The organism is Glaciibacter superstes DSM 21135 (genome assembly GCF_000421145.1).
Lineage (GTDB): Bacteria > Actinomycetota > Actinomycetes > Actinomycetales > Microbacteriaceae > Cryobacterium > Cryobacterium superstes.
The window spans coordinates 57,672-254,677 of record NZ_ATWH01000007.1 but is presented as its reverse complement, the minus strand read 5'-3'; the positions used below and the strand labels follow the sequence as shown (position 1 = coordinate 254,677).

Annotated in this window: 182 protein-coding genes, 3 tRNA genes and 7 pseudogenes (1 of these 192 only partly in view); 99 read left to right on the top strand and 93 right to left on the bottom strand. The window is 64.7% G+C overall.

Annotation, left to right across the window (positions count from 1 at the left end):
* The first annotated feature begins 342 nt into the window (after positions 1 to 342).
* A complete protein-coding gene (locus tag K323_RS28495; RefSeq protein WP_157509415.1) occupies positions 343 to 1,161 on the top strand; it encodes a Mu transposase domain-containing protein in 819 nt (272 codons plus the stop codon).
* On the top strand, positions 1,161 to 1,928 hold the full coding sequence (locus K323_RS0111910) for an ATP-binding protein (protein WP_022885507.1): 768 nt from the start codon (positions 1,161 to 1,163) through the stop codon (positions 1,926 to 1,928). Before K323_RS28495 ends, K323_RS0111910 begins: the two co-directional genes overlap by 1 nt.
* Positions 1,929 to 2,316: 388 nt before the next feature.
* Here the strand turns inward: K323_RS0111910 and K323_RS0111905 are convergent, their stop codons facing one another.
* Positions 2,317 to 2,922 (bottom strand): TetR/AcrR family transcriptional regulator, encoded by a 606-nt coding sequence (locus K323_RS0111905; RefSeq protein ID WP_022885506.1) that lies wholly within the window; start codon positions 2,920 to 2,922, stop codon positions 2,317 to 2,319.
* A gap of 137 nt (positions 2,923 to 3,059) precedes the next feature.
* Here K323_RS0111905 and K323_RS0111900 point away from each other — a divergent pair, with 137 nt between their 5' ends.
* From K323_RS0111900 to K323_RS25715, 4 genes are all read left to right on the top strand, one after another.
* Complete coding sequence (locus K323_RS0111900; RefSeq protein ID WP_022885505.1) at positions 3,060 to 3,953, top strand: TIGR03620 family F420-dependent LLM class oxidoreductase; 894 nt, start codon at positions 3,060 to 3,062, stop codon at positions 3,951 to 3,953.
* A gap of 59 nt (positions 3,954 to 4,012) precedes the next feature.
* Positions 4,013 to 4,762 (top strand): SDR family NAD(P)-dependent oxidoreductase, encoded by a 750-nt coding sequence (locus tag K323_RS0111895; protein ID WP_022885504.1) that lies wholly within the window; start codon positions 4,013 to 4,015, stop codon positions 4,760 to 4,762.
* A gap of 911 nt (positions 4,763 to 5,673) precedes the next feature.
* Positions 5,674 to 6,708 carry an amidohydrolase family protein gene (locus tag K323_RS0111890; protein ID WP_022885503.1) on the top strand — a complete coding sequence of 345 codons (1,035 nt, stop codon included), beginning with the start codon at positions 5,674 to 5,676 and terminating at the stop codon, positions 6,706 to 6,708.
* Positions 6,705 to 6,986, top strand: coding sequence for a NifU family protein (locus tag K323_RS25715; RefSeq protein WP_022885502.1), 282 nt, complete (start codon positions 6,705 to 6,707; stop codon positions 6,984 to 6,986). The genes K323_RS0111890 and K323_RS25715 overlap by 4 nt, the downstream gene beginning before the upstream one ends.
* Before the next feature lie 55 nt (positions 6,987 to 7,041).
* Here K323_RS25715 and K323_RS0111880 read toward each other — a convergent pair whose 3' ends face one another.
* The gene (locus tag K323_RS0111880) at positions 7,042 to 7,947 is read right to left on the bottom strand and encodes a LysR family transcriptional regulator (RefSeq protein ID WP_022885501.1); all 906 of its coding nucleotides are present in this window, start codon (positions 7,945 to 7,947) and stop codon (positions 7,042 to 7,044) included.
* A 126-nt stretch (positions 7,948 to 8,073) separates the two neighbouring features.
* A complete protein-coding gene (locus K323_RS0111875; protein ID WP_022885500.1) occupies positions 8,074 to 8,472 on the bottom strand; it encodes a RidA family protein in 399 nt (132 codons plus the stop codon).
* A gap of 156 nt (positions 8,473 to 8,628) precedes the next feature.
* On the opposite strand from K323_RS0111875, the gene K323_RS0111870 reads away from it, so the two are divergent.
* Genes K323_RS0111870 through K323_RS25700 form a run of 6 tightly spaced genes read left to right on the top strand, consistent with a single transcriptional unit; the run spans position 8,629 to position 15,813 of the window.
* Positions 8,629 to 9,462 (top strand): fumarylacetoacetate hydrolase family protein, encoded by an 834-nt coding sequence (locus tag K323_RS0111870; RefSeq protein WP_342663005.1) that lies wholly within the window; start codon positions 8,629 to 8,631, stop codon positions 9,460 to 9,462.
* Entirely contained in the window at positions 9,459 to 9,917 is a 459-nt protein-coding gene (locus tag K323_RS0111865) for a cupin domain-containing protein (RefSeq protein ID WP_022885498.1), read from the top strand. The genes K323_RS0111870 and K323_RS0111865 overlap by 4 nt, the downstream gene beginning before the upstream one ends.
* On the top strand, positions 9,914 to 10,783 hold the full coding sequence (locus K323_RS0111860; protein WP_022885497.1) for an acyl-CoA thioesterase: 870 nt from the start codon (positions 9,914 to 9,916) through the stop codon (positions 10,781 to 10,783). Before K323_RS0111865 ends, K323_RS0111860 begins: the two co-directional genes overlap by 4 nt.
* Positions 10,784 to 10,831: 48 nt before the next feature.
* A complete protein-coding gene (locus K323_RS25710; RefSeq protein ID WP_022885496.1) occupies positions 10,832 to 12,487 on the top strand; it encodes an AMP-binding protein in 1,656 nt (551 codons plus the stop codon).
* 4 nt (positions 12,488 to 12,491) lie between these two features.
* Positions 12,492 to 14,918, top strand: coding sequence for a bifunctional salicylyl-CoA 5-hydroxylase/oxidoreductase (locus tag K323_RS25705; protein ID WP_022885495.1), 2,427 nt, complete (start codon positions 12,492 to 12,494; stop codon positions 14,916 to 14,918).
* A 13-nt stretch (positions 14,919 to 14,931) separates the two neighbouring features.
* Entirely contained in the window at positions 14,932 to 15,813 is an 882-nt protein-coding gene (locus K323_RS25700; protein WP_022885494.1) for a PaaX family transcriptional regulator, read from the top strand.
* Here K323_RS25700 and K323_RS28895 read toward each other — a convergent pair.
* From K323_RS28895 to K323_RS28885, 4 genes are all read right to left on the bottom strand, one after another.
* Positions 15,773 to 16,510 (bottom strand): alpha/beta hydrolase family protein, encoded by a 738-nt coding sequence (locus tag K323_RS28895; protein ID WP_022885493.1) that lies wholly within the window; start codon positions 16,508 to 16,510, stop codon positions 15,773 to 15,775. The genes K323_RS25700 and K323_RS28895 overlap by 41 nt on opposite strands.
* Positions 16,511 to 16,517: 7 nt before the next feature.
* Entirely contained in the window at positions 16,518 to 18,233 is a 1,716-nt protein-coding gene (locus K323_RS0111835; RefSeq protein WP_022885492.1) for an amidohydrolase, read from the bottom strand.
* Positions 18,230 to 19,174 (bottom strand): CobW family GTP-binding protein, encoded by a 945-nt coding sequence (locus K323_RS28890; RefSeq protein WP_022885491.1) that lies wholly within the window; start codon positions 19,172 to 19,174, stop codon positions 18,230 to 18,232. The genes K323_RS0111835 and K323_RS28890 overlap by 4 nt, the downstream gene beginning before the upstream one ends.
* 117 nt (positions 19,175 to 19,291) lie before the next feature.
* Entirely contained in the window at positions 19,292 to 19,963 is a 672-nt protein-coding gene (locus K323_RS28885; protein WP_169515646.1) for a GntR family transcriptional regulator, read from the bottom strand.
* A 79-nt stretch (positions 19,964 to 20,042) separates the two neighbouring features.
* Between K323_RS28885 and K323_RS25680 the strand changes: the two genes are divergently transcribed.
* The 4 genes from K323_RS25680 to K323_RS0111800 all read left to right on the top strand — a co-directional run bounded on the left by K323_RS25680 (position 20,043) and on the right by K323_RS0111800 (position 24,621).
* Entirely contained in the window at positions 20,043 to 21,431 is a 1,389-nt protein-coding gene (locus tag K323_RS25680; RefSeq protein WP_169515645.1) for an MFS transporter, read from the top strand.
* Between the two features lie 53 nt (positions 21,432 to 21,484).
* A complete protein-coding gene (locus tag K323_RS25675; RefSeq protein WP_022885488.1) occupies positions 21,485 to 22,270 on the top strand; it encodes an HpcH/HpaI aldolase family protein in 786 nt (261 codons plus the stop codon).
* Positions 22,270 to 23,262 carry a C-terminal binding protein gene (locus tag K323_RS25670; protein WP_022885487.1) on the top strand — a complete coding sequence of 331 codons (993 nt, stop codon included), beginning with the start codon at positions 22,270 to 22,272 and terminating at the stop codon, positions 23,260 to 23,262. Before K323_RS25675 ends, K323_RS25670 begins: the two co-directional genes overlap by 1 nt.
* A gap of 834 nt (positions 23,263 to 24,096) precedes the next feature.
* The gene (locus tag K323_RS0111800) at positions 24,097 to 24,621 is read left to right on the top strand and encodes a CGNR zinc finger domain-containing protein (RefSeq protein WP_022885485.1); all 525 of its coding nucleotides are present in this window, start codon (positions 24,097 to 24,099) and stop codon (positions 24,619 to 24,621) included.
* A gap of 194 nt (positions 24,622 to 24,815) precedes the next feature.
* Here the strand turns inward: K323_RS0111800 and K323_RS25665 are convergent.
* A pseudogene (locus K323_RS25665) lies at positions 24,816 to 25,364 on the bottom strand (integrase core domain-containing protein); the annotation flags it as partial.
* Between K323_RS25665 and K323_RS25660 the strand changes: the two are divergent.
* Positions 25,349 to 25,576: pseudogene (locus K323_RS25660) on the top strand (P-loop NTPase family protein); the annotation flags it as partial. The pseudogenes K323_RS25665 and K323_RS25660 sit on opposite strands and share 16 nt — an antisense overlap.
* 68 nt (positions 25,577 to 25,644) lie before the next feature.
* Here the strand turns inward: K323_RS25660 and K323_RS0111780 are convergent.
* The 4 genes from K323_RS0111780 to K323_RS0111765 are packed head-to-tail and all read right to left on the bottom strand — an operon-like array spanning position 25,645 to position 29,168.
* Positions 25,645 to 26,316 (bottom strand): energy-coupling factor ABC transporter ATP-binding protein, encoded by a 672-nt coding sequence (locus tag K323_RS0111780; protein WP_033372966.1) that lies wholly within the window; start codon positions 26,314 to 26,316, stop codon positions 25,645 to 25,647.
* A gap of 8 nt (positions 26,317 to 26,324) precedes the next feature.
* A complete protein-coding gene (locus K323_RS0111775; protein ID WP_022885480.1) occupies positions 26,325 to 27,449 on the bottom strand; it encodes a thiolase family protein in 1,125 nt (374 codons plus the stop codon).
* Positions 27,439 to 28,530, bottom strand: a complete 1,092-nt coding sequence (locus tag K323_RS25655; RefSeq protein WP_022885479.1) for an AMP-binding protein — start codon at positions 28,528 to 28,530, stop codon at positions 27,439 to 27,441. The genes K323_RS0111775 and K323_RS25655 overlap by 11 nt, the downstream gene beginning before the upstream one ends.
* Positions 28,527 to 29,168, bottom strand: a complete 642-nt coding sequence (locus tag K323_RS0111765) for a biotin transporter BioY (RefSeq protein ID WP_022885478.1) — start codon at positions 29,166 to 29,168, stop codon at positions 28,527 to 28,529. The genes K323_RS25655 and K323_RS0111765 overlap by 4 nt, the downstream gene beginning before the upstream one ends.
* 83 nt (positions 29,169 to 29,251) lie before the next feature.
* Here K323_RS0111765 and K323_RS25650 point away from each other — a divergent pair, with 83 nt between their 5' ends.
* Positions 29,252 to 29,893 (top strand): TetR/AcrR family transcriptional regulator C-terminal domain-containing protein, encoded by a 642-nt coding sequence (locus tag K323_RS25650; RefSeq protein ID WP_022885477.1) that lies wholly within the window; start codon positions 29,252 to 29,254, stop codon positions 29,891 to 29,893.
* Between the two features lie 441 nt (positions 29,894 to 30,334).
* Here K323_RS25650 and K323_RS0111755 read toward each other — a convergent pair whose 3' ends face one another.
* The 4 genes from K323_RS0111755 to K323_RS28880 form a co-directional block, all read right to left on the bottom strand.
* Positions 30,335 to 30,823 carry a MarR family winged helix-turn-helix transcriptional regulator gene (locus K323_RS0111755; protein WP_022885476.1) on the bottom strand — a complete coding sequence of 163 codons (489 nt, stop codon included), beginning with the start codon at positions 30,821 to 30,823 and terminating at the stop codon, positions 30,335 to 30,337.
* 130 nt (positions 30,824 to 30,953) lie between these two features.
* Positions 30,954 to 32,234 (bottom strand): MFS transporter, encoded by a 1,281-nt coding sequence (locus tag K323_RS25645; RefSeq protein WP_169515644.1) that lies wholly within the window; start codon positions 32,232 to 32,234, stop codon positions 30,954 to 30,956.
* Positions 32,235 to 32,352: 118 nt separating this feature from the next.
* Positions 32,353 to 39,828: a DUF7927 domain-containing protein gene (locus tag K323_RS0111745; RefSeq protein ID WP_084697218.1), complete on the bottom strand. Its 7,476-nt coding sequence runs from the start codon at positions 39,826 to 39,828 to the stop codon at positions 32,353 to 32,355.
* A 281-nt stretch (positions 39,829 to 40,109) separates the two neighbouring features.
* Entirely contained in the window at positions 40,110 to 42,707 is a 2,598-nt protein-coding gene (locus K323_RS28880; protein WP_022885473.1) for a LuxR C-terminal-related transcriptional regulator, read from the bottom strand.
* A gap of 354 nt (positions 42,708 to 43,061) precedes the next feature.
* On the opposite strand from K323_RS28880, the gene K323_RS28490 reads away from it, so the two are divergent.
* Complete coding sequence (locus K323_RS28490) at positions 43,062 to 44,036, top strand: transposase family protein (protein WP_245570972.1); 975 nt, start codon at positions 43,062 to 43,064, stop codon at positions 44,034 to 44,036.
* Between the two features lie 292 nt (positions 44,037 to 44,328).
* Here the strand turns inward: K323_RS28490 and K323_RS28870 are convergent, their stop codons facing one another.
* From K323_RS28870 to K323_RS0111665, 13 genes are all read right to left on the bottom strand, one after another.
* On the bottom strand, positions 44,329 to 44,682 hold the full coding sequence (locus K323_RS28870) for an MFS transporter (RefSeq protein WP_157509413.1): 354 nt from the start codon (positions 44,680 to 44,682) through the stop codon (positions 44,329 to 44,331).
* A 161-nt stretch (positions 44,683 to 44,843) separates the two neighbouring features.
* Positions 44,844 to 46,880 (bottom strand): glycoside hydrolase family 127 protein, encoded by a 2,037-nt coding sequence (locus tag K323_RS25630; RefSeq protein ID WP_211219847.1) that lies wholly within the window; start codon positions 46,878 to 46,880, stop codon positions 44,844 to 44,846.
* 73 nt (positions 46,881 to 46,953) lie between these two features.
* On the bottom strand, positions 46,954 to 47,796 hold the full coding sequence (locus K323_RS0111715) for a carbohydrate ABC transporter permease (protein WP_022885469.1): 843 nt from the start codon (positions 47,794 to 47,796) through the stop codon (positions 46,954 to 46,956).
* 12 nt (positions 47,797 to 47,808) lie between these two features.
* Positions 47,809 to 48,684 (bottom strand): carbohydrate ABC transporter permease, encoded by an 876-nt coding sequence (locus K323_RS28480; protein WP_022885468.1) that lies wholly within the window; start codon positions 48,682 to 48,684, stop codon positions 47,809 to 47,811.
* Positions 48,685 to 48,777: 93 nt separating this feature from the next.
* The gene (locus K323_RS25620) at positions 48,778 to 50,061 is read right to left on the bottom strand and encodes an ABC transporter substrate-binding protein (RefSeq protein WP_022885467.1); all 1,284 of its coding nucleotides are present in this window, start codon (positions 50,059 to 50,061) and stop codon (positions 48,778 to 48,780) included.
* Positions 50,062 to 50,210: 149 nt separating this feature from the next.
* Positions 50,211 to 51,245, bottom strand: a complete 1,035-nt coding sequence (locus K323_RS0111700; protein ID WP_022885466.1) for an aldo/keto reductase — start codon at positions 51,243 to 51,245, stop codon at positions 50,211 to 50,213.
* 33 nt (positions 51,246 to 51,278) lie between these two features.
* A complete protein-coding gene (locus tag K323_RS0111695; protein ID WP_022885465.1) occupies positions 51,279 to 52,205 on the bottom strand; it encodes an NAD(P)-dependent oxidoreductase in 927 nt (308 codons plus the stop codon).
* Positions 52,205 to 53,752: a four-carbon acid sugar kinase family protein gene (locus K323_RS25615; protein ID WP_022885464.1), complete on the bottom strand. Its 1,548-nt coding sequence runs from the start codon at positions 53,750 to 53,752 to the stop codon at positions 52,205 to 52,207. Before K323_RS25615 ends, K323_RS0111695 begins: the two co-directional genes overlap by 1 nt.
* Positions 53,745 to 54,452, bottom strand: a complete 708-nt coding sequence (locus K323_RS0111685; protein ID WP_022885463.1) for a FadR/GntR family transcriptional regulator — start codon at positions 54,450 to 54,452, stop codon at positions 53,745 to 53,747. The genes K323_RS25615 and K323_RS0111685 overlap by 8 nt, the downstream gene beginning before the upstream one ends.
* A 119-nt stretch (positions 54,453 to 54,571) precedes the next feature.
* On the bottom strand, positions 54,572 to 55,258 hold the full coding sequence (locus K323_RS25610; RefSeq protein ID WP_084697216.1) for a FadR/GntR family transcriptional regulator: 687 nt from the start codon (positions 55,256 to 55,258) through the stop codon (positions 54,572 to 54,574).
* Positions 55,259 to 56,001: 743 nt separating this feature from the next.
* On the bottom strand, positions 56,002 to 56,997 hold the full coding sequence (locus K323_RS0111675; RefSeq protein WP_026851564.1) for an amidohydrolase family protein: 996 nt from the start codon (positions 56,995 to 56,997) through the stop codon (positions 56,002 to 56,004).
* Positions 56,994 to 57,617 carry a cysteine hydrolase family protein gene (locus K323_RS0111670; protein ID WP_022885461.1) on the bottom strand — a complete coding sequence of 208 codons (624 nt, stop codon included), beginning with the start codon at positions 57,615 to 57,617 and terminating at the stop codon, positions 56,994 to 56,996. The genes K323_RS0111675 and K323_RS0111670 overlap by 4 nt, the downstream gene beginning before the upstream one ends.
* 110 nt (positions 57,618 to 57,727) lie before the next feature.
* Positions 57,728 to 59,011 carry an MFS transporter gene (locus K323_RS0111665; RefSeq protein ID WP_022885460.1) on the bottom strand — a complete coding sequence of 428 codons (1,284 nt, stop codon included), beginning with the start codon at positions 59,009 to 59,011 and terminating at the stop codon, positions 57,728 to 57,730.
* Positions 59,012 to 59,235: 224 nt separating this feature from the next.
* Between K323_RS0111665 and K323_RS25605 the strand changes: the two genes are divergently transcribed.
* The 4 genes from K323_RS25605 to K323_RS25600 all read left to right on the top strand — a co-directional run bounded on the left by K323_RS25605 (position 59,236) and on the right by K323_RS25600 (position 63,142).
* On the top strand, positions 59,236 to 60,456 hold the full coding sequence (locus tag K323_RS25605; RefSeq protein WP_022885459.1) for an LVIVD repeat-containing protein: 1,221 nt from the start codon (positions 59,236 to 59,238) through the stop codon (positions 60,454 to 60,456).
* A 52-nt stretch (positions 60,457 to 60,508) separates the two neighbouring features.
* Positions 60,509 to 61,348 carry an alpha/beta hydrolase gene (locus K323_RS0111655; protein WP_022885458.1) on the top strand — a complete coding sequence of 280 codons (840 nt, stop codon included), beginning with the start codon at positions 60,509 to 60,511 and terminating at the stop codon, positions 61,346 to 61,348.
* Positions 61,349 to 61,401: 53 nt separating this feature from the next.
* Complete coding sequence (locus K323_RS0111650) at positions 61,402 to 62,406, top strand: asparaginase (RefSeq protein WP_022885457.1); 1,005 nt, start codon at positions 61,402 to 61,404, stop codon at positions 62,404 to 62,406.
* 61 nt (positions 62,407 to 62,467) lie between these two features.
* Positions 62,468 to 63,142 (top strand): GntR family transcriptional regulator, encoded by a 675-nt coding sequence (locus K323_RS25600; RefSeq protein ID WP_022885456.1) that lies wholly within the window; start codon positions 62,468 to 62,470, stop codon positions 63,140 to 63,142.
* 77 nt (positions 63,143 to 63,219) lie between these two features.
* Here the strand turns inward: K323_RS25600 and K323_RS0111640 are convergent, their stop codons facing one another.
* Positions 63,220 to 64,962, bottom strand: a complete 1,743-nt coding sequence (locus K323_RS0111640) for a CocE/NonD family hydrolase (protein ID WP_022885455.1) — start codon at positions 64,960 to 64,962, stop codon at positions 63,220 to 63,222.
* A gap of 366 nt (positions 64,963 to 65,328) precedes the next feature.
* On the opposite strand from K323_RS0111640, the gene K323_RS0111635 reads away from it, so the two are divergent.
* The 5 genes from K323_RS0111635 to K323_RS25595 all read left to right on the top strand — a co-directional run bounded on the left by K323_RS0111635 (position 65,329) and on the right by K323_RS25595 (position 72,123).
* Positions 65,329 to 66,600, top strand: a complete 1,272-nt coding sequence (locus K323_RS0111635) for an alpha/beta hydrolase family protein (protein ID WP_022885454.1) — start codon at positions 65,329 to 65,331, stop codon at positions 66,598 to 66,600.
* A 74-nt stretch (positions 66,601 to 66,674) separates the two neighbouring features.
* Positions 66,675 to 68,168, top strand: coding sequence for an aldehyde dehydrogenase family protein (locus tag K323_RS0111630; RefSeq protein ID WP_026851562.1), 1,494 nt, complete (start codon positions 66,675 to 66,677; stop codon positions 68,166 to 68,168).
* Between the two features lie 72 nt (positions 68,169 to 68,240).
* Positions 68,241 to 69,590, top strand: a complete 1,350-nt coding sequence (locus tag K323_RS0111625) for a dihydroorotase (protein WP_022885452.1) — start codon at positions 68,241 to 68,243, stop codon at positions 69,588 to 69,590.
* 121 nt (positions 69,591 to 69,711) lie between these two features.
* Complete coding sequence (locus K323_RS0111620; protein ID WP_022885451.1) at positions 69,712 to 70,557, top strand: HpcH/HpaI aldolase/citrate lyase family protein; 846 nt, start codon at positions 69,712 to 69,714, stop codon at positions 70,555 to 70,557.
* Between the two features lie 468 nt (positions 70,558 to 71,025).
* Positions 71,026 to 72,123, top strand: coding sequence for an IS110 family RNA-guided transposase (locus tag K323_RS25595; RefSeq protein ID WP_084697238.1), 1,098 nt, complete (start codon positions 71,026 to 71,028; stop codon positions 72,121 to 72,123).
* Positions 72,124 to 72,549: 426 nt separating this feature from the next.
* On the opposite strand, the gene K323_RS0111610 is transcribed toward K323_RS25595, so the two are convergent.
* The 3 genes from K323_RS0111610 to K323_RS0111600 form a co-directional block, all read right to left on the bottom strand.
* Positions 72,550 to 72,879, bottom strand: coding sequence for a hypothetical protein (locus tag K323_RS0111610; RefSeq protein WP_022885449.1), 330 nt, complete (start codon positions 72,877 to 72,879; stop codon positions 72,550 to 72,552).
* 72 nt (positions 72,880 to 72,951) lie between these two features.
* Positions 72,952 to 73,308: a hypothetical protein gene (locus K323_RS30755; RefSeq protein WP_022885448.1), complete on the bottom strand. Its 357-nt coding sequence runs from the start codon at positions 73,306 to 73,308 to the stop codon at positions 72,952 to 72,954.
* Positions 73,309 to 73,416: 108 nt separating this feature from the next.
* On the bottom strand, positions 73,417 to 74,055 hold the full coding sequence (locus K323_RS0111600; protein WP_022885447.1) for an HD domain-containing protein: 639 nt from the start codon (positions 74,053 to 74,055) through the stop codon (positions 73,417 to 73,419).
* A 116-nt stretch (positions 74,056 to 74,171) separates the two neighbouring features.
* On the opposite strand from K323_RS0111600, the gene K323_RS0111595 reads away from it, so the two are divergent.
* Positions 74,172 to 75,125 (top strand): GlxA family transcriptional regulator, encoded by a 954-nt coding sequence (locus K323_RS0111595; protein ID WP_022885446.1) that lies wholly within the window; start codon positions 74,172 to 74,174, stop codon positions 75,123 to 75,125.
* A gap of 33 nt (positions 75,126 to 75,158) precedes the next feature.
* Here the strand turns inward: K323_RS0111595 and K323_RS0111590 are convergent, their stop codons facing one another.
* The 4 genes from K323_RS0111590 to pdxR form a co-directional block, all read right to left on the bottom strand.
* Positions 75,159 to 76,031: an HAD family hydrolase gene (locus K323_RS0111590; protein WP_022885445.1), complete on the bottom strand. Its 873-nt coding sequence runs from the start codon at positions 76,029 to 76,031 to the stop codon at positions 75,159 to 75,161.
* Positions 76,032 to 76,068: 37 nt separating this feature from the next.
* Positions 76,069 to 76,653: an SDR family oxidoreductase gene (locus K323_RS0111585; protein ID WP_022885444.1), complete on the bottom strand. Its 585-nt coding sequence runs from the start codon at positions 76,651 to 76,653 to the stop codon at positions 76,069 to 76,071.
* A gap of 49 nt (positions 76,654 to 76,702) precedes the next feature.
* Positions 76,703 to 77,920, bottom strand: coding sequence for an MFS transporter (locus K323_RS0111580; protein ID WP_022885443.1), 1,218 nt, complete (start codon positions 77,918 to 77,920; stop codon positions 76,703 to 76,705).
* Positions 77,921 to 78,050: 130 nt separating this feature from the next.
* The gene (gene pdxR / locus K323_RS0111575; protein WP_022885442.1) at positions 78,051 to 79,469 is read right to left on the bottom strand and encodes a MocR-like pyridoxine biosynthesis transcription factor PdxR; all 1,419 of its coding nucleotides are present in this window, start codon (positions 79,467 to 79,469) and stop codon (positions 78,051 to 78,053) included.
* Between the two features lie 46 nt (positions 79,470 to 79,515).
* Between pdxR and K323_RS0111570 the strand changes: the two genes are divergently transcribed.
* Positions 79,516 to 80,019: a carboxymuconolactone decarboxylase family protein gene (locus K323_RS0111570; protein WP_022885441.1), complete on the top strand. Its 504-nt coding sequence runs from the start codon at positions 79,516 to 79,518 to the stop codon at positions 80,017 to 80,019.
* Between the two features lie 65 nt (positions 80,020 to 80,084).
* On the opposite strand, the pseudogene K323_RS30685 reads toward K323_RS0111570, so the two are convergent.
* From K323_RS30685 to K323_RS0111550, 5 genes and pseudogenes are all read right to left on the bottom strand, one after another.
* Positions 80,085 to 80,300: pseudogene (locus K323_RS30685) on the bottom strand (enolase C-terminal domain-like protein); the annotation flags it as partial.
* Between the two features lie 29 nt (positions 80,301 to 80,329).
* Positions 80,330 to 80,632, bottom strand: a pseudogene (locus tag K323_RS30875) (enolase C-terminal domain-like protein); the annotation flags it as partial.
* A gap of 50 nt (positions 80,633 to 80,682) precedes the next feature.
* Positions 80,683 to 80,835, bottom strand: a pseudogene (locus K323_RS29430) (SDR family oxidoreductase); the annotation flags it as partial.
* A gap of 51 nt (positions 80,836 to 80,886) precedes the next feature.
* Complete coding sequence (locus K323_RS25585) at positions 80,887 to 81,369, bottom strand: MarR family winged helix-turn-helix transcriptional regulator (RefSeq protein WP_022885438.1); 483 nt, start codon at positions 81,367 to 81,369, stop codon at positions 80,887 to 80,889.
* Between the two features lies 1 nt (position 81,370).
* Positions 81,371 to 82,558 (bottom strand): CE1758 family FMN-dependent luciferase-like monooxygenase, encoded by a 1,188-nt coding sequence (locus K323_RS0111550; protein WP_022885437.1) that lies wholly within the window; start codon positions 82,556 to 82,558, stop codon positions 81,371 to 81,373.
* 147 nt (positions 82,559 to 82,705) lie between these two features.
* Between K323_RS0111550 and K323_RS25580 the strand changes: the two genes are divergently transcribed.
* Positions 82,706 to 83,197, top strand: coding sequence for a MarR family winged helix-turn-helix transcriptional regulator (locus K323_RS25580; RefSeq protein WP_022885436.1), 492 nt, complete (start codon positions 82,706 to 82,708; stop codon positions 83,195 to 83,197).
* A gap of 96 nt (positions 83,198 to 83,293) precedes the next feature.
* On the opposite strand, the gene K323_RS25575 is transcribed toward K323_RS25580, so the two are convergent.
* The 3 genes from K323_RS25575 to K323_RS25570 all read right to left on the bottom strand — a co-directional run bounded on the left by K323_RS25575 (position 83,294) and on the right by K323_RS25570 (position 86,727).
* On the bottom strand, positions 83,294 to 84,694 hold the full coding sequence (locus tag K323_RS25575) for an aldehyde dehydrogenase family protein (protein WP_022885435.1): 1,401 nt from the start codon (positions 84,692 to 84,694) through the stop codon (positions 83,294 to 83,296).
* A 93-nt stretch (positions 84,695 to 84,787) separates the two neighbouring features.
* On the bottom strand, positions 84,788 to 85,369 hold the full coding sequence (locus K323_RS0111535) for an NADPH-dependent FMN reductase (RefSeq protein WP_022885434.1): 582 nt from the start codon (positions 85,367 to 85,369) through the stop codon (positions 84,788 to 84,790).
* A 122-nt stretch (positions 85,370 to 85,491) separates the two neighbouring features.
* Positions 85,492 to 86,727 (bottom strand): MFS transporter, encoded by a 1,236-nt coding sequence (locus tag K323_RS25570; RefSeq protein ID WP_022885433.1) that lies wholly within the window; start codon positions 86,725 to 86,727, stop codon positions 85,492 to 85,494.
* Between the two features lie 171 nt (positions 86,728 to 86,898).
* Here K323_RS25570 and K323_RS0111525 point away from each other — a divergent pair, with 171 nt between their 5' ends.
* The 4 genes from K323_RS0111525 to K323_RS0111505 all read left to right on the top strand — a co-directional run bounded on the left by K323_RS0111525 (position 86,899) and on the right by K323_RS0111505 (position 90,776).
* Complete coding sequence (locus K323_RS0111525; RefSeq protein WP_033372896.1) at positions 86,899 to 88,362, top strand: amidase; 1,464 nt, start codon at positions 86,899 to 86,901, stop codon at positions 88,360 to 88,362.
* A 60-nt stretch (positions 88,363 to 88,422) separates the two neighbouring features.
* Complete coding sequence (locus tag K323_RS0111515; RefSeq protein ID WP_211219848.1) at positions 88,423 to 88,761, top strand: aldehyde dehydrogenase family protein; 339 nt, start codon at positions 88,423 to 88,425, stop codon at positions 88,759 to 88,761.
* Between the two features lie 81 nt (positions 88,762 to 88,842).
* On the top strand, positions 88,843 to 89,343 hold the full coding sequence (locus K323_RS0111510) for a winged helix-turn-helix transcriptional regulator (RefSeq protein ID WP_022885430.1): 501 nt from the start codon (positions 88,843 to 88,845) through the stop codon (positions 89,341 to 89,343).
* An 845-nt stretch (positions 89,344 to 90,188) separates the two neighbouring features.
* Positions 90,189 to 90,776: a TetR/AcrR family transcriptional regulator gene (locus K323_RS0111505; protein WP_022885428.1), complete on the top strand. Its 588-nt coding sequence runs from the start codon at positions 90,189 to 90,191 to the stop codon at positions 90,774 to 90,776.
* Between the two features lie 32 nt (positions 90,777 to 90,808).
* On the opposite strand, the gene K323_RS0111500 is transcribed toward K323_RS0111505, so the two are convergent.
* From K323_RS0111500 to dnaA, 12 genes are all read right to left on the bottom strand, one after another.
* On the bottom strand, positions 90,809 to 91,765 hold the full coding sequence (locus K323_RS0111500) for an SDR family NAD(P)-dependent oxidoreductase (protein WP_022885427.1): 957 nt from the start codon (positions 91,763 to 91,765) through the stop codon (positions 90,809 to 90,811).
* Between the two features lie 222 nt (positions 91,766 to 91,987).
* A complete protein-coding gene (gene merB, locus K323_RS0111495; RefSeq protein ID WP_022885426.1) occupies positions 91,988 to 92,680 on the bottom strand; it encodes an organomercurial lyase in 693 nt (230 codons plus the stop codon).
* A 724-nt stretch (positions 92,681 to 93,404) separates the two neighbouring features.
* A tRNA-Ala gene (locus K323_RS0111490) sits at positions 93,405 to 93,477 on the bottom strand.
* Between the two features lie 26 nt (positions 93,478 to 93,503).
* A tRNA-Ile gene (locus tag K323_RS0111485) sits at positions 93,504 to 93,577 on the bottom strand.
* 81 nt (positions 93,578 to 93,658) lie between these two features.
* Positions 93,659 to 94,063, bottom strand: coding sequence for a DUF3566 domain-containing protein (locus tag K323_RS0111480; protein WP_022885425.1), 405 nt, complete (start codon positions 94,061 to 94,063; stop codon positions 93,659 to 93,661).
* Positions 94,056 to 96,614, bottom strand: a complete 2,559-nt coding sequence (gene gyrA / locus K323_RS0111475) for a DNA gyrase subunit A (protein WP_026851557.1) — start codon at positions 96,612 to 96,614, stop codon at positions 94,056 to 94,058. The genes K323_RS0111480 and gyrA overlap by 8 nt, the downstream gene beginning before the upstream one ends.
* A gap of 82 nt (positions 96,615 to 96,696) precedes the next feature.
* On the bottom strand, positions 96,697 to 98,676 hold the full coding sequence (gene gyrB / locus K323_RS0111470; protein ID WP_022885423.1) for a DNA topoisomerase (ATP-hydrolyzing) subunit B: 1,980 nt from the start codon (positions 98,674 to 98,676) through the stop codon (positions 96,697 to 96,699).
* Positions 98,677 to 98,798: 122 nt separating this feature from the next.
* The gene (locus tag K323_RS0111465) at positions 98,799 to 99,287 is read right to left on the bottom strand and encodes a DciA family protein (protein ID WP_022885422.1); all 489 of its coding nucleotides are present in this window, start codon (positions 99,285 to 99,287) and stop codon (positions 98,799 to 98,801) included.
* Positions 99,280 to 100,497, bottom strand: a complete 1,218-nt coding sequence (gene recF / locus K323_RS25565; protein WP_022885421.1) for a DNA replication/repair protein RecF — start codon at positions 100,495 to 100,497, stop codon at positions 99,280 to 99,282. Before recF ends, K323_RS0111465 begins: the two co-directional genes overlap by 8 nt.
* Before the next feature lie 6 nt (positions 100,498 to 100,503).
* Positions 100,504 to 101,391, bottom strand: coding sequence for a phosphogluconate dehydrogenase (NAD(+)-dependent, decarboxylating) (gene gnd, locus K323_RS0111455; RefSeq protein WP_022885420.1), 888 nt, complete (start codon positions 101,389 to 101,391; stop codon positions 100,504 to 100,506).
* A 41-nt stretch (positions 101,392 to 101,432) separates the two neighbouring features.
* Positions 101,433 to 102,581, bottom strand: a complete 1,149-nt coding sequence (gene dnaN / locus K323_RS0111450) for a DNA polymerase III subunit beta (protein ID WP_022885419.1) — start codon at positions 102,579 to 102,581, stop codon at positions 101,433 to 101,435.
* A 388-nt stretch (positions 102,582 to 102,969) separates the two neighbouring features.
* Positions 102,970 to 104,388 carry a chromosomal replication initiator protein DnaA gene (dnaA, locus tag K323_RS0111445; protein ID WP_022885418.1) on the bottom strand — a complete coding sequence of 473 codons (1,419 nt, stop codon included), beginning with the start codon at positions 104,386 to 104,388 and terminating at the stop codon, positions 102,970 to 102,972.
* Between the two features lie 401 nt (positions 104,389 to 104,789).
* Here dnaA and rpmH point away from each other — a divergent pair, with 401 nt between their 5' ends.
* The 8 genes from rpmH (at position 104,790) to K323_RS0111405 (ending at position 109,773) form a co-directional block, all read left to right on the top strand.
* Positions 104,790 to 104,927 (top strand): 50S ribosomal protein L34, encoded by a 138-nt coding sequence (rpmH, locus tag K323_RS29425; protein ID WP_010204566.1) that lies wholly within the window; start codon positions 104,790 to 104,792, stop codon positions 104,925 to 104,927.
* 8 nt (positions 104,928 to 104,935) lie between these two features.
* Positions 104,936 to 105,277: a ribonuclease P protein component gene (gene rnpA, locus K323_RS0111435; RefSeq protein WP_022885417.1), complete on the top strand. Its 342-nt coding sequence runs from the start codon at positions 104,936 to 104,938 to the stop codon at positions 105,275 to 105,277.
* Positions 105,274 to 105,585 carry a membrane protein insertion efficiency factor YidD gene (gene yidD, locus K323_RS0111430; RefSeq protein ID WP_022885416.1) on the top strand — a complete coding sequence of 104 codons (312 nt, stop codon included), beginning with the start codon at positions 105,274 to 105,276 and terminating at the stop codon, positions 105,583 to 105,585. The genes rnpA and yidD overlap by 4 nt, the downstream gene beginning before the upstream one ends.
* A gap of 10 nt (positions 105,586 to 105,595) precedes the next feature.
* The gene (gene yidC, locus K323_RS0111425) at positions 105,596 to 106,573 is read left to right on the top strand and encodes a membrane protein insertase YidC (protein ID WP_022885415.1); all 978 of its coding nucleotides are present in this window, start codon (positions 105,596 to 105,598) and stop codon (positions 106,571 to 106,573) included.
* A 10-nt stretch (positions 106,574 to 106,583) separates the two neighbouring features.
* Positions 106,584 to 107,150 (top strand): Jag family protein, encoded by a 567-nt coding sequence (locus K323_RS0111420; RefSeq protein WP_022885414.1) that lies wholly within the window; start codon positions 106,584 to 106,586, stop codon positions 107,148 to 107,150.
* 14 nt (positions 107,151 to 107,164) lie between these two features.
* The gene (gene rsmG, locus K323_RS0111415) at positions 107,165 to 107,812 is read left to right on the top strand and encodes a 16S rRNA (guanine(527)-N(7))-methyltransferase RsmG (RefSeq protein WP_022885413.1); all 648 of its coding nucleotides are present in this window, start codon (positions 107,165 to 107,167) and stop codon (positions 107,810 to 107,812) included.
* Between the two features lie 72 nt (positions 107,813 to 107,884).
* Positions 107,885 to 108,814, top strand: a complete 930-nt coding sequence (locus tag K323_RS0111410; RefSeq protein WP_026851555.1) for a ParA family protein — start codon at positions 107,885 to 107,887, stop codon at positions 108,812 to 108,814.
* On the top strand, positions 108,814 to 109,773 hold the full coding sequence (locus tag K323_RS0111405; RefSeq protein ID WP_022885411.1) for a ParB/RepB/Spo0J family partition protein: 960 nt from the start codon (positions 108,814 to 108,816) through the stop codon (positions 109,771 to 109,773). The genes K323_RS0111410 and K323_RS0111405 overlap by 1 nt, the downstream gene beginning before the upstream one ends.
* A 506-nt stretch (positions 109,774 to 110,279) precedes the next feature.
* Here K323_RS0111405 and K323_RS0111400 read toward each other — a convergent pair.
* The 6 genes from K323_RS0111400 to K323_RS25560 all read right to left on the bottom strand — a co-directional run bounded on the left by K323_RS0111400 (position 110,280) and on the right by K323_RS25560 (position 118,089).
* Positions 110,280 to 111,236, bottom strand: a complete 957-nt coding sequence (locus K323_RS0111400) for a D-alanine--D-alanine ligase family protein (RefSeq protein WP_022885410.1) — start codon at positions 111,234 to 111,236, stop codon at positions 110,280 to 110,282.
* A 52-nt stretch (positions 111,237 to 111,288) separates the two neighbouring features.
* Positions 111,289 to 112,608, bottom strand: a complete 1,320-nt coding sequence (locus tag K323_RS0111395; RefSeq protein ID WP_022885409.1) for an aminotransferase-like domain-containing protein — start codon at positions 112,606 to 112,608, stop codon at positions 111,289 to 111,291.
* A 134-nt stretch (positions 112,609 to 112,742) separates the two neighbouring features.
* Positions 112,743 to 113,066, bottom strand: coding sequence for a thioredoxin (gene trxA / locus K323_RS0111390; protein WP_022885408.1), 324 nt, complete (start codon positions 113,064 to 113,066; stop codon positions 112,743 to 112,745).
* A 40-nt stretch (positions 113,067 to 113,106) separates the two neighbouring features.
* A complete protein-coding gene (gene trxB / locus K323_RS0111385; RefSeq protein ID WP_022885407.1) occupies positions 113,107 to 114,078 on the bottom strand; it encodes a thioredoxin-disulfide reductase in 972 nt (323 codons plus the stop codon).
* A 122-nt stretch (positions 114,079 to 114,200) separates the two neighbouring features.
* Complete coding sequence (gene murJ, locus K323_RS0111380) at positions 114,201 to 115,820, bottom strand: murein biosynthesis integral membrane protein MurJ (protein WP_026851554.1); 1,620 nt, start codon at positions 115,818 to 115,820, stop codon at positions 114,201 to 114,203.
* Positions 115,813 to 118,089 carry a DUF6049 family protein gene (locus K323_RS25560; protein WP_022885405.1) on the bottom strand — a complete coding sequence of 759 codons (2,277 nt, stop codon included), beginning with the start codon at positions 118,087 to 118,089 and terminating at the stop codon, positions 115,813 to 115,815. The genes murJ and K323_RS25560 overlap by 8 nt, the downstream gene beginning before the upstream one ends.
* 81 nt (positions 118,090 to 118,170) lie before the next feature.
* Between K323_RS25560 and K323_RS0111370 the strand changes: the two genes are divergently transcribed.
* The 8 genes and pseudogenes from K323_RS0111370 to K323_RS0111335 all read left to right on the top strand — a co-directional run bounded on the left by K323_RS0111370 (position 118,171) and on the right by K323_RS0111335 (position 124,962).
* Positions 118,171 to 119,601: a CCA tRNA nucleotidyltransferase gene (locus K323_RS0111370; protein ID WP_022885404.1), complete on the top strand. Its 1,431-nt coding sequence runs from the start codon at positions 118,171 to 118,173 to the stop codon at positions 119,599 to 119,601.
* Between the two features lie 198 nt (positions 119,602 to 119,799).
* The gene (locus tag K323_RS0111365) at positions 119,800 to 120,249 is read left to right on the top strand and encodes a hypothetical protein (RefSeq protein WP_022885403.1); all 450 of its coding nucleotides are present in this window, start codon (positions 119,800 to 119,802) and stop codon (positions 120,247 to 120,249) included.
* A gap of 240 nt (positions 120,250 to 120,489) precedes the next feature.
* Positions 120,490 to 120,837: pseudogene (gene rpsF, locus K323_RS30455) on the top strand (30S ribosomal protein S6); the annotation flags it as partial.
* A gap of 275 nt (positions 120,838 to 121,112) precedes the next feature.
* Entirely contained in the window at positions 121,113 to 121,613 is a 501-nt protein-coding gene (locus K323_RS0111355) for a single-stranded DNA-binding protein (protein ID WP_022885401.1), read from the top strand.
* 53 nt (positions 121,614 to 121,666) lie between these two features.
* Positions 121,667 to 121,930 carry a 30S ribosomal protein S18 gene (rpsR, locus tag K323_RS0111350; RefSeq protein ID WP_012039648.1) on the top strand — a complete coding sequence of 88 codons (264 nt, stop codon included), beginning with the start codon at positions 121,667 to 121,669 and terminating at the stop codon, positions 121,928 to 121,930.
* Between the two features lie 11 nt (positions 121,931 to 121,941).
* Positions 121,942 to 122,391 carry a 50S ribosomal protein L9 gene (gene rplI, locus K323_RS0111345; RefSeq protein WP_022885400.1) on the top strand — a complete coding sequence of 150 codons (450 nt, stop codon included), beginning with the start codon at positions 121,942 to 121,944 and terminating at the stop codon, positions 122,389 to 122,391.
* A 428-nt stretch (positions 122,392 to 122,819) separates the two neighbouring features.
* The gene (gene dnaB, locus K323_RS0111340) at positions 122,820 to 124,208 is read left to right on the top strand and encodes a replicative DNA helicase (protein WP_022885399.1); all 1,389 of its coding nucleotides are present in this window, start codon (positions 122,820 to 122,822) and stop codon (positions 124,206 to 124,208) included.
* 184 nt (positions 124,209 to 124,392) lie between these two features.
* Positions 124,393 to 124,962, top strand: a complete 570-nt coding sequence (locus K323_RS0111335; RefSeq protein ID WP_026851553.1) for a dihydrofolate reductase family protein — start codon at positions 124,393 to 124,395, stop codon at positions 124,960 to 124,962.
* A 183-nt stretch (positions 124,963 to 125,145) separates the two neighbouring features.
* Here the strand turns inward: K323_RS0111335 and K323_RS0111330 are convergent, their stop codons facing one another.
* From K323_RS0111330 to K323_RS25545, 4 genes are all read right to left on the bottom strand, one after another.
* The gene (locus tag K323_RS0111330; RefSeq protein WP_022885397.1) at positions 125,146 to 126,237 is read right to left on the bottom strand and encodes an ABC transporter ATP-binding protein; all 1,092 of its coding nucleotides are present in this window, start codon (positions 126,235 to 126,237) and stop codon (positions 125,146 to 125,148) included.
* A gap of 69 nt (positions 126,238 to 126,306) precedes the next feature.
* Positions 126,307 to 126,984 (bottom strand): NADPH-dependent F420 reductase, encoded by a 678-nt coding sequence (locus K323_RS25550; RefSeq protein WP_051147335.1) that lies wholly within the window; start codon positions 126,982 to 126,984, stop codon positions 126,307 to 126,309.
* Between the two features lie 14 nt (positions 126,985 to 126,998).
* A complete protein-coding gene (locus tag K323_RS0111320) occupies positions 126,999 to 128,084 on the bottom strand; it encodes an LLM class flavin-dependent oxidoreductase (RefSeq protein WP_026851552.1) in 1,086 nt (361 codons plus the stop codon).
* A 22-nt stretch (positions 128,085 to 128,106) separates the two neighbouring features.
* The gene (locus tag K323_RS25545; protein WP_245570970.1) at positions 128,107 to 129,240 is read right to left on the bottom strand and encodes an LLM class flavin-dependent oxidoreductase; all 1,134 of its coding nucleotides are present in this window, start codon (positions 129,238 to 129,240) and stop codon (positions 128,107 to 128,109) included.
* Positions 129,241 to 129,329: 89 nt separating this feature from the next.
* On the opposite strand from K323_RS25545, the gene K323_RS0111310 reads away from it, so the two are divergent.
* The gene (locus K323_RS0111310) at positions 129,330 to 129,800 is read left to right on the top strand and encodes a MarR family winged helix-turn-helix transcriptional regulator (protein WP_245570969.1); all 471 of its coding nucleotides are present in this window, start codon (positions 129,330 to 129,332) and stop codon (positions 129,798 to 129,800) included.
* A gap of 346 nt (positions 129,801 to 130,146) precedes the next feature.
* On the opposite strand, the gene K323_RS0111300 is transcribed toward K323_RS0111310, so the two are convergent.
* Both K323_RS0111300 and K323_RS25540 read right to left on the bottom strand, forming a co-directional pair.
* The gene (locus tag K323_RS0111300) at positions 130,147 to 131,472 is read right to left on the bottom strand and encodes an FtsX-like permease family protein (RefSeq protein ID WP_022885391.1); all 1,326 of its coding nucleotides are present in this window, start codon (positions 131,470 to 131,472) and stop codon (positions 130,147 to 130,149) included.
* Positions 131,469 to 132,245 (bottom strand): ABC transporter ATP-binding protein, encoded by a 777-nt coding sequence (locus tag K323_RS25540; RefSeq protein WP_022885390.1) that lies wholly within the window; start codon positions 132,243 to 132,245, stop codon positions 131,469 to 131,471. The genes K323_RS0111300 and K323_RS25540 overlap by 4 nt, the downstream gene beginning before the upstream one ends.
* A 67-nt stretch (positions 132,246 to 132,312) precedes the next feature.
* On the opposite strand from K323_RS25540, the gene K323_RS25535 reads away from it, so the two are divergent.
* The 7 genes from K323_RS25535 (at position 132,313) to K323_RS25520 (ending at position 137,678) form a co-directional block, all read left to right on the top strand.
* Positions 132,313 to 132,912, top strand: a complete 600-nt coding sequence (locus K323_RS25535; protein WP_022885389.1) for a TetR/AcrR family transcriptional regulator — start codon at positions 132,313 to 132,315, stop codon at positions 132,910 to 132,912.
* Positions 132,913 to 132,938: 26 nt separating this feature from the next.
* Positions 132,939 to 133,601 (top strand): pentapeptide repeat-containing protein, encoded by a 663-nt coding sequence (locus tag K323_RS0111285; protein ID WP_026851551.1) that lies wholly within the window; start codon positions 132,939 to 132,941, stop codon positions 133,599 to 133,601.
* A gap of 111 nt (positions 133,602 to 133,712) precedes the next feature.
* Positions 133,713 to 134,891 carry a Re/Si-specific NAD(P)(+) transhydrogenase subunit alpha gene (locus tag K323_RS0111280; RefSeq protein WP_022885387.1) on the top strand — a complete coding sequence of 393 codons (1,179 nt, stop codon included), beginning with the start codon at positions 133,713 to 133,715 and terminating at the stop codon, positions 134,889 to 134,891.
* Positions 134,891 to 135,241 carry an NAD(P) transhydrogenase subunit alpha part 2 gene (locus K323_RS25530; protein WP_022885386.1) on the top strand — a complete coding sequence of 117 codons (351 nt, stop codon included), beginning with the start codon at positions 134,891 to 134,893 and terminating at the stop codon, positions 135,239 to 135,241. Before K323_RS0111280 ends, K323_RS25530 begins: the two co-directional genes overlap by 1 nt.
* Positions 135,238 to 136,611 carry an NAD(P)(+) transhydrogenase (Re/Si-specific) subunit beta gene (locus K323_RS0111270; RefSeq protein WP_022885385.1) on the top strand — a complete coding sequence of 458 codons (1,374 nt, stop codon included), beginning with the start codon at positions 135,238 to 135,240 and terminating at the stop codon, positions 136,609 to 136,611. The genes K323_RS25530 and K323_RS0111270 overlap by 4 nt, the downstream gene beginning before the upstream one ends.
* A gap of 126 nt (positions 136,612 to 136,737) precedes the next feature.
* On the top strand, positions 136,738 to 137,409 hold the full coding sequence (locus K323_RS25525; RefSeq protein ID WP_022885384.1) for a DUF308 domain-containing protein: 672 nt from the start codon (positions 136,738 to 136,740) through the stop codon (positions 137,407 to 137,409).
* Entirely contained in the window at positions 137,406 to 137,678 is a 273-nt protein-coding gene (locus tag K323_RS25520; protein WP_033372892.1) for a hypothetical protein, read from the top strand. The genes K323_RS25525 and K323_RS25520 overlap by 4 nt, the downstream gene beginning before the upstream one ends.
* A 43-nt stretch (positions 137,679 to 137,721) precedes the next feature.
* Here the strand turns inward: K323_RS25520 and K323_RS0111255 are convergent, their stop codons facing one another.
* The 4 genes from K323_RS0111255 to K323_RS25515 form a co-directional block, all read right to left on the bottom strand.
* Positions 137,722 to 138,918: an MFS transporter gene (locus K323_RS0111255; protein ID WP_022885383.1), complete on the bottom strand. Its 1,197-nt coding sequence runs from the start codon at positions 138,916 to 138,918 to the stop codon at positions 137,722 to 137,724.
* A 37-nt stretch (positions 138,919 to 138,955) separates the two neighbouring features.
* A complete protein-coding gene (locus K323_RS0111250) occupies positions 138,956 to 140,488 on the bottom strand; it encodes an aldehyde dehydrogenase family protein (RefSeq protein WP_022885382.1) in 1,533 nt (510 codons plus the stop codon).
* 64 nt (positions 140,489 to 140,552) lie between these two features.
* On the bottom strand, positions 140,553 to 141,188 hold the full coding sequence (locus tag K323_RS0111245; protein ID WP_022885381.1) for a class II aldolase/adducin family protein: 636 nt from the start codon (positions 141,186 to 141,188) through the stop codon (positions 140,553 to 140,555).
* 45 nt (positions 141,189 to 141,233) lie between these two features.
* Entirely contained in the window at positions 141,234 to 141,965 is a 732-nt protein-coding gene (locus K323_RS25515; protein WP_022885380.1) for a GntR family transcriptional regulator, read from the bottom strand.
* Between the two features lie 103 nt (positions 141,966 to 142,068).
* Here K323_RS25515 and K323_RS0111235 point away from each other — a divergent pair, with 103 nt between their 5' ends.
* Genes K323_RS0111235 through K323_RS0111205 form a run of 7 tightly spaced genes read left to right on the top strand, consistent with a single transcriptional unit; the run spans position 142,069 to position 149,842 of the window.
* A complete protein-coding gene (locus K323_RS0111235; protein WP_022885379.1) occupies positions 142,069 to 143,121 on the top strand; it encodes a BMP family ABC transporter substrate-binding protein in 1,053 nt (350 codons plus the stop codon).
* Positions 143,105 to 144,706: an ABC transporter ATP-binding protein gene (locus tag K323_RS25510; RefSeq protein WP_084697208.1), complete on the top strand. Its 1,602-nt coding sequence runs from the start codon at positions 143,105 to 143,107 to the stop codon at positions 144,704 to 144,706. The genes K323_RS0111235 and K323_RS25510 overlap by 17 nt, the downstream gene beginning before the upstream one ends.
* Complete coding sequence (locus K323_RS0111225) at positions 144,703 to 145,725, top strand: ABC transporter permease (RefSeq protein WP_022885377.1); 1,023 nt, start codon at positions 144,703 to 144,705, stop codon at positions 145,723 to 145,725. The genes K323_RS25510 and K323_RS0111225 overlap by 4 nt, the downstream gene beginning before the upstream one ends.
* A 2-nt stretch (positions 145,726 to 145,727) precedes the next feature.
* The gene (locus tag K323_RS25505) at positions 145,728 to 146,696 is read left to right on the top strand and encodes an ABC transporter permease (RefSeq protein WP_022885376.1); all 969 of its coding nucleotides are present in this window, start codon (positions 145,728 to 145,730) and stop codon (positions 146,694 to 146,696) included.
* Positions 146,686 to 147,762: a translation initiation factor eIF-2B alpha/beta/delta subunit family protein gene (locus tag K323_RS0111215; protein ID WP_022885375.1), complete on the top strand. Its 1,077-nt coding sequence runs from the start codon at positions 146,686 to 146,688 to the stop codon at positions 147,760 to 147,762. Before K323_RS25505 ends, K323_RS0111215 begins: the two co-directional genes overlap by 11 nt.
* Positions 147,759 to 148,517: a nucleoside phosphorylase gene (locus K323_RS0111210; RefSeq protein WP_022885374.1), complete on the top strand. Its 759-nt coding sequence runs from the start codon at positions 147,759 to 147,761 to the stop codon at positions 148,515 to 148,517. The genes K323_RS0111215 and K323_RS0111210 overlap by 4 nt, the downstream gene beginning before the upstream one ends.
* Positions 148,514 to 149,842, top strand: coding sequence for an amidohydrolase (locus tag K323_RS0111205; RefSeq protein ID WP_022885373.1), 1,329 nt, complete (start codon positions 148,514 to 148,516; stop codon positions 149,840 to 149,842). Before K323_RS0111210 ends, K323_RS0111205 begins: the two co-directional genes overlap by 4 nt.
* A gap of 155 nt (positions 149,843 to 149,997) precedes the next feature.
* On the opposite strand, the gene purB is transcribed toward K323_RS0111205, so the two are convergent.
* Positions 149,998 to 151,380 carry an adenylosuccinate lyase gene (gene purB, locus K323_RS0111200; protein WP_022885372.1) on the bottom strand — a complete coding sequence of 461 codons (1,383 nt, stop codon included), beginning with the start codon at positions 151,378 to 151,380 and terminating at the stop codon, positions 149,998 to 150,000.
* Positions 151,377 to 151,904 (bottom strand): low molecular weight protein-tyrosine-phosphatase, encoded by a 528-nt coding sequence (locus K323_RS0111195; RefSeq protein WP_022885371.1) that lies wholly within the window; start codon positions 151,902 to 151,904, stop codon positions 151,377 to 151,379. The genes purB and K323_RS0111195 overlap by 4 nt, the downstream gene beginning before the upstream one ends.
* A gap of 129 nt (positions 151,905 to 152,033) precedes the next feature.
* Between K323_RS0111195 and K323_RS0111190 the strand changes: the two genes are divergently transcribed.
* The 3 genes from K323_RS0111190 to K323_RS0111180 all read left to right on the top strand — a co-directional run bounded on the left by K323_RS0111190 (position 152,034) and on the right by K323_RS0111180 (position 154,793).
* The gene (locus K323_RS0111190) at positions 152,034 to 152,351 is read left to right on the top strand and encodes a hypothetical protein (protein ID WP_022885370.1); all 318 of its coding nucleotides are present in this window, start codon (positions 152,034 to 152,036) and stop codon (positions 152,349 to 152,351) included.
* A complete protein-coding gene (locus K323_RS28860; protein ID WP_022885369.1) occupies positions 152,348 to 153,919 on the top strand; it encodes an alpha/beta hydrolase family protein in 1,572 nt (523 codons plus the stop codon). The genes K323_RS0111190 and K323_RS28860 overlap by 4 nt, the downstream gene beginning before the upstream one ends.
* A gap of 112 nt (positions 153,920 to 154,031) precedes the next feature.
* Positions 154,032 to 154,793, top strand: coding sequence for a sulfite exporter TauE/SafE family protein (locus K323_RS0111180; protein WP_245570968.1), 762 nt, complete (start codon positions 154,032 to 154,034; stop codon positions 154,791 to 154,793).
* Between the two features lie 35 nt (positions 154,794 to 154,828).
* Here K323_RS0111180 and K323_RS30750 read toward each other — a convergent pair whose 3' ends face one another.
* On the bottom strand, positions 154,829 to 155,083 hold the full coding sequence (locus K323_RS30750) for an SDR family oxidoreductase (RefSeq protein WP_084697236.1): 255 nt from the start codon (positions 155,081 to 155,083) through the stop codon (positions 154,829 to 154,831).
* Between the two features lie 96 nt (positions 155,084 to 155,179).
* Entirely contained in the window at positions 155,180 to 155,581 is a 402-nt protein-coding gene (locus K323_RS0111175) for a phage holin family protein (RefSeq protein WP_022885367.1), read from the bottom strand.
* 120 nt (positions 155,582 to 155,701) lie between these two features.
* Between K323_RS0111175 and K323_RS0111165 the strand changes: the two genes are divergently transcribed.
* The 16 genes from K323_RS0111165 to K323_RS0111090 all read left to right on the top strand — a co-directional run bounded on the left by K323_RS0111165 (position 155,702) and on the right by K323_RS0111090 (position 172,126).
* A complete protein-coding gene (locus K323_RS0111165; protein WP_022885366.1) occupies positions 155,702 to 156,808 on the top strand; it encodes a histidinol-phosphate transaminase in 1,107 nt (368 codons plus the stop codon).
* Between the two features lie 10 nt (positions 156,809 to 156,818).
* A complete protein-coding gene (locus tag K323_RS0111160; protein ID WP_084697206.1) occupies positions 156,819 to 157,967 on the top strand; it encodes a thiamine pyrophosphate-dependent dehydrogenase E1 component subunit alpha in 1,149 nt (382 codons plus the stop codon).
* Positions 157,968 to 158,080: 113 nt separating this feature from the next.
* A complete protein-coding gene (locus K323_RS0111155) occupies positions 158,081 to 159,040 on the top strand; it encodes an alpha-ketoacid dehydrogenase subunit beta (RefSeq protein WP_033372926.1) in 960 nt (319 codons plus the stop codon).
* 181 nt (positions 159,041 to 159,221) lie between these two features.
* Positions 159,222 to 160,712, top strand: a complete 1,491-nt coding sequence (locus K323_RS0111150) for a dihydrolipoamide acetyltransferase family protein (RefSeq protein WP_022885363.1) — start codon at positions 159,222 to 159,224, stop codon at positions 160,710 to 160,712.
* A 237-nt stretch (positions 160,713 to 160,949) separates the two neighbouring features.
* Positions 160,950 to 163,556: a rhamnogalacturonan lyase gene (locus K323_RS0111145; RefSeq protein ID WP_157509411.1), complete on the top strand. Its 2,607-nt coding sequence runs from the start codon at positions 160,950 to 160,952 to the stop codon at positions 163,554 to 163,556.
* Positions 163,557 to 163,733: 177 nt separating this feature from the next.
* The gene (locus tag K323_RS0111140; RefSeq protein ID WP_022885361.1) at positions 163,734 to 164,780 is read left to right on the top strand and encodes a metal ABC transporter substrate-binding protein; all 1,047 of its coding nucleotides are present in this window, start codon (positions 163,734 to 163,736) and stop codon (positions 164,778 to 164,780) included.
* Between the two features lie 8 nt (positions 164,781 to 164,788).
* Positions 164,789 to 165,622: a metal ABC transporter ATP-binding protein gene (locus K323_RS25495; RefSeq protein WP_022885360.1), complete on the top strand. Its 834-nt coding sequence runs from the start codon at positions 164,789 to 164,791 to the stop codon at positions 165,620 to 165,622.
* A 1-nt stretch (position 165,623) separates the two neighbouring features.
* Complete coding sequence (locus K323_RS25490) at positions 165,624 to 166,637, top strand: metal ABC transporter permease (RefSeq protein ID WP_022885359.1); 1,014 nt, start codon at positions 165,624 to 165,626, stop codon at positions 166,635 to 166,637.
* Complete coding sequence (locus K323_RS0111125; protein WP_022885358.1) at positions 166,637 to 167,437, top strand: metal ABC transporter permease; 801 nt, start codon at positions 166,637 to 166,639, stop codon at positions 167,435 to 167,437. Before K323_RS25490 ends, K323_RS0111125 begins: the two co-directional genes overlap by 1 nt.
* On the top strand, positions 167,434 to 167,850 hold the full coding sequence (locus K323_RS0111120; protein WP_022885357.1) for a Fur family transcriptional regulator: 417 nt from the start codon (positions 167,434 to 167,436) through the stop codon (positions 167,848 to 167,850). The genes K323_RS0111125 and K323_RS0111120 overlap by 4 nt, the downstream gene beginning before the upstream one ends.
* A gap of 85 nt (positions 167,851 to 167,935) precedes the next feature.
* Positions 167,936 to 168,556 carry a DUF4232 domain-containing protein gene (locus K323_RS0111115; RefSeq protein ID WP_022885356.1) on the top strand — a complete coding sequence of 207 codons (621 nt, stop codon included), beginning with the start codon at positions 167,936 to 167,938 and terminating at the stop codon, positions 168,554 to 168,556.
* A gap of 178 nt (positions 168,557 to 168,734) precedes the next feature.
* Positions 168,735 to 168,971 (top strand): 50S ribosomal protein L28, encoded by a 237-nt coding sequence (gene rpmB, locus K323_RS0111110; RefSeq protein WP_022885355.1) that lies wholly within the window; start codon positions 168,735 to 168,737, stop codon positions 168,969 to 168,971.
* Complete coding sequence (gene rpmG, locus K323_RS0111105) at positions 168,971 to 169,138, top strand: 50S ribosomal protein L33 (RefSeq protein WP_022885354.1); 168 nt, start codon at positions 168,971 to 168,973, stop codon at positions 169,136 to 169,138. The genes rpmB and rpmG overlap by 1 nt, the downstream gene beginning before the upstream one ends.
* A gap of 2 nt (positions 169,139 to 169,140) precedes the next feature.
* On the top strand, positions 169,141 to 169,446 hold the full coding sequence (gene rpsN / locus K323_RS0111100) for a 30S ribosomal protein S14 (protein WP_022885353.1): 306 nt from the start codon (positions 169,141 to 169,143) through the stop codon (positions 169,444 to 169,446).
* A gap of 244 nt (positions 169,447 to 169,690) precedes the next feature.
* Positions 169,691 to 169,978 carry an HU family DNA-binding protein gene (locus K323_RS0111095; RefSeq protein WP_022885352.1) on the top strand — a complete coding sequence of 96 codons (288 nt, stop codon included), beginning with the start codon at positions 169,691 to 169,693 and terminating at the stop codon, positions 169,976 to 169,978.
* 171 nt (positions 169,979 to 170,149) lie between these two features.
* Entirely contained in the window at positions 170,150 to 172,126 is a 1,977-nt protein-coding gene (locus K323_RS0111090) for a bifunctional copper resistance protein CopD/cytochrome c oxidase assembly protein (RefSeq protein ID WP_022885351.1), read from the top strand.
* 60 nt (positions 172,127 to 172,186) lie between these two features.
* Here K323_RS0111090 and K323_RS0111085 read toward each other — a convergent pair whose 3' ends face one another.
* A complete protein-coding gene (locus K323_RS0111085) occupies positions 172,187 to 173,230 on the bottom strand; it encodes a hypothetical protein (RefSeq protein WP_022885350.1) in 1,044 nt (347 codons plus the stop codon).
* A gap of 165 nt (positions 173,231 to 173,395) precedes the next feature.
* Here K323_RS0111085 and K323_RS0111080 point away from each other — a divergent pair, with 165 nt between their 5' ends.
* Positions 173,396 to 174,694: an ATP-dependent DNA helicase gene (locus K323_RS0111080; protein ID WP_022885349.1), complete on the top strand. Its 1,299-nt coding sequence runs from the start codon at positions 173,396 to 173,398 to the stop codon at positions 174,692 to 174,694.
* Here the strand turns inward: K323_RS0111080 and K323_RS0111075 are convergent.
* On the bottom strand, positions 174,657 to 175,034 hold the full coding sequence (locus tag K323_RS0111075) for a hypothetical protein (RefSeq protein WP_022885348.1): 378 nt from the start codon (positions 175,032 to 175,034) through the stop codon (positions 174,657 to 174,659). The two genes, K323_RS0111080 and K323_RS0111075, sit on opposite strands and share 38 nt — an antisense overlap.
* Between K323_RS0111075 and K323_RS0111070 the strand changes: the two genes are divergently transcribed.
* Positions 175,024 to 175,212, top strand: coding sequence for a hypothetical protein (locus K323_RS0111070; RefSeq protein WP_022885347.1), 189 nt, complete (start codon positions 175,024 to 175,026; stop codon positions 175,210 to 175,212). The two genes, K323_RS0111075 and K323_RS0111070, sit on opposite strands and share 11 nt — an antisense overlap.
* A gap of 78 nt (positions 175,213 to 175,290) precedes the next feature.
* Here the strand turns inward: K323_RS0111070 and K323_RS0111065 are convergent, their stop codons facing one another.
* Both K323_RS0111065 and K323_RS29810 read right to left on the bottom strand, forming a co-directional pair.
* On the bottom strand, positions 175,291 to 176,508 hold the full coding sequence (locus tag K323_RS0111065; protein WP_022885346.1) for a trans-sulfuration enzyme family protein: 1,218 nt from the start codon (positions 176,506 to 176,508) through the stop codon (positions 175,291 to 175,293).
* A 245-nt stretch (positions 176,509 to 176,753) separates the two neighbouring features.
* Positions 176,754 to 176,873: pseudogene (locus K323_RS29810) on the bottom strand (DUF4383 domain-containing protein); the annotation flags it as partial.
* Positions 176,874 to 177,183: 310 nt separating this feature from the next.
* Here K323_RS29810 and K323_RS0111055 point away from each other — a divergent pair.
* Entirely contained in the window at positions 177,184 to 178,506 is a 1,323-nt protein-coding gene (locus K323_RS0111055) for a serine hydrolase domain-containing protein (protein ID WP_022885344.1), read from the top strand.
* Between the two features lie 7 nt (positions 178,507 to 178,513).
* Positions 178,514 to 179,041 carry a DinB family protein gene (locus K323_RS0111050; RefSeq protein WP_022885343.1) on the top strand — a complete coding sequence of 176 codons (528 nt, stop codon included), beginning with the start codon at positions 178,514 to 178,516 and terminating at the stop codon, positions 179,039 to 179,041.
* 25 nt (positions 179,042 to 179,066) lie between these two features.
* Here K323_RS0111050 and K323_RS0111045 read toward each other — a convergent pair whose 3' ends face one another.
* Positions 179,067 to 179,711, bottom strand: coding sequence for a dienelactone hydrolase family protein (locus K323_RS0111045; RefSeq protein WP_022885342.1), 645 nt, complete (start codon positions 179,709 to 179,711; stop codon positions 179,067 to 179,069).
* Positions 179,712 to 180,321: 610 nt separating this feature from the next.
* On the opposite strand from K323_RS0111045, the gene K323_RS28855 reads away from it, so the two are divergent.
* A complete protein-coding gene (locus K323_RS28855) occupies positions 180,322 to 182,304 on the top strand; it encodes a sigma-70 family RNA polymerase sigma factor (protein WP_022885341.1) in 1,983 nt (660 codons plus the stop codon).
* Between the two features lie 17 nt (positions 182,305 to 182,321).
* Here K323_RS28855 and K323_RS0111030 read toward each other — a convergent pair whose 3' ends face one another.
* From K323_RS0111030 to K323_RS0111015, 4 genes are all read right to left on the bottom strand, one after another.
* Positions 182,322 to 183,008 carry an alpha-ketoglutarate-dependent dioxygenase AlkB family protein gene (locus K323_RS0111030; RefSeq protein WP_051147332.1) on the bottom strand — a complete coding sequence of 229 codons (687 nt, stop codon included), beginning with the start codon at positions 183,006 to 183,008 and terminating at the stop codon, positions 182,322 to 182,324.
* 5 nt (positions 183,009 to 183,013) lie between these two features.
* Complete coding sequence (locus tag K323_RS0111025) at positions 183,014 to 183,664, bottom strand: methylated-DNA--[protein]-cysteine S-methyltransferase (RefSeq protein ID WP_022885339.1); 651 nt, start codon at positions 183,662 to 183,664, stop codon at positions 183,014 to 183,016.
* Complete coding sequence (locus K323_RS0111020; protein WP_084697232.1) at positions 183,661 to 184,152, bottom strand: RNA polymerase sigma factor; 492 nt, start codon at positions 184,150 to 184,152, stop codon at positions 183,661 to 183,663. The genes K323_RS0111025 and K323_RS0111020 overlap by 4 nt, the downstream gene beginning before the upstream one ends.
* A gap of 83 nt (positions 184,153 to 184,235) precedes the next feature.
* The gene (locus tag K323_RS0111015; protein ID WP_022885337.1) at positions 184,236 to 185,162 is read right to left on the bottom strand and encodes a DNA-3-methyladenine glycosylase family protein; all 927 of its coding nucleotides are present in this window, start codon (positions 185,160 to 185,162) and stop codon (positions 184,236 to 184,238) included.
* A gap of 35 nt (positions 185,163 to 185,197) precedes the next feature.
* Between K323_RS0111015 and catA the strand changes: the two genes are divergently transcribed.
* Positions 185,198 to 185,854 (top strand): type A chloramphenicol O-acetyltransferase, encoded by a 657-nt coding sequence (gene catA / locus K323_RS0111010; protein ID WP_022885336.1) that lies wholly within the window; start codon positions 185,198 to 185,200, stop codon positions 185,852 to 185,854.
* 13 nt (positions 185,855 to 185,867) lie between these two features.
* On the opposite strand, the gene K323_RS0111005 is transcribed toward catA, so the two are convergent.
* The gene (locus K323_RS0111005) at positions 185,868 to 186,215 is read right to left on the bottom strand and encodes an ArsR/SmtB family transcription factor (protein ID WP_026851543.1); all 348 of its coding nucleotides are present in this window, start codon (positions 186,213 to 186,215) and stop codon (positions 185,868 to 185,870) included.
* Between the two features lie 94 nt (positions 186,216 to 186,309).
* Between K323_RS0111005 and K323_RS0111000 the strand changes: the two genes are divergently transcribed.
* The 5 genes from K323_RS0111000 (at position 186,310) to K323_RS29410 (ending at position 190,327) form a co-directional block, all read left to right on the top strand.
* Positions 186,310 to 187,623: an FAD-dependent oxidoreductase gene (locus K323_RS0111000; RefSeq protein WP_022885335.1), complete on the top strand. Its 1,314-nt coding sequence runs from the start codon at positions 186,310 to 186,312 to the stop codon at positions 187,621 to 187,623.
* 110 nt (positions 187,624 to 187,733) lie between these two features.
* A complete protein-coding gene (locus K323_RS0110995; RefSeq protein WP_022885334.1) occupies positions 187,734 to 188,150 on the top strand; it encodes an arsenate reductase ArsC in 417 nt (138 codons plus the stop codon).
* Positions 188,151 to 188,258: 108 nt separating this feature from the next.
* A complete protein-coding gene (locus K323_RS0110990; RefSeq protein WP_022885333.1) occupies positions 188,259 to 188,591 on the top strand; it encodes a YciI family protein in 333 nt (110 codons plus the stop codon).
* A gap of 276 nt (positions 188,592 to 188,867) precedes the next feature.
* Positions 188,868 to 189,716, top strand: coding sequence for an alpha/beta fold hydrolase (locus K323_RS0110985; protein WP_022885332.1), 849 nt, complete (start codon positions 188,868 to 188,870; stop codon positions 189,714 to 189,716).
* A gap of 29 nt (positions 189,717 to 189,745) precedes the next feature.
* A complete protein-coding gene (locus K323_RS29410) occupies positions 189,746 to 190,327 on the top strand; it encodes a GyrI-like domain-containing protein (RefSeq protein WP_084697202.1) in 582 nt (193 codons plus the stop codon).
* On the opposite strand, the gene K323_RS0110975 is transcribed toward K323_RS29410, so the two are convergent.
* A tRNA-Gly gene (locus K323_RS0110975) sits at positions 190,316 to 190,389 on the bottom strand. The two genes, K323_RS29410 and K323_RS0110975, sit on opposite strands and share 12 nt — an antisense overlap.
* A 75-nt stretch (positions 190,390 to 190,464) precedes the next feature.
* Between K323_RS0110975 and dcd the strand changes: the two genes are divergently transcribed.
* Positions 190,465 to 191,070, top strand: coding sequence for a dCTP deaminase (gene dcd / locus K323_RS0110970; protein WP_022885331.1), 606 nt, complete (start codon positions 190,465 to 190,467; stop codon positions 191,068 to 191,070).
* Positions 191,071 to 191,094: 24 nt separating this feature from the next.
* Here dcd and K323_RS0110965 read toward each other — a convergent pair whose 3' ends face one another.
* The 3 genes from K323_RS0110965 to K323_RS25470 form a co-directional block, all read right to left on the bottom strand.
* Positions 191,095 to 192,048 carry an LLM class flavin-dependent oxidoreductase gene (locus K323_RS0110965; RefSeq protein ID WP_022885330.1) on the bottom strand — a complete coding sequence of 318 codons (954 nt, stop codon included), beginning with the start codon at positions 192,046 to 192,048 and terminating at the stop codon, positions 191,095 to 191,097.
* 44 nt (positions 192,049 to 192,092) lie between these two features.
* Entirely contained in the window at positions 192,093 to 192,893 is an 801-nt protein-coding gene (locus tag K323_RS25475; protein ID WP_022885329.1) for an isocitrate lyase/PEP mutase family protein, read from the bottom strand.
* A 77-nt stretch (positions 192,894 to 192,970) separates the two neighbouring features.
* Positions 192,971 to 193,888 carry an alpha/beta hydrolase gene (locus K323_RS25470; RefSeq protein WP_022885328.1) on the bottom strand — a complete coding sequence of 306 codons (918 nt, stop codon included), beginning with the start codon at positions 193,886 to 193,888 and terminating at the stop codon, positions 192,971 to 192,973.
* A gap of 90 nt (positions 193,889 to 193,978) precedes the next feature.
* Between K323_RS25470 and K323_RS0110950 the strand changes: the two genes are divergently transcribed.
* On the top strand, positions 193,979 to 194,638 hold the full coding sequence (locus K323_RS0110950) for a TetR/AcrR family transcriptional regulator (protein WP_022885327.1): 660 nt from the start codon (positions 193,979 to 193,981) through the stop codon (positions 194,636 to 194,638).
* A 134-nt stretch (positions 194,639 to 194,772) separates the two neighbouring features.
* Here K323_RS0110950 and K323_RS0110945 read toward each other — a convergent pair whose 3' ends face one another.
* The gene (locus tag K323_RS0110945; protein ID WP_022885326.1) at positions 194,773 to 195,540 is read right to left on the bottom strand and encodes an SDR family NAD(P)-dependent oxidoreductase; all 768 of its coding nucleotides are present in this window, start codon (positions 195,538 to 195,540) and stop codon (positions 194,773 to 194,775) included.
* Complete coding sequence (locus K323_RS0110940; RefSeq protein ID WP_022885325.1) at positions 195,537 to 196,412, bottom strand: fumarylacetoacetate hydrolase family protein; 876 nt, start codon at positions 196,410 to 196,412, stop codon at positions 195,537 to 195,539. The genes K323_RS0110945 and K323_RS0110940 overlap by 4 nt, the downstream gene beginning before the upstream one ends.
* A gap of 251 nt (positions 196,413 to 196,663) precedes the next feature.
* Between K323_RS0110940 and K323_RS30450 the strand changes: the two genes are divergently transcribed.
* Positions 196,664 to 197,006, top strand: the 5' portion of a protein-coding gene (locus K323_RS30450) for a LacI family DNA-binding transcriptional regulator (RefSeq protein ID WP_245570967.1). 194 nt of this gene lie beyond the right edge of the window; 343 of the gene's 537 nt are visible here — the first part of the coding sequence; the start codon lies at positions 196,664 to 196,666; the stop codon falls past the right edge of the window.

Here is a 197,006-nt window from a genome sequence, read left to right as displayed (position 1 = left end):
AACTCGTCGATCGAATCACGGGAACAGAACCTCGCAAACTGGGACCACGCCCACCGGTACTGCATCCTCGTCGACGGCGCATGGCCGAGCGGACTCATTGCCGCGTCTGCCTGCGCGATTAACTCGCCTATTGAAACACTCATCTCCGGCTCACCTCCAGTGAAAATCGAAAGAGATGAGCCAGCGTAGGCGGGCCGCGATTATCCCGAGGAAATCAGCTCTCAGGCCGCCATTGCACACGCCCGCAGAGCAGGACTCGGGATAACAGACTCCTCGGGATAGTCGCGCTTATCCCGAATTCGGGATAAGCGCGACAAAGCGGCAGCCGAGAATGCGGTGAACGTGGTCAATAAGCGCGTCATCGGTTACCTCGAGGACGACATGTTCACGACCCTGAGCGAGTTGAACGCCGCAATTGAAGAGCGGGTTCGGGAGATCAACCACGACATCCGCCACGCCGACGACACGACCCGGTGGGAGAGGTTCGAGACCGAAGAGCGCGAGCTGCTCGGCCCGTTGCCGGATGCCGGGTTCGAGGACGTCGAGTGGAAGGAACTCAAGGCTGCCCGCAACTACCATGTCACCGCTGACACGCAACGGTATTCCGTGCCGTTCGCGTTGGCGGGCAGGTTGCTGCGGGTGCGGTTGACGGCATCGCGAGTGACGGTCTTCGATGGGCACGAGAGTATCTGCGAACACCCGCGGTTGACGGGCCGGAAAGGGCAGTACTCGACGCTGCCGGAGCATGTTCCGCCGCAGCACCGCAACATCGACGGGCTCTGGTCGAGGCGCTGGTTCACTGACCGGGCCCGCAGCGTCGGCCCGGCCACTGTCACGGTGATCGAGCAGATCCTCGACGCGCAGACGATCGAGGCGCAGGGCTATTTGGCCTGCCAGAACATCCTCGACGGCCTCGGGAACAACAACCGGGAACGACTCGAGGCGGCCTGCCAGGACCTTCTCAACCGCCGCGCCCACCCGACTTATTCGACGTTGAAGCGTCTGATGGCCGCGATCGACACCGACGCGAAGAAGCCCCGCCGGGTGGTCCCGGCGGCGTCGACCCGCAAACGCGTCAGCACCGTCGTGTTCCGCGACACCATCCCGGACGTCTATGTTCGCGACGCATCCCACTATGCCCGCGATGAGGAGGGTAACTGATGTTCACGAGCATCGATTACGACAAGTTCCGGGCCCTGCGCGTGACGCATGTCGCGACCCGGCTGGAGGAACTCATCCAGGACGAAACCAACGACACCCTCACCCCGGAACAGTTGTTCCTCACCGCGGTCGATGACGCGTTGGAGTCGCGGCGCATTAACAAGGTCGACAAACTCATCCGCCAGGCCGCGTTCCCGATTCCGGGCGCGACCGTCGCTGAAGTCGACTACCGCGACGGACGCGGCATCACCCCGGTCAGGATGCGACGCTACGCCGCCCACGACTGGCGGACTGATCCGACGAACCTGCTCATCATCTCGCCCACCGGCGGCGGGAAAACCTACCTCGCCTGCGCGCTGGCCATCGGCGCCTGCCAGAGCGAACACTCCGTTCTCTACTTCCGGATGGACGACCTCGCCCGGCGGCTCGTCATCGCCCGCGGTGATGGCATCGCGCACCAGAAGCTGTTGAACGAGCTCTCCAACATCGACCTGCTCATCATCGATGACTTCCTCACCGTCGGTATCGACAGCGACGCCGCCAGCGACCTATTCGCGATCCTCGCCAACAGGGAACACCGGCTGCCGACGATGATCGCCTCGCAGACGGGACCCGCGCACTGGGTCGCCGAGCTGCCCGACCGTGTCGCGGCGGACTCGATCGTGAACCGCCTGGCCAACAACGCCCGAATCATCAACCTCGGCCAGATCGACATGCGCCGGCACCGCAACGACCAAGCCCGCGCCCACGACGGCTACTGGGAATAACCCCGAGGCGGTCCCGGCATCGGGCCCGGGCCGCTACCACCTCCGCAGAACCGCGCTACCAACTACGTGGACTCGCGCTACCGAGAAGCGCTACTCGCCAGTCAGAACAGGCATAAAAGGGGAAGATCCCGCCTACCTCGCCTTTACCCGTGGAGGCGCTGCCCCGTCGCGAGCGTTGACGGCCGGCCGCACGATCCGCTCGAGAAGTTCGACACGGCGGAGCCCGGACATACCCGCCGCGACATTGTGGCCCACGACGTGCCGATGACACTCAGCGGGTCGCGGTGACTTTCGCTGACGTGGACCAGCGAAAGCACGCCAGTCGGATGCTCCATCTCCTCTTGGATGGACGGTGCTACGGGAACTGATCGCCAGACATGCGGCGCGATCAGCTGGCCATCTGGAGGGCTTGACGGAAAGCATTGACCGCGATGGCGGCAGTCTTTTGCAGCTCTTCTAGGCTGGCACCTGCGGCAGCGTGGACAGCTTGGCCCTCGGCGACGACCATGACAAAACGAGCCAAGGCCGCCGGGTCGGCGTCGGCGGGCAGGTCACCGTCGGCGCGGGCCTGAGCGAGCCTGTCTGCAAGTGCGTGTTCGCCGGTGAGGCGGCTCCTGGCAAGAAACTGGGGTATGGCGCTGTTGGCGGGATTGGATGACAGTCCGCCCTGGATGGAGAGACACCCTCGTGGCCGCTCGGGCCGGGTCAGGGCAACGGCGTTGCGTTCCAGATAGTAGCGGGCCACCTCGAGTGCGGTGGGCTGCGCGAGAGCATCGCGGAAATATGCCAGCTCACGTTCGGCGTAGCGCTGCACAACCTGCTCGAACAACTCTGCCTTGGTGCCGAACACCGCATACAGGCTCGGCTTGTTGACCCCCATCGCCGCGGTCAGCTCCGAGACGGCCGTACCCTCGTAGCCCTGTTGCCAGAACACCTCCACCGCACGGTCCAACGCTGCGTCTGGGTCAAACGTCCGCGGTCGTCCGCCAGCCATGACGCCTCCTTCTCCTGCCTCTGATATCCCCATGATATCCGGTTTCGAACCGATCGGTTCGAAATTTTGCCTCGGCGTCCTTGGCATGCTAGCGTTCAGTTGTTAACCGTACGGTACAAAACCTGAAAGTGGGCAAGATGACAAGTCGTGAACTGGCGCAGAGGCTCGGGCCGTTGGGCGTATGGAGCATGGAACTTCGCGGCGCGAGCAAGGCAGTGGTTCGGGAGGCGGCCGCGGAGCTGGACGAGCTCGGACTGCGGACGATGTGGATACCCGGCCTGGACGGCAAGGGCGTCTTTGACGACGCAGACCAGCTTTTGTCCGCGGCTCCGCACAGCTTGATCGTCCTCGGCGTGCTCGGCATCTGGGGCCAGCCGGTCGACGATGTCGCGAGTCGCGTTGCACACCTCGACGAGGTCCACGGTCCACGTACTGTCATCGGGCTCGGGGTCAGCGACCCCAGCTCCGCGAAGCGACACGGCCAAAGCTTCGGCAACCCCATCGACTCGATGGGTGCCTACCTCGACGGGCTGGACGCTGCCGCGACACCGCTGCCCGCGGCTCGGCGCCTGCTCGGTGCGATGGCCCCCCGGATGGTCACGCTCGCGGCCGACCGCACCGCGGGAGTCCACCCGTTCCTGGTCACGCCCCAATACTCCGCCAACCAACGAGCCAGGATCGGCCCCGAGCCGCTGATCGCACCCCATCAAGCCATCGTGTTGGACTCCGATCCCGAACGGGCACGTGCAACAGCCCGCGCCGGAGTGGGCATGTTCATCGGCTTACCCGCTTACCGGAACAATCTACGGCGCCTTGGCTACGGAGAAAGCGATCTGATCCACGGGGGCAGTGACCGCCTCATCGACGCGCTCGTCGCCTGGGGCAGCATCGGGGACATCGAGCAACGACTGCGTGAGCACCTCGCCTCTGGAGCCGATCACGTCGCAGTACACGTCCTGGGCGGCAGCGGAATCCCGCTTGCGCAATGGCGGGAGTTGGCGCCTATCATCCCGTCGCTGACCGCGTCCTGACGTCTGGCTACTTAGGCCAGCTGAAATCCAACAATTCACATCAAAAGAAAGTAATCAACATGGGACAGCTAGACAATAAGACCGCGCTCATTTCTGGCGGAACCTCGGGCATCGGCCTCGCCACCGCCCACCGTTTTGTCGAGGAGGGCGCACATGTATTCATCACCGGCCGCCGCCAGGTCGAACTGGATGTCGCCGTCGCAGCGCTCGGTGAAAACGTCACCGGTATTTGCGGCGATGTCTCGAACCTCGACGACCTCGACCTGGTGTTCGCGGCGATCGCCGAACGCGGACAGGGACTCGACGTTCTGTTCGTCAACGCTGGCGGTGGCGCGTTCGCGACCCTTGAAGAGCTGACACCTGAGGGCTTCGATGCCACCTTCGGAACCAACGTCCGCGGCACAGTGTTCACCGTGCAGAAGGCACTTCCCGCGCTCAGGGACGGCGCATCCGTCATTATCACCGGCTCGACCGCCGCCAGCAAAGGCAACCCGGCCTTCGGCGTCTACGCCGCGACCAAGGCGGCGCTGCGTTCGTTCACCCGTACCTGGGCCGCGGAGCTCGCCGGTCGCAATATCCGGGTCAACGCGATCGCCCCTGGACCCACCAACACTCCGGGCCTGAGCGGCCTGGCACCTGACCCGAGCCAAGCCAAGGGCCTGCTCGACATGCTCACCGGCAACGTCCCCTTGGGACGACTCGCGCACCCCGACGAAATCGCCAACGTCGTGCTGTTCCTTGCCTCCGAGCAGGCCAGCTTCATCACTGGTACCGAACTCTTCGTAGACGGCGGCGAGGTCCAGCTCTAGGAACAACAAGCAGGGGCAGCGGCCGGACGCTGAGGGGGCGACTGGCTCCGCGCTCCCAACGCGCACCAGGAAGTGTTGAGGAACCCATGAACCTCGAAGAATCATTCACGCTAGCCGTCGCAGTCACACCACCCTTAGCGTTCGGCGACGCTCCCCTCCCTCACCTTCATCGGAGCCGTATCGGGCCGGGCCGCAGGCGAACTACTCAACGGCGACGTGCTTCCCGGCCGCGGCGGCGACTCGCTGACAGCAGAAGTTCGACGGCTTCGGCCGCCCCGACCTCAGGTTCGGCCCTGCCGTATCCCAACGATCGCGGCCGGCCCTCAGATCCCTCTCCCTGTTAGGAGGTGCGGAGCATCGCCCACAGCTGCAAAATCCCATGCAAGGACAAGGGCCCCTATCACTCGGAGGCCTTTTCTTGTCCACTGAGAGTTAGCAAACTACATCACTCATATTGCGATCAACCCACTGTGAGTTGTTCAGAGTTCTCAACAGGCCGGAGGCAGCCACGGCGTCCCGACCGACGCTGACCTCGCCGATCGCACTCGGACGGACTCTGAATCGCCGCGCCGAGGACCTGCTGGGGTTCCCGGCCGGCACGGCACATCGAACGGGACGAGAGCAGGTAGCAACGGACCCCTCGACTACTTCAGCGGCTCCGCGCTCAGCTTTCGCAACCTGACGGACGACATCGCCAGATCGCTCCCCGCAGCCAACGGCTTCAGAACCCGACTACACCTCGCGATTGCGATGAGTCGAAAAAGCCTTGTCATAACCAAAGAGGTATAGGGGTGTCGGAATACGTATTGGAGATCCTTAGCGCTGCTGAGCGATCCTAGTTGCGGGGCTTTTGCGCGTGTAGAGGCCGTCGGACCGCAGGGTGCGGTGCCGGATCACAAAGGAGTGTTTCGATGATCGATGACATGTTCGTATTCGACTGCGTCTGCCATGTCTACGACTTCTCGCCCGGAAATCAACGCAAGGAAATGCGTGCAATGGAGCCGATGCTGCAGGGTTGGGCTATTGCGATGGACATGATGAAGTATGAACCGCAGCAGGGCCAGTTCACCGGCGACTTCGATTGGGAGACCAAGTTCACTTCGGAGCAGATGTTCGACATCGAGTTCGTGCAGTCACCGGTGGACATGGCCATGGCGTGTGCCGTGCCGGTCTGGGACTGGTTCCAGGACTCATTCTCCTCGATCCAGGCGCAGGCCGACTTCAAGGCGCGCTACCCGGAGCGTGTGCTGCTCTCGGGCGGCGTCGACCCCATCCACCACGGTCTGCACGGGGCGAAGACAGAGATGACCCGGCAGGTCAAGGAACTTGGCGCACGCTCGATCAAGTTCTATAACACCCACATCGACCTCTCGTGGAGCTGTGACGACCGCGACCTCGCGTACCCGATGTACGAGCACGCCGGGGAGTTGGGGATCAAGAACCTCCAATTCCACAAGGGTCTGCCTTTTGGGATGTGGGACGTCGAGAAGCTGCGCCCCGTCGACCTCCAGCGACCCGCGCGAGACTTCCCCGACCTCAACTTCGTCATCCACCACCTCGCCCTGCCATACTTCGACGAGGCGGTTTCGATCGCCTCGCGGTTCCCGAACGTCTACCTCGCGCTCTCCGGCGTTCTGGCCTTCTACAAGATCGCTCCCCGCCAGGTGCAGGAGCAGCTCGGGCGGCTCCTCATGGAGGTCGGCGCACACAAGCTGCTGTGGGGTTCCGAGGCCGCGATGACCGGCGCCCCTGCTCCCTTCCTCAAGGACTTCATCGAACTCGAGATCCCGCTGGACCTGCGCAAGGGCTATGGCTACCCGCAGATCACCCGGCAGGACAAGGAACTCATCCTGGGTCTCAACATGGCGCGGCTGTACGACGTCGACGTCGAGGCGAAAAAGACTGAGCTCGCGGCGAAGCCGGTGTTTCAAGGCGCCGGGTCATGAGTGAGATCTCCCCCGAAGACCTCGACCGCCGTGTGGTCTCACTCAATCGGGTGATGAGCGTTCACAAGGGCGGCGTCGAGGTGATCGCGGCCGAGGACGGGAACGTGGTGGTCGGATTCCGGGGCATGTGCACCGGATGCACGTATCGCCCGGTTTGCGCGGAGACGCTCGTGCGCCCAGCCCTCGGCACGGTAGGTAACGTGACCGACATCCAGATCCTCGGCACGCGCATCAACGAGGAGAATCGGCTGGCCCTCGTAGAGAGCCTCCGAGCCTAGGGCCGGTGATGTCGTGGACGGCGCATCTGCTCCACGGCCTCGCCGCGGACCGTCTTCACGACGTGACAATTTCCTCAGCCAAGGAGACCTGCTCGGCCACGGCCCGCAGGCGCCGTACGAGCGGTCGGTCCCCGTCGGCCTCACGCCAGGCGAGGGCGATCGTCGGAGGCTCGATGCCGACGACTGGCACGAAACAGACCGGATGGCCGCGGTAGGTATCCGCCACCCAGGCGGGAGCGATCCCGATCGCCTCGTTCGATGCCACCAGCTGCACGAACTTGTCAAGGCTGCGCACAGTGTGATGCGCGACCGCCGGCTTGCTCCGGTAGGCAGAGGCCGACCAGTATTCGCGGCACGCCGTATCAAGCGTGTCCGTGGCGACCCACGGTTCGTCGAGCAGTTCCCCGATCCTCACGGTCCCACGCGAGCTCAGCGCGTGACCAACGGGCAGCACAGCGATGATCCCCGGCCGCCCGAGGGGCAGGAGACCCAGGCCGTCGGAGAGGATCGGCAGGATGACGAACGATACGTCTGTCTTGTGCAGCATCAACCCCGCCGAAGGCTGGTCGAAGGCGTACTCCATGAGTTCGACGTGGCTATCGGGGAAGTCGTTCCGGAAGGTGCGGAGCACGCGCGCGATGAGTTCGGTCTGCGTGCCCATGATGATGCCGACGCGCACCGGCGACTGGTCCTCGCGATCCAGGGTGCGAGCAGCAGCAACCGCTGCGTCCAGCTCAGTCAGCGATGCGCGTGCGTGCGGCAGGAAGCCCTCGCCCGCGGTACTGAGCGCCATCCCTTTCGCGTGCCGTTCGAACAGAGCCACGCCCACGATGGCCTCGAGTGCACGGATCTGCGCCGACAGCGCTGGCTGGGAGATGTAGAGGTGCTGGGAGGCACGAGTGACGGTGCCGTGGTCGACGACGGCGATGAAGCAGTGGAGCTGGTGCACGCTGAGCGCCACGGAACACCTCCTCAGATCGTGGTCAGCGGTCGCTTCGGCGCAGACCATCAGCGCAGTTGGGTGTATCGCTCTTGTGGCGACCGTCAGAGTAGCGTGACTCTACCATCCGCACCTGCGCGCAAGCGGTTAGAGCGCGGAGATATGGGCGACCCCCTGGATCTCGATCAATGCCTCTGGCTGCCAGAGCTTGGTGATGCCGATGCCGGCCATGGCCGGATATTCGGTGCCCGCGAGGTCGCGCCATTTGGCGCCGATCGCCTTGCCGTTGCGCTGGTAATCGTCGACATCCGTGAGATAGATAGTGACGTCAACCAGGTCTTCCGGCTGTCCGCCGGCCGCGCGCAATGTGATCAGCACGTTGGTGAACGCCCGCTCGAACTGCTCGACAATTCCACCGGGCACGATCCGACCCGAGGCGTCCATCGCCGTCTGACCGCCGAGGTAGACCGTCGAGCCGGCGACGACGCCGTGTGCGAAGCCGACGGGCTCGACGAGTTCAGGTGGGTTGATGATTCGGCGTGACATAAGTGTCCCTTCTCCGTACGGCGATGCCGCAGATCCGTTGTCCGCCACCGTATTGATATCGCGTGCTTGTGACGTTCGTCAAAAGTATGCCATACTCAGGTCCACTACACACCTGACAACGGAGTACGGAGGTCGAGCCCGATGCAGCTAGCAGCGATGAGGACCAACGTCGGCGGTACCGCCGCCGCCGTCTTCGATGGCACAGGTTGGGCGACGATCGCCACCGCGGCGGACGTCACCGCCTTGCTCGCGCGCCCCGACTGGCGGCGACTGGCCGATGCCGCCCTCACCTCCGGGGACAGGATCACAGCCGAGGATGCGCAGCTCACCAATCCTCTTCACGCCCCCGCCAAGATTGTGTGCTGCGGCCTGAACTATGCCGATCACATCGAAGAAACCGGCAGGGAGACCCCCGAATTCCCGACGCTGTTCGCGAAGTTCGCCGACACACTCACCGGACCGGACGACGACATTCTGGTCACCGGATCGTCGGCCATCGACTGGGAGGCGGAGCTGGCCGTGGTAATCGGCGCTCCGATCCGCAGCGGCGACCGGACGGAGGCGCAAGGCGCGATTTTCGGCTACACCATCGCGAACGACGTGTCGATGCGCGATTGGCAGAGCCGCACCTTGCAGTGGTTCCAGGGCAAGGCCTTTGACCGCACCACTCCGGTGGGTCCGGTCGTCGTCACGGCCGACGAGTTCGATCCGGCCGCCGGTGCTGAGATTAGCTGTCTCGTCGGCGACGAGCTAATGCAGCACAGTGACACTGGCCGAATGGTCTTCGACGCAGCGACCCTCGTGTCATACATCTCGGGCTTCACCGCCCTCGGCCCCGGCGACCTCGTGCTGACCGGCACGCCCGGAGGCGTGGGCGTCGGCCGGGAACCGCGGCGGTACCTCGCCGACGGCGACGTACTCATCACGCGGATCGCCGGAATCGGCGAACTCCGTAACCGGATTCTCACGAAAGAGAGGCACAACTCATGACCGCAGACCACTCGATCTCCACCGAAGAACTCCGATGGGACAAGGTGCCACAGGTCACCCGCTCGGGCGAGGAAGACACGCGCACTCTCTCCTCGGGCGACTGCATCCGCGTCACGGGCGTCGGTCCGCAGCACACGGAGGCGAATAGAATCTGGTTCGGTCAAGTCTCCAATAAGCCGGGCTATCGCTCGCTCCCCCACCACCACGGTGAGGCCGAGACCGGCGGCTACGTCCTGCGCGGCCGTGCCCGGATCTACTTCGGCGAGGACTACGCACAATGGATTGATATGGCCGAGGGTGACTGGGTCTTCGTGCCGCCGTTCATGCCGCACGTCGAGGCCAACAGGTCGGTCACGGACGACCTGATCTGGCTGACCACGCGCACCCCGGACAACATCGTGGTCGACCTGCCGGAGGTCGAAGACAACGTGCTCGAGGGGTTCCGCCGCGCATGACCGAGTCCGCGGAGGTGTTCCGCCGGGCGATCGCGCTCACCGAGGTGCCGGCGCAGGTCTTCGACCGCGCCTTCACCGCCGAGGCGCAATATGTTCCGTGGCCGAAGGCGTACGGCGGCGACATGGTCGCCCAGGCTGTCGTCGCGGCGACAGCGACCATCGAGCAGGACCGGACGCTGCATTCACTGCACAACACCTTCCTCCGCCCGGTCGACGTGGGCCTCGAGGTGCGCTACGAAGTCGAACTGTTGAGAGACGGCCGCGGCTACTCCACCCGGCAGGTCCGCGCATTCCAGAACGACAAAGCGGTCTTCCTCAGCACCGCCTCGTTCCAGGTACCCGAGAACGGCCCAACCCATGCCCCGCCCAGCCCGGAAACACCGGCGCCGGAATCGCTCCCCAGCTCGGCCGAGTACCTCCGCGACGCGCACGACGACGCGGCCGCCTACTGGGCGTACGGCCGGAGCTTCGACCACCGGCACGTTCCGGGCCCGCTCTACCTGCGGCTCGAAGGCGAGGCCACGCCCTACCAGGCGGTGTGGGTGCGCGCCTTCGAACGGTTGCCCGACGACCCCGCGCTGCACCGCGCAGCGATCGCTTACGTCTGCGACTACACCATCCTGGAGCCCTCGCTTCGGGTGCTCGGGTTGCACTGGTCGTCACCGGGCCTCCGCACCGCGAGCCTCGACCACGCGATGTGGTTCCACCGCGACGCCCGCGCCGACGACTGGCTGCTCTACGTGCAGGAAGTCGGCGGCGTGCAGAGCGGTCGCGGGCTGAACTTCGGCCGCTTCTTCGACCGCGATGGGGTCCTGGTCGCCTCCGTCGCCCAGGAGGGCATGATCCGGGCGCCCGGATCGGCCTGACCCCACATCCGTTTGCCCGCACCTTCCGATGACGAAAGGACGACGTCGATGACGCTGACGCCCTCTGCTCACGTGGACACCTTCGCGCGAGACAACCTGCCTCCAGCCGAGGCGTGGCCCGTGCTCGAGCACACCCTGCCCGAGCTGCAGTACCCCGAGCGACTCAACGCCGCTGAAGCCCTGCTCGACCAGACGGTCTCCCGGTTCGGGCCGCATCGGATCGCGCTCCGCGCGGAGAACGGAGACGTCTGGACGTACGGACGCTTGCAGGAGCAAGCGAACCGCATAGCCCAGGTACTCACCGAGAACTACGGCATCGTGCCGGGCAACCGCGTCCTCCTGCGCATCCCCAACAACCCCTGGGCGGTCGCCGCATGGTTCGCCGTCGTGAAGGCGGGCGCGATCGTGATCACGACGATGGTGGCGTGGCGCTCGTCCGAGCTCACGAAGGTTGCCGCCAAGACCCGACCCAACCTCGTGATCGTAGATCACCGGTTCACGGAGGATCTCGCGGCTGCCCTCGGGGAGACCGTGCCGACCCTGGTGCTCGGCGGCAACGACGACGTGCTCATCCGCGCCGCGGATCAGAAGTCCGGCGATTTCGCCGCCGTACAGACGGCCGCCGACGACGTGGCGCTGCTCGGACCGACATCCGGTACCACCGGGGTGCCGAAGGTCACCATGCACTTCCATCGCGACATCCTCGCGATCGCCGACACCTTCGCCCATCACATCCTGCACATCCAGCCCGACGATGTCTGCGCCGGATCTCCGCCCCTCGCCTTCACCTTCGGCCTCGGCGGGCTGGTCATCTTCCCGTTCCGCTTCGGCGCGTCCTCCGTGCTGCTCGAGCGCTCCGGCCCGACCGCGCTGGCCGACGCCATCGACTCCTACGGTGTGACGGTGCTCTACACCGCGCCGACCGGGTACCGGGCGATGCTTAAAGAGGGCCGGGCGGACGCCCTGCGGAAGCTCCGGATCGGGGTCTCGGCCGGCGAGCACCTCCCCCGGGAGACCTTCGAGGCAGTCGAGCAACAGAGCGGACTCCGGCTGATCGACGGCATCGGCGCCACCGAGATGCTGCACGTGTTCATCTCCGCCGCCGGCGACGACATCCGTCCGGGTGCGACCGGCAGGCCGGTGCCGGGCTACCGCGCGACCGTCCTCGACGACGACGGCCACGAGGTTCCGGCAGGCACGCTCGGCCGCCTCGCCATCATCGGCCCGACCGGATGCCGCTACCTCGACGACGACCGTCAAGCCGACTATGTGAAGAACGGCTGGAACCTCACCGGCGACACCTACCGGCAGGACGAAGACGGGTACTTCGTCTACGGCGCCCGTTCCGACAGCATGATCGTGGCGGCCGGATACAACATCGGAGCGCCCGAGGTTGAAGCGGTCATCGACACGCATCCGGATGTCGCCGAGTCGGCCGTCGTCGGGCGCCCCGACCCGGAAAAGGGCGCCATCGTCAATGCCTTCATCGTGCTGCGTCCCGGTGTCGCCGCCGACGACGCCGCGCGCGAATCGATCCAGGCCCACGTGCATTCGCGCGTCGCCACCTACAAGGTGCCACGACGCATCGACTTCCTGGAAACACTCCCACGCAACCCCAGTGGAAAACTCCAGCATTTCATCCTCAGGGAGTGGATCGCGGCGGAGCTCGCCGCCACCGCCCCGAACGCCCCGAAGGAGGCATGACGACATGAAGATCGCCATCATCGGAGCAGGCCCGGGCGGCCTGTACTTCGCCGCGCTCATGAAACAACTCGACCCCGCTCACGAGGTGACCGTGTGGGAGCGCAACGCTCCCGACGACACTTTCGGATTCGGCGTCGTGTTCAGTGACGAGACGCTCGGCGGCATCGAGAACGCCGACACGGTGGTCGCTGCCGCCATGCGCGAGAGCTTCGCGCGCTGGACCGATATCGACATCACCCTTGATGGCAGCACCCACACGGTCGGCGGGCAGGGCTTCGCGGCGATGAGCCGCAAGGGGCTCCTCCTCGTGCTCCAGCAACGAGCGCGAGATCTCGGAGTCATCGTGAACTACCGAACCGAGGCGCCCGACACTGAGCTGCTCGCCGCCGATTACGATCTGGTGATCGCTTCCGACGGCATCAACTCTCGCGTCCGGGGTCGCTACGCCGACAGCTTCGGCCCGAGCATCGACGTGCGTCAGTCGAAATACATGTGGCTGGGCCTGGACCGCGCCTTCGAGGCTTTCACCTTCATCGTCAAGCACACGCCGTACGGCGTCATGCAGATCCACGGCTACCCCTACTCCGCCACTGAGAGCACCTTCATCATCGAGATGCATGACGACGTCTGGCGCCGCGCCGGCTTCGACGGGAGCGAGACCGAGACCTTCGCCCCTGGGGTCAGCGACAATCGGTCGATCGCCCGCATCGCCGAGCTTTTCGCCAACGAGCTCGGTAGATCTCAGGTGCTCACCAACAACTCCAAGTGGCTGAACTTCGCGACCGTACGGAACGAGCACTGGCGTCACCAGAACATCGTGTTGCTCGGCGACGCCGCCCACACCGCGCACTTCTCGATCGGATCAGGCACGAAACTCGCCATGGAGGACGCGCTGGCCCTCGCCGCGTGCCTGCACGAGCATCCGGATCTCGACTCTGCCCTCACCGCGTACGAGGCCGAGCGCAAGCCCGTGGTGCTCTCCACCCAGCGGGCCGCGCAGGCCTCACTGGAATGGTTCGAGAACATCGATCAATACGGCGACCAGGAGTCGCTGCAATTCGCCTTCAACCTGCTCACTCGCAGCCGCCGGATCACCTTTGACAACCTCGCGCTGCGCGACCCCGAATTCGCCGGCACGGTACTGGAGGACTTCGCAGGCCCCGCCGCGGAAGCCGCGACCGCTCCCGCGATGTTCCAGCCCCACCGCATCGGTGGACTCACCCTCAAGAACCGCGTGGTCGTCTCGGCGATGGACATGTACTCCTCCGTCGACGGCGTGGCAGGCGACTTCCACCTCGTGCACCTCGGCAGCAAGGCGGCGGGTGGCGCTGGGCTCGTCATGACCGAGATGATCGGCATCTCCGCGGAAGGCCGGATCACACTCGGCTGCACCGGCCTCTACACCGACGTGCACACCGACTCCTGGAAGCGGATTGTGGACTTTGTGCACGGCTCGACCACCGCGAAGATCGGCGCCCAGATCGGGCACTCGGGCCGCAAGGGCTCCACGAAACTGATGTGGGAGGGCATCGACGACCCGCTGCCCGAGGGCGGCTGGGAGACCGTCGGCCCCTCGGCCATCCCCTACGGCCCGGCGAGTCCCGAACCGCGTGCCCTGACCCGAGTCGACATGGACGAGCTGCGCGAGCAGTTCGTAGCCTCGGCCCGGCGCGCCGCCCAAGCCGGTTTCGACCTGCTCGAGGTGCACGCCGCCCACGGCTACCTGCTCTCCTCCTTCCTCTCCCCAATCGCCAACCAGCGCGATGACGAGTACGGCGGAAGGGTGGAGAATCGCCTTCGCTACCCGCTCGAAGTCTTCGACGCCGTGCGCGAGGTCTGGCCGGCCGAGCGCCCGCTGCTGGTGCGGATCTCGGCGCACGACTGGGTGCCGGGCGGCAACACCGACGACGACGCCGTCGAAATCGCGTCCGCGTTCATCGCCCACGGCGCCGCGGGCATCGACGTGTCGTCGGGCCAGGTGGCCAAAGCCGAGCGCCCGGCGTTCGGCCGGAGCTACCAGACCCCGTTCGCCGACAAGATCCGCAACCGGATCGGCCGCGCCGCCGAGGTCACGGTGATCGCGGTCGGCGCGGTCTCCTCCTACGACGACGTCAACTCCATCCTCCTGGCCGGCCGCGCCGACCTCGTGGCGCTCGGCCGCACCCACCTCTGGGACCCGCAGTGGACCCTGCACGCCGCCGCCGATCAGGGCTATCGCGGCCCCGGCGCCGAGTGGATCGCTCCCTTCCGGGCCGGCTCCCGCAAGCCGCCGTCGGCGCGCACCGATGCGATCCGACCGCGGCTGGAACTGCTCGCCACAGCGGTGGATCCGGTCGACGACGGAGTGCACCGTCGCTGGATCGACGGAGCCGCAGTTGCCGCCGATCCGGGGAACACGCGCACGGCGCCCGTGCCGGCGGGCGCGCACTGAGTATGCTCTCTGCATGACGACCGTTGCGACTCCATCGGCGGCCCAGCGGCAGCAGCACTACATCCTGACGATCTTCGGCCTCTATTCGCGGCTCGACGGCAAGGCGCTGCAGATCTCGCATCTGATCGCGCTGCTGCACGCTCTCGGGGTCGAGGACGCCAGCATCCGCTCGTCCGTCTCGCGACTGAAGCGTCGCGGAGTTCTGGTCAGCACCCGGGCGGGCGGATCTGCGGCGTATCGGCTCTCCCCCGAACTCGAGGCCGTGTTCCGGGAGGGCGACGCACGCATCTTCGCCCCCCGACGCGCGACCGTCGCCGATCCGTGGCTGCTCGTCTCGTTCTCCATCCCGGAGAACGAGCGGCATCTCCGGCATCAGCTGCGCACGATCCTCACCAGGCTAGGCTGCGGCCAGGTGTCGCCTGGTCTCTGGATCGCGACCGAGCAGATCTTCGCGGAGCTCGACAGCGCCCTCGAGCGCGACGGGTTGCGCGAGTATGTCGATCTTTTCCTCGCCGGCCACGTCGCGCGCGGCTCGACCGCCGCCGCCATTCGCCGGTGGTGGGATCTCGACGCCCTCGACCGGCTGTATCGCGACTTCGTGGAGCGCTGGTCGGCCGTGGCGCGCGGAATGCGCGATTCCCCCCCCGACGACGAGCAATTCGCGGCCCAGATTGGTCTCTTGACTGAGTGGCGGCGCCTGCCCTACCTCGACCCCGGCATCCCGCTCGAGCATCTCTCGGCCGATTGGAGCGGGGTCACCGCCGAGCAGCTCTTCCTCGAACTGTTCGCGACACTGCAGCCGGCGGCCGAGCTATTCGTCGAATCGGTCACCGGCCACCGGGCCGTGTCGCCGGCTATCGGGCCGTCGGAACAGCCGATGCCAGCCACTCCGTGACCAGCGCTGCGATCTCGTTGCGGCAATCATCAAGGTAGTAACGCTCAAAGAAGTGCCCCGAACCCTCCATGATTTCCAGGCGTGTGGCGGTGTTGCCGGCCGCGATCAGTGCGGCGTTCATCAGCTGCGAATGGTGCAGCGGCGAATGCAGATCCGTGGTGCCAGCGATCAAAAGCACGGGAGCGGTGATCCGGTCGGCGTAGTTCAACGCGGCGTACCGCTCGTACGGCGCGGGATCCGCGAACGGATCGGCGTCGCCGAACCGGGAGACGAGTGCCGCGTAGCGCACGGGCGCGTAGTCACGGGATGCCCGCACATAGCCGAGAAAGTCGGTGACGGGGTGGATGGCCGCGACAGCCGCCACCCGCGCATCCGTCGCCGCCATGCGGAGACTCACCATCGAACCGCGGGAATGGCCCACCAACGCGATCCGCGAAGCGTCGACGCGCTCGTGAGAGGCCAGCTGATCGATGGCGGCCTGCACGTCCTCGTCGTCGTCGAGGAGGTCCATGCCGCGGTAGCGGATCGCGAGGACTGCACGGCCGTCCGCCACCAGGGCATCGCGCAAGAACGCCAAGCCCGCGATGTCGCGCGTGAGGCCGGGGCACAGCACGACCGCGGCGAGCGCGTCGCCCCCGTCGGGCAGGGTCAATTCGGCGTCCATCGGGGTGCCGCCCACCGGGATCGTCAGGTTCATCTGCAGTTCACTCTCTCTCGTACACGGTTCGGCCGCCGACGATTGTCTCTTCGACTCTGAGCGAGAGGAAGTCCTCGTCGGGGGTGGTCAGCGGGTCGCCGGTGAGCACGGCCAGATCGGCGAGCTTACCCGCTTCGATGCTGCCCTTCAGGTGCTCCTCGCCGGTGGCGATCGCGTTGTTGATCGTCCAGATCCGCAAGGCGGTCTGGCGGTCGACGGTCTCCTCCGGCATCAGCACTCCGGCGAGGGTCTCCTGCGAGAACGTGGCCCAGAGCCCGAGGAAAGGGTGCTCGCGGTCGTAGGCGACGGCGGGCGAGTCGCTACCGCCCGTGACGAGCAGCCCGGCAGCCAACCAGGATCGGATCGGCTGACCCCACTTTCGGATCGTCACGTCGATTGCGTGTCCCGGGTCGTCGGGCTCGCCCATGCGGATGCTCTGCAGCGCGCCCTGCATCGCGATCGACCGACCCGCCCCGACGTACGACAGGTGCGGATTCGCCGCGATGGTGATCCCCATCCGACGCAGGCGCTCTTGATACTCGGGCTGGATCAGCCCGAAGGCGTGCTCGTACGACCAGCGCCTCCCCGACAGCGGGATCTCGCGATCGGCCTCCTCGAGTGCATCCAGGATCACCTCGATGTCGTTGCCGAGATCACCCGGGGTGCCGTGGATGGCGAACGACCAGCCCAGCCGATTGCCTTCGACGACCAGGGCGCGGATCTTCTCGGGCTGCATGCTCCAGTAGCCATAGTTCTGGGCGACGATCTTCAACCCGCCGACGCGCAGCCACTCGTCGCCGAAGCCCTGCTTGGGACCCATGTAGGAATGCAAGGACTCGAGGATCTGCTCGGTGTTCAGGTACTGCACGGGTAGCCCGAGGATGAGATCGGTGCGCACCGTCGCTTCACCGCGAGCCACCAGATCCTGGTAGACGTCGATCTCACGCGGGGCCACGCCCATGTCGCGGGTGCCGGTGATGCCTGCCGCGTTCAGCACCCGCATCTGCGCTCGAAGCGCCCGCAGAGTTGTCTCGTGGTCGAAGTCGAGGAAGTCCCACATCTTGATCGGCTGGCCGAGGCGTTTCCACCAGGCGCGGCGCGCGAGATCGCCGGCGCCCACAATTAGATGGCCCGTGGGCACCCCCGACTCATCGCGCACGATGTGCCCCTGCGCCACCTCGGGGTCCGACCCCGGATCGGGCGTCTCGGCGTTGATGCCGGCCAGCTCCAGGGCGCGAGTGTTCACGATGATGTTGCGCCCACCGTCGGCGATGTACACCGGGTTGTCGGGGGCGACCTGGTCGAGGTCGTGCCGGTTCGGGAAGCGGCCGTCTCGGAGGGCGCCGCGGAACAGGCACGAGGTGGTGATCCACTCACCGGCCGGGAGCCGCCGAGCCGCATCAGCGATCCGGGCCTTGATCTCGTCGATCGTCGTGCACAGCTGCACATTGACCTTCGCGCCCGCCTCGGCCGTGTCGAGACCGGCCATCAGCTGGTGGGTGTGGTTGTCGATCAGCCCCGGAATGACGCTGCGCCCGCGCAGGTCGACCTCGCGGGTCGAACCGCCGGCCAACCGTCGGATGTCGGCGTCGCGGCCGACGGCGAGGATGCGGTCTCCGCTCATCGCGACGGCCTCGGCGATGCTGTCGGCAGCATCGATGGTGTTGATCCGCCCGTTGTACAGGATGGTGTCCGCCACCACACGTCCGTCTTCGACCTTCATCGCATCTCCTTCAGTCTGCTCTGGAAGGCGTCCAGTTCCGCATCGACCTGAGTGCGTCGCGACTGCGGCCCGATCAGCACGACACGCGCCTGCCCCTTCGTGAGGTCCCGCTGGGCGCTTGGAGGTGCGGGAAGCGCGGTGACCCGGGAGCCGACGCGGTGCACTGCGAGGCAGCGATCCGAGAGCCAGGCTAGGCCCTTGAACCGCGTGACGGCGGTCGACAGGGATTCCACCCAGTCGACGAACTCGCGTTCGACGAGGGGCATCGCCCCGCTCCACGACACGCTGGCGAAGCCGCTCTCGGCGTGCGGTGCCCGCGACTCCGAGAAGACTGTGGGATGCGGATGCGATACCACGAGCGCGTCGTTCACGCCGCGACCCTCGTCGGTGGTCACAGCCGCGGCCTCCGGGTTGATGCGCGACAGACGCTCCCGGAGGGCGCGAACCGTGTCGGGCGAGACGAGGTCGGCTTTGCCGATCACGAAGAGGTCTGCGCTGGTCAACTGCGCGAAGGCCGCCTCGGCGTGATCGAGGTTGAGGTCGAAGTTCTCGGCGTCGACCACCGTCACCACGGCGGCGAGCACCAGATCGATCGGGAACACATGGTTGGTGAGCAGGTCGGCGACGCCGAGCGGGTCGGCCACCCCGCTGGTCTCCACGATGATCGTGTCGAGAGAGGATGCGCCGGCGGCCAGGCCGACCAGCGCAAGGGCCAGATCTCCGCGGCTCTCACAGCACAAGCATCCGTTGGCCAATTCGATCACCGGGCCGACCGCCTCGCCGAGCAGCGAACCGTCGATGCCGAGAGAGCCGAACTCGTTCACCACCACAGCGATCCGGTGTGAGTCCGCGTCGTCTAAATAGCGCTGGATGAGCGTCGTCTTACCGCTCCCCAGAAACCCTGTCACGATAGTGACAGGGATGACACCGGCGTTGGGCATGTTCTCGAGCGTATCGCTTCGTCGCGACTATCGTCAAGAAGACGCAATAATTGTGCACCAATCGGCATCTGTTCGATTCCCCGAAGATTGGACGCCCCGCGCGGGCAGGATAGGCGTTCAGACGAGGGGCGAGAGCAACCCCGCAGATGACATCCCGGCGAGGACATGGCCCTCCCACGCGCTGATCACGTCACGAGCATTCCCGTGGACAAGCGCCTCGGCGAGCAGGCGGTAAAGCTCTTCGTGCGAACTCAGGAAGTGTTCGGCGCCTAGGCCAACTGGTGGCAGCGTCACGCTTAGCGCCAGGCGGATCTGATCGCGAAGCGCGCCGTACCGACTGGTCAGCCGGGGCAGTCCGGCGAGGGCGACGGTGTCGGCATGGAAATCGGTGTCCGCCATCGCGAACTCTACGGCATCGCCAGCCGACCGCATTTCGTCGATGTGACTGTGGAGCGAATCGATCGGAGTCCTGTTCTGAACAATCATCCGCACCGCCAGCACCTCGTCTGCGATCCGGAGCGCCGCAAGCTCCGGAAGGTCGGAGTGATCAATCGAGAGGACGCGATAGGAACGGTGCGTGGCCTTCTCGACAAGACCCCCCTGCTCAAGCAATCGCAGGGCTTCGCGAACCGGGGATCGGCTGACGCCCATCTGCTCCGCCATCACCGAATCCGGGAGCGAGTCGCCGGGTTGGAAGGTTCCGCTCAGGATCTGCTCCCGGATCTGACGCTGGGCCTCGTCGGTGAGAGAGACGGTACTAATTTTCTGGAAGCTGTCGCGTGATGCCATGCACTTAGGATACCGCCGACTTGCGATTGTCGACAGTACGCAATAACCTGACGACATTGTCCCGAGCAAAGGAGCTCCTGTGTTGAACGAAGAGATCGCCCCACCCTCCACACCGGAGGCCCCAACGTTGTCGAAGGCCCGATCCTTCCGAGCGATCGGCGCCGCGACCGCGGGCACCTTCATCGAATGGTACGAATACGGCCTTTACACCTTCGTCGCCGGCCTCGTGATCGCCCCGTTGTTCTTCCCATCCGGCGCGGGCCCCGTGGCCATACTCGCCACCTTCGGTACCTTCGCGGTCGGGTTCGCTGCGCGCCCGATCGGCGGAATCGTGCTCGGTGCAGCGGGAGACCGGTGGGGGCGGCGGCCGGTGCTGATCTTCTCGATCATCCTGATGGGAGTCGCGACGACCGGCATGGGGCTGCTGCCGCCGTTCGCCGTGATCGGGATCTGGGCACCGATACTGCTCGTCCTCCTGCGACTGATGCAGGGATTCGGGGCCGGTGCTGAACTAGCGTCGGCGATGATCTACGTCAACGAGTCCACCCGGCGAAAGGCGAAGGGGTACCACTCCTCCTTCCTCCTAGTCGGATCGATGCTGGGCGCGATCCTCTCCCTTCTAATGTTCACCGGACTGAGCGCCGCCCTCACTCCCGACGACTTCACCGCGTGGGGTTGGCGTGTCCCGTTCCTGTTCGGAGCAGTGCTTACCGTCATCGGCCTCCTCCTCCGCCGGAAAGTCGGCGAGTCGCCGGAGTTCGAGAAAGTGCAACGCGAGCGGCAGGCCGGGCTGGTGCCCGAAGCCCGAAAGAACCCTCTGGTCGCGATGGGGCACGCCTTCCGCGCCAGCCCGCGCAACTTCATCGCCGGCTTCCTGATGCCGTCGGGACTGAACGTGACGGGCTTCGTCGCCCAGGCCTTCGGCATCAGCTACCTCTCGGGCCAGATCGGGCTGAGCGCAGACCAAACGCTGCTGACGATCCTCGTAATGATGGGGATCGGCGTCCTTGTGCTCCCGCTCTGGGGCCGTCTCTCGGATCGGTTCGGCGCGAAGATCGTGCTGTACGTCGGCGCGATCGGCGGAATCATCCTCGCCTTCCCCTACTTCATGGCCCTGCAGACCGGCAATCTGCCGCTCATCATCATCGCGAGCGTGCTGATCTGGGCCGTCGGCTGGGCCGCGGGGAACGCCGCGCAGCTGATCATCCTCCCGGCCATGTTCCGCACCGAGTACCGCTCGTCGGGCCTGACCTCCTCGCGTGAGCTGCAGGGCGCCCTCGTCGCCGGACCGACCCCCCTGATCGCCACCGCTCTCGTGCTGGCGCTCGGCGGCCAACCCTGGCTGGTGGCCGGGATGATCGTGCTCGCCCAGGTCATGACGATCGTCGCGATGCTGATCGCGCGCCCCACCCTCACCGCCGACGAGGTCGACTCCGTTCCCGCGCACCGCGGGCTCGGCATCCGTTGATCGCTGCTGTCCCTGCCCACCCCACCCCACCCCACCCAACCGAAAGCTCACCAATGCCCAGCTACAGTCTCCGCTCCCGCATCCACGACGCCCCGCTGATCGGCACCACGATCGTTTCCAGCTCGCCGACCGTGGTCGAAGCCCTCGCCTCGACCCCCTTCGAGGCGCTCTGCATCGACCTCGAGCACTCTGCGACCACGATCGCCCAGCTCGAGCAGCTCGTGCGCGCTGCCGACGTGCACCGGACCCCCGCGATCGTGCGCGTTCCCGAGGTCGGACATTACATCTCACGGGTTCTCGACGCGGGCGCCGCCGGCATCATCGTCCCGCGCATCGAGACCGCCGCTCAAGCAGCCGAGGTCGTGGAGCGAGCCCGCTATGCCCCTGAGGGCAAGCGCGGAAGCGGACCCGGCCGTGGGGCCGCCTACGGAGCGAGCCTCGCCTCGCCGGACTACTCGGCCGCCACCAATGCGAGCGTCCTCGTCACCATCCAGATCGAGTCGACGGCCGGTGTCGAAGCCGCGGACGAGATTCTCACTACCCCCGGCCTCGACGCAGTGATCATCGGGCCGGGCGACCTCGCACTGTCGCTCGGTGTGCCGATGGGCTCCGAGGAGCACTGGGCGGCGGTCGACCGCGTACTGACCAGCGCAGCGGCCCATGGCGTGAGCAGTGGAGCGTTCTGCTTCACCCTGCCAGACGTCGAGCGATACCTCGCCTCCGGGTCGAGACTGATCCTCGCCGGTGGCGACTTGAACTGGACCATCGGTGGCGCAATGACCGAATGGCACGACATCCAGGCCCTCCGCTCGGCCGACGAGCCGGTAGGCACCCGCTGATGGCGCGCCAGAAGGTCGTTCTGAGCAATAGCGCAGTGCCGCTGCAGGAAGAGGCTGCGCAGGTCTTCACCGGACTCGACGTCGACTTCGTGACCGTTGACGCCCCCACGGAGGACGATCTCCTCCGTGTGGCCGGCGACGCGGATGCCATCATTGCCCTCGCCGAACCGCTCAGCCGACGCGTGATCGAGGGTCTTCCCCGCTGCCGCTCGATCACGAGGTTCGGGATCGGACTCGATGGCGTCGATATCGACGCCGCGACCGAGCAGGGAATCTGGGTCACAAACGTGCCGGACTCCAACTACCGCGAGGTCGCCGTCCACGCGATCACCCTCGCACTGTCCGCCTCGCGGCGCATTCTCCTGCTCAACCAAGCCATGCACCAGACCGGGTCCGCCTCGCTCGCGCTGGCCGTCGGAACCAGGCGGCCGGACGATCAGACCTTCGGCCTGCTCGGAATTGGCCGGATCGGGCGGCGCGTCGCAACCATGGCCGCTGCGATCGGGTACTGCGTTCAAGCCTTCGATCCGGCGGTCTCGGCAGCCGACGCGCGCGCTCTGGGCGTGGCACCGGTGAGCTTCGATGAGCTCGTGGGCACCTCGGACATCCTTTCGCTACACGTGCCCCTGATCGACAGCACACGCCACATCATCAGCCGCGAAGTCATCGCCCGGATGCCCGCCGGCGCCGTGCTCGTAAACGTCTCGCGCGGCGGCCTCGTCGACGAGGAGGCTCTCGCGGCGGCGATCGCCTCGGACCACCTCGCCGGAGCTGGCATCGACGCTCGGCTCGGCGAGCCCGCTCCGATGCCAGACTGCCACCCGCTGCGAGGGCTGGACCGAGTCATCCTCACGCCGCACTCCGCGCACTACAGCGTCGAGTCGCTCGCCGAGACCAAGGCGAAGGCGCTTGAGGATGTCGCACGGGTGCTGCGCGGCGAACGGCCCGTCTACGCCGTGAACGAGCCCGCGGGGCTCGGAGAGGCTGCATGAGCCAACGCGCCACCGGCGGCGAACGCCACCGAGCGCCGTCTCCGGTCAGCCCACACAATCGACGACCTTCGCGCGATCGCCCGCGGCGCGCGCGTCAGCCAGGCGACGTCCTGAGCAGGGCGCTGCGAGGGACGCAGCCAGCAGTCGCCGGCCCCGCCCCGCTCCCTTGACCGTCAGTCGGTGATGACGACCACTCCGGACACAGCGTCGAGGACTTCGACTGTGCGCGCCATCGCGATCGATCTGCGCCCGCGGCTCGGGGGATCTGAGTCTCATTGAACATACCGCGGCCGTAGAACTGCTCCTGACCGGGGATCCCGAGGTTCTCGATGAGTGCGGGCTGCACTGAATCGGCGACGACGCGCCTGGTTTCGCGCGAATAGTGATCCCGCACGACATTGATCTTTGCAAGCGGCATTTCTGCCGCTACTTTCGCGGCTTCGATTCGTCATCAAGTCTCCGGCGACGCAGCGCATCTGCTCGCCGCGCCGGTCGATGCGCCCTGGGTATTCATACGCAGAGTCAGACTCGAACTCGTTCGTATTCGTTCTCTAGGGACGGCCACTGTGCATAAAGATCGCAACGTGTTCACTGACTTCCGACGGGGCTCCGACAACTCTTGTTAGGGCTGCGGGTGGGGCATCTCGGTGCTCCTGGAGATCGACTCTGCGGGCACCGCACCCTGTACACCTCACATAGACCAGGTGGCCGGCAGAGGTTCGGTGCCGGGACTCAGTCGCCCACGAGTGTTCGTGCTGGGCATCGGACGCGTGGAGGTTCGGAGTGATGGACGCGGGAGTTGTGGTCATGTATCTACGATGATGTAATGGTCTTATGCAACTCAACCCTTACGGAGAGTATGCGGTCCTCCTCGCCGCGTCGCTCGCCAATGATTGGCCCCATGACCGCGCGGGAATCGTGGCGCGCACGCGGGACTTCGGCATGACAAAAGAGATCCCGGCCACGTCGGTGGATTACGAGCGTGCGCGCCGTGTCATCGATGACTGGCTGCGTGTCGTCGACGCGCCATATCCGGACGCGCGCGCCGAGCTGTTGAACGCTCAGATGGCTGAGGCGACCGCCTATCCGCGACTCACGGACCACGATGGGGAGGGGTGGCACCTGCACTATCGAGACGAGGACCAAGCGCTGCCGGCGGCACTGCGGGCAGTGATCTGCGTCGGTACGTCACTACATCTCGTTACACGCGGCATGCACAGACTCCGTCGCTGTGCTGCGGAGCCCTGTGAGGTCGTCGTCGTCGACACGACCCGCAACGGTCGCCAGCGCTACTGCTCCGTGCGCTGCGCGAACCGGGCCGCTGTGCGACGGCACCGCGCCCGCCCTGTTCTGTACTAATTCGTTCCGCACTCATCGGTTGTCCTGTTGCGAAGGGTTTCGATTGACACGCTTTCCGACGAAGCGCACCGTCTCGATGTCATTGGCGCTGAGTTCGCGCAGCGGCACCAATTCTTCTTTAGCAACCAAGGGAGAACTCTCGTTTGCTAGGCCGTCGCGCGCGGCTGGTTCGACTTGCACCCTTCGACCGATCGCTAGGTGTACTGCCCAGGCAGGTTGGCTAACCGGCTGATGGGTGGCTTGGCTCCGATGGCGGTGTGGGGCCTGTGGTGATTGTATTCGTGCAGCCATGCCGGGAGGGCGTTGCGACGAGCTGACTCGGTTGCATAGAACCTGCTGAAGGCCCAACCGTTGGCAAGGGTGCGGTGGAAGCGCTCGATCTTCCCGTTTGTCTGGGGACGATAGGGGCGCGTCTTCTTCACCTTGATATTGAGGCCGGCGCAGGTCTGGTGCCACAGCTTGGATTTATAGGCGGGGCCGTTGTCTGAGAGGACCCGCTGGACGGTGACGCCTCGGTCTGCGAACCAGGAAACTGCCCGCAGGAGCACGCCGACGGCCGTCGCGGCAGTCTCGTTGTCGTGGATCTCGGCATAGGCGACGCGGGAGTGGTCGTCGATGACCGTGTGGATATAGGCGGTCCCAAGGAGTCGGTGGCCGGTTGAGCTGCGTTTGTCCGTCGTGGTCGCGACCCGGTTGCGTTGCCCGGCGAAACGGCCGACGAACCGGTGCCCGCCTCGACCTGGCGCTGGTGCTCGCGACGAAACCGCATGTGCTCCTGCTCGACGAGCCCACCAACCACCTGTCGATCGCGCTCGTCGATGAACTCACCGACGCACTCGCCGCGACGCAAGCGGCCGTGCTGCTCTCCACCCACGATCGGCAGCTCCTCCGCGACGTCGACGATTGGCCCTCGCTGAGGCTCGGCGCTATGACGGAAAGTGAGGCGCTGGTATGAGTAGTCGGGAGTGCCTACGCGACGTGCAGGTAGCTGCGTAGTGCGTCGGGTGCCGGGGCGGTAGATGCTCAGCATCGCAGAAGCGCTTCGTATTCTGAGACGACCCGGACGGGCTCGCCGAGCGCTACCGCCCGTCCCTCGCTGAACAGCATTGCCACGTCGCAGCGTTGGGCGAGGGCGAGATTGTGGGTTACCATGACCAGGCGGTGCACTGTGTCCTCGAACAAGTGATCGGCGACGCGCCTGGCGTTCCGTGCATCCAGGGACGCGGTCGGCTCGTCCGCGATGACCAGTTCAGGCCTGCGCACGAACGCCCCACACAAGGCGAGGAGTTGTTTTTGTCCCCCCGAAAGGTCGTGCGAAGCTCGCCCGGCCAGGTCGGAGAGCCCGAAGCGGGTGAAAGCCGCTTTGACCCGCTCGTCGCGTGCGCTGGGTCTGAGCCGTCCGGCTCGAAGCGAGAAGGCGACGTCTTCGGCGACGGTGGGCATGATAATTTGTGCGTCGGGGTTGCTGAATACCACTGCAGCGCGGCGGCGCAGTTCCGCTGCCTGTTTCTCCGGATCGACGCCGAGAACGCTCACGGCCCCAGAGGCGCGTTTCACTAGCCCGCCAAGTAGGCGCGCGAAAGTGGACTTCCCCGACCCGTTCTCACCGATGACGGCCACTGTGCGGACATCGAGCTCCAATGAGACGTCCTGCAGCACGTTCACATCGCCCAAGCGTACGCTCACCAAATCCATCCGGATGGTCACTTGACCACCTCCACGACGGCGGCGATGCCCATGCCGCCGCCGACTGATGCGGCAGCGACACCGAGCGTGCCCGCGGGCGCGCCGGCTCGCACGAGCCGACTGAACAGGCGCACGAGCGCTACTGCGCCGCTCGCCCCCCATGGGTGCCCGAGGGCCAAAGCGCCGCCGTCGGCAGAGACCCGTGGATCGTCATCGTCAATCCCGAGTCGATCGAGCACTGCAAGGCTTTGCGCCGCGAACGCTTCGACGATCTCGAACGCCGTCACGTCCGCGGTCGTAGCGCCGGCCGCGCATAGAGCCGCATGGATTGCGGGAGCGGCGCCAATGCCTGGTAGGGCAGGGTCGCACCCAATGATGGTGGCGGCGCGGACCGCCAGCCCGGGTCCGATCCCGGCGGGTGCGACGATCAGAGCGGCGGCTCCGTCTCCGATACGGGTTGAGGTGCCCGCGGTGAGGGTGCCCCCGGGAAACAGGGGCGGGAAGCGGTGAAGCAGTGATTCTGCGCCGCCGATCGCGTCATCGGCGTGGAGTCCTGCCAGAGGCACAAGTTCGGCGTCGAATCGTCCAGCGGCGAGAGCATTGCGGGCCCGGGCGTGGCTCCGTGCGGCGTGCTCGTCTTGCCTGTCTCGGGTGATGCCGTCGTAGGCGGCAAGATCCTCTGCGGCCTGGGTCATATCGGGGTCGGGATATCCTTCAGGAGCGAATGGGGCACGATGATAGGGGACGCCGAGGACGCTTCGAACCGGTGCAGTGGAGGCGCTTTCAACTCCGCCGGCCACGCGCGCCCGTTCGTCGCCGCCGCATATCGCTGCGACCGCCTCGAGCATGGCGGCAAGGCCGCTGCCGCACTGTCGGTCGATGGTGCCACCGGGCACGTGCGAACCGAGTCCTGCTGCCAAAGCCGCTACTCTGGCCGGGTTGCCCCCCGGGCCCATGCAATTACCCAACACGACATCGGCCACCTCTATTGGCATGCCGGTCACGGCTGCGGCGTCCGTCAGCGCCGCCTGGATGACCGCCGCGCTCAGCTCTGCAACGTGCAGCCCCGCCAGGGCACGTCCGCGGGTGCCGATAGGTGTGCGTCGAGCGGCGACGATCACAGGATCTCGATCAGATGACAAGGCGGCGGACCTCCCCTGCGAGCACTTGGCGCACCACTTCGGCCCGTGCGGGCTTCCCGGATGCGGTGCGCGGAATCGCCCCGGTAAACCACTGTCGAGGGCGATGGGCGGGCGCGAGCTGCGAGTCGACGCTCATACGCAAGCCTGCCGGGGTGTCGGAGTGAAGCTCGAGGAGCGCTGCCACGAGCGCGCCGATCCGTGCTCGAGGCAACCCGAACACGATCGCATCGCGGACGCCGGGTATTGCCCGAAGAGCTACCTCGACTTCCTCAGGGACGATCGTCGCGGACGCGCTCAGGATCGCGTCGTCCGCGCGACCCAACAAACGCAGCCTTCCGCCGACGATTTCCGCCTGATCACCGACCGTTGCCCACCCGCCTTCTTTACGCAGCGGGCCGAGGGCACCGAGATACCCGGACGCGACGAATGGGGACCGCACCCAGAGCGTATGGTCGCGGACATCCAACTCCACCCCAGGGAATGCTCTCAGCCCGTCGCCCTGATCCACTGCGACGAACGACAGCTCGGCCGCGCCGTAATAAGCGGTGACGCGGATGCCTGCCGCCTCCGCCCGTTCGCGGAGCACCGGATCAAGGTGGGACCCGCCGATGAGGGCGGTTCGCAGGGAGGGTGGCACACTCGAGTCCAGCACGGCGCGTAACGCCTGGGGGGTGCCGTGCATGCTCACCGCCGCCGAACCTTTGGGGGGCCCGATCATCGGGGACGGTCCCCCGGCTAGCGCGTGGGCGAGTGAGAAAAGTGTCAACGACGCTGAGGGCGGTGCAGGTAACGCCACCAGATTGCTGGGACCCGTATCGAGAATCTGAGCGACCGTGTCAAAAGAGTCTTCCCAAGATGCCGCACTGCGCAGCACAATGCGCGGTCGACCACTGCTACCGGAGGTCAAAGACGCCCAGGCGGCGTCGCCGAGCTCGTCCAACTTCTCGACCGTGGCGGCTACGGTCGCCCAATGGGCGGAGGGCCAGCGGGAGTCGCCCACAAGTGGAACGTCACCGGCGTCTCGGATCTCGCGAAGCCGGTCCAGCAGTTCCGCGGAGTTGTCGCGGACGAGAACGATCACGGCAGCAGCGCGGGGTCGTTCTCGGCCATAGCGACGTGTCTTCGCATCCACATCCGTCGGAAGGCACGTAGGTAGGCCTTCAGGGGAGTTTTAACGACGATGGTAGCGATCACTGCCTTCAACACGTCGCCCGGCACGAATACCAGACTGGTCAGAGCGGTCTCGACCAACGGCAGCCGGGTCACTAAACTCTGCACGGGGATGCGGACGGCATCGACAGCGAAGATTCCGCCGGCAGTCATGCCGAGGAAAGTGCGCCAGATCACGGGAATGTGTCCGTCGGCCTGCACGATCAAACCGATCACGATCGCACCCACGATCCAGCCGAGGGCAAACCCGGCGGAGGGAGCTAGGAATACGCCGATTCCTCCGCGACCGCCCGCCAGGAAAGGCAACCCGATGGCCGTGAGCAACAGAACGACTGTGACAGACAGCGCTCCGAGCCAGGGGCCGAGAACGGCTCCGGCGAGCATTACGCCAAGGGTTTGCGCGGTAATCGGGACGGAGCCGAGCACCGTGAAGCCTCCCGGCAGGTCAAGGACGACGATGAGGGCCGCGAACACGGCGACCCGGGCTAGGTCCGTCGCATCGGGCGTCCGGGTGAGCCGTGTCGTTGCGGCATATAGGAGTTTGACCATGGTGCCTCCGACTGGATGATTTCCGAATACTGACGGTTCGCCTGAACGGTGTTCACCTGAACGGTGTTCACTATAGTGGTTTCATGCCGACAGAAGCACGCAGCCGTGGCCACTCGCGAGAGGACGTCGTCCGCGCTGCATTGCACATCTTGGACGAGTACGGGCTCCCCGACCTCACGATGCGACGCCTCTCTCCCGCGTTATGCATTCAGCCCAGCGCGCTTTACTGGCACTTCTCGAATAAACAGAGCATGCTGGCCGAGCTGTCTGATCGGATCGTGTCGCGAGGCTTGCCAGCACAGGCAGAGTCTGAGTGGACCACGCAGGTGAGGACGGCAGCCGCTGCTCTACGCGATGCGTTGTTGACGTACCGCGATGGCGCGGAGGTAGTCCTCAGCACCCTCGCGCTCAGACTCGGCTCGACCGTGGCGCACGACCGTCTCGCTTCAGCGATCGCAGCAGGCGGTTTCGACGACATCATCATCGACCAGGCTGCGACCACCCTTTTGCATTTCGTGCTCGGCCATGTCTCCCACGAACAGCAGCGGATGCAGTACGACAGCCTGGGCGCACTCACCGAGACGCCGGCCGGCGCCCCGCGCGGTGCACCGACACCCGCCACCGAGTTCGCATTTGGCGTGGACTTACTCGTGGGCGGCCTGCAATTCAGCTACCGCCCGTCGGGCACCGAAACCGCACCCACCCAGCCACACCTTCATCGCTAATCTCGTCACTGTCCGACGACCGCATAGCACCGCACTCTGGTCGTTGCAATGTCGCGAAGCACCACGCGGTCGTGCGCGCATCAGACCCTCGATTCACCCGCCGGCTCCAGGAGCTCGAACGGGGTCAGTGGCGAGGCGACACCGTTGACCTGTATGCCCACGGCTTGTGTTCCGGGGTAATAGTGGCGCGATGGCGATAGTTTTGCGGTCCTCCTCACGACCGAGTCGAGCTCCGCGTAGTTGCCCGGGACGTCCGAGAGAAGCGCGTCGCGGAGGAGATCGGATCTCTGTCGGAGAGCTAGTCCATCGAGCTCCGCAGCAGCGGCGCGAAGGTGAGTGAGCTTTGCCTCAGGGAGAGCGGCCGCGATACCTCGGGCGAGTGCCTCGGCGACGTGGGGCCCATAAGTTCGTCTGCGAAGTGCATATTGTTCGATTATTCCGTTAGGTCTTCCGTCGACGCGGTGTTGAAGAACGTGGCGGGGTCGAGCGAAGGTGGTCGGCCGCTTGCTCGAGGATGCGTGCGAGTTCGTTGACGTCGGTGACGGAGAGATTTGCGAACAGCAGATCTTGAAGCGCCTGAATGTGGCCGGGCAATACTGTCGCGAGCACGTCGCGGCCCGCCTCGGTCACCGCGACGACGATGCTGCGTTCATCACCTGGTGCCGGCGAGCGGGTGACGAACCCGCGTTCTTCGAGAAGTTGGGCCTGATATGTCAGTCCGCTACGGCTATAGACAACGCCGTCGGCGAGGTCGGTCATCCGACGCTGCCCATCTTGGGCGTCATTCAGACGTGTGAGTAGCTGAAACTGGACGTAACTGAGGCAACCGGCGTCGCGGAGTTGTTTCTCGACTGCATGCCGCAGTAGAGCGCTCACCTCTGTGAGGGTGAAATACGCTCCAAGTTGCGTGGCAGTAAGGGATGAGGGCATCTACAACATGTATCCGATAGGACTGCGGACAAGCCACGATCTATCGCAAGCACGTGGTTGCCGCCGAGGGCGATCCGGCCCATCCCGAAAGCGCGGAGCGTCTAGCAAACCTGCCGACAGCAGCCTTCTGTCAAGTCGTTGATCGGCTGACGACCGAATCGAAACGTTCGAGCTGTGCTTTCCGCCTGGCTTCCTTCACCGGGAGAATCGTCGCCGCGGCCAACAACATCACCGCCGTGCTGACGACAAAGAGGGCCGGGTAGCCACTGACCGCGATCACCCACGCTCCGACGAGTGGTGCAATCGCCTGTCCGACGTTCGTCGCGAAGTTGAAAGTACCGAGCCCGCGACCGGCATGTTCTCGGGGGCTCGGTAGCACCTGGCTTGCCAGCGCGGTACCGCAGGCGATCGCCAGACCCAATGCCACGCCCAGGCAGGCCGCCAAGGCGAGGATGCCCTCGGCCGTCGGCCACAGCACCGGAAAAAAATTCGCCACTGCGACCAAAGCGCATGCCACCAGAATGAACAGCTTGCGACGGGCCAACCGATCGCTCAGCCATCCGCCCGCCACAACGGCGACGACGACACCAACTCCGCCGACGACGGTCGCTTGCCCCACCAACCCGGCGGCCCGAGCGGGCTCAACACCGACATAGTCAGTCAAAAGATAAAGGAGATAGCCGTTCACGCTGCCATAGGCGATTGAGAAGCACAGACGCCACACGAAGACCCACACGAAGTCAGGATGACGCCTCGGGTCAATGACGAACCCTCTGACAAAAGCCCCTACCCGGAACGGCACCCGCTCGCGGGATTCACTCGGTTCTCGGAAGGTTACCGAGAACAGCACGGCAGCTGCGATAACGACCCCTGCCAGGAGCCAGTATCCAGCGGCCGGCTCATCGGCGAAGCTGCCGATCGCAACGACGCCGGTCGCACCGCCGACAACCGCCGACATTCCGAAGACGCCGGCGACGATCCCTCGACGGCGCGTCGGGAACGAGTCAACCAGGTACGCGGTCGAGGCGATGTCCAGTCCGTTCAGAAAGAACTGACCGACTGCCCACAACACGGCCAACGCGGCCACGCTTTCTGCGCCTCCCATGGCACCCATGGCACCCACTGCAGCGCCGCCGACCACGGCGCCCACCAGCATCCACGGTACGCGACGCCCCCATCGTGTCCTTGTCCGGTCGCTGAGCGCGCCGAACAAGGGCTGCGCCAGGGCCGTGACCGCGAACGAGATCGAGGTCACCACGGCAAGAGCGGCAACTTTTCCATCCGGATTGATTTCCGCGAGCTGCGCGGGAAGCAACACGGACAGTACGCCAGCGTAGGTCGCGAAAAGGGCGACACTTACAACCGCAAGGCCCACGAGGAGGCCCCACCCTCGCACCTCAATCACTCGCACAGAGCACATTCTTCCATCTGCACGGCTCCTCCCATCCGACATGGCCACCCTGTGCCCCGCCGAAGGTGGCGGGGCACAGGGGCCGAACATGGAAGCCCGGGGTGGCGTCCAGTCGGTCTCAGTTGCCGGTCACGGTCTCACGGCGCTTCCGGCTCACCAGAAGCGCGCCGCCGCCGATCAGGAGCAACACCATCGCGCCATACGCGACACTCCAGGCGATGGTCCCACCAGTGGAGGCCAGGCCCGGCGGCGGAGACGAGAGCTCATGCGAGGTGCACAGCTTCGATCCCTCGACGCAGATCGGGTCTTCACCGGTCGTGGCGATCACGTTGCCCAGATGGTGGTTCGCCTGCTGGTCGTAGGCCTTGACCGTGACCGTGTAGCTCACCGTGACGGTGTCGCCGGATGCCACGGCACCGGTTACCCGGATCGTGTCACCGTCCACCACGGCCGACACAGCCGCATCAGAGGTCACCGGCCCGCTGGTGAGCGTCGCATCGTCGAGCACATCGACCAGGTAGTCGGTGTAGTCGATCGGTGCAGCGGCCGCATCAGGGTTCGTCGACACGTTCTCGAACGTGAGTGTGTAGGTGACCTTCTGATCCTGTGACACCTTGCTCCCGGACGCGGGGTCCGAGGACTTCGACGGGATCACATTCGAGACGTGGTTGACCGTGCAGTCCGGACGATCCGGATCCACGGGCACGCACTCCTCCAGCGGTTCCTCGCCGGTATCGACGAGGAAGTTACCGAGACGGTCGTCTCCACGAGCACCATCAGGGTTCACCGTGACCGTGTAAGTCACCGTGACAACCTGTCCGGGCGTGAGCGTCCCGGTGATCGTGAATCGGTCACCGTTCAGGCCAGACACTGTGAGCGCAGGATCTGAGCTCACCGGCATCGTCGTGACCGTCGCGTCGTCCAGAACCTTCGTTAGTACGTCGTCCTGGTCGACCAGCACGTCCGCTTTTCCGATGTTCTCGAAGTGCAGCGTGTAGGTGACTTCCTGGCCGGGCTGGACGGTGCCGCCCGAGGCCGGGTCGACCGTCTTCCAGTCGTCGAGTTCCCCGATCGGATGCGTTGTGGTCGGCGGGAGGAACGGATCACAGTCAGTGTCCCCGTCCTCACACAGGTACGGCGGAACATCCGGCGTCAACACGTTGTCTGCGATGTTGTTGCCGCGTTCCCCATCCGGCTTGATCGTCACCACGTACGTCACGGTGACGGTTTCGTTCACCTGGATCGGCCCTGTAGTGCGAATCTGGTCACCGGTGCGCACGACAGTGATCGCCGGGTTCATTGAACTCGGCTCCACCGTCACGTCGCCGTCGTCGAGCACGTCCGACAGGTCATCGGTGTCGCTGATCACACCTGCAGCCTGACCATCGTTCAGCCAGGTCAGCGTGTAGGTGACCTGATCGCCCGCGTTGACATCCTCACCCGAAGTAGGGTTCGAGCTCTTCGCGGGTATGACGTGCGGAAGCAGCGTGGTCACCGTCACCGGCGGCTCACAGATCTCCGGATCAGCACAGACCGGACCAGCGACATTCTCCATCACGTGATCGCCGAGGTTCGTGACGGTCACCGTGTAGGTAAAGGTCTCCGAATCGCCAGCCGCGAGCGCACCCGTCCAGGTCAGGATCGGCGACGCGTATGTCACCTGTCCGGTCGCCGAGGCGGCGTCACCGTTGTAGGTGGCGTCGTCCAGCACTCCGGTCAGGTCGTCCTGCGCAACCGCCGGCTCCTGGTCGGTGTAGTCCCCCTTACCGTCGTTCTTCACCGTGACGGTGTACTCGACCTTGTCGCCGACGTTGACGTCTGCAGCGGCATCCGAGGTCTTCGTGACTGTGATGTGCCGGATCGGGTTCTCGGTGCGGCAGGTGTCGTCATCCTCAGCGCACTCGCCGAGGACGTTACCGAGCGCATTGTCACCCTGCTGGGCAAACGCGTTCACCGTGACCGTGTACGTCACTGTGAACGTGCCGTTCAGCGGAATCGTGCCGATGATGTCGATCTGCGTGCCGTTGAGCGTCGCGGTGAGCGCGGAGTCGGACGTCGTCGGACCGGCGGTCAGTGTCGCGTCATCCAACACGTTCGACACATCGTCGAAGGTGTCGACATCAGCCGGCGCCTCACCGATGTTCTTGAACGTCAGCGTATAGGTCACGTCCTGACCGGCGACAACCGAGGTGCCCGACACCGGGTTCGACGTCTTCGACTTCTCGATCTCGCCGATCGGGTGCTCCGTCGTCGGCGGCGGGAACTCCTCGCAGTCCGCGTCCCCGTCCTCGCAGAGGTAGGGCGGAACATCCGGGGTAAGGACGTTCTTCGCGATGTTGTTGCCGCGCTTCCCGTCTGGCTTGATCGTCACCTCGTAGGTCACCGAGACGGTCTCGTTGATCTGGATCGGACCGGTCACCCGGATCTCGTCCCCGGTGCGCACCACCGTGATCGCCGGGTTCGTCGAACTCGGCTCCACGGTCACATCCCCGTCATCCAGCACGTCGGACAGATCATCCGTGTCGCTGATCACGCCTGCAGCCTGACCGTCGTTCGTCCAGGTCAGGGTGTATGTCACCACGTCACCCGCGTTGACACCCTCACCCGAGGTGGGGACCGACGACTTCGCAGGAACCACATGAGGCAGAGGCGTTGTCACCGTCACGGGAGGATCACAGATCTCCGGGTCGGTACAGACCGGACCAGCGACATTCTCCATCACATGATCACCGAGGTTCGTGACGGTCACCGTGTAGATAAAGGTCTCACTGTCACCCGAAGCGAGCGCACCCGTCCAGGTCAGGATCGGTGACGAATACGAGATCGACCCAGTGGGTGCCGCGGCATCACCGTTGTAGGTGGCGTCGTCCAGCACTCCGGTCAGGTCGTCCTGCGCGACGGCCGGCTCCTGATCGGTGTAATCACCCTTACCGTCGCTGGTGACCGTGACCGTGTACTCGACCGTGTCGCCAACGTTCACGTCTACGGCAGCATCCGAAGTCTTGGTCACCGTGATGTGACGGATCGGGTTCTCGGTGCGGCACGTCGGGTCATCGGCCGGGCATCCCTCATCCCCGCCAAGCACATTGCCCAGGAGGTGATCGCCCTGCTGGGCGAACGTGTTCACCGTCACCGTGTACGTCACCGTGTACGTCTGACCCGGTGGAACCGTGCCCGCGATGTCGATCTGCGAACCGTTCAGGGTCGCCGTGAGCGCCGCATTCGATGTCGTCGGACTGCCTGTGAGCGTCGCGTCATCGAGCACGTCGGACACGTCATCGAACGTGCCCACCGTGGCATCTGCCTGACCGGTGTTCTCGAAGTACAGCGTGTAGGTCACAGCCTGACCGGCGACGACGGTGGAACCCGAGGCCGGGTTCACGCTCTTCCGATCCTGCAACTCCGACCCCGGAATCTGCACCGACCGGCACGGATCCGCCGGATCCTGCGCCAACTCGACCGGAACACACGCCACGTTCAACAGGCTGTTGTCACCGGTCGAAGAGTCATACGTCACCGTGTATGTGATCGTCGCGACCTCGTTGACGCCGAGCGCGCCAGACCATTCGATCGACTCTCCCGCCGCATCGAACGTTGCCGTGCCGACATCCACCGACGGACCAGCCGTCACCGTGCCGTCATCCAGCACACCGGACAGATCATCCGTTAGCGTGCCCGGCTTCGCGGCCGTGAACACACCCGGCCCGGTGTTTGTCACCGTGATCGTGTACTCCACCTCGCCACCATCGACCGGCAGCTCAGTCGTGTTGGCGACCTTCGTGTGCAACAGCCTCGGCAGCAACAGCTCCGACTCCGCGCACGGGATTCCCGTGGCCGGATCGGTGCCCTCAGCCGTCGGCGGATCACACTCAGGCGTCACCGTGATGCAATCCGGATTGGCCGGGTCGCACCCTGGAGCGAATGCCACGTTCCGCACCACGCCGTCACCACCGGCAACAAGGAGCACCTCGTACTCGATGGTCACTGACTCTCCAGCCGGCAACTCACCCACCCAGCTGATGATCGGGCTCGCGTACAACGGCGTCATTCCGCGGTCCGCCGTTGCGGTCCCGCTGAATGTGGCGTCGTCGAGGACACCTGAAATGTCATCCAGTACAACAGCAGGATTCGCGGCCGTATAGTCACCGGCACCATTGTTCGTCGCGGTCACCGTGTATTTCACCGTGTCACCCGGACGAGAGTCCTCGGTCGCATCGGAGGTCTTCTCGATCTCGAGTTCCGGCTCCAACACCGTGACCAGATAATCCTCGACCTCACCTGCGGTCGCAGGCCCGGTCGGCGAGAACGATGTCACATCGCCCGGGAACAACCGGAACCGCGCGTAGGTGTCCGCCGTCACGGAACCGACGGGGAACATGAGGTCGTAATTCGCCGTGCCGGATCCCGCCGGCGCCACCACAGTGACCAGCTCGCCCGCATCGAACGCGCCGCTGCCGTCGAGGTCGATCCATCCGGCGAGCGTCGCATCCGCTGTCGTCGAATTCGTTGCCGAGACCGACACCGTCGTCTGGTTGCCCACTGTCAGCACAATCGCGTCGGCGATGCCGTCCTCGTCAGCGAGACGGTTCGAGTTGTCACCATCGGCATCTGGAGTCGGCTGGCCGTCCGGGTCGAAGTCGATCTCGCTACCGATCAGAAGACCGGGAACGATGGTGTGGTTCGCACCGTTCGCTCCGATAGTCGTGCCATAGCTGTCCGGTGCGTCACCGAAGTCCTGGCACGCGGGCGGTTGGATGCCAGTGTCACCGTCGCCGTCGAACCCGAAGCCGGATCCGGCGAATCCGGCCCATTGTGCCTCGAACGTGCTGGTCCCCTCGAAGACCACCTGGAACCGCTGCGTAGGCTCTAGGTTGCCGTCGCTGGTGCCATCGAAGACGATGTTCGCGCCGGACTCGAGAACCGTGACCGTGCTTCCCTGCGTCACCGCGTAGCCGGCCAGATCCGCTGCGCTGAACGTCGCACTCTCAGGGCTGTCCAGGTCACCGACCGTGAACACAGCATTCACATCAATGGGCGTGGTTGTGCCCGCCTCGAAGAACGAGTACCGCAACGTCGCGGCCGGGTCGATCTGCCACGCAGCATCGTCGGGGGCGAAATTCCAGAACCCGTTCGGCGGTGCCCCGCCGTTCCCGGCTTCCCGCATATCCCCAGCAACGACTTCGACGAACATGTCCACCGCAACACCGTTGACGACGGTCACATCGCGGTATCGCGCTGTCGAACCGACATTGCCGGTTCCGGTCAGATCGGCCGCAGCCGGCTGCGAGAACGTGAACGCGTAGTAGTCCACATTGCTGACCGTGCAGGTGTCGGGCTGGATCAACCGTTCAACGAGCACCCGGTAGTCCTCAACCTCACCACTAGGCGCGGCACCCGTTGGCGTCGCGATCGATGCCGCGTCCGTGGAGTAACGCACCCGGACATACGTGTGGATTCCCGCTGGGTTCGTGCCCTGGCTGAAGATCACATCGTTGCTTCCGGCGGTTACCGCCTGAGCATTTGCAACCTGCTCACCGGCACCCAGGAAGTCACCATTCTGGTCCCAGTCCACCCACACCGACACAAAACCGTCAGCGGATGCGTCAACCTCAAACGTGTTGGAAATCGGCTGCTGCGACGTTGGATCAACACCCGTGCGAAGCGTCGGGGTCGCGTATCCCAGTGCGGGGTTGAAGGTCACACCGTCTTCGTCGGCACCGTCGCCATCGGCCGCCGCGTTCGGCTGGCCATCGCTCTCGTCATCGATATCCGCGCCCAGCCGCACGCCGTCGACAACAACATGGTACGGACCGTTGTCGGCCAGGATTGTGCCGTACGTATTGGGCGCGTCACCGAAGTCCAGGACGACGGCCGCGATGTTGACCTCCGCGAACTCGTCGATGGCGTGGTACGTCCAGTCGTCAATGTCGCGCACGTCACCCCAGGAGCCGTGGATGCCGTCATTGGAGTTGGCGATGGGGTCCACGCAGGCCCAGCCATGCACCCCGCCGCTGCTGGGTACGCCGGCGCGGCCGTCGGTCTGCGGCGTCAGGCAAGTCGGAATCCGGTCCAGCACTCTCAGGTCGGTGTCGTTCCAGTACAGGTCAGCCACTCCGACCTGGGGTCCGTTGAGGGCCGTCACCTGCAGGCCGGTCCGGGTCTCAACGTCGGAGTTGACGAAGTGGATCTCGCCGACCTGGGTGATCGCGACCTTGGCGCCGATGGGCTGGCTTGCCGGAATCGCGTTGCCCTGGCCGTCAAGACCGTTGAAGGCGACGGTCACGGTACCGTCCTTGGTCACGGCTGCGGGCACTTTCGTGTCAACCGCGTCGGTGTAGTCACCGTCGTTGTTGGCGTCTATCAGGATCTCGAGCTGGCCGGTGAAGTCGGTGACGCCGAAGGTGAACTGCCCGGCTGTGGTCGCGGCGTTGTCCCGAGTGAAGTCCAGGTTCGACAGGGTCGGCAGGGCGACAGGCGGCTTGAGCCACTCGGTGGTGCCGTCCCACAGCTTCGCCGTGGCCGGGAGCGAGGCGGAGGGCGCCTCGAAGAAGATCTTGTACGGGTCACCGCATTGTCCAGCTGGCGGCAGCCAGAGGGTGGCGCCGTCGGCGTACGGGAAGGTGGGCAGCGCCCCCTCGTCCATGCTCCTGTAGGCGGAGACACAGGTGTTGAGGCCCGCGACGCCGGTTGCGTCGGAGGCGAAGGTCGAATCCGCGCCGTTGTAGGCGTAGTAGTCGGCGCGGTACTGGAAACCGTGCTCACTCTGGTACCACAGCGACATGTCCCCGGTCATCGTGGGACCGAACTGAGACATGGTGTACCTCTCCGTGTACACCCGACCCGGAATCGTCGTTGTGCCGTTCTGCACGTTGATCGTCCAGTCGTAGGCCCGCGACGTGGCGCCGATCGCGTCGAAGTCGATCTCCCAGATGCCTGGAGTGGCCGAGGTCAGATTGGTCCAGACGCACGCGGTCGGATCGATGGCGGTCTTGGCACAGGTCCGAGCCGCGGACCCCGGAGCCCGCACCGTGATCGTCGCGGCACCGGACTGGCTGATCTGGGTGAAGTTGATGTCGATGTTTTCCCCGGCGCCGACATAGGCGTAGAACGTGGTGTCCGCACGGGTGTACGACGTGCCCGGGGTGGTCGACAGCGGGCTGATGACGGCGTTCGACTCCGCCTCCCGGGCGCTCTGCGAGTCGCCTTCTTCAACGGTGCCCGAAGTGTCTTCGGGCACGACATCGTCGGTTGGAGTCGTCTCCGGCGCAGGCGTCACCTCAGGTACGGGCGTCACCTCAGGTACGGGCGTGGCGTCAGGCGCCGGCGTGGCGTCAGGCGCCGAGGTGGCCTCGGGTGCGGTGGGCTCGTCCGAGCCCTCAGGCTGATCGCTGGTGGGCGCATCCGTGGGGGTCGACTCAGCGGCTACGGCCGATGTTCCCTCATCGAGAACTGTGGCGCCGACCGTGAACCCTCCAGCGAGGAGAGCGAGAATCGACAGCATCGCGGGAAGCTTCCCGGCTCGTATGGTCGAGCCCTTCCGCCGCCGGGTGGTCGATCCTGCGCCGACCATCACGTGTTGTTTGAACCAAGCCATACGACTCACGGTGTTCCCCTTTTACCTTGCGTGTTCGCGATACCCCGCACGATGTACTTCGCACCGAGAAAATCGATACCGCTTAGTTTTCTAACAGCGCATTGTCAGGCACTGGGGTTTTTTCACATCGGGTTTCACCCTGGCTCACCCTTCGAGGCGTGAATGGTTCCAAGGGTTGAACCTGTCGGTCACGCGGTATGTGAGCGCCGGTGGTCCCCGCAGGTGCAGTCGATAAAAGCTCGATCGAGATCGAATTGTCCGGCTCAACCGGCCCGGAAGGCTCAGTCAGTGGACGTCAGGAGGTGTCTGGCGACAGCGACGGCGATCGCGGCGTCCCTGTTGTCCACACCGAGCTTGCGGTAGATGCTCTTCATCTGACTCTTGACCGTGTTCGGCGAGACGAAAAGCTCCGCGGCGATTTCATTGGCCGATCCTGTGTGCATCAGCGCTCTCAGCACAATTTGCTCGCGGTCGGTGAGCGAGGGGATGCGCAAGCCGTCACCGAGAACAGAGCGCACGTCGATCCCGGCGAAGAGGTTGTCATGGCCAGAGTTCTCCGCTAGTTCACGGATTCGTACGAGATCGCCCGCGGGGACTAATGCCAGTGCCAGCCGCTGCCCGCGGTCGAGGAGCAGTGCCGCCATCAGGTCGAGTGCCCGCCTCGACCGATCCGTCGGCACGGTACGAAGCAGAGCCGCTAGCTCGAGGACGGATGCCTCGGCTCGAGTGCGCACCGGGGCCCCGCGCATTGTTGTGCTCTCGCGGATCATCCGGAGCGTGTCACCGGGTCGGTCCTGGACTAGCGCGACACGAGCGCGGTCGACGGTCGTCTGCGAGCTCTCCGCCGCGTCGCGGCGAAGGACGTTCTTGGCTGCCTCGGTGTTGCCCAGCGCCAGATGAAGCAAGGCACGGGTGGAGCTGAACTCTTTGCGTGCCCTGCTGGGGCCACTCAAGCGTCCGCGAACCGCCTCGACGGAGTCGAGCTTTGTGAGAGCGGCCGCGGGCTGACCTGAGAGGAGGCCAACCATGGCATCCGCACGTTCGATAGCAATCCAGTGTTCGATGGTCTCTCGGTGAGGAGCAAGCAGGTCCAGGTGTGCCTGTGCACGGGCCGGATCGAATTCCTCGAGTGCGAGCATCGCCTCGGCCAGCCGGTAGAACGCGCCGCCGTAACCGGTGGTGAGTTCAGTGGACCACGGGCCCGTGCGCACGATGTCCACAAAGCGGCGGCTCTCCGGCATGTCTCCGTTGATCGCGTGGACACCGGCGGACAGGGAGACACAGGTGAGGCCAGTGGAGAGACCGCGAGTATCCGCTTCGGCCACACCCAGAGTCCACGCTTCCATCGCCTTGGATTCCTTGCCACCGTAGTAGAGGGATATGCCGAGCTGCCCGTACACGAGCGGTAGCTGCGCGGCATACGCATCCTTTTCTTCAGGCGCAATCTCCTCAAGGATCTCAAGCGCTTGTGCGGCCGGGGACGCTGCCCGCTCGAGTTGTCCCGTCACCCTGAGCGCCGCGCTCTCACTGGCCCGAATGAGCACACGATCGATCGGTGTCACTCGCGAATTGTGCGACCGCGCCGCCGAGATCGCCATGCCGAAGAGCTGGAACCCTCGTGCACGACGCAGACCACGGGCGTTGAAGCAGATCGCGAGCATCATCGCGAGTAGCGGGTAAGGCCTGAGACGCGACACCGAAATCGAACCGAGAGCCTCTCTCACCTCTGCGGCGTGACCCCGGAATAGGTCGTACCACGAGTTCTTGACCAACTCTGAGGCCATTGCGAGATCGCCCATCCCCACCGCGAGGGCCAGAGCGCGGTCGGGGCGACCGTTCCGCTGGCTCCACCTCGCCACGATACCGGTGAGGTGCTCGATCTCGGAGGGGAAGCGTCGCTCAAGCTCGCGCTGCAAGAGCCTGCGCGCCAGACGATTGAAGGTGAATACACGTAAAGGGCCAGAGCCCGCCCACTCACCGAGGCCATCGCGCGAGGCTTCCTCGAGCGCGTCAAGGATGGCATCGCTGCCCGCCAGGTCGATCGCGAGATCGAGCGTCAGATCATCACCCACGCTGGCGCGCATCAGGGCGGCCATCGCCTCGGAACCACGGTAGCCGGCATCCAGGTTCAAGGCGAAATGCGCTTCGACCGCTCCAACCGCCGCGTCGAGAAGGTCCTCGCGGGTCCCCCCTGCGCGATCGATGTGCGCGAGAGAATGCACCGCGACTGCGAGGCCGCCGGTAGCCTCGACGAGGTCCGCCGCACGCGGTTGATCGATGCCGAGCAGTTCTCCTATTTCATCCATGTCGAACATAAGGTCCACTCCGGTGATGATGACGCGGTCGAGGACCAGATCAAGCCCGTCCTGATCAAGCACCGTCGACCGGTCCTCGGAGGCGACAATCTGCAGAATGGGGAGCGCCCGGACGGACCCGATCAGGCCACGCAGGGTCTCGGTGTCTGCGCGGTCCGCGTTGCTCACGATCACGGTAATGGGATGCCCGATCTGCTCGATCTCTTCCCTGAGCGCCGACCACGGGCTCCGCCCATGAACAATTGCCTCGATCGAAGCCGACTCCCGGTCGGGGGTGATGAGGCCGGCTGTGGAGAGACGCCGGAGGAAGGTGCCGACGAACGGAGCGGGCGCCGATATCTCGGGATCGATCGAGAGCCACACACCACGACCTGGGGCGGCCCGAGCCCATTGTGCCAGCAGCACCGTCTTGCCCGAACCGGTTGGCCCTTTGAGAACGACGAGTCCGGCGTCGGTGTTCAGCCGCTCGAGAAGCCGAGGCCGTTCGACGAGCCCGGACGGGAGTCGGGGGATTCCGCTGATAGTTGCCGCGACCAGTTGATCTTCGTCCACCGTCTGACTCACCCGATTCTTCTGCTTTTCTATGAAGCATGCATCGGGATTTTAGTCCCTTCTCCACGGCTAGATGGTGATCCGCGTTGACTCATAAGAAACCTCCGGGTAGCACCATTCGTTGCCTCATTTGAAAACCTCCGCATCGGCGTGGTTCGGGAGTGGGGCGATGGTTGTGGGTTACGCCCGTTTCTATGGAGCTGACGATGACGCAGCGGCAGGCTGTGACGAAGAAGAAGGCGCTCGCGTATCGGAGCGCCGACCGTGCCGGTAAGGGCCGGATCCTGGATGAGTTGGTCGAGCTGACGGGATGGCATCGTGACTATGCGCGAGCGGCATTGCGAGGGGGCATTGACTCTCAAGGTCGTGAAGCCGCGAGCAGGGCGGGAGCCGATCTATGGGCCGGTGGTGACCAAGGCGCTGGTGAAGTGTTGGGCGGTGCTGCGGGCGCCAGCCGGGAAGCGGCTCGCGCCGATGCTGGGCACCCTTGTACCGTTGCTGCGCCGCGATCAGGAGCTCGACCTCACCGATGCCGAGGCAGCCCTGTTGGTGAGGATGAGCGCGGCGACGATTGATCGCCGGCTGGCCCCGGAGCGGGCGAAGCTGATCTCCCGCGGCCGGTCGCATACCAAGCCCGGGACGCTGCTGAAGTCGCAGATCCCGATCCGCACCTGGGCGGATCGGGATGACGCGGTCCCCGGGTTCGTCGAGATCGACTTAGTCGGTCACGAGGGCGGGAACGCGTCGGGCGAGTTCTGTTTCACCTTGACGGTCACTGACATCGCGACCGGGTGGACGGTGAACCGGTCGGTGCGGAACAAAGCCGAGAAATGGGTATTCGAAGCGCCCATGCACGTCGGCCGGGTGTTCCCGTTCCCGATCATCGGCATCGACTCCGATAACGGGTCCGAGTTCATCAATCACCACCTGTTCGACTACTGCGTGGCCAACAAGATCACCTTCACGAGGTCCCGCGCCAGTCACAGCAACGACGGCGCCCACGTCGAGCAGAAGAACTGGACCCACGTGCGTGAACTCGTCGGATACCACCGCTACGACACCCCGGCCGAGCTCGCCCTGCTCAACGAGATCTGGGAACTCGACCGGATGTTCACGAGCTACCTGCTGCCTCAGCAGAAGCTCGTATTCAAGCAACGCAACGGCGCGAAAGTCACCAAACGATACGACACCGCGATCACCCCGCACCAGCGCGCCATTGGACGCGACGACAGGCGCAAACGACCGATCATCCGAATGAACGCCGAGTTCAAAAGAGTCCGTCCCGCGGCCCAGCCAGGCAGATCCTCGCGCTCACCGGCCGGCTTGAGACCCTCTCCCTAGCGAAGAAACCCGCCCCAGTGAAACCGGCCGTCAACAGAGCTTGGAACGCGTGACCCTCGCGGAGGTTTTCATCTGAGGCAATGAATCAACCTTCCCGGAGGTATTGACATGAGGCAACAGGGAACCGTTCCGACCGCCCCACCAACCACGGCACCGAGACCGAACACGGCGGAGACGACTCCTCGTCTGCCCGGCGGGAAACGGTCAACGAGGAACGATGACGAGGCGATGTCGACTCCGTTGAGTGCGAACTGCACCACCACCCAGAACACGCAGAGTCCGATGATCGAATTCAGTCCGCCCATGCGAAGAGGAACGCCGCCGCCGCAAGGCTGCCCGCCAGCATCCAGGGTGCGCGTCGGCCGAGACGGCTGCGCGTGCGGTCGCTCAGCGCACCGATCAGCGGCTGCGCGATAATGGTGAATGCGGCCGACACCGAAACGATCACGGCAAGATTGGTGATCTTGTTCTCCGGGTCGATCTCCTCGACCTGGCTCGGCAGGAGTGCGGAGAGGATGCCGGCATAGTTTGCATAGACGGCGAGCGTGACCCCGGCCAGCGACGCCATCAGAACCGAGGTGCGCCCTCGCACCTTGTCCGCCAGCAACATTGCCCATCTCCCCGAATCGCTCGCGGTGTGGAGCACGACACCATTCTAGACAAATAGTCAGACGTGGCCCGTTTCCCGCACCTCGGCCTCACACAAGAGAGAGGGAAAAAGGAGAGAGCTTCTGTACCCCGATGCCATGAGCCCGCGAGGTGACCAATTCGAGCGCGGCGTCCAGACCAGATTCCAGGGACGGGTCCTCACGACCTCCCATGCGGCAGGGTCGGTGAGTCGAATGCGATAGGCAACCACACACGCATCTCGGATGGGCCACGGTTTGCCCAGAGGCCATAGGGCACGAGCGCGAGAGTGAGGTTACGTGAGGTCGGCGGGGTCACCTCGCCGACCTCCGCCCAACCGATCGCGCTCCATCCCGAACCGGAGCGCTCCTGGGCGTCGACGTGCACAATGACACTGCCGCCGAGCACGTCTGGTGCGTATTCGGCGGAGAGCACGCCTTCGGTGCGAATCTCAACGGCTGTGAGATCGACCGACTCTCCGGCCAGTCTCGCTCTCTCATCGAGCGGCTTCTCCAGGCAATAGACCACGGGTCCCCGCTCGATCGCGGCGCTCCCCCGCACCGCGTCGACGGCAGGATTCGGCACTGTCACCCGCACGGGCAACGGCAGGTCGAGAACCACTAGGTCTCCGACGGCCCAGGTTCGGCGAACGACGGTGTACCCCTTCGTATCCGGGTTCGCGTCGATCCGCTCGCCGCCGACCGTCAGCGTGGCCCCACGGCTCCAGCGAGGGATGCGTAACGCGAGGCTCCATGGCGCAGGTGGAGTCTTTGAGATGGTGACAGCGACAATGCCGGAGCGCGGGTAATCGGTCGCGACGGTGAGCGAGACCGCGCCGGCCGCCGTCTCCGCAGCGATTGTGCCGGGCAGGAACTGGTGCAATTGCACTCCGTCGTCGGTAGTGGTCGACACGTAGGCGGTCAGCGACCCGATGGTGCGCATGATGTTCGGCGGGCAGCATGCCACGTCGTACCATTCCGCGCGAGTGCCCGGCGCATCCGTTCGCAGCGGTTTGCCTCCCGCCGGCGCCGCGGGGCGCGCCCGACGGCGGTGCACCGGGTTCACATAGAAAAAGCCGTCCCGCTCGAGCGAGGTCGACGCCGAGAAGACGTTGTAGAGGATGCGCTCAATCAGGTCGGCGTATTTCGACTCGCCTGTCGCGATCAGCAGCCGCCACGACAGCATCAGGCTCGCGATGGCGGCGCACGTCTCACCGTAGATCAGGTCGGGCGGCAGCTCATATGGCTCGCCGAAGGCCTCGCCTTCGAAGCGGGAGCCGACGGCGCCGGTGAGATAGGTCTTCTGCCCGACCATCGATGCCCACTGCCGTTCGGCGGTCTTGAGCAGCGCATCCTCACCGGTTTCGAGGTAGACATCCACTACCCCGGCGAGCAGGTAGAGCGCCCGAACCGAGTGGCCGACGGTGCTCTGCTGCTCGCGCACCGGCACGTCGTCCTGGAAGTAGGTGGAGCCGAACAATCCGGTGCCGAGCACTCCGTAGCCCCGCACGTCGATCAGTTGCCGGGCGAGTGTGAGATACGAGGCCTCGCCGGTGTAGCGGTAGAGCTCCACGAGGGCGGTCTCGATTTCTGGATGCCCGTCGGTGTCGTTGCGGCCGCCACCCACGAACTGGGTGACAAGGTAGTCGGCGAAGGGGCGGGCGACGTCCATCAGCCGCTCGTCGCCGGTGACCCGGGCGTATGCGACCGCCGCCTGGATCAGGTGGCCTGCGCAGTACAGCTCGTGGCCGCGCGGCAGGTTGCCGAAGCGCTCTTCCAGGCCGGCCTGCACGAAGGTGTTGAGGTAGCCGTCGTCATCCTGGGTACGGGCGAGTAGCGCGGTGGCCTCGGCCACTCTGTCGTTCCATTCCTTGTTCGGCGAGAGCGAGAGGTCCCAGGCGATGCCTTCGAGCACTTTGTAGAGGTCGGAGTCGCAGAACACCCATCCCCGTCGTTCTGGGGCATCCGACTCGCCGATCAGTCGGCGGAAGTTATCGATCACGCCGTCCTTCTCGAGCCAGTGCAGGCCGTGCGGGATAGTGGTGGTGCGGTTGGCCGCCTGCCACCGGGCCCACGGGCCGTCGGTGATGCGCACCGCGGTGACGTCGAGCGGCTGCAGCGCGAGCCGCTCGGTGGCGAGCGGTAGGCAGGGCGCGACGCTGGCGCTCCGGCGGGTACCGTCCGGAAGGGCAGTTGAGGCGGGAGTCATAGATGTCATGGGGTACGGATGTCCTCGGTCGTGTCGATCGGGCGGGGATAAGTCAGGAGGGTGGCGGGGTGCGGGGCGGCGGTCATCCGCGCAAGGCTCCATTGAGCAGGCCGCTCACGTAGTAGCGCTGCAGCACCAGGTAGAGCACGAGGCACGGGATCATTGCCACCACGACGCCGGCCTGCAGGGCGCAGAAGTCGATTTCGCCGAATGTGCCGGAGCGCACGTTCACGAGCATCATCGGCAGCGTGAACTTGTCGCCGGAGTTCAGGAAGATCAGTGGCGCCAAAAACTCGTTCCAGGACGCGAGAAAGGCGAACAGGGCTATGGTCACGATGCCCGGGGTCACGATCCGGAGCGACACGTGACGCAGCGCCCCGATCGGCCCGCAGCCGTCGATGTTCGCGGCCTCCTCGAGTTCGCGGGGGACCGACTCAAAGGCGTTGCGCATGATCAGGATGCCGAAGGGCAGCTGGAACATGACCAGCACGAGCGCCAGTCCGATCAGTGAATCCTGCATGCCGATGTTCCCGAGCAGGATGTAGAGCGGCAGCAGCAGCGTGGCGTATGGCACCATCAGTATCGCGAGGATCACGATGAACAGCGGCCGCTTTCCCCGAAACTCGTAGCGCGAGAAGCCGTAGCCCGCCAGCACGCAGATCACGACAGTGCCGACGACGGTGAGCACGGCGGAGAACAGGCTGTTCCACGCGTAACTCAGCACGCCACTTCCGTAGTCGACGAGGGTCTGGTAGTTGGCGAGCGAGAAGCTGGTGGGGAACCACGAGGTGTCGGTGGGGCTCTTGAACGAGGAGAGGACCGCCCAGACCAGTGGGAAGAGGAAGAGGATGGCGGCGATGCCGCTGAACAGATGGAACAGGGTGGTCTTGGTCGCCGAAGCGGCGGTGATGGGGGAATTGGCCATGGCGGACTCCGGTCAGACGTCTTTGCGGCGCAGCAGCGGAAGCTGCACTGCGCTGATGAGTAGGAGGGCGACGAGGAGCACGACGGAGAGGGCCGCGGCCTTGCCCATGTCGAACTTCACGAACGCGGTGTTGTACACGGCGTAGACGAGGCTCACGGTGCTGTTGTCGGGCCCGCCCTTCGTGAGGATCAGGAACTGGTCGAAGGCGAGCAGCGAACCCGTCACCGAGAGGATGAAAAGGAGCGCGAGGATCGGACGGAGGAACGGGATCGTGATGTAGCGCAGCTGCTGCAGCACGGTAGCACCGTCGACCCGGGCGGCCTCGTAAAGCTCACGCGGTATCGACTGCAGCCCCATCAACAGGATGATCACCTGGAAGCCGATGAACTTCCAGGTCACAAGCGCGATCGTCGTCCAGAACGCGAGCTCCGGCGTGGAGAGGAACGCGATCGGCTCTTTGATGATGCCGAGCGCGAGCGGGATCTGGTTGAACACGCCGACGAGGGTGTCGGAGTCGACGAACCAGAGCAGCGTCGCCGCCGCGGTGCCCACCACATAGGGCAGGAAGTAGGACGTGCGGTAGAACTTCGATCCGCGCCGCGAACTGTTCGCGATGGCAACCAGGATGAACGAGACGCCGAACATCACCACGGTCGTCGCACCCGTATAGGCGAGGGTGAAACCGATCGCGTTCAGGAACGTGTCGTTGCCCGGGATCGAGGTGTAGTTGTCAACCCCGTTGAAGGTCGGGCTGCCGAGCAGCGGATAGTCCTGGAACGACATCCAGACCAGCATGCCGAGCGGGATGACGAAGAGCACGAGAACGATCAGCGCGGCCGGGGCAACGAACAGCTGCCCGGTGACGGCTGCACGGGTCTTGCGCGACATGCCTTTTTTCACAATTCACCTTTGCGGAGTCGATGAGGGGCGTGGTGCCGCCGGAGCCGTCCTGTCGGAGGCCCCGGCGGCATCACGGGATGATCAGCCGGCGGCTTCGTCGAGGCCGGCCTGGATCTTCGCCTGGCCGTCCTTGATCGCTGCGTCGGGGTTGTCACCGAACACCGCGCCACGGACCATCGCGATCCACGGGCCGTTCGGGTCGTTGAACAGCTCACCGAAGGGAACAGCGAACGGGGTCTGGCCGTCGGCCACGCCGTCCACAATGAACTTCGTGCGAGGATCGGCCCCGGTGTACTGGTTGTCGGAGAGGTCGGTGCGGTCGGGTAGGTCGCCGTTCTTGGCGACGATGTCGATCTGCGCGTGATCCTCGAGGCTCCACTGCAGGAAGTCCCACGCGGCATCCGGGTGCTTCGACGTCGCGGTGATGGCCGCGCTGTCGCCGCCCACGAAGGTGGAGGTGCCGGAGCCGTCTGGCGACATCAGCCGTGCGACGCCCCAGTCGAAGGTGGCCTTCGCCTGCAGCTTGCCGACCATTGCCGAGCCCTGCGCCATCATGCCGACATTACCGGCCACGAAGGCGTCGGCCCAGGTGGAGCCGTCCTGCGTGTTGGCGTTGGAAGGGGTGAGCCCTTCGTCCCAGAGCGACTTGTAGAGGCCGAAGACCTCGCGCGTGGTTTTGTTGTCGAAGTCGGCCTTGGTGCCCTGGTCGGTGAGCATTTTCTCCCCGTTTGCCCACATATAGGGCAATTGGGTGAAGACGCTGCAGCCGCCGCAGTTGCCGCCGAAGTCGAATCCGGCGATGTTGGGGCTGATGGCGTGAATGGCGCGGGCGTCGGCGAGAATCTCGTCGAAGTTCGCCGGAGGCTTCTCCGGGTCAAGGCCGGCCTGCTTGAAAAGGTCCTTGTTGTAGAAGAAAACGGAGGAGGCCAGCTTGTGCGGAACACCGTACTCTTTGCCGTCCCACGTGCCGGCCGCGATGTGCGAGGGCGCGAGAGCGTCGGCGAACGGGAGGTCCTTGATCCGGTCGGTGATGTCGAGCAGCACGCCCTGGCTGGTGTAGTTGGGCATATAGACGACATCCGAGACCAGGATGTCGGGCAGCGACTTCGCGCCGGCTGCCGAACCGACCTTCTGCAGGAACCCGTCGTCGGGAATCGCTGTCAGTTCGACCTGGTTGTCATGTGTTGCGTTGTAGTCGTCGACGAGCGCCTTACTGAAGGCCTCGGTCGGCGACGCCACCCAGAGGGTGACGGTGGTCGGGCCGTCGTCGGCCGTCTGGCCGCCCGAGCAGGCGGACACGGCGAGCAGGAGGGCAGTGGTTGCGAGCGCCGGTAGAACGGCGCGACGGAGGAGGTTTCGGGGCATTGTAAGACTCCCTTGTCGTGGTGCGGGTAGTGAATGATTGAGTTCTGCTGCGGTGTCGGTCTGATCGACACCTGGTGTTCTGATGTCTATTCAGACTGTGAGGGTCCACACCTCCCCCACGATCTGCGGCCAGGCAAGCCTGGGCGTCATCACCGGCCACCCTGTAGGCGCCGGGTGCGCTGTTCGCGACCCACGGTGCCGTAGGGGTAGTCGCCGACGCGTGGCGCGCTGACCTCGGTCAGGCGTTGCGCCTCCGCATCACTCAGCTCGAAATCGACGGCGCCGAGGTTGTCGCGCAGGTGGCTGATCGTGCGCGCGCCGAGGATGACGGAGGTCACCCCGGGCCGTCCACCCACCCAGGCGAGTGCGACCTGGGCCATCGAGACTCCGCGTTCGATCGCGATCGCGCGCACCGCATCCACCACGTCCCAGGTCTGCTCCGCGGTTCCGCGACGACCGTAGGCTTCTGGCCCGCGTTCCGGATGCTCGCCAACGCGGGTGTCGACGGCCGGCTTCTCGTCACGAGAGTACTTACCGGTGAGCCAGCCACCTCCGAGGGGCGACCAAGGCAGCACGCCCAAGCCGTTCGCGATCGCTGCGGGAACGATCTCCCATTCGATCTCGCGCGCCAACAGGTTGTACTGCGGCTGGATACTCACGGGAGCCGCGATCCGCAGGATCTCGGCCAGGTCGACGGCTCGCTGCAACTGCCAGCCGGTGAAGTTCGAGAGCCCCGCGTAATGGATCTTGCCCTGCCGCACCGCATCGTCGAGGAAGGTGAGGGTCTCGGCGAGCGGTGTTTCGGGATCGTAAGCGTGCACCTGGTAGAGGTCGATGCGATCGACGCCCAGCCGGCGCAGGGACTCGTCGAGCGCGCGGGCCAGGTGCTTCCGCGAGAGGCCGAGTTCGTTCGGGCCAGGTCCCATCGGGAAGCGCGCTTTCGTGCCGACGACCATCGAGTCGCGCACGGACGGCTCTTTCGAGGCCAACCACCGACCCACGATCTCCTCGCTCGCGCCGGCGGAGTAGACATCCGCGGTGTCGAGCAGGTTTCCGCCGTGCTCCACGAAGGTGTCGAGCTGCTGGGCGGCGTCGCTCTCGGACGCTTCGCGGCCGAAGGTCATGGTGCCGAGCGCGAGCCGCGACACGGAAGTGCCGGTGCTGCCAAGGGTTGTGTAATACATCTGTCTGTCGGTCCTTCGGTGTCGAGAGGGGTTTCAGGCGGGCGAAAGCACGGTGACGACGCGGGAGTCGTCCTCCGCGCCGAGCCCCTGGCGTTCGGCGATGAGGTAGAGCTGCTGGGCGGCGGCTGCGAGCGGGGTGGGGACGTGGACGGCGGCCGCAGCATCCGCCACGATGGCCATGTCTTTCACGAAGATGTCGAGGCGCGACTTCACCTCGGAGTGGCCACGGTAAGCCTCCACCATCCGCGGTCCACGGTCACTGAACATGAACGATCCCGCCGCGCCGTCGGCCAGGGCTGAGACCACGACCTCGGGGTCCACGCCCAGACCGCGGGCGAGGGCGATCGCCTCTGCCGCAGCCGCGATGTGCACTCCGGCGAGCAGCTGGTTGATGGTCTTGAGAATCTGTCCGTCGCCGACCCGCGAACCCACGATCGTGAGGGTCGAGGCGAGCCGGTCGAGCACGGGCCTGGCGAGGGTGAGGGCGTCGTTGGTGGCGCCCACCACGATCAGAAGGTCGCCCGCGCCTGCGCGCACCGGTCCGCCGCTGATCGGGGCGTCAACCACGAGAAGTCCCCGTTCACCGAGGCGGCCGGCCATCGCACGCAACGGCTCGGCGCCGATGGTGCTTGTGATGATCACAACGCCACCGGCCGGCAAGGATGCGGCCACGCCGTCGGCGCCGCTCTCGCGATCCGTGCCGAACAGAGCCTGCTCGAGCTGCGCCTGGTCGCGCACCGCGAGCAGCACGACGTCGGCCTCCGCCGCCGCCGCCGCGGGGGTGGCGGCCGGGCGGATGCCGCGGCCGGTTGCGGCGTCGAGACGCTCGGCCGCGGGGTCGAAGGCGGTCACCGGGAACGCGCCGGCGAGGTGCAGGGCCATCGGCAGACCCATGGCGCCGAGACCGATCACGGCGACGCGGGTCGCATCCGGTGCGGGGACGGGTGTGGTGGCGGACATCAAGAGGCCTTTCCGGGGAGGAGGGACGAGGATTGCAGGGCACCGATGACCTGGGCGAGGGAGTCGTCGTCGCCCACGTTTCCGGCGAAGACCACGTAGGGAATTCCGTCGGCTGAGCCGCCGACGGGCTGCCAGAGCGATACGATGCCGGGCAACATGGTGCCCCGCGCCCAGGAGCGCACGATTCCCAGCCCGCCGGTGGCGACATCGGAGGAGGTGATACCGCCCTTGGCTACCACGAAGGCGGGGCGGATGCGTGACCGCACGTCGCGCACCAGGTCGATTAAGGCCGCACTCACCCGTCGCGAGAGCGCGAGACTGGCCTCGCCGTCGGCTCCGGTGACGAGGATGCGGCTGGTACTGACGATCACGAGTCCGTGCCCGAGTTCATCGAACACCTGATCGGCCAGCGCGGTCACCGCCTCCTTCACCCGTTGCGGATCGGCCGCCTGGGTGACGTCGAGTTCGAGCGCCAGCGCAGGCGTAGTGACGCGAAGCCGCTCCAACTGGCGGGTGGTGAGCGCGGTGTGGGAGCCGACCACCACGAGGCCTCCCACCGCGCGGCTTCCATCATCATTCGTGCGGCCGTTCGCCCCGACACCAGCCTCGAGGATCGCGCGCAGCCGCTCCCCCTGGATCGCCGGCGTCGCCGCCTGACCGAGCCGCGCCCGAACGAAGGACGGCCCGATCCGGTAGAGGAAACGGCGCCCCTGCCGCTCCGCCTCGAGCACGGCGAGCGAGACGATGCGGAGGTCGTCGTCGGTTGCCGAGTCGACCGCCACCACGCGGCCCCCGTGGACCTGCTCGAGGAGTTCGCGCACGGCATCCGCACCGCCGGAGCGGATCACGTCGAGGGTGAGCAGCTTGACGTCGGCGGCCGGGATACGGCCACTCGACTTCTCGGCCACCCACTCCGGCAGGCTCGACGAACGGTAGCCGAAGGTGGCGTCGCGCGCGAACTCGGTATCCGCCGCGTGGCGCATCCCCTCATTCGTGCGCACCCAGTGCTCGCCGCCGATCGTGACGCGGCCGGCGTCGACGTAGGCGGGCACGAGGATGATGCCGTCCACTGGCTGACCGTGCCGGGCAAGCACCTCGCTGATCACGTCGGTCTCGAGCGGGAAGTGACCTCGCAGTGTGGAGTCGCTGCGGCTGGCGAAGACGATCTCCGCGCCTTCCTGAGCGGCCGCGGCGATACAGGCCTCGGCGACCTGGGCGGTCAGCGCCCGGGCTGATTCCTCGGAGAGCGAGCGGGAATTGGTGAGCACGAAGAAGCCCGGTGCGTCCTGCTGCAGCGCCCAGCGGAGGTTCTCCGGCGTCCAGGCGGTGAGCACGGGCACATCGGCGACGGTCTGCGTACCGGTGGGGTCATCGTCGAGCACGATCACGCGGCGACCCGCGCGCGCGGCCAGAGCGACTTCGGTCACGGCAGTTTCGCGCACGGGCGGGACTCCGGCGAGCAGCTCGTCGAGAGAGAGAGCCTCGGACGCGGCGGGCGCGGTGGATGCTGTGGGCGCGGTCGCCCACGATGGACGCAGCTCAGACATGGCTCGCCTCCCCCATCACGTGGTGGCGCAGGTCGCGCTGGGTCTGGTCCATGTGCGCCTCCATGGTCACGCTGGCTCGCTGCTCGTCCCCCGAGCGCATCGCGTCAGCGATCGCCACGTGGTGCTCAATGGCGTTCCACTGAATGGCGGGCACGGCGGATGTCTGGCGACGGGTTTCGATCAAGAGACGTCCGAAGGTACTGAAGAGCACCGGCACGAAGAGATTGCCAGAGGCCCGCATGATCACGTCGTGGAAGGCGATGTCATGGAAGACGAAGTCATCGACCCGCTGCTCTTTCGCCGCGATGCGCATCCCGTCGACGTTCTCCTCGAGTGCCACCAGATCATCGGCCGAGCGTCGTACCGCGGCCAGCTGGGCTGCGCCCACCTCGATCATCCGACGCGCCTCAAGCAGTCGCTCAGAGACATGGCCACCGCGGCCCATGCGCCCGGCAGAGGCGCGCACGATGGCGTCGAGGGAGGTCCACTTTTCTGGCGGGTTCACGGCGGTGCCGCGGCCTCGCTGGATGTGAACGATGCCCTGGGTGCGGAGGATGCGCACGGCCTCGCGGACCGTCAGCCGGCTCACCCCGAACGAGGCGGCGAGCTCGGCCTCGGCCGGCAGGGACTCCGTGGCTGGGATCACGCCGTCGAGGATCGAGTCGAGCAACTGCTCAGCCACCTCCTCAGCGAGTGCCACTGGCTTCCTTTCGTTCAACTGCGTCAGGAGACCTGACGTCTGACGTCTGTTGTCATAGCAAGAGTACCGCGTGCCTGACGGATTGTCCAGACGGATAGCCGGCAGTCCCCTACGGCAGGTCAGGCTTTCGCGGTGGCCGGGTTTTCGCCCTCTTCAGGCAGGAGATGGCGCTCCATCGCGGTGCGTGCTTCCGATTGATCGGCCGCGGTGAGCGCGGCCAGGATTGCCTCGTGGTGGTGCAGCGCGCGCTCGCGCACCGCGGGAATGGACGAGGTCTTGCGTCGGATCTGCACGAGCAGCGGGCCGAAGCTGTCAAACAGCAGGGGCACGAAAAGATTGCCGCTGGCGTGCAGGATCACATCGTGGAAGCGGATGTCCGCCTCCACCACCGCGTCGATGTCGTCCCGCTCCGCCGCATCCTGCATCGCGGCGATGCACTCCGCGAGCCGTTCGAGATCGGCCTCCGTGCGGCGTTCGGCTGCGAGCTGTACAGCACCGACCTCGATCATCCGGCGTGCCTCCAGCAGACGATCGGCCACGAAGGCGGTCGAGCCGCTGTTGCCCGCCGAGACGCGCATGATCGCGTCGAGCGAGGTCCAGACCTCGACCCGGTTGACTTCCGTGCCGCGGCCACGGTTGATATGCACCACGTTCTGCGTGCGGAGGATGCGGATGGCCTCGCGGATCGTCATCCGGCTAGCGCCGAACTTCTCCGCCAGATCGGCCTCGGGCGGTAGCGAATCACCGGGCACCATGGTGCCTTCGATGATCGCTCGGAGGATGTCCTCGGCGATGTCTTCCGCCATCGTCACGGTTGGCCTCCATTCCTAAGGGCCGCGCTACGCGGCATCCTCATGAATCTAGCCTGATGGGCTCGTCGATGAGAACACCGCCTCCCGCGCACGCACGTGAAGGACAGCAGTCGGCCATCGGATTGCGCCAAGCGGACGTCATGAAGCTGTCGGAGGCGCGCGTGCTGCGCGGGCGACCCCGTCAGGGCTCCCCGGCTTGTCGTAGATGACCATGCCGAACTCGTTGACCGGCTCGAGGCGTCCCGTTCCCAGGCACCCGGATGCGGCACCGGGCAGTTGAGGACGGTATTTGAACCGACCCGGTTTTCATGCCGCCGTTTTGTTGGCGGCGTCACCAGTTGATGGGCCGTTGATTTCAGCGTAGTAGGTCTGCTCGTATTCCTCGGGTGGGATGTTCCCTAGGCTGCTGTGTAGGCGCGTAGGTTCTATCTTCGGGCTGAAAACGGCTTCCCTAGCGCTGCGAGAGAACCGCTATTGATCGCTGCGATTCACATGCACGTTCACCGCGCCCGATGTAATGGCCGATGACGGCCATTATCTGCAAAACTGTCTCGGTGACCGGATTGAAGATTGGGGACGCGCGCGTATCGACAAGTGGCCAGGACGGCTACTCGAAGTCGGCGGGTCAGGCGGTCGCTGCCCCTGGATTATGACGAGCCCCAGTCAGCGCTGTACCTCCACGCCTGGAGGCCGTCCTCGTCGCCCATGCCGTCGAGGGTGAAACCCGGAAGCAGGTTTCAGTCGTCCAGGTGGAAGAGCTGGGCGGCGTTCGACCACGCGATGAGCCTGCGCGCATCCTCATCCGGAACGTTGGCGAGCTGGTCGTCGAATGGGCCTCCCGCCATATCGAAGGGCATATCCGACCCGTACATGACGCGGTCGGCACCCACGCGTTCGGTGAGCCACTTCGTCGACTTGGCGTCGTGCGTCAGGCTGTCGTAGTGGAAGCGGCGCAGGTACTCGCTCGGAGCTAGCTTCGGAAGCTTGGCCTCGGGCCGCACGCGGTGCCCATGGTCGAGTCGCCCGATCTGGTAGGGCAGGTGTCCGCCGCCGTGCACGAGCACGAAGTTGAGCTCGGGCAGCTCGTCGAGCACGCCCGAGAAAATCAGGCGCGACGCGCAGACCGCAATCTGCCACGGGTTGCCCTGCAGATTGGTGAGGTAGAAATCGTCGAGGTCGGGCGCCGAGCCGACATAGTAAGGGTGCACCACGAGCGGCACGCCGAGCTCGGCGGCGGTCTCCAGCACCGGACGCAGCTCGGGGCTGTCGAGCGGAGTCCCCTCGATGTGTGGGCCGATCTGCGCGCCCTTCATTCCGAGCTCCTGCACGCACCGGCGCAGCTCCTCGGCGGCAGCCTCGGGATCCTGCATCGGAAGTGTTGCGAGCCCCGCGAACCGATCCGGCGCCTCCTTGACCATTGCAACGATCGCATCGTTGATCACGACGCTCGCGGCGCGCGCGTTCTCGCGCTCGATCCAGTAAAGGAACAGCGGCGGCGCCGCCGAGATCAGCGCGACATCCACGCCGGCCTCGTCCATCGCGGTAAGACGTGCGGCGACGTCGTGGAACGCGCCGAGCAGAGGATACTGATACCCCTGCCGGTGGATCACCCACGGCCCGGATTCCCGATCCTCGATCGTGATGCCGTCGGGAGCGGTGCCCTCGCGCATCGCCTGCAGGAGCACCGGCGGGATGACGTGCGAGTGTACGTCGACAACCCGTGCAGTACTCATCGGATAGCCGCCACCGTCTCGTCGAGCGTCGCGGTGTAGCCGAAGGCCTGGCGGATCAACTTGAGGCCGGCCTCGTGCAGTGCGGGATCCATAGTGTCGACGCACTCCTCGACCACGACGACCGAGTAGTCGAGCGTGTTGCCAGTGACCGTCGTCGCGAGCACGCAGCTGTTCGTGTTCACGCCGGTCAACAGGATCGTGTCAATGCCGCGCGAACGGAGCACGTGATCGAGCTCGGTCGAGTAGAAGGAGTCGTAGCGCTTCTTGCCGTGGAGCGTGATGTCGCCCTCGCCGACGAGCTCCGGCATGACCGCGAGACCGGGCAGACCGGCCAGCTGGTGGTTGAGCACGTTGGCGCGTGACGCGTCGGTGCCGGCGACCCGCGACCACCACGGGTTCGACGCGATCTCCTCGACGCCGTGGTAGCTCGTGACTACGTGTACCACGGGGATGCCCTTCTCCCGAGCCGCGTCGACCAGCACCTTGTTGGCCGCGGTGACGCGCGCCGACGCCTCGGGTGCGAGCGGCATCGTGGCGACCTCGGGGTCGAGGTGACCGCGATGCATATCGATCGTGACGACGGCGAGCTTGCCCTCGCGGATGACTTTATCTGCACTCATGGTGCGCTCCTTAGGGGTGCATGCGGGGGGCAATCGTGCGGGACCCCCGTGCGGTTGTGGGCGAGGGAATCGGCGATGCCGCCGACCCCTCACCGGTGTTGGTTTGAGTTTTAGCGGTGTTCCGAAGCCCTGACGCGGCCGGTGCTGACCTGCTTCATGTCGACGAAGAGCAGCGCCACGATACCGATGATCGGCACGAGAGTAAGCTGCACCAGCCCGGCACCACCCCAGCCGAGCAGGTCGTGCAGCTCGGCGAAGAGGAAGCCTGCGACGGCGGAGGGGAGGTACCACGATGTCACGAAGATACCGGAGACCTGACCCACCTTGTCCGGGCGGACGGCGCGCTGCATCACCGAATAGGTGTTGGTGAACAGTAGGCCGCTGCCGGTGGTGCCCATGAGGAAGGAGAGCCAGTTCTGCGAAACCGCATCCGTCGGGCCGTTGAAGAGCAGGTAGCCAATGATGGCTGCCGCCGCGAGCGAGATCACGAGGATCCAGCGCTGGTTGAGTCGGTCGCCGAGGATACCCGCCGGGATGCCCATGAGTGCACCGAGGCCGAACATGCCGACCGCGGTGCCGGCATCGCCGATCGAGAAGCCGAGCTCGCCCTGTAGGAAGGTCGGGTAAAGGCCGAGGTAGCCGTAGACGGCGACACCGGTGATCGCGGCCGAGATCATGAACATGATCACGTTCTTGTTGTAGAGCTTCTCGGGGATGAAGTCGGAAGCGGTCGTGGCCTCGGCGGACGTCACGTCCTCGACCTGCTCGGTGAAGCGCTTGCTGACGAAGACCGCGATGAGCACGACAAATGCAAAGCCGAACGCCGCGAAGATGTAGAACGGTGCGTGCCAGCTGATCGAGTCTGCGAAGTGGGCGCCGAGGCGCGGCCCGAGCCACGCGCCAATGCCGTAGGCGAAGTTCATGCTCCCGATCGCGAGTGCGCGGTTCTTGTAGAAATACGCACCTACGGCGGCGAACAGTGCCGCGTTCTGGATCGCCTCGCCGACACCCGAGAGGGCGCGGTAGACGAACATGTCGGCGAAGCCGAACGACAGGGCCGTCAGCGCGGTGAACAACGAATAGATGACAATGCCGATAATGATGACGTTCTTGCGCGAGAACCGGTTCAGCAGGTACGCGCCCGGGATGCCGGCGAGGCCGATGCCCAGGGTGAAGATCGTGGACAGCCAACCGCCCTGGCTCAGCTGGAAGCCGTAATCCTCACTGATCGACGGCAGCAGGACGGAGAACACCTGCCTGTCCATCGCGTTGGTGACATACGATCCGCCCACGATGATGAGGCAGACGATCGCTAGTCCCAGGGGCAGGCGAGTAAGCTCCGCTTTCGACTTGCTCTTGGCGCTTGATTGCGAAACACCATCGGTTCTACTCATGTGATCCTCCATTGGATTCTGGCATCGGGTTCTGGCGTTAGACATGATTATATAAAGTGCATAGTGCATTCCGTCAAGTGCATCCTATGATGGATGATGACCGCGACAGATTCGCGGCGCGAGCGTTTCGCGGCACCGATCGTTCTTCCCCGCATCACGTGCATTTCGGCGATCAGTGTCCCATCCACCCGCTAGCCCGCAGAAAGTTCGAAGGGAGCATACTGATGACCACGAATAACGCGCCGAGAATCCTCGAGAACAAAGGGTTCGACCTCATCGGCTACCACGATCTGGATCAGAAGCCGGTGTTCAAGCTGGCACTGATCGAGCGCGAGGGCCGCTGGTACCTCTACACCGGCTACCTCTGGGAGCGCGGTTGGGCCGTGATCGATGTCACCGATCCGACCGACCCGCAGCCGATCCGGAGCATCCCCGGCCCCGAGGGCACGTGGACGATCCAGGTGCAGGCCGCAGACAACCTCCTGGTCACCGGCCTCGAGAAGCCGATGCCCGGGTGGGGCATCGAGGAAAGAGCCGACTTCGATGAGGGGGCGCTGTTCTGGGACCTCACCGATCCCAGCGACCCGAAGCAGGTCGGAGCTTGGCGCACAGGTGCGACCGGAACGCACCGGAACTTCTACAACGGCGGCCAGTACGCGTACATGACGGCGACCAGCCCCGACTGGATCGGCCACGGTCTCACCATCGTCGACGTCTCCGACCCTGCCGAGCCGAAGACCGTCTCGACGTGGATCGCGCCGGAACAGGTCGACGACGGCAACGGCATCCACCAGTCGTACCTGCACGGCCCCGCGCACGTCGAGGGCGACCGTGCCTACCTCCCCCACGGTCGCGCCGGCCTCGTGATCCTCAACATCTCCGACGTCACATCCCCCCAAGTGGTGTCGCAACTCAGCTTCGGCTCGCTCGGCAGCGTGCTCGGGTGCCACTCGGCGGTGCCGATCCCTGGCAAGGACCTGCTCGTCGTGAACGGTGAGGCGATCATGGAAGGTGATGGCGACGCGCTCAACTACACCTTCGTCGTCGATATCTCCGATGAGACGAACCCGAAGATCGCGAGCGCGTTCCCGATGCCGACGCCGACGCCGGGCCTCGACTACGCGAACTACTACGAGAAGGGCGGCCGATTCGGGCCGCACAACCAGCATCACTTCCAGAACAACCCGGCTCACTTCGAGTTGAAGCGCCACGTGCTGCTGACCTACTTCAACGCGGGTATGCGCGTCTACGACCTGGCCGACCCGTTACAGCCGGTCGAGGTCGGCTACTTCGTCCCGGAGGATCCGCAGAAGCGCCTCGGCGCCCTCCCCCGCGACCTCGTGACCCAGTTCGAGGACGTGATTGTGGACAGTCGGGGCAACATCTTCGTCAGCGACAAGAACCACGGACTGTTCGTGCTGCGCTACGCGCCGGGACTCGAGTGACTCGAGTGACTCGACGAGTCTCACGAGAACGCACTGAATTCAAGGATCGAACATGTTGGATCTTATCTCCATCCCCACCCCGACCACCCCGATCGACGGGCTGCTCTACACCCCGCCGCCGGGCAGGTGGCCCGCCCCGGGAATCTCCGGCCAGGCGGCCATGCTCATGCACGGCAACGGCATGAACTTCTACAGCGGATCCCTCCGCTTCCTGCCGCCCGCGCTGCGCGACATCGGCATCACCTCGCTCGCGTACAACCGGCACGGCCACGACACGATCAGCTGCAAGACCCGCGAACCCGAGGGCAACGCGTTCCAAACAGCGGCCGAGGGGATTTCAGACAACGACGCCGCGGCGACGTTCCTGAAGAAGCGCGGCTTCGACGCGCCCGTCATCATCGGCCACAGCAACGGCGGCATGCTCGCAGCGCACTACGCGGCTACGCACCCCGAGACACCCGCGCTCGTGCTGCTCTCCGCCCACTGCGGCGGCAGCGAGATGCCGCGACGCGCCTCCTCGATCGGCCTCCTCGCAGGGGACCGGCTCGAGGAGACGATCTCACGCGCGCACGAACTCGTGGCCGCCGGCCGCGGTTCGGAGCTCCTGCTGCTGCCCGGCTGGTACTACGTCAGCACCGCCGAATCGTTCGTCGACATGATGGATAACAGCCCCGTGCTTCTCGAGGACGCCCGCTCGGTCGAGTGCCCGGTCCTCTTCATCCGCGGGTCGGAGGAGGACCCGGACACCTACCCTGCCGAAGCTTTCCAGCGCATCGCCAACGTGCCCGTAGAAATTCGGATCGTCGAGGGCAGCAACCACTTCTACGAGAACTGCGAGAACGAGGTGGCGGAGATCGTCATCGATTGGCTTGCGGAGATCTCCGGCACCTGAACACACGAACACAATGACATCCGCGGGGCGCATCCCGCGGTGGGAGACAACACATGAACACAGCGCACATAGCCGTCGTATCCCTCGGGGGCACCATCACCATGACCTCTGCCGCAGCCGACGGCGCGGGTGTCAAGCCCTCGCTGACGGCCGCCGATCTCCTGGCCTCGGTGCCCGGGCTCGAGCACGCCGCGCAGGTGACCGCGCACACCCCGTTCACGATGCCCGGCGCCTCGCTGACCTTCGCAGAGCTGAACGAGGCCCTGGAACTGGCGCGGAAGTCCGTCGACGACGGACACTCGGGCGTGGTCGTCGTGCAGGGCACCGACACCATCGAAGAGACGGCGTACCTCTTCGACCTCTACTGGGATCGGGAGGAGCCGCTCATCGTCACCGGCGCGATGCGGGCCGCTCAGGTCGCCGGCGCAGACGGACCCGCGAACCTGCTCGCCTCGGTGCACACCGCGGCCTCCCCCGCCTCGCGCGGCCGCGGTGTGCTCGTCGTGATGAACGACGAGATCCACGCGGCATCCCGCGTGCGGAAGGTCCGCTCGAGCGGAACGAACGCCCTCGCGACGCCGTCCTTCGGGCCGCTGGGCTACATCGAGGAATCGATTCCGGTGTTCGGCGGCGAGATCGACCGCGCCGGCGCGCTTGCCGCGCCGGTCCCCGAGAGCCCGGCTCGCGTCGCGCTCCTCGAGACCTACCTCGGCGACTCCGGCGAACTGCTGGATCTCGTCGTCGAGGGCGGTTACGACGGCGCCGTGGTCTCGGCATTCGGGGTCGGCCACGTCTCGGCGGCGCTCGCGGAAACGATCTCCCGCGCACTCGAGCGGATCCCTGTCGTCTTCGCGACGCGAACCGGATCGGGCACGACGTACACGCAGGCGTACGGGTTCGTCGGGTCGGAATCCGATCTGCTCGCCCGGGGCGCCATCGGAGCCGGGTGGCTCGATCCGCGCAAGGCGCGCATCCTGCTTTCCTGCGTACTGTCAGAATCGAACGACCGAGCGCGTCTCTCAGCGGAATTCGAGCGCCGAGGGCGCGTCACAGCTTGAAACCCTTGTTACATTCTATAATTTGTAAAACTTGATCCGATGTCGACGGTAAGGGAGCCGCATGAGCTTAAGCCAGATTTTTCACAGCCAGGATCGCAACCTCACCACCCACGGGTACGTCTTGAAGATGGTTCGCGACGCCATTCTCGATGGCACCCTCGCCGGTGGCGTGCGCCTGATCCAGGCAGACATTGCGGCTCAGCTCGACGTCAGCATCACTCCTGTGCGGGAGGCGCTTCGCGATCTGGCGGGCGAGGGCCTCGTCGTGTTCGACCCGCACCGCGGCTCCCGCGTGCGGAGCTTCGATCTCGAGGAGGTGCGCGAGATCTACGAGTTGCGCATGGCGCTTGAGCCAATCTTCGTGGCCCGCACCATCGACAAGGTCACCGAAGACGACCTCGCTCAGGCGGAGGACCTCCTCGCGCAGATGAAGGAGGCCGACAACACGTCGGCCTGGTCCGAACTCAACCGCCAGTTCCATGCGACGTTTGCGCTGCACGAGACGACCAGCCGCCTCGCGCAGATCCTCGCGGGCCTGCGCGACAACGCCGCAGCCTACGTCAACTTCTCGCTCGGGGCGAGCGCCGAGCGCCGCGCCGAATCCGACGACGAGCACGCGCAGCTCATCGAGCTGTACCGCAAAAAGGATCTGGACGGCACGATCGCCCTCACGGTGCAGCACCTCCGCACGACGCTGCTCACGATAGAGCAGGCGCACGAGAACGGGCTCCTATGATTTCGCCAGGGATCGATGACGGAACCCCCTTCCGCTTTGTGGGCCACAGGGGTTTCACCGTCTAAGGAGCGAGCGCTCTACTCGGGCTCGCGCTTCGGGATGATCGGCAGGGTGATCCGCGGCTCGTGGCCCGGCTTCGACACGATGGTCGTGTGACCAGAGAACTCCGGCTTGTCGCGGTCTCCCGGATGCTCGTGCCAGTATGGCCCGCTGCCGGTCTGCGGGCGGCCGTAGTGCTTCTTCGGGTTCGGGAGACCGTGATCGTAGTCCTGTCCCTGCACCGTGAGCCCGAGCGTGTAGCCCGGAGGGATGACGATCGAAGTCGGCCAGATCTCGACGTCGAGGTCGAAGACCTCGCCCGGCATTAACTTCTCGACGGTGTCATGGCTGTGCCACGGGCGCCACGGGAGGCTGCGCTCTGGGTCGGTCTTGCGCTGCGATGCTCGCAGCCAGCCCTGCGTCAGGGGCGCCTTCGGCTCCATGGCCGACGTGTAGAGCACCTCGTTGCCTTCAGGGTCGTAGAGGCTGAGCGTCGCGAAGATGTCGGCGTCCTCCGTCGAGGAGCTGATGGGAAGCTTCAGGACCAGGGGTCCTGTGATCTCGGTCTCCTCCTCGAACGGCGCGGTGCGGAACGACAGCCCCTTGGAGCGCGCCTCGAAGGTCGCGGAGCCGCTGGACACGGCGGGCTCTGTGGAGAGCGAGATGTCTTCGGTGTTGAGGTAGTAGTCGGTCCACTGGGTGCGCGCGATCGGCCACTCGTATTCGTGGCGCACCACGAAGTCGTCGACGTGCCTCACCTTGAGCTGGATGGGCGGTACCTGATCCCAGCCGTTGTCCTCGCCCTTCAGGAAGTGGTCGAAGAAGCGCTTCTGCAGCTCGCGCCCCTCGGCGACGTAGTACTCGGTCCAGTGCTCGAGACCGTGGATCTCCAGCCACTTGTTCTCGGTGGCGGCCCGGGTGAAGCCCTCGATGTTGCCGCGCAGGTGCAGCGCAACGCCGCCCCAGTTGCCCGAGGAAAGCAACGGCACATTCACCTTCTCCAGCTCGGCCGACCGCTCGCGGTAGAACTCGTCGTCGAGCGGGTGCTCGTTGAACTTGTTGGCGAGGCCGATGACGCGGCTCTTGCGCACGTCCTCAGGTACGTCCTCGTCGCCGGTGACACGACGGCCCGTGATCGGGTTGACCGTCGCGTCAGGGTTGCCAAACTGGTAGGGCGCGACTTGCACCGGCATCCACGTCGGCAGGAACTCCGAGACGATGCCGCCAGAGCGCGCGTATTCGCGGTAGTAGTCGTTCGCGCCCTCCCACGGGCAGATCGCGGCGAGGTGCGGGGGCGCCATGGCGGCCACCTGCCACTGATTGGTCGCCATATAGGAGATGCCGCTGAGGCCCACCTTGCCGCTGCTCCAAGGCTGGGTGCCTGCCCATTCGACGGCCGCATAGAGGTCCTTCGTCTCCCCGTGATCGTAAAAGCTGACGTTGCCGGGCGTGTTACCCGTACCTCGCGTGTCGACGCGCACTAGCACGTAGCCGTGCGGCACCCACTGCTCCGGGTCCGCGAACTCCCACACCTGATACTTGTTCGACGACCCGGTCATTCCGTCGGCGTGGTTCGTGATCAGGTTCTCCCACTGATTTAAGTACCCCTGCTGGAACGGAAGGCCCTTCGCGTAGGGACCCGCGGCCAGCAGAACGGGATACTGCCCGTCGTCGTCTGGCCGGAACACATCAGCGGCGAGGAGGGTGCCGTCATAGGACGGGATGCTCACGTCCCAGTCAATGCGAATGCCGTCGCGTGCTTCGGATTTCATCTCTCTCATGCGGAAAACTCCTTTGTCGGTCCGATTGAGTGGTACGCAGTCACCTATTTCGCATTATATATATTGTGAGTTACAGCGTCCAGTGATCACTCGGATTCACCCAGAAGATCAGGAAGCCGGCAGAGCCCTGCGGACGAATACATGTCTGGGCAGGGACCCCTGGCTTTCAGCCGGTCTGCGCCACTGTGTTTGACACTCACCGATCGGGCACAGATAATGCATATTGCAGCATATAAAATCCAGACTGAGGTCGCTTCTTCCCCGAAGATGAGGAACCTCGCGCGGTTGAACCACCGCGAGAGTCACCTCAATTCGACTCCGCGTGGTGGTCCTCGGACGACAAACCCAACGTAAAGGCAGCACAGTATGAGCAACAGTTCGCAGCCAGCAATAGCGAAGAAGAATGGCCCGCGCCGCTGGCACGAGCAGCGATGGATCATCGATTCGGTGCTGCGTACCGACGGTCTCGAGTGGGATCAGCCCCGCATCGCGTACACCCTCCGCCCGATGGGCCTCGACGGCAACGCGGACTTCGCCCTCGCCCTCAGTCGCATCAACAAGTTCGACGATCTGGTCCCGGTCTTCCGGGACTTAGCCGACCGCCGCCGCCGCCTCGGCGAGGAGGCCCTGGCCGCCGACCGCAAGGTCACGGCGCGCGAGCACTTCTTCCACGCCGCGGTGCTCTACTCGACCGCCGAGTGGTCGATCTGGAAGACCACGCCCGAGCTGGTAGCGCTCGATGACGCGAAGAACGCAGCCTACAAGGAGTACGCCAAGCTGGCCGACCACCACGTCGAGCGCGTCGAGATACCCTTCGGCGACGGCTACCTTCCCGCCTGGTACCACCGCCCCGTGGGCACCGGCGATGAGTCCCTCCCCCTGCTGCTCTCCTGCGGCGGCATGGACCAGGCGAAGGAGCTCAACGTCAGCATGTACGGCGACAAGTTCCTCGAGCGCGGATTCGCCATCCTCGCCTTCGACGGCCCCGGCCAGGGCGAGGCACCCATCCGCGGCACCGACTTCACACCGACCGCCTGGATCGACGCGGGCGAGGCCCTGTTCGACTGGGCGCGGGGTCGCGACGACGTCGACGAGGATCAGATCGTCGGCTACGGCCTCTCGTTCGGCTCCTACTGGATGACCCAGATCGCGGCCTCGCAGCCCACGATGCGCGGCGCCGCAGTCGGCCTCGTCTGCCATGAGCCCGGCGGCCACGGCATTTTCGAGGCGGCCTCGCCGTCATTCAAGGCCCGCTTCATGTGGATGAGCGGCCTCGAGGAAGACGAGACGGCCTTCGACGAGATGGTGCAGCAGCTTGACCTGCGCGAGCAGGCGGCCGGCATGACCGTGCCGTGGCTCGTCGTGGCGGGCGATGCCGATGAGCTCTCGCCCATCGAACACAGCTACGACCTCGCCGAGATCGCCGGTGGTCCCTCGCCGCTGCTCGTCTATGCGCAGGGCCGCCACGCCCTCTCGCAGCCGACGCCCTCCGTGGTGGCCGGCCCGAACTGGTTCTCGTACGCGGCCGACTGGCTGCTCGACCGCCTGGCAGGCGTGCCGGCGGAGAACACGTTCGACTACGTGACCGCCACCGGTGTCGTCGAGAGCCGGCCGCACCCGAAGAACGCGAAGCATTGAGCGGTGACGCGCGTCCGCCAACTGCCGGCGCGCGTTACCTCCGCACCGACACCTCCCACGAAAGCGAGTCAACCATGCGCGAAGCGCTCCTCCACATCGACGGCCAACAGGTCCCCGCGGAAGACGGCGCTACCATGGACGTCGTCAGCCCCATGACCGGCAAGACCATCGCCCTTATCGCCCACGCCACACCCGGCGACGTGGATCGGGCTGTGGCGGCTGCGCGACGCGCGTTCGACGACAAGCGCTGGCGCGGCATCGCCCAGCGTGAGCGGGCGCGCGTGCTGAACCGCGCCGCCCAGCTGCTTGCGCAGCGCGTCGACGATTTCGCTGCGCTAGAGACCGAGCAGATCGGCCGCCCGATCCGCGAGATGCGCGCCCAGCTCTCCCGCTTGCCCGAGTGGCTCGAGTTCTTCGGCGCCGTCGCGCAGACTGACCGCGGCTCAGTGCCAGACGTCGGGGAAGGACACGTGAACCTCATCCGGCGCGTGCCGCTCGGCGTGATCGGCATGATTACCCCGTGGAACCATCCGCTCCTCATCACGATGAAGAAGGTGTCGGTCGCGATCGCCGCGGGCAACAGCATGGTCATTAAGCCGAGCGAGCTCGGACCACTCGTGCCGCTCGAACTTGCGAAGCTGCTCGAGGAGGCTGGCGTGCCCGCCGGCGTCGTGAACGTCGTCACCGGCGCGGGAGGCACGACCGGCCGCGCGCTCTCGGAGCATGCCGGCACCGACAAGCTCGACGTGACCGGCGGCACGGAGACGGGCCGCATTATCGCGGCCGAGGCCGGTCGCCGGTTGATCCCTGTGACCGCCGAGCTCGGCGGCAAGGCGCCGGTCATCGTCTTTGACGACTCACCGCTCGAAGAGGCCGTGGCGGGTGCCCTGTTCGCCTCGTTCGTCGCGACCGGCCAGACCTGCGTGCAGGGATCGCGCATTCTCGTGCAGGACACCGTCTATGACGCCTTCCTTGCGCGGCTCCTTGAGCGCGTCGGCCAGCTGCGCCTCGGCGACCCTGCAGACAACGAGACCCAGATCGGCCCGCTCGTCTCCGCGCTGCAGCGCAAGCGCGTGGCCGACGCCGTCGATCGCTCGCGGGCGCAGGGCGTCACAGTCGCCGCGGGCGGCGCGGTGCCGAACGGGGACGCGTTCACCGCGGGCCAGTTCTACCTGCCGACCATCCTCACCGACGTCACCACCGACCACGACGTCTGGCGCCAGGAGATCTTCGGGCCGGTTGCGGTCGTCGTGCCGTTCAGCGACGAGGCCGAAGCGATCCGCCTCGCGAACGACGCCGACTTCGGCCTTGCCGGATCGATCTGGACGCGGGACACGGCGCGCGGCCTGCGCATGGTCGACCAGCTCGACATCGGCATCGTCTGGATCAACGACCACCACCGCGTCGACCCAGCCTCGCCCTGGGGCGGCATGAAGGACAGCGGCATCGGTTCGGAGAACGCGATCGAGTCCTTCCACGCCTATACCCAGTTGAAGAGCACAATGATCAATACTGCCCCCTCTGGGACCGACTGGTTCGGCACGACCGAGCCGATGCGGTACTCCTGATTCGACAGGATCCGCCAGCGCCTGACGAGCAGGCACCCCGGGCCCTACAGGTGCAAAAGACAGGAACGCAACATGACGCAATTCGAAATCACCATCCGCAACGGAACTATAGTCACGCCGCAGGGGCGTCGACGCGCCGACGTCGGCGTCGTCGACGGCCGCATCGCCGCGATCGGCAAGAACATTGACGGCGCCGCACGCGAGGTGGACGCCGGCGGCCTGCTGGTGATGCCCGGCGGCGTCGACACGCACGTGCACCTCATGGATCCGGGCGACCCCACCCGTGAGGACTTCCCCACCGGCTCGGCCGCCGCAGGAGCATCGGGCGTGACGACGATCATCGAGCACTCTCACGGTCGCCCCGTGCGCTCCGTCGAACAGCTCAAGGAGAAAGCCGCGTACCTCGCGGACCGCTCGCACGTGGACTTCGGCCTCGCCGCGCACGCGTGGCCGGGCGAGGCCGACCACGTCGCGCCCCTGTGGGAAGCGGGCGTCTCCTTCTTCAAGGTGTTCACCTGCACCACGCACGGGATCCCTGGTCATGATGCCGGCGCCCTGCGCACGCACCTGACCGCCACCGCAGAAGCCGGTGCCGTCAGCCTGCTGCACTGCGAGGACGAGTCGCTCACGGCCGTTGCCGAAGAGGTGCTCCGCAGCGAGGGCCGCGACGACGGCGGGATCCTCTCCGATTGGCGCAACCGCGACGCCGAGCTTGTGGCCGCGGCCGTCGCATCGCTGCTCGTGCGCCGCACCGGTGCCCGCGCCACTATCGCGCACGTGAGCAACCCCGAGGTCGCCTCCTATCTGCAAGCCGAGCGCGAACGCGGCGGACGCCTGAATGCCGAGGGCTGCCCGCAGTACTTCCTGCTGCGCGAGGACGAGGCGCTCGAGCAGGGTGCGCTCCGCAAGTTCACCCCGCCGGCACGCGCCCGGAGCGCCGCCGACGAGGAGGAGATGTGGACGCTGCTGCGCCGGGGCATTTTGACGCACATGTCGACGGACCACGCGCCCTCCACGCTTCAGCAGAAGAACGCGGGCTCGATCTGGGACGTGCACTTCGGTCTACCCGGGCTCGACAGCACTTTCTCGATCCTGCTCGATGCCGCCGCGCGCGGCTCGCTCTCGTATGAGGATGTGGTGCGCGTCTACAGCGAGAACCCCGCGAAGATCTACGGGCTCGACGACCGGAAGGGCCGCATCGCGGTCGGCCGCGACGCCGATATCGTGCTCGTCGACCCCACCGCTCAGCGCACGCTAAGCAACGAGACCGTGCTGTCGAAAGCCGGGTGGACGCCGTTTGACGGCCGCACAGTGACCGGTCGTGTCATGCAGACCTACCTGCGCGGCGAGCTCATCGCCGAGAACGGCGCCGTGGTCGGCGAGCGCTCAGGCAGCTTCCTTCCCGGAGCCGGAGCGCGCTAGTGGGGCAGTGCCTCCACCGTGGCACTCGAGAAGTAGCGTCAACGGTCTCGGGGCCGGTGGCTGCTGACGTCACGGACCGTGCGCGCTTACAGCCCGATGCACCTCAAAAAGTAGAAGGACTATGACCAGAAACACTATCGCCCCCGAGATCGCACGTTCCTGGCTGCTCGTCTCGGGCATCCGGACCAACGATTTTGACACGGCGGCCAACTCTCGCGCCGACCAGATCATTCTCGACATCGAAGATGCCGTCGATCCGAAACTTAAGACGGGCGCGCGAGCTTCGGTGATCGACTGGCTTACTGCCGGCGGGTCGGGGTGGGTGCGCATTAACGACCGCTCGAGCGGTTTCTGGTCGGATGATGTCGACGGGCTCAAGGGCGTTCCTGGACTGGCAGGCGTGATGCTCGCAAAGACCGAATCGGCGAGCCACGTCACGGAGACCTTCGTCCGCCTCGGCGGAACCGTGCCGATCCTCGCCCTAGTCGAATCCGCACTCGGCATCGAAGAATCGCCGTCGATCGCGCGTGCCCGGGGCGCGTTCAGGCTAGGGTTCGGCAGCGGCGACTATCGCCGCGACACGGGCACCAGCGCCGATGACCTCGCCATGGCATACCCCCGTTCACGGCTCGTCATCGCCAGCAGGATCGGCAACCTACCAGGCCCTATCGACGGCCCCACGGTCGGAAGCAGCCATCCGGTTCTGCGGCAGAAAGCAGAACATGCTGTCGCCTTAGGGCTGACCGGAAAGCTCTGCCTCGAGCTGGATCAGCTCACGGTGATTAACGAGACCATCAGCCCCACCCAATCGGATGCGATGTGGGCGCGGGACTTCCTCGACGACTTCGAATCCCGCGGCCGCGTCATCCGGGACGGCAGCGACCTGCCGAGGCTCGGCCGTGCCGAAAAAATCTGCCGCCTCGCCAAGGCATTCGGCGTCATGCCCATAAGGACTCAGAGGGAGTAGACACGCTTCTTCTATATTGTCCAATTATTTTTCAGGTCTAGCTTGACATCGCGCCACTGCGCTAAACCTGAATCCACCGGTCGGCCTTGGGTTTTGACGGTACGTTATACCGAGAATGCCTGACACCGGGATGATGAAGGCTGCGCATCACCCGGTCGGGGAGACCCGCAGGCCGTTGGCCGACCCTCTGTCGGTAGAGCCGCGTTTTCGACGAGTCAAGTCCCCCCCCCCCCGTTTCTTTTTTCGTAGCCGTTCAGGAGTCATTCTTGAAGGGTGTTAGCCTGCCGGGCCCGGCATGATTGCTGCCCCCAGTCGTTGATGATCCGGGGGGTGTTGTCACCGGGCTCGGTTCGGCAGTGGGTGATCGCTGATAGGGGCTGGACCCGGCACTTCGCCGAGGCCGTTCGTAACGTGGATGCCGAGACTCACCGCCCTGGTTCAGGCCACGTCTCACGGACGGAGAAGCAGGTGACAATCGAACGATACGAACAAGTCGACGTCTTCATCGGTGTCGATGTCGGCAAGGGCGAACACCTCGCCGTTGCCCTGGACCGGACCGGAGCGGTGCTCTATGACAAGGCGCTCCCGAACGACGAGGCGCGACTACGTGCGGTCATCGGCAGCCTGAAACGACACGGTCAGGTGCTCTTCGTCGTGGATCAGCCCGCAACGATCGGCGACCTCCCGATTGCGGTCGCCCAGGCGGAGGACGTGTTGGTGGGGTATCTCCCCGGGCTCGCGATGCGCCGCATCGCGGACCTGCACGCGGGCGAAGCGAAGACCGATGCTCGGGATGCGGCGATCATCGCGCAAGCAGCCCGGACGCTCCCTCACGCGCTGCGGTCGATCCAGCTCGCCGACGAACAGGTTGCCGAACTGTCGATGCTCTGCGGTTTCGATGACGACCTTGTGGGGCAGGCCACCGCTACGAGCAACCGGATCCGCGGGCTCCTCACCCAGATCCACCCTGCCCTGGAGCGGGTTCTCGGCCCGCACCTGGATCATCCGGCCGTGCTGGACCTGTTGCAGCACTACCCGTCCCCAGCCGCGATGAAAGCTGCGGGGACGACCCGACTCGGCAACCGATTAGTGAAACTCGCACCCAGGATGGGCCGCCGCATGGCTGAGGAAATCAGCCGAGCACTCGCCGAGCAGACCGTGGTCGTTGTGGGCACAAACGTCGGCTCGCTCGTGCTGCCGCGCCTCGCGGAACAGCTCACCAGACTGCGCCGGCAACGGGCCGAGATCGCGGTCGAGGTCGAACGCCTCGTGGGGGCGCACCCTCTTCAGCCCGTCCTGACGAGCATGCCCGGAGTCGGCGTCAGGACCGCAGCACGACTCCTCACCGAAATCTCCGGCAAAGACTTCGCCACCGCTGGCCATCTCGCCGCCTACGCCGGTCTCGCACCCGTCACACGAAGATCTGGTTCATCGATCCGCGGCGAGCACCCCTCCAGGCGCGGGAACAAGATCCTCAAACGAGCCCTGTTCCTCTCTGCCTTCGCCGCGCTCCGCGATGGCACCCTCTACGAATCACGAGTTGCCACTCCGGCCCTCGCCGCTTGACAAAGGACATAGGGGCACCCCGGCCCACGGCGTCCGCGGGCGTATGATCACGTCAAGCAAAAGGAGATAGCCATGGATCTGCTGCTCTGGCTCGCCGGCTTCGGCGTCGTTGTTTTGAGCGCTGTGGGTCTTCCTAATCGTGCGCGAGCGGAAGACACGCGGATTCTCTGTTGAAGATGCTGCAATTCGTGGAGTGCAGTCGCCGAGCTGGACGATGGAAGCAGCGCACACGAAAAGGGGTTGACTCTGTTCGGTACGCGCAGAACGAAGGCGTCGCGCACTGAGGCCATCTGACCTCACCCGGTGTCCCCATACCGCCGGAGGTTACGTCGCGCGGGAGGCTCGTGTCCGCGGGATCGGTGAGCGGGCCGCGGAAGTCTTGCCGCAGGCTGCAACCAACGAGCCCGAGGCGTGGAGCGACGCACGCTATCCCTCGACCGTGTATACCTCGTACTTGCCGAGGATGGCACCCGCGATGTCTTCACCATTGACGTGGAGCGCGGACTGGATGGCGTCATTTGGCAGGTCTGCGCGGCGCACAAGCTCACCGGCGTCGTACTCGTGCCCGACGGTGAGGTACACCTGCTCGTCGCCGCGCCATTTCGCGACGAACCGGGTGTCCTCATACACGATGTCCACATGCCGCGGATCTGTGCGGTCGAACGTCTCGGTGTCGACGACCGTGTAGTCGATGGGGAGCGACTCGGCGATAACGGAGTGACGCGGGCCACCGATGAGGCGGAAATGATTGTTCATGTGCTCGAAGGTAGCCGCGAATCAGAGCGAGCAGGCGGCTCTGAGTTCAGTTTCCAATGCCATGAGCACGGATCAAGCGAAATGCCCCCCTCGTGCATCGAGTCCGAGCAGGCGTCCATTTCGGAGCTCGGAGTCTGAAGTCAGCTCAGCCGCGCGTACGAGCGCACTGGCACGCGAAGAGAGACCGCCGCGCATCGCCGCCCGATCTGCGGCATCCTGGCGGAGAGCCATCGCAACCCAGAGCCGAAGTACTGGCCAAGCACCGTACTCCACCGCCGAGACGGCGGGGCCAGCGGTCCTGGGTCGCTCAGCGGCGAACGACGGGTCGACGCGCCGGCTGATTCCGAACGCCACCGGCACGCGCGCGGCTTCGACGACGAGGCGCAGTGCGTTCACCCGGGCGATGTCGAGATCGATCGGTTTTCTCACACCGAGCGGTCACCCTGGCAGGCACCGGCGAGGAAGAGTCGTGGACCCAGCTCAGCTGGGCGTCGTCGCTCGCCGCGATGCTTCACCCGACTCGTCGTCAGCCCCGGATCACTCCGGCCATGAGTTGGAACGGATGACCTCCACGAAGTCGCCACGAGCGTACCCAGGTAGATAGTGCGCGAGCACGTCGGCGTTCACGTTGCCGAAGGTGCTGTCCGGGCGCCGTCTGTTGCCCTCGGCGAAGGCTGCGAGGATCCGATTCTTGAAGTCCGGCCGGGGGTGGATCGCTGTCACGGCGTCGATCTCTGCGGCGGTGAGCTCGTGATGCCAGATGCCCAGGACGTCGGTCTCCACGCCGGCCGTGACAAGCGCGACTTCCGGAGCCATGAACTCGGGGATGCCGGGTGTGGTGTGCAACGCGATTCCGGTCCACACGGCGGTGGCCCGCTCGGCGTCGACACCGCGCGAGGCGAGGAAGTCACGAGCGGCTTTGGCACCGTCGACCTCGAAGCGGAGGTGGGAGTCGTGGAACGCGCTCGTCAACCCGAGGTCATGGAACATCGCGCCGGCGTAGAGCAACTCGAGGTCGACGTCGATACTCCGGCGCTGCCCCATGAGCGCCCCGAACACGTAGACGCGGCGGGAATGATGGAAGAGCAGGTCGTCTTCCTGCTCGCGGATGTACGCGGTGATATCGCGCACGAGGTCGGTGTCGGGAATGGTGATCCCCGCGATCGTCTCGGTCATGTCGTCCTCCAACTCAGTCCCGCTCGAGGCGGGGTAAGACAAGCCTCATGGCAGACCACCGAAACCGTGTGTGTCAGAATTGACAACTTTCGCTGATTTTTGGACATACTGGCAGTATGGCTGGTCACATCGTCGTCTTTCTCGTCTTCCCTGACGCTAAACAGCTCGACCTCGCCGGGCCGGCAGAGGTCTTCGCCGAGGCGACGCGATTTGGCGCCGACTACGAGCTGGAGTACTGCTCGCCCGCTGGCGGATCGATCCGCACGTCCATCGGGATATCGATCGACACCGTCGCTGCGAACACGGTGACGCGGGCCGACACGGTCGTGATCGTCGGCGGCGACGCGCTGCCCGTCGAGCCCATCCCTCCAGAACTCCGGGCGGCCACCGCGCATCTCGTCGAGGTCGCCGAGCGGGTCACCTCCGTCTGCACGGGGGCGCTGCTGCTGGCGCATGTCGGCGCCCTGGACGGAAAGCGCGCGACCACGCACTGGGCCCATGCGGCACTCCTCGCCCGCATCTACCCGCAGATCGACGTCATCCCGGATGCCCTCTTCGTGCACGACGGGAGATTCCACACGTCGGCCGGCGTATCGGCCGGCATCGACCTCGCACTCTCCCTGGTCGAAGCAGATCACGGTCCTGAACTCGCCAGAGCCGTCGCCCAGCAGCTCGTCGTCTACATGCAGCGACCCGGAGGTCAGTCACAGTTCTCCTCGCTGCTGGAAATTTCCCGCGGGGCGCAGGCGAGCGTGAGTCGGGTCGCGGAGGCAGTCATGACCTCACCGGCCGAACCGCACGAGATGACGGACCTCGCCGCGATCGCGCGCGTCAGCCCGCGACACCTCACCAGGATCTTCCTCGCCGAGATCGGCATGACGCCGGTCAAATTCGTTCAGCACGTGCGCGTGGAGACGGCGAAGTCTCTGCTGCTCCGCGGGGAGCCTGTCGCCGCCACGGCTCGACGCGCCGGGTTTCCGAACACGGAGACCATGCGTCGCGTGTTCACGAGCAGGCTCGGAATACCGCCCAACCTGTATAAGCAGCAGTTCCGCAGCACTGCTGACTGACGAGGTGTGGGACCGCCCTGTCTGCCGGTCGGATCAGAGTGACGCGAGCGCCTGCGCCAGGCCGTCCTCCGACAGCGATCCGGTGACCTCGGAGGCAACCGTGATGAGGGGTTGCGGGGCGTGACCCATCGCCACGCCCCGTCCCTCCTCCGCGGCCCAGGCGATCATTTCGACGTCGTTGTAGCCGTCGCCCACCGCCATCACCCGATCGCGACGGAAGCCCAGCGCCGCGCGTATCTCTTCGACAGCCGATGCCTTCGTCACCCCTTCTGCGGCGATGTCGAGCCAGGCCGTCCATCCGAGCGAGAACGTCACGCCGAGCAGATCCATCTGAGCCACCTGATGCCGGAACTCGTCGACATCGGCTTCCGGCACGATCGCCACCACCCGAACGGCCTTCCCGACGATCAGCGCGTCATGCGCCACGATCGTCTGCACATGCGCCGGCTCCGTCGTCATGGGCGGGAACGGATGACTGTAGCGATACGAACCCTGCTCGTCTTCGACAGCGAGGTGTGCGGTGGGAAGGTGCTGACGAATCGTCTCGAGCACCGCAGCGGCGTCGAACCCTCGAGTACGCAGCCGCCGGTATCCGCGCGCCGCCGTTTCGTCCCGCACCAGCACCATCGCACCATTGGAGCACACGACGTATTCCGGCCAGATCTCGATGTGATCAAACACCCCCAGTGTGGTCGCCGCCGACCGCCCGGTCGCGACGAGCAGATGATGCCCGGCGCTTGCGACACGATGGAGCTCCGCTCTCACGGCCGGGCTAGCGTGACCCACCTCGTCGATCGTTGTCCCGTCCAGATCGATCGCGACCAGCCATTCGTAGGCGTTCCTGGGAGCTCTCGGTCCTTCGACGTCGTGCGACGCAGGAGCGAGAGGGAGGTCGAGTTCCGCCATGAGTGATCCGATCGAGTCTGGGTGGAGAGAGGGGTGGTCAGTCGATTATGACGACGACCCCGGACGGTGCGTCCAGCAGCTCGACCGTTCGCGCTGCCGCACGGTCGATCTGCACGCGCGGCTCTGCCGGAACGGCATCCGGGTTGTAGGTTCCGGCACCGTAGAACTGTCCGTAGCTGAGCACGACACCGCCCTCAGCGAGCACAGATGTCTCCAGCTGCCGCACGGCGACGGCATCCGGTCCGTCCGGGAGCTCCCAGGCGACGGTCTGAGCGAGGATCTTCGGGTTGCCCGCTGCGCGAGAGGCATCGATGATGTTCTGGTTGCCCTCCGTCCGGATGCGGGCGTTCAGGTCGCCGAACTCGGCGATCTTGTTCACATCGTCTGGCAGGTCGGTGAGCTCGTTGAGGATGATGTCAGGACCGAAGGCCACGACGGCGGCGATCAGTGCGTCACGATCGAACACATCGACCACGACGGCTTCAGCTCCGAGAGCGCTGATGCGCTCCGCTTTGCCGGCCGAGCGGGTCATGCCCGCGACGGTGTGCCCCGCCTTCAGGAGCAGGGGGATGAGACGTTGGCCGATGACTCCGGATGCGCCTGCGAGGAAGACCTTGGACATAATGGTGCCTTTCGTTTCTTGTTTCGTTGAACCGGGCGGATGCCGGGGCTCACGCACGACGCGCGATGCGCGCCTGAGCAATGAGGCTGAGGAGAGCGAGCAGGATGGTCACGCCCGTGTAGCAGACCACCGCAGGAATCTCGCCGAGCGGGGCGACCAACTGGCCCTCGATGACGATCGGGAGCCCGAAGGCGGCGTAGGAGACGACGTAGACGGCAGCGATCACGCCGGCTCGCTGCTGCGGCAGCACCAGCGGGATCAGCAGCTGGAGCGCGGCGGTGAACGACGCTCCAAAGGCGATGCCCGCGATGGCCTGCCCGATGATCATGATCGTCAGACTCCCGGCGAACACTCCGCCGATGATCGCCGCTGCACCGATGATCGCCGCGTAGATGCCGATGACCATGGCATGCCGCGAGGCCACTTTCGCGAAGACCACTCCGATCACGGTGGACACGGCGGGAGCGACGAAACCGGCGAGCCCGCCGAGGAAAGGACTGTCGATCCCGAATACGCTGCGCACCATATTGGGTGCGAGACCACCCGACAGACCGGCGAGCATCCAGACGGCGGCGACGACGGGGGCGGCGGCGATGAACTCCCGGCGAGCTGCCCGAGGGACCGAGACACGCGGGATCATCGAGCGCCCGGCACCCCGCGTCCGCTTCCCCGTCTCCGGGGCGAAGATCGCCACGAGCACGCCGAGGACGGTCAGTGCGATCAGGATGACGAAGATGATGGTGTTCGCTGCCGGGGTGAGCTCGATGGCGAGCCCCGCGAGGATCGAGCCCAGGGCGAGCCCACCGGTCAGACTGATGCTGCCGAGGATCGCCCCGACTCGTTTGTTGCGCTCGGGCGCCAGCTCCACCATCGCAGCCGTGAACGCGGCGGTCGCGGCGCCGCTCGCGAGGCCCTGGACTATGCGGCCGAAGATGACCCAGCTCACATCCATGGCCGTGAGGAACAGGATGTTCGATGCGAGCTGCACAATCAGTCCCCCAATGATCACCGGCCGCCGGCCGATGTGATCCGAGAGAGAGCCGAAGACGAGTACCGCGACCAGGAACCCGGCGGCATAGACAGCAAAGGCGACGTTGAGCATCTCCGGGGCGAAGCCGAACCGGTCCTTGTAATCGACAAGGAGTGGCGTCAGAGCACCCGCCCCCAGATACAGGCTCATGAAGGCGACAGCGGTACCTGCCAGGGCGAGCCCTGACGGAAACGCGCGCCGACGTGACCGTCGGGAGATCGTGCGGGGTGCGGACATTTCGGCTCCTTGTAGGAATCACGTGGGTTGCACGACCTGGTCAATCGCCGTACAACACAACGCTAGAACCGAAGCGGACCCTCCACGAGTACCAATCCGCATCAAGAAATCCGGACCACTTTCACTCCTGTCACGGGAGGACGCGAACGAGTTCCTCCAAGGCTCCCGGCCACGCACTGTCGGAGACAGCGGAGAAGTTCACGACCAGGCCGTCCGACCACCTGCCGTCTCTTTCCGCACCAGGATGCCGGAAAGCGGAGAGGCCGCTCACCAGGAGGCCCCGGCGTGCCGCCGCCTGCAGGACCCACGCCTCTGTACCCGCCGGCAGGATGAGCACCGCCTGCAATCCGGCCTGCATGCCGATCACGCGGATGCCAGAGGCTCGACTCTGCACAGCGTCGACGAGTTGGGTACGACGTCGTCGATAGCTCTGCCGACGAGAGCGGATGTGGCTGTCGAAGGCGCCGGAGGTGACGAACTCCGTGAAGATGAGCTGGTCCAATACGCTCACGGTGTCGACGCGCCCCTTCGCATCCGCCACCGCCCCCAGAAGGCGATCCGGGACGACGATCCATCCCAGCCGGAGCGCTGGCGCGATCGACTTACTGGCTGTTCCGAAGTACACGACCCGGTCGGGATCGAGCCCTTGCAGTGCTCCGATCGGCTTGCGGTCGTAACGGAACTCGCCGTCGTAGTCGTCCTCGAGAATGAGCCCTCCTGCACTCCGCGCCCAATCGAGGACCATGGCGCGACGCTCAGGAGACAACGCGTGACCGGTCGGGAACTGATGCGCCGGGGTGAGCAGGACAGCTCTGTTGCCGTCGAGTCGATGGAGCCGTTGCACCTGAGCGCCCTCCTCATCGACCTCGAGAGGCGGGATGCGGAGTTCCGCATCGCCGAGCACCCCCCGATAGATGTCCAGCCCGTAGGACTCCACCGCGACGGATTCATGACCCTGGTTCTTCAGTGCGCGGGCCACCACGCCGAGACCGTGCTGATAACCGGAGGACAGGACGATCCGACCCGGGTCGGCGTACACGCCCCGCACGCGAGCGAGATAGTCGGCGATCGCGACCCGCGTCTCCATGCGTCCCAGCGGATCGCCGTATCCGAAGGCGCTGTGCGGAGCGGCCGCGAACGCTCGGCGCGCGGCGGCCAGCCAGGTCGAACGAGGGAAGTCCGCATAGTCCGCCGCTCCCGGGCCGAGCCCGTGCGAGGGCTCTCGGCGAGGCGCCGGCACCTCCTTGACCCGATGCTGTTGCACACGCTCCGCCACGAACGTCCCCGAGCCGTGACGCGCCGTGAGCCAGCCCTCCTCCAGGAGCAGCGAATAGCACTCGGTCACCGTACTGCGCGCAATTCCCAGATCGTTGGCCAAGGCGCGGGATGCGGGCAGGCGACTTCCTGCCGGCAGATGCCCCGATCGCACGGCATCGCGCAGGGCCTCCGTCAGACCTGCTCTCGTTCCGGATCCGCGAAGTTGCAGGAGAAGGTCGACACCGGTGCGCGTTGACCGGCGCGTCTGCGAAGTGGTCTGAGACTCTGCCATGTCATTGGACCTTACTCGCCTGCCGCTTGATTCGTAGTGTCGAATCATGACCGACATTGCAACGACCCCCGACCAACTGACCCCCGAGCACCCCCAGCGCTTCGACTGGATGGCGCAGGTGCCGGATGTGTTCAAGGCTCTCCTTCGACTCGACGCCGCCGCCGCCAAGAAGGATCTGCCGGAATCCCTCGTGAACCTCATCAAGGTGCGCGCGTCGCAGCTCAACCACTGCGCGTTTTGCCTCGACATGCACAGCAAGGACGCACTTGCCGCAGGCGAGAGCATCGAGCGCCTCGTGCAGCTCAGCGCCTGGGCCGAGTCGAAGCACTTCTACACGGCGCGCGAGCTGGCCGCGATCGAACTCACCGAGGCGGTCACCGTGCTCACTGACGGCTTCGTCAGCGACGAGGTCTATGCACGCGCGGCGAGTGAGTTCAAGGACGACGAGCTCGCCCAGGTGATCGCTGTGGTGGTCGCCATCAACGCCTTCAACCGCTTCGGCGTCGCATCCCGGATGACACCGGGTCACTACTCCGGCCCCGCTCACTAGATTCTCGCTACCGCGCTTCCTCCGGTTCGTCTCACACGGCTGCGACGGAGGAAGCGCGGTCCCGCCTAGAGGGAGAATCGCTCCCAGGTCTCCTGGGTGAAGACGATGCCATGCCCTGGACGATCGGGCACGACGACCTCGCCGCGGCGCGTCTCGAGCGGTTGCTCGATGTAGGGGTGCAGGTGGGGGAAGTACTCGACGTAGGTCGACGCGAGCGCTGCTGCCGCGACGTGCACGTGACGCTCATTCCAGAAGTGCGGTGCGAGCATGAGGCCGTGCGCCGCCGCGACCTCCCTCTCCTGACCATCTCGGTGACACCGCGGACCCTCGTGGCGTTGGGCTGGATGACATCCAGTGCCTCCGCATCGATGAAGCGCATGAACTCGCCGACGCTGGTGAGATGCTCACCACCCGCGATCGCCATGGGGAGCGATGCTCGCAATCGGCGATGCCCTTCCACATCATCGCTTGAGATCGGCTCCTCGAACCAGAAGATGTCGAGCTCGGCCAGCCGATGGCCGAGGTGAATAGCGGTCGGCAGATCCATGCGTTCGTTGCCGTTGCCGTTGCCGTCGCAGACGATCCGCGTATCGGGCCCCACAGCTTCGCGCACGGCCCTCTCCCGGCCGCGGCGCGCCCCAGTCACGCCGCGGCCGGAGCCCCTCAGAGCTGTACTTCGCCCCCATCAGCGGACAGCTCTGTGCCCGTGATGAAGCTCGCCTGGGCAGAGGCGAGGAACAGCACGACATTTGCGATCTCATCCGGGTGTGCGAGACGACCCAGCGGGACGTTGCCCGCCAGCATGGCGAGCAGTCCTTCGGCCTGGTTCGGGTCCGGTGCGAGACCGGCGAGTCCGCCCCGGTGCCATCATCGGCCTGCCCTCTCTCTCGACGTCGGCGAGGCGTCCGCTGATCCGCTAGCCCCTGTTAGGAGCGCCTCGCTCAGATCACGGAGGGCGACCATCTGCGCGACGTCGAGCGAGCGGGCCATGGCGTGATCGACACGCCTCGCCACGTTCCTGCCGACGCACTGCTGCACGTCACGTCCGATATCGGTGAGATGGATCCTCCAGATACGACCATCCGCTGAATCCTCCCCCCGTCGAAGGAGACCGCGGCTCTCCATGCGCGCCACGAGCCGAGACACGGACGGCTGCGACAAGAGGAGGTTCCTGCCGAGCTCGGTGATGCTCACGCCGCGAGGGTTCGTCGAGAGCACGGGGAGCACCGTGTACTCCGATGTGTCAACACCGTTCCAGATGTCGGCGTCGGCGAACTCTCGCGTGAGAGTCGCGTGCGCACGGTAGTACGCCTCCCAGGCCTTATTCGCCAGCCTCAGATGGGAACGCAAGTCAGACCGCCGTCGGGAACCGCGCCTGCAGCTCCGGGTCGCTGTCTTGATACGGCGAGGTCCCCGACAGGTTGTCGCCCCGGTTGGGGTTCGGACGCGGCTGACGAGGCTCACCATCGCCGTACTTATCGACGATAAGGCTCGCGTGAGTGGGCGCCCCCGGCACGTCATCGGCACGACGGGCCGCCATCTCCTTGCGAAGCACGGGCACCACCTCGGTCCCGAGAAGCTCGACCTGCTCAAGCGCCATCTCGACCGGGAGCCCCATGCTGTCGAGTGAGAAGAGCTGACGCTGGTAGTCGCCGAACCCCTCCTGGAAGGTGAGGGTCTTGTCGATGACCTCCTGGGGGCTGCCGACGCTCAGCGGCGTGCGGCTCATGTAGTCATCGAGCGAGCTGCCGCGGAACACCGGGTAGTTCTCGAAGTAGGGCCGGAAGGTCTCGACGGCATCCTGCGAGCGTTTCGCGATGAATGCCTGTCCGCCCAACCCGACGATCGCCTGCGCCTGGGAGCCGTGTCCGTAGTGCTCGAACCGCTGACGGTAGAAGTCCACGAGCGGTTTGAAGTGGAGATTCGGCGCGAGGATGTGATTCGCGAAGTATCCGTTGCCGTAGAAGGCGGCCTGCTCGGCGATCTCCGGGGTGCGGATGGACCCGTGCCAGACGAACGGCGGCACGTCATCGAGCGGTCGCGGGGTGGATGTGAAGCCCTGCAGCGGTGTTCGGAACTGCCCCTCCCAGTCGATGACGTCCTTGCGCCACAGGTCATGCAGCAGGTTGTAGTTCTCCAAGGCCAGGGCCACGCCCTCGCGGATGTCCTTCCCGAACCATGGGTAGACGGGGACAGTGTTTCCGCGCCCGACCATCAGGTCGAGTCGCCCGTTCGCGACGTGCTGGAGCATCGCGTAGTCCTCTGCGATCTTCACCGGATCGTTCGTGGTCATCAGGGTGACGGACGTGCTCAGCATGATCTGCTTCGTCAGCGCCGCGATGTGCGCGAGCAGCGTCGTGGGCGACGACGGGATGAACGGCGGATTGTGATGCTCACCGAGGGCGAACACGTCGAGTCCCACCTCATCGGCGCGCTGCGCCACACGGACCAGGTTGGCGATGCGCTCCGCCTCGCTCTGGGTGTATCCCGTCAACGGACTGGGTGCGATGTCACCGACCGTGAAAATGCCGAACTGCATGATGTGCCCCTTCGTGTGTGTATACGGAAGTAAACAACATGACTGCGCATGTATTCCCCGGCTGCGTCTGCAACCGCTGTACGTTGGTGACTCAGTGGAGTCGGGCGAGAGCCGCCCGACGAAGATGAAGGGGAGGCTAGTATCGCGATGAGTACGGACTTCAAGCTGGCCAACTCGGCGTGGGAAGCACTGTTTCGGGCGCAGGCCACGCTCGTCCGGGAGTTCCAGCTGCTCGTCAGCTGGAGTGACGTCCTGCCACGCGAGTACGGCGTACTGCATGCGCTCTCAGTCGCCCCGAATGGGCTTCGAGTCATGGAGCTGGGCGACGACGCGTTGCTTACTCAGGCCGGCATCTCACGATTGGTGTCCCGGCTCCATGAACGTGGGCTCGTCGATCGTCAAAACGATCCCGCCGACGCCCGGGTATCGCGCATCGTCCTCACGGCGGCGGGGCGGGCCGTTCAACGTCGAGTCGGCGCGGAACTCTTCCGGCACGTGGGTGAGGCGATGTCCCGAGCGCTGGACGACGACCAGCTAGAGACGCTCCGCGACCTGACTCAGGCCCTTCTGAACGCGGCCGAACGTGCACGGCAATCCGAGGGTGGAACATCGGATATCGGGGCCGAGAACGCGCCATGAAGGTCGAGGTCGCACTCGCCGACGGGTCCTGGGATGAATGCACGAACGGCTCCACCCTGGCCGCCGAACAGCGCGACAGGGCGGAGCCGAACGGAATCAGTCGAACATCCGTGCCATGCGGCCGGGAGTCTCGGCGTCGTATGGCGGATAAAGGGATTCGACTGCTTCGTCAGCCGGAGAGAACAGAACCGACTTCCTGTGGCTGAGGGAGTCGAATCCTGTCTTGCCGAGGTACTGGCCCATCCCCGACGCGCCGATACCGCCGAAGGGGAGATTGGAGAAGAACAGCTGCAGCATGGTGAGGTTCACCGAACCGTTGCCGAAGGGCAGTGTCGCAAGCAGCTTTGCCACGCGGTCCTCATCTCGACTGAAGATATAGGTGGACAGCGCTGACAGGCGCCTCTTGATGGCGGCGACGGCCTCGTCGAGGTCGTGGTAGGGCAGAACGGGGAGAATCGGCCCGAAGATCTCCTCCTCCATGACCTGGTCGTCGTCAGCGACGGGATACATGATCGTCGGAGCGACATAGCGCGATGCGACATCGCTCTCACCCCCGATGACGACCTTGGTCGGGTCGATCAACCTGGCGAGTCGCACGACATCCTTCTCGGTCGCGATTCGGGACAGGTCGGGGTTCGCGTCCGGATCGGTTCCGTAGAACTCGATGACGGCCTTCTTCGTCTCCTCCACGAACTCTGCAGCCACGCTCTCGTGCACGTACACGTACCCCGGGGAGACACACCACTGCCCCCCGAAGGCCATAGCTCCCCAGACGAGCTTCCGCGCCGCATCGGGCAGGTTCGCCGTCTCATCGACGATCGACGGATTCTGACCGCCCAGCTCGAGGAGAACCGGTGTGAGGTTCTCAGCGGCCGCTCGCATGACGATCTTTCCGACCGGAACGCTGCCGGTGAAGAAGATGAAGTCGAACGGGAGCTTCAGCAACGCGGAAACGACTTCGCGGTCGCCGCGGATCATCGCGACGTCTCGCTCATCGAAGTAGTGCGGGAACAGATCACCCAGCGTCGTGGCCACATGGCTCGTGACTTCAGACGGCTTCACGATCGCGGGATTGCCCGCAGCGAGCACCGCCACAAGCGGTGCGACCAGCAAGGCCAGCGGCGCGTTGAACGGAGCGATCAGGAGCGTGACTCCGTATGGATCGTGGAACACTCGCGCCTCGTAGCCCTTCGAGGCGAAGGACCCGGGCAGGTCCATCGGCGTCGGCTTCATCCATTCCTTCAGACTCGCCTTCGCCTCGGCGATCGCGCCGATAGATACCCCGAACTCCGCAGAGCTGTCCCAGATGGACGTCTTGAAGTCGGCTGCCAGGGCAGCTATGAGCTTCTCCTGATTCTCGCCGATCAGCCGTTCGAGGCGCGTGAGCTGATCGATCCGCCATTCGTAGGATTTCGTCGCATCCGAAGCGAATCGAGCCTTCTGCCCGTGGAACACCTCGGCGTAACCGGATGAATTCGGCGCTGTTGTCATCGCCATTGTCTTGCCTTTCTGTTAACCGTCGGGCTACGCCGGCGCATTGTGAAGGTGGCGGGGCGCCTGTGCGACTGCCACGGGCACCCCGCCGTCGTTTCAGGCTGCTGCCTGAACCTGTTCGCGGGCCCGCACCTCACCGAGTGCCTCGGACCAGCTTTCGACCTGATCGAAGAGTGCGGTGACGGACGCTTCGTGGTACTCCGCAGGGCGGAACGTGCTCATGTTCTCGAAATCGGTCATGAGGTTGAACGTCGCTGCGGCGCTCACCGTCGCGACCTGGAGCTGCGAGAACACGAGTCGCAGGTGCTCGATGGCGCGCACGCCGCCGTAGACGCCGTATCCGACGAAGCCGGCAACCTTGTTGTACCACTCGTTGCCGAGGAAGTCGATCGCGTTCTTCAGGGCACCCGACGTCGAGTGGTTGTACTCGGGAGTCACCAGGATGTAGCCGTCGAAGCGCGCGATGGTGTCCGCCCACTTCTTGGTGTGCTCCTGGCTGTACTGTCCCATGGCCGGCGGCAGCGCCTCGTCAAGGTGGGGAAGCCCGAAGTCCGCGAGGTCGATGAGCTCGTACTCCGCGCCCGTGCGTCGCTGCGCCTTGTCGAAGATCCAACGTGCCACTCCCTCGCCGTTACGACCAGGACGCGTGCTGCCGATGATGATGCCGATTCTTACCATGGTTATTGGTAGTGCCTTTCACGAGAAGTGTTTCGGGAACGTGTGTGTCCCACTCGGGCGAAACATACTTGCGGGCGCAAGTATTCCCGATCTCAATGGATTCATCGGAGTAACCGGCCGCATCAGTCTCGCTCCCGCTTAGCCAGGCGCAACTGGGCGATGAGGCTGATGAGCGCGAGCAGGATCGTGACCGCGCCGTACCAGGCCACCGCCGCGGGGAGCCCCAGGACGCCGGCGAGCTGGCCGCTGACGACGACAGGCAGACTGAACGCGATGTAGGCGACGACATAAATGGCAGCGACGAGGCCGGCTCGTTCGTGCGCCGCCGCGAGCGGGAATATGAGCTGCAGCGAAGCGGAGAACGCGGCACCGAACCCCAGTCCGGCGACGACCTGACCCCCGATCATCGTGGCCAGACTCCCCGTCAGCACAGCGACCACGATCAAGGCGGTTGCGATCACGGAGGCATAGATCCCGAGACGAATCGCGCGTCGAGGGCGCACCCGCGCGAAGATCAAGGCGATGATCGCCGACACGGCCGGGGAAATGAATCCGCAGAATCCGTTGAGGAGGCCGCTGTCCAGCTGGAACACGTTGCGCACGATGGTCGGCGCCAGGCCGAGTGACAGACCGGCGAGCATCCAGATCGACACGATCACCGGTGCGGCGGCCGCGAACTCCCGGCGTGCGGGGGCGGGCACAGCGATCTGTGGGATGAGCGAGCGCAGCGCTCCTCGTTTCTTGGTGACAGTCTCCGGGGACAGGGCGACGATCACGATTCCGAGGACCGTCAGCACTCCGATCGTGACGAACACGATCGTGTTCGCGTCATCCGCGTACTCGATCGCCACGCCGGTGAGAAGTGCGCCTACGGCGAGTCCGCCGGTCACGCCTACGGTCCCCAGGATTGTGGCCAGACGCTTGCGGCGAGTCGGCGCCAGTTCCACGAGAGTTGCCGTGAATGCGCTGGTCGCGGCACCGGTCGCTATGCCTTGCACCACTCTGGCGGCAGTGACCCAGCCGATGTCCGGCGCGAAGAGGAACATGACGACGGAGAGCAGCTGCACGACGAGTGCGCCGAGGATCACGGGACGACGCCCCAGGTGATCCGAGAGCGAACCCACCGTCAGAAGCGCAATGAGGAAGCCGGCGGAATACGCAGCGAAGGCGAGGGTCAGGATCACCGCCGGAAAGGCCCACTGGTCCTGGTAGAGCACCAGCAGGGGCGTGGGCGCCCCCGCTGCGAGATAGAGGCTGGTGAAACTCACCGCAGCCCCGATGAAGGCGACCGTCGCCGGAACGATCGCAGAAGACTTCGTGCGCGCTGGTGCGTCTTGCGACGCCCTGGAGGTGGGCATGGACGGATTCCTCGATGAGTCTGCGTCGGAGAACGAGGCGTGCGAGTAAGGGTTGGGTCGCCTGCCGGGGCCGACTTTGGGTTTGCGGCAATCAGAAGGCTATATGCTGACTATATTATAGTCAAGTCAGCCCCGTGCGGTCTGACCTCGTTCTCGATAGACAGGAATCTGATGTCGTCTGAATACACGTACGCCACGGCCACTGAACTGACGGCCGCCATGAACGCGGGCATGGTGTCGTCCGTCGAACTCACCGAAAGCGCGATCGCGCGGATCGAAGACCACGACGACAAGATCAACGCCGTCGTGGTGCACGACTTCGACAGAGCGGTGGATGCCGCTCGCCTCGCAGATGCGACGAGAGCACGCGGCGGGCGCGGCCGCCTGCTGGGCGTGCCGATGACGGTCAAGGAATCGTTCAACGTCGCAGGCATGCCGACGACATGGGGAATCCCGCCCCTGAAGGACTTCGTTCCTACGGAGGATGCCCTCGCGGTGGCCCGGATGAAGTCCGAAGGCGGCGTGATCCTCGGCAAGACCAACGTTCCCGTTGCCCTCGGCGACCTCCAGAGCTACAACCCGATCTACGGCACGACACGCAACCCCTGGGACCTCAACCGCACACCGGGTGGATCCTCTGGAGGATCCGCTGCAGCGCTTGCGGCCGGGTTCGGCGCGATATCGCTCGGGTCGGACATCGCGGGATCGCTCCGGGTTCCCGCACACTTCACGGGAACCTACGCCCACAAGTCGTCCTTCGGTCTGCTGCCCTCGCGGGGACATACGCCCCCCTTCTCGGCCCCACTGGAGTACAGCCGCGACCTCACGGTGATCGGACCGATGGCGCGCAGCGCGGTCGATCTGGCTCTGATGCTCGATCTGCTGGCAGAGCCCGATGAGACGGGGCTGGGAATCGCGCACACGCTCAGCCTGAGACCACCTCGTCACGAGCACCTTTCGGAGTATCGAGTCCTCATCGTCGACACGCATCCGCTCATCCCCACTTCCTCCGATATTCGGATGGCACTCGAAAGCCTCGCCTCCGATCTGGGTTCAGCCGGAGTGCGAGTGCAGCGACACAGCGATCTACTGCCCGACCCGACCGAAGCAGCGCGGATCTACATGCGACTTCTGCTCGCATCGGTCGCATCCACCTATCCGTCGCATGTGTACGAGCAGGCCGCGGCACGGGCTGTAACCCTCGACCCGGATGACACGTCGCTTGCAGCAGAGCGGTCGCGGGGAGCCTCTTCGAGCTACCGGGATTGGCTGGCCGACGATGCGCTGCGCAGCCAGCACCGTGCCGCATGGAGTCGACTCTTCACGGAGTTCGATATCGTGATCTGTCCTGCATCCCCCACCACCGCGTTCGCGCACGACCACAGCGCAGATCAGTGGACGCGGTCGATCACGATCGACGGAGCCGAACACGACTACGGCGATCAACTCGTCTGGGCAGGCATCGCCACGGTCCCAGGATTACCGGCGACCGTGGCTCCGATTGCCCAGTCGAGTGAAAGGCTTCCGATCGGAGCGCAGTTGATCGGTCCGCTCTTCGAGGACCGTACGCCGATCCATTTCGCGCAGCTCATCGAGCGCGAGTTCGGGGGATTCACGCCCGCACGGCCGCTCTGAGGTCAGACGGTCTCGGTACGCAGCTTTGCGGCGGCGGCCCCGACATTGGGCGCGCTGTAGATCGCGCTGCCAGCCACCGCCACCTGTGCACCCGATTCCTGGACGGACGCGTTACATCGCGAAGGGCAAAGACGAGAGCGCCTCGTGAGTGGAGGGCGACCGCACGATGTCGAACGCGGCTGGTTTGTCGAACCGACAGCGTTCGCAGATGTCGACAACCGTTCGACCATCGCGCGCGAGGAGATCTTCGGCCCCGCGCTCTCAGTCATCCCTTACGGCGATGAAGACGAGGCCATCCGCCTTGCCAACGCCTCATCGTTCGGTCTCGTGGGACGGTGTGGACGAAGGACCATGGCCGCGGTGTCGCGATCGCGAGAAGGATCCAGACCGGCTCCGTAGGCATCAACGCCTACCTGCCCGCGTGCACCCAGCATGCCTGGCTCTCGGCTGGTATAGTCAGAAGTGAAGAAGGGGGGCGGTATGGCGCTCGCATTCCAAGGCGTCCTCGCCGACCGGCGCACCTGGAGTCTCGACACCTGCTCGATCGGGCTCTCGATGGAAGCCGTCGGCACTCGCTCCTCCATGCTCATCCTGCGCGAGGCGTTCTACGGAACCACGCGGTTCGACGATTTCGCCCGGCGCACCAAGCTCACTGACGCGATCGTGGCGGCTCGACTCAAGGAACTGACGAAGCTGGGGTTGTTCACCAAGGAGCTCTATCAGGAGCTGGGCAAGCGCCGACGGTCGGAGTACCTGCTCACCGAGAAGGGCCGAGACCTCGTACCGGTCGTCTTCGCCCTCATGCAGTGGGGAGACAAACACCTGCAGGGCGAGGGCGGCGGCCCGCTCCGCCTGGTCGAGCGCAGCACCGGCGAGCCGGTAAAGGTGTCCTTGCGAACCGCATCCGGCGAGGCCCTCGATCTCGAGGACGTCGCTATCGTGACGAACGGTCCTCGACCTTTGTCGCCGTCCGACTCCTAGACCGCCGCGCATACCTGTCGGCCCCGTGAACGCCGTGCTGCCCTGAAACACACGAAGGACCGACCATGACGGAGACCGAATCACGACGCCTGCACTTCGTGGCACGTTGCCACAGTTCGAGAATGCGCGCGCCGCCATCGACTTCGAGTCCACCGAGCTCGACGGAGCACTGCGGCGCTGGTACAGCGGTGAGACCGGGGCGCGCCTGGAGTGGTTCGTGCCAGTGGTGAAGGGATTGAAGCGGTCGCCGAAGATCCGCGTCGTGCGCGACGGCGACTGGACGGGCGAGCATGATGGTCTTTCCGCAGAGACACTGGCCTCCTGGCGTGCACGAGGTGAGAGACCGGTTGTCCGGGGACGCCCGCTTGGATGGCTCATGGTTTGGGCGCGAAGAGTCCCCGTCGTGCCGGCCTCGATAGCGCTACTTACGGTTGGCGAGATCGTCGGGCCCCATAGGACGGAACGCATACTTGGCGCGATCGTCATACCGCACTGTGAGCGCGGCCTTCTCCGCGGCGCATCTGCCCGAAGCAATGGCGGACGACGACGAGCGTCGACCACGCCGACGCTTACCCGCGACAAACGGCAATGGCGATGTGGCGTTCACATTCACTCCATCGGATCTGCAACCGAGGTACGTCGCTGGTCGCGACGACCAGTTTCGGCATCTCGTCCAGCGTCGGGTTCGGCGTGCACTGACCTGACGAGGTCGTCGAGAGAACAGCACTCCACGGTGGAGTCGAGATAGCACGCTCAGCTCCACCGCGGCCCTGCTCTGGGGGGATCACCGCTCCGGACTGGCCCGAGCCTCATTCCAGGGTAACCAATTGGTTTAGTCTGGGTGCATGGCCTATGACTCCGCAGCCACGAAGGCGAGTCTCCTCGACGCCGCGTATCGCGAGTTCGTCGAGCACGGACTCGCGGGCGCCCGAGTGGATCGCATCGCCACGGGTGCGAAAGCCAATAAGCAGGCGATCTACCATTACTTCGGCTCGAAAGACGCTCTCTTCGATGCGGTCCTCGGCACCCGTCTGCGGATCCTCGCCGACGTGGTCCCGTTCACGCCCCACGACCTCCCTGGCTACGCGGGCGCCATTTTCGACTATCTGGAGAACGATCCTGGACTCCTGCGGCTGACGCAGTGGAAGGCGCTGGAGCGTTCTGACGCCTCTCCCGAGGAGCAGGCCGCGCACCAGTCCAAGGCGCAGCAGCTGGCCCTCACGCACGGAGTCGACGTGGAGACGGGTGCGGATGCCATGATGCTCGCCCTCGCCGCCGCGCAAGCGTGGGGCAACACGCCCGGCACGATTCGCGACTCCGGTGCCGCGAACGAGTCCGAGCGTCGAGCCAGACACCGTCGCGCGATCGTCGCGACCGTCGCTGCGATGACGGATTCGCTGCTCCACGCACCAACGGCGCCCGTCGCCCCCTGACAGGAGCAACGGACGCCGCGATCTTGACGAGTTCAGGCCAGGAGCTGTGCCGTCACGTCCCAGAGGTGTTCCGCAGTCTCGGCGTCGACCGCATAGGGCGCCACTCCGGCCTTGCCTCCTGCAGGCTCGGGCTGTACGGCCGCCTCATTCACGTCTTCGAAGTAGCGTCCACTGACGCCCTCGACCAGCGGCGACCCCGCGAGCAGCACCGTGGTGGCTGCGCCCTGCTGCGGCGTCTTCCACCCCGGCGGCACATCGAGCGTGTTCCCCTTGTCGTCTTTCGCCCCGACGAAGGCGAGCGCCGCGTCATCGAGGTGCCTCTGGAGGTTGGTCATAATACCGCCGGGGTGGAGAGCGTTCACGGTGATGCCGTCCGCCCCCCAGCGCCGAGCGAGGGCGACGGTGAAAAGCAGAGTTGCAGTCTTCGACTGCGCATATGCCGCCCAGGCCTCGTAGGGGCGCGACTCAAAATGGATGTCGTCGAAGTCCACCGGCGCCATCAGATGCGCACTCGAGCAGACCATGACCACCCGCGCATTCCCAGCGGCGGCGAGGGCGTCATGCAGACCGAGCGTGAGCGCGGCCGATCCGAGGTGATTCGTCGCGAACTGGGCCTCCCACCCCTCGAGCGTCCGGTGGAGCTCGGGCAGTGCCATGACTCCTGCGTTGTTGATGAGGATGTCCAGCGGTCCGGACCACGCGGAGACGAACTCGCGGATGCTCGACCTGTCGATCAAATCGATGCGGGAGACGTGGACGTCATCGCGGCCGGTGACGTCGTTTATCTTGCGGGCGGCGTCCGCACCCGCCTCGGGGTTGCGGACGGCCAATGTCACTTCAGCGCCGACGGCCGCGAGCGCGACTGCCGATTCGAACCCGATACCCGAGTACGCGCCAGTGACGATCGCGCGCTTGCCGGTCAGGTCGATGCCCTCGAGGACCTCGGTGGCGGTGGATGTTGCCCCGAAGGGCATGATATTGACAGTCATGTCGTCTGCTTTCTGGTACTACGCGCTGACCTGAGAGGCACGGAACAACCCGGTGACAACTCATCGGAGTCGGGGTCCAAGCGAAGTCTGCGCAGAGCGAGTACTCCAGGATTAAACCAACCGTTTGATTCTACCCTATACCGAGAGCTCGACATTATCAACCAGACGGTTGGATTACTGTTTAGCGCGAGGCGTTCGAGAGAATCGAGCGTGCAGGCGGGATCAAACCGCCGTGCCCCAGAAGGCTCCGATTAGGCCCACCTCGCGGAAATAGTCAGCAGCCACCTCGGGCTGACGCGGTCGGTACCCATAGCCGAGACGCCCCTCGTACCACCGAGACGCGAGGCGCCAGAGGGTCGGCAGGCTGAGGATCGTGCCTTTGGTATTGCCTGTGCGAGCAAGCCACGCCGCTACGCATCGCTCGTCGCAGAATATGCGTTGGTTATCGCAGGCATGCGTCACGTCGTCCCACACATGGGCCATAGGCACGAGAAAATGCGCGACTTGCGGGCCAGGTGGCGGGCTCGAGGCCGAAACGTTCCACGCGTGAGGAGTGTCACAACCGGGGCAGGTCGTCGCGACCAGAGCCGGCGATGCACCCGGAACGAGGTGCGGTATGGCGAACGAGTCCCAGGCACATCCACCCCACCAAAGCGTGTCGCCACCCTTGACCGAGAAGCCGAAGTCGCGACCGTCAAAGGGGTGGGCCAATTCGATGTCTCCGCGCTCATCGAGCACGAGCGATCGTTCACGATGGAGCGCACCCAACGCGTGGACGATCTCCGCCTCGTCCACGTTCGATTGCATTGCGAGCTCACCGACACCGGGCGCACGCCCATCGCTGGCAAAGCGCTCGTAGATGCGAACTCGGATCTGCTCGAGCAAATCCTCGGGTTCTGGCGTTGCGGCCGTCATGTCTAATTCCGCCTTCCCTGGATCTGCACGACACGTCTATCCATCAGACGCCACTGGCCCGGGGTTCAGCTCTTGCACAGTGACTCGAGGATTCCCTTCCGCTGCTCCGCCAACCGCTTCGGCCAAGGCGAAGAGTTGTTGACGAGCGGGCGCGTTCTCTCCGGCTGATCCGTTCGAGGGGGAGCGGGTGACAGGGTTGCGTAGGACACGATCCATTGCATCGAAGTCCTCTGGCGAACCCGTCCGACAAGCTGGAATGATTACACCGCTGTAATTCTCCACAGTGTTAGCAAGGGTGTTAATAACTGTTCACAGTGTTAATAAGGGTGTTAACAACTTTTATCATGGACTCCTGTGCTTGCGATGCGCACAATGCGAGCTGCCAGCTGTTGCGCGGCTCCGTCCTCGCGCGGCGTGTCGAACTGTCGAAGGACGTCTTGTGGGAGCAGCGCGAGCGCCAACCGACACTCAGCAGGAAACCGACCAAGGGCGCACCGGCAGAAATGGTGAATCAAAACTCGCGTGATTCCGCGGCACACAAGGCGCACCCGACCAAACACGGATCACTACCATAAACTACCAAATTGCTACCAATGACCGTCTCTTGACCTGAAGCTTGTTGAGACAAATCAAAAGGCCACCTCCCGTGGGAAATGGCCTTTGATCTGGGAAACTGTGGAGCTGTGTGCGTAATCCCGCAAATATTCTTGCGGGTGTTGAACTGTGGAGCCTAGGAGAATCGAACTCCTGACCTCCTGCTTGCAAAGCAGGCGCTCTACCAATTGAGCTAAGGCCCCGTCTGACTACCAATAATAGTCACACGTGGGGATACCAGGACTTGAACCTGGGACCTCTTCGTTATCAGCGAAGCGCTCTAACCGCCTGAGCTATATCCCCGCTTGGGCAGATTAGAGACTACCGGAATCCACCGTGATCTTCTAATCGGCGCCGCCTCCCGGCACGCCGGGAGGTACACCATTAGTTGTTCGTGAAACCCACCAGCAGTCCACCGGTGATCTTGACACTGAGGTTGTACAGCACGGCGAAGATCGCACCGAGCGCGGTGACCACCACGGTGTTGAGCACCGCGACCACCACCGCGAAGCCCATCACGTTGCCGACAGACAGGAAGCTCTTCAGATCAGATGCAGAACCAGCGATATCCGTGTAAAGGTCATTGGCCTTGTCGAGGATCTCGGTCTGGTTCAGAACCGTATAAATAAGGAAGGTCGCCACGATCGTCACGACCGCCAGGCAGATCGCCACCAGGAACGACAACTTCACGGCAGACCAGAAGTCGATGTACACCAACTTGAGGCGCACCTGCTTCGACGAGGTCTTTCGAGTGGACTTCTTGGCAAGCTTTTCTGCGACGCTACTCATCTACTGACTCTTCCTCCTCCGAATCGCTCTCCGGTTCTCCCTCTTCGACTTCGGGAACCAGGTTACGTTCGGTGTTCTTCGCAATGGCGATGATCCTGTCCTCATCCGCAAACTTAGCGAAGACCACGCCCATTGTGTCCCTGCCCTTGGCGGGAACTTCGGCAACGTCAGAGCGTACCACCTTGCCGCTGGCAAGAACCACAAGGACTTCGTCCTCACTGTCAACGATCAGGGAACCCACCAGGTCACCCCGATCGTCGTTCAGTTTGGCCACCTTGATTCCGAGGCCGCCACGGCCCTGCAGCCGGTACTGGTCGACCGCGGTGCGCTTGGCGTAGCCGCCTTCGGTCACGACGAACACATAGCCGTCATCGGAAACAACCGATGCATCTAGCAACTTGTCTTCCCCACGGAAATGCATGCCGATGACACCTGACGTACTGCGCCCCATCGGCCGGAGCGCCTCATCCGTCGCCGTGAAACGGATGGACATCCCCTTTCGCGACACCAGCAGAAGATCGGAATCGTCCTCGACCAGCAACGCGGAGACGAGTTCGTCGCCTTCACGAAGCTTGATCGCGATGATTCCGCCTGAGCGGTTGGTGTCGTACTCGCTGAGCGCCGTCTTCTTGATCAGCCCGTCGCGGGTCGCCAGGGTGAGGTATTTCGCCACGCTGTAGTCGCGAATGTCGAGAATCTGGGCGATCTCTTCATCTGGATGCATGGCGAGCAGGTTGGCGACGTGCTGCCCCTTGGCGTCACGTCCGGCCTCCTGCACCTCATAGGCCTTTGCACGATAGACGCGTCCGGTATTGGTGAAGAAGAGCAGCCAGTGATGGGTAGTGGTGACGAAGAAGTGCTCGACCACATCATCAGCGCGCAGCTGGGCACCCTTCACGCCTTTGCCGCCGCGATGCTGGCTGCGGTAGTTGTCGCTGCGGGTGCGCTTGATGTAACCGCCGCGGGTGACGGTGACCACCATCTCCTCTTCTGGGATGAGGTCTTCGATCGACATATCGCCGTCGAACCCGAACATGATCTCGGTGCGACGGTCGTCGCCGAAGCGTTCGGTGATCTCGGCCAGCTCTTCGCTGACAATCGTGCGTTGGCGCTCTGGACTGGCCAGGATCGCCTTGAATTCTGCGATCTCCAACTCGAGTCTGGCGGCATCGTCGACGATTTTCTGGCGCTCGAGCGCTGCCAGTCGGCGCAACTGCATGGTCAGGATCGCGTCAGCCTGGAGCTTGTCGACGTCGAGCAGGTCCATCAGGCCATCGCGCGCGTCGTCCGCAGTCGGTGAACGACGGATGAGGGCGATCACCTCGTCGAGGGCGTCAAGCGCCTTGAGATACCCACGGAGGATGTGGGCCTTGGCCTCTGCCTCGTTGAGGCGGTACTGGGTGCGCCGAACGATGACCTCGATCTGGTGCGTCACCCAGGCGCTGATGAACCCGTCGAGTGGGAGCGTGCGCGGAATACCGTCGACAATCGCCAGCATGTTCGCGCCGAAGTTCTCCTGCAGCTGCGTGTGCTTGTAGAGGTTGTTCAGCACGACCTTGGCGACGGCGTCACGCTTGAGAACGACAACGAGGCGCTGTCCGGTGCGGCCAGACGTTTCGTCACGGATGTCGGCGATTCCGCCGATCTTGCCGTCTTTCACCAGCTCGGCGATCTTAATTGCCAGGTTGTCCGGGTTGACCTGGTACGGCAGCTCGGTGATCACCAGGCAGTTGCGGCCCTGGAGCTCCTCGATATTGACCACCGCACGCATCGTGATCGAACCACGACCGGTGCGGTACGCATCCTGGATTCCCTTGATGCCCAGGATCTGGGCACCGGTCGGGAAGTCTGGACCCTTGATGCGCTGCACGAGCGCGTCGAGCAGTTCCTCGCGGTCTGCCTCGGGGTTCTCGAGGTACCACTGCGCTCCTGCTGCGACCTCGCGCAGGTTGTGTGGCGGGATGTTGGTGGCCATGCCGACGGCGATACCGACGGAACCGTTGACCAGCAGGTTCGGGAAGCGAGCCGGAAGCACTGTCGGTTCGAGGGTGCGACCGTCGTAATTGTCCTGGAAGTCGACGGTGTCTTCGGTGATGTCACGCACCATCTCAAGCGCGAGGGGTGCCATCTTCGTCTCGGTGTACCGGGGAGCGGCCGCGCCGTCGTTGCCAGGGGAACCGAAGTTACCCTGCCCGAGGGCAAGCGGGTACCGGAGGCTCCACGGCTGCACCAGGCGCACCAGTGCGTCGTAGATAGAGGTGTCGCCGTGCGGGTGGAACTGCCCCATCACGTCGCCGACAACTCTGGCGCACTTGGAGAACGACTTGTCTGGGCGGTAGCCGCCGTCGTACATCGCGTAGATCACCCGGCGGTGAACGGGTTTCAGCCCATCGCGCACGTCGGGAAGAGCGCGGCCGACGATCACACTCATCGCGTAATCGAGGTAGGAGCGCTGCATCTCCAGCTGGAGGTCGACCTGATCGACCTTTCCGTGCTGGATCAGGTGGGCGGCAGCCGCGGCGTCAGCAGCCGCAATGGACTCGGCGTCCATGCCGATGGGTGCGACGCCGTCAGCGTTGATGTTGCCGTCGCCGGGCGTACCGCCAGATGTCGTGCCGTTAGATGGCGTGTCATTAGATGTCAAGGAAGCGCACGTCCTTCGCGTTCTTTTGGATGAAGTTTCGGCGGGATTCGACGTCTTCGCCCATCAGGGTGGAGAAAATCTCGTCTGCCGCTGCCGCATCGTCGAGGGTCACCTGCAGCAGGGTGCGGGTCTCAGGAGCCATCGTGGTCTCCCACAGCTCCTTGTAGTCCATCTCGCCGAGGCCCTTGTAGCGCTGGATCCCGTTGTCCTTCGGGATGCGCTTGCCTGCCGCAGCCCCATCGGCCAGGAGTGCGTCGCGCTCCAGGTCTGAATAGACGTATTCGTGGGGCGAATTGCTCCACTTCAATCGGTAGAGGGGAGGCTGGGCAAGGTACACGTATCCGAGGTCGATCAACGGGCGCATGTAACGGAACAACAGGGTCAGCAGCAGCGTCGTGATGTGCTGACCGTCGACATCCGCGTCGGCCATCAAGACGATCTTGTGATACCTAACCTTGTCCGGGTTGAAGTCCTCTCCGATGCCGGCACCGAATGCCGTGATCATCGCCTGCACCTCGTTGTTGCCGAGGGCACGGTCGAGACGGGCCTTCTCCACGTTCAGGATCTTTCCGCGCAGCGGAAGGATGGCTTGGGTCTCAGGGTTCCGGCCCTGGACGGCTGAGCCGCCGGCCGAGTCGCCCTCGACGATGAAGATCTCCGAGATCGACGGGTCTTTGCTCTGGCAGTCCTTGAGCTTGCCCGGCATGCCGCCGCCCTCGAGCAGTCCCTTGCGACGGGCCGTCTCGCGCGCCTTTCGAGCGGCCATCCTGGCCGTTGCCGCCTGCAGCGCCTTGCGGATGATCTCCTTCGCCTGGATGGGGTTGCGGGCGAACCAATCTGCGAGCTGGTCGCTGGCCACCTTCTGAACGAACGACTTGGCCTCCGTGTTGCCCAGCTTGGTCTTGGTTTGGCCCTCGAACTGGGGCTCGGCCAGCTTGATCGAGATGACGGCGGTCAGGCCCTCGCGCACATCGTCGCCCGAGAGGTTGTCATCCTTCTCCTTGAGAATGCCCTTTTCTCTGGCGTATTTGTTGATGAGCGTGGTGAGGGCGGCACGGAAGCCCTCTTCGTGGGTTCCGCCCTCGTGCGTATTGATGGTGTTCGCGTAGGTGTGCACACTTTCGGTGTACGACGTCGTCCACTGCATGGCGACTTCGAGCGCGATCTTGCGATCGGTGTCCTCCGACTCGAACGAGATGATCTCGTCGTTGACGAGTTCTGCCTTGCGTACGCGGTTCAGATACTCGACATAGTCGACCAGGCCCTGTTCGTACATGAATGAGTTGACGACGGGGCCGCCCTCTTCATCTGCCTGGTCTGGGCGCTCATCGGTGAGGGTGAGGCGGAGTCCCTTGTTCAGGAACGCCATCTGCTGGAACCTCACACGAAGCGTCTCGTAGTCGAACTCGATCGTCTCGAACGTCTCAGCGCTCGGCCAGAACGTGATAATCGTTCCAGTCTCGGCTGATTCCTCGCCCTTCTTCAGCGGCGCATCCGGGATTCCGTCGGCGAAACTCTGCCGCCAGACGTGTCCTTGCCGGCGTACCTCTACTTCGAGGCGGCTCGACAGTGCGTTGACCACGGAGCTTCCGACGCCATGCAATCCACCTGAGACGGCATAACCGCCGCCGCCGAACTTGCCGCCGGCGTGCAACACGGTGAGAACAACTTCAACAGTGGAGCGGCCCTGCGCCTTGTTGATGTCAACGGGGATGCCACGACCATTGTCTTCTACGCGGATCGCGCCGTCGGCGAGAATACGGATGTCGATGGTGTCGCAATATCCGGCCAGCGCCTCGTCGACGGAGTTGTCGACGATCTCGGAGACCAGATGGTGCAAACCGCGCGGACCGGTGGAACCGATGTACATTCCGGGTCGTTTGCGTACGGCTTCAAGGCCTTCGAGAACCTGAATTTCGTCGGCACCGTATTCGTGCCTGGACTCGGGATTCTTCGGTTCAACTGTCATCTGAAATTGGGGCTCCCTCTGTCGCACTGGCGACCATTCAGTCTACCAAAGAGGGCACACGCTCCCGGCCATAATCGCCGTTCTGACGCGTTTTCTTTGAGAGGGTGACCGAATTTGTCTTGTCACCCGTAGGTATCGCGCGGACCCCGCCCTGGAATTGATCTGGGACCCTTTTTCCAGGAAGGGGCACCGGGGCCTTGGAATCGTATTGAGGTTATGCCCGCGTCTGGATAGCGCGCGGCGATGTGATTCATGATGTCGACCCGCATCAGGCGCAGTTGAGTTGCCCACGCCGTCGACTCACAGTGCACGGTCAGGACACCCTCTTCGATTCCCGCTGGAGTCGAGTGCTTTGACGTCTCCTCGCCAGCGACTTCTGCCCACGACGCGAGGAGTTCGGACTGCGCCAGGGGAGAGTTCCACCCGAGTTGCACCGTGAGGGAGTCGATGGCGTCACCGAGTCCTCGTGGGTCACGGCCCGCGCCGAACGGCACGCTCGACCCACTCTGCGCTTTCGCTCCACTGCGCTTCCGGGAACGCCTGGCGTTCGGATCACCGAAGACGTCCTTGAAATGCAGGAAGACGTTCGCAGCTTCGCTATTTTCAGCCATCGTGTTCAGCTATATCGTGTTCAGGCGCATCGGCACCACCCGCATCGGCTCCACCCGCATCGACAACGGCACCGGCCTCGATGTGGATCGTGTGATCGGAGAGGGCCTGTGGAACGTCTTCCAATACCGCTGCCGTGATGAGCACCTGCTCGAAACCCGTTACAGCATCGGCCAGCCTGGCCCGACGCGACTGGTCGAGTTCTGCAAAAACATCATCCAGGATCAGCACCGGGTCTCCGCTGGACGAATCTCGGCGAAGTAGTTCTGCAGAGGCGAGTTTGAGTGCGAGGGCAAAAGACCAGGATTCACCGTGACTCGCGTAGCCTTTGGCCGGCAAGGCATTCAGCATGAAAACAAGGTCGTCGCGGTGCGGGCCGGCCAGCGTCATCCCGCGCTCAAGTTCTTTCGCACGAAGTCCAGAGAGCGCAGCGCGGAAGGCATCAGCTGTTCCACTGGCACTCTCTGCTTCTACCGACGGAATCGTCGCCGCCATTACCTCGTCTTCGTCCGCGCCAAGAATGCTGAGTGAAGGAACCAGTCGTGGGCCATGGTCGGCGCCGGCCACGGCACGATAGGCGTCCTGCAGAGGCCCGGCGAGAAGTTCCGTGAGCGCAGCACGCTCGTCGATGATCTCCGAACCGAGTGCGACCAGGCGCTCGTCCCAGATATCGAGAGTGCCCAGTTGGTCTCCTCGAACGCCACGCGCACGTGCAGACTTCAGAAGTGTGTTGCGTTGTTTCAGCACTCGCTCATAGTCAGCGATCACACCACTCAGCCTTGGCGTGTGCAACATGAGTAGTTGATCAAGGAATCGACGACGCCCCGACGGGTCCCCACGAATCAGGGTCAGATCTTCCGGAGCGAACAACACACTGGAGAAATACCGCGGCAACTCCCGCGTTTTGATCACCGACCTGTTGACCTGAGCTCGATTCGCCCCGAGACGATTCAGTTGGACCTCGGCCAGAATCTGCCGCTCATTGTGTTCCAGACGAGCACGGATGATCGCTGCATCTTCGCCTGCTCTGATCATGGCGGCATCGCTTGACACCCGATGAGAACCGAGAGTGCTGAGAAAGCCGAGGGATTCAACCAGGTTGGTCTTGCCTTGACCGTTGCGTCCGACAATCAAGTTCGGGCCTGCAGCAAACGATACTTCCGCCCGCGAATAGTTGCGGAAGTCAGTGAGTGAGAGGTGAGTGACGCGCACCCGCCGTCAGTCCACCTTTTTTACGGCGTGCCCGCCGAACTGGTTACGCAGCGCTGCAACGGCCTTCATCGCAGGTGAATCCTCCTGGCGGGAGACAAAGCGCGCAAAGATCGAAGCGCTGATCGTGGGAACTGGTACCGCGTTCGCAATCGCTTCTTCGATCGTCCAGCGTCCTTCGCCGGAATCCTCGACAAAGCCTTCGATGTCACCGAGGTCAGGGTCATGCTCGAGAGCGCGCACCAGTAGCTCAAGAAGCCAGGAGCGGACGACCGTGCCCCGTTGCCACGCCTTGAATATGCCCGGAACGTTATGAATCAGGTCATCACGCTTCTCGAGTAATTCATACCCTTCGGCATACGCCTGCATCAGTGCGTACTCAATACCGTTGTGCACCATCTTTGCGTAGTGTCCGGCACCGATCTCGCCTGCGTGTACGAAGCCCTCATCGCGCGGGCCTTCGGGACGCAAAGCATCGAACACCGGCATGGCACGATCGACCTGGTCTTGCTTACCGCCGACCATGAGGCCGTACCCGTTCTTCAAGCCCCACACGCCGCCAGAAACGCCGGCGTCAATGAAATTGATGCCCTTGGTGGCGAGTTCCTCACCATGTTTGAAGTCTTCGGTGAACCGCGAGTTACCCCCGTCGATGACCAGGTCTCCATCGGAGAGCAAGCCAGAGAGCTCGGTCACCACGGAATCGGTGATCTCACCGGCCGGCACCATGATCCAGACCAGTCGCGGCTCGGGAAGCGCGGCAACAAGGTCTGCGGTGGTTGCGACATCCGTCACGTCTGGATTGCGGTCGTAACCGGTCACCTCGATTCCAGCATCCCTCAGCCGTGTGCGCATGTTTGCGCCCATTTTTCCCAGGCCAACGATCCCGATATGCATGTCGTGCTCCTTCTGTTCGACGGTGACGCGCAGGTGGCTGACTAACGGAGGAGGAGGTTGGGCTGAAGGAGATAACGGTAGCTGTCAGACCCCGCGGATTCGCGTGACGTCTGACTGGTGATGAGTACCGGTCCCGGCTTGTTCGGGTTCTCCGTTTTGGTGAACGAGATCCTCACGAACTCGGAATGCACCGCGCTGAGGCCGTCGAGCAGGAACTGCGGCTTGAGCGACACCACCGTGTCTCCGCCAGTGAGAATCGCATCGACGGTTTCCCTCGCCTGCGCCTGTTCTGACCCGATTGCCTCGAGGGTGAGACCCTCACTGGTGAAGGTAAATCGGAGCGCGGCCTCGCGTTCGAGGACCAGCTGCACTCGACGGGTTGCCTCGATGAGCTCTGCGGTGTTCATGACCGCGTAGTTGTCGACGGTCTCGGGGAATAAGCGGCGAACAGGTGGGAAATTGCCCTTGATCAGCAGCGACGTGACCGTCTTTTTGTCTGCTGTGAAAGCAATGAGTTCGCGATCATCCTTATTGGTGATCGCCACAGAGATCGTGCCGCTGTGGCCGAAAGTCTTGCCGACTTCCTGCAGCGTGCGTGCCGGTACCAGCGCGGTCAGCGTCTCTGATGACGTGTTGCTGCCCGAATCCCAGTTGATCTCCCGCACCGCAACGCGGTAACGGTCGGTGGCAACGAGACCCAGGCTGTTTTCGGAGACCTCAAGCTGCACACCGGTGATGACCGGGGTGACATCATCGCGGGAGGCTGCAACAGCGACCTGGGCGATCGCAGCGGCGAAGTCCTCTGCAGGAACCAGTCCTGACTCGGCCGAGATCTCGGGGATGCTGGGATATTCCTCTACCGGCATAGACAGCAGTGTGAAGTTCGCGGAGCCGCAACTCACGGTGATCCGGGAATCCTCAGACTCGAAACGAACCGGAGCATTCGGCATCCGGCTGGCGATTTCGGCCAGAAGCCGGCCTGAGACCAGGACTCTGCCGGTTTCTTCGACGTCTGCGGCGATCTCCGTTTGGGCTGAAACCTCATAGTCGAACGACGACAGGATCAACCCCGTCTCCGTCGCTTCGATGAGCACGCCACTCAGGATGGGAAGGGTTGTGCGTTGCGGGAGAAGCTTGACCGCGAATGACACCGCTTCGCTGAACACGTCCCGGTTTGCCTGAAATCTCACGAAGTCACTCCTGTCGACGGGAGGCAATTGATGTGGCCTCAATGCTAGTCGTGTTTGTGAACCCGCCGTTGACGGCCGGTGAAGGCCGGTTCGGTCGGTGTCAAGGTTGTCGGATGGAGAGAAAGATAGTTAATTCTTAATGGTCTTAACCGCTGTGGAAACTGTGGATAACTCTGTGAAGAGTGCTGGATCATTGGAAACTACAACTGTGTAAGTTGTTGGTGCGTTGTGAGGGCGATGAGTTGAAGCGACGGCTCGGATGCCGCTGAAATCATGAGTTTTCACAAGGTGGCGGTAACTTTCAACAGATTTGGCCGAGTTGTGCGACCTGGTTTCCACAGGGTTATCCACAGTGTGAATACTGGGGTAGAGCGGCACTCTGTGGTCACTATTTGTACCGATGGTTTTGCTTGATGCGGTTGGTGAGCTCTGTCACCTGGTTGTAGATCGAACGGCGCTCCTTCATGAGTTCGCTGATCTTCTTGTTGGCGTACATCACCGTGGTGTGATCTCGATTGCCGAATAGCTGACCGATCTTGGGCAGGGAGAGGTTCGTCAATTCGCGGCACAGATACATTGCGATCTGCCTCGCAGTGGCGACCGCCTGCGAACGCGAGGAACCATAAAGGTCTTCGACAGTGAGTTTGAAGTAGTCGGCGGTATTGGTGATGATGTCGACGGGCGCGATGACGTTGTCTTCGTCGAGGGTGATGAGGTCCTTCAACACGGTCTGCACAAGGTTCATGTCGACCGGCGTGCGATTCAGGCTGGAGAAGGCCGTCACCCTGATCAGGGTGCCTTCCAATTCGCGAATATTGGACGACACCTTCGTCGCCATGAATTCCAGGATGTCGTCTGGTACCTGGAGCTTCTCGCTCTGGGCTTTCTTTCGAAGGATGGCGATGCGGGTCTCGAGGTCGGGCGCCTGGACATCCGTTATCAGACCCCATTCGAAGCGTGAGCGCATGCGGTCTTCGAATCCCGTGAGGTGTTTGGGCGGAAGGTCGCTTGTGATGACGACCTGTTTGTTGTGGTCGTGCAGCGTGTTGAACGTATGGAAGAAGGCTTCCTGCGTTTCGGCTTTCCCCTGTAGGAACTGGATGTCGTCGATGAGGAGGATGTCAATGTTGCGGTATCGAGACTGGAACAGCGAGCCGCGGTTGTTTGCGATTGAGTTGATGAAGTCGTTGGTGAACTCTTCGGAACTGACGTAACGCACCCGGATGCCGGGATAGAGACTCATCGCATAGTGGCCGATTGCGTGCAGGAGGTGTGTCTTACCGAGGCCAGACTCGCCGTAGACGAACAGTGGGTTGTACGCCTTCGCCGGAGCTTCAGCGACCGCGACCGCCGCAGCGTGGGCGAAACGGTTTGACTGGCCGATCACGAAGTTGTCGAAGCTGTACTTCGGGTTCAGCCTGGTGTCGTGCGGGCGTTCTGGAGGGGTGCTCTCAAAAACGGATTGTGGTGTGGCTGGCGTCTCGACATCGATTTGCATGACCGGCTCGTGCAGCGGCCGAAGCGATTCCTGTTCCAGCTCTGGGTTCACCACAACATAGAAGCTTGAGACTTCAGTGGCCTCATCCAACTTACTCATCGCTGCGAGCAGCGGAACGCGCATGCGCTGATTGAGCATGCTTGCCGTGAACTCGTTGGGGACTTCAAGATAGAAAGTGCCGGCAGCGATTCCCTTGGGCTCGACGAGGTTCAAGAACCCATAAAGCATTGGGGTGATGCTCTCATCCGACTCCAGCGACGTCAGTATCGACTGCCAGGTCTCCTTGATGGGTGTTTCGCCGTCCGCCATTTTTCCCCACTATCTCTTCTGTTCGGCCTGGCCGCAGCCACGGCGGATGGAGAGCGGTTCGCTCAACACTGAGCTGATCGGTCAGGCAAAGTATTCACAAAGTTATCCACCCCCTGTGTGCAAAAACAGTCCTATTCTCAGGGTTCTCCCGCAAAACTGTGGATAACTTGTCATCACGGTAGTCAATGAGTCACGGCCATCCAAATCATCGTGACGCAAGCGCGTGTCGTAAACGGAATCTACGCGCAAATTGTGGAGAATCGAAAGTTTGGGGTGCGTGAGTTTGACCAGAACTACGCAAGGCCGTAGTTTTAATCAGTTGACCCCAGCCCACCGGCTACCCCCCTCTTTCCCGGCCGCTTCATTCGGTCCGCGGAGATCAGACACGTGGAGATCGAAAAATGAGCAAGAGAACTTTCCAGCCGAACAACCGCCGTCGCGCCAAGGTGCATGGTTTCCGCCTGCGGATGCGTACCCGCGCAGGTCGCGCGATCCTCGGTGCTCGTCGTCGCAAGGGACGCACCGAACTCTCCGCTTAAGCCCCTCGGTGCTTGCCAAAGCCAATCGCTTGGCGAGCGGTAGCGACTACAAAGCGACCGTTCGCCGGGGTAAGCGGGTCATCGGTAAGAACACCGTGACCTACATCCGCACGGACGTGGTCGACACTCCGGCGCGATTCGGGTTCATCGTCGCCAAGAATGTCGGTGGGGCAGTAGTTCGCAACCGCATCCGTCGACGTTTGAAGGCGGCGAGTTTCACCCAGGTATCCGGCATCGGGCCAGGTGCTTCCATCGTCATTCGAGCACTGCCGTCTTCGACCGGGGCAACCTTCTCCGTGTTGGCCGGCGAGGTAGCGGATGCGGTCGGCACAGTCAGGACGCGCAGATGAATCGCTTCGTGGTGAGCCTGTTCCTCCTGCCGCGAAATCTGCTGGTGCTGCTTCTACGTGGGTACCGGGCGGTGGTTTCGCCGCTTTATGGCGATGTCTGCCGGTATTACCCGTCTTGTTCTGCTTATGCGCTCGGCGCGGTGCAAGAGCACGGTGTTGTGGTCGGTGCCGCCCTGGCGGCACGTCGATTGGCTCGCTGTCATCCATGGGCGGAAGGCGGGGTCGACGACGTCCCCATCAAACGCAAGCGTCGCTACACCGTGACTCGATTCGGATTTGTTGTCGTACCAAGCCACGGAAAGGGCTGACTGAAGAAGTATGGACCTCATAGGGACGATCCTTTGGCCACTGAAATGGGTGGTCGAGCTGCTATTGGTGGGATTCCACTGGCTATTCGATAATGCGTTTTCGATGGACCCGGCTGCGGGGCTCACCTGGGTGCTGTCCATCGTCGGCCTGGTCCTTGTCGTGCGGGCGGCGCTCATCCCGATCTTCGTCAGGCAGATCCGCAGTCAGCGCAAGATGCTTGAGGTTGCGCCTCAGCTGAAGAAGATCCAGGACAAGTACAAGGGCAAGAAGGATCAGTTCTCTCGCGAGGCGATGTCGCGCGAGACGATGGAGCTCTACAAGCGCACGGGGACAAACCCCCTGAGTTCATGCCTACCGCTCCTGCTACAGATGCCGATCTTCTTCGCTCTGTTCTCTGTACTCAACGACGCACAGCATGGCAAGGCCGGTGTCGGCCCTCTCAACGAGGAGTTGGGCAAGCAGTTCGGCAGCGCTGAGTTGTTCGGCGCACCACTGCACAACTCGTTCGCCTCCCAGTGGGGATTGATGACAGAGGGTCAGCCATACAGTGTGACGGTGATGATCATTGCCGCGACAATGGTCGTGCTGATGACGGCATCGCAGTTCATTACCCAATTGCAGATCGTTTCCAAGAACATGTCGCCGGAGACCAAGGCGAGCCCGATGTTCCGGCAGCAGCGCATCATGTTGTACCTGCTCCCCCTCGTGTTCGCCTTCTCGGGTGTGGCCTTCCCACTCGGGGTCATGTTCTACTGGCTGACCTCGAACATCTGGACCATGGCCCAGCAGTTCCTGGTCATCCGGAACATGCCGACGCCGGGCAGTGAGGCCGCCAAGGCTCGAGAGGAGCGCCTCGCCCGGAAGGGTAAGTTGATCGCGACGGACGGAGACGTCATCGTGGTTGAGGAACCCAAGAAGACCAGCAATCAGCGCCAGCAGCCGGTGGGTAAGAACCGCGCGAAGAAGCAGTCCGGCCCGAAGAAGTAGAAGAGAAATCATGACGGAAAACCTTGAAGTGATCGAAACGGATGCCGCGGAAAGCGCGATTGCCGCAACCCAGCCGGTTGGCGTGAATCACACTGACGCCTCCGACCACTCCCCCACGATTGACCAGCTTGAGCACGAGGGTGACATCGCCGCGGATTACATCGAGGAGTTCCTCGATATCTGCGACCTCGACGGTGACATCGACATCGATGCGCGCAATGGTCGCGCTTATCTTTCCGTGAATGCGTCGGACGGGGAGAATCTGCGGAGGCTGTCAAAGCCGGACACGGTGAATGCACTGCAGGAACTGACCCGACTCGCGGTTCAGAACAAGACGGGTTCGTTTTCCCGCCTTATTCTCGACATCGGCGGCTCACGTGACGCGCGCCAGGCTGAACTGTCTGTGCTCGTTACCCACGCCATCGACCGGATTGAAGACGGTGCATCCGAGGCAGCCCTTCCAGCGATGTCGTCGTATGAGCGGAAGCTGGTGCACGACCTGGTGGCCGAACGCGGATTCGTATCCGAGTCTCGTGGCGAAGGTCCTGGCCGGCACACCGTCATCACCAAGCATTAGTTTCACGTGAAACATTGACCGAGATACTGGAAGACGAGCCGGCGGTCGCCGCGGCTCTTTTCGGCACCCGCATCGATGTGGCGCGCGACTTTACCCGCAATCTGGCAGACCAGGGTGAAGAGCTCGGACTGATCGGCCCATTGGAACTCCCTCGCCTGTGGAGCCGGCACATCCTGAACTGTGCCATCGTCGGCCCACTGCTGAGGCCCGGTCGGGTCGGAGATGTCGGGTCTGGTGCTGGTCTTCCAGGACTTGTACTGGCGATCGCTCGTCCGGATGTGTCTTTCGTGTTGATTGAACCGATGGAACGTCGGGTCGCATGGCTGAATGACCAGGTGAACGCACTTGCACTCGACAATGTTTCGGTGGAGCGTGCCAGGGCCGAAGATCTCCGGCTCGATGAACCCCTCGACCAGGTGACTGCCCGTGCTGTCAGTGCCTTTCGCACTCTCATTCCCCTCACCGCTCCGCTTGTTCGGGCCGGTGGTGAACTGGTGCTAATGAAGGGCGCGGCAGCCTCGGCCGAGGTAGAAGCGGCAGCCAAGGCGATTCGGAAGTACGGCTTGAGCAATGTCGCTGTGATACCGCTGGGTGAAGGCGTGCTGGACGATGTGACGCGGGTCATAACGGCTACAGTGGGTGAGTCCCCGATCGGTGGTTGAACACACCGGATTCGTGTGCTTCCGGGCCAGATTCTGTTGTTCATCGATCCCCAAAAGACGCAAAGGTTTCACGTGAAACATCCAGGTGTTGACCAACACTCCGGCACTGCCCTCGATGGAGGTACTCCGCTCGCGCGGGAGATTGCCGAACTCACTCGGCGCCGGCAGGCCATCGCGGCTGATCAACTCCCGAAACCCGACAAGACGCGCGTGTTGACGATCTCCAACCAGAAGGGTGGAGTGGGAAAGACCACGACTGCCGTGAACCTGGCGGCGGCGCTGGCCAGGCAGGGCGCGAAGGTTCTGGTCATCGATCTCGACCCACAGGGGAACGCGTCGACGGCACTTGGTGTGGAGCATCGCGCAGAGACCGCGAGTGTGTACGACGTCATCGTCAGTGATGTACCGCTGGCCGATGTTGTACAGAAGAGCCCCGAATTCGGTTCGCTCTTTTGCGTGCCGGCCACTATCCATCTGGCCGGCGCAGAGATCGAGCTGGTGTCGCTCGTAGCCAGAGAACAACGGCTGCGCCGAGCACTTGACCTGTATCTGGCGGAGATGGACGAGCCGTACCACTACGTGTTCATTGATTGCCCACCGTCGCTCGGGCTGCTGACGATCAACGCATTCGTGGCTGCCAGGGAAGTACTGATCCCTATCCAATGCGAGTACTACGCACTCGAGGGATTGAGTCAGCTCTTGAAGAGCATCGAGCTCATCGAGAAGCACTTGAATCCTGATCTGACCGTATCGACAATTCTGCTCACTATGTACGATTCTCGGACCAATCTGGCGAACCAGGTGGCGCAGGATGTGCGTGATCACTTCCCCGATCAGGTGCTTGAGACGCTGATTCCGCGTTCTGTGCGCGTTTCTGAGGCGCCGAGCTACGGGCAGAGTGTCATCAGCTACGATCTGAACTCAGCAGGATCGCTCTCATACCTCGAAGCGGCGGCTGAAATAGCGCGTCGGGGCGCACCTCAGACAGGAGACACGCAGTAATGGCGAAGAGAACTGGCCTCGGCCGCGGTATTGGCGCACTGATTCCGCTCCAGGACGAGGCGAGATCGCGTCCGGTCGATGTCTTTTTCCCGCAGAGTGAGAGGTCGATCGACAGTACTGGAGCGGTTCCGACCGCCGATCTGGTCGCGGTGCCTGGTGCGCGACTTGCCCACCTGGATCCCAGCGATATTATTCCCAACGCCCAGCAGCCCCGAACAGTGTTCGACGAGGATGATCTTGCTGAACTGGTGCATAGCATTCGGGAGATCGGCGTGCTTCAGCCGATCGTGGTCAGGCCCCTTAAGGAGAAGCCAGGTAAGTACGAGCTCGTGATGGGTGAGCGTCGTTTGCGTGCGACGAAGGAGGTCGGTCTCTCCACCATTCCCGCTGTTGTGCGTGACACTGCGGATGTCGATATGCTCCGCGATGCGCTCCTGGAGAATCTGCACAGAGCTGAGTTGAATCCCCTTGAAGAGGCATCGGCGTATCAGCAGCTGTTGAATGATTTCGGGATCACCCAGGAAGTGCTGGCATCACGGATTGGTCGGTCGCGTCCGCAGATCACCAATACCTTGCGGTTGCTGAGGCTCCCGGAGCCGGTGCAGTTGCGGGTCGCTGCCGGGGTCTTGAGTGCCGGGCACGCCAGGGCGATCCTGTCAGTGGGAGACCAGCAGGGAATGCTCCGGCTGGCGAACAAGATTGTCAACGAGGACCTGTCGGTGCGCGCCGCCGAGGCTGCCGCTACATCGACCCCGCGGTTTCCGTCGGCAAAGCCGTCGGCGGGGAAGCGCCAGGGACATCTCGATGAAGTCGCTGGTCGACTCGGCGATCGCCTCAATACACGGGTGCGGATTGGTCTTAGTGCGAAGAAAGGCCAGATCACGGTGGATTTCGCCACGATCGGTGACTTGAACCGCATTCTCGGCGAGCTCGGTGAGCCTGGCTTCGGAACCAACTGACCACTCCCCCATGTTTCACGTGAAACATCGCACCAACATCGTTGGCTGAGGAGCGAGCGCCAGCGAGCTTCTCTAAACCGCCGCGTGGAACTTCGTGTCCCAAGGCGCTCGTGTGTGGGTTTCGAGGTGCGCCATCGTGTCTCATCCGCTCCTCAACCACCGAGGAAGTTGTTTCACGTGAAACATTGCCGAGGCTTCGCTGAGACGTGAGCTTGTGAGACTGTTCGAGGCGGCGAAGAGTACGAAGAGATGGCCGCAGCGTATGCGCGAAATAGATACAAGGCTGGTCGCGCCGCAAGCGCGAATCGGAGACGCTCGTTCGCTCCTCAACCACCGAGGCAGGGAAGTATTTCACGTGAAACATTGCCCGAGCTTCGTGGGTGGAGGAGAGAGCTTGCGAGCGCAATTTGGAGACGCGCGCTCCGCGCTTTCCTCAATCCGGCGCCCGTAACACGGCCGATCGACATCATGTTCGTCGTCCAGCGCTGCGCAGACGAGGCGGTCGGTCAGTTGGCGGCGACCGCGGTTCGAATGAGCGCATCGTACGTGGCGCCGAGTGACGTGCCCGATGCCTCAATTGCCTGTGGTACCAGCGATGTCTCGGTGAGCCCAGGCAACACGTTCGCCTCCAGGAACCACAGCTTCCCGTCCTCCGACAGGATCAGGTCAATCCTCGACAGATGCCGCAAACCGAGCAACTCATGCACCGCAACCGCGGTTTCCGCGACGATCGCCGCAGCATCGGAGCTTATCCGAGCGGGAGTGTAAAACCGTGTCTCACCGGCGTTATAGCGCGCCTCGAAACTGTACACGCCACTTTCGGGAACGATCTCCACAGCCGGAAGCGCCGCAGGACCATCACCCGTGTCGAGCACGGCAACGGCCAGTTCGATTCCGCTGACCCGTTCCTCAATCAGAGCGACATCCGCATACGTGTACGCGTCGACCATGGCGCGTGGCAATTCCGTCGCCCCGTCGACAATCGTCACCCCCTGCGCTGAACCACCCACCGCGGGCTTCACCACCAGCGAGTTCCCGACTGATTCCAGAACCCGCGCCAGAACGCTTGCCGCACCGAGATCACGGAAGGTCTCCCTTGACAGGGCAATGGCTGCCGGCGTGTCCAGTCCGGTTCGGGCAATCAGTTCTTTCGCAATCGGCTTCGACCAGGCCAGGGCGGCGTCCGCACCCCGCGAACCGACGAACGGGATTCCGGTCGTCTCCAGCAGCGACAGCAGTGCGCCGTCTTCTCCCGACGCTCCATGCAGCACCGGCCAGATGACGTCCGGGGGATCCGCGACCAGCCCTGCGAGAAGCCCGGCGTCAGGATCAAGCACACGCACGCGATGCCCCTGGCCGGTCAGAGCGTCGGCCACCCGGCGTCCTGACCGCAGGGATACATCGCGTTCGTGGGATATTCCACCAGAGAGAACCACAACATCGAGGGGAGCAAATTCGTTCATGATCAGGGGTCTTCCTCGTTGGTCTCGAAAGGTCGTCGGTTTCGGATGCTCGTCAGGACAGGTTGGGAGGTGGCGCACCGAACTGACGGCCACTCGGCGCTGCTCGAAGTGAACCGGTGCCGGCGAAGGTATCGAGCAGGTCGAGTTCGGCCCGAATGACGGTGGCGAGCCGCCTGATGCCGACACGGATGTTCTCTGGCGTCGGATAGCAGAATGACAGCCGCATATTCTGGTGCCCGTCGCCGTCGGCGAAGAACGCGGTGCCCGGAGTGTATGCGACCAGTTCCGTGACGGCGCGGGGGAGCATTGCCTTGGAGTCCAGTCGCTCCGGCAGCGTCAGCCAGACGTAGAAGCCGCCGTTCGGGTTGGTCCAGCCGAGCTCAGGCAGGTACTCATCCAGGGCACCGAGCAGCGCATTCTTCCGCTCGTGGTACACGCCGCGGAAGGTGTTGATCTGACCCTTCCAGTCGGCGGAGGAGAGGTATTCCGAGATCACCAGCTGGCTGAACGAACTCGGCGATAGCACCGCCGCCTCGTTGGCCAGCACAAGCTTTTCCCTAATGGCATGCGGCGCAAGCGCCCAGCCGACGCGAAAACCAGGGGCGAGCGTCTTCGAAAACGTGCCGAGATAGACGACGCCGTCCTGCTCGACCGAACGCATCGCATCCGGAGCCGGCTGGTCAAAATAGAGCAGCCCATACGGGTTGTCCTCGAGCACCAGGATGTCGTTCTCCCGCGCGATCTGGAGGATCTCGAGCCGCCGCTCCCAGCTCAGCGTCACGCCGGCCGGATTGTGGAAACTGGGGATCGTGTACAGGAACTTGATGCGTTTGCCCGCCGCCTTCAGGCTCGCGATGTGCTCCCGCAACGCCTCGGGAATCAGCCCGTTCTCATCCATCGGCACATGGTCGATCTCCGCCTGGTACGACTTGAAGATCACCATGGCGGTGACGTAGCTCGGCCCCTCGGAGATCACGACATCACCCGGGTCGAGAAAAAGCTTGCTGACCAGCTCTAACGCATGCTGGGAGCCAGTGGTGACAACCACGTCGTCAGCATGGGCGCGGATGCCTTCCAACGCCATGACCTCGAGGATCTGCTCTCGGAGTGCAGGGACACCCTGGCCGGAGCCGTACTGGAGGGCGACTGCCCCCTGCTCCACCATCACGCGCTCCATGGCGTTGATGACAAGTTCCTGCGGAAGCGCGGACACGAACGGCATGCCGCCAGCGAGGGACACCACCTCAGGGCGGGAGGCGACGGCGAACAGGGCACGCACCTCAGAGGCGCGGAGGCCACCGGCTCGCTCGGCGTAGTGGTGATACCACGGGTCGAGGTTGGTGCCGGCCTGGGGGGATCCCTGTTCGTTCACTTCACTTCCGTTCTGGTGAGAATTCAATCGTATGGGGTGTTGATCGGCGCAGACTTCCGTTCGGCGCTGACTTCCGTTAAAGGGAAAGACCCCGTCCGGCGAGTGCCGGGCGGGGTCTGGAAGAAACCGGTCGGCTACGCGAGGTAGGCGGCCAGGTCGGCTTCGAGTGCGGGCTTCGGCTTGGCGCCGATGACGGTCTTGACGACCTCGCCCTTCTGGAACACCTTCATCGCGGGAATTGAGGTGATCTGGTACTTCGCGGCCAATGCCGGGTTCTCGTCGACGTTCAGCTTGACGATGTCAAGCTTCTCCGAGTTCTCGTGCGCAATTTGGTCGAGGATCGGGCTGACCGCGCGACACGGGCCACACCACTCTGCCCAGAAGTCGACCAGAACGGTCTTGTCGTTGTTGATGACTTCCTGATCGAAAGTCGCGTCGGTGACAGCACGTGCAGTCATGTATCTCTCCTTGGTTGGTTACAGATTCGGGTGCGCAGCGTCAGTTGGCGGCTGCGAGTTCGGATTCACTGGCCTTGGCCAGCAGGTCTTTGGGAAGCGTCGTCAGGTAGTGCTCGGCGTCGAGGGCCGCGACGGTACCGGATGCCGCGGCCGTGACCGCCTGGCGATAGGTCGGGTCGACGACGTCGCCGGCTGCGAATACTCCGGCCTGGCTGGTCTTCGAGGAGCGCCCGGCTACCGCGATGGTGCCTTCAGGGGTCAGGTCGAGCTGACCGTGCACCAGGTGGGTGCGCGGGTCGTTGCCGATGGCCACGAAAAGGCCGCCGATGTCGAGCGTGCTCTCATCGCCGGTTACGGTGTCGCGCAGACGAAGGCCGTCAACGGCATCCGCCCCGGTGATGCCGGCGACTTCCGCATTCCAGACGAACTCGATCTTGTCGTTCGCGAAGGCCCGATCCTGCATGATCTTCGACGCCCGGAGGGTGTCTTTGCGGTGGATGACGTGCACCTTCTCGGCGAACCGGGTGAGGAACGTTGCCTCTTCCATCGCGGAGTCGCCCCCGCCGACGACGGCAATCGTCTTGTTCTTGAAGAAGAAACCGTCGCAGGTGGCACACCAGGAGACGCCGTGACCAGACAGGCGCTCTTCGTCGCTGAGACCCAGCTTGCGGTACGCGGAACCGGTCGAGAAAATCACCGCGAGGGCCTCGTGGGTCGAGCCGTCGCCGAGCGTGACCTTCTTGGTCGGTCCGGTCAGCTCAAGGCTGGTGACGTCGTCGTAGACGACCTCCGTGCCGAAGCGCTCGGCCTGTTCCTGCATCTTTGTCATCAGTTCTGGTCCCTGGATGCCCTCGGGGAACCCGGGGAAGTTCTCCACGTCTGTGGTGTTCATCAGCTCACCGCCAGCCTCGACGGAGCTCGCGATGAGTAGCGGCTTCAGATTGGCACGAGCAGCGTAGATGGCAGCTGTATACCCGGCCGGCCCAGAGCCGATGATGATGATTTGGCGCACGCGCACTCCTTACACTGTGTGGGCGGAGACTCTCGTCTGCGCCCGCTGACCGGTACAACACATACTATTCGGATGCTATTCCGCATCGTCTGTGTGTTCCGGCCTGTGCACTCAGAGTTCGGTCAGCGACGGATGCGGGCGAGCAAGGGTTCGGTGAATCCCTTGAGCTCGCTCGTGCGCATGAGCATCAGCATTCCGAAGTAGGTCACGGCCATGACCAGGCCGATGATCGCCATGGAGACGATGGCCTGGGCCACGCTGGAGACGGCGAAGCCGCCTTCGCGCGTACCACCGAGCTGCACCAGCAGCAGAATGCCGAGACCGACCGGAATCACGGCGGCCACGAGGTACTTCAGCAGGCTCTGGATGATGCGCTTGCCGTCAATGCCGCCAAGCCTGCCACGCAGGAGCAGTGCCGCAAATATGGTCTGGGCGATGCCGGAAACAGTGACCACAAGCGCAATTCCAACGGCGATCCACTCTTCGGGGAGCATCGAGCAAGCGAGTACGCCGACAACCACCAGTACGACCTGGAACAGGGTGAAGAAGAAGGGGGTGCGAGTGTCACCGAGGGCATAGAACGTGCGCTGCAGCACGAACAGGAGGCAGAATGCCACGAGGCCGAGCAAGTACGCGATGATGACGTTTCCGGTCGCCTGGACCTGGCTGAAGCTGTCTGAGACGAAGACGGCCGCGAACGGGTAGGCGCACACCACGATGATCGCCGATGCGATGACGATGATCAGGGACGTACCCCGCATCGCAGATGAGGCATCCGTCTTCACCAGGCCAAGATTTCCGATGGCGGCGTGTTCGCTCATCCTCGTGAAGTACGCCGTGGCCACGGACACAGTGATCACGGAATGCGGCAGCATGAAGATGAGCCATGCGGTATTCAGAACCTGTACGGATGCGTCGTCGTTGTTTGACGCGATGGTCGCGACTCGAGTCTCCACGATGCCGGCGATCGTTGTCAGGATGATCATGCCGAAAGTCCAGCTCGCCATCTTGCCCGCGGCGCCGAGGCCAACGCCACGCCACCGGAAGTCTGGGCGGTAGCGAAGGCCGATTCTGCGCCAAAAATAGAACAGCACGACGGCTTGCACCAGTACTCCGAGGGTTGCGCTGCCCGCGAGGACGGCGATCATCATCGGGGTGAAATCGGAGGCCAGGCGATCACCGCCGGGATCGGCGCCGTACAGAGCCGCGAAGATGACCAGCCCGGCGATGGCGACAATATTGTTGAGCACGGGCACCCACGTGTACGGCCCGAAGGATTTGCGAGCGTTCAACACTTCCCCCATCACCGTGTACAGCCCATAGAAGAAGATCTGGGGCAGACACCAATAGGCGAAAGCGATGGCGAGGGAGAGTTGTTCCGGGGGAAGGTTTGAGCCCCAGATCAGGGTCAGGACGGGAGCGAGGGCGGTGGCCACGATCGTCGCGGCACCCAGGATGACAAAGGCAAGGGTGACGAGTTTGTTGATGTAGGCGGTGCCGCCGTCATTATGGAGGGCGGCACGTACGATCTGGGGCACCAGAACTGCTGTGAGAACGCCACCCGCCACGATTACGTAGACAGTGTTTGGCAGTTGATTGGCAACCGCGAAGGCGTTGGTGCTTGCGCCGAACAAGCCGATGACCTGCGCCAGTACCCACAACTTCACGAAGCCGAGGATGCGCGACACGATCGTGCCTGAGGCGAGGAAGATGCTCGCCCGGCCGATGCCGGCGCTAGCCACGCGGTTCTTCCGGGGGATGAGTTGCGCTCGGTGCGGCATCCGTCGTCTCTGGAGTCTCTGTTTTCTCTGGTGTCTCTGCAGACTCAGGTGCGGTTTCCGACTGCTCCGCCTGCTCGGCGCGGTCCTTGCGTCGCCTCGCGATGTTGCGCCACACCCCGAAGCCGAAGAACAGGACGACCAGGATGGCGAGGCTGATCGCCACGATCCCCTCCCAGTCGGCGTGCACGTCAACGGTGACGAACGCCGTCTGCCCGATCTGCACTCCGTCTGGCGTGAACAGGTTCACCCGAAGGGTCACGTCTCCGTTTCCGACTGCTGCGGTCACCGGAACCGTGACGGTGCGAGCGGATGCCGCGTCGATCGTGGCCTCGATGTCGCCGTCAACGACCAGCCGCCCGTTCGACGGAACCACCTGCATCTTCACCGTGACCGCCTGGTTGTATGCGTTGTTCAGCGCGATCGGCAGCTCGACGCGGTTCGCGGCGACATTGAGGGGTCCGCGGCTGGTCACCGTCACCGAGTTCAGGATGGCACCGGACTCCGTGAGGTTGGTGCGCACCGCCTCCTGCCAGGCGTCGTCATCCGCCCGCCACGACGTGGCGAACAGGCCCAGAACGTCCAGGCGACTGGTCGCCGTGAGTATCACAGGATCGGCTGCGACAGAAGAGAACGCCGCGATCTCGGCCTCCCGCGACAGCAGTCGGGTAGCCGCCTCGACGCGGCCTTCCGGCTCGGCCTGGGGCGTCACGGTGACGCCTTGCGCGGGTTCGGCGGCGAGTGCCTGGTCGAGGGTGGCCCCGGCCTGCCACGGAACGGACGAGAGCGCGGCAAGCGTTTCACCCAGACGGGGCGAGGACTGCGCTTCGCCTCTGTCGAAGGTGGCGAGCAGGGTGCGCGGCGTGGCCGGATTCTCGGCGGAGACAACGGCGAGCTGGGCGAGTACCTCTGACATCGCCGTGTTCCACTCCACCTCGGTCGCGGCCGTCACTGCACGCTGGATGGCCGCCCCGATGGCCAAATCGCCCACCGCAGCCCGGCCACTGGCAACGCTGAACACGCTGTTCGGCGTGACTTGCGCGTCGGGCTGGGTGACGTTCGTGCCGGAGAGGATGGTGGTGGTGAGACCGCTGGCAGCGAATACGTCCAGGTCTGCGGGGGCGACGGAGCCGGCGCTCGGCCAGCCGATGTCGGTTCTGGTGTAGTCCCAGTCGAGCAATTCTTCCGTCGTGGGCATCACCGGTTCGCCGGCAGTAGGCGTGGGGGTCGGCGTCTTGGTCGACTCATTGGTCGGCTCGCTGGTCGACTCCTCGGGATCCGGCGTTTCCGGAACCGTGAACAGGTCGGGGTTCAGCGCTGGCGCAAACGAGGTCGGAACCAGCAGGGGATTCACGCCGGCATGCGCCTGGAGCGCTATGTCGGCATCCGCATAGCTGAGAGGGAATATATCGTTCGTGGCGAAGTCGAGCCGTTCGAGCCAGTCGAGCGCCGTTGGTGGAACTGAGCTTCCTAGCACCCTGATCGAGGCAAGGATCATGGGGTCGATCGCAATTGCCACCGGCTGATTCACGACGTCGTCGAGCTGGCGGGTGAGCAATCCGCCAGGGCCGGTGTACTTCTCCAGGTCGTCTGCGGCGATCAGGCCGGTCGCACCGGGTGGCGTGGTAATCGGAACAACGATTGCGAGGTTGACCGGCGTCACAGGCTCCCCGGTCGACCAGACGAAGACCCCCCTGCCCTGCACGGGATCAGCCTCGGTCTCGCCAGCAGACAGCGTTGCGGCAATTCCGCGCGCGCCCCAGGCATTCGACGGGCCGAGCCCAATGGATGCCGCGGGCACGGTCAGGGTGAGAGTCAGCGAGCTGTCCGGCTGGATCGCAGTACCGGTCGGGGCACTGAAGATGCGGTCTCCAGGGCTCGAGTTCTCGGCGGGCCTCAGCCACTCGCCGAGCGCAGTGCGAGTTGTCAGGGCGCGCTCGGCGAGGTACAGGTCGATCGTGCCTGCCGGCAGAGCCGCCGACGTGCCGTTGGTGATCTCCGCGGTGACCGTGAGGTCCTGGCCGCCAGACACGATGGAATTGCCAACAGGGGCGAGGTTGATCGTGACCGCGGAGTCATCGTCGGCGGCAGCGTGCGCCTGTGCCGGTGTGGTCTGTGACTGCGCGGCAGGCAGCGCCGCCGCTCCCAGAGAAAGGAGCGCAGCGAGCGGCACGGCGAGCAGGGCGAAGAAAGAGAGCGCGGGCCGACGCGCAGGATTTGAATCGGCCACCATGCAGGAGATTCTACGGCGTGCATACCGGGAGAACGCTTTGCGCCTGGTGTCAGCTCTGCAGCCGGCAACTAACATGGGGACATGCAGAGCGTCGCAGCAGCCCTCGCGCGGCTGGGCGAACTGGCAGCGTCTCCCACCGTCTCCCCCCTGGCCACCGCCTTCGCCACGGCTGGGCACGAGCTTGCCCTGGTTGGCGGCCCGGTGCGCGACGCCTTCCTCGGCCGGGTCACCAACGACCTTGATTTCACAACGGATGCCTCGCCAGACGAGATTCTGAAGCTGGTCATTCCCCTCTCGGATGCGCAGTGGGACATCGGCCGGGCGTTCGGCACCATCGGCGCCCGCATCAACGGCGAGACCGTTGAAATCACCACCTACCGTGCCGACAGCTACGACGGTGCAACCCGTAAGCCAGACGTGGTGTTCGGCACCAGCCTGGAAGACGACCTGGTTCGTCGCGACTTCACGGTGAATGCACTGGCACTGCGACTTCCGCAGGTCACCCTCGTCGATCCGTCCGGCGGCATTGATGACCTGCTTGCCATGAGGCTTCGCACCCCCGCGACCCCGGAGATCTCCTTCGGCGACGACCCGCTGCGGATGCTGCGCGCGGCCAGGTTCACCGCCCAGCTGGGTTTCACGCTCGACACCGACACCGCTGTGGCGATGGAAGCGATGGCCGGCAGCATCCGGAACATCTCAGCGGAACGCATCGGCGAGGAACTGTCGAAGTTGCTTCGTTCCGACACCCCCCGCGCGGGGCTTGAACTGCTTGTGGAGTCGGGTCTGGCCCAGATCGTGCTCCCCGAGCTGCCTGCGCTGCGGCTGGAGACCGATGAGCACCACCATCACAAGGATGTCTACCAGCACACGCTCACGGTGATCGAGCAGGCGATCGGCTACGAGACGTCACGGGGGACCCTGGAGAGCCCGGACCTGATCGTGCGCCTGGCTGCGCTGATGCACGACATCGGGAAGCCGGCCACTCGCAAGCTGGAACCGGGTGGAGTCGTCAGTTTCTATCACCACGATGTTCTCGGGTCGAAGTTGGCGAAGAAGCGGCTTCGCGCACTGCGGTTCGACAACGACACCATCAACGCCGTCTCCCGGCTGATTGAACTGCATCTGCGGTTCTTCGGATACACGGAAGGTACCTGGACCGACTCGGCCGTTCGGCGATACGTGCGCGACGCCGGCGACCAGCTTGAGCGGCTGCACATTCTCACGCGGGCCGATGTGACCACCAGGAACCGGCGCAAGGCCGACCGGCTGGGCTTTGCCTACGATGATCTCGAACAGCGGATTACGGAGCTTGCCCAGCAGGAGGAGATGGCGGCGGTTCGCCCCGATCTCGACGGCGAACAGATCATGGCGATCCTCGGCATCCGGCCAGGGCGTGATGTCGGGGAGGCGTACCGCTACCTGCTCGAGCAGCGCCTCGACGACGGTCCGCTCGGTGCGGATGAGGCGACCAGGCGCCTGCTGGAGTGGTGGGCGGCGCGCGACGAGTAGCTCGCCGTGCCCGTCTCCCAATTTCGGCGAGAGTCGCTGTTTGTACCCGTTGACGCCGCCAGAGCGGCGACGGTCGGCGAATTCGGCGATTGCGGGCACGGCGCAGGGAGTTATACACAGGGCGCGTTCACTGCAGGTTATTCACAGATGCCCGCATTGAGGCGGTTCGACGCCTCGGACTGACCGACCATTGTCGGCATGACAACACAATCCACGGCCGGGTGGCGGCCCCTGCAGCGCAGCAGCGAGTTGGCCCTCGTGGGCGAGAACCCACGCAGCTTGCACCGGGCGGTGGCACGCCAGCAGTTGGTCAGACTGCGGCGCGGTGTCTTCGTAGACGCCGCGGAATGGCCAGAGGTGAGTGAACGCGACAAATACCTCCTGCGGATGCGGGCCGTTGCGGCGACGCGAAAAGTGGCGCCGGTGTTCTCGCACCAGTCGGCGGCGATCCTGTGGGGGCTGCCCATGATCGGGAGCCTGCCCCGCGAGGTGCACCTGATGGCGGCCGGGCGCCGCGGAGTGCACTCCAAGAACGGCGTCGCCATGGAATGGCGCGCTGGATCTGGGACGTTGCGTTGCGGGCGCAGAACCTTCGCACCCTGCTGCTCGAAGCCGGATTGCGGCCGGAACGGTGAGAGGCGTGCGTGAATGTCTCGGGAATCGCCGTTGGCGCCGGGCATCGCCGCTGCTACGGGGAGTGTCAGCGCAAACGGCGATTGTGGGCGGAAGGACGGGTACACGTGAGTGGAGTGGCGCCGGGGAGCGGAGTCCGGTAGTCTTGCTCAGTTGTCTGCGCGCCGGAGTCCCGGCCTCCGCTTACAGCACATGCACAACCCTCCTGTTGCAGAAAGTCTGCAGCCGTTTTAGTCCGAAGGAGGTGGGTTAGTCATGCATCAGTACGAGTTGATGGTAATCCTCGATCCCGAGATCGATGAGCGCACCGTAGCTCCCAGCCTTGACAAGTTCCTCAACGTTGTTCGCAACGATGGCGGAACGATCGACAAGGTTGACGTTTGGGGTCGTCGCCGTCTCGCATACGAGATCAACAAGAAGTCGGAAGGCATCTACGCCGTCGTCGACTTCACCGCTAACGCCGAGTCGACGGCCGAGCTTGACCGCCAGCTGAAGCTGTCGGAAGCCGTCATGCGCACGAAGGTTCTGCGCGCAGAGGAAGCGATCGCTCAGGTCGCCGAGGCCAAGAAGCTTGCCGACGAGAAGGCCGCCCGCAAGGCTGCCAACCCGAAGGCATCTGCACCGGCCAAGTCCGATGCCAAGCCAGACACCAAGGCCGCCGCCCCGGCTGCCAAGGTTGCTGCCGCCGCGTCGAAGCCTGCTGCCAAGGCAGAGTCTGCTGAGGCCGAGGCTAAGGCCGAGCCCAAAGCAGAGCCCGCTGAGGCGAAGACTCCCGCCAAGGCCAAAGCCGAAGCTCCCGTCGAAGCCGAAGTCGAAGCTCCTGTCGAAGCAGAGGCCCCCGCTGAAGCGTCCGCCGACAAGGCAAGCGACAAGTAGCCATGGCCGGCGAGACCGTAATCACCGTGGTGGGCAACCTCACCGCAGACCCGGAACTGCGCTACACGCAGAACGGGCTGGCGGTTGCCAACTTCACCATCGCATCCACTCCGCGCACGTTCGACCGCGCGGCCAATGAGTGGAAAGACGGCGAAGCGCTGTTCCTGCGTGCGAGCGTCTGGCGTGAATTCGCCGAGCACGTGGCCGGTTCATTGACCAAGGGTTCCCGCGTCATCGCATCCGGACGACTCAAGCAGCGTTCGTACGAGACGAAGGAAGGCGAGAAGCGCACCAGCTTCGAGCTTGAGGTCGATGAAATCGGCCCCAGCCTCCGTTACGCAACCGCCAGCATCACTCGCGCACAGTCCTCCTCTGGCCGCGGCGGTTCGCCCGCCGGTGGCGGAGAAGAGCCGTGGGCTCCCAGCGCCCCTGCTGCTGCACCCGCAGCAGCAGGCGACGTCTGGAACAGCCCCGGCAACTTCAGCGACGAGACTCCGTTCTAAGCCCCGCCTCACGGCGTCAGGCCAACACACACTCTTAAGAAAGCAAGGAAATCATGGCTGGAAAGTCGAGCGGCGATCGCCGCAAGCCACTCCGCGGAGCCAAGGGCGGCAAGAACGCCGCTCCCGCGAAGTCAATCCGGGTTGGCGTCATCGATTACAAGGATGTCGCAACCCTGCGTAAGTTCATCTCCGAGCGTGGAAAGATCCGCGCCCGCCGTATCACCGGCGTGTCCGTCCAGGAACAGCGCCTCATCGCCCGTGCCGTCAAGAACGCCCGCGAAATGGCCCTGTTGCCCTACGCCGGCTCAGGCCGGTAAGGAGCCCTCACATGTCAAAACTCATTCTGACGCACGAGGTCTCCGGACTCGGCGCACCCGGTGACGTCGTCGACGTCAAGAACGGCTACGGCCGTAACTACCTCATCCCCCAGGGCTTCGCGGTGGCATGGACCAGGGGAGGCGAGAAGCAGATCGAGCAGATCAAGGCCGCTCGTGCTGCTCGGGAACACGCCACCCTCGAAGACGCGCAGGCCCTCAAGGCTGCGCTCGAGAGCACCAAGGTCAAGCTGGTCGTCAAGGCCGGCCAGGGCGGTCGCCTCTTCGGTTCAGTGAAGACGACGGATGTCGCCGACGCGGTCGCCGAAGCGGGCCTCGGCACGATCGACAAGCGCAAGATCGAACTGAACCCGATCAAGTTGACCGGCGAGCACGAGGCGACGATTCGCCTGCGTGACGAGCTGAGCGCGACGATTACCCTCCAAGTGGTCGCGGCCAAGTAACACCTCTTCACGCTCAGGCGGTCGGTCCCGATTGGGGCCGGCCGCCCGATGTCGTTAACCGGCGTCGAAATCATTCCTGACGGCGTTTCTGTACACAGGCGCGTCCACAATCGCGCAAGGTTCAAGAGGCACTTGAGGCTAGTTTTTACCCACAGGCCTGCAATAAACAAAACCCTGATCAGCGCTGTTTATTCTGAAATACTCACTAGTTCTCCACAGGTCAGTGCACAGCTTGTGCACACGAGCTACGGCGTTTCGCGCAGTTTTCCCACAGCGTTATCCACAGGGTGACTTGTCGAAGCAGGAACGCTCTCCCTAGGGTGAGCAAGCATCGAAGAACACCGTGCACGTGCGCGCCGGTGGCCTCATTGTCATGCTCAGTGTCAGTGGGTGCCGATAGACCAGAAGAACGACAAAGGAGGCGCGGAGTGTCGATTGCTCATTTGGGTCTGACCGACCAGCGGAACGAATCACCCAACGGTGCAAACGGGCGAACGAGTGAACGCACTCCCCCACACGATCTCCTCGCTGAGCAGAGCGCGCTCGGCGGAATGATGCTCAGCAAAGACGCCGTCGCAGACGTCGTCGAGACCGTGCGCGGCTCCGACTTCTACATCCCCAAGCACGAGATCATCTTCGACGCGATCCTGTCGCTGTATTCGCACGGTGAACCCACCGACGTGATCGCCGTCACCGACGAGCTCACCAAGATCGGCGAACTCTCCCGCGCGGGCGGCGCCGACTACCTGCACACACTCACCAGTCTCGTTCCCACGGCCGCGAACGCGGGGTTCTATTCATCGATCGTCGCTGAACGCGCGCTGCTGCGGCGGCTCGTTGAGGCTGGCACCCGCATCGTGCAGATGGGCTACGCCGGTGAGGGTGAAGTACTCGACCTGGTGAACAACGCCCAGGCCGAGATCTATTCGGTCACCGGCAGCACCGAGACCGAAGATTACGTGCCGCTGACCGAGGCAGTCACCGTGGCCATCGACGAGATCGAGGCCGCAAAGCACAAAGACGGGCAGATGACCGGGGTTCCCACCGGCTTCGCCGACATGGACGAACTCACCAACGGCTTCCACCCCGGTCAGCTGATCATCGTTGCAGCCCGCCCCGCACTCGGAAAGTCGACTCTCGCGCTGGACTTCGCGCGGGCCGCATCGATCAAGCACGACATGCCCAGCATCTTCTTCTCCCTTGAAATGGGGCGAAGCGAGATCGCCATGCGACTGCTCTCGGCCGAGGCATCCGTTCCCCTCCAGAACATGCGCAAGGGCACCGTCGACAGCCGCGACTGGACCACCATTGCCTCCACCCGCGGGCGCATCAACGACGCACCCCTCTACATCGACGACAGCCCGAACATGACGCTGGTCGAGATCCGCGCGAAGTGCCGGCGGCTCAAGCAGCGGGTCGGGCTGAAGATGGTCATCATTGACTACCTGCAGCTGATGACGTCAGGCAAGCGGGTCGAGTCCCGCCAGCAGGAGGTCAGCGAGTTCTCCCGTGCGCTCAAGCTGCTCGCCAAGGAGCTGCAGGTGCCGGTGATCGCCCTGTCGCAGCTGAACCGTGGCCCGGAGCAGCGGGCCGACAAGATGCCTGCGATCTCCGACCTCCGTGAGTCCGGTTCGCTCGAGCAGGATGCCGACATGGTCATCCTGCTGCACCGTGAGAGCGCCTACGAGAAAGACAACCCGCGTGCCGGTGAGGCCGACTTGATCGTCGCGAAGCATCGCAACGGCCCGACCCGCACCGTCACCGTCGCCTTCCACGGCCACTTCTCTCGCTTCGCCGACATGGTCGCCGGCGCGTAGCGACGGCGCTCGTGTAGGGAACGGTTGAAGATGTCCGTTTCGCGGTGGAGTTGTCCGCGTCATGTCCATCGGAACATTTCGCCAGATCGTTAGGCTTGGTCGGCATGCAGCGACCGACGTGGTTCGCGGACGAGACGAACTCCCTAGGCAGGGAGAACACCGATCCTCGAGGGAGAGCAACGAGATGAGACCACTTCGATACTCGATCAATGTCACGCTCGACGGTTGCTGCCATCACGAGGCAGGGCTCCCGCCGGACGAGGAGTCGATGCGCTACTGGACCGCCGAGATGGCACGAGCCGATGCCCTGCTGTTCGGCCGGGTGACCTACGAGATGATGGAGTCGGCGTGGCGGAAGCCGACCACGGGCGCATGGCCTGACTGGATGGATGAGTGGCAGGTTCCGTTCGCCGAGACCATCGACCGGGCGAAGAAGCACGTCGTGTCGAGCACGCTGAGCGGGGCCGATTGGAATGCCGAGCTGGTGCGAGGCGACTTGGGGCAAGCGGTTCGGCGGCTCAAACAGGAGCCAGGCGAGGGCCTGTGGGTGGGCGGAGTGACGCTCCCCCTGGCGCTGGCAGATCTGGGACTGATCGACGAGTACGAGTTCCTTGTGCAGCCGGTCCTTGCCGGACACGGGCCGACGTTGCTCGCCGGTCTGCGCGAGCGTATCCAGCTCGAGCTCGTGGATCGCCATGAGTTCCGGTCAGGTGCGGTCGCCCTGCGGTACCGGCCCACGCGAGTAACGGCTTGACGTGACTTGCCCTGGCACGTTGGCCGCTGCCTCGCGACGGAACGACGATTCTCGTGTCTCAGTTGGACAAGTCCGTCCGGTGGAAAAGACCTTCATCGCGGACAACTCACTCGTGGCAACCGCACTCTGAGGGGTGCCGGTCGGACATCTCTGAGTGATCCCTACAGCTCGGTCGATCGCTGCTCAGCCGTCGATCCCGGGGTTCAACCGTTCTCCGCTGCCCACGTCGAACAGGTGAATCCGTCCGGGCTTGGGTGTCGCCGAGACCGTGTCGCCCACCTTCGGGTGCGTCCGGCCGTCGACGCGCGCGGTGACGTTCACCCGCTCGTCGTCGATGATCGCGTGGCCGTAGAGGTAGCCGTCGGCGCCGAGTTCCTCGACGAGATCCACCGTCATCCTGAGCCCGGGCTCTGTCGCGCCCGCAAGCGTGATGTCCTCCGGCCGGACACCGAGCGTGACGCGGGTGCCGGCCGCCCGTGTCTCGCGGTCCACCGCAACCGCCTGTGTGCCGAAGCGCACTCCGCGCTCGGTCACGTCTGTGGTGAACAGGTTCATCGCCGGCGAGCCGATGAACCCGGCGACGAAGACGTTCCTTGGGTTCTCATACAGATCGCGAGGCGTGCCCAACTGCTGCAGGGCGCCGTCGGCGAGCACCGCGATCCGATCCCCCATGGTCAGCGCTTCCACCTGATCGTGAGTCACGTAGACGGTCGTGACGCCCAACCGGCGCTGGAGCGAGGAGATCTGGGTGCGGGTCTGCACTCGCAGCTTCGCATCGAGATTCGACAGCGGCTCATCCATGAGGAATACCTGCGGACTGCGGACGATCGCTCGGCCCATCGCGACGCGCTGGCGCTGGCCGCCCGAGAGGGCCTTCGGCTTGCGCCCCAGGTACGGGACCAGATCCAGCAGCTTCGCGGCATTGAGCACTCGTTGCGCGCGCTCCTCTTTGCCGACCCCCGCGATCTTCAGGGCGAAGCCCATGTTCTCCGCGACGGTCATATGCGGGTAGAGCGCATAGTTCTGGAACACCATCGCGATATCGCGATCCTTCGGGGGAACGTCGGTTACGTCGCGGTCGCCGATGAGGATGCGGCCGCCATTGACCTCTTCAAGGCCTGCGAGCATCCGTAGCGACGTGGACTTGCCGGAGCCGGAGGGGCCGACGAGCACGAGAAACTCGCCGTCGGCGACCTCCAGATCCAGCTTGTCGACGGCGGGGCGTTGTACCCCGGGGTACGTTCGTGTCGCCTGGTTGAACGTCACGGTTGCCATTTCTTCTTTCCTTTCACCGGCAGGTACGTGCCGGACGATCCGTAGTGATGAGGGGGTGGCCTGGGCCGCTCAGGCGGTGCTCTCGATGGGCTCGGCGGCAGCGAGGTCGAGGAGCTCGCGCAGGTCATCGATCGGGAGATTGGCTCCGAACGTGGGGTTGCCCGGCTGCAGGAGAACACCAGCGGCGAGCGGGCTTGCGATGACGGAGTCGAACCCCAGTGCGTCGACGAACTCTGCTATGCGCGTGAGGTCACCTTTCCGGTCACCTGCGATCGCGATCGCCTTGCGGTCCGACGCCCCGGCTGGCCGCGATTCCTCCTCGAGGTCGTGGTACCCCATGTGGTTCAGCGCCTTCACGATGCGTGAGCCGGGAAGGAACTCTTGCACGACCTCACTTGTCGAGGTGCGTGGGTCGTTAAGGTCGTCTCGGATTCCATCCGTCTCCCACCAGTAGTTCATCGAGTCGACCACGAGTTTGCCTTCGAGCTCCGCCACCGGAACGCGGCGGTACTTGCCGAGAGGAAGCGCGAGCACGACGATGTCGGCCTCGCTGGCAGCCTCTTCTGAGCGGACGGCAGTCGCGCCGGGCGAGAGCACATCGATCGTGAGCGCGATCCGCTCTGGGTCTCCGGAGCCGGCGATGAGCACCCGGTAGCCCGCGGCGACCCCAAGGCGGGCGAACACCGTGCCGACTTTGCCGGCCCCGAGGATGCCGACGGTCATGCCGTCGCCGATGCTGCTGTCCATGTCGCTCCCCTCGTTCATGACCGGACCGCCGCTCCGGTCATGGTCGACCGCGCGGGCGCCTCTGCCAGCAGTTCGCGCACCATCGGGATCACCTTCGTGCCGTACAGCTCGACGGTACGAAGACGCGCGCTCGCAGACATGGCGCCGCCGGCTGAGTAGATGAGGTCGAACCGACCGACATCCAGCGTGCGGATGGCGTCGGCCATCTTCCGGGCGACGGTCTCCGGCGAGCCGACGTACAGCGATCCATGCCCGACGTCGGCTTCGAACTCGGAGCGACTCAGGGGCGACCAGCCGCGCGACGCACCGATCCGGTCTCGGATCACCTTGTACCCGGGGTAGAAGGCCTCCTTCGCCTCCTCATCTGTCTCGGCGATGAAACCGGGAGAGTGCATACCCACCGGGTGGGCGGTGGTGCCCAGCTGCTCAGTCGCCCGCCGATACAAGTCCACATACGGTGCGAAGCGGGCAGGAGCGCCCCCGATGATGGCGAGCATGAGCCGGAACCCGTAGTGCGCAGTACGGATCACGGACTGCGGTGAGCCACCAACGCCGACCCACGTGCGCAGTCGCCCCGAATCGGTCTTCGGGAAGACGTCCGCCTCGTGCAGCGCGGCGCGCGTCGTCCCTTCCCACGTGACCGGCTTTTCGTCGAGCAGGGCGTGGAAGAGGTCGATCTTCTCGTCGAAGAGCAGCTCGTAGTCGGAGAGATCATAACCGAACAGCGGGAATGACTCGGTGAAGGATCCGCGCCCGAGGATGATCTCGGCGCGCCCGTTCGAGAGGGCGTCAACCGTCGCGAAGCGCTGGAAAACCCGCACAGGGTCGTCGGAGGACAGCACGGTGACACCGGAGCCGAGACGGATGCGTTCGGTCGCCGTGGCGATCCCGGCCAGGACGGTATCCGGTGAGGAGATCGCGAATTCGGGGCGATGGTGCTCTCCGATGGCGACCGCGTCGATGCCCAGGTCATCGGCGAGCACCGCTTCCGCCAGGGTGGCGCGGATCGCCGCGCCGTACGAGACGACAGAGCCTTGGTCATCGCGGGGCAGGTCTCCGAACGTATCGACGCCGAACTCGAGCTTGGTGAAGTCGCTCATGATCTCTTTCTTTTCGTTGGTATCAGGCATGGGTCGCTTTGCCGCCCTTGACTATCTCGACGGCAGCGCGACCGGTGAGGCGCCAGTCGCTGGGTTCCTGCTCGAGGAGCTCGCGCACTCGCGGGACGACACGTTCGCCGAACAGGCGGATGCTGTGCTCACGCGCGTCGCGCGGCAGATGCAGCAGGTCGTACTTCAGATCGAAGCGGGACAGATGATTCGTGCGGACGATGCTCGCGATCTTGTGCGACACCGTCTCCGGTGACCCGACGTACAGGGCACCCGTGCCAACTTCCACCTCGTACCGCTCGGCGGTGGGTGGGTAGAAGCCGCGCTCCTTGCTCATCGCGGTCACGACGGGCTGCCAGTACTTCCAGTGCGTGTTCTTCGCCTCCTCATCGGTGTCGGCGATGAAGCCGAGGGAGTGCTGACCGATTGGAAGTTCCGGTCGTCCGAACTGGGAAAGCGCGCGCAGGTACAGCTCGGCGTGCCCGGCGAAGCGTTCGGGACGTCCACCGATGATGGCCATCATCAGCGGCAGGCCGTTCTGGGCTGCCCTTACGACCGAATCGGGGCTTCCGCCGATCCCGATCCACGTGGGGATCCCTCCCTGCGGCATCCGCGGCTGCAGGCGCGCATTCTCAAGCGGCGCGCGGTACTGCCCGGTCCAGGTCACACGATCCTCACGCATCAGACGCAGAAACAGGTCGAGCTTCTCGTCGAAGATCTGCTCGTACTCGGCGATGTCGTATCCGAACAGTGCAAACGACTCGATCGCCGAAGCGCGTCCGAGCACCAGTTGCGCCCGCCCGCCTGAAAGCCCGTCGACGGTGGCGAACTGCTGATACAACCGCACCGGATCCTGCGTCGACAGGACCGTCACCGACGTTCCGAGGCGGATGCTCGATGTGGCCTGTGCCGCGGCGGCGAGGATCACAGGAGGGGCCGAGTCGACCATGCCCTCCCGGTAGTGTTCGCCGACGCTGAACACATCGAGCCCGACGGACTCCGCCTGCTGCGCCTCATCGACGAGCAGCCGCAGCGCTTCACCATCTGACATCACACGCCCGGCGTCGGTGGCGATGTCGCCGAATGAGTTCAGTCCGAACTCGATGTCACCGATCTGGATCACCATGACCAGCGCCCTTCCCGTCACCGGACCTTCCGAATTGACATGTCAATGCTGCAACATGGATATTGACATGTCTATTCCAGGGAGACGAGATGGCCGAGAATCACCGGACGATGCCCACGCGAGATCAGCTGCGCATCTGGCGGGACTATATCGAGACGGCGCAGGCACTGAGCACGAGTCTGGGGAGTCGCCTGCAGAGCGAGTCGTCGCTGTCGACGGGGGATTACCAGGTGCTGCTCGCCCTGACGGAGGCGCCGCAGCATACTCTGCGGTCCTCGGAGCTGGCGACGCTGATCGGATGGGAGCGCAGTCGACTCTCGCATCATCTGGGACGGATGGAGAAGCGTCACCTGATTCGGCGGGTCCCCTGTGCGGATGATGTGCATGGGGTGGATGTCACCGCGACGGAATCTGGTCGAGCCGCCTTCCGAGCCGGGTCAGTTCCGCACCTGCGCGCGGTGCGCGAGCTCTTCGTCGAGGCTCTCACCCCGGAACAGCTCGCCCACCTCGACAACACCTCCGCCGCGCTTCGCCGACATCTGGGCGTGGATGCCCCTGTCGCGAAGGAGCGGGCTACTTGACCGTGTGCCGAGGACATGGTGTGAGGTAGTCGTATGACAACGAGCGACGTTCAACATTGGTTCACACGCTGTGGAAAGACTGCGCAGGATTGGCTTCTGAGCAATCCCGGCTCAGCCCTCACCACGGCGGCGCTTGACGCAGTGATCGGAGCAGGAGGGGCGCCTGTCCGCAGAGGCGCAACCGAGGATGACAGGTCCGAGGCCTATTACCTGCGTCCCGCTGACAGCGCGTATCTCTCAGAGCTGCGCGCGGCAGGCTTTGCGAGCGACGCTCGATAACCCGTCGTCGATTCCGGTTAAAGCCGCCATTCCGCCCCCACAGTTCCCCGAGGCCGTTGAGACCCAATCACACGGCACGGGCAGTACGAGCTGTCTGCTTTCCGGTGATAACGGTCGTGAGCAGGGCGATGCCCGAGGCCGCAATGACGACTGCGATGAGTGGAAGTCCCTGCACAGCATCGGCAACCGTTCCCGTCTTGAGGATCGCGAATGGGATGACTGCCGCGATCGAGCCGACAAGGCCGACAACTACGGCGACGATTGTCGCCATGGCGGTCTCGCAGACGAGCATGCGTGTCGACTGGCCGGTGGTGGCGCCGATCGACGACATGACCGCCAGTTCGCCGCGTCGCTGCTTGATCGACGCGATCAGATTGTTGATGAGGGCTATCGACATGAAGGCGGCGATGAGCAGCACAACGAGGTAGTTGATGGCGGCCATTAGCTGTCCTATGCCGTCGCCGGAGCCGGCTGCCTGGTTTTCGATCGACTGCATGCTCAACGTGCCTGCGGCGACTCCAACGAACAGCGTGAGAAAGGTGACTGCCGGGCGGATGCGCTCTGGCGCGATCCGTATGTTGGTGGCGGCGAGGCGGGCCCCTACACCGCCCAGGCGATGCAGCGCGACGAGCAGGGTGCGTTCCGCCAGCGTCAGCATCTCGGTAGCCAGGAGCGCAGCTCCGACTGCCACGAGCACGCATCCTGGCCCGGTCGCCGCGGTGGCGTAGACCGAGTCCGGCTCCATGACGAGTGCTGTCGCGGAGGATGCCAGGCCGATGAGGATCAGCGCCCCGGCCAGAATGCGACGCGGCCGTGCGGCCTGTGAGCGCCTCTTGGCGGTCGGCTCTCCGATCGGGCTTCGGTTGGCCGCTTCACGGCTGCCAACGAACGCGCCGATGGTGGCGGCGGCGATGACGATCAAACCGGCCAGGACCGGGGCCAGCACCCCGGGGACGAACCCGCCGGCTCCCGAGATCACTCCGGTCGTCGCGGTCGTCGTCACGATGACTGCGCCGAGCGCGTACCCGAGTAGAACTCCCGGGACGGCGGCGGTCGTCGCGATCACCAGGGTCTCGATGGCAACCATCCGCCGCACCTGACCGGGGGTCGCGCCGATAAGTCTGAGCCCCCGGATTTCATCCGTGCGACCGCCGAGCGCGACACCGACAGTCGAGATCACGGCGAACGCAACGATGCCGAGGATCCAGCTTCCGAGGATCGCCGGGAACTGCACAAGGAACGCTCGATCGTCGCCGGGAGTGCTCGCAGCCAACCCTGTCGCCATCACGCCGGCCATGCCGGAGAGAAGCACTACACCGACGAGGGTTACGAGGGCGGTGGCCGCGGCGCCGGCTCGATGGCGCGCGATCGACAGCAGCGCGAGCCGGATCACAGTGCCACTCCGGTAGCGTTCGCCCGTTCCGCCTGGTCGAGCAGGGCTGACATGCGCACGGCGACGTCGCGGCTGGTGGGGTCGGGCAACCGATCGACGATGCGACCGTCTGCCAGAAAGAGCACCTCGTCGGAGTAGGCCGCGGCGGCCGGGTCATGGGTGACCATGATGATCGTTTGTCCGGCGTCCGCGAGCTCGCGCAACAGGGTGAGCACCTCGCGAGCACTGCGCAGGTCGAGTGCGCCGGTGGGTTCGTCGGCGAAGACGACTGCGGGTTCTGCGATCAGAGCCCTGGCGATCGCTACGCGCTGTTGCTGCCCGCCGGAGAGCTGTGGCGGGCGATGAGACGTGCGCTCACCGAGTCCAACGCGTGCCAGCAGCCGCTCGGTGGCGGCCCGATCTGGGCGAATGCCCTCGAGCCGTACGGGCAGCTCGACGTTCTCGATGACTGTCAGCGCGGGAAGCAGATTGAACGACTGGAAGACGAAGCCGATCGCGACTCTGCGCAGGCGCGCCAGACTCTTTTCGTCAAGCGCTGTCACCTCGGAATCGCCGAGGTGCACTGATCCTGAAGTCGGCTTCTGAAGGCCCGCTGCGCAGTGCATCAGCGTGGTCTTTCCCGACCCTGACGGGCCCATGATGGCAGTGAAGCTGCCGCGCCTGATGGTCAGATCGACGCTGCGCAGCGCATGGATCGGCGTGCCGCCGGTGTCGTAGGTGCAGCTCAGCGCTGTGGTGCTGAGCGCAACGGTTTTGTCTATCGTGATGGTCATGCGAGTCTCCGATTAAAATGATCGTTTGAAACGAACGTTTGCATTACTTCGAGATAGACTACGTCGTATGAGCCATCGAGACAACCTCCTTGTTGCGGCCCGCAGCTGTCTGCTCAGCAGGGGCTACGCTGCGACGACCGTGCGGGACCTGGTCGAGGAGAGCGGGGCCAATCAGGCATCGATCAACTATCACTTCGGGTCGAAGGACAGGCTCTTGAACCAGGCCCTGTTCGATCTCAACCGGGAGTGGGGAATGCTCCTGTTCGAGGCTCTGGGCGTGGACCCGACACAGCAGGTGGCATCGTGCGGCCCGCCGGATGGCTCCGGGGTCATCGAGCTCTGGGTGAGGGTGATCGAGTCGATCCGCTCGAATGAGCAGCTGTGGTTCGTCAACTTCGAGTCGATCTCCTTCGTTCAACACGATCCCGAGATCCGACAGATGAACGCTGATGGCCAGGCGGCATCACGAGACGCGCTCGCCCTCGCATTCGCCGGGTTGGGCAACGACAGCGACCCTGCTGCCAGACGCGCCGTGGGGTCTCACTACTACTCACTGCTCGTCGGGCTCGCCCTGCAGCTCCTTACGGATCCAGACAGCGCTCCGACCGCGGCCGAGGTCTTCGAGACAGACTCAGGGATACGCACGGGCCGCACATGGTGGCGCTGATCAGCCAACCGGGTGACAAGGGAAAAATGGCAAAAAAACCCAGCACGATCGCGCCTCGGATCGATCCGATTCGCCTCATCGACCTGACCGATGGTGACGCTGGCGCGATCGACGCGCACGGCAGCCGTGACGGTGAACGGTTCAGCGGAGCGGATGTCAGCGGCCGCGATCTCGCGGGCGTCACCTTCACCGAATGCGAACTCCTCGATCTCGTCGCACACGAAACCGACTTTCGTTCTGCCAGCTTTGTCGACACCCGTTTCGAACGTTTGAACGCGCCGATCTTCACGGCGTCCCGCTCTCGTTTCCGTGACGTCGAACTGGACGGCTCCCGGCTCGGCTCAGCCGAGTTCTACGACTCGACCTGGGAGTCGGTGCACATCAGCAACTGCAAGCTCGGCTTCGTGAACCTGCGCGGCGCCGTGCTGCGAGACGTGCTCTTCAGCAACTGCACCATTGACGAACTCGACCTCGGCGGTGCCACCGTACAGCGCGTCGCCTTCACCGACACCGCTGTGCGCAGCCTGGACGTCACCCGAGCCACGCTCGAAAATGTCGACCTGCGCGGCCTCGACCTGTGCAGCATCACCGGACTGGAAGGATTGCGGGGCGCGACCGTGAACTCGTTCCAGGTGAGTGAACTTGCGTCGCTCTTCGCCACTCAACTCGGCATCAAAGTCGAAGACTGATCGCGCTTCGGCGCCGAGCCCCGGTACGCTACGAAGACCAGTGCGCGATGTCGCGTACGCATCGGAAACAACGGATGCGTGAGCAACGGCGCCAGGAACCGAAGGGCGCACGTGAAGGTCGGCATAGCTCGGGAACAGCAGGACGGCGAGCGGCGCGTCGCAGCCACACCGGAGTCAGTGGCCCAGTTGACAGCACTGGGCGCCGAGGTCGAAATCGAATCGGGTGCTGGAACGGATGCCGGGCACCCAGACACGGCATACACGGATGCCGGCGCCACGGTCGTCGACCGGCTCGACCTCGCCGCGCTGAGCGTACTCTGCCATGTGCGACCACTGACCGTAGACATCGCAACCCGTCTCGCGCCCGGCACCATCACCATCGGACTCGCCTCCCCCTCGACGGAATTGCCGACGGTCGCCGCTCTCGCTCGGGCTCACATCACGTCGTTCGCTCTCGAACTGGTGCCGCGCATCTCACGCGCCCAGTCCATGGACGCGCTGACCTCCCAGGCCCTCGTCGCCGGATATCGCATCGTTCTGGAAGCCGCCATGCGCCTGCCGCGGTTCTTCCCGCTGTACATGACGGCGGCAGGCACCGTTCCGCCTGCCCGCGTTCTGGTGCTTGGCGCCGGTGTCGCCGGGCTCCAGGCGATCGGCACAGCCAAGCGTCTCGGAGCCCGGGTCTTCGCTTATGACGTGCGTCCGGCATCCGCTGACGAAGTCGCCTCGATGGGCGCAACGTTCGTCACCCTCGACCTCGACGCGATCGAGGGCGCAGGCGGGTACGCCAGGGAGCTCAGCGAAGACCGCGCCGTGCGTCAACGCGAGTTGCTCGCGCCCCACGTCGCCGACGCCGACGTGCTGATCACGACAGCCGCCATTCCCGGCCGGCCGGCGCCCCTCCTCGTCACTCAAGACATGGTCGCCGCCATGAAGCCAGGGTCGGTCGTCGTCGATCTCGCCGCCGAGTCCGGCGGAAATGTCGAGGGCGTCGTCGCAGGCAGTGACGCGTCTGTGCCGACGCACAACGGCGACGGTTCGGTCACCCTGGTCGGGATGAAGGACGCCGCATCCGCTCTGCCAACGGATGCCTCGCGCCTGTACGCGAAGAACGTCGCCAACCTGCTTGCCCTGATGATCGAGGGCGGCGCGCTTCACGTGGATTTCGACGACGAAGTCATTGCGGGCGCCTGCCTGACCCACGATGGCGAGGTGCGGCACGGCCCGACGGCTACAGCTCTGGGGGCCGCCGCCGTAACTGACGGCGCCGACCAGGAAGGAGAGCGCTGATGGACCCCGTCACCCTGCTCACGATTGTTGTGCTCGCCGTCTTCGTGGGCTTCGAGGTGGTGTCGAAGGTCACCAGCACCCTGCACACGCCCCTGATGTCTGGAGCGAACGCGATCCACGGCATCATCCTGATCGGGGCGATCATCGTCGCAGGGCAGGCGTCTGATGTGTGGATCCTGGCCGTGGCACTGCTCGCCGTCGTGTTGGCGACCGCGAACCTCGTCGGCGGCTTCGTGGTGACCGATCGGATGCTGCACATGTTCCGGGCGAGGAAGCCACCGGCCGACACGAACACCGACGCCGGCACCGGCACCGGCACCGGCACCGGCACAAAGGGAGGCGCGCAGTGAGCCTCCTTCCCGCCGAATGGACTGCACTTCTCTACCTGGCGGTCGCGGTTTGCTTCATCCTCGCGCTCAAGGGACTCAGCTCACCGAAGACGGCCAGGCGCGGCAACCTGGTCGGCTCCGCCGGTGCGCTGGTTGCCGTGATCACTGTCTTCCTGTCGGTGAAACTCGATAACATCCCGGCAATCCTGATCGCGATCATCGTGGGTGCAGGCATCGCCGCACCGATTGCCAGGCGCGTGCAGATGACCCAGATGCCCCAACTGGTGGCCCTGTTCAACGGGGTCGGCGGAGGTGCCGCAGCCCTCGTCGCCGTGTTGGAACTCGGGCACACGGATGATCCGTGGGTGCGTGTCGCCGTGGTTTTCACCATGCTCGTTGGTGCGGTGTCGTTCTCTGGTTCTGCCGTCACGGTCGCCAAGCTACAGGAGCTGATCACCACCCGGCCGCTGCTGTTCCCCGGCATGCGCTGGGTCATGTCTGCGACCCTGGTCGCCGCGATCGTCGCGTGCGGGTTCATCGTCGCGACCGGTTCTGCCGGCTGGGCGATCGCCCTTCTCGTGCTCGGCCTGGCCGCCGGGCTCCTGCTGGTGCTGCCGGTTGGCGGCGCTGACGTGCCGATCGTCATCTCACTTCTGAACGCGTTCACCGGGCTTGCGGTCGCGGCATCCGGAATCGTGCTCGGCAATGTACTGCTCGTCGTTGCAGGAACGCTGGTCGGCGCGAGCGGCACCATCCTCACCAGGGCGATGGCGTCGGCGATGGGACGTGGGGTGAGCGGCATCCTGTTCGGTGCGTTCCGCGGCGGGTCGACCGCGGGGTCGACGACGCAGAGCGATCGTCCGGTGCGATCGACGGGGCCGGAGGACGTCGCGGTGCTGCTCGGATACGCGCAACGAGTCGTGATCGTGCCCGGATACGGCCTCGCCGTCGCACAGGGTCAGCACACGGTGGCGGAGCTCGCCACCGCCCTCGAGGAGCGGGGGATCCAGGTCGACTTCGCCATCCATCCGGTCGCCGGGCGGATGCCTGGGCACATGAACGTGCTGCTCGCCGAGGCGAATGTGCCGTACGAGTCGCTCAAGGAGATGGCGGAGGTGAACCCAGAATTCAAGAACACGGATGTCGCACTCGTCGTCGGCGCGAACGACGTCGTCAACCCCGCGGCGAAGACGTCCCCAGGCTCCCCCATCTACGGCATGCCGATACTCGAGGTCGGCGACGCCGGCCAGGTGGTGTTCCTCAAGCGCTCGATGCGTCCGGGGTTCGCCGGCATCGAGAACGAGTTGCTCTTTGACCCCAAGACGACGCTGCTCTTCGGCGACGCCAAGGACTCACTGACCAAGGTGCTCGGGGCCGTCAAGGCGCTCTGATCTAGGCTCTGACTCGCGCTCTGCCGCATCGGAGTCGCCACGTTGAAGCTGCGCGCCAGCACCGCACGTAGACTAGTCAGGCAGCCTGCAGCGGTCGGACGCTCAGGCGAGAAAGAGGTCAACGCAGTGGCGAATGCCCAGCCAGCACCCGACTCCGTCGCCCGAAACGGTGTGGCCGGAACCGAACGCGCCTCCGAGAGCCCGCGGTACTGGATCGTCCCCATCGCCCGTGCCGTCATCGCGCTGATCCCCGCGGCGGTGATCACCTTCAGCCCGAACCATTCCGCCCAGTTCGGGCTCATCGTTTTCGGGGCCTTCGCCGTTCTGAGTGGCCTGCTCACCGGCATCCTGAGCTGGCGAATGCTGGGCGACCCGGTCACCCGCAACCTGATTGTGATTCAGGGTGTCGTCGGTGTTGTCGCCGGTGCGCTTGCGCTGGCCGTGAATGGCGGCGGTCTCGGTTTCTTCCTGTATCTGGTGAGCGTGTGGGCAGCCACCACCGGTTTCGTCGAGCTTTACAGCGGCGTACGGGTTCGTTCCCGCCGCGGCACACCGAAAGGCAGCGCTGCCAGAGGTGGCGCCGCCAGGGACTGGATGTTCGCCGGAATCCTCACCGCCGTTCTTGCCCTGGTCTTCCTGCTGCTGCCGCCGAACGACGTGGTGTCGGTGGGGCTGCTTGGCGCGTACTTCGTGGTGCTCGGTGTCTTTCTGCTGATCGGCGGATTCTCGCTGAAATTCACGGCGACGGATGCCGCGCGCTCGCTCGCCACCGCAACCAACGAATCGGAACGCTCGTGACCCAGAACCAACCAGCCGCGCCCAACCAGCCCGGGGCTGGAGGGCCCCCACGTCGCTCTTCGAGCGCGCTCAGCACAGCCGAGTTGTTCGGCCTCTCCGGCGGAACGGCACTGTTTGTGGGGCTGGTGACCCTTCTCACCACCCGCGAGGTGTGGCTGTCGCTGGTCAGCCTCGTGATTGCGTTTGTCGTTGTGCTCGTCGTCACCGCACTGTTCGCTCGGCGCCTGAAGCCCAACGCGGACGTCGACCTCAACAACAACCCGCGCTAGAGACCCGTCTCGCCTCTTCGGGTTCAGATCAACTGCGTCACCCCTAGTGCGTAATCGGCGTTCGACGATCCCAGGGTCTGAGGGCGACGAAGCTCACCGCTGGACCGATTGCCAGGATGAGGAAGGCGAATTGCCACCCGACCAATCCGGCGGCGAGCGGAAGCGCGTAAACGACGCCGATGCTTACGCTGTACCCGATTCCCATCTGGGTGGCGATCGCCGTACCGACTGCAGCCTGGCCAGACTCGCGTCCGGTCATCGCCGAATACAAAGCTGAATCGCCGATCGTTGCAGCGCCCCACACAACAAGAACTCCGAGTGAGAGCCAAAACGGAACCACAGCCAGCAGGGGGGTGAGCAGCACGCAGACCGCCGAAACGGCGACCACGGCGCGAGCGACCAGCCGTCTACTGGAGAAGTGGGGCAGGAAGCCGCCGACGAAACAACCGATGGTGCCGGCCACGCCGATGATGACAAATGTCCAACCGCCGACAGCTGCCGCACTCTCTGATCCGCGGAGTGTGGTGATCTCGGGTAGTGAGAGCATCAGAGACGGTACCCATACCCACAACCCGTAGACCTCCCACATGTGACCCACGTAGGCGATCGTGATCCGTCGCTGAACGGGGTTGCTCACCACCGCAAGTGCATCCGACAGCGTGACCTCACGGATTGGGGAGACATGGGGCCCCGTGCGCGACGTCAACCCGATCAGTGCGGCGACCAGGGCGAGAGCGGCCGTCAGAATCATCAACGCGCGCCACTGCCCGCTGCCGACCGATCCCGTCAGCAGATGCGGCGCGGCAGTACCGACGGTCAGCGACGCCACGAGGGCCGCGACGGCAAGGCTGCGATACCGCGGTGGCGCCCAGGAGAGCACGACACGCATTCCTGTGGTGTACACGGCGGCAAGCGCCAGGCCGACGGAGGCCTTCGACACAACGAACCAAATGAAATTGATCTCCAGTAGCGCGGGCAGCAGAGTGAAGACCGCCGCGGCCAGGGAACCCACCGAGATCAGGATGGCCGGTCGAACCCGGTCGGTTGTGCGACGGATCGCCAGGGCGAGGGCCCCGGCGGCGAATCCGCCCTGGACGGCGGCTGTCAGCGCGCTGGCAGCCCCGTCGCCGAGGCCGTATTCGGCCGAGATGGCTGGCAGCGTCGCTGCAGTGTTCAACCAGCAGGAGATGGCGAGGATCTGTGTGCAAATCGCCCAGGTGAGCTGGGCCCTCGCATTCACCGGGAGCGCTGGCTGGCCAGCGCCGGTCCCAGCGTACTCACGGCGCCAGGTTGGTCCAGATGGACTTCGTCTCGAGGTAGGACTCCAGGTTTGCGTGCCCCATGTCGCGTCCGTAGCCGGACTGCTTGTACCCACCGAACGGGGCGGCAGCGTCGGTTGCCCCGTACATATTGATGTAGACGGTGCCGGCCTGCAGCATCCGAGCAAGTCGGTTCGCGCGCCCGATGTCCCTGGTCCAGATTCCTGCGGCGAGGCCGTAGGGCGAATCGTTCGCTCGTTGTGCGATGTCCTCGAGGTCGTCGAATGGCTGCGCGACGACCACCGGACCGAAAATCTCTTCGCGCACAGCGGTCATCGACTCGTTGACGTCGGTGAGTACGGTGGGGCGCACGTAGTACCCGTCTTGGTCCACTCCGGTGGGCAGGTCAGAGCCACCACTGGCGACGGTCGCTCCTTCTGCCAGGGCCCCATCAATATAGTTGCGCACGGTGTCGAACTGACGCGAGCTGATGACCGGTCCGATCGTGGAGGCCGGGTTCAGGCCATGTCCGATTTCGAGGTTCGAGGCGATGCTGCTCAACTCACCGATGACGTCGTCGAAGATGCGTGACTCGATATACAGACGAGACCCGGCGGCGCACGCCTGCCCGGCATTGAAGAAGATGGCATTGGCGGCGCCGGCGGCAGCCACATCGACCGGACTGTCGGCGAAGACGATGTTCGGACTCTTGCCGCCGAGCTCCAGCGTCACGCGCTTGACCTGCGAAGCGGCCCGGGCGGCAATCCGCTTGCCGACCCTCGTTGAACCGGTGAATGCGATCTTGTCAACGCCAGGGTGATCGACGAGCGCTTCGCCCGCTTCGGCGCCGTAGCCGGTGAGAATATTGAGCACACCGGCTGGCAAACCGGCCTCCAGTGCGAGCTGGCCAAGGCGGATCGCGGTCAGCGGCGTGTTCTCTGCGGGCTTCAGGATGATGGTGCACCCAGCCGCGAGGGCTGGCGCGACTTTCCATAGCGCCATCAGGAGGGGGTAATTCCACGGCACGATCTGCGCCACCACTCCGACCGGTTCGCGTTCGGTGCGCACCATGGTGTCTGGCACTGATACCGGGATCGTGTTTCCCTCGATCTTCGAGGTCCAGCCCGCGAAGTAGTCGAGATGGTTCACGCCGAGTGGAATATCGACGGTTGCGGCAGCGTGCCTCAGCTTTCCACCATCCAGCACTTCCAGCTCGACGAGTTCATCGGCATGGCTTTCCAGCAGGCGGGCGAAGCGGTGGATGATGCGCCCGCGGTCCAGGGCATTCATGGTGCGCCACGGCGCTCGCAGGTCGAACGCGCGACGTGCTGCGGCGACGGCCAGATCAACATCGGCTTGTCCGGCGACGGCCGCGACGGCGATCTTCTTGCCGGTGCCCGGGTCGATCACGTCCATGGTGGCGCCAGAGCGTGGATCCACCATCACGCCATCGATCAGCAACTGCGGGGGTGCGTTCAGGAATGCGCGGGTCGCCTTACTGATGTCGTCATGGGTGTGGTTCAGCAGCGGCGCGGTCGGACTCGAGGTCATATCAACGGTGGCTTTCTGTGTAGCGACGGAGATGTGGAGCAGGGGAAACGGGCGACCGCGCCGGCTAGGCGTGGTGAAGCTGCGCGAAGTCCGCCGGGGGGAACGTCGTGGTGAAGTCTCCGATGGCGATGGCACGGTAAGTGGCCGCGGCCGCCTCTTCGAGATTGAGGGCGCGTCGGAAGGCCATCTCGACAGAGTCCCCGAGAGCGGAGCAACCGTGGTGACTCATCAGGACGCAGTCGTGCTCGACTGCTTGTTCGCCTGCTGAGTCGGCAAGATCGTCGGAGCCGTTCGGGAAGTAGGGCGTGACGCCCACAGACTTGACGTAGTAGGCGTGATCCAGCGTCATCAAACGGATGGGGTGCCCAAGAGCGTCAAGCAGAACGGCGTATTGAGGGTGAACGTGCACCACGGCATTGATGTCGGGCCTGGCCGCATAGGATCGCTGGTGCAATTTCCACTCGCTGGAGGGCGTGGCGTGCCCCTCGAGCACCTCACCAGACATCGATACGATGCTGAAGTCAGCGGGCATCAGCCGATCCAGCCAGGTGCCTGAGGCGGTAACGACGAACGCATTATCGTCGGGGAGCCGCGCCGAAAGGTTCCCCCCGCTAGCGAGCACAAGTCCGCTGGACACGGCCGCCCGGCCGACGGCGGCAAGTTCGGCGGTGATTTCGAGTACGGTTGCGCTCATCGTCATGGCATTCTCCTTTGAAGTCAACGCAGGCTGGTTGTTGATGACGTACTAGCGAGTACGCACCAGAAGGAACTCGAAGTTGCCTTCGGTGAAGTAGGTTTTCGACCAGCTGATCACCCGACCGTCGAGCATGTACGACTGCTGCGTCAGGCAGAGGTAGAGCGAGGACGAACGGCCGGCGTTCTCCGGCCAGGCAATCGTGTCGTCGTTGACCGCGTGCACGGTGGCGATGGCCTGATCTGGCAGGAGTCCGAGCGGCTCAAGTAGCGCAAAGATCGATCCGGAGATGTCCGCCGGATCGACATTGGGTACCAGATCGGCATTAATGAGTGACCACTCCACCGCGATCACCTCCTCGTCGGAAACGAAGCTGCGCTCGACGGCGATCACGCGGAAGGGGAGCTCCGCATCGAAGTAGGCGGCCTCCTCGGCCGTAGCTGGGCGAAGTTCCCGCAACCGGTATTTCACCTGTGAGTTCGCGCGTTGCTCGGAAATGATCTCACTCATGGAACGCAACTCTTGGAGTCCCGCGACGACGCCAGGACCGCGGGAGGTCACAAAGGTACCCGAGCCCTGGCGCACCCGGATCAATCCGCTTGCGGCAAGCTGACGGAGTGCAGCGCGTACCGTCGGCCTGCTGACTTCGGCCTCATCGGCCAGCGCCTGTTCGGACGGCAGCTGCTCTCCGGGTGACCATTCTCCCGATGTGATTCGAGCGCGGAGGACGGCAGCGAGCTGCACGGGCAATGAGCGGTTGTCTCTCAGTGGTTTGCGCGTCATGGGGTTCCAAACGTTATTTGACGGTTGCCTGCATGGGCCCTACTCTATACGTAATTGAGAAGACGTAAAACGTCAATCGTCTTACAACTTACCGGAGGCAAAGATGCACCCCACAATCAAACGGATGACCGCGGTGGCGGCCATCGCCGTACTGGGTCTGGGACTGACGGGGTGCAATGCATCCGCGAACACTGGCAACGATACAAACAGCGGAAACGGCGAGAGTGATGGCCCGACCCTCATCCTGGTGACCCCTGAGCCGGCGGGAGCGAATGAGTTCCTCCAACTCGCCATCCAGGGCATCGAAGAGGCCGCGGAAGCCGTCGACGGCTCGTCACGTGTTTTCGAGAGCGCCAATATCAGCAAGGTGAGCGAGCAGCTCGACGCCGCGATCGCGGCCAAGCCCGATGTCATCGTCGCTGTCGGCTTCGAGTTCGTCGACTCGATCACTGCTCTCGCTCCGAACAACCCCGAGCAGCAATTCCTGTTCGTCGACGCGTGCATCGCGGATGCGCTTCCGAACGTCAGCTGTGCCGTCTTCCGCGAGCATGAGGCGGTCTACCTCGCCGGCGTCGAAGCCGGACTGATCACGGAATCCAATAAGGTTGGAGCCGTCGTCGCCCTGGACACGCCCCAGATCCGTCGCTTCTCCGACCCGTTCGGTGTGGGAGCGCAGTCGGTCAACGACGCAGTGCAGTTCACCCCGCTGTACGTGGGAGGGCAGAATCCGTTCAACGACCCGGGTCGCGCAAAGGAACAGGCACTCTCGCTTGCCAATGCAGGTGTGGACATTGTGATGGCCTCCTCGGCCGGTGGCAACTCCGGTGTCTTTGACGCCGCGAAGAGCTCGGGCAGTCTCGCGATCGGCGTGGATACGAACCAGTGCCCGCAGGCTCCCGGCGCAGTGCTCGACAATGTGCTGAAGGAGGTCAACGTCGTCATTTCGGCATCCGTCGAGGCGATCGTCGGCGGCCTGACCGGAGACGTGAAGTCGTATGGTCTGGCAGAAGGCGCTGTGACCCTCACGAGCCTCACCGACGGCGTCGGCGAATCGGGCTGTGTCATCGCCGATTACCCGGAAATCATCGAGCAGGTGAAGGCGGTCAGCGACCAGATCGTCTCCGGCGATGTCACGGTCGATGACCCGGCCGCTTAACGGTGGCGTGACGGCCGGGCGTCCGCAGAGCGCGGCGCCCGGCGCCACCACCGTTGAAATGCGTGGGATCAGTAAGTGGTACAGCAACGGAGTCATGGCCAACGACCACGTCGACCTGGTTCTGAATCCCGGGGAGATACATGCGCTGGTCGGTGAGAACGGCGCCGGAAAATCGACGCTGATGTCAATTCTTTGCGGGCTGGAGGAGCCGACCGACGGCGAGATCCGGCTCGATGGCCAGACCGTTTCGTTCTCCTCCCCGGTGTCCGCGTCAGAAGCCGGCATCGGCATGGTGCATCAGGAGTTCAAGCTTTTCCCGTCGTTGACGGTGGCCGAGAACGTGGCCTTCCGAGCTGAGCCCACTCGTCTGGGGATGTTCCTGAGCCGGCGAGAGGCGCGCGAACGGGTGCGCGAGTTGGCAGATCGTTATCGCCTGGGCGTCGACCCGAATGCGAAAGTCGGCCAGCTCTCGGTAGGGATGCTCCAGAGGGTGGAGATCCTGAAGGCACTGCACCGCGATGCGCAAGTTCTCATCCTGGACGAACCGACCGCCGTGCTGACACCCCAGGAAGTCGACGATCTTTTTGCCGTGCTCCGGGAACTGCGGGACGCGGGCCGCACCATTGTTGTCGTGACGCACAAGCTCCGAGAGGTGATGGCATTCAGCGACCGGATCACCGTCCTGCGAGACGGCCGCTCGATCGCCACGCTCACCACCTCAGAAACAAATCCGGCCGAGGTGGCACATCACATGACCGGGCGGGACGTTGACCTCGACGGTCGTTACAACGCCGGATCACCTGCAGGTGTCGCCCTTCGCGTCGACGGCCTGTTTGTTCAGAATGAACTGGGAGTGATGGTCGTGAGCGACGCGAACTTCAGCGTGCGCCACGGTGAGATCGTCGGAATCGCCGGCGTCGCCGGCAGCGGGCAGACCGAACTGATCGAATCGATCGCCGGGCTCGGTGGGCACAGTTCGGGCGTGGTGGAGCTGGACGGCACCGACATTCATCAGCTTTCCGCCGCGGAACGTCGTCGGAAGGGAATCGCCTATATCCCCGAAGACCGCCGTGGCGTCGGATCGGCCGTCACGGCATCCGTTTCGGACAATTTGGCGATGGGATTCCACCGGCGGGCCCCGCTGCGAAAAGGCTGGCGACTCGACCGGGCTGCAATGAAGAGGCACAGCGCCGACATCATCGAGGCCTTCGGTATCAGGGTTTCGCATGCCAAAGTGGAGGCGGGAACCCTTTCGGGCGGCAACCTGCAGAAGGTCATCGTCGGCAGAGAGATGTCACACGATTCCGCAGTGCTTCTGGTCGACCAGCCCACGCGAGGCGTGGACATCGGTGCAATCGAGAACATCCATGGCCGGCTTCGCGCTTACCGCGATCGCGGGCATGCGATCGTGCTGACCTCTGCCGAATTGAGTGAGCTCTTCGCCCTCGCCGATCGCATCCTCGTTATGTACGGCGGTCGCGTCGTGGCCGAATACCCACGAGCAGACGCCACGGAGGCGAAGATCGGCCTGGCCATGGCCGGCATCACCCAACAGACCCTGACCGGATCGGAGGAGACCACATGAGGGCATGGTGGCCATCTCTGCGGCCGATGTTGATCGCACTCGGTATTGCCCTCGCAATCGGGGCCGCCCTGATGCTGATCAGCGGAAGCAACCCGCTCCAGGCCTATGGCCAGATCATTGTCGGCTCCCTTGGGCCGAATGGCTGGGCGGCCACGCTCAGCCTCGCGATTCCCGTCATCGGCTGCGCCCTGGCGGTGTCTCTGCCGCTGCGCGCCGGCCTCATCAACCTCGGTGGCGAGGGCCAATTGGTGGGCGGCGGAATCACCGCTGTGGTCGTTGGCACCTACTTCGCTGATCTCCCGTTCCCGCTTTCACTCATCCTCGCCATCGGAGCTGCGGCCCTCGTCGGCGCTGTCATCGGTTTCGTGCCGGCGATCATGGAGAACAAGCTTGGTGTGCCGCTGCTCATCAGCTCGCTCCTGCTGAGCTATCCGATCGTCGCCGTCACCTCATTCCTGGTGCGGTTCGTGCTGCTCGACAAGGGCACAGGGCTGCCTCAGACCGAGACTCTTCCGGCGGCCTTTCAGATGCCGCAATTCGGCAAGGTAACAGGCGCGTTGTTCGTACTGATCGTCATCATCGCGGTGGTGATCGTGATCGACAGGATGCTGCCGGCCGGCTTCGAAATTCGGATGACCGGGCTCAACCGCAAGTTCAGCGGATACTCCGGAGTGGCAGTTTCTCGCATGACTCTCTGGGTCATGGCAGCCGGCGGCATGATCGCCGGGGTTACAGGAGCCCTCGTCGTCACCGCGTTCCCGTTCCGTTTCGTGGACGGCGCACTGATCACTCCTGCCTATGTTTGGACCGGGCTGCTCGCCGCCATGCTCGCCAGGGCGAACCCGGTCGGAGCCGTTGTCGCCGCCGTCTTCTTCTCTGCCCTGCAGGTGGGCGGCGCGGCCATGGAACGCGAGACGTTCGTGCCACGTGAACTCAGCTCGATTCTGCAGGCGGTCATCATCATCGTGCTCGCGGGTGCTATTGCGCTGAACGCACGGAAGAAGCAGAAGGTTGCCTGACCATGACTGAGATATTCGACCTTGCCTTGCTCGAGTCAGTGATGCGTGCCCTGACACCGGTTCTCCTCGCTGCCCTGGGCGGCCTGCTCTGCGAGAAGGCAGGGGTGTTCAACATCGGCCTCGAGGGTTTCATGCTGGTTGGCTGCTTTGCGGCGGTCGCTGGGAGCTGGTTCGGTGGTGACGCCTGGATCGGCGTCATCACCGCGGTTATCGCCGGGATGCTGATGGCCGCGATTCTGTCGTTCGCATCGGTGACCCTGGGCGCAGACGCGATCATCGTCGGAATCGCGCTCAATCTCCTCGCCGTCGGCCTGACCTCATTCCTTGTGCGCACGGTACTCGGGGCGCAGGGCACGTTCCAGGATCCCGCGCTCGACGGCTTGCCGATCTTTCTCAGCCAGTCGCCCCTTACCTACCTGTCGTGGGCCCTGGTTCCCATTTTTGTCGTGTTCCTCCGCAGAACCGTGTGGGGCTTCCGGCTGCAAGGCGTCGGGGAATCCCCCAGCGCTGCACGCAGCCTCGGTGTGAATACCAAGCGATACCAGCACGCCGCGGTACTCGCATCCGGTGCATTGTGCGGATTGGCCGGCGCCCAGTTGGCGCTGGGGAACGTGGTGCTCTTCTCCGAGAACATGACCGCCGGGCGTGGCTGGGTTGCAGTGGTCGTCGTCATGCTCGGCCAGGCAGCTCCGATCGGAACGCTGGTGGCGGCGTTGCTCTTCGCAGTGACGGAGGCGGTCGGCTTCCGTCTGCAGGGCCTCGGACTCCCGTCTCAGTTCACCACCGCCGCACCGTACGTGATCACGCTGGCAGCACTCGTTCTGGTCAGCGTGCGCCGGCGCACGCTGACCGTCCGTCGTGCGCGGGGCACTAACAGCCCTGCGCCATCCGGTGGTGGCGCCACGCCACCCGTCCCCACCGACCCTGCAACCAGGGCAACCGTCTCCCAAGGAGAAAACCATGTCTCATGACATACTCGCATCACAGCCGACGCTTGTCGCCCAGAGCGTTCTGCTCGACGGCGACGTGGTGCGCATACTCGACCGACGTGTCTTCCCCTTTGAGAAGGTGTGGGTGGAGTGCCGCACCACGGAAGACGTCGCCCGTGCCATCGAGGAGATGGTCACCCAGAGCAGCGGGCCGTGGTTTGCGGCAGCGGGCGGAATGATGCTTGCCGCCCAAGCGGCCGATAAAGACGCCAGTACGGTTGACGGCCGCCGCACGGCGATCCACGCCGCCGGCCAGAGGCTGATCGCGACTCGAAAGACGAACAATCACATTCGCGAGGTCGTCACGGCTCTCCTCGGCGTCGCAGACGCAACGCTGTCACGCGGGGAGGATCTGGCTCCGACGATCACCGCTGCCGCTGTCGCGGCGAGCGACAGCTACCACCAGCGCAGCTACCGCCTCGGCCAGTTTGCCGCCGAACTCATCCCAGACGGCGCCACCATCCTCACCCACTGCTGGGCGGAGTCATACCTCACCCAGACCGTCGCCGCAGTGCTGGAATCGGGCAAGAAGATCCAGGCGATCTGCACCGAGACCCGCCCCTACCTTCAGGGTGCCCGCCTGACCGCGGAGAGCCTGGCCGAAATGGACGTGCCGACCCGCCTCATCACGGACGCCATGCCCGCGCACCTGATGGCGCGCGGCGAAGTGGACCTGTTCATTACCGCCGCGGACCGGGTGACCATGGACGGGTATGTGGTCAACAAGGTGGGCACGCTGCAGATCGCCCTCGCTGCGCACGCTCTCGGCGTGCCGTATATCGCCCTCGTGCACGCTCCAGACGCCGAGGCCAGGGTGATCGCCGATGTGGAAATGGAAGACCGCAACGGCGACGAGGTGCTCCACACGCTCGGTGCCCGCACGGCATCCCATCGTGTGTCAGGGATCTACCCGGCATTCGACGCGACGCCCCCACGATTCGTGAGCACGATCGCCACCGACCGTGGCCGCTTCGCACCGCTCGACATGGACTCGTACTACGCAGACTCGCACAACGCAGACTCGCACTACCCGAAGGAGAACGCATGAGCCAGATTGAGACCTTCCCGGTCACCGGAATCCCCAAGACGGGCATGCCCACTCGGGCCCTCGTGGTCGGCGACCCGTTCCGCGCTGAGAGGATCTCCCGGCAGCTTGAGAATGTGCAGGAGGTAGCGCACCAGCGCGAATATCGCACATTCCGCGGCACCTGGAAAGGCACGGAGGTCATCGTCTCCTCACACGGCGTCGGCGGCGCAGGAGCGATCTGCCAGTTCCAGGAGCTGATGGATGCGGGAGTGAACACGCTCATCCGGCTGGGAACCGCCGGGTCGCTGCAGCGAGGCATCAACGACGGCAACCTCATCATCGCCGAGTCCTGCGTGCGCGACGACGGGGTGACGCACCAGCTGGTGCCAGAGAGCTACCCGGCCGCGTCGGCCGCTGAGCTCGTTATTGCTCTCGCCCAGGCAGCGGGTGAAGAAGAAGCACCTCACCACCGCGGAGTGGTGTGGACCAGGGCGGCCTTCTACCCCGGCGTCATCGACCTTGGCCTCACCGGCTACGTGGAGCTCGGTGTACTCGCGATCGAGATGGAACTCTCTGCCCTTCTGGTGCTCGCGTCGACCCGCGGAGTGCGGGCGGCAGGCGCTGTGGTCATCGACGGGTCCGCGGCAGACGAACTGGTCGAAACCACCGGTTACGACCCCCACCGCTCCGTCGTTGCCGACGGCGTCAGCCGGGGAATCACCGTCAGCCTGAATGCCCTGGTGGCGCTCCCCGAACGGCCCTCGGTCATCGCATGACCACACAGGTCGACCTGATCCTGACCGGTGGAACGGTGCTCGCGATGGATGCGGCGAGCACGGTGATCGAGAACGGCGCTGTCGTGATCCGGGGCGGTGTGATTCAGGATGTCGGTACGAAGGAGGAGATTCTCGGCCGCTACCGGGCTGCCGAGATCATCAACAGCCCGGGATGCACCGTCATGCCGGGATGGGTGAACACGCACACCCACCTGGCTATGAATGTCTTCCGGGGGCTGGCCGACGACGTCACGCTTGAAGAGTTCCTCGACCGCCTGGTCCGTGCCGAGCTCCGGTCGCTCAACGAAAACATGGTGACGGTCGGAGCCCGCGCGGCGATGGCTGAGTGCATCGCCGGCGGCACGACGACCGCCCTCGACATGTACTGGTTTCCGCAGGCAGCGCGCCGTGCTGCTCGTGAGATCGGGTTCCGGCTGTTGAACGGCCCCACCTTCATGGGAGACGCCGACCCGGAGGGTCGCGATTTCGAAGGAATGCTCGAGCGCGCAGAAGCGATCCTGTCGGAGAACCAGCATGATCGCCCCGACGAAGACTTGTGGGTCATGCCGCACTCGACATATACCCTCAACACGAATCAGCTGGAACGGATCGGCGCCCTGGCCGCCCGGTTCGACGCACGCATCAACACCCATGCATCCGAGAGCAGCGGCGAGCTTGCCCTGGTCAACCAATTGCACAATGACCGTCCAGTGGCTGTGCTGGCCGACGCCGGCCTGGTCGGCCCGCAAACCGTCCTGGCCCACGCGGTTCATCTGACCGACGCTGAGATCATCGCCATCGCGCATGCGGGTTCCACCGTCGCGCACTGCCCCGTGTCAAATCTGAAGCTTGGTTGCGGAGTAGCCCGGGTGCCGCAGCTGCTGCAGGCCGGCGCTGCGGTCGCCCTCGGAACCGACGGTGCGGCATCCGCTGGCATGCTCGACATGTTCCAGGCCGCCCGGATGGCAGCTTTGTTGCACAAGGGGGTCGCTGAGGATCCCACCCTGATCAGCGCGGAACGTGCGATTCGCCTCGGCACTGTCGACGGCGCGCGTGGTCTCGGACTACAGAAGGTGGGAACGCTCGAGGCCGGCATGGTCGCCGATCTGCAGGTAGTGCGCACCAACACGCTCGGTGCGGCGCCCGGCGTTGACCCGTGGTCTGCCGTCGTCTACGGGTCGGGTGCGTCAGATGTGCAGCACACCATTGTGAACGGACGCATCGTGATGAGGGACCGGGTTCTCCAGACCATTGACGAAGCCCGTGCGCTCGACGACCTCGTCGCCGTTGCTGCCGTTGCCCAGGCCGCCGTCAGCGAGTCATGACGCCCGAACCGGTCATGCCGGCGCAGGCATGAGCGAATGTGACCTTTCCGGTCGAGAGTGACCCGCGGAACGGGCGCACTCGACCGGAAAGGTCACTGTGGTCGGCCGAAACGGCGTGTGGGGAGCGGTGGGGAGCGGCGAGCGGGTGCGGGCAGCTAGCCCAGGTGGTCGACCAGCGGGTCGGCGAGGCCGACGTAGAGGCCAGGAGTGAGCTCCAGCAGCCGCGCCTTGGCGGCATCACCGATCTCGAGGGCCGATACGAACCTGGCCAACTCTTCCTGGCCGATGCGCTTGCCGCGGGTCTGTTCCTTGAGCAGCGCATACGGGTCCTCGATGCTCGAACGCCCCGCGGTCACCTCCGCCCTGATGACGGTCTGGATCGCCTCGCCGAGAATCTCCCAGTTGGCATCGAGATCCGCCGCGAGCAGCTCGCGATCGAGGTCGATCTCCCCGAATCCGCGCAGGATGTTGTCCAACGCCAACAGCGAGTGCCCGAAGCCCACGCCGATGTTGCGCTGGGTCGTCGAGTCGGTCAGGTCACGCTGCAGGCGTGAGGTCACCAGCGTCGCTGCCAGCGAATCGAGAATCGCGCTCGACAACTCAAGGTTCGCCTCGGCGTTCTCGAACCGGATCGGGTTGATCTTGTGCGGCATCGTGGAGGAACCGGTGGCCCCGGCCTGGGGAATCTGACGGAAGTATCCCATCGAGATGTAGGTCCAGACATCCGTCGCCAGGTTATGCAGCACCCGGTTTGCGTGCGACACGCGCGAATACAGTTCTGCCTGCCAGTCGTGCGACTCGATCTGGGTGGTCAGCGGGTTCCAACCGAGCCCGAGGCTCTCAACAAACTCCCGCGAGATGGTCGGCCAGTCGGCGGAAGGATCTGCGGCGACGTGGGCGGCGAAGGTTCCGGTGGCGCCGCTGAATTTTCCGAGGTACTCGCTGGCCTCGACCTGCGAACGGATGCGCTGCAACCGGTGCGCGAAGACGGCCATTTCCTTGCCCACGGTGGTCGGCGTCGCGGGCTGGCCGTGAGTGCGAGCCAGCATCGCGTCTGCCCGGTAGTCCTCTGCTGCGTTGCGCAGCGTGTCGATGACGGCGCCGAACTTCGGCAGCCACACTTCGTGCACGGCCTGCTTGACAGTGAGGGCGTATGAGAGGTTGTTGATGTCTTCGCTGGTCGCCGCGAAGTGTGTCAGCTCGGCAATGTGATCGAGTCCGAGGCTCGACAGGCGTCGCCGCACCAGGTACTCGACGGCTTTGACATCGTGGCGGGTCGTGGCCTCCAGCGTGGCCAGTTCATCGATCTCTGCCTGCCCGAAGTCGGTGACCAGCGCCCGCAGGGCGGCTTTCTGCTCGGCCTCAAGCGCGGCTGAACCGAACAGCCCACGGTCGGTGAGGGCGATCAGCCACTCGACCTCGACCTGCACGCGGGCACGGTTGAGGCCTGCCTCCGACAGGTACTCGCCGAGTTCGGTGACGGCGGCCAGGTAGCGGCCGTCGAGCGGACTGAGGACCTGCGGGGGTAGAGGACTCATCGGACTCCCTGTCTGATTGCGGGTGCGAGCTGCTTGAAGAGCGCATGGTTTGCTCTCTCAATCATGCCTAATACCGAGTCGAAGAGCGCATCGTCGGAATAGTAGGGGTCTGGAACGTCGCGCAGGGCCGCCTGTTCGGCGTCGAAGCTGAGCAGCAGCCGCACTTTGGCGCGGTCGAATTCGGTGCCGGCCCAATTGCGCAGGATTCGTTCCTGGGAACGATCGAGCACCACGACGAGGTCGAGGTCGGCGAACCAGGCCGGGTCGAACTGCCGCGCGCGGTGGTGGCTGCCGTCGTAACCGCGTTTCGCGAGCGCGGTGATGGTGCGGGCGTCCGCCTGTTCGCCGACGTGCCAGTCGCCGGTGCCGGCGGAGCTCGTGGTGATGAGCCGGCCAAGTCCGGAGCGTGTGACCAGGTCACGAAGCATCACTTCTGCCATCGGCGACCGGCAGATATTGCCGGTGCAGACAAATACGATCCGGAATGGTGTCGACTCATCGGGGCTGAGCGCCGCAAAAGTCATTCCTCTATTGTGGAGCAGTTTGAGCTCCTCCACACCCACGGAATTCGCCAGAAGTGCACAGATTCGAGAATTCGGCCCCACTCGGGCAGCCGCGCCGCCAGTCTCGAGAGGTGCCGGGTGAGGTGACGAGTGGACGGAGCAGGTACGCGCGGGTTCGACGCCGGGTTCGACAGCGCGTTCGATGGCGCGGCCCAGCGCGCGGCCGAGCGGTTGGCGGCATTACGTGAACAGCGGATGCGGCTGGCCGCGGTCAGAGACGAGGTCGACGCATCCCTGATGAGGCATCGATCCGCGGCGATTGATCCGGCGTGGCGTTCCGACGCGCAGCGCGCATACAGCTCCAAGCGCGACGATCTCACGCGCCGTCTGAGCCGGGCCCAGCGTCTGCTCGACGACGCGCTCGACGCTGTGCACCGCGAGATCGCCGGGCTGGCGGCCGGCTCGTGAGCGGCAGCGTGACCGGCACCGGCAGCGGCGACGGTCCGGCCGATGCCGCAGGCGGTCTGGTCGTCTCCGGCGGCGGCTCGAGCATGGTGGCGACAGATGAGTTGCTCGCGCACGCCGCGATGATGCGCGTGCTGCACACGGATTCGGTCGTGTGGCAGACGCAACTCGAACGCATCCGTCGCCTTGATTCGTCTCCGGCGCCCGGATGGAGCAGTGATGATGTCGGCTGGCGGGTGTTCGAGGCCGCCGCGGCAATCGGCGACCTCGAGCAACTCAGTGGTGAGCTGGCAGATTCGCTGGTCGGCGCGGCCGAAGGGTACGGCGAGGCAGAACGGATGGCGGAATTGTTCGCCAGGGTGTCTGGCGCGGCCGCCGGCCAGGCACTGGCGAGGTTGTTGCCACTGCTGGTGGTGATGGCCATTCCTCTGCTGACGGCCGGTGGGTTGGCTTGGCTCCTCGGCAGACTCGGGGCCGGAACAGGGATCGGAGACGGGGCTGGGGCAGGAGCCGGAGCCAAAGTGACGCGGGGCGGAGGCGGCCCGGCGGGTGCCTCCACGTCGTCGCCCGCTCGCGGTGGCGAGCGAACGCCCGCGCAGGCCGGTTTCGCCGGTTGGCTGGCCAAGAACCCGCGCGCGCTCACCAACCCGCTGCTGGTGCAGATCGTGCGGGTGCTCGTCTCGTCGATCGACGACGTCGGAACCGGGGTGGTCGGCCTTCCGCTTCCGCTGGCGCTTGCCCTCGGCGATGACGGGCTGAGGGTGCTCGGCGTGTCCACCTCGGCGGCCGGCATTCTCTGGCTCGCCAGACCGTTCGGCCCGTTCAGGGAGACCGGGGTCGCCGTGCGGAGGGAGGGCGCGGCGAGCCGGGCGACGCCGCCCGCCGGCCTCGGGGACCTGGCCGATCGCATCCCCTCGGTCTCCGAAACGGGCCCGCAGGTGCGCATCGAACGCTATGGCGACCCGGCCGCGCCGAGCTGGGTGGTCTACGTCGGCGGCACTGCGGAGTGGAATCCGGTGGCTGGGGACCAGCCATGGGACCTCACGTCGAATGTCGCAGCGGTCGCCGAGCAGGGCTCCGGCTCTTATCACGCCGTAGAACTGGCGATGCGCGAGGCGGGCGTGCAGCCGAGCGACCCGGTCGTTCAGGTCGGCCACTCACAGGGCGGGCTGATCGCGGCGCAACTGGCCGCATCCGGAGATTTCAACACGGTCATGGTCGCCACGTTCGGCGCACCGGCCGGCCAAGTCGAGGTTCCCCCGGAGATTCCGATGGTGCAGGTCGCGCACTCCGACGACCTGGTTCCGGCGCTCGGCGGCGCGGCCCGCGAAGTGACGGATGCCGGCAATGCCCACCTGCTGGTGCGCCGCGAGGTCTATGCGATCGATGAGCCCCCGGCCCATTCTCCGCTCCCTGCGCACACCCTGGTCAACTACCGAGAGACCGGGCGCCAGATCGACGACTCTCCAGAGCCGCGGCTGGCCGAGTGGCGAAGCACATTGTCGTCTGTTGTCGGGGGCGCTCCCGGCGAGTCGACGCTGTGGCACGGATCACGTCTCTCCGCCGAGTAGCTGCTGCGGCCCGGAGGCAATAGCGTGTGAAGACGGTGTTCGCCAGGCCTCGCACCTGTCGGCGGGCCCACCGGTTCCTGCTGGTCCGGTGCACGAAGCGACGGTTCACGAAGTGAGTAGGGAGCGCGATGTTCGACCTGACACGGTGGGCGGCGGAGCGCATATGAGCGTTGCCGCGTTCATCCTGATCGGGGTGACGGTGCTGGTCTGCGCGTTCATCCAGGGGTCGACAGGTATGGGGTTTGCCATGGTCGCCGCCCCGGTGGTGACTTTGCTCGACCCGTCGCTGATCCCGGTCATGCTTCTCGTGCTCATGATTCCCCTCAATGCGTATATCGGGTGGAGGGAACGCGAGGCGCTGGACTGGAGGGGAGTCAAGTGGATCAGCGTTGGCAGATTCGCGGGGACGTTCATCGGGCTGTGGATCCTGTTGATCGTCAACCTGCAGCAGTTGGGACTCCTCATCGGCTGGTCGACCGTGGTCGCGGCCGCCGTCGCACTCATGGTCCCGGCATTCGACCCGAACCGCACGGGGATGATGATCGTCGGGTTCATCACCGGCATCACAGAGACTTCCACCGGCGTCGGCGGGCCGCCGCTTGCCCTGGCGTACCAGCACAAGCCCGGACCGGTGCTGCGCTCCACCGTCGCCGTCTGCTTCCTGGTCGGTGAGGTGATCTCCCTCGTCGTGCTCGCCTTCAGCGGCAGGATCTCCGGCGAAACGCTTCTGCTGTGTGCGGCCTTGTTGCCATTCATCGCCGCAGGGTCATTCGCCAGCCGGTTCGTGCATCACCGGCTGGACGGCCGGCTGCTTCGCTATATCGTGCTGGGGTTCGCGATCATCTCCGGCATCGTCGTGATCCTGCAGGCGTGAACGGATAGGCGCGTGTTCGGGGAGCGGTGCCGCCGTCACCGTCGTCCGCCGTCTAGGCGCAGGGTCTCGCCGGTGAAGAACGGGGCCGACATGATCCACAGCACCGCGTCGACGACGTCTTGGACAGTTCCTGTGGCGTCGACGAGCGTTCGGGAGGTGGCTGCGGTGAGGAACGCCGCCTTCTGTGCGCCGCGGGCGTCCCACAGACCTGAGTCAATGATCCCCGGAGAGATCGCGTTAACGCGTACCGGAGCAAGTTCGGCGGCCAGGTGTTGGGCTGCGAACGCGATGGCGCCGTGTTCCTGAGGTTCTCGCCGCCCGCGCCACTCTCAGACCGAACGACGCCGAATAGTTCCCGCCCCCAACAACCTCATGGTCAGCAACAGCTAGTTGCGACCGGCGTTTCGCGTGACCGGGCGCACGATCAGGCCGAGCAGCCAGCTGATGATGGCCAGCACGAGCGCGCCGAGCACGCCCCACCAGAAGCCGTCGACGACGAGACCGTAACCGAAGAGTCCGGAGATCCATGCCACCAGGAGCAGCAGCAGTCCGTTGACGATCAGCGCGAGCAGGCCGAGCGTGAGAATGTACAGCGGGAAGGCCACGATGCGCACGAAGCCGCCCACGATGGCGTTGACGAGGCCGAAGATCAGGGCCACCAACAGGTAGGTGAGTACGATCGCACCGGTGTCAGGCGCATACGGCTCGACGTGCACCCCGGTGACGATCAGTGTGGTGAGCCACAGGGCGACGGCGTTGACGACAACTTTGATCAGGAATCTGGCCATGTGTCCACTATGGCAGCGGATGCGCCACACCGCACGGATTACCTCGTCGATTTCGTGCGCAGCATGCTTCGCTTCCCCAGCATGCTCTGACACGAATATGCCACCGCGTAGAATCGGCAGGTGAGTCCATCTGACCAGCCATCAGTCCGCCTGCGCCCCGAAATCCTGGCCCTTCCGGCCTACAAACAGGGCAAGCCAGCCGACCAGAACGCCTTCAAGCTTTCGAGCAACGAGAACCCGTTCGAGCCCCTCCCCGGCGTGGTCGCCGCTGTCGCCGCTGCAAACGAGTTCAATCGGTACCCGGATGCCTCGGCCCTCGCCCTCCGCGAGGCGCTCGCAGCGCGCTATGGAGTGAGTACCGACGAGGTTCACATCGGTTCCGGCTCCGTGGCGCTGCTTGCCCAGCTGCTGCTCGCCGCGGCTGGCCCTGGCGATGAGGTCGTCTACTCCTGGCGCTCATTCGAGGCCTACCCCGGCCTGGTCACCGTCGCCGGCGCCACGAGCGTTCAGGTGCCGAACCGGCCAGACCACGGTCACGACCTCCCCGCGATGGCCAGAGCGGTCACCGACAACACGCGAGTGGCGATCGTCTGCACGCCAAACAATCCGACCGGGTCCATCGTCACGGTCGCCGAGTTCGAGGCCTTCATGGCAGCCGTTCCCAGCGACCTGCTCGTCGTGCTCGACGAGGCCTACGCCGAGTTCGCGACGGCGACGGATGTCGTGGCCGGCGCCCCGTTGCTCAGCCGTTACCCCAATCTGGTCGTGCTGCGTACCTTCTCCAAGGCCTACGGCCTGGCCGCACTTCGGGTCGGGTACGCCATCGGGCCCTCCGCCATCCTGAACGCCGCCCGCTCGACGGCGATCCCGCTCTCGGTCACGGCGCAGGCCATCGCCGGGGCTCTCGCCTCCCTCGAGGCCGAGGTCGAACTTCTCGCCCGCGTGCGGGTGATCGCCGACCGCCGCGCTGCCCTCTGGCAGGCACTCACCGACCAGGGCTGGGTGATCCCTGAGCCGCAGGGTAACTTCATCTGGCTGCCGACCGGCGAAGAGACGACGGATGTCGCGGCCCGCCTGAATGAGGCCGGCCTGGTCGTGCGTCCGTTCCAGCCTGACGGCATCCGGATCTCGGTAGGGGAGGAAGAAGCGGTGGAAAAGCTCCTGCGAATCACGAAGGAGATTGTCGAAAACCTCCCAATCGGCCATGCGGCCCGGCGGGTAGGTTAGGACGGTGCCAGTGACCCCGAACAGCGCAGTGACCCCGGATACCGCAGTGACCGCGAACACGGTTCAGTTCCTCGCAGCCGACGGCAGCTTTGCGCCGAATGACGCCGCGGCCCAGTTTGCGCCGTACCTCGAAAGGCTCGGCGAAGACGACTACCGCCGGTTCTACCGCGACATGGTGGTGGTGCGACGCTTCGACACCGAGGCGGCGAACCTGCAGCGTCAGGGCCAGCTCGCGCTCTGGGTGCCGAGTCACGGCCAGGAGGCGGCGCAGGTCGGATCTGCATATGCGACCCGCCCGCAGGATCACATCTTCCCCTCCTACCGTGAGCACGTGGTGGGCATGATCCGCGGGGTCGACATGGTCGACATCCTGCGTGTGCTGCGCGGGGTGACCCAGGGCGGCTGGACTCCGGCCGAGCACGGCAACTTCCACCTCTACAGCTTTGTGCTCGCCTCCCAGACGCTACACTCCACCGGCTACGCGATGGGCATGCAGTTCGACGGCACAACGGCGACCGGCAACCCGGAGACCGACGAGGCCGTCATCGTCTACTACGGCGACGGCGCCTCCTCGCAGGGCGACGCCAACGAGGCCTTGGTCTTCGCCGCCAGCTACCAGACGCCGCAGGTCTTCTTCCTGCAGAACAACCACTGGGCCATCTCGGTGCCGGTTTCGCGCCAGTCGCGCTCGCCGCTCTACCTCCGTGCCGGCGGCTACGGGATGCCGGGCACCCAGATCGACGGCAACGACGTGCTCGCCAGCTACGCGGTGACCGCCAAGTCGATGGACGACGCGCGCGCCGGCCGCGGCCCGTCGCTGATCGAAGCTCTCACGTACCGCGTCGGTGCGCACACCACAGCCGACGACCCGACCAAGTACCGGGATGCCGACGACCTCGCCTACTGGGTCGCGCGCGACCCGATCGTGCGGTTGCGAACAAATCTGGAGGGCCGCGGCGCATCGCAGGAGTTCTTCGACGGCATCGACGAGGAAGCGGCCGACTTCGCCGCTGACGTGCGCAGGCGTGCCCTCGACATCCGTTCACCCGACCGTTCGGTCATCTTCGACAACGTCTACGCGGAACCGCACCCGCTGATCGATGAGCAGCGTGCCTGGCTGGATCGCTACGAAGCGTCATTCGAGGGAGGCGAGGCGTGATGAGCGCCAACATCGAGACACACAGCGTCGACACAGACAGCGTCGACACACACAGCGCACCCCAGTCGGCCCCTGTCCCTGCCCCGTCGCCACCGACATCCGCCAGCCTGCCGATGACCAAGGCGTTGAACGCCGGACTCCGCCAGGCGATGACAGACGACCCGTCTGTGTTGCTGATGGGCGAGGACATCGGGCCGCTCGGCGGCGTCTTCCGGGTGACAGAGGGCCTGCACGCCGAGTTCGGCGACAAGCGCGTTCTCGACACGCCACTGGCTGAATCGGCGATCGTCGGCACCGCGATTGGCCTCGCCATGCGGGGGTACCGGCCGGTCTGTGAGATCCAGTTCGACGGGTTCGTGTTCCCCGGTTTCGACCAGATCACGACCCAGCTGGCACGCATGCGCACCCGCCACGAGGGCGGCATTGCGATGCCCGTTGTCATCCGAATTCCATACGGCGGGCACATCGGCTCGATCGAGCACCACCAGGAGAGCCCAGAAGCCTACTTCGCGCACACCCCTGGCCTGCGGGTGGTGAGCCCGTCGAACTCGCACGACGCTTATTGGATGCTGCGCGAGGCGATCGCCTCAGACGACCCGGTCATCTTCTTCGAGCCGAAGAGCCGCTACTGGCCGAAGGGCGAAGTGCTGTTCGGCGAGAGCGGCACTGGCCTGCACGCCAGCAAAGTGGTGCGCATCGGAACGGATGTCACCGTCGTCGGCCACGGTGCCATGGTGAGCGTGCTCTTGCAGGCAGCGGAGATCGCGGCGGAAGAGGGCATCAGCATGGAGGTCGTCGACCTGCGCTCACTCTCGCCGGTCGACTACGGGCCGATTCTGGCATCCGCCGGCAAGACCGGACGCGTGATCGTCGCCCAGGAGGCCTCCGGTTTTGTGAGCCTCGGCTCCGAGATCGCGGCGACGGTCGCCGAGAGGGCGTACTACTCGCTCGAAGCGCCCGTGTTACGGGTGTCTGGTTTTGACACACCGTTCCCACCCGCGGCCGTTGAGACGCACTTCCTGCCCAGCCCCGATCGCATCCTCGAGGCCGTCGACCGCGCGCTCGCCTATTGATCAGGTTGCCGACCATGTCCCGTACCCGCACCCTCCATAGCCCCCGCACCCTCCACAGCATTCGAATTCGCCGAGTGTCGCTGTTTACGCCAGGAATCGCCGGTAAAGCGGCGAGTGTGGGCGCAAATGGCGATTCTCGCGCGGCTCTCCAACGCTGGGCTCACCAAACGGAAGGCACCCCATGACCGTGTCGAAGTTCACCCTCCCTGACGTCGGCGAGGGTCTCACAGAGGCCGAGATCGTGCAGTGGAGAGTGGCGCCGGGCGACACCGTCGTCATCAATCAGGTGCTCGTTGAGATCGAGACGGCCAAGTCGCTGGTCGAGCTGCCGTCGCCGTACATCGGCGTTGTCGGCGAGATTCTTGTGGAGGAGGGTGCGACGGTTGACGTCGGCACTCCGATCATCACGATCGACTCGGATGCTGCGGTGAGTGTTCCGGCCGATGGGCCCGTCTCAGGGGCAACGGGTGCGGATGCCGCGCCGGCGCCGTCTGCCGGAGAGCCGATCCAGGCGACCGCGCCGGCTGGCGCCGTCGGCAACCAGGATGCACTCGACCTGGCCGAGGCCGCGGCAGACGCCGGCGATACGGTCTCGCACGAACCAGGCGAAGGTGGTGCGGGTGTTGGTAACGCAGCGGACGACAAGCCCGGTGCTGTGCTCGTCGGACACGGAAGTTCCGCCAGTATGCCCACCAGGCGGAAGCGCCACGGGGGCCGTGCCGTCGCCCACGAGTCACTGTCGCTGCCCGCCGCACCGGGCTCCCATGCGGCCGCCGCCCCCTTGCAGATTCTGCCGCGTGCGGCATCCGTTGGCCCGGTGTTTGCCAAGCCGCCGATCCGCAAGCTCGCCAAAGATCTCGGTGTCGATCTCGCCGTCGTGACGCCGACGGGGCCCGTCGGCGACGTCACCCGTGAAGACGTGCTGCGTGAGGCCGGCCAGGTCAGCGTCTTCCGCAATATCGAGACACCGGAATGGCCCCAGGACCGCGAGGAGCACATCCCCGTCAAGGGGGTGCGAAAGGCGATTGCGCAGGCGATGGTGACGAGTGCGTTCACCGCACCGCATGTGAGCCTGTTCGTGGACGTCGACGCGACGCGCACGATGGAGTTCGTCAAGCGGCTGAAGGCATCGACCGATTTTGCGGGTGTGAAGATCTCGCCGCTGCTGATCATGGCGAAGGCGATGATCTGGGCGGTGCGGCGGAACCCAACGGTGAACGCGAAGTTCACCGACCAGGAGATCACCGTGCGTCATTACGTGAACCTCGGTATAGCGGCCGCGACTCCGCGCGGGCTGATCGTTCCGAACGTCAAGGAAGCACAGGCGATGAGCTTGTTTGAGCTGGCGACGGCGCTCGAGCAACTGACCATCACGGCCCGTGACGGTAAGACGTCACCGGCGCAGATGGCCGGCGGCACGATCACAATCACGAACATCGGGGTGTTCGGCATGGACACCGGCACGCCGATCCTGAACGCCGGCGAGGCGGGCATCGTGGCACTTGGCACCATCAAGCAGAAGCCCTGGGTGGTCGACGGAGAGGTGCGGGCGCGTTACGTCACGACGATCGGCGCCAGTTTTGACCACCGGGTCGTCGACGGGGACGTCGCCAGCCGCTTCCTCGCGGATGTGGCCTCGATCATCGAGGAGCCGGCCCTGTTGCTCGACTGAGTTCGCGGCCGTGGCAGCCGGCGTTCGAAAGTAGGAAATCGTGGCGCAGGATGGCAATTTGGTCCTTCCTTCGCGCTCGGATGATCGATTCTTCCTCCTTTCACGCCGGTCTGTTGCCGGTGGCGTGTGTCGCGCTGTGCAAGCGAGTGGGAAAGCGCTTGCTGTCTACCCTTGACCAGGGGGCAGGGGCGCGCTAGCCTCGGTCGGGAATGCGTTTTCCGCTGAAAGGATTCAATGATGATTCGCAGCACAAGATCCCTGACTAGGGCGTCGATCGCCCTGGCCACCGGAGTCGTTCTCGCCCTGGGCGCCGTGAGCGGCCCCGCCATCGCGGGTGCGCACGCCGATGGACATGACGGCAAGCATCCGCCGGCATCCGACACCGCCGGCGTGCAACTCGAGCAGCTCGACCGCGGCCTGGTGGCTGCAGCCACCGCAGACGGCGTCTTCCTGAGCTGGCGACTTCTCGGCACCGAGACGGCGGCTGCCTCGGCAACCGGAGCCGGCGCAACAGACACCGGCGTGGCCGGCCCAGATTTCAACGTTTACCGCAACGGCGAGCTCATCGCCACCGTCACCGACAGCACCAACTACCTTGACGCCGGCGCGCCCGCAGACGGCTCCTATTCCGTCGCCGCGGTCGTCGACGGCGCCGAAGTCGAAGTCGACCACAGCGACGAGGTCGCGCCGTGGGCTGGCGCCTACACCGAACTCGCACTGAACAAGCCCGCAGACGGCGTCACTCCCGTCGGAGAGGCCTACACATACTCGGCCAGCGACATGAGCGTCGGCGACGTCGATGGAGACGGGCAGTACGAGTACTTTGTCAAGTGGGACCCGTCGAACTCGAAAGACGTCTCCCAGATCGGCTACACCGGCAACGTCTACATCGACGCCTATGAGGCCGACGGCACCCTGCTCTACCGCATCGACCTCGGCGTCAATATCCGCGCCGGCGCCCACTACACCGAGTACCTGGTGTACGACTTCGACGGCGACGGCCGCTCAGAGCTGATGTTCAAGACCGCACCCGGCACCAAGACCATCTCGTTCGACGAGGCCGGCAACATCACCGGTGAGGAGTACATCACCCTGCCGACGGCAGACGTCACCGCCGGGTTCGCCAACTCAGACGACTACCGGATGAGCTCGGCCGACTACTACGACCACATCGTGCAGCTTTTCGAGACCTGGCGGGATCACCCAGAAGTCGCCGCAGGCAACTGGCCGGCCACTCTCGAGGAGGCATTCGGCATCGAGCAGCGTTACGAATACCCGCTGTCCCACACGGATGCCGCGGCGATGGCCGACTACTTCATGGACGTTTACGCCCCCGCGCGCAGCGCCCGCAACAACCTCCGCGCGTTCGAGGGGTTCATCCTCACGGGCCCGGAGTACCTGTCGGTCTTCGAGGGAGCAACCGGTGCAGAGCAGGAGACGATTCTCTACGAGCCCGGACGCCACGATGACGGCCTAATGTGGGGCGACTACGCGATGAGCCGCATCGAACCTGGCAACCGGGTCGACCGTTTCCTGGCCGGCGTCGCCTATCTCGACGGCACGCATCCGTCTGCCGTCTTCGCACGCGGTTACTACACCCGCTCCAACGTCGTGAGCTACGACTGGGACGGCGAACACCTGAGCACGCACTGGGCGGTCGACAGCGGCTGGACGCCGATGACAAACCCGTTCAACGACTCCCCACACGGCCGTGACGGCACCGATCCCGAATTCGGCACGTTGGCCACGCAGGGCTTCCATTCGCTCAGCGCAGCGGATGTCGACGGTGACGGCAAGCAGGAAATCGTTTACGGATCGGCCACCATCGATGACGACGGTTCCCTGTTGTACAGCTCGTACGACGTGCTCCCGCCCGAAAGCGGTGCACCGGGCGAGCTGGCGCGCATCGGCCATGGCGACTCCATGCACGTGACCGATATCGACCCGAATCGACCCGGCCTGGAGATCTTCACCGTTCACGAGGGCGCAACCGGCGCCCCGTACGGCTATGCGCTCCGTGACGCCGCCACCGGCGAGGTGCTCTACGGGGCGTACTCAGGCAAAGACACCGGCCGCGGCATGATTGGCGACGTCGACCCGAGTGTTCCCGGGCTGGAGACCTGGGCCATCGGCCTCTGGTCTGCCGACGGCCAGAAGCTTTCCGACTCGGGTCTAGGCACCAACGCGAACATCAAGTGGGCCGCCGACATGACGACCCAGATCGTGAACGGATCGGGCAATCAGACTCCGACGATCGACGACTACACGCGGGGAACCCTGCTCACAGCCGACGGCACACGCACCAACAACGGCACGAAGGGGAACCCGAACCTGGTGGCGGATGTCTTCGGTGACTGGCGCGAGGAACTGCTGGTGCGCACAGAAGACAGCAGTGCGATCAGGATCTACCTCAGCACCGAGGTGACCGCGCGAAAACTATACACGCTGATGCACGACGCGCAGTACCGTGCAGAGGTCGCCAGGCAGCAGACCACGTACAACCAGCCGTCGTACACGAGCTTCTACCTGGCCTCCGACATGTCGTTCGCGAATGTGCCGGTGCCAGGGCTGTGGACGCCAGGCGCTCTCGATAGCCTGGCCGGTCTCCTCGACGGCTTCGTAGCATCCGGTGACGTCAGCGGCCCACTCGCCCACCAGCTCGGCAATGAACTCGACAAGGCGAAGAAGGCGCTTGACCGGGATGACACACGCAAGGCGGCGAAGTCGGTCGACAAGTTTCTCGACAGGCTCGCCAAGCCCAAGAAGCCAGATCACCTGAGTGATCAGGCGCGCGCGGAGCTCGGCTACGCCGCCGAGTCGCTGTTGGCGATGCTGACTCGGTAATCCACACTGCGGTATTCAACACAGGTGAGAGTGACCTTTCGGCCCGGAGGTGCCGGCGGAAAGGTCACTCTCGACTGGAAAGGTACCTGGCAGACCGAAGGAGTGACTGTCGCAATTCCCGGCGCTCCAGCGCTATTGCTTTTGACAATCATTATCAATAGAGAATAGTGTCACAGGGTGCCCACGAAGAGACTCGTCCCCATCGCCCTGTTTGCCGCCTCCGCGCTCGCCCTGTCCGGCTGCGCCGCCACGGCGGGCGGCGCAACGGACGCGGCAGATGGAGACCTGCGCGTCGTTGCCACGACAACGCAGGTCGCTGACTTCACTCGCAACGTCATCGGCGACACCGACCGAGTCACCCTCACCCAGCTCATTCAGCCCAACCAGAGCGCGCACAGCTACGACCCTTCCGCAGCCGACCTCGCCGGCCTCGGCGCAGCCGACGTGCTCATCGTCAACGGAGCCGGTCTCGAAGAATGGCTGGACGACGCGATCTCCGCTTCCGGCTTCGATGGGATCACCATCGACTCCGACGAGGGCATCACAATCTCCGACGATGCCGCGGCTGAAGACGGTCATGAACACGCTGAAGATGACGACCACGAGCACGGAGACGGGCACGAGCACGCTGAAGATGAGCACAGTCATGCCGGCGGCAACCCGCACATCTGGACATCCGTTCCCAATGCCGAGGAGATGGTGCACACGATCGCCCACGGCCTCGCAGACGCCAGCGCGGACAACGCGGCTGCCTTCGAAGCGAACGCGGAAGCCTACGAGGGAAAACTGGCAGCACTAGACGATTGGATTCACACCAACATCGACGCGGTTCCGGCGAACGAGCGACTGCTGGTGAGCAACCACGACGCCTTCGGCTACTTCACCACTGAGTACGGAATCACCTATGTCGGCTCCATCATTCCGAGCTTCGACGACAACGCCGAGCCCAGTGCCGCGGCCATCGACGACCTCGTCGCCGCCATCAAGGCCACCGGCGTGAAAGCGGTGTTCTCCGAGGCCTCGATCAGCGCGAAGGCCGCAGACGCGATCGCCTCCGAAGCCGGCGTGACTGTCTACTCGGGTGACGACGCACTCTACGGCGACTCACTCGGCCCTGCCGGCAGTGACGGTGAGTCCTATATCTCGTCCCAGCTGCACAACGTCAGCCTCATCCTCGAGTCGTGGGGCGTCACGCCGAGCGCGGTACCGGCAGACCTGCAATAGTTGATCCCGTGCACGAGAACCTTTCTCAACAGCAGCCTGACCAGCGGCCCGGCCAGCCGAACCAGCTCCAGGCGCGCTCCAACGCACCCGCTGTTCTGACTGTCGACGCGGCATCCTTCGCCTACGAGCAGAAGCCGGCCCTCGAGAACGTGAGCTTCGACATCCGGCCGGGCGAGGCCATTGCGTTGATCGGCCCGAACGGTTCGGGCAAATCGACCCTGCTCAAGGGGATTCTCGGCCTCATCAGCACTGTTGCCGGTTCGGTACGGGTACTCGGCGAGGAGACGCCACCGGCCGGCTCCATCGGCTACGTGCCGCAGGGCGGCGAACTCGACCCCGAGTTTCCGGCCAGCCTAGAGCAAGTCGTGATGATGGGGCGTTACCGCGGGCTCGGCTGGCTGCGCCTCCCCGGTCGCACAGACCGGCGCGCCGTCGGCGATGCACTGGATGCCGTCGGCCTCGCCCACCGTGCGAAGAATCGTTTCGGCGAACTCTCCGGTGGCCAGCAGCAGCGCGGCCTGCTTGCGCGCGCCATCGCATCCGGCCCACGCCTGCTGCTGCTCGACGAACCGTTCAACGGGCTCGACCAGAAGAACCGCGACGCCTTGATCGGCACCATCGAGCGACTCAAGGCCGACGGTGTGGCCATCCTGGTCTCCACCCATGACCTCGAACTCGCCCGAGCTGTGTGCGACTGCGTGCTGCTCCTGAACGGTGGCCAGGTCGCGTTCGGTCCGCTGGACACCGCTCTCACGCTCGACAACGTGCAGGAAGCATTCCGCGAGGTCGGGGTCGAAATGGACGAGCACACCCTCGTCGTTCCCGGCCACGAGGGCCACTGAGGTGGACCTGCTTGGCCCGTTGTTCGAGGCATTCAGCCTGCCATTCATGGCCAGGGCGCTCGCCGTACTCGTGGTTCTCAGCCTCGTCGCCGGTGTCGTCGGCGTGCTGGTCAACCTGCGCGGACTCGAGTTCATCAGCGATGGGCTCACCCACGCAGTCTTCCCCGGCATCGCGATCGGGTTCGTCTGGGGTGGCCGCGACGGGCTCTTCGCCGGCGCGATGATCGCCGCAGTGCTCTCGGCCGTGGTGCTCACCCTGCTGGTGAGGCGAGCTGTGACATCGGATGCCGCCATCGCGATCGTGCTCACCGCCATGTTCAGCATCGGAATCATCGTCGTGTCCCGCGACTCCGACTACGCGGGCCAGCTCGAGCAACTGCTCTTCGGCCGCCTACTCACGGTCACCGGGGCCGAGGTCGTGAAGACGATCGTCATCTGCGTGATCGCCCTCCTCCTGGTCGTGCTGACTCTCAAGGAGCAGCTCTTCCGCGCCTTCGACCGCACCGGGTCGGCCGCCGCCGGCTACCGTCCGCTGCTGCTCGACCTCGTGCTCAACGTCGCCATCGCGCTGGTGGTCGTTGCCGCGTCGAGTGCAGTGGGAAACCTGCTCGTACTCGCCGTGCTCATCGTGCCCGGTGCGGTCGCCCGGTTGGTCACCGTGCGGTTGTGGGTGCTCTTTCCCGTGGCGGCGGCCTTCGCCGCCCTCGCAGCGTGGGTCGGCCTCGCAATCGGCTTCGAAGCATCCGTGGGCGGCGGAGTGGACCTGCCGAGCGGGGCGACGGTGGTGCTGGTGCTGGTGGCCGGGTACGCCGTCGCGCTGCTCGCGCGCCTGACGATCGACCGCGTGCGCCGCGGCGGGTCGCTCGGCCGTGGCGCGCCAGTTACGCGCGAACGCGCCACGCGCGCCTGGAGCATGAGCGCGCAAGTGGCGCATGAGACGGATGCCGCGGGTAAGGATGCGGCGGGCGACGGCCACGCAGACCACGGCCACGCAGACCACGGGGCAGGCCGCTGATGGGCTATTTCGAGAAAGCACTGCTCGCCGCAGCGGTGATCGGCGCACTCAGTGGCCTGGTCGGCACGCTCGTTGTGCTGCGGAAGCGCACTTTCTTCGCCCAGGCGCTCACCCACGCCACCTTTCCCGGTGCCGTCGGTGCTGCCATCCTCGGTGTCAGCATCCCTCTCGGAGCCGCTATCGCAAGTGTCGCGATCGTCGCTGTCATGACCCTCATCGGGCGCGTGAACCGGCAGGGCAGTCAGGTGGCGTCTGGCATTGTGCTCACCGCCGGCTTTGCACTCGGGGTGTTGCTGCAGGCACTGAACCCGTCACTTCCCGTGCACGTCGACTCGTTCCTGGTCGGGTCGATCTTGACCGCAACGACTGGAGACATCGTGCTCGCGGCCGGTGTGCTGGTGGTCGCCGTCGCCGTCATCGTGTTCCTCGGCAAGGAGATCCTGTTTTCGACGTTCGATGTGAAGGGTTTCCGGGCCGCAGGCTACAAGGAGTGGCCCATCGAGCTCCTGGTGCTCGCACTCATCACGGCGACGGTGGTCACGGCCATGCCGGCCGTCGGCGCGATCCTCGCCATCGCGCTCATCGCGGCTCCGGCCGCCGCCGCGCGCCTGCTCGCGAAGCGCTACTCGCAGATCTTCGTCATCGCTCCATTGGTCGGGGCGGCATCCGGAATCATCGGCGTCATGCTCTCTCGGGTGGCCGATGTGGCAGCGGGCCCGGCCGTTTCCCTCACCGCGGCCGCGATCTTCCTGATCGCGCTAGGGATTCGTCAGGTTCGCCGGATACGGTGGAGACCATGAAGCGGAACACGTGGCAGCGCGAGGCGGTGCGGGAAGCCCTCGGCCAGACCGAGGGTTTTGTCAGCGCGCAGGGCCTGCACTCCGCGCTGCACACCAGCGGTTCGCCGATCGGACTCGCGACGGTGTATCGCGCCCTCGGCGACCTCGCCGGCGCGGGCGACGCAGACTCCCTGCAGTCGCCGGAGGGTGAGAGCCTGTACCGTGCCTGCAGCACCGACGCGCACCACCACCACCTGATCTGCCGCAATTGCGGGCTCACCGTTGAGATCGAAGCGGATGCCGTGGAGACCTGGGCGAAGACCGTGGCAGCCAAGAACGGATTCACCCAGGCTGCCCATGTGGTGGACGTCTTCGGCCTGTGCGCCTCCTGCACCCAGGCCGCAACAGTGCACGTTGTCGGGCCGCAGCAGTAGCCGTAACAGCGCGATAGAGACAGTTCCAGAACTAGCGACTCAGGTCCTTCCTCGATTACCCCTGCGGCCAATACAGTGGGGGGCGATGCGAAAATACAGCGCCCTCATACTCGCGATTCCTGCCATCCTTCTGTTTGCCGCGTGTGCGGGCAGCCCGGCTCCGACGGCATCTCCCACGCCGAGTCCGTCGGCTTCCCCGACGGCGACTGCCACCCCGACGGCGACTGCCACCCCGACCCCGACCGCCACCGGCCAAGTCGACCCGAATGCGCCAGACGGGCAGTGCTCTGACGACATTTTGAGCGTCTCGCTCGGAGCGTCGGATGGTGGCGCGGGGTCAGAGGCGACGAACATCATCTTCACGAACACCGGATCGGACGATTGTGTGCTCAAGGGTGCGCCAGGCGTCTCCGTGGTGGGGGACGGGAATGGTACCGAACTCGGTGCACCGGCAGATCAGATTGATGACTCGGATCCCGCTGCGGTCACCCTTGCTCCCGGCGGTACCGCTGTCGCCGCGCTCCAGTCGGTGAACATCGGCACAGACGGCGGCCCGATGGCGGGCAACTGCGACGTCGCGCAGGGTGACGGATACCGCATCTTCCCTCCGCACTCCTTCTATGCGGTGTTCGTTCCGAGCGCCGGAGTACCCGCCTGCACCAACGGCAGCGTGTGGATGCACGTGCAGCCCGTCGCCGCCGGCTAATGCCCGGCGCACTCGTGTTGCGCAGGCATCCGTTTGCCCGTATTGTTTAACGCTGCTGCGTATATCTGTGCGCGCATCGTAGGTACTCCATCCTCCTTATTGTGAAAGTGGGCGGATCTGTGCCTGCCGACAAGGGATCTTGGGAAGGGCATTCGCCCTTCGGTAATGGAGGATAACTATGGCAGCGACCTGCCAGGTGACTGGAGCAATTCCCGGCTTCGGACACAACATTTCGCACTCTCACCGGCGCACCAAGCGCCGTTTCGACCCGAACATCCAGAAGAAGACCTACTACGTGCCGTCGCTTCGTCGCAACGTCACGCTGCAGTTGTCGGCTAAGGGAATCAAGGTCATCGACGCTCGTGGCATCGAGTCGGTCGTCAAGGACCTGCTCGCTCGTGGGGAGAAAATCTAATGGCCAAGGCACACGACGTTCGTCCGATCATCAAACTGCGTTCGACGGCAGGCACCGGTTACACCTACGTGACCAAGAAGAACCGTCGCAACAACCCCGACCGTCTCGTACTCAAGAAGTACGATCCCGTAGTGCGCAAGCACGTTGACTTCCGCGAGGAGCGCTAAACATGGCGAAGAAGAGCAAGATTGCCCGTAACGAACAGCGCAAGGTCATCGTCGAGCGGTACGCCGTGAAGCGCCTTGAACTGAAGAAGGCCCTCGTCGACCCGAACGGCACCGACGAGTCCCGCGAGGCCGCACGCACCGGCCTGCAGAAGCTTCCCCGCAATGCGTCGCCGGTTCGCCTGCGCGGCCGCGATGCCATCGATGGCCGCCCCCGCGGCTACCTGAGCAAGTTCGGCATTTCGCGCGTGCGTTTCCGTGAGATGGCGCACGACGGCGAGCTGCCGGGTATCACCAAGTCCAGCTGGTAACCCAGCAAAAATTTCCGCAAAGGGATGCCGACATTCGTGTCGGCATCCCTTTTTCGTTTCGCGTGAAGCGAAATCCGCACGACGCGCCGAGGCAAATGGCCAAAAAGGGTGCGGAAATACGCGGATTTACGGGGAACTCTGTTAGATTCAACGCGGTCGAACCGACCAGCGGCAGGGCTCCCCGGAGCCTCGTCGCAACACGAAATAGCTGTTTATACAGACCAAGGTCCGAGGAGGACACTCAATGGCTGACAAGTCGCTGAACAAGACCGAGCTCGTTGCCGCAGTTGCTGCGGCGTCCGGCCAGAGCCAGGCTTCCGTTGATGGCGTTCTGAACGCTTTCTTCGCCACGCTGGCCGAGACCGTCGCCAAGGGCGGAAAGGTGACCATCCCGGGATGGCTCGGAGTCGAGCGCACGGCGACCGCCGCCCGCACCGGCCGCAACCCGCAGACCGGCGCCGAGATCAAGATCCCGGCCGGCCACCGCGTCAAGCTGACCGCTGGCAGCAAGCTGAAGGCTTCCGCCAAGTAGGTTCGCACCACTTCGATAGGGCGCCGGCACTGTCGGCGCCCTATCGCGCGCTTCAGGCACGGTGAACCGTGAGAAATCGACCTTCAGGGGCTCTGGAAGGTCGATTTGCCACGTCTCGGTGACGCTCGGTTGGCGGCGAGGTGACGGATGCCGGGCGGTTAGGCTTGATCAGTGCCTAGAATCGTGCGCGTCGCCGGGCCGGCGGCCCTTCTCCTCGTGGCCGTGCTCTCGACGATCGCGGCTCTCGCCTATGGCGGTGGTGCTGACGCGCAGCTTCTGGCCGACCCGGGCCCCGTCGTGCGTTGGGGCCTTCCGATCGCCAAACTCCTGGTAAACATCGGCGCAGCCGGTGCGATCGGCGCCCTCGTGCTGACCTGTTTCGCCCTGAGTCCACGCGATGACGAGTTCAACGCCGCACTCGACTTCGCCGCAGCATCCGCCGCCGTCTTCACCGTCGCATCCGCTGTCACCGGTTTCTTCACGTTCCTGTTGGTGACCAACGTTCCGCTCTCGGCCGACGACCGGTTCAGCGCCACGGTCGGCCAGTTCTTCAGCCAGATCGAGATCGGGCAGGCGTGGCTCGGCACCACACTCCTCGCCGCGGCGGTGACGGTGCTCTGTTTCGCCGTGCGCAATCAAACGGCCATCGTCTTCGTCACGGCCCTCGCTGTTGTCGCGCTGCTGCCGATGGCGCAGCAGGGTCACTCCGCCGGAGCAGAGGGCCACGACGCGGCCGTCACATCGCTGTTCCTGCACCTGGGTTTCGCCGCCGTCTGGCTGGGCGGACTGCTCACCATCATCGTGCTGCGCAGGCAACTCGGAAACGGACGCATCATCGACGTGATCGGCCGTTATTCCTCGCTTGCGCTGATCTGCTTCATCGTCGTTGCGACGTCCGGGTACGTCAACGCGTCGCTGCGCATCGGCACACTGGATAACCTTCTGACACCGTTCGGCATCCTCGTGGTGGTCAAGGCGGCCGCCCTCATCGCGCTTGGCTGTTTCGGCGTCGTGCAGCGTCGCTATTTCATTGAACGGATGCAGCGGAGCGCGAAGGCGTCCAGAAACTGGTTCTGGTGGCTGGTCGTCGTCGAACTCGGCTTCATGGGCATCGCATCCGGGGCGGCAGCGGCCCTGGCGAGAACGGCAACGCCGGTGGCAGAGGTGGTGGCGACCGACGTGCCGACCTCGACGCCCGCCCAGGTTCTCACCGGAGAGGCGCTGCCGCCGGAGCTCACCTTCTCCCGGTATTTCACCGAGTGGAACTTCGACCTGGCCTGGGCGCTGTTCTGCGCATTCGGCATCATCTTCTACCTGGCCGGCGTCTGGCGTCTGCATCGGCGAGGCGACAAATGGCCCGTCTATCGCACCGTTCTCTGGGTGCTCGGCCTGCTCACGCTGTTCTACATCACGAGCGGCGGCGTCGCCGTCTACGAGACATACCTGTTCTCCACGCACATGCTGATGCACATGGTGCTCACGATGCTGGTGCCGGTGCTCCTTGTGCCCGGTGCGCCGGTGACCCTGGCCGCACGCGCCATCCGCAAGCGCAAAGACGGCAGCCGCGGGCCGCGCGAGTGGATCTTGCTCGCCGTGCACTCGAAGCCGGCAGGGTTCCTCTCGAACCCGTTCGTGGCCGCGGTGTTGTTCGCCGGATCTCTCTGGGTCTTCTACTACTCACCGTTGTTCAGCTGGGCGACGACCGATCACACCGGCCACCAGTGGATGATCGTGCACTTCCTGATCACCGGTTACCTGTTTGTGCAGTCGTTGATCGGCATCGACCCTGTTCCGTACCGCCTGCCGTACCCGTTCCGACTGCTCCTGCTCCTCGGAACGATGGCATTCCACGCCTTCTTCGGTGTGGCGATCATGACCGGCACCGGGTTGTTCCTCGCCGACTGGTACGGCGCCATGGGCCGCCCGTGGGGGCCAAGCGCCATCGTCGACCAGCAGAACGGTGGCGGCATCGCCTGGAGTATCGGCGAGATTCCCACCATCGCGCTGGCGATTGCGGTCGCCATCCAGTGGAGTCGCAGTGACGAGAGGGAGACCAGGCGCAGGGATCGGAACGCCGACCGCACGAACGAGGCCGAGCTCGAGGAGTATAACGCCCGGCTCGCGCGCCTCGCGGCACACGACCGGTAGCCGGCGCCCCGCCGTGGCCATCCCTCTCGCCGGGTGTAAACCGAGCAGCAGACCGCGCGGTCAGTGCAGCTGGATTGCCAGTGAGCCGCCCGGGTTGATCGAGACGCTCAGGCCGACGGCGAATGGCACGTTTTCGTCGCGGGTCTCGATGTCTCCGTCGAACAGCGACTGCACCTCGACCAGGATGTGTGCCTGGCCTCCGGTATCCGGCATTTCGAAGGCGGTTTCGCCGGTCGTGAGGGTCACCGCGGGGTACTCGGCGATCGACCACACCGGCAGATCCTTGATCCGGTCGTCGATGACGATGCCGAACGGACAGTTCGAGGGTTGCAGCACCTGTTGAGCAGTGCATTCGTCGAGGAAATTGCCGAGCTCCGTCTGCACCTGTTCGACAAACGTCGCATTGGGTTGCGCGTCGATCGTGACCTCCGTCACGCCCTGGGCGGTGACGGGAACCTTCTGTTCCTCGGCGTCGAGCAGTTCTGACGCGTGACCGAGCGTGTAGACGACGGGCGCAAATGCGAGGTAGGAGGCCTGATTGGAGAAGGCGGACGGCGCATCTTCTGCCGCGTGGGCCAGCGTGTCGAGCGTGAGCCCGTTCACGGTGAACGTCGACTCGTGCAGAACAGACACCCGCAAGACCGCCAGTGGACTCGTGCTGAAGCGCCAGCTGTCGAACACCAGTGCCAGGTTGCCGTCGCGCTCGACGGCGAAGGTCGCCTTCGATGGGGCGCCGTTCAGCGAGAACCCGAATTCCACCGAGTGCAGACCCGGCTTGGTCTCGATATCGCTCAGCAGGTGAATGTCTGTGATCGAACCGAGAACACTGGGGCGAAGCAGGGTCTTCGGGATGTCCTGTGGGAGCCCGGCGGCCTCCAGCTGGGCCTTGCTTGGAACCACTCCGGGCAAAGACTTGGCGCCGTCTGCGTCGTGCCGGGCGAGGGCGTCCAGGTATTGCCGCACGAAGCCGCCGGCGCTGTATACGTCGCGGTTGAGCGATGCGATCGCGGCGAACAGGGCGCCGGCAAGCAGCACACCGACAAGAACAATGGCGAGAATCGCACGCAGCCTGGTGCGCCGCAGGTTCCCATCCTCGTTCGTCACCCCCACATCCTACGGGCGACCCCCGGAACCAGACGAAGCGGGCGTCCCACCGTTACGGCACTGGAACAGTCGCATACGCACAACAGGGCCTGGGGATAACCGCAGAACGCGGGTCGGCGCCGGTTACAGTGGGATGTCCCACCCGAATTCACCAGAGAGACGAACGTGCCCGAGATTCCGCTGTCGCTTGAGCAGGCCGAGGTGTTTGCCGCCATCGAGGGCACTCGCCAGAACGTGTTCGTGACCGGGAGGGCGGGAACGGGTAAGTCCACCCTGCTGAACCACCTGTCGTGGAACACCAGCAAGCAGATCGTGATTGCCGCACCGACCGGCGTTGCTGCCCTGAACGTCGGCGGTCAGACCATCCACTCACTGTTCCGGTTGCCCATCGGCGTGATCGCCGACCAGCCGATCGACCAGAACGACGGCGTGAAGAAGCTCCTCAATACCATCGACACCCTGGTGATCGATGAGGTGTCGATGGTCAACGCCGACCTCATGGACGCGATGGACCGCAGCCTCCGCCAGGCCCGCCAGCGGAAAGACGAGGCGTTCGGCGGAGTGCAGATCGTGCTCTTCGGCGACCCATACCAACTGGCTCCGGTGCCGGGAGACGGCGATGAGCGTGCCTACTTCGCCGACACCTACCGGTCGATGTGGTTCTTCGACGCCAAGGTCTGGCAGCAGGCCGAGCTGCGCATCTTCGAGCTCACCGAAATCCACCGCCAGCACGACGCCGACTTCAAGCACATGTTGAACGCCGTGCGCCACGGGCAAGTGACGGCCGAGATCGCCGAGGCGTTGAACTCGATGGGTGCCAGGCCGGCACCCGACGAGGGTGCCATCACGCTTGCGACCCGCAACGACTCCGTGAACCGCATCAACGCATCCGCTCTCAAACGCCTGTCTGGTCGTGCCCTGACCGCGAAGGCCGAGATCACCGGCGATTTCGGCGGCCGCACCTACCCGGCAGACGAGACCCTCGAGCTGAAGGTGGGCGCACAGGTGATGTTCCTGCGCAACGACACCGGGCAGGGCCCAGACGGGCCGCGCTGGGTCAACGGCAGCATCGGCACGGTCACCCGCATCGACTCGACGGTCTACGTTGATATCGACGGCGATGTGCACGAGGTCGAGCCGGCGATCTGGGAGAAGTACAAGTACACCTACAACGCCGCGACAAAAAAGCTGCGAAAGGATGTCGTGGCCGAGTTCACGCAATTCCCGCTGCGGCTGGCGTGGGCGGTCACCATCCACAAATCGCAGGGCGCAACCTACGAGCGGGCGATCGTCGACCTGGGTTCACGGGTGTTCAGTCCAGGGCAGACATACGTCGCCCTCAGCCGGCTGACCAGCCTCGAGGGGCTGTATCTCAGCCGGCCGCTCCGGCCGGCGGACATCATCGTCGACCCCAACGTGCAGCGCTTCATGCAGGACCCCGCCCGTCGGGGTCAGGCGCAGTGAGGCGAACGCGGATCGCGATACCACGTCGCCGCACATCCTCACCCGTCAGGTCCCGTCTGATGATCGCTTCGACCGGTGGCCGGAAGGCTTCATACCAGTACTGGTAACGGCGATCGTTGAGGTGTGGTGGCAGTAAGGAGAAGATGTCCAGGCGATGCCCCGGTCCGTTGAAGACGGTGGCGAAATCAGCTCGGGCGACATTGTACCGGTCGGCGACGTCGGCAAGAACGGATTGATACGGGGCACGACCCGGTTCCAAGGGAAGATCGGAGACGACGGTGCGCTCTGCCGGCGCCCGCGCGAGGATCGCTTCCAGGTCGGTGCACGGGATGTTCGTCAATCACGTCGGATTCACGCTCATATCGCTGTTCGACGGCTTCGTCATCGTCGCCGCGATCGACCTGCACGCACCGCCCTGGCTGGTCGCCTCCCTCGCGATCGGCGGGGTCATCGCGGGAATCATCGGTGTGCGGCGCCTGGAAGCGCGCGCGACCGACGCGCCTCGAGCCGTGATTTAAGCACGTTCCCAGCGCCGGGGAAGGTGTTCAACTCACGGCTCGGCGCAGGTTTCGGCAGCCTCAACCAGCGGGATTGGCTCAACCAGCGGAATCGAGCGCGAAGGTCGCGTCGAGGGCGGCGGAGAGGTCGGCGATGAGGTCGTCGGCGTCTTCGAGTCCGATCGAGAACCGCAGGTGACCCCATTTCTTGAATTCCTCCGGGTAGTGCACCACCCGTGGCCCGCTGGTGCCGACGTGCACGATCAGCGACTCGTCGTGGCCGAGTGACACCGCAGACGTGATCACCCGCAGGTTCGACACGAACCGGTTCTGCGTCTCAGAGTCGCCGTCCACCGCAAACGCCATCATGGCTCCGAAACCGCCGCTGAACTGCCTCGCCGCCACGTCGTGCTGCGGATGCGACGCCAGGCCGGGGTAGGCGACATACGCCACCCTCGGGTCGGCATCGAGGAACTCCGCCACCCGCGCAGCGGATGCGACGTGATGCCGCCACCGCAGCGGCAGAGTTACCGACCCTCGCATGATCAGCCAGGCGTTGAACGGGCTGATCACGCCGCCGACATCCACCATCGCGTCGTTCTTGATCCGCTGCACCAGGTCGCGCCGTCCGATCACTGCCCCGCCCATGGCGTCGCCGTGACCGTTGATGTATTTCGTGAGCGAGTGTACGACCAGGTCCGCTCCGTTCTCGAGCGGCCGGATGAGGGGCGGCGGTGTAAAGGTCGAATCGACGGACAGTAAAACGCCGGCCTCGTGCGCGATGGCGGCGATCGCCGCGACATCCGTCACCTTGGTCGTCGGGTTCGCGATCGCCTCGATGTGCACGAGCTTCGTCTCCGGGCGGATGGCGGCGCGCACCGCGCCGGGATCCGTGGCATCGACGAAGGAGGCATGGATGCCGTACTTCTCCGGAAGCAGCTCGGTGAAGAGCCGGAACGTGGCTTCGTAGGTGGTGTCGGCGATGACGGCGTGATCGCCGGAGTTCAGCAGCGTGAAGAACACCGCGTGCAGTGCGGCCACTCCGCTGCCGAGGGCGACCGCATCTTCACCGTGCTCCAGAGCTGCAAGCTTCTGCTGCAGCCCGAGCTGGTTGGTACCGGAGTTTCGCGTGTAGAGCGGCACGTCGGTGCCAGACCAGCTGACCTCTGACGGGTCGTCCGGCAGGGCGTACGAGTTCGCCATCACGATCGGCGTTCGAATCGCGCCGCTGCCCCGGTCGATCTCGTTTCCGGCGTGCACCGCCTGGGTGAACTCGGCGAGGGTGCTCGGGGCGTGCTTGTCTGGACGATCGGTCATGACTCCAGCGTATGACTGGAAGCGCCGGTAAGCGCATGCTTTACCCGAGATGACGGCTCAACCGGGCAAAGCAGACCGCGCCGAGGGCGGCGAAAGCGACCCAGATTCGAGTGAGGGGGCTCAACAGCATCTCCTTTGTTACGCGAATGCAACAATCGACGGAAACAACGGATGCCGGTGGCCGGCGATGACCGGTCGGTCCGTCTGTGAGACCGACCTGTCATGCACTCCGGCCCGGGCTATGCGTTCAGCGGGTTGACCTCGAAGATGCCGAGGAGCAGTCCACCCTCTGTGGCGATGAAGCCGATCCCGCCGGTGACGGCGAAGCCAAGCAAGCCGACGAGCACGTAGACCGCGCCGAAAATGGTTCACAGCAATCGGTTGGGGGATGTATGCATTTGGTTGCCTCCTGGTTCGTTCCACGGTTGACCCGTGCTTGAAAGGAGTTCGGAAGGAGCGGGAAAACGGATTGGTCGACGCCGCGAAGGAAATTGGCGACCAGGGTCCACCCCGAGGATGACGCGCCGCGACTGGCTTCGCGGATAGAATCCCTTCTAGGTACACGAAGAGTGTGCGAGCGGGAATGCGCCCCAGCGTGCCCAGTAACACACACGGTGGCCCAGGCATGCAAGACGGGTCGGAAACGAAGACGGCGCAGGCACGAAACGGGGTGACATGGCACGCGAAGCAGGCAGGGCACGACGCAGGTTCGCCGTCGCCCTCATCGCCGTGGCCGCCCTTGTCCTCTCCGCCTGCACGTCGGCGGCTGATGCGAACGACGCTCACACGCAGGTGGAAGCCCCGTTCGACTCCGGGCTGACCGAGCGCCTCGATGCCGCGCTCGCCGAGGCCATGACGCTGGCCGGGGCATCCGGTGCCATTGCCGGAGTCTGGGCGCCGTGGGCCGGTCAATGGGTTGTCGCTCCCGGCACGACAACGATCGACGGCGGCACCTCGATGAGCACCGACATGCGGTTCCGCATCGCCGCCAACACACGCTCGATGACCTGCACGGTGCTCCTGCGACTTGTCGACGAAGGGCGCGTGAAGCTCAGCGACACGATCGACATGTATCTCAAGCGCGCGTCGGGCGTCGAGAAGATCACGCTCGGGCAGCTGTGCCAGAACACCTCCGGCCTCGCGGACTACAATTCTGAACTCGCCCCCCATTTTGTGAACAATCCGACGCGTATCTGGCCGCCGCTCGAGGTCGTCTCCAGCGGAATCGCCGCCAACCGGGTCTCGGAGCCTGGAGGAGCGTTCGCGAGCTCAGATACCGGCTACGTGCTGCTCGGGTTGACGCTGCAGGCGGCCACCAACCAGGACTGGGACAGTCTCTACAAGCAGTACATCTTCGATCCGCTCGACCTCGACGCCACGTCGTTCCCGGCGGCAAGTGAACTGGAGATTGCCGGTTCGCACCCGCACGGGTACGCCGCTGCTCTCGCCCCGGACGGTTCGAAGGTGTGCGAGGTCGTGCGAGACGAGACCGAACTGTCGAACTCGATGCGCTGGGTGTCGGGCGGCGTGGTGTCGGATCTCGAAGACATGAAAGTCTGGTCGCAGGCGCTCGCCGACGGCCGGCTGTTGTCGGAGAAATCGTCTGACGCGCAGTGGGCAACGATCCCGCTCGGCGGTGACACGCCGTCGTGGCAGGCTTACGGACTCGGCGTGCAGCAGCTCGGGCCGATGCGCGGCCACGCCGGTGCGATCCCTGGGTTCCTCTCGGCGATGCTGGTCGATCCAGCGAGCGGACTGACGATTGTTGTCATGCTGAACAACTCGAACGCCGGCGCCGGTTTTGCGCAGACCCTCGCCGAACGGCTGGCCTCGATCGCGTCGAAGGCGCCGTCTGCGGGCGAAGAGAGCGCGCCGCTGCTCGAACTGCCCTGGTCTGAAGAACAGACTGTTGCGACGATGCAGGCTGCAGCGGTCTGCCAGCCGCCCCCTCCCCCGGCTGAAGAACCTCCGGCTGAGGAACCGCCGGCTGAGGGCTGATCAACCCATGACGATCCCACCAGATACCAAAGACTGGACCTGGGTGCTCGAACGCCCCTGCGCAGAGTGCGGTTTTGACGCTTCAGTCGTCGACCTCGCCGACATCCCCGGCCTGGTGCGGGCCAACGCGGGCGCATGGCCGTCGGTGCTCGCGCGACCGGATGTGCGGGTACGGCCGAACGATCACACCTGGTCCGCGCTCGAGTACGCCGCCCACGTGCGCGACGTCTTCCGCCTCTTCGAAGTGCGGCTGGCGCTGATGCTGGCCGAGAACGGTCCGCAGTTCGCCAACTGGAACCAGGACGAGACGGCAGGAGCCGAGCGCTACAACGAGCAGGACCCGATGCGGGTGGCCGACGAGCTGACGGATGCCGCGGCATCCGTCGCCGACGCGTTCACCGTCGTGCCGGGCGACGCACTCGAGAGAACCGGGCGCCGTGGAGATGGCGCCGTGTTCACCGTCACGACGCTTGGGAGGTACTTCGTGCACGACCCGGTGCACCACCTGCACGACGTCGGGGGCGCAACCGGTTGAGCGCAGCGGGAAATCCGCCGCCGCATCAGCCGGCGAGCTGTCGATCGAGGAAGCTCGCGGTTCGGGCGAAGGCCAGCGCGGCTGCGGTCGCATTGAACTTCGCCGGAATGCTCGCGTTCGCGAACGAGTGCCCGGTGCCAGGGTAGTCGTAGCGCACGGTGGTCGTTCCGTCGTCTTCGAGTCGCGCGACGAACGAGTCGGGGTCGCCGTTCACCTCCCAGGCGTCGTCTTCGGCGAAGTGCAGCTGCACAGGGCACGGCACGATGCGGTGTTCCTGCTCGCCGAGTGTCGCGTAGTAGGCAACGACCGCGTCGACAGTACCCCCGGTCGCGTGCGAGAGCGCCAGCCAGCCGCCCATCGAGAAGCCGACGACCGCAACGCGCCTGGTTCCTTCGGAACGCGCCCGCTGCACGAGCGCTTCGATCGCATCGATAGAGGGCAGCAGTTCCAGCTTGTCGAGCAGGGCTTCGGCTTCCTGCTCGTCGTCTGTCGCCCATCCGTTGTAGAAATCGGGCACGAGAACATGGAAGCCCTGCTCGGCGAGTGCGGCCCCGTAGTCGGCGAGCCCAGGCAGGCGGCCGTACCAGTCGTGCACAACGACGACCAGCGGATGCCCTGGGACGCCGTATTCGAGCGGGCGATCGCCAGATGGGATTCTCACGGGGGGCATGCAGCCAGACTAATCCAGCGCGTGGGCTGCGAACAGACGGGAAAGGGGCCCGCGCGTGAGCGCAGACCCCCGGTTTTCCCTCACGCCACATGCGTTCCCCCGAGCAAGGGCAGTGAAGGCCTCTACCTGATCGTCGTTCGGGTCCGGATCAGGCGTCGGGCAGACGAAATGCGGTCATGCACGCGGGTCTCGCTGCACGCGCTCATGGCTTCGACCTCCGATAACGGGGGCGTTGAAGCCACAGCGATGCCGCCGCCAGGGCGACAGATGTCATCCCGAGGGCGATGATCAAGACCGTCAGCGTGCTGTTCATGATTCGTACTCCTTCACCCCAAGAGACGCCACACCATTCGATTCATGACGCGGGTTCCCCAAGAATTTTCCGCCGGGTTGTGCAAAACCGAGTTGTGCAGAAGCGACGTGGTACAGGAAAATGACCAACACCGGCGTCATGATTCCGACGGATCGGAGTCTCTTAGTGTGAGACCGTCCGTTCGAGATCGTCGGTTCGGGTTCCGAATGCGCGTAAACACGCTGCAGGATGCCCGTCGTCAGTATCGAACCGTCGCTATCGAGCTGTCAGTATCGAGCCGTCAGGAGGGAGCGCAGTATGTCCAGTGCGCTTGCCGACCCCGCCGACCCCGCCGGCCCCGTTCACCCGGTAGACCCGACCGGCAGCTTTGCGTTCGATTCGATCTCAGACACCGACCTCATCGAACGGGCACGGGGCGGTGACGCGAATGCGTTCGCCGGCCTCTGGCGCCGTCACGCAGCCGCCGGCCGAACGGTCGCCAGGTCGTTCACGTCGAGTCTCGACCCGGATGACCTGGTTTCTGAGGCGTTCACCCGCATCTACCAGCAGCTCCAAAAAGGCAAGGGACCGACGGGCGCCTTCCGTCCGTACCTGTTCACGACCATCCGCAACACCGCATCGTCGTGGGGGCGCGCGCGGCGGGAGACCTCGATCGACACCCTCGAGTCGTTCGAAGATCCGGAGACGAGCGAACAGGCATCCATCGACGCTCTTGACCGCAGCCTGACCGCGACCGCGTTCCGGTCTCTGCCCACCCGATGGCAGGAGGCCCTCTGGTACAGCGAGGTCGAGGCGATGACCCCGCAGCAGATCGGGCCGTTGCTCGGCATGAGTGCCAACGGCGCGGCGGCACTCTGCTATCGGGCGAGGGAGGGCTTGCGTCGCGGCTGGATCCAGGCGCACCTGAACTCGGCCGACACCTCACCGGAGTGCCGTTTCACCATCGAGCGCCTCGGCAGTTATGCCCGCGGCGGCCTTGGACAAAGAGAGACACTGCAGGTCGAGGGGCACCTCGATGGCTGCGCGAAGTGCACCATCGTCGCCGCGGAGGCGAAGGAGGTCGGGTCGCGTCTTGCGCTCGTGCTGCTGCCGCTCGCGGCGGGCATCGGCGGGGCCGCCGCGTACACGACCTGGCTACAGACCGGGGCGACGGATGTTGTGATGGCGGTCGGCATGCCGGCTGCGGTCACGGGTGGCGCGACGGTCGTGGGCGCGAGCGCAGCCGGTTCGACCGCTGCTGGTACGGGCTCGGCTGGTGCGGGCTCGGCCGGTGCCGGTGCGGCAACGACGGCGGCATCCAGCGTGGGCACGGGCATTGCGCTGACGTCTGCCGGTGTGGTCACGGCTGTTGCCGCCACGCTCGCGCTCGCTGCCACCGTCGTGGTCGCCGTCACGCTGGGGCCGACTCTGTTTCCCGGCCCGCCCACTGGCCCAGACGCGGTCATCGCCGCTCCGGGCGTCACCACGGACACGGACGACGTCGTTGCGGCGCCGGTTACCCCGCCGGTCATTCCCGCGCCGCCCGCGCCGGATTTCCCGGCTCCCGACCGCGGAGACGCCACTGAACCGAGAGTGCCGCCCGCCGCAGATCCGTCACCGGAGACGACGGTTCCGGATGGGGTGGACACCGAACCCGTGGGGCCGGTCGATCCGGTTGAGCCTGTGGATCCCACAGACCCCACAGACCCGACAGACCCGACAGACCCGGGAGATCCGGAGCTTGCGACGCCCGAGATCGGACCGATCGACAATGGCGGCGGCCTCTACTACCCGACGATAGAAGGGATGGCTACTCCGGGGTCGGTCATGGAGTTGTTCATCCTGCCAGCGGAATCCCCGGATCAGCCGTTCGCGGCAGCTGGTATTGCTGAACCTGGCGAGCCCAGCCTCACAATCGAGGTCAACGAGATCGGTGCGTGGAATGCATCACTCGACATGCTGGGCGCCGGCTCCTACACGATTGCAGGCCGGGAACGGCACGGTGATGCGGTCTCTGCCCTGAGCGAGCCCCAACCATTCGAGATTCTCCAGCCCCCACAGATCGAGAGGACATCCCTGTTGGTCCTCCGCATCTGGGGCGTTGCCAAGGCCGAGGTCGAGTGGCGGTCATTGAGCAGGGAATCGCTGTGGGATTCGAGAATTCTCGACGATTCGGGTCAGACGCGCTGGCTGTCGCTCGAGGGCTTGTTCGTAGGTGACGTGATCGCTGTTCGCTACTCAGACGGCAACCGGTTCGGGCCCGAGTTCACTTACACGGTTCCTCCATTGCTGTCCGAGTAGGAACCGCGTGACCGCAATCAGCCGAGGCCGGTGACGCGCATGGTGATGTTGATGCGCCCGGCGCCCAGGCCGCATCCGTCTGGAGCGCTGCCGGGGTGCACCCGAGTGATGCCGTGGTAGGCGAGGCGAGACGGCCCGCCGAAAACGAAGAGATCACCGGATGCCAGTTCGACGTCTTCGTACGGACGGTTGCGGTTCTCGGTATTCCCGAACCGGAATACGCAGCTGTCGCCGATCGAGAGTGACACCACCGGCGCGCGCGACCGCTCGTCGCGGTCCTGGTGCATACCCATCCGCGCGGTCTCGTCGTAGTAGTTCACCAGCGCTGTGTCGGGTGTGTAGTCGTCGCCCGCGCTGGAGTCGTCGGAGGATTCGACCAGTGCCTTGCGCCCCAGTCGCACCATCCAGTCTGGGAAATCGAGCACCCGGTTGCCGTTGACGTCGGTGGCTTCGCGCGTGTACGTGTACGGCTGCCAGTGCCAGCCGAGGCAGACCGTGCGTACCGACATCTCGTGACCCCGCACCTTCGCCGCCCGGATCGGAACCGGCCCGGCAACCCAGTTGTGAAACTGCCCGACGATCCAGCGCTGCTGCTCGAGGGTCAGCCAGTCTGGAAGGTGCACTGCGCCGGGTGCGAGCTCTCGGCGCAATCGCCCTGGCGCGCCATCGGAGGACAGGAAGTCGTCGGAGAACAGTCGGCTCACAGCTATCACGCTACCGACTCGAGCGTGAGCAGCGCGGTCTTCGCTTCGAGGCCGCCGACGTAGCCGCCGAGAGTCCCGTCGGTGCGGAGCACGCGATGGCAGGGAACCACGATCGGCAGTGGGTTGGTGGCGCAGGCCGTGCCGACGGCCCGCACGGCGTGTGGGTTCCCGACGAGTTCGGCGACCTCCTTGTAGCTCTGCGTGCTGCCGTAGGCGATCTCGGGCAGATGCCGTTGCACAATTCCACGGAAGCCCCTTGAGAGCGAGTAGTCGAGCGGCAGGTCGAAGGCGGTGCGCCGCCTGGCGAAGTAGTCGTCGATCTCCCTGGCGGCGATGTCGAGGCGCCTCGGCGCACGAAGGATTCGCGGGCTCACTTTGCTCTGGAGCTTCTCGAGTACGGTGTCGTGATCCTCGACCTCGAAGGCTACGCGAAGGAGACCCTTCTCCGTGGCGGCGAGGAGGAGAGGCCCGACCGGGCTGTCGATCGTCGTGTAGGCGATGTCCAGGATGCCGGCGGCATCGGCCGAGTTCTCGAGCCGCTGGTGCAGGAGGCGGAGGTGTTCTGGCGCGGGCTCGGTGGCAGCGAGAAGTTGCGTCGAAAAGTCGGCGACTGCCCTGCTGTTGTCGGGTGCACTGGGGTGGGTTGTGTCGTTCATTCTTTGGCTTCTTTCACGGGGTGCCTCAGTGTGGTGCGCAGGTTCTTGATGCCGTCAGCGGCGGCGCGCCGCGCGGCATCCGTTGTTCCACCAAGGATTTCTGCGATCTCCTGGTACGGCAGTCCGCCGAGGTAGTGGTACGCGACCGCCTGGCGTTGTTTGGTCGGAAGCGCCTTGACGGTGTTCCAGAGATCGTGGTCGGCGCTGCCGGGGTTGCCGATGGTGGATGGCCGTTCTGGCACAGTGTCGGTGGGGATGGCGTGACGTTGCCTCGCACGGGTGACGTCGATGGCTTTGCGATGGGCGATGGTGACGAGCCAGGCTTCGACGTTGGCGCTCGCCGGAAGCTCAGGGTAGGCGCGTAGTGCGGCGAGGAAGGTCTCAGACCAGGCGTCGTCGGCGTCGGTGTGTGGGCCGAGCACGGCTCGGCACACGCGCAGCACCATGGCGGCGTGCTCGGTGACGATCGTCTCGAACGGTGGTTTCATCTCCATCACACGGTAGACGCCCCGGCGCCTCGAAACGTGAGTTCAACCGAGCGGTTGTGCACTCCCATTGGCTTCTCCGGAGCTCAGTGCCAGCGGTGATCGACGAAGGCCATGCGAGGCGCGCGCCGCGGCGCGCCTGGAACTCCTGCCGCCTCGAGCAGCCGCACCACGCGATAGCGGTGCCCGCGCCACGGCTCAAGCGCTTCGACCATGTCGTCGTCGGTGAACGACTTTCCGAACAGTGCATGACCGATGTATCCAGCCAGGTGATAGTCGCCGACCGACAGTGCATCGGCATCGCCGAATGCCCGTTGGGCTGTTTCCGCCGCTGTCCAGGGTCCGACTCCCGGTACGGCGCGGAGTCTGATTTGGGCGGCATCCGTTGTCAACGTCGTCGCCCGTTCCAGGCTGTCGGCAACCCGCGCGGCGGTCACCACCGTGCGCGAGCGGGTCGGGTCGACCCCTGCGCGATGCCAGTCCCACGACGGAATCAGTGACCACTCGCGCGCAGAGGGGACGACCTTCATCGGAACCGGAGTCGGCCCTGGCGCCGTCGTTCCGTACGCTTTGACGAGCCACCGCCACGAGGCCATCGCCTGGATGGAGATGACCCGCTGCTCGAGAATCGCCGGAACCAGTGCCTCGAACACGCTGAGGGTCTTGGGAATCCGCAGGCCGGGAAAGTGCCGGTGGGCGTCGGCGAGCACCTGGTGCCCTGGCTCGAAATCAGCGTCGTCATCGTCAGCGCCGAGCAGCGTCGGTGCGGCGGCCACCGCGCGGGCAGCCCCCGGTCCGTATGCTTCGCAGCGGATCTCATGGAGCCCCCGTTGCGTCAGACGCGTGGTGGTCGGTTCGCCGTCGGTGAGGGTTGTTCGCCAGAGGGACCCGTCTGCTGCGACCTGGTGGGTCGGATCTGCGGGCCCGCGACGGAGCCTCGACAGGGTCAGCCGAACATCCGTAGCCAGTCGCGGCGTCCAGGTCAGTTCTGCGTCAGCCGTCACGGTATCCATTCTGCAGTGCTTCCGTGCGGCGGCAGAATAGAGGGATGACGGAGAAGAGACCTATCGATATGTCGACGTGGGCAAGGCGGGAGACGTTCGAACACTATCGGGGACGTGTCCCATGCACCTACAGTGCAACCGTCGAACTCGATGTCACGGAGTTTCTGGCAGCAGTGAAGGCGACTGGACGCAAGGTCTATCCGGCGCAGGTGTGGGCGATCGCCACGGTGGTGAATCGACATGAGGAGTTTCGGGTGTCGGTCGACGAGGAGGGCAACCCGTCGGTGTGGGACGTGGTGCACCCGTCGTTCACGGTCTTCAATCCTGAGCGCGAGACCTTTGCCACCGTCTGGGCCGCATACGATCCGAGCTTCCCGCTATTCCACGACCAGGCCGTGGAGCTGCTCGCGACGCACCGGACATCCGTCAACATGTTTCCCCAGAGCGATACGCCGGAGAACGTCTTCGACATTTCGAGCATCCCGTGGATGCGATTCACCGGGTTCGACCTCCACATCAAGCCGGGGTACGACCACTACCTGCCGATCTTCACCCTCGGCCAGTTCACTGAGCGCGACGGGCGAACGACGATGCCGTTCGCCGTGCAGATTCATCACGCTGCTGCCGACGGCTTCCACACGGCTCGTCTCGTGAACGAACTACAGGAGGTGTTCGCCAGCGCCTCGGAATGGGTGAGCTGAACCTCGCAAGCGGTCAGACGGTGATCAGCAGATTCGCGAGGGAGTCGAGAGCACCGGGCACGAGCCGGTAGTAGGCCCAGGTCCCCCGCTTGTCGCGGGAGAGGATGCCGGCGTCGACGAGGATCTTCAGGTGATGGGAAACTGTCGGCTGGCTGAGCCCGAGGGGCTCTGTGAGATCGCACACGCACGCTTCGGAGTCTTCGTGCGCGGCGACCATGGAGACGAGTCGGAGTCGAGCCGGATCTGCGATCGCCTTGAGCGAGCGAGCCAGAGCTTCTGCGTTGACTGCGTCGATCGCTTCTCTGGTCAGCGGTGCACAGCACGCGGTGACGTCCATCACGGGAAGTTGGGCTATCGACATGTGACCAGTCTCCCATAGAGATTGACATGCGTCGATGTATTGGGTGATACTCCATATTGACACTTATCGATCTATCGCGAACCGGAGTCAACTCATGACCATGACCAGCCTTCCGCTCCCGACGCTGGCTCCGCCGAGCAAGCTCACCGGCCTTCCGGTCGCGATCATCGGTGCAGGCCCCGTGGGCCTGGCGGCGGCAGCCCAGCTTCTCGAACGCGGTATCGAGCCGATCGTGTACGAGGCGGGCCCGCAGGCAGGAAGCGCCATCTCACTCTGGGGTCACACCCGATTGTTCTCGCCGTGGGAGTACCTGATCGACGGGGCTGCGGCCCGCCTCCTCGGTGACACTGCGTGGGAGAGGCCGAGTGCACAGGGCTTGCCGCTCGGAAGCGAACTCGTCGACGATTATCTCGTTCCGCTGGCTGCTACCCCAGCGCTTTCCCGTCGCATCCAATACAACTCGAGCGTCACCGCAGTCAGCCGCCTGGGAATGGACCGGACGCGGTCAAACGGGCGGTCAGAGACGCCGTTTGCACTCCGCATTCAAACGGATGATGGGCCCGTTGACCGACAAGCCCGTGCCGTGATCGACACCTCAGGCACCTACAGCACCCCGAACAGCATCGTCGCCTCTGGCCTACCGCTGTTGCATCGCGGTTCCGTGCAGGACGACATCGTTCATGCGCTCCCGGATGTCGCCGGCGCTGATCGATCCCGTTTTGCCGGGAAGCACACGCTGGTCGTCGGCGCCGGCCATTCCGCGGCGAACACCCTGATCGCACTGGCGAGGCTGGCGACTGAAGTGCCAGGGACATCCGTCACCTGGGCAATCAGGAATACGAACCCCGTGCGGGTCTACGGCTCGGCGGACGATGAACTTGCGGCCCGCGCGTCGCTCGGGTCCCGCGTGTACACGCTCGTCGATGAAGGTGCGATCGCACTCATCGATGGCTTCGAGATCGACGACGTTGTGGCTGCGTCGGACGGCTGGGTCAGCGTGATCGGCCGCCGCGCAGGGGAGACACTGACGATTGAGACGGATGTTGTGGTCGGGGCGACCGGATTCCGACCTGACCTCGAGATGCTCCGCGAGATTCGTCTGTCGCTGGACGAGATCGTGGAAGCACCTCGCGCGCTCGCGCCCCTCATCGACCCGAATCTGCACAGTTGTGGCACGGTTCCCGCCCACGGCGTTGACGTCCTCGCGCATCCGGAGCCCAACTTCTACATCGCCGGGATGAAGAGCTACGGCCGCGCGCCGACGTTCCTGCTGGCCACGGGATACGAGCAGGTGCGTTCCATCGCCGACGAGATCGCCGGCAACCGAGAGGCGGCCCGCACCGTTCAGCTTGTGCTTCCTGAAACGGGAGTGTGTTCGACCGGTGACACTTCGGGATCGTGCTGCTGATGCTTCAACATGAACAGCAGGGAAACGATGACCCCATAGATTGACACCCATCTATTTACAAACGGATGATGGAAGAGTAGATCAGGCCTGCAAGAACGAGGAAGCGAAGAATGACTGACAAGCCCACCGTGTTATTCGTCTGTGTGCACAATGCCGGCCGATCCCAGATGGCCGCAGGCTTCATGACCGCCCTCTCCGGTGGGAAGGTCGAAGTTCTCTCGGCCGGCTCGGAGCCGAAGGACCAGATCAATCCGGTCGCCGTCCAGGCCATGGCCGAAGAGGGCATCGACATAGCCAATAGCACTCCGAAGATTCTCACCACGGAGGCCGTCAAGGATTCCGATGTGGTCATCACCATGGGATGCGGCGACACCTGCCCGATCTTCCCTGGCAAGCGTTACGAAGACTGGGAGCTCGACGACCCGGCCGGCCAGGGCATCGATGCCGTTCGGCCCATCCGCGATGACATCAAGTCCCGCATTCAGGCGTTGCTTGCCGAGATCCTCCCCGCTCCTGGTCGGCCTTGACGTAGCTCCCTGATTCGAGAAATTTTGCCGGTGCGTGTCGATTTGGCCGCGTCTCGTTCGACGTAACTGTGTACCGTCAATCGCGGTACCGTCAAGCGAGGAGAATCAATGCGATACATGATGTTTGTGGCCACTGACCCACAGGCCGAACCGTATTCCGCCGAAGGCGACAATATCGAGGAGTGGGCGGCCGACGTTCAGTCACGGGGTGTGTGGATCGAAGGCAATCGTCTTCGCCCGGTCGAAGACGCGAAGACCGTACGAATGCGGGAGGGTGAGCTCCTGGTGACGGATGGCCCGTTCACAGAGTCGAAGGAATGGATCGCCGGTTTCGACATTCTCGAATGCGCCGACCTGGATGAAGCGATTGCGGTCGCCGCCGCGCATCCGATGGCACGATTTGGCCGCATCGAACTGCGACCGGTCTGGCCGTTCGAGTAGCCGAAGCGCCAGGCTCGCGGTTGAATCGGGAGGGCCGCACGTCGATCGGGTGACCATCCCACCGCAGGGCAGTCCACTCGTTACGTTCCGGTTCGACCCGCTCACCACGAAGACTGCATAGCAGACGAATCAATCCGAGCGTTAGAGGATTAAGTGCGGACTTGTGTGCCTTCGCTGAGCTACGGGATGCTTCAACTCAGACCGCAGGCCCACGAACTTGGAGTCACGTTGCCACAACCCCATGCAGTAGCTCGATCAGGCGTCAGCCGACGAACATTGCTCGCCGGTGCCGCCGCGGCAACGGTCGCAGCGACGGTTGATCCGTTCTCGCCTTCCGCCGCGTCTGCCCAATCAGCAGACGGGCAGTCGACCAACGAGCAGCTGTCCGCAGCAGCGGCCACATATGTACTTATTCATGGTTCCTGGCACGACGGCTCGATGTGGAAGCCTGTCGCCGCTGAACTGCGGAAAGCCGGACACACAGTTCTCACTCCGACGGTCGCCGGCCACGGCAATGATGGGGACAAGACGGCTTCCCACACGGACGCAGTCAACTCGGTCGTCGATCAAATTGTGGACGCCAGATTATCGGACATTGTGCTTCTTGGACACAGCTACGGCGGCACGGTCATCGCTCGGGTCTATGAGGAGATCCCTGACCGAATCCGCCGACTGATCTTCTGGAACGCATTCGTGCCGGCAGCGGGCAACTCCCTCATGGACGAGGCGCCGCCTCACTATCGAGAGTTGTTCACCCAACTCGCCGCGGCGTCACCTGACAACACGGTCAGTCTGCCCTTCTCGATCTGGCGCGAGAACTTCATCCAGGACGCGAAGCTCGAGTTCGCCCAGTCAATGTTTGAGCTGCTTTCCTCTGAGCCCTTCGCGCCCATGAACGAAAAGCTGCCGCTCGATCGCTTCTACGCCACACTGCCGCAGGTGGGGCGCAGTTTCATCAACGGCACGGAAGACACGGCTCTCCCGCCCGGCGAGTGGGGGTGGCACCCTCGCATGTCCGGTCGACTCATGGGCCCGCGCCTCGTCCAGCTCCCTGGAAGCCACGAGGTGATGCTCACCAACCCGGTCTTGCTGGCGCACAAGATCGTCGAAGCCGGGCGGGACTGAAGCCGGCGTTCGGCGAGGACCTGCTGACGATGGACAAGTACGACATCAAGAAGGCGTACAAGTCGCTCTACTCCCCGAGTGCGAAGGACTTCTCGCTGGTCGAGGTGCCGGAGTTGGCCTACATCGCTATCGACGGCCACGGTGATCCCAATACGTCCACTGAGTACGCGGAGGCGCTCGAAGCGCTCTACCCGGTCGCGTACACGGTGAAGTTCGAGAGCAAGAAGTCCTTGGGGCGCGACTTCGTCGTCGGTCCGCTTGAGGGTTTGTGGTGGGCGGACGACATGTCGACGTTCGTCACTCGTGACAAGAGCGCCTGGGACTGGACGATGATGATCGTGCAGCCCGATTGGATCACGGACGACATGGTCGCCGCTGCCGTCGACAAGACCGCGACAAAGAACGCGGCAGACAAGAAAAAGCTCGCTGCACTCGAGAGCGTGCGGGGGCTGACGCTGGCCGAGGGCATCTGCATCCAGATCCTGCACGTCGGCTCATATGATGACGAAGCGCCGACGCTCGACCGCCTGCACAACGCGTACCTGCCGGAACACAGCCTCGACTTCAATGGCCGACACCATGAGATCTACCAGGTCCCATGGAGCGGATGACGGGAATCGAACCCGCGCTATCAGCTTGGGAAGCTGAAGTTCTACCATTGAACTACATCCGCACGCGACGGTTCCGCGAGAACCGCGGCATCCGTGACCGTATCATCGTAGCAAGCCCGCGCAGGTAGGCTGGCACCGTGCTTCTCTCGGATCGCGACATCAAGGCAGAACTCAGCAACGGCCGCATCGGCCTCGACCCGTACCAGCAGGAGATGATCCAGCCGTCGAGCATCGACGTGCGCCTCGATCGGTATTTTCGGCTGTTCGACAACCACAAATACCCGTACATCGACCCGGCCGAAGACCAGCCGGAACTCACGCACCTCATCGAAACCAAGCCCGATGAGCCCTTCATCCTGCACCCGGGCGAATTTGTGCTCGGCTCGACCTATGAGCGCGTCACCCTCGCCGATGACCTTGCCGCCCGCCTCGAAGGCAAGAGCTCCCTCGGCCGCCTCGGCCTGCTCACCCACTCCACCGCCGGCTTCATCGACCCCGGCTTCTCCGGCCATGTCACCCTTGAACTCAGCAACGTCGCCACGCTGCCGATCAAGCTTTGGCCCGGCATGAAGATCGGCCAGATGTGCTTCTTCCGGCTCACCTCACCGGCTGACAACCCATACGGCTCCGGCGCGAACAGCTCCCGCTACCAGGGCCAGCGCGGACCGACCGCGTCACGCTCACACCTGAATTTCCACCGAACGGATGTCACGGCTCGCGCCGGCGAGGCCGTCACCGAGTAGCGAAACAACGCGCCGACCGTAGCGCTAGTCGCCCAGAACGCGAGCGAGCGAGTCCAGCGCCAGCAGGCGGTCTTCGCCGATCGGAATGAGCACATTGCTGCCTACGCCGGCGCGACCGAGCTCCGCCATCCGTTCCCGTACCCGTTCCGGAGTACCGACCAGGGCGAGCGCATCCACCCATTCGTCGGGCAGGTCGGCGGCGAACTCGGCCTGAGTCGACACCGCGGCGCGGCGGGCCGCGAACTCCTCGGCGAACGGAAGCGGCGCGATGTGCGCGAGCAATTCCGGCTCACCAAACCAGCCGAGCGCGCTGCGCACGGCCCGCCGCGCGGCATCCGGATCATCGTCGATGACGGCAAAGTTGTACGCGACCATGTGATGCTCGCCCGCTGCGGCGATACTCGCCACGGCGGCCATGAGGTACTCCGGCGTCACCGGCTCTGCCAGGATGGTGCCGTCGGCCGCGCGGCCGGCCAGGGCGAGGGACTTCGGACCTCGCACGCCCGCGTACACCGGCGGAACCGTGGCAAGTGGCTTCTCGAGGGCGACGCGATCAAGGTTGATGTAGCGACCCTCCGACGTCACTTCATTGCCCCGCAGAATCCCACGGAGTGCAGTGAGGTGCTCCTCCAGGAGCGTCAGCGGGCTGGCGGGATGCGCGCCGACCTGGCGGATCCAGCCGCCGACCCCGTGCCCGATCCCCGCGATGATCCGGCCCGGATACAGCTCGGCCAGCGTCGCAATTTCGAGTGCCTCGAATGCCGGATTCCGCGCGGCCGCCGGCATGATCCCGATGCCGACCGTGATGCTGCTCGTCGACGCCAGTGCGACAGCGGCCTGCGCGATGCCGCCGCGGAAGAAGCAGTCCTCGATGACCCAGAGTTCGTCGAATCCCAGCTCTTCGGCTCGGCGGGCGAACGGCACGAATTGCTCGATGGGAAGGTCACGCGGAAGCGTTACGCCGATGCGCGGGGACATAGTTCTCCTTGCGTAGGTGCGGTTGGGGTCGCGGCACGACTGGGCTAGAGGGCGTACTTGAAGCCGAGAGCCTCCGGGTATTCGCCGAGTGCGGTGAGCGTCGTGGCCGCGCGCTGCAGGGCGGCGAGCGTGAGCCCGAGCGAGCCTGGACCGAAACTGACCCGGGAGATACCAAGCTCGGCAAGGCGGGCGAGCGGCACAGCACCAGGGTGGGCGATCACGGAGATGCGCCCGTTGACCTCGTCAAGGGCACGCTTCACCTTGTCTTCGTCTGAAAGGCCGAGGAAGAAGATAACGTCGGCGCCGGCGTCCAAATACGCGTTGGCACGCTCGACCGCTTCTCCCCATTCGCCACCACCGGCCAGCGTGTCTACCCTGGCGTTGATGACGAGAGGGATGCCGGTGGCGACGGCCGCAGCACGCGCCGCGGCCACGCGGGAGGCAGCAGTCGCGATGTCGAACTGGGGCGCCTTCGAAGTGCCGACGGAGTCCTCGAGGTTGATACCGACAGCGCCGGACTCCTCGATCAGGCGACGCACGTTCTGAGTGAGCCCCGCAGCATCCGGAGCGTAGCCCTTCTCGAAGTCAATCGATACGGGAAGGTCGGTGGCTGCGGCGATCAGGCGTGCTGCCGCGATCGCCTCATCGACGGTGATGCCCTCTCCGTCAGGCAGGCCGCGCACGTTAGACACCGAGTGCGATGCGCTCGCCAGGGCTTTCACGCCCGGCGCTTCCGACACGACCTTTGCGGTGATCGCATCCCACACGTTGGTCACGATGAGCGGCGTGCCGGGCACGTGCAGCGAGTTGAACAGTTCGGCCTTCTGGAGTTGAGAGGTAGTCATAAGGCCAGTCTGGCGGTGACGGATGCGACGCACCAGCCGAGTTCGGACATATAGCGAATAGTTTCCTCTCAGCCCTGTCAGCGGGAGGCGGCGTCGGAGCGCGGCACAGGCACAGGCACAGGCACAGACCGGGCCGCCTCGACGAAGGCGAGCACTCGGTCCAGAACCGCATCATCGTTCAGGATGCGATTGTGGCCGAGCTCATCGACCTCGACCAGTTCTGCAAGGCCGGGGTGGGCATCCAGCAGCCGACGCGATTGGGCGATGTCGACAGAGCGGTCGTCACGGCTGTGCAATAGCAGAAGCGGCACGGTAACCGGATGCATCGCCGCATCGAAACGCTTCAGGTCGCGACCAACGGGCACGGTCGCGTTGCCGTCCGCGTCGGCCGAGATGCGCCGGATGAAGAGGTCGGCCAGCTGAACGCGCGCGGCATCCGACAACCCGATTGCCTCACCGAAGGACTGCACCAGATGGTCGCCGCTGCTGACACCCGCTATACCGATCACGCTGCGGGCCGCGACCCCATCGGCGACCGCAACCAATGCCGCGAGCACCCCGAAGGAGTGGCCGACGATGGCGTCGAACAGGCCGAACTTCGCCTGCAGCTTCTCGATGATCTCGATGTACTCGAGCAGATCGGTGTGCCGCCCGGCCGACTCTCCATTGGCAGGCGCGTCGAAGGCGACGACGGTCTTTCCCTCCGCACGCAGGTCGCGCACCAGGGTCGCGAATCGAGACGCACGACTCTGCCAGCCGTGCACGAGCAGCACGGTCGACCCGCCACTCCCCCACACGTACACCTGCACTCGCTTGCCCTGCACGGTGAGCGTCTCGCGCGCTGCGCTCTCGTGGGTCGCTCGTTCACTCTCCCGCAGACGCGCCCGCCGGCCCATCGCTCTGAACAGCGGAAGGGCAAGAGCGGCCGCCACTCGCGGAGAGAGCCTGCTCGCCACGCCGAAACTCTGCTGGACGACAGGATGTATCCGATTCATGGTGTGCCTTTCGTGCTGGTACGGCAGAGTGGTTTCAGAAGAGTGCAGATCAATGACATATAACAACACGAACGAGCGTACTATTAAATCGTGACGAGTCAAGAGTCAGATGGAAGACGGCTGCGCGGGGAGCGTTCCCGCCAGGCCGTGCTTGAGCGCGCCATGAACATCGCCTCCATCGAAGGTCTCGACGGGCTCTCGATCGGGCGGCTCGCCACGGAGGTGGACTCGAGCAAGAGCGGTGTCGCCGCCCTGTTCGGCTCGAAGGAGAAGCTGCAGCTCGCGACCGTCGAGGCGGCCGCCGAGGTCTTCGTCGCCGAGGTGGTCGCACCGGCGCGCGAACACCCACGCGGGTTGGCGCGGGTCTGGGCCTACTCCATCGCCTGGCTCCGGTACTCAGAGCGTCGCGTGTTCGCTGGCGCCTGCTTCTTCCGGGCGGTCGCCGCGGACTTCGACTCCAAGCCCGGTGCGGTGCGCGAACTGATCGTCGGGTCCATCCGCACGTCTGACAGTTACTTCCAGCACGCGCTGCAGACCGCAATCGACAATGGCGAACTTGGCGCTGAAACGGATGCCGCCCAGTTGCGCTTCGAGATCTCCGGACTGTACTTCGCGGCGAACGACGAATCCGTGCTCTTCGACGACGCGACGGTGTATGACCGCGCGCTCCGCGGCATCCGTTCACGCCTGATTGCCGCCGGAGCCGATGCGTCCGCCCTCCCCGTCCCAGATTCCCCCGCCGAACCGTGAGCTGAGCACCTTCCCATCGCGATTTAAGGTGCATAACTCACGGCTCGGCGAAGGTGGGGAGGGTTGCGAAGGCGGGGAGGGTTGCGCAACGAGGGCTGCGTAACGAGGGTTGCGGACGGGCGGTGGGCGCGCGACTACTCTGGCCGCAGGCGCAGGTTCTGCATGCCGCCGTCGACGGCGAGCGAGACTCCGGTCGTCGAGCCGGAGCGCGGGCTGGCCAGGTAGGCGACGGCATCCGCCACCTCGTCTGGCGCGACCATGCGGCCGTGCGGCTGGCGCGCGTTCAATGCGGCGCGCTCGGCGGCCGGGTCGTCGGCTTTCTCCAGCAACCGGCCGATCCACGGGGTGTCGGCGGTGCCAGGGCTCACACAGTTGACCCGGATGCCCTCGCGCAGGTGATCGGCAGCCATCGCGCGGGTCAGCGAGAGCACGGCCCCCTTCGATGCGCTGTACAGGGCTCGCTCAGGCAATCCAGCGGTCGCGGCGATTGATGACGTGTTCACCACGGCTGCCGAGGGTGACTTCCGCAGCCAGGGCAGTGCGGCACGCGTCACGCGGGCGATTCCGACCACGTTGATGCCCAGCACCCGCTCCCACTCGGCGTCGTCGTTGTCTGCAATCGTGCCCTGGGCCCCGATGCCGGCGTTGTTGATCACAATGTCGAGCCGCCCGAATTTCCCCGTCACCGCATCGATGGCCGCGCGCACGGAGGCGTCGTCGGCGATATTGGTCTGCACGGCGAAATGGGCGGCGTCCGCGCCGTCTGGCTGCAAGTCGAGCACGGCGACGGATGCGCCGGCTTCGTGCAGACGGTGGGCGATCGCAGCGCCGATGCCCGACGCTCCCCCGGTCACGACGGCGACCAACCCGGCGAATTCCCCAGCCGGCGACGCCGCCCTCATACCCGCGCCCCCTCGAACGCGCGGAACACCTGTCGTTGGCGACCGAGTCCCTCGATCTCGATCTCACACACGTCGCCGTCGGCAAGGTACGGGAAGCGCCCGGAGAGCCCGACGCCCTCCGGTGTGCCGGTCAGCACCAGGTCGCCAGGCTCGAGCGTGAGGTACTGGCTCAGGTGCCAGATCACAAAGTCCACGTCGAAGATCTGGTCTGCGGTGCGTGAGTCCTGCCTTGCCTCGCCGTTCACCCAACTCTGCAGTCGCAGGTTCTGGTGGTCGACCTCATCCGGCGTCACCAGCAAGGGTCCGGTCGGGTTGAACCCCGGCGCACACTTGCCCTTCGACCACTGGCCGCCAGACGCGTTCAGCTGAAAGTCGCGCTCAGACACATCGTTAGCGGTCACGAGGCCGGCAATATGACGGATGCTGTCGGCCGGCGAATCGAGGTAGGAGGCCCGCCGGCCGATCACCACTCCGAGCTCGACCTCCCAGTCGGTCTTGGTGCTGCCCCGGGGAATCTGCACGTCGTCGTTCGGCCCCACGACGGTGTTCGGGGTCTTCAGGAAGATGATTGGGATCTCGGGCGGCGCCGAGCCGGACTCGGCGGCATGCGCGGCGTAGTTCATGCCGATACAGACGATCGCGCTCGGCCTGGCGATCGGCGACCCGACTCGCAGCGAGCCCGCATTGTCGATGGCCGGAAGCGAACCGGCCAGGGCTGCCGCACGAACGGCATCCGCTCCCCCGGTCTCGGAGAGCGTCTCAAGGAATGCCCCGTCGATTTCCTTCGTGAGCTGCGACACGTCGTAATAGGTGTCGTCGACCAGAACGGCCGGTATCTCGTGTCCTATCGGTCCGAGGCGGGCGAATCTCATTCGTGAACTCCTTTGTTTGTGTGCGAGCTGTTTGTGTGCAATCGCGGGCAGAACATCTGAACTATGTGTCCGCGATGCTCATGCAAGCCGCGGGACTCTGAATCGGACGCCGTCAAAACAACTCTATACGTCGGATGTCTACCACGCATCCGAGCCAAGCGGCAGTTCTGTCTTGCGCCAGGACGCCGCCGCTTATGCGGTCGAACCGGTTCGATTCGAACCGGTTCGATTCGATGGTGACGGAGATCGCAATGGTGACAATTGGAGACGTGGCCCGCGTCGCGGGAGTCTCGCGGAGCACGGCGTCGTACGCGCTGTCCGGCAAGCGGTCTATCTCCGTCGAGGTGCGCGAGAGGGTCGAGCAGTCGGTGCGGAACCTCGGTTATACGCCGAATGCGGGAGCGAAGGCCCTCGCGACCTCGCAGACGAAAGTGCTCGGTCTGCTGGCACGGTTCCTCGAAGACGAATTCGCCCCCGCGATGCTGCAGTACATCCTCGGAGTCACCAATCGTGCCCGTGAACGCGGTTACGACACGCTCCTCCTGACAGACGAGGACGGCGTCTCCGCGCTCAAGCGGATCTCGGATTCTCGAA

Coding starts and splice junctions, on each gene's coding strand:
- K323_RS0111910 (WP_022885507.1), top strand. CDS start 1,161: ATGTTCACGAGCATCGATTACGACAAGTTCCGGGCCCTGCGCGTGACG.
- K323_RS0111905 (WP_022885506.1), bottom strand. CDS start 2,922: ATGGCTGGCGGACGACCGCGGACGTTTGACCCAGACGCAGCGTTGGAC.
- K323_RS0111900 (WP_022885505.1), top strand. CDS start 3,060: ATGACAAGTCGTGAACTGGCGCAGAGGCTCGGGCCGTTGGGCGTATGG.
- K323_RS0111895 (WP_022885504.1), top strand. CDS start 4,013: ATGGGACAGCTAGACAATAAGACCGCGCTCATTTCTGGCGGAACCTCG.
- K323_RS0111890 (WP_022885503.1), top strand. CDS start 5,674: ATGATCGATGACATGTTCGTATTCGACTGCGTCTGCCATGTCTACGAC.
- K323_RS25715 (WP_022885502.1), top strand. CDS start 6,705: ATGAGTGAGATCTCCCCCGAAGACCTCGACCGCCGTGTGGTCTCACTC.
- K323_RS0111875 (WP_022885500.1), bottom strand. CDS start 8,472: ATGTCACGCCGAATCATCAACCCACCTGAACTCGTCGAGCCCGTCGGC.
- K323_RS0111870 (WP_342663005.1), top strand. CDS start 8,629: ATGAGGACCAACGTCGGCGGTACCGCCGCCGCCGTCTTCGATGGCACA.
- K323_RS0111865 (WP_022885498.1), top strand. CDS start 9,459: ATGACCGCAGACCACTCGATCTCCACCGAAGAACTCCGATGGGACAAG.
- K323_RS0111860 (WP_022885497.1), top strand. CDS start 9,914: ATGACCGAGTCCGCGGAGGTGTTCCGCCGGGCGATCGCGCTCACCGAG.
- K323_RS25710 (WP_022885496.1), top strand. CDS start 10,832: ATGACGCTGACGCCCTCTGCTCACGTGGACACCTTCGCGCGAGACAAC.
- K323_RS25705 (WP_022885495.1), top strand. CDS start 12,492: ATGAAGATCGCCATCATCGGAGCAGGCCCGGGCGGCCTGTACTTCGCC.
- K323_RS25700 (WP_022885494.1), top strand. CDS start 14,932: ATGACGACCGTTGCGACTCCATCGGCGGCCCAGCGGCAGCAGCACTAC.
- K323_RS28895 (WP_022885493.1), bottom strand. CDS start 16,510: ATGAACCTGACGATCCCGGTGGGCGGCACCCCGATGGACGCCGAATTG.
- K323_RS0111835 (WP_022885492.1), bottom strand. CDS start 18,233: ATGAAGGTCGAAGACGGACGTGTGGTGGCGGACACCATCCTGTACAAC.
- K323_RS28890 (WP_022885491.1), bottom strand. CDS start 19,174: ATGCCCAACGCCGGTGTCATCCCTGTCACTATCGTGACAGGGTTTCTG.
- K323_RS28885 (WP_169515646.1), bottom strand. CDS start 19,963: ATGGCATCACGCGACAGCTTCCAGAAAATTAGTACCGTCTCTCTCACC.
- K323_RS25675 (WP_022885488.1), top strand. CDS start 21,485: ATGCCCAGCTACAGTCTCCGCTCCCGCATCCACGACGCCCCGCTGATC.
- K323_RS25670 (WP_022885487.1), top strand. CDS start 22,270: ATGGCGCGCCAGAAGGTCGTTCTGAGCAATAGCGCAGTGCCGCTGCAG.
- K323_RS0111800 (WP_022885485.1), top strand. CDS start 24,097: ATGCAACTCAACCCTTACGGAGAGTATGCGGTCCTCCTCGCCGCGTCG.
- K323_RS0111780 (WP_033372966.1), bottom strand. CDS start 26,316: ATGGATTTGGTGAGCGTACGCTTGGGCGATGTGAACGTGCTGCAGGAC.
- K323_RS0111765 (WP_022885478.1), bottom strand. CDS start 29,168: ATGGTCAAACTCCTATATGCCGCAACGACACGGCTCACCCGGACGCCC.
- K323_RS25650 (WP_022885477.1), top strand. CDS start 29,252: ATGCCGACAGAAGCACGCAGCCGTGGCCACTCGCGAGAGGACGTCGTC.
- K323_RS0111755 (WP_022885476.1), bottom strand. CDS start 30,823: ATGCCCTCATCCCTTACTGCCACGCAACTTGGAGCGTATTTCACCCTC.
- K323_RS0111745 (WP_084697218.1), bottom strand. CDS start 39,828: ATGGCTTGGTTCAAACAACACGTGATGGTCGGCGCAGGATCGACCACC.
- K323_RS25630 (WP_211219847.1), bottom strand. CDS start 46,880: ATGACATCTATGACTCCCGCCTCAACTGCCCTTCCGGACGGTACCCGC.
- K323_RS0111715 (WP_022885469.1), bottom strand. CDS start 47,796: ATGGCCAATTCCCCCATCACCGCCGCTTCGGCGACCAAGACCACCCTG.
- K323_RS28480 (WP_022885468.1), bottom strand. CDS start 48,684: ATGTCGCGCAAGACCCGTGCAGCCGTCACCGGGCAGCTGTTCGTTGCC.
- K323_RS25620 (WP_022885467.1), bottom strand. CDS start 50,061: ATGCCCCGAAACCTCCTCCGTCGCGCCGTTCTACCGGCGCTCGCAACC.
- K323_RS0111700 (WP_022885466.1), bottom strand. CDS start 51,245: ATGTATTACACAACCCTTGGCAGCACCGGCACTTCCGTGTCGCGGCTC.
- K323_RS0111695 (WP_022885465.1), bottom strand. CDS start 52,205: ATGTCCGCCACCACACCCGTCCCCGCACCGGATGCGACCCGCGTCGCC.
- K323_RS25615 (WP_022885464.1), bottom strand. CDS start 53,752: ATGTCTGAGCTGCGTCCATCGTGGGCGACCGCGCCCACAGCATCCACC.
- K323_RS25610 (WP_084697216.1), bottom strand. CDS start 55,258: ATGGCGGAAGACATCGCCGAGGACATCCTCCGAGCGATCATCGAAGGC.
- K323_RS0111675 (WP_026851564.1), bottom strand. CDS start 56,997: ATGAGTACTGCACGGGTTGTCGACGTACACTCGCACGTCATCCCGCCG.
- K323_RS0111670 (WP_022885461.1), bottom strand. CDS start 57,617: ATGAGTGCAGATAAAGTCATCCGCGAGGGCAAGCTCGCCGTCGTCACG.
- K323_RS0111665 (WP_022885460.1), bottom strand. CDS start 59,011: ATGAGTAGAACCGATGGTGTTTCGCAATCAAGCGCCAAGAGCAAGTCG.
- K323_RS25605 (WP_022885459.1), top strand. CDS start 59,236: ATGACCACGAATAACGCGCCGAGAATCCTCGAGAACAAAGGGTTCGAC.
- K323_RS0111655 (WP_022885458.1), top strand. CDS start 60,509: ATGTTGGATCTTATCTCCATCCCCACCCCGACCACCCCGATCGACGGG.
- K323_RS0111650 (WP_022885457.1), top strand. CDS start 61,402: ATGAACACAGCGCACATAGCCGTCGTATCCCTCGGGGGCACCATCACC.
- K323_RS25600 (WP_022885456.1), top strand. CDS start 62,468: ATGAGCTTAAGCCAGATTTTTCACAGCCAGGATCGCAACCTCACCACC.
- K323_RS0111640 (WP_022885455.1), bottom strand. CDS start 64,962: ATGAGAGAGATGAAATCCGAAGCACGCGACGGCATTCGCATTGACTGG.
- K323_RS0111635 (WP_022885454.1), top strand. CDS start 65,329: ATGAGCAACAGTTCGCAGCCAGCAATAGCGAAGAAGAATGGCCCGCGC.
- K323_RS0111630 (WP_026851562.1), top strand. CDS start 66,675: ATGCGCGAAGCGCTCCTCCACATCGACGGCCAACAGGTCCCCGCGGAA.
- K323_RS0111625 (WP_022885452.1), top strand. CDS start 68,241: ATGACGCAATTCGAAATCACCATCCGCAACGGAACTATAGTCACGCCG.
- K323_RS0111620 (WP_022885451.1), top strand. CDS start 69,712: ATGACCAGAAACACTATCGCCCCCGAGATCGCACGTTCCTGGCTGCTC.
- K323_RS0111610 (WP_022885449.1), bottom strand. CDS start 72,879: ATGAACAATCATTTCCGCCTCATCGGTGGCCCGCGTCACTCCGTTATC.
- K323_RS0111600 (WP_022885447.1), bottom strand. CDS start 74,055: ATGACCGAGACGATCGCGGGGATCACCATTCCCGACACCGACCTCGTG.
- K323_RS0111595 (WP_022885446.1), top strand. CDS start 74,172: ATGGCTGGTCACATCGTCGTCTTTCTCGTCTTCCCTGACGCTAAACAG.
- K323_RS0111590 (WP_022885445.1), bottom strand. CDS start 76,031: ATGGCGGAACTCGACCTCCCTCTCGCTCCTGCGTCGCACGACGTCGAA.
- K323_RS0111585 (WP_022885444.1), bottom strand. CDS start 76,653: ATGTCCAAGGTCTTCCTCGCAGGCGCATCCGGAGTCATCGGCCAACGT.
- K323_RS0111580 (WP_022885443.1), bottom strand. CDS start 77,920: ATGTCCGCACCCCGCACGATCTCCCGACGGTCACGTCGGCGCGCGTTT.
- pdxR (WP_022885442.1), bottom strand. CDS start 79,469: ATGGCAGAGTCTCAGACCACTTCGCAGACGCGCCGGTCAACGCGCACC.
- K323_RS0111570 (WP_022885441.1), top strand. CDS start 79,516: ATGACCGACATTGCAACGACCCCCGACCAACTGACCCCCGAGCACCCC.
- K323_RS0111550 (WP_022885437.1), bottom strand. CDS start 82,558: ATGCAGTTCGGCATTTTCACGGTCGGTGACATCGCACCCAGTCCGTTG.
- K323_RS25580 (WP_022885436.1), top strand. CDS start 82,706: ATGAGTACGGACTTCAAGCTGGCCAACTCGGCGTGGGAAGCACTGTTT.
- K323_RS25575 (WP_022885435.1), bottom strand. CDS start 84,694: ATGGCGATGACAACAGCGCCGAATTCATCCGGTTACGCCGAGGTGTTC.
- K323_RS0111535 (WP_022885434.1), bottom strand. CDS start 85,369: ATGGTAAGAATCGGCATCATCATCGGCAGCACGCGTCCTGGTCGTAAC.
- K323_RS25570 (WP_022885433.1), bottom strand. CDS start 86,727: ATGCCCACCTCCAGGGCGTCGCAAGACGCACCAGCGCGCACGAAGTCT.
- K323_RS0111525 (WP_033372896.1), top strand. CDS start 86,899: ATGTCGTCTGAATACACGTACGCCACGGCCACTGAACTGACGGCCGCC.
- K323_RS0111510 (WP_022885430.1), top strand. CDS start 88,843: ATGGCGCTCGCATTCCAAGGCGTCCTCGCCGACCGGCGCACCTGGAGT.
- K323_RS0111505 (WP_022885428.1), top strand. CDS start 90,189: ATGGCCTATGACTCCGCAGCCACGAAGGCGAGTCTCCTCGACGCCGCG.
- K323_RS0111500 (WP_022885427.1), bottom strand. CDS start 91,765: ATGACTGTCAATATCATGCCCTTCGGGGCAACATCCACCGCCACCGAG.
- merB (WP_022885426.1), bottom strand. CDS start 92,680: ATGACGGCCGCAACGCCAGAACCCGAGGATTTGCTCGAGCAGATCCGA.
- K323_RS0111480 (WP_022885425.1), bottom strand. CDS start 94,063: ATGAGTAGCGTCGCAGAAAAGCTTGCCAAGAAGTCCACTCGAAAGACC.
- gyrA (WP_026851557.1), bottom strand. CDS start 96,614: ATGGACGCCGAGTCCATTGCGGCTGCTGACGCCGCGGCTGCCGCCCAC.
- gyrB (WP_022885423.1), bottom strand. CDS start 98,676: ATGACAGTTGAACCGAAGAATCCCGAGTCCAGGCACGAATACGGTGCC.
- K323_RS0111465 (WP_022885422.1), bottom strand. CDS start 99,287: ATGGCTGAAAATAGCGAAGCTGCGAACGTCTTCCTGCATTTCAAGGAC.
- gnd (WP_022885420.1), bottom strand. CDS start 101,391: ATGCATATCGGGATCGTTGGCCTGGGAAAAATGGGCGCAAACATGCGC.
- dnaA (WP_022885418.1), bottom strand. CDS start 104,388: ATGGCGGACGGCGAAACACCCATCAAGGAGACCTGGCAGTCGATACTG.
- rpmH (WP_010204566.1), top strand. CDS start 104,790: ATGAGCAAGAGAACTTTCCAGCCGAACAACCGCCGTCGCGCCAAGGTG.
- yidD (WP_022885416.1), top strand. CDS start 105,274: ATGAATCGCTTCGTGGTGAGCCTGTTCCTCCTGCCGCGAAATCTGCTG.
- yidC (WP_022885415.1), top strand. CDS start 105,596: ATGGACCTCATAGGGACGATCCTTTGGCCACTGAAATGGGTGGTCGAG.
- K323_RS0111420 (WP_022885414.1), top strand. CDS start 106,584: ATGACGGAAAACCTTGAAGTGATCGAAACGGATGCCGCGGAAAGCGCG.
- K323_RS0111405 (WP_022885411.1), top strand. CDS start 108,814: ATGGCGAAGAGAACTGGCCTCGGCCGCGGTATTGGCGCACTGATTCCG.
- K323_RS0111400 (WP_022885410.1), bottom strand. CDS start 111,236: ATGAACGAATTTGCTCCCCTCGATGTTGTGGTTCTCTCTGGTGGAATA.
- trxA (WP_022885408.1), bottom strand. CDS start 113,066: ATGACTGCACGTGCTGTCACCGACGCGACTTTCGATCAGGAAGTCATC.
- K323_RS25560 (WP_022885405.1), bottom strand. CDS start 118,089: ATGGTGGCCGATTCAAATCCTGCGCGTCGGCCCGCGCTCTCTTTCTTC.
- K323_RS0111370 (WP_022885404.1), top strand. CDS start 118,171: ATGCAGAGCGTCGCAGCAGCCCTCGCGCGGCTGGGCGAACTGGCAGCG.
- K323_RS0111365 (WP_022885403.1), top strand. CDS start 119,800: ATGACAACACAATCCACGGCCGGGTGGCGGCCCCTGCAGCGCAGCAGC.
- K323_RS0111355 (WP_022885401.1), top strand. CDS start 121,113: ATGGCCGGCGAGACCGTAATCACCGTGGTGGGCAACCTCACCGCAGAC.
- rpsR (WP_012039648.1), top strand. CDS start 121,667: ATGGCTGGAAAGTCGAGCGGCGATCGCCGCAAGCCACTCCGCGGAGCC.
- rplI (WP_022885400.1), top strand. CDS start 121,942: ATGTCAAAACTCATTCTGACGCACGAGGTCTCCGGACTCGGCGCACCC.
- K323_RS0111335 (WP_026851553.1), top strand. CDS start 124,393: ATGAGACCACTTCGATACTCGATCAATGTCACGCTCGACGGTTGCTGC.
- K323_RS0111330 (WP_022885397.1), bottom strand. CDS start 126,237: ATGGCAACCGTGACGTTCAACCAGGCGACACGAACGTACCCCGGGGTA.
- K323_RS25550 (WP_051147335.1), bottom strand. CDS start 126,984: ATGGACAGCAGCATCGGCGACGGCATGACCGTCGGCATCCTCGGGGCC.
- K323_RS0111320 (WP_026851552.1), bottom strand. CDS start 128,084: ATGAGCGACTTCACCAAGCTCGAGTTCGGCGTCGATACGTTCGGAGAC.
- K323_RS0111310 (WP_245570969.1), top strand. CDS start 129,330: ATGCCCACGCGAGATCAGCTGCGCATCTGGCGGGACTATATCGAGACG.
- K323_RS25540 (WP_022885390.1), bottom strand. CDS start 132,245: ATGACCATCACGATAGACAAAACCGTTGCGCTCAGCACCACAGCGCTG.
- K323_RS25535 (WP_022885389.1), top strand. CDS start 132,313: ATGAGCCATCGAGACAACCTCCTTGTTGCGGCCCGCAGCTGTCTGCTC.
- K323_RS0111285 (WP_026851551.1), top strand. CDS start 132,939: ATGGCAAAAAAACCCAGCACGATCGCGCCTCGGATCGATCCGATTCGC.
- K323_RS25530 (WP_022885386.1), top strand. CDS start 134,891: ATGGACCCCGTCACCCTGCTCACGATTGTTGTGCTCGCCGTCTTCGTG.
- K323_RS0111250 (WP_022885382.1), bottom strand. CDS start 140,488: ATGACCTCGAGTCCGACCGCGCCGCTGCTGAACCACACCCATGACGAC.
- K323_RS0111245 (WP_022885381.1), bottom strand. CDS start 141,188: ATGACGATGAGCGCAACCGTACTCGAAATCACCGCCGAACTTGCCGCC.
- K323_RS25515 (WP_022885380.1), bottom strand. CDS start 141,965: ATGACGCGCAAACCACTGAGAGACAACCGCTCATTGCCCGTGCAGCTC.
- K323_RS0111235 (WP_022885379.1), top strand. CDS start 142,069: ATGCACCCCACAATCAAACGGATGACCGCGGTGGCGGCCATCGCCGTA.
- K323_RS25510 (WP_084697208.1), top strand. CDS start 143,105: ATGACCCGGCCGCTTAACGGTGGCGTGACGGCCGGGCGTCCGCAGAGC.
- K323_RS0111225 (WP_022885377.1), top strand. CDS start 144,703: ATGAGGGCATGGTGGCCATCTCTGCGGCCGATGTTGATCGCACTCGGT.
- K323_RS25505 (WP_022885376.1), top strand. CDS start 145,728: ATGACTGAGATATTCGACCTTGCCTTGCTCGAGTCAGTGATGCGTGCC.
- K323_RS0111215 (WP_022885375.1), top strand. CDS start 146,686: ATGTCTCATGACATACTCGCATCACAGCCGACGCTTGTCGCCCAGAGC.
- K323_RS0111210 (WP_022885374.1), top strand. CDS start 147,759: ATGAGCCAGATTGAGACCTTCCCGGTCACCGGAATCCCCAAGACGGGC.
- K323_RS0111205 (WP_022885373.1), top strand. CDS start 148,514: ATGACCACACAGGTCGACCTGATCCTGACCGGTGGAACGGTGCTCGCG.
- purB (WP_022885372.1), bottom strand. CDS start 151,380: ATGAGTCCTCTACCCCCGCAGGTCCTCAGTCCGCTCGACGGCCGCTAC.
- K323_RS0111195 (WP_022885371.1), bottom strand. CDS start 151,904: ATGACTTTTGCGGCGCTCAGCCCCGATGAGTCGACACCATTCCGGATC.
- K323_RS0111175 (WP_022885367.1), bottom strand. CDS start 155,581: ATGGCCAGATTCCTGATCAAAGTTGTCGTCAACGCCGTCGCCCTGTGG.
- K323_RS0111155 (WP_033372926.1), top strand. CDS start 158,081: ATGACCAAGGCGTTGAACGCCGGACTCCGCCAGGCGATGACAGACGAC.
- K323_RS0111150 (WP_022885363.1), top strand. CDS start 159,222: ATGACCGTGTCGAAGTTCACCCTCCCTGACGTCGGCGAGGGTCTCACA.
- K323_RS0111145 (WP_157509411.1), top strand. CDS start 160,950: ATGATTCGCAGCACAAGATCCCTGACTAGGGCGTCGATCGCCCTGGCC.
- K323_RS0111125 (WP_022885358.1), top strand. CDS start 166,637: ATGGGCTATTTCGAGAAAGCACTGCTCGCCGCAGCGGTGATCGGCGCA.
- K323_RS0111120 (WP_022885357.1), top strand. CDS start 167,434: ATGAAGCGGAACACGTGGCAGCGCGAGGCGGTGCGGGAAGCCCTCGGC.
- K323_RS0111115 (WP_022885356.1), top strand. CDS start 167,936: ATGCGAAAATACAGCGCCCTCATACTCGCGATTCCTGCCATCCTTCTG.
- rpmB (WP_022885355.1), top strand. CDS start 168,735: ATGGCAGCGACCTGCCAGGTGACTGGAGCAATTCCCGGCTTCGGACAC.
- rpmG (WP_022885354.1), top strand. CDS start 168,971: ATGGCCAAGGCACACGACGTTCGTCCGATCATCAAACTGCGTTCGACG.
- rpsN (WP_022885353.1), top strand. CDS start 169,141: ATGGCGAAGAAGAGCAAGATTGCCCGTAACGAACAGCGCAAGGTCATC.
- K323_RS0111095 (WP_022885352.1), top strand. CDS start 169,691: ATGGCTGACAAGTCGCTGAACAAGACCGAGCTCGTTGCCGCAGTTGCT.
- K323_RS0111070 (WP_022885347.1), top strand. CDS start 175,024: ATGTTCGTCAATCACGTCGGATTCACGCTCATATCGCTGTTCGACGGC.
- K323_RS0111065 (WP_022885346.1), bottom strand. CDS start 176,508: ATGACCGATCGTCCAGACAAGCACGCCCCGAGCACCCTCGCCGAGTTC.
- K323_RS0111055 (WP_022885344.1), top strand. CDS start 177,184: ATGGCACGCGAAGCAGGCAGGGCACGACGCAGGTTCGCCGTCGCCCTC.
- K323_RS0111050 (WP_022885343.1), top strand. CDS start 178,514: ATGACGATCCCACCAGATACCAAAGACTGGACCTGGGTGCTCGAACGC.
- K323_RS0111045 (WP_022885342.1), bottom strand. CDS start 179,711: ATGCCCCCCGTGAGAATCCCATCTGGCGATCGCCCGCTCGAATACGGC.
- K323_RS28855 (WP_022885341.1), top strand. CDS start 180,322: ATGTCCAGTGCGCTTGCCGACCCCGCCGACCCCGCCGGCCCCGTTCAC.
- K323_RS0111025 (WP_022885339.1), bottom strand. CDS start 183,664: ATGAACGACACAACCCACCCCAGTGCACCCGACAACAGCAGGGCAGTC.
- K323_RS0111020 (WP_084697232.1), bottom strand. CDS start 184,152: ATGAAACCACCGTTCGAGACGATCGTCACCGAGCACGCCGCCATGGTG.
- K323_RS0111015 (WP_022885337.1), bottom strand. CDS start 185,162: ATGGATACCGTGACGGCTGACGCAGAACTGACCTGGACGCCGCGACTG.
- catA (WP_022885336.1), top strand. CDS start 185,198: ATGACGGAGAAGAGACCTATCGATATGTCGACGTGGGCAAGGCGGGAG.
- K323_RS0111005 (WP_026851543.1), bottom strand. CDS start 186,215: ATGTCGATAGCCCAACTTCCCGTGATGGACGTCACCGCGTGCTGTGCA.
- K323_RS0111000 (WP_022885335.1), top strand. CDS start 186,310: ATGACCATGACCAGCCTTCCGCTCCCGACGCTGGCTCCGCCGAGCAAG.
- K323_RS0110995 (WP_022885334.1), top strand. CDS start 187,734: ATGACTGACAAGCCCACCGTGTTATTCGTCTGTGTGCACAATGCCGGC.
- K323_RS0110990 (WP_022885333.1), top strand. CDS start 188,259: ATGCGATACATGATGTTTGTGGCCACTGACCCACAGGCCGAACCGTAT.
- K323_RS29410 (WP_084697202.1), top strand. CDS start 189,746: ATGGACAAGTACGACATCAAGAAGGCGTACAAGTCGCTCTACTCCCCG.
- K323_RS0110965 (WP_022885330.1), bottom strand. CDS start 192,048: ATGTCCCCGCGCATCGGCGTAACGCTTCCGCGTGACCTTCCCATCGAG.
- K323_RS25475 (WP_022885329.1), bottom strand. CDS start 192,893: ATGACTACCTCTCAACTCCAGAAGGCCGAACTGTTCAACTCGCTGCAC.
- K323_RS25470 (WP_022885328.1), bottom strand. CDS start 193,888: ATGAATCGGATACATCCTGTCGTCCAGCAGAGTTTCGGCGTGGCGAGC.
- K323_RS0110945 (WP_022885326.1), bottom strand. CDS start 195,540: ATGAGGGCGGCGTCGCCGGCTGGGGAATTCGCCGGGTTGGTCGCCGTC.
- K323_RS0110940 (WP_022885325.1), bottom strand. CDS start 196,412: ATGAGATTCGCCCGCCTCGGACCGATAGGACACGAGATACCGGCCGTT.